Origin of the sequence: Homoserinimonas sp. OAct 916, assembly GCF_003260275.1 — a bacterium.
GTDB lineage: Bacteria > Actinomycetota > Actinomycetes > Actinomycetales > Microbacteriaceae > OACT-916.
Window position 1 is genome coordinate 57,672 of sequence record NZ_QJHB01000005.1, and the last position, 211,680, is coordinate 269,351.

A 211,680-nucleotide genomic window follows, 5' to 3' on the forward strand; every position below is an offset into this window, starting at 1 on the left:
ATGCTGTCGTCCTCGTAGACCACCGTGAGATCGGGCACGGCGACCGGAATCACCCGAACCGGCTCCTTCGGTTGCCAACTGACTTCCAACCAGCCTCCTGCCGTGAGGCGGTCCGATTTGCCCAACACGCGACCGTCGATGCTGATCCCGCCGGCTTCTGCGACCTCCGCCGCGAAGGTGCGGGAGAAACCGAGAAGCTTGGCGATGCCCGCATCGACCCTCGTGCCGTCGAGGCCCTCCGGAACCGGGAGCGAACGCGTTTCGGTCACTGCACTACCCTTTCAACTCCGGGTTCGGTTGCTGGTGATCCGGGCCGAGAGCATCCTGATCCGCGTGCGGCTCTCGATCCGCCACAGTCTCGTCGGGGGAACCACCGGCGCGTTTGACGTGCCTGGTCCCATCGAGCGCCACGCCTCGGATGGTCAGAATGATGAACAGTCCCATGCTTGAGACGATGCCGACATCGGCAATGTTGAAGATCGCCGGCAGAAAGGGGATCTTTAAAAAATCAACGACATGCCCGACGGCGAACCCCGGGTCGCGGAACAGTCGATCGGTGAGGTTGCCGAGAACGCCGCCCAGCAGCAGACCGAACATGATCGCCCAGCCCATCGAACGGATTCGCGGGGCGAACCAAATAATGAACACCGTCACCATTGCAGCCACGATCGAGAAGATCCAGGTGGCACCGGATGCCAGCGAGAACGCCGCACCCGGGTTCTTCACGAATTGCACTGTCAAGAGAGGACCGAGAACCTGGTGCGGGACACCCAGCTCCAGATTCTCGGTCACCCAGATCTTGGCTGTTTGATCGAGTGTGTAGACAACGAGGGCGACAGCGGCCAGAACGACCAGCGCCCACGCTCTCACCTTCGCAGCTGCGTCAGCCCCCAAAGCCCTGGTACGTCTGTGCGCGTGCCTCGTCGGCCGAGTCGCCGGCGTTAGCCGGTGCCAGACCGGAGGAGGACGCGGACGCATCCAATTCGTGCAGCTGCCCCTCGATGTAGCCGCGCAACTTCTGGCGGTACTCGCGTTCGAAGGTGCGCAGTTCGTCGATCTTGTGCTCGAGCTTCGACTTCTCCGCTTCGAGCACATTCATCTGCTCGCGCTGTTTGCTCTCTGCCTCGGCAACCACCCGGGCCGCCGTGGCGTGCCCTTCAGCGATCAAGGAGTCGCGCTTCTCGGCGCCTTCCTTGACGTGCTCGTCGTGCAGACGGCGGGCGAGCTGCAACAGGTTGTTGGTGCTCTGGCTCTCGTCGAAGCCATCAGTCGGGGCAGCATACGCTGCGGGCTGTGCAACCGGAGCGGCTTGAACGGGCTCGGGAACGACGGTCTCGGCCTCCACGGGCTCGGCCACGGGCTCCTGCACCGCGGCCACAGGGTCCGCGTGATGCGGCTCGGCGTCGATTTCCGACTGCGCGGCCGGTTGTGCACCACTTCGCTGCAGTTCGGCGAACCGGGACTCATCGGCGATCAGACGCTGACGCAGTTCCTCGTTCTCCTGGTTCAGTCGGCGCAGTTCGACGACGACTTCGTCAAGGAAGTCATCGACTTCGTCCTGATCGTAGCCCTCCCGAAACTTTGTCGGCTGGAACCGCTTGTTGACAACATCTTCCGGAGTTAGCGCCATGGCTTCCCACCCTTAAAACTCGAGACTGAATGAACACGTGTACACACTTCCTCCACGCTAGCAAACTCTGCCGCGTGCACGCTGACTGACTCACGTGCAGTCAATCGAAGTGTGTTTCAAAGAATACACTGCCGCCAGCCGGCGCCACTGTTCAGGTCAGCGCACCGAAGTCACCGCAGACCCCCGGTGATGACCATGCCGATCAGGCAGATCAGCATCGTGAGTGTGAACCCGAGGTCCAATGCGATCGGTCCCAACCTGATCGGAGGGATGATGCGCCGAAAGAATTTGATTGGTGGATCGGTGATCGAGTAGACCGCCTCGGTCGCAACCAGTCCGAACCCGTGTGGGCGCCAGGACCTGTTGAATGCCCGGATCAGATCGAGGATGAATCGGGCCCAGAGCGCGAAGAAGTAGAGCAGGAACGCAAAGTAGAGGATCGTCGCGATGAACGACATGGTCACCCGGCCTTATGACGCTTCGAGGCTCCGACGCTCACGAAGTCTGTGAGAAGAACGAGGAGTCACCCTCGGCCTGATTGTTCCCCCGGTCGCCGGAGATCGACACGTGAGATGGCGACAACAGAAAGACTTGCTTCGTGACGCGCTCGATCTTTCCGTACAACCCCTGGGACAGGCCGCTGGCGAAGTCGATCAGCCTACGGGCGTCTGACTCACTCATCTGTGAAAGGTTGATGATGACCGGGATCCCATCGCGAAAGCTCTCCGCAATCGACTGTGCGTCACGGTACTCCCGCGGGTGAACGGTGAGGATCTCATTCATTTCAGCTGGCGCCGCATTTCTTGTGTTCGTCGACTTGCGCAGAGGGGTCACCGGGGCACGCGTCGCCACGGGAGTGGGAGCCGGCACGGCCGTCACCGCCTGCTCGGGCTCGTCGTACTCGAGCTCTTCGTCTGCCAGGCCAAGGTAGACCATCGTCTTCTTCAGCGGGTTGGCCATGTCGTTCCTCCGTATCGAAAATTACTGCTCATCTTGAGATTAACCGTGTTCGGGGCGATTTCCGGTGATTGCGCTGCCGATGCGCAGGTGTGTCGCCCCGTGCGCGATCGCGGATTCGAAATCGTGTGACATGCCGGCGGAGATGAATCGGGCCTCCGGAGCCATCGCCAGCACTCGCTCTGAGTACGTGCGCACCTCGGCGAAGGCGCGGGCAGGTTCGCCGTCTGCCGGTGCCACCGCCATGACTCCCAGCAGCCGCAGACAGTCGGTAGTGAGAACCTTTTCGACCAAGGGCTCCAGACTCTCGGGAGCGACACCCCCGCGTCGCGGGTCGGTGGTGAGGTTCACCTGCACGAAACAGTCCGTCACCGGCCGGGCCACAGCATCGACGCCGTCGGCACCGGCACCGCCGGCCAGAGACTTCACCACCGAGTCTCGATCGATCGAGTGGATGACGTGGGCATAGCCTGCAACCTGGCGCGCCTTCTTGCTCTGCAATTGTCCGACGAAGTGCCAGGTGACCGGCTCGCCCGCAAGCTCGCGGGCCTTCTGCTGCGCCTCCTGGTGTCGATTCTCGCCAAAGTCATGAGCACCGAGGGCAATGAGTTCACGCACCAGCGACACCGGATGGAACTTGGTGACAATGATCGTGGTGATCTCGGCCGGGTCGCGCCCAGAGGCCGTGGCGGCGGCCGAGATCCGCTGACGGACCTCGGCCAGCCGATCAGCCGGTGACCGGAGGGCACTCAACGACATCTGATCACTTCAAGAAATCGGGTATGTCGAGATCGTCGTCGTCTTCGTCGAATGACGAGTCGCCGCCGACCACCGCGTGTACGGGAACCGGGGAACTCCATTCGGGAGCATCGGCTGTCGCACCCTCGGTCACAGCTGGGCCCTGTGCAACGGCGTGGGCCGTCAGCACATCTGGCTCAGACACATCAGGAACACGCGCTCCGGTTGGCTCGGAACTGACCTGGCGTGGCTCTCCCCCGTCGAAGCCTGCGGCGATGACAGTCACCCGCACCTCGTCGCCGAGGGTGTCGTCGATGACCGCACCGAAGATGATGTTCGCTTCGGGATGCACGACCTCCTGAACCAGCTTGGCCGCGTCGTGGATCTCGAAGATACCCAGGTTGGAGCCACCCTGGATCGAGAGCAGCACGCCATGGGCGCCTTCGATGCTCGCCTCAAGCAAGGGTGATGCCACCGCCAGTTCAGCGGCTTTGATCGCTCGATCTGCTCCCCGCGACGAGCCGATGCCCATCAACGCGGAACCGGCGCCCTGCATGACCGACTTGACGTCGGCGAAGTCGAGGTTGATCAGCCCGGGGGTCGTGATCAGGTCGGTGATCCCCTGCACACCGGCGAGCAGAACCTGGTCGGCCGTGGCGAATGCTTCCAGCATGCTGATGCCGCGATCACTGATCTCGAGCAGGCGGTCGTTGGGAACCACGATCAGCGTGTCTACTTCGTTCTTCAAAGTGGAGACCCCGGTTTCGGCCTGAGCGGCACGCCGCTTGCCTTCGAAGCTGAACGGGCGCGTGACGACGCCGATGGTCAGGGCGCCGATCGACTTCGCGATGCGGGCAACAACGGGCGCGCCACCGGTTCCGGTGCCGCCACCCTCTCCCGCGGTGACGAACACCATGTCAGCGCCGGCGAGGGCCTCTTCGATCTCTTCCGCGTGGTCTTCGGCGGCGCGGCGGCCCACCTCGGGGTCGGCGCCGGCGCCGAGGCCCCGGGTGATCTCCCGTCCCACGTCGAGCTTCACATCGGCGTCACTCATCAGCAGGGCTTGGGCGTCTGTGTTGATCGCGATGAACTCCACCCCGCGCAGACCGAGTTCGATCATGCGGTTGACCGCGTTGACACCCCCTCCGCCGATTCCGACAACCTTGATGATGGCAAGGTAATTCTGGTTTGATGTCACGTCGGCCTCCGGTGGAAACGTTAAACCTCTAGTCGAAGTTTAAAGTTATGCTGGGTATACAATTACTTGTCTTGTACGGTATGCGCTCCTGCCGTTCGAGCAGTGCCCCTCTCAGGCGTGTCGCGAAACTCGCGATGAATTCCCATGGAAACTTCTGGGATGCGGCGGATGCCGCAGTGGCGCCCTTCCTCGGTGCGCTGGCCCGCCTGCGCCCGGTCAGCGGACGACGGCGCTCTCGGGCGACGACACGTCGAACTCGCTCACTGACTTGGGGTCGTTGTTCTTCATCAGCTGTTCCAACACCACGGCTTTCAATTCAGAGTCGTCGGCGCTGCCCCAAACCACTCTGGCCCCTCCCGCGAGGATGAGGGTCACGTCGTCTCGTGTTCCCGCGGTCACGGTGTCGACTGTTTTACGCAATTGTCCGGGCAACGCGTCGATCACGGCGATGGCTGCCGTGAATCCCGTGTCGTCGCCATCTTTTTCTGCGGTTGTGATCAGCGGGTAGCCCTCGGGGCGTTTCGGCGTCTGCTCGATCACCACTTTTGCCTGGTCGACCAGCTGGAAATCGTCGGCGACCTTCAGCACGGCTACGGGAGTACGCTCGATGATTCTGAGGATCAGGGTGTTCGGTGGGCTCGCCTCGGTGGAGTAACTGCGGATCAGCGGGAATGTTCCCAAGACCCGCTCGACCTCGCCGTAGTCGATCAGTGTCAAGGGCCTGCCCAACTGGCCATCCAGAGCCTGAGCGATGTCGTCCTCGCTGATGCGGTCCGCCCCCTGCACGTCAATCGTGTGTAACGCCATCAGCGGCGAGAATGCGCCGATCAGGACGAATGCGACCAGCAGCGCAACGGCTCCGAGGCAGACGGTCCAGATGGTGCGTCGGCGCCGGCTGCGCAGGGTGAATCGGCGCACCTCATCACGTTCGTAGCGCCGCCGATCCCGGGTTGCAGCCCGCGCGTGTCTCCGGGCGGCTCGCGCCTCCTGTCCCGCGCGCCGCGTGGCCCCTCCCCGTCGATCGTCGTGCTGGGCGTCCGATGCCTCAGGGTCGCTCGACGGCTTCCACAGGGGCAACACAGGGGCCAATGGCTCCCCCGTTTGGGCTCCGGGAGTATTCGGCGCCGCCGGCGAATCGCCGTTCACCGTTTGCTTTGTGGCCCGCGGCGTCTTCTGTCGGGTGGCTCCCGGCGCCTTCTGCGCGGCGGCCTGCTGGGCCGCCGGCGGCGCAGACGTCTTCTTCTTCGCGCGCGAAACCGGTGGCGTCTCGGTGGGCACGTCGAAACCCTGGGGGCGTTTCATCCGCCGGTGGTCTTCGCCGCGTCGGCCAATGATTCAAGCAATTGCGGCACGATCCGGTACACATCGCCGCAACCCAGGGTGATCACGTAATCACCGGGGCGAGCCACCTGTGCGGTGTATTCGGCAGCCTGATGCCAGTCCCGGATGAAGGCGACCTTGCTCGCATCCCGAAACTTCGCGGAAACCAGCTCACCGGTCACCCCCGGCTCCGGATCCTCCCGTGCACCACAGATATCGAGCACGATCGTATGGTCGGCGCACTCTTCCAGAACCTCGGCGAACTCGCCGCAGAACAACCGGGTTCGGCTGTACAGGTGCGGTTGGTGCACCGCGATGATGCGTCCGTCGCCCACGACCGTGCGTGCGGCGGTGAGCGCGGCCCGCACCTCAGTCGGGTGATGCGCGTAATCGTCGAAGACGCTGACCCCGCCCACGGTGCCGTGCAGTTCGAACCGCCGCTGGGTGCCGCCGAACGACTCAATCGCGGCCACGCTCTTCACGGGGTCGAAGCCCAGCCCGACCAGCACGGCAAAGGCGCCGGCGGCATTAAGCGCATTGTGGTGGCCGGGAACCCGCATCGCGACGTCGAGGGTCTGGCCCTCGTAGTCGAGGCGGAAGGCGACCGGCCCCTTCGTCTGCACGGAATGCATTCGCACCGTCGCGTCCGGGCTCTCTCCGAAGCTGATCACGCGCTTTTGTCCGAGGCCCTGAACCGCCTGCCTGGCCCCGTGGTCGTCGCTGGATGCAACCACGAATTCGCTGGCCCCGGCCGCGAAGTCCACGAAAGCCTGCTCGAATGACTCCCTGGACCCGTAGTGGTCGAGGTGGTCGGGGTCGACGTTCGTGATCAGTGCCACTGCAGTGTCGTAGAGCAGGAAGGAGCCGTCCGACTCGTCTGCCTCGACGACGTAGAGTTCGCCGGAGCCGGCAGCGGCGCTGACCCCCATCGGTTCGATGACCCCTCCGTTGACGAAGCTTGGATTCTCACCGAGGGCGACCAGTGCGCTCACGATCATGCCGGTGGAGGTGGTCTTGCCGTGTGCACCGGCCACAGCGACCACGCGAGCATTGCGGGTCAACCAGACCAACGCCTGGGAACGATGCAGCACGGGAATGCCATGCTCGTTCGCCCAGACATATTCGGGGTTGTCCTCCCACAGGGCGCTGGTCACGACCAGGGCGTCGGCGTCGCCGATGTGTGCGGCATCGTGTCCGAGGTGGATGGTGGCCCCGAGCCTCACCAGTTCGCGAGTGTTGGCGTTCTCCTGCACATCTGAACCGGTGACTCGGTGGCCGGCCTGCAGGAAGAGTCGTGCAATGCCGCTCATTCCAGCACCGCCGACGCCGACAAAGTGCAGCGAGCCGAGCTCATCGGGTACGACCAGTGTCGGATCGAACGAGATCACCGTGAAACCTTCCTCTTCATGGGTGCCGGCGGCCGGCGGTCCAGGCTCTGACCGCCGTCGACACCACACCCGCGGGTGCTGAAACAATCTGTACTGTATGCAGCTGAACGCGCCCTCATCGCCCTGCCACTCAACACGGTGCAGATCAGTCCATTGCCGATCAGTCCATTGCCGATCAGTCCCGTGCCGATCATCGCAGTGCAGATCGGATCAGGGCGACCATGCGCCGGGCGCCATCACGCACCCCGGTGGTTGCCGCGAGGTCGCCCATCACACGTGCGTTGTCCGGGTCGGTGAGGAACGGCACCAGACTGTGCCGCACATAATCTGGGGTGAAGGCCTCGTCGTCGACCAGGCGGCCACCGCCGGCTGCGCAAACCTCACGGGCGTTGATGGCCTGCTCACCGTTGCCGACCGGGTAGGGAACGTAGAGCGCGCCGACCCCGAGGGCCGCGAATTCACTGACGGTGCTCGCACCGGCTCGGGCGATGGCGAAGTCGGCTGCGGCCAGCGCGAGATCCATCCGGTCACAGTATTCGATCACCCGGTAGTGCTCACCGCCGGCATCCGCGACCCTGTCGCGAGACCCCGTGACGTGAAGCACCTGCCAGCCGGCCTCAACGATCGCTTCGGCGGAGGCTGTGACCGTCTGGTTGATGCGGCGGGCTCCGAGGGACCCGCCGGTGACAAGAACGGTGGGGCGGTCGGGATCCAGCCCGAAGAACTCGATCGCCTCGGCGCGTCGGGCCGTGCGGTCGAGCGTTTCGATCTCGTGGCGCAACGGCATCCCGACCAGCTGGCCGTGCCGGAGCGGGGTGTGCTCGAAGGCCACCCCGACATGGCGCGTGATTCGGGCGCCGAGCTTGTTCGCCATGCCCGGCTTGGCATTCTGCTCGTGGATGATCAGCGGCCGGCCGGTACGCCGCACAGCGAGATAGGCCGGGGCAGACGCGTAACCGCCAAAACCGACGACGACGTCAACATCGCGCTCGGCCATCACCCGGCCCACCTCGCGCACGGCGCGCACGAAACGGGGCAGGAACCGCAGTGCGTCGACGTTCGGGCGGCGCGGAAACGGCAGCTTTTCGATGGTGATCAACTCGTAGCCGCGTTCTGGAACCAGCCGCGCCTCAAGGCCCTCACGGGTGCCGAGTACGAGGATGCTCGACTCCGGTTCATCGGCGCGCAGCTGATCGGCCACCGCGAGCAACGGATTCACGTGCCCGGCAGTGCCCCCACCGGTCAGAAGGTACGTGGTCACCGGTGTGACCCGTCCGCTGTGACGGGCGCCCGTCTCTCGGGTCGCTGCTCCACCCGGGCGAAGGACAGCACGATGCCGATGGCGACCAGCGTGCTCACCAACGCCGTTCCGCCGCTGGATATCAGTGGTAGGGGCACCCCGAGCACGGGAGCCAGTTCCAGCACCACGGCAATATTCACGAAGGCCTGGCCGATCAGCCACACCATCACCGCACCGGTGACCACGCGCACGAACGGGTCACGGGCGGCGCGGATGATGCGCATGAAGCTGAACGCCAGCAGGGCGAACAGCACCAACACCACCACCGCTCCGATCAGTCCGAGTTCTTCTCCGATAATTGCGTAGATGTAGTCATTGTCTGCTTCGGGCAGCCACGACCATTTCGCTTTGGAGTTGCCGAGGCCGGCTCCCAGGATTCCGCCGTTCGCCAGCGCCCAGGTTCCGTGCAGGGGCTGCCAGCACGCGTTCTCGTAGTCGACACAGCCGTCGCCGAAGAACATCGTGATACGTCGGATGCGGCTCGGACTGGCAAGGGTCAATACGTAGATCACCGGCACCGCTGTGAGCACGAGGGCACCGAGGACCCGCAGCCTGACACCCGCGTAATACAGAGCGGCAAAGAGGATCATCAGCATGATCAGCACGGTGCCGAGGTCGCCGCCGGCCATCACCAATGCAATAGCCCCACCGCCGATCGGGATCACCGGGATCAACGAGTGTTTCCAGCTCTGCAGCAACGGCTGTTTCCTCGCGAGCACGAGACCCAGCCAGAGGACCAGGGCGAGTTTGATGATCTCCGATGGCTGGAACTGGAACCCGCCGATGCGCAACCAGTTGGTGTTGCCACCGATTTCTTCACCCAGCGGGGTGAACACGACCAACATCTGCAATGCGCAACTGCCGATCAGCGCGAGCCACGCCCACTTCTTCAGAAACCCGACCGGCAGACGGCTGACGACAAGCATCAGCGGGATTCCCACGGCGGCGAACGTCAGTTGCTTCCAGAATCCGCTGAAGAAGCCGTTGCCGCCGGCGTACTGCTCGACCGACGACGACGACAACACCATGATCAGACCGAGAACGACGAGGAACAGTGTGGTTCCGAGCAACAGGAAGTAGTTGACCGATTCGGTGCCGAACAGGCGGGTCAACCGCACTCGGGCGCCCGAGACCGCAGGAGTGTGCGGCTCGTGGTTCCCGTGGGGGTTGGCCGGCGATTCAGCGGTCGTCCGAGGCGGATTCGCCATCCGCCTCACCTCCCAAGAATTCCCGTACCGCCGCCGCGAACATTGCGCCGCGCTCCGCATAGTTGCGAAATTGATCCATCGAGGCTGCTGCAGGCGCAAGCAGAACGACGTCGCCTGCCCGCGCGTGCTCAGCGGCCAAACGCACCGCCGAAGCCATCACATCACTAGTTTCGTTCTCCTCGACCTCTCGCACCGTGAGGGTGGGGGCGTGTCGCGCGAATATCGCCCGCAGGGCAGTGCGATCGGCGCCGATGATGACCGCGGCCCGCAGGCGGCCCACGTGCGCGCGAACCAGGTCGTCTAGGTCGACCCCCTTCAGCAACCCGCCGACGATCCACACGACCGAATCGAATGACTTCAGGGACGCGTCAGCGGCATGCGGGTTCGTGGCTTTGGAATCATCCACCCAGACGATGCCGGCCTCGTTCGCGACCGGCTGGATGCGGTGGGCATCGAGCTGGAATGTGACCAGAGAATCGCGGATGACCTCGGGCTCGACCCCGATCGACCTGGCCAGGGCACTGGCGGCCAGAATGTTGGCCACGATGTGCCCGGCGCCGAGACCCAGCGACACCAACTGGTCGAGCGTTGTGATCTCCAGCGCGTGGCTGGCGCGCTCGTCGAGGAAGGCCCGGTCGATCAGGATCCCGTTGACCAGGCCGAGGTCGCTCGGCCCAGGTACATCCAAGCCGAAGCCGATCGCCCGGGCACCCTCGGTGACGTCGGCGTCACGCACCATCTGCTCGGTGACCGGATCGGCTCTGTTGTACACACAGGCGACCTTGGTGTTCGCGTACACCTTGGCCTTTGCCCGGATGTACTCGCCCTCGGAGCCGTGCCAGTCGAGGTGGTCGTCGGCGATGTTCAGGCAGACGGATGAGTATGGCTCGATCTCACCCAGGTAGTGCAATTGGTAGCTGGAGAGTTCGACCACGAGCACGTCGAAGCCCTGCGGGTCGCGGATCGCGTCCAGCACCGGCGTGCCGATGTTTCCGCAGGGGGCCACCCGGATACCGGCTGCGGCAATCATGGTCGCGGCCAGTTGAACTGTGGTGGTCTTGCCGTTCGTACCGGTCACCAGAATCCACTCGGCGGGGGTGCCCACCTTGTCGCGCAGTCGCCAGGCCAGTTCCACATCGCCCCAGAGAGGGATACCCGTATCCTCGACCCACTGCACGAAGGGATGATGCGGGGCGAAACCGGGCGAGACGATGACCAGGTCGGCACCGAAGCTGATCAGCGCCTCTGGCGGCGACTGCTGGTCGACAGCGAGGGTGAACGTCGCCCCGATCACGGCCAACAATCTCTCGTGCATCTCGTCGTGCGACGCGGAGATCACGAGAACCTCGGCGCCGAGTTCGGCCAGGGTGTCTGCCGCCGCGAACCCGGTGACACCGAGGCCGAGCACTGCCACCTTCAACCCGCGCCAATCGGCATGCCAACTGGTGAGGGTGGACAGATCGCGGAACTCTCGGGGTGTCACGGCTGCGCGACAATCATTGTGACAGCCACTCGAGGTAGAAGCTTCCGACTCCGGCCGCCACCAGGAGCCCGCCGATGATCCAGAACCGTACGACGACGGTGACCTCGGCCCAGCCCTTCAATTCGAAATGATGATGCAGGGGGCTCATCAGGAAGATCCGTTTGCCCTTTGTCGCCTTGAAGTACAGGTTCTGCATTGCAACCGAGCCGACCTCGATCACGAACAGTCCGCCGATCAGGAGGAGCAGCAGTTCGGTGCGGCTCAAGATGGCCAGGGCGGCCAGCGCGCCACCGAGGGCGAGCGAGCCGGTGTCACCCATGAAGACCTGTGCGGGCGAAGTGTTCCACCAGAGGAACCCGATCAATGCCCCGACGATGATGGCGGCGATGACGGCCAGGTCGAACGGGTCACGAACGTCGTAACATTTGTACGCAACGGCCGGGTCGAGGTTCAACGCCACGCAGGACTGGTTCGACTGCCAGAAACCCATGATCACGAATGAGCCGATCGCAAGGATCGACGAGCCGGTGGCGAGGCCGTCGAGGCCGTCGGCCATATTCACCCCGTTGGAGGTTCCCGCCACGATCAGGGCGGTCCAGAGGATCACGGCGATGACCCCGCCGACCGCACCCAGAACCATGAAATCGATCGGGAGCTCCCGAATGAACGAGATCTTGGTCGACCCGGGTGTGAGGCCGTACTGGTTCGGAAACTGCAGCGTCAGTACCGCGAACACTCCCGCGACGACCGCCTGTCCGCCAAGCTTGGCCCACGGGCCGAGGCCGAGGCTGCGTTGCTTGCGCGTTTTCGAGAAGTCGTCCAGGAATCCGATCAGGCCGAGCCCCACCATCAGGAACAGGACGAGCATCGGTGAGGCTGTGGGTGCTTCACCGGTGAGGAGGGTGGCGCCGAAGTAGCCGATTACGGTGGCCAGAATGACGACGATGCCGCCCATACTCGCGGTTCCCCGCTTCGAGTGGTGGCTCTGTGGGCCGTCGTCGCGGATGAACTGGCCCCAGCCGAGCCTCTTGAACATGCGGATGAACAGCGGGGTCATAAAAAGGGAGAACGCCAATGCGATGGCCGCGCCCAACAACATGGTCTTCACGAATACATCTCTCCCAATGTGTCGCCGAGAAATCGCAGACCCGCCGAATTCGAGCTCTTGACCAGCACCCGGTCGCCCGGCCTCAGGATCTCTTCGAGGATTGTCAACGCTTCGGCCTGGTCAGCCGCGAACAGCGCTTCTCCGTCCCACGATCCCTCCAGATTCGCCGTGATGAACATTCTACGGGCGTCGTGCCCGACAACTACCAGCTGTTTGATGTTCAGGCGCACCACGAGCAGACCGATCCGGTCGTGCTCCTCGCCGGCGAGCTCTCCCAGTTCGCTCATCTGTCCGAGCACCGCCACCGACCGCTCCCCCTCATCGGTGATCTGGGCCAGTGTCTTGAGGGCCGCGGCCATCGAGTCGGGGCTGGCGTTGTAGGCGTCGTTGATCACGGTGACCCCGCGCGCCCCGCCCATGACCTCCATGCGCCAGCGTTCCGCACGGGTGACCTCTTCGAGCCCGGCGACGATGTCGGCCGGGCCGATTCCGAGGGCGTGGGCAGATGCGGCGGCCGCCAGCGCATTCATCACGTGATGTTCGCCGAGAACGCGAAACCGAACCGGCTGTGCAGCCTCACCCGGCAGGGTGAGGGTGAACGTGGTGCCGTCCGCCGATGCGTGCACGTCGGTCGCGCGCACGTCGGCCTCGTCGCCGAGTCCGAACCAGATCACGCGAGCCCTGGTGTGCGCCGCCATGCCCACGACACGACCGTCGTCCCGGTTCAGCACCGCGACGTCGTTCGTAGCCAACGACGCCACCATCTCGGTCTTCGCTGTGGTGGTGGCCTCGATGCCGCCGAACTCTCCGGCGTGGGCGAGGCCGACTTTCAACACCACTCCCACATCGGGTGGCGCCATCTGCACCAGGCTGGCGATCTCGCCGATAGCACTGGCGCCCATCTCGGCGACCAGGAAGTCTGTGTCGTAGTCGACGCGCAGCATGGTGTGCGGGCCACCGACCTCATTATTGAACGAGTCCTTGGCAGCGATGGTCTTCCCCGCACGAGCGCAGATGGCCCCGAGGAGGTTCTTGGTGGTCGTCTTGCCGTTGGATCCGGTGATGCCGATGATGCGGAGCCGACCGTGTTGCTTGGCCAGCGCGATGACGTGCGTGGCGAGAGCACCCAGAGCGCGAACGGAGTCATCCACGACGATCTGGGGAACGTCGAGGGCGAGCCGGCGTTCAACGATCAGCAGAGCCGCGCCGCGATCACAGGCATCCGGCGCATAGAGGTGCCCGTCGGTGACGTCGCCGCGTTTGGCCACAAAGATCGAACCGGGCTCGATCAGGCCGGAGTTGGTCTCGGTTGCACCCGAGATCACGGTTTCCGGGCCACGACCATCTGCGGGCAATACCAACTCGCCGCCGATCGCGTCGGTGATCTGCGCCAGTGTCAGTTCAATCATTTGGTGGCCACCCGGCTTCCATCAGCGCCAGTCTCACATCGTCTCTGGCCGAGTATGGCAGTCGCACACCGGCGACCTCACGATAATCCTCGTGACCGGGGCCGGCATACAGCACGGCATCGCCCGCACCGGCGAGGGAAAGCGCTTTGCGAAACGCTTGGCGAGGATCGGCGATCTCGTAGAGTTCACCCTCGGGTTTCTCCGCGCGTGCACCAGCGACCAACTGTGCCCGAATGGTGTCGGGGTCTTCGAAACGCGGGTGAAAGTCACAGATGACGACGGCATCCGCCTCTCGGGCAGCGATTGCCCCCATGTCGAGGCGTTTGCTGGTGTCGCGGTCGCCATCGGCCCCGAACACCATGATCAGTTTTCCGGGCACCACCTGGCGGATTGCCTGCAGGGTGCTCTGGAACGCGGCCGGAGTGTGTCCGTAGTCGACGTAGACGATGGGTCCGCTCTGGCCGGACACACGTTCGGCCCTGCCGGGAATGAACGCCTTGATCTCACCGTCACGCCCCAGGGCATGTTCGATGGCAGCGAGGTCGAACCCGGATTCCACGAGCATCACGATCGCAACCGCCGCATTGTGAGCCATGAACGCTCCGACCAGCGGCACGCTGGTCGCCAACCGTCTCTTCTCCGGACCCTCGAGGAGGAATGAGGTGCTGTACGGGGTCTGGTCGGTGATCGTGACCGTCCACTCGGCATCACCGTCAGGGCTGGTCTGGATGCGAGTGACCGGGATGCGTGACTCCTCCGCCATGGTGCGTCCCCATTCGGAGTCGACCATCACCACACCACGGCGGGCACGGTCGGGCTGAAACAGCTGCAACTTGGCCTCGAAATATTCCCGCATGGTGCTGTAGTCGTCGAGGTGGTCATGGCTCAGGTTCGTGAATCCGACGACGTCGAACAGCAATCCGTCGATGCGGTGGCGTGAAACTGCCTGCGCCGAGACCTCGATGGCCACGGCACGCACAGCGGACTCCCGCATGCGGGCGAGCAGGGCGTGCATTTCGCTCGCCTCAGGTGTGGTCAGCAAGCTGGTGACGGCGATCGGGCCGATCCTGCGCTCTGCCGTGGAGCTGAGCCCGGACTGCACGCCCAGCTGGGTGAGCAACGCGTTCAGAATGTAGACGGCGCTGGTCTTGCCGTTGGTGCCGGTGACGGCGAACAGCGTCGCCGGGTTCTCGGAAGTGCGATAGACCCAGGCCGCGACGTCGCCCAATGCGGCCCTCGGGTTTGCCACGTGAATCACCGGCAGGCCGCTTGCCGTGGCCATTTCCACGCCCGCTTCGTCCGTGAGTACGGCGACAGCGCCGGCCTCCCGCGCGTTCGTGGCAAAGGTGGCACCGTGCGAGTGCGCTCCGGCGAGCCCGACGTACAAGTCGCCTGGCTCGACGTCTCGGGAGTTGATGCTCACCCCGGTCACTTCTACCCCATCGAGGCCGGGCAGGTCGCCGAGTTCGAAGTCGTGGGCGAATTGGGACAGGGGTCGAGCGACAGGGTGCTCGGGGCGCAGTGCGGCCTTGGCCCGATCATTCACGGGGCACCCACTTTCGGCTGGTCAATTGGTCAATGGGTTTGTCATCGCTAGTGCACCGGAAGGTCTGGCGACGGCGTGGTCGATGGCTTCACGCGGTTCATCTTGAGGACCTGGGTCAACACCTTCTGGAAGACCGGAGCCGCTGCACCCGACGAAGTAATCGTAACCGGGTTGGCGATGTTCACCGATACAACATACTGGGGATCCTCGGCCGGTGCCATTCCGGCCAGCGAGACCAGATACAGGCTCCCATAGCCGCCGTTACCGTCGGCCTGCTGTGCCGTACCGGTCTTGGCCGCGACCCGATAGCCGGGAATCGGCAGCACGTTGTTCAGCCAGCCCTTGGTGACCATGTTCTCCAACATGTTCACCGTGGAATCGGCTGCCGCCTTTGACACCACCCGGGTGCCCTTGGAGGCCGGGGGAACGTCGGTGACAGTCCCGTCGGCTGCGGTGCACCCCTCGACCAGTTGCACCGGCAGGCGAACGCCGCCGTTGCCCAGCGCCTGATAGGAGCTGGCTACCTGCACGGCCGTCATCGAGAGTCCCTGGCCGAACATGGTGGCATATTTGGTCTGGTTGTCCCAATCCTCGACGGGGTGCAACATGCCCGATGCCTCACCGTCGAAGTCGACCGCTGTCTTCTGGCCGAGCCCGAACTTCTGCAAGTAGTCATACCGCACGTTGTCGTCCATCTTGTCGCCGAACAGCGCGGTTCCTGTGTTCGATGAGTTGACCAGCACCCCGGTCAGCGTGAGCTGCTCATCCGGGTGCCAGTCGCTGTCGTGGAAGTCGGCCCCGTTGGGCATCCGAATGGAATACGGAGCGACCACCCGGCTGGTGGGTTCGGCGATTCCGGCATCGACCAGCGCCGCGGCGGTGAGTGCTTTGAACGTGGAGCCCGGTTCAAACACGTCACGGAAGGCCCGCGAGCTGCGATCTTCGACGGCGGATGCCTCGACGTTGTTCGGGTCGACCGACGGATACTCTGCCACCGCGAGCAACTTGCCGGTCTTCACCTCTTGCACGATCACCATTCCGTGGGTGCCGCCAACCTCCTGCACACGCTCGGCCAGCGCCTGTTGTGCGTACCACTGCAGGTCGAGGTCAAGGGTCAGCTTGAGCTGCCCGCCCTTGACCACATCTTTGGTCGTGACCGTGCTTCCGGGCAGACGCACGCCGTCGAGACTGCGCTCGTACACCTCTTCACCGTCGGTGCCGGCCAGGCAGGAATTCATCGACCATTCCAAACCCTCGAGCGCCGCGCCGTCCGTCCCGACAAAACCGACCAGGTTGCCGGCGACTGCGCCGTTCGGGTACGTGCGACCGGGGTTCGTGGTGAAGAACAACCACGGGATGTCAAGTGCGTCAAGGGCTCGGTATTGGTCAAGATCGATGGACTTGATCAGCATGGCGTAATTCGACTTGGGGTCGACGGCCAACGCGTCGTTGATCACGGCGACGATTTCGGCCGGCGTCTGGCCGGTGATGTCACCGATCTTCGCCGCCGTATCGAGCACGTTCTCGGTTCCCTCGCCAGCGGCGAACTTGTGGTCGGCCTCCATTGCCATCATCGGCGAGACCTGGGCGTCGTAGCGCATGATGCTTCCCGCGAGCATCTGCCCGTTGGCATCCACGATGTCGCCGCGCGGGCCGTATGTGGTGACACCGACGGCACGCTTGCCGTACGACGCCTCGTTGAGTTCGCTGGCGCGCACCACCTGGATATCGACCAGCTTCACCACGAACACGGCCATCAACGCGACGACGAGGAGCATGGTGAGTGCAAGCCTGCGGCGCGTCGTGGAGGTCGGGGCCACCGGTGATGCCTTTCTTCGAGAAACGTCGGTCGCGGGCCGGTCAGTGGGTCTTTGGTGAGGGCAGCCCGCCCTGCAACGGTACGAGGGAACCGGCCGATGCGGTGTCAGGCGCGCTTGTTTTTGACAGATCGATTCCGACTGCCGGCGTCGGGGCGGTCGGAGGGTTCACCCCGATCACCGCTGTTCCGGCAGCTGCACCTGCCGCGGGAGAATCGGCGTTGGTCTTCTTTGCTGCGGCCTTGGCCTTCTGCGACTGCGTCTTCTTCTGCGTGAGGAGTGAGTTGGGCACCAGGTCGCCAGCCCCGATCACTGAGCCGGCGGTGGCGTTGGCGGCCGCCGGATGACCGAGGACGGCTCCGTCGGACAGGCGAAGGAATACGGATGGGTTCGTGTTGCGAACCATACCGAGGGACTCGGCGTGGGCGGCCAGGTTCTGCGGCGACGCGACACTGTCTAGTTCGACGGTCAATGACTGCCAGGTGCGTGACAACGCCGTGGCCTGGCCCTCGAGGGACGCGATCTCGTAGGCCGCCTGCGAGGTGGCAACGCTCAGCAGCAACTGGCTGGCAATGATGCCGAAGATGCCGGCGGCTGCGATCAGGGCATAGACCACGCGGGGGCGAGCTTTGCGCTGCAGGCGCGTGGGTGCGATTGTGATGTGGCTGGGTCGGGAATCCTGCCACGGGCCGGGTTGGCTCGGTGCCGGAAAGGCGTGAGACAGGTCGCGCGGGGTGCGTTCGGTCGCCCAATCGTAGGCCAGGTTACCGTTCATGCTGCTCGTCTCGTTCGTTGTGCTGCCCTCAGGCGCACGGGCGTGGCGCGAGGGTTACTGGCTTGTTCGTCGGCGCTGGCCTTTTCGGCCCCGCGCACCAGAAGGGAGAAGTGTGGTTGGTGTTCTGGCAGTTCGACCGGTAGGCCCTCGGGAGCGCTGGACGAGGTTGCCCGCGCGAATTCCTGCTTCACAAATCGGTCTTCCAACGAGTGGTAGGCCATGACGACGATGCGCCCGCCGACGGCCAGGGTGTGCATGGCGCGTGGGATGGCGTCTTCGAGCACCGCCAGTTCCTGGTTCACCTCGATCCGCAGAGCCTGGAAGACCCGCTTGGCGGGGTGCCCCGTGCGTTGCACAGCGACCGGGGTTGCGGCGGTGATGATCTCAACCAGTTGGGCCGAGCGTGTGATCGGTGCCCTGTCGCGCGCTTCGACGATGCGGTCGGCGTAGCGCTTGGCGAGACGTTCCTCGCCGTAGCGGTGAAAGATACTCCGCAGCTGGTCTGCGCTGTAGGTGGCGATCACTCGTTCTGCGGTGAGTTCGGCATCCTGATCCATCCGCATGTCCAGTGGGGCGTCTTTCGAGTAGGAGAATCCGCGGTCGACCTCGTCAAGTTGCAATGAGGAGACACCGAGGTCGAACAGGATGCCCTGCACAGCGGGGATGCCCAGGTCTGCGATGGCCTCGTCAAGGAGGTTGTAGGTGGTGTGCACGAAGTCGGTGCGGTCAGCAAATGGCGCGAGCCGGTCTGCGGCAATGGCCAGCGCATCCTGGTCACGGTCGAGCCCGACCAGGTGCAGGTGGGGAAACCGCTCGAGGAGCGCCTCCGAGTGCCCGCCCATGCCGAGGGTCGCGTCGACCAGCACGGCATCTGGCACCTCGAGGGCGGGGGCGAGTAGCTCGATGCAACGCTCCAGGAGAACCGGGGTGTGGATGTCATTGTTCGTCATGGTGAATCGGACCTGTCCTGATTCCTGATCCCCATCCATTTCGACCTGCCACCGGGGAAGGTGTGTCAGGGCGTGTGATGGCTGGGAGTCAGGCGCCAGGTACTAGAAGAGTCCGGGAATCACCTCCTCGCTGATGTTCGCGAAGGCAGTTTCTTGTTCGGCCAGGTAGGTCTCCCAGGCCTGGGTGTCCCAGATCTCGGCCCGATGGCCCGCACCGATGACCGTGAGGTCACGGTCGAGTCCGGCGTAGTCGCGCAGGGGCACCGGCAGGGTGATCCGGTTCTGCTTGTCGGGAGTCTCGGCGCTGGCTCCGGAGAGGAAGACACGCATGAAATCGCGGGCTTCCTTACTGGTCAGGGGTGCCTGGCGGATCTTGTCGTGCAACACCTCGAACTCCTTGCTGGAGAAGACGTAGAGGCAGCGGTCCTGGCCGCGAGTGACCACGATGCCGTCCGAGAGTTCGTCACGAAACTTGGCCGGCAGGATGATGCGGCCCTTTTCGTCGAGTTTGGGGGCATAGGTGCCTAGCAGCATCGCCTCTCCCCCTCATTCTCTCCGGCCCGAGTTGTGGTGATACTCCACTTTACTCCACTTCTCACCACAAATGAAGATTTTTTGAGCTATTTCCCGAAGAGGGGCCAATATCCTCGCGAATTCAAGGGGATGTCTCGGTGGAGGGGAAATCCACGATTTGGAACGATCAGCTCGCTGGCGCAGGTTGGGTACGGCTGATTTCGAAGCATTGCTTCAAGATGGCCGATGTCGAGCGGCCGGCGGGGAGGGTCGATGGAGAAAGTTACGGCAGCGATTCGCCGTGCGGTCTGGACTCAGGTCACTCAGTGGTTCAAAGTGGAGGATCCCCGTCCGACCGAGGCTCCGATCGCTCGTTGGGGGGGGTGTATTGGTTGCTCGACCTGCCCGCCACGTGTTTCACCCGGTGGTCGCGGAGGTGGATTTCCAAGCGCTCGAAAATCTGTTTGCCCAGGTGGTCGAGGAGGCGGTTCTCTCAGCGTTCACGGCTCGGAATTCCCAGGCGCTCGAGGTTCGGTTTGCTCGGGTGGTCGAGGAGCGGGTCGCGTGGGCGGATCGGTACTTGGTTTCTCTGGCGGCCGGGTTGCGCGTTGTTCGAGGGTGCGGGTGAGTTGGGTGGGGCTTGTGCCGGCGGGCCGCCATTTCGCGTTCGTTTCCAGCCACCGGGGCGCTTTCACCTGCGGTGCCCCGTCGATCATGCGGATCTGCCAGCCCGACGTGTCGATCGTGCGATGGTGATACCAACACAACGAAACACCGTTGTTCGTATGAGTGGGCCCACCCTGGCTGTCGGGGATGACATGGTGGATCTCACTCCAGTACGCCGGTATCGTGCACCCGGGAATGATGCAGGTGCCATCCCGGAGGTTGATCGCCCGGCGTTGCTGCCGGTTGAACAACCGCTGCTCAGTCCCCAACGCCACCACCGCACCGTTCGCGCCGATCAGCACCTGTTGGGTGCCGCCGGTGCAGGCGTATTGTTTCACCGTGCGCAGCGACACCGGGATATCCAGCCCGTCGATATGACCACCACCACCACCACCACGCTGCCCACCACGCTGCCCGGCACCACCACCACCCTGCCCGGCACCACCACCGGCACCCCTCCCGGCAGCCTGCCCGGCACCCTGCCCGGCACCCCGCCCGGCGGCCCGCCCAGTCCCATGGTTGGTGTCGAGGTCTTCGGCCCGCACACTGACCACCACGGTCGGTGGCGCCCCGCCGATGGTGGGCACGTCACGGCTGCGGCTGATGACATCGATGATGGTCGCGAACACGTCGTGGCGTTGCTGCTGCCAACTGCGGTCATCCCTCTCGCACTGGTGGGCGGCGAGTTCTTCGTCGGTGAAGAACCTGGGCGCGGTGCGGGTGAGGATATAGGCGTCGAAGACGCGTTGCAGTTTCGCATACACGTCCGGCGCGAGCGCGTACCGGCCGACCATCAGGCCGTCCCGGGCGGCCCCCCGACCGAAGCCCCGTTTGGCGAGGACGCGTTCCTCGGATGGCCGGGCGCCGTCCTGATCGAGGACGCTCTGCCACACCTGACCCTGACGCCGAATCTCATCAGCCCCCTCCGGGACCGGCGTGTCGGCGCCGGCACCGGTCGCGGCCGCCACCAACTGGTGTTCGGCGCCCTGCAACGCCGAAAAACCGGCCGTGGGCAGCGCCGGCAGCAGGCAGGTCACGATCGCGGACGCCGCATCCACCCCGAGTGCCCCACCGGTCAACGCGGCCGCGACCGCCGGGAACCGGGCCGGGAGCTCGTCCCCGGTCAGGGAGGAGTGCGGGCGGAGTTGTTCGCCCACCACGATGCGGCCTGCGGCGGTGCGCCCGGAAACCCGGGTGACTCGCTCGATGAGGTCCGCCGCGTTGCGGCAGCCCTTCTGCGCGGAAAGCCCGGCGGAGCCGAGTTCGTACCGAGACCGGTGACCGATCTCGGCCGCAGCGGTCACCCGGAGGGCATCCACCAGCCGGCCGGCCTGCTCGATGGCCCCGGTGACCCGCAACAGGTCGTCACCGGACAGACCGGTGATCGAGTTGCCAGCGGTGACGGCCGCGAGCTGTTCGCGGATCGTCTCGAGCTGGCTGGTCGGGGTGTTCATGCTCTCATTCAAGCACCAGCCACCGACATTCAACCCACCAGAACCCCTGTTCAGACCGTGTTTCTGTGGATAAGTGACATCCCAGCCAAGCTGTGGAGGACAAGCCCCCTCGGCATACTGGATCGTGGCATACGAGGTGCCAGGCGATTGACCGGGTGATGGCCTGGTTGACCGTGCTATGGCCGGTAGCTGATGGAGCGCCGGGGTAATGGCATGCGGGAGTGACGCGGGAACGTGGTCACAGGGTGCAGCACAGATGCCCGCGTTGAAGTTCGCTGTACGACGACGACTGCGAAAGGTCTCGTTGACCTTGGACACGCCATCCCACCATTGGACTGCCGGCCCACATCCGCAGGTGCTATCCGCTTCGATAGCAACGCTGATTCCAGATCAGCGACGAGGGCACTGTTTCACCCACTTGGCCGAAATCCCCTCAATCACAACTCGACATCGACAGTCAAAGGGGGCACGTCGGCCAACTTGATTAGTGGGTGCCGTCCTGGCGCTTGTCCCAGCGCTCGTTCAAGCGATCCATGAACCCCGCCTGGTGGTTGGCGGCGGCGCCCGCGGTCGGGCGCGACTGGGTGGGGCTGTCGGTTGAGGAAGAACCCCGTCGCGGACTGAGTGCGATCAGAACTCCGACAAACATGACGGCGAACCCGATCACGCCGACTACCGGCAATCGGGTGATGACGCCGGCGACCAGAGCGCCGATCCCCGCAATGGCGATAAGCGCGCCAAGCGCCGCCGCCCGATAATTCGGACGGCTCAGTCCACTTGATGATGTGTTTACGAAATCGGTGTCGTTGTGATAGAGACTGCGCTCCATCTCATCGAGAAGCCGTTGCTCGTGTTCCGAAAGCGGCATCTTCATCCCCTCCGGGTCCTGCTCGTTAAACCCAATTCTAGTCCGACAGCTATGACTAGGCTAGACAAGTGGCTGACAGCACCCAATTGATCTTGCTCGTGCAATCTCGACTCGACGACTTCATTTCCGGTCGTCACTCAATTCTCTCCTCAATCAGCAGTGAACTGGCCGCGTTCACCGATATCTCCCGGCACTTTCTCAGCGGTGGGAAACGTTTTCGGGCATCCTTCTGCTTCTGGGGCTGGCGCGCGGTGCAGCCGACGCTCGGTCAGGCATCTTCAGAGCCGACCGCCGCGGTTATTTCCGTCTCCAGCGCCCTGGAAATATTCCATGCCGCCGCGCTGGTTCACGACGACATCATGGACAATTCAGATACCCGACGTGGCCTTCCGTCAGTGCACCGGCGTTTCGAAGCCATCCACCAGGAGAACGACTGGCGCGGGGACAGGCGGGCGTTTGGGACATCGTCTGCACTGCTGCTGGGCGACATGCTTCTCGGGTGGAGTGACGAGCTTCTCGACGAGGGGCTGGACCAGGCCGACGATCGTGCCTTCGCAGCCGCGGCTCGCGACCAATTCAACCTGATGCGCACCGAGGTGACCGCGGGGCAGTTTCTAGACATTCGCGAAGAACAGGCGTGGGCGAGCCAGCCCGAGGACCAACAATTGGCCAGCGCACTTCGCGTCGTCACCTACAAATCGGCCAAATACAGCGTGCAGGCGCCACTGGTGATCGGGGCATCTCTTGGTGGTGCGACCGCTCCGCAGCTTGACTCACTGCGCCGGTTCGGCCTGCCCCTCGGGATAGCGTTCCAGCTTCGCGACGATCTTCTCGGGGTTTATGGTGACCCGGCCGTGACGGGTAAACCGAGCGGCGATGATCTCCGCGAGGGCAAGCGCACCGTTTTGATCGCCCTCGCCCGCCAGGCAATGGCGGATTCGCAGCGCGCGCGGCTGGATAAACTCTTGGGAGATCCGGAACTCGGCGCGGCGGAGATCGAACAGCTTCAGGCAGATCTGACCGCTTGCGGCGCTGTCAAGAAGGTGGAGTCGATGATCACTCAGAACGTCATTGAGGCCGAAGATGCACTCGCCACCGCCGATCTGGCCCCGGATGCCCTGCTACGCCTGCGTGCGCTCACTCATTCCGCGACCCGGCGCAGCACGTAACGGCACACCGCGCCGGGGGCTGAGACGCGCCGGGCCTGTCCGCAGACCGAGGCCCGGCATTCTGCCGGTCGGCCGAGGGATCGCGCAGCGATGATCGTGGAACCCCGATCACCGTCAGGTCGAGACGATCCTCGTGCCTCTGATCCCTCCACCACCGAAAGGGACAGGGGCGAACCCGGTTCGGACCGGGCCGCCCCTGCCAGCTTTTACTTAGTGCAGGCGCTCAGGTTGAACACGTTGTTGCTCAGCGCACCGGTGCCTCCGAACAAGGTGACATGGGTGACACTCTTCCCCTTCACCACGGCCGCTGTCTGCTTCGGAATACACGTCGGCATCGACGTGAACAACGGGCCACCCTTCGCCCCGGCCAACGCGGCCCCGGCCAACGCGTCTGGGAACTGCATCCCGGTCGCCAGGAACACCTGCTTCGCACTCGGGAACGCATCCACCCCGATCAGCCTCGACGTGTCGAACCGGTCATCACCGGCGAACCGCTTCGTGGTGCCATAGGCCTTCAACCCGTCATGGATGCCGTTGCTGACCACAGCAGAACCGCCCGCCGTGAACGTGCGCTTCAGCTTCAGCATCTTCAACGTCGCCTTCGTCGGCGCATCCAACGCCTTCGCCGCACCATTGACCAGGATCACCGGCCCACCCGCCGCAGCACCGGCAGCCGAAGCCGACAACGCATCCGGGTAGTTCATCCCGGTAGCGATGTACGCGGTGTCAGCGGCCTTGAACGCGAACGCGGTCACCTTCCGAGACGTGTCGAACCGGTCCGTTCCGCCGACCCGCACCGTCTTCTTCAGCTTCTTCAAGCTGTTGAACACCGTGTTCGAGACCGCACCCGTCCCACCGACGACGACGATCTGGGCCGGATTCAACCGTTTGATCTCAGTCTCGACCGCCTTCGGCAACGCCTTCGACGGGGTCAGCAGCAACGGCCCACCCAGTTTCACCGCCGCCGCGGCAGCCGACAACGCATCCGGATAATCGGCACCGGTCGCCACAAACACCACCGGCACGTTCGGCTTCGCAGCCGGGAAGCCAGCCTTGGAGATGTTGATCGCCGTCTCGTATCGATCTTCGCCACCAATCCGGTTCACCTTCACTGGGTCCTTCGGGTTTGCCGGGGCGGCCTTCACCGTGACTGCCGCTGACGTCTTCGTGGCCGTCGTGTAGTGCTGCTTCGTGCCGGTCACCCTCACCGATACCTTCTTACCCGAATCCGCAGTCACCAGCTTGTAGGTCTTGCCGGTCGCCCCGCTGATCACAGCACCGTCACGCAACCACTGGTAGGCCAACGTCACCGGTGCCGGCGTCCACGCCGCCGTATTCGCCGTCAACGTCTGGCCGACCTGCGCCGTGCCGCTGATCGTGACATCCTTCGAGGCCACATTCCTCGCCGCGGCCTCGACCGCTCCGATGTCGATCACCCCGACAACCCGCGGGAAGCCCGTGCCACGCTGGTCAAAATCAACCGTGTTCTCTGCCTTGATCGCCTTGTCTCCGGCTTCCAGCGCAGGACTCGAGACCGTCGGCAGGTGTGTCTTCAGAGAGATCGCACCACCGTTGTGCTGCAGCGGGCCAAGAGCCGCCGACCTGCCACCGATGTTCGTGGTGGACGCATCGACCAGCCCCTGGGCGGTGCCGCTGCTGAGCTGGACCAGACTGTGCCTGACCTGTAGGTCGCTGCCGTTCGCAAAGAGATCGCCATTCGCGGAGTTACCGTTGTCCGACAGGATGGTGTGATCAATTGATCCGGACGAATGTTGGAGCCACGCGCCCGGTTGGTTCGTGGTGCCATTGTGAGCGATCGTGCTGTGGCTGATGAAGACTCCCACCTTCTTGCTGGGCGTGCCCTCTGCATAGAGACCGCTCGCCAGCCCCTGAGCCTTGTTGCCCGAAACCGTCGAGTGTCGCAGGTCCAGGCTGCTGTTCAGCCCTGGCTTCATGAAGATTCCGCCGCCGTTGTCCGCCTTGTTGCCGTATACGGACGTCCGGTCCACCATGACATGCAGCCCTTCAGGTTTGCCTGCGACTCGGATCCCTCCCGATGCAGTCGTCGTGGCTCCGTTGTCCACCACCGCCGAGCGCCGGATCTCCACGAAACCTGAGTATGCCCCGGCTGTCTCGTCGCCCCAGATCTCAAGGCCGCCGCCCTTGTTGTCCTCGATAATCGAGTCGTTGACAATAATCACCCCTGCGTCCTTCACCGACGCCTCGATGCCCGAATAAGTATTCTGATAGACGTCACTGTTCGCAAGGGTGATCTCACTGTTCCCGGCCGCGGACAAGCGAAGACCCGACACGTTGCCCTGGACGGTCACGTTGTCCAACAGCGCCTTGGGCTTTCGTGGCCCGGCGTTGCCGAGATCTACCAAGATTCCGTAGCGTGAGTCCAAGAAGTGCGAATCACTCACATTCACGGTCTTGTAGCCGGTGCTTTCCACGACGAGACCGAACGTTGGCGCGTTCCTGACGATCAGGTCTGCCACAGTCAGGTTCGTGTCCAAAGCCGCCACCGCGTATGAATTCGGATTGGTCAGGCTGAGGCCGGAGATGGCGAAGTCAATGGTGCCCCCAGCGCCCCTGGCGAAGAAGCCATTCTTTCCGGCCAAATCAATCGTCAGCTTTCCGGAACCGGGACCGACGATCGAGACGTGATTTCTTATCTCGGGCAGATTGCCGGGAAGCGACCAGACACCGGAGTTGTCGCGGTCCCTGATCGTAATCGTGACCGGCTGGGTCATCCCGTTGGCCGCGATGATGGTGGGGGCGATAGCGCCAGGAAAATCGGCGAACATCTCCGTCGCGGCGGCGGCCGGTGTGGCCGGCGCCCCGACCGACAGCAGGCCGGCGATCAGAAGCGCCGATGTTGCTGCGGCCAGGGAACGCGCGAGCGTTCGGCCGGGCGGCCCCGTACGAATAGTTGTGGACGTCATTGTTCCTACTTTCCCCAGTGTGATCCAGAATCATCGCCAAAACTGGCAGATGAGCTCGGCTCACCGTAGTGAGGGCGGCTTAAACTATTCTTAAAGCGGCCAGCCGGCGCCAGCACAGCGGCGCCAGTCCGGGCACGACTCGTCGGAGCGATTTGGCATCAACCGCATCGAAGTCCTGATCAGGCGGACATTCCGAAACAATTCCTCGTACCGCGCAACCCCTTCAGCCCCGCGGGGCTGCACGCCGCTCAGGCGAGTGCTTGCGCGATCCGGCGAACCTCGGCCTTGCGCCCGGCACGGAGGGCGTCGATCGGGCGGGCGGCCAGCGAGTCGTCGGCTTCGAGCAGCCAATGCATCGCCTCGTTGTCGCTGAATCCGGCATCCATGAGCAGGGTGAGCGTGCCGCGAAGCTCCGCCAGCACTTTGCCATCACGGATGAAATCCTCTGGCACCACCACGATGCCGTCGCGGCGCACACCCAGCAGCTCTTTGTCGTCGATGAGGGTGCGGACCTTGCTCACCGAGAGGCCGAGCAGGTCGACAAGGTCGGGGACGGTCAACCAGGTCGCGGTCGGCAGCGCAGAAGTCATGGGAATAATCGTGCCATGACTGCGACCACTTGGTAAAGCTGAGAGGCGAAGAGAAGCGAGCTCTCGCACAGAGCTCCCGCACAGAGCTCTCGCACAGAGCTCTCGCACAGATGGCTCACGGTGCATACCAGTCACTCCAGTAACATTCGTCACGCCATTAATTCCAGTAACATTCGTCACTTTGGTTGACTCTGGCCTCTATGCATGTCAGCGTATGGGGAGGAATAACGCACCAAGCCAGAGGACTATCTGAATGCCACACGCAACGGCCGCGACACCAGCGGCTCTCCCGGCCCCAGCCGCGACGACGAATTGCCGCCCAGAGTCACGCCGGTTTCCGGTGATCCGCTTCGGACACGCCGCCCGCACCTCACTCCCGTTCGTGATCGCCGGCACTCTTGCCGTGAGCGCGTCCGGGCTCTCGGCCACGCCCGCCCACGCCGTTCCGGTCGAGCGTCCGGCCATGCCGCAGCGATTCCTGAAACCGACCGCGCAACGGACGGTGCAATCGGTCGTCGTCACCTCCCAGGTAGTGGCCTCGAAGGCGGCAAAGAAGGCTGCCCCCAAGGAATACACAGTGGTCGCGGGCGACACTGTCAGCGAGATCGCCGATCGCTTCGGCCTCAAGACCCAGGCGGTCCTGGCTGCCAACGGCCTGGACTCCACATCGATCATCTTCCCGGGCCAACACCTGAAGCTTGCCGGAGGGTCGGCACCCGCGGCGAAGGCGAGTACCGCAAAGAAGTACACTGTCAAATCTGGTGACACCATGAGCGGGATAGCCGAACGCACCGGCAGCGGCCTCGCTGCACTGTTGGCGGCGAATGGTCTGGTCGCCAGCAGCCTGATCTTTCCGGGACAGGCAATCGTCGTGCCCGGCAGCCAGTCGTCCCCCGCCCCGGCTCCAGCACCCAAAGCGGCCGTTGCCCGCACCCACACGGTGGTCGCCGGTGACACGATGAGTGGCATCGCCGAGACGGCCGGGACCAGCTTGGGCGACCTGCTGGCCGCCAACTCCCTCGTTCCCACCAGCATCATCTACCCGGGTCAGAGCATTGTCGTACCGGGCGCCGATTTCACCGTGGCATCGACCGGCAAGGCCGAAGCAGCCACTGAAACGACAACGGATGAGCTGCCCGAGATCACGATGACCGACGAGCGCCGCGCCAACGCCGAGACCGTCATTCGCGTCGGACGCAACGCGGGCGTGAACGACTACGGGATCGTCATTGCCCTGGCCGCAGCGATGCAGGAGTCTGGTTTGAAGAACTTCAACCACGGCGATCGGGATTCCCTCGGCATCTTTCAGCAGCGCCCTTCCACCGGCTGGGGCACTGCCGCCCAGACGCGCGACCCGGAACGGGCCGCACGGGCATTCTTCGGTGGCGAGGGCAACCCGAACCCGGGAAGAACCCGTGGGCTGCTCGATATCCCCGGCTGGGAGAAGATGACGGTGAGCCAGGCCGCACAGGCCGTTCAGATCTCCGGCTGGCCAAACCATTACGCGAAGTGGGAAGCAGCGGCCCGAGACTGGCTCGAACAGCTCGGCTGATCTCTGAACCTCCCGGTGTTTTAGCGGGAATCACCCACTGATCCTCCTTAGACTCAGACAGTGGCATCCAACCAGACCGACCCGATGATCGGCCGTCTCATAGACGGCCGTTATCAGGTGCGCTCACGGATCGCCCGCGGTGGCATGGCGACGGTCTATCTCGCCACCGACCTGCGTCTGGAGAGACGCGTCGCCCTCAAGATCATGCACGGCCACCTCGCCGACGACTCCACCTTCAAGTCGCGCTTCGTGCAGGAGGCCCGCTCGGCGGCCAGGCTCGCCCACCCGAACGTGGTGAACGTCTTCGATCAGGGTCAAGACGCCGACATCGCCTACCTGGTGATGGAGTACCTGCCCGGAATCACCCTGCGCGACCTGCTCAAGGAGCACGGCCAGCTGACGGCCGCGCAGACCCTCGACATCATGAGCGCCGTTTTGCACGGCCTCGCGGCAGCACACAAGGCGGGCATCGTGCACCGCGACCTGAAGCCGGAGAACATTTTGTTGGCCGATGACGGCCGCATCAAGATCAGCGACTTCGGCCTTGCCCGCGCGGTCAACAACAACACCGCCACCGGCCAGGCCCTGCTCGGCACCATCGCCTACCTCTCCCCCGAACTCGTGACCCGTGGCGTGGCGGATGCCCGCAGCGACATCTACGCCCTGGGCATCGTCATGTACGAGATGCTGACCGGCGAGCAGCCGTTCAAGGGCGAACAGCCCATGCAGATCGCCTACCAGCACGCCAACGACCAGGTTCCCGCGCCGAGCGCGAAGAACCCACGCGTGCCGGTCGAGCTCGACGAACTGGTTCTCTGGGCAACCGCCCGGGATCCCGAGAAGCGACCACGAGACGCGACCGCGATGCTGGACCAGTTGATCGAGGTGGAGAACGCGGTGCTCGGATTCGGGCAACCCGGAAGCCACCAGACCCAGCCGACCGCGGTTCTCCCCCGCGGCTACGCCGTCGACCACCAGACCACCGGCCAGACCCAGCTGCTTGTGCCCGCGAAGGCTGCACCTCCCCAGGTTCTCGACAAACCGGGCCAGCTTGCGGTGCGTGCGAACCGGCGGAGACGCAAGGGCTACTGGCTGTTCAGCCTGGTGATTCTGCTGGCGGCAGTCGCCGGCGGCACCGGCTGGTACTTCGGGCAGGGTCCCGGCGGATTGGTCGAAGTGCCTGTCACCGCGGGAACCACCCCTGAGGTTGCTGCGGCAATGCTCCAGGACATCGGCCTGATCGCGCTGCACGGCACCGACACCCATCCGACCATCGCGGCCGGGATCGTGATCACCAGCAACCCGGGCCCACACACCATGCTGAAGCGCGGCAGCGATATCACCGTGATCGTCTCAGAGGGGCCGAAAGACATCGAGGTGCCGACGCTCGCCGGGCTCAGCCAGCAGGAGGCCTCCGACCTGATCGCATCGGCCGGTTTTGTGCAGGGAGAGGTGACCAACCAGTTCTCCGGCAAGGTCAAGCGCGGTGTCGTCATCCGCGCGACAGACACCGACGGCGGAGAACTTCCAGAGCTGTTCCCCGAACGCAGCACGATTGCCCTCGTCGTCTCAGACGGCGCGGTTCCGGATGTGGAAGGCGACACCCTCGATCAGGCCCAACAGCGGTTGACCGAAGTGGGCCTTGAAGTGAATGTGGCCGACAACCAGTTCAGCAACGAGGTCGACAAGGGCCGCGTCATCTCGATGAGCGTTCCCGACGGCACGGTCACCCGGGGCGCCGTGATCGACCTGGTCATCTCCAAGGGCCAAGACCTCGTCGAGGTGCCAGATGTGGTTGGGATGACCCGCGATGAGGCCTCGAAGGCTCTGGAGGACACCGGCTTCCGCTTCGCGTACGCAGACTTCTTCAAAGTCATCCCGGATGCGCTCACCAAGGTGACTTCGAGCACACCCGCCGCGGGAGAGATGGCCGTGCGGGACAAGGTCGTCACCCTGGGCATCACCGTCTCGGGCTGACGCTCTCTCTGTGATTCAGCAACCGTGCTGAGCAGCGTTCACGTCCGCGCGCAGCCGTGCCTTCAGCGCTCGCGCAGCTCCGCGGCCACCAGGAAGGCCAACTCGAGCGACTGCATGTGGTTGAGACGCGGATCACACAGTGATTCGTACCGGGTCTCCAGCGTGGCCTCCTCGATGTGTTCGGTACCGCCCAGGCACTCGGTCACATCGTCGCCGGTGAGTTCGATGTGGATGCCGCCGGGGAACGTGCCCACCTGCCGGTGCGCCTCGAAGAAACCCTTCACCTCGTCGACCACGTCATCGAAGCGTCGTGTCTTGTAACCGTTCTTCGTGGTCATGCCGTTGCCGTGCATCGGGTCAGTGACCCACAGCGGCAACGCGTCCGACGTCTTCGCGGCCTCCAACAGCGGCGGCAGCGCCTCTCGAATGCGCGAGGCACCCATGCGCGTGATGAACGTCAACCGGCCGGGTTCGCGGTCGGGGTCGAGCCGGTCGATCAACCGCAGCATGTCATCGGCGGTGGTCGTGGGGCCCAGCTTCACGCCGATCGGGTTGCGCACATTCGCCATGAATTCCACGTGTGCGCCGTCGATGTCTCTGGTGCGTTCGCCGATCCACTGGAAGTGGCTGGACAAGTTGAACGCGGTGCCGCTGGACGGGTCGATTCGGGTCAGGGGGCGCTCGTAGTCCATCAGCAGCGCCTCATGGCTGGTGTAGAACTCGGTGCGCTTCATCTCTTCGAAGTCGGCGCCGCAGGCGATCATGAACTTGATCGCACGATCGATCTCGCGAGCCAGCTGCTCATAGCGCTGGTTCGCCGGGTTCGACCGAAAGCCGTGGTTCCAGGTGTGCACCTGACGCAGGTCTGCGAAGCCGCCCTGCGTGAACGCCTGAATCATCGTCAGGGTCGATGAGGCCGTCTGGTACGCCTCGAGCAGGCGCTTCGGATCTGGGGTGCGCGCCTCTTCGGTGAACTCGAAGCTGTTGACGATATCGCCGCGGTACGCGGGAAGAGTCACATCATTTCGAGTTTCGGTGTCGCTGGAGCGCGGTTTGGCAAACTGACCCGCCATACGGCCCATCTTGATCACCGGCATCGAAGCGCCATAGGTGAGGATGACCGCCATCTGCAGCACCGTCTTCACCCGGTTTCGGATCTTCTCCGCGGTCGCATCCACAAACGTCTCGGCGCAGTCCCCTCCCTGCAGGAGGAACGCCTCACCCCGGGCAGCGGCGGCCAAGCGCGTGCGCAGGCGGTTCACCTCCGACGGGCTGACCAGGGGCGGCAGGGCCGACAACTGTGCGGATGCCTTGGATGCGGCAGCCGCGTTCGGCCAGTTCGGCTGTTGCTTGATCGCCTTGTCTCGCCACGAGTCAAGGCCCGCCAGCACTCGCTCATCGGTTTCTACAAGCAGGCCTAACGGATCTAACACGTGAGTGATCTCCCTAATCGTTTAACTGCAGCCTCGCTATAACTGCAGCCTCGTTCAACTGCAGCTTTGTGGCCCAGCGGTACGCCTGCCTCCCCTCAGCGGCGGCCTGGAGCCTGCACGCGTACACCGTTCCAGTTTATCAAGCCACGTGGGCGCGCTTCTCCTTGACGCTGGTGGCGTAGACGTCACTGTATTCCTGCTCGCTGAGGCTGGCCAGTTCGTACATGATCTCGTCGGTGATCGAACGCAGAATGAACCGATCCCCCTCCATCCCGGCAAAGCGGGAGAAGTCGAGCGGCTCGCCGATGATGATTCCGATGCGGCGGATCTTCGGCACCTTCGTGCCGATCGGCATCACCTTCTCGGTATCGATCATCGCGACCGGAACCACCGGCACGCCGGCCTCCAGGATCATGCGCGCCACCCCTGTGCGCCCGCGGTACAGCTTGCCGTCAGGGCTGCGCGTCCCCTCCGGATAGATGCCGAGCACCTGCCCGTCGGCGAGCACCCTGAGACCGGTGTTCAACGATGCCTCCGACGCCTTGCCGCCGGAACGGTCGATCGGCAGCATGCCGGTGGCGCTCAGAAACGTCTTGGTGAGCCAGCCCTTCAACCCTTTGGTGGTGAAATACTCGCTCTTGGCCAGGAAGGACACCTTGCGGTCAAGCACCAGCGGCAGGATGATCGAGTCGATGACCGACAGGTGGTTGCTCGCGAGGATCACCCCACCCGTGCGTGGGATGTTCTTCTGCCCGATGACCCACGGCCGGAAAACCCCTTTGAGCAGGGGTCCGGCGACCAGGTTCTTCATGAACCAGTAGAACAATCGACATCCTCCTCGTGGGCTCGCACCAGCTTAGCGTCGCGGGCCCCCGGGGTGACGTGTCGTCGCGTGCCCCCGGGTAGAATGGACACTGTCTTGATTCTGCCACCTGTTGAGTGTCTGACGCGCCCCGCGTGCACACTAGGGTTGAGATATATTCACATCCGGTTTCAAAGGAGTTGCCGTGCAACAGTATGAAGTTCCCGCGATCGTCCCCGCCGACCCTAATGCGAATGCCACGGATCTGCTCGTCGAGCGGGTAAAACTGGCACCGGAGGCGGCGCTGTTCGCGATCCCGTCACGGGGTGGCTGGGAGGATGTCTCTGCCGCCGAGTTCCAGCGCCAGGTGATTGCGCTTGCCAAGGGTTTCGTCGCTGCGGGCATCGAGCCCGGCGAGAAGATCGGCTTCATGTGCAAGACCCGCTACGAGTGGACCCTGATCGACTTCGCCACCTGGTTCGCGGGCGCCGTTCTGGTGCCCATCTATGAGACCTCCGCACCCGCCCAGGTGGCCTGGAACATGGTCGACTCCGGTGCGGTCTCCATCATCGTGGAGACGCCAGACCACTTCGCACGCTTTGACGAGGTTCACGCCGACCTGCCGTTGATCAGGAACGTCTGGCAGGTCGATCTGGGTGACATCGACAAGCTGGTCGCCCAGGGCGTCGATGTGACCGATGAAGAGATCGAGCGACGTCGCAACCTCGCCGTCGGCAGCGATCTGGCCACCTTGATCTACACCTCCGGCTCGACCGGCAAACCCAAGGGCTGCGTTCTCAGCCACTCGAACTTCGTTGAGCTGTGCCGCAACTCGGCCGCGGCCCTCGAAGAGGTCGTGCACCCCGGTGCGTCAACGTTGCTGTTCATCACCACCGCCCACGTGTTCGCCCGATTCATCTCGGTGCTGGCCGTGCACTCCGGGGTGAAGGTCGGGCACCAACCAGACACCAAGCAGCTTCTGCCGGCATTGGCCACGTTCAAACCGACCTTCCTGCTCGCTGTTCCTCGTGTGTTCGAGAAGGTCTACAACTCGTCTGAGCAGAAGGCGGAGGCTGGTGGCAAGGGGAAGATCTTCCGCAAGGCTGCCCAGGTGGCTGTCGACTACTCGATCGCACAGGAGAATGGCACGGTGCCGTTCGGGCTGAAGATGCAGTACCTGCTCTATGACAAGCTCGTGTATGGAAAGCTGCGCGCCGCTCTCGGTGGAAACGTCAAGTACGCGGTGTCCGGCTCGGCACCGCTCGGTCCGCGCCTCGGCCACTTCTACCACAGCCTCGGGCTGAAGATTCTCGAGGGGTACGGTCTCACCGAGACCACGGCCCCGGTCACCGTGAACCTGGCTGACAAGTTCAAGATCGACACCGTCGGCCCGCCCCTCCCCGGCAATGCTGTTCGCATCGCCGACGACGGCGAGATCGAAGTGAAGGGTGTCTGCGTCTTTGACGGCTACTGGAACAACGACGAGGAGACCGCGAAGTCGTTCAACGGTGACTGGTTCAAGACCGGCGACATCGGCCGACTCGACTCCGATGGTTTCCTGAAGATCACCGGCCGCAAGAAGGAGATGCTCGTCACCGCTGGCGGGAAGAACGTTGCTCCCGCGGCGCTGGAAGACCCGATCCGCGCCAACCTGATCATCAGCCAGGTGATCGTGGTCGGCGACGGCAAACCGTTCATCTCGGCGCTGATCACCCTGGACATGGAGATGTTGCCACTCTGGCTGTCCAACAACGGCGAGAACAAGGACATGTCATTGGCCGAGGCCGCCGCCAACCCGAAGGTGCTTGCCGAGGTGCAGCGTGCCGTCGACGTGGGCAACTCTCGGGTCTCGCGTGCTGAATCGATCCGCAAGTTCACGATTCTCACGACGGACCTCACCGAGGAGAGCGGCCACCTCACGCCGAAGATCAGCATCAAACGGCACGTGATCGTGAAGGACTTCGACAACGAGATCCAGGCGATGTACGTCGGTGCACCCGCCACCGAGGGCATCGCGCACTGACCTGGCCCGAACGTGAGCCGCCGCTAGAACCAGTCCGACTCACGGATCTGGCGCATCGCCTGGCGGCGGCTGGGTTTGTCGAGCCGGTCGATGTACAGCAGGCCGGCCAGGTGGTCCACCTCGTGCTGGAGCGCCTGGGCGAGTAGGCCGGTGCCCTCCAACTCGATGACACCACCGTCCAGGTCGGTACCCGTCACCCTGGCGAACGGATGCCTGGGCGTGGCAAACCAGAGGCCCGGCACCGAGAGACAACCTTCATCGACCAGTTCGGGCTCTCCACCCAGTTCGGTGATCTGTGGGTTCAGGATGTAACCGATGTCGCCGTCGATGTTGAAACTGAACGCGCAGAGGTTGACGCCGATCTGGGAGGCGGCAACGCCCGCCCGCCCAGGCAGGGTCACCGTGTCGACCAGATCTTCGACCAGCCGCCTGACGCGGTCATCGATTGCGGTGATCGGATCGGAGACCGTCTTGAGCACCGGGTCGCCGAAGAGCCGTATCTGCCTGACCGCCACCTCTCAGGCGCCCCGGCGGCTGGGCAGGCCCTCGACGACGAGCGACGCCAATAGACGTGCGGCGTCTCGCGTGTACTGTTTCAGATCTTTGAACGAGATGACGGATCCGGCCGCAAGCAGCGGGTCGTAGGGAATGCGCACCACTTCGCGCACGCGCGACAGGAAGTGCGACTCGATCTCCTCCAATTTGACCAGGTTCGTGCCCTGGGTTGCGGTGTTCAGCGCCACGATTGCGTTGCGCACCAGATCGCCATAACCGTTCGCCTCCAGCCAGGTCAGTGTCTCGGACGCAAGCCGGGCCTCGTCAACGCTGCCCCCTGAGACGATCACGACGGAGTCGGCTCGCTGCAGGGTGGCACGCATCACCGAGTGCACGATTCCCGTACCGCAGTCGGTGAGCACGATCGAGTAGTACCGGGTGGCCAGGTCGGCAACCACGTTGTAATCATCCTCGTCGAAGGCCTCGGACAGAAGCGGGTCAGTGTCGGAGGCGAGAATGTCCAACCGGGTCTCGTCGCGCGACACGAGCGTCGAAAAATCGGTGAAACCCTGAATACTCGACGCCTTCGTGACCACGTCGCGCACGGTCGACCTGGTCTGCTTGGAGACCCGCTCAGCCAGGGTGCCCCGGTCGGGGTTCGCGTCGATGGCAATGATGCGGTCTTCCCGCGCATCCGCCAGCGCCATCCCGAGCAGCGCGGTCACGGTTGTCTTGCCCACACCGCCCTTACGGGTGAGGATCGGCACGAACCTGGTTCCGCCCTCGAACGGTTTGTCGATCTTGGTCGTGAGTTCCTTGTAGGCGCGCACCTTGGCGGAGTCGCCCCGATTGATCGCACCGAAGGACACGGTGTACAACAGTTTCGGCCAGCGCCCCTCGGGCACGACGCGCGAGCCGCGCTTGTTCTCAAGCAGCCGGTCGGCTGTGAGCATCGTCGCCGGCTCCGGCCTCGCTGAGGCCTCCCCGCGCATTCGCCCGCGGCGTGACTGGTCATAGGCGGTATCGGCGGGTGCACCGAACGAGGCGCCGGTGTGGGCCTGCCGTGCCGGTGGATCGTACGACGGAGAATCCCCCATGGCCGCGTCAATCGCGACCGAGGTGATGATCTCTCCGGTGCTCGGCACCGACAACGGGTCGACGCGCACGTTGTCAATGGACACCGCCGCCTCGTCTTCCGGCACCGTGTGGATCTGGGCGGGCGGCAGGTCGACGCTCACCCTGGGTCTCACCGGTTCGTCGCGCTCGTCGTCGACGCCGGCCTCCGGGTCAGTGGGAAGCGAGGGGTCGTCTGACAAGCTCTGGCCGGCCTTTCTAGTGGTCACGTCAAAATCATACCGGTGGACCGTCGAACGCACGGCCCACCCGCAGTTCCGGCGCCCGGCGCCTACTCGATCAGAGCACGGCTCAAGGTGGGGCGCACGACGACCAGCAGGTCGCCGGCATCCACCTGCTGCGTCTTCGGGATGGCGAGCCGTTCGACCACTCCATCGACGGGCGTGGTGATTGCCGCCTCCATCTTCATCGCCTCGATCGAGGCGACGGTGCTGCCGGCCGTCACCGTGTCACCTTCGTCGACCTGGAGCGTGACCACACCGGAGAAGGGGGCGCCGATCGAGCCGGCCGAGTTCTGATCAGCCTTCTCGGCCTGGGCCGATTCGATGGCGAGACCGCGGTCTTGAACGTAGACCGGGCGCAACTGGCCGTTGATCACCGTCATGACGGTGCGCACGCCGCGCTCGTCGGCCTCACCGATCGCCTCCAGGCTGAGGAAGAGCTTCACTCCCTTCGCCATCTCGACTTCGTGCTCCATGCCGTTCTGCAGACCGTACAGGTAGTCGACCGTCTCCAATACCGAGAGGTCGCCGAAGGTCTCCCGCACCTCCTCGAAGGTGCGCGCCGGAGCCGGGAACAACAACCGGTTGAGCGCGGTGCGCCGCGACTCGCTGTCACCGTGCAAGGCGGCCCGCTCCGCGGCAGAGATCTCGTTCACACCGTGCTTGATGGTACGGCCGGCCAAAACCTTCGTGCGGAAGGGCTCGGGCCAACCGCCCGGAAGATCTCCCAGTTCGCCGGCCATGAAACCGACGACCGAGTCGGGCACATCGTACTTGTCGGGGTTCTCGGCAAAGTCGTCGGGGTCGGCCCGCACCGCTGCCAGATACAGGGCCAGGTCGCCGACGGCCTTCGACGACGGCGTGACCTTGGGCACACGCCCGAGGATACGATCCGCGGCCTCGTACATCTCCTCGATCAGTTCGAAGTCTTCGGCCAGCCCGAGCGCCGCCGCCTGCTGCCTGAGGTTCGACAGCTGGCCACCCGGCATCTCGTGCTGGTAGACCCGACCGGTCGGGCCGCGCAGGCCCGATTCGAACGGTCCGTAGATGTGGCGAACGGCTTCCCAGTACGGCTCCAGCTCGGTGACTTTCGCCAGCTCGAGCCCGGTGTCACGCTCGGTGTGCTCGAGCGCGGCAACCAGCGCGGAGGCAGACGGTTGGCTGGTGGTTCCGGCCATCGGTGCACTGGCCACATCCACCGCGTCGGCACCTGCCTGGCTGGCCGCGATCAACGTCGCCAACTGGCCGCCCGCGGTGTCGTGCGTGTGCACGTGGACCGGCAGGTCGAACCGCTCTCGCAGCGCCGTGACCAGGCGGGTCGCCGCGGCCGGGCGCAAGAGACCGGCCATGTCTTTGATCGCGAGCACATGGGCACCGGCCTCGACTATTTCTTCTGCCAGGTGCAGGTAGTAGTCCAGCGTGTACAGCTTCTCGGCCGGATCGTTGAGGTCGCTGGTGTAACAGAGGGCAACCTCCGCCAGCGTCGTATTCGTCTCGAGCACCGAGTCGATGGCCGGCCGCATCTGGGAGACATCGTTCAACGCATCGAAGATGCGGAAGATACCCACCCCGCTGGCGGCGGCCTCCTGCACGAAGGCGTCGGTCACCTCGGTCGGGTACGGCGTATATCCGACCGTGTTGCGGCCACGAAGCAGCATCTGGATGTTGATGTTCGGCAATGCCTCCGACAGCGCCGACAGGCGCTCCCAGGGATCCTCGCCGAGAAAACGCAGTGCCACATCGTAGGTGGCGCCACCCCACGCCTCGACCGACAAGAGTTGGGGGGTCAACCGGGCGACGTGCGGGGCGACAGCCAGCAGGTCACGGGTGCGCACCCGGGTCGCCAGAAGCGACTGGTGCGCATCGCGGAACGTGGTGTCGGTGACGGCCAGAGCGGTCTGGGCGCGTAATGCGGCAGCGAACCCGGTCGGTCCGAGCCACTCGAGCTGCTGCCTGGCACCAGCCGGCGCCGGCGCCTGCAGGTCGATGTCGGGCAGCTTCAGCGCTGGCACGTGCAGGGCAGGGCGCGAACCGTGCGGCTGGTTGACTGTGACATCCGCCAGCCAGTTCAGAATCTTCGTGCCGCGGTCTTTCGAGCGCTTGCCGTGCACCAGCTCCGGCCGTTCGTCGATGAACGACGTGCTCAGGTCTCCGTCGATGAACGACGGATCATCCACCACGGCCTGTAGGAACGAGATGTTCGTCGACACGCCTCGAATGCGGAACTCGGCCAGCGCGCGCCTCGCCTTGTTCACGGCTGCCTCGAAGTTTCGGCCGCGGCAGGTCAGCTTCACCAGCATGGAATCGAAATGCGGGCTGATCTGGGCGCCCGGATTGATGCTTCCGCCATCCAGCCGGATGCCGGACCCGCCCGGCGAACGGTACGCGGTGATGCTCCCCGTGTCGGGGCGGAAGCCGGCCGTCGGGTCTTCGGTGGTGATGCGGCACTGCAGGGCCGAGCCGTGCATCCGAATGCTGTTCTGGGTCAGACCGAGTTCTTCAAACGTGTCGCCGAACGCGATCTGCATCTGGGCCTGAACAAGGTCGATATCGGTGATCTCCTCGGTGACCGTGTGCTCGACCTGGATACGTGGGTTCATCTCGATGAACACGTGCTGGCCGGCGCGCTCCCCCACCGTGTCGACCAGAAACTCGACCGTTCCCGCGTTCACATAGCCGATCGATCGGGCGAACGCGACCGCATCCCGGTACAGTGCCTCACGCAGCTGTTCGCTGATGCCGGGCGCCGGTGCTATCTCGATGACTTTCTGGTTGCGCCGCTGCACAGAGCAGTCCCGCTCGAACAGGTGCACGGTGTCGCCGTGTGCGTCTGCGAGAACCTGAACCTCGATGTGGCGCGGCCGCAGCACGGCCTCCTCCAGGAACATCGTGGAGTCTCCGAAGGCGCTGTTCGCCTCACGCATGGCTTCTTCCAGCGCGGGGCGCAGCTTCTGGATGCTGTCTACCCGGCGCATGCCGCGCCCGCCGCCGCCGGCGACAGCTTTTGCGAACACCGGAAAGCCGATCCCCTCGGCTGCGGCAAGCAACTCGTCGATGTCGTCGCTGGCGACTGTGGAGGCCAGCACGGGAACTCCGGCCTTGGCGGCATGCTCTTTCGCGGTGACCTTGTTGCCGGCCATTTCGAGGACCGACGCCGGTGGCCCGATGAAGGCGATGTGCGCATCCGCCGCCGCCTGGGCCAGCTCGGGGTTCTCGGCGAGAAAGCCGTAGCCGGGGTAGATCGCATCGGCACCGCTGGAGATTGCCACTCGCATGATCTCGCTGACGTCGAGATATGCCCTGACGGGGTGCCCCCGCTCACCGATCTGGTACGCCTCGTCAGCCTTCAACCGGTGCAGGGAGTTGCGATCCTCGAAGGGGAAGACAGCCACCGTCTTCGCCCCCAACTCGAACGCCGCGCGAAAGGCACGAATCGCGATTTCGCCACGGTTGGCCACAAGGATCTTCTTGAACATTGAAACCCTTCGTACAGAACGCCGCATTCAGCAAACAGTTAGGTGGTCTAAGACTAGTGAAGGTAACGTAGCTTGTTGTGCACGTACTAAGCATCAGTTCGCTCAAGGGTGGGGTCGGCAAGACCACCGTCACCTTGGGCCTCGCCTCCGCCGCGTTCTCCCGCGGACTGCGCACCCTCGTCGTCGACCTCGACCCGCAGTCGGATGTGTCCACCGGGATGGACATCGACATCACCGGCAAGCTGAACATCGCCGACGTGTTGGAGTCGCCCAAAGAGAAGATCGTGCGCCAGGCAATCGCCTCCAGCGGCTGGACCAAGAACCGTGCAGGCACGGTGGACGTGCTGATCGGCAGCCCGGCCGCGATCAACTTTGACGGGCCGCACCCGAGCATCCGCGACATCTGGAAGCTGGAAGAGGCCCTCGCGAACGTCGAGCAGGAGTACGACCTGGTGCTCATCGACTGCGCGCCCAGTTTGAACGCCCTCACCCGAACCGCCTGGGCAGCCAGTGACCGGGTCGCCGTGGTGACCGAGCCGGGCTTGTTCTCTGTCGCCGCGGCAGACCGGGCCCTGCGGGCGATCGAGGAGATCCGGCGCGGGCTGAGTCCACGCCTCCAGCCCCTGGGCATCATCGTGAATCGTGCCCGGATGGCGTCGGTCGAGCACCAGTTCCGCATCAAGGAGTTGCGCGACATGTTCGGCCCGCTGGTGCTCTCGCCGCAGCTTCCCGAACGCACGTCGTTGCAACAGGCGCAGGGAGCCGCCAAGCCGCTGCACGTCTGGCCGGGTGAAAGCGCCGAGGAGATGGCCGGCAACTTCGATCAGCTGCTCGATCGCATCATGCGTACCGCCCGCATCGGCGAGTATGCAGACATGGCGGCAACAAGCGAGTGACTCTGCTCGGCTGAAGTGGGCCTACTCAGACGAGCCGAGGCGGTTCCCGCAGCACGATCTCTCCCGCAGCACGAACTTTCGCGCAGCACGATCTCTCCCGCAGCGCGATCTCCCTGTGAAGTCGATTCAGGAGGGTGAAGTCGATTCAGGAGGGTGAAGTCGATTCAGGAGGGTGAAGGCGATTCAGGAGGCGCGTGTTGCCCGACGCACCGCGAGCTCGTCCATCGGGTCGCTGGAACCTGCGTCGATCTCGACCAGCGAGTTCTCCACCTCACGCAACACCTTGCCGACGGCGATGCCGAACACACCCTGACCGCGGCTGACGAGGTCGATCACCTCGTCGTCGGAGGTGCACAGATAGACACTGGCGCCGTCGCTCATCAGAGTGGTCTGGGCCAGGTCGTGCACGCCGGATTCGCGCAGCTGGTTCACCGCGGTGCGGATCTGCTGCAACGAGATGCCCGTGTCGAGCAACCGCTTGACCAGTTTCAGAACGAGGATGTCGCGGAAGCCGTACAGCCGCTGGGATCCGGAACCGGCGGCGCCACGAACCGTGGGTTCCACCAATTCGGTGCGTGCCCAGTAATCCAATTGCCGGTATGTGATCCCGGCGGCGCGAGCGGCGACCGCACCGCGGTATCCGGCGGCGTCGTCAAGCTCAGGCATACCGTCGGTGAAGAGAAGACCAAGGTCGTAGCGAGAACTCTCGCCACGGCTGATTGCACTCATTCGTTTTGCCTCTTCACTTCAAACACGGTTGCGACGGTTACAAGCTACGCTACCCATCCCGGCGGCTCCCGTCGACGACATTCACGCAATGTGGTTCGGCGTGTCGTCTTCGACACACTCGCACCCGATCCTGCACGTTGCATTCACGGAAATTTGCCCCCGCCGCCTACGGTACCAGTCGACCGAGTGCACTGCGAATAAGACTGCTGCGCACGAGCTCAAGTTGCACCGCGATCTCCATCGCGAGTTCGGCGGCACGGGCGCGGCTGGAGGCGTCTTTTCGACGCGATACCGGCACCAGGGCACTTTCGATCAAGCCGAGTTCGCGCTCGGCCGCGGCGCGAAATCCGCGCAGGTGCCGCGGCTCGATTCCACACTTCTGTAATTCCACCAGAGCGCTGAGTACGCCGAGCACATCGTCGCCGAACACGTCAGCGGGTGCGATCAGGTTGGCGGAGATCGCGTCGCCGAGCAGCATGGGGGTCGCCTGCGCCTCTCGCACCAGTTCGGTACGACTGAACCGGCGTCCGGTGTCGAGCATGCTGCCGTTCGCTGTGCCTGGCATTGAGGGGTTTCGCCCGGCGTCAAGGTCGGCCAAATAGGCGCGGATGACCTTCAGCGGCAGGTAATGATCGCGCTGCATGGTGAGGATCATGCGCAGCCGTTCCAGGTCGGACGGAGAGAACTTGCGATAACCCGACTCGGTCCGCGCAGGCAACACCAGCCCCTGCTCTTCGAGAAACCGAAGCTTTGACGGCGTCAGGTCGGTGAACTCAGGCGTCAGCCGGGCGAGAACCTGTCCGATGCTCAACAGGCCGGTGGGCGGTGCCGCCCTGCCCTGCGCTCGTATCGAAGCCGAAGATGCCGCCATTACCCGCTCGCCTGGGACAGATCGATCCGCGAGGCGTAGAAGGTGAGTCGGAACTTACCGACCTGCACCTCCGCGCCGTCGGTGAGCAACGCGCTCTCGATCCGAACCCCGTCGAAATAGGTACCGTTCAGCGAACCGAGGTCTTTGACCTGGAACACGGTGCCGTTCCTGGTGAACTCGGCATGGCGACGCGAGACCGTCACGTCGTCAAGGAAGATGTCGGCATCGGGATGCCGGCCGACCGTTGTCAGGTCGGAATCGAGCAGAAAGCGTGCGCCGGTGTTCGGCCCGCGCCGCACGACGAGGAGCGCAGAGCCGGAGGGCAACGCTGCCACTGCATCGTTCTCCTCAGTACTGACTTCTCCAGTCAGTGCTGCCAATTTCGAACTGAAGTCGCTGCCGAAGGTCACTGTGGTGTCGGCGGACTCGTATTCACCTGAAGCGGGGTTCACCGGACCCTGTGGGTTCTTGTTGTCGAAGTCAGACATTTTGTTCGAGTCATCCTCACCTTCAAGCGATTTCGTGTTCACTGAGTCAACCACAATGCACTGCCTCGTGGCTCCCCAGCGTACCGGATTACCGCAAGTGTGGGCGAGCCAAAAGTTGAACCCGGATAACCTGACTCCATGGATATCTTCGGTCAGGACATCATCGACGCGGTCATGAAGCACATGAATGATGACCATACTGACGACAGCCTGGTGATCGTGCGCGCGTTCGCCGAACCCCTGGCCGAGGAGGCCCGAATGAGCGGGCTCGACGGCGAGGCCGGTTTCTGGTCGGTGCGGGTGGGCGACAAGACCCGGACTGTACGCGTGGCGTGGCCCGAACCGGTGACCGAACGAGCCCAGATCCGTCGTGCCGTCGTGGTGCTGTTCGCCGACGCCTGTACAGTGCTCGGCATCGAGCGCCGGCAGGAGCAGTGACCCGCATAACATCTCTCAGTTTCTTCACCTGAGTACCACTAGACTTAGGGTGCCCTAACCACCGATTCCGGAGTGACGCATGTCCAGCAGTTCCTTTTCGACGATTCTGCGCTCACGCACCTGGAGTGACCATGCGGATTCAGAGGGTGCCGGCTTCATGGCCGATCTCATGGAGGGAAACGGCAGTCGGGACGACTACGTCGCATTGGTCGCCCAACATTATTTCATCTATGAAGCACTGGAATCCGTGCAGGCCTTCCAGCGCGACAGCGAGGTGGCCGCCGGGTTCATCACCGATGACCTGACGCGGTTGCCGGCGCTCGAGGCCGACCTGCAGTTTCTCATCGGTGACGACTGGCGCGAGCAGATCTCGCCGATGCCATCGACAGTGCGCTATGTGGAACGCATCAACGAGGTCGGTGCGACCTGGAGCGGCGGGTTCATCGCCCACCACTACACCCGCTACCTCGGCGATCTCTCGGGCGGCCAGATGATCTACAAGGTGATGCAGCGCACCTTCGGCTTCGAGACCGACGGCATCCGCTTCTACCTGTTCGACGGCATCAGCGACGCTCGTGCGTTCAAGGTCACCTATCGGGACCGCTTGGATGCGATCAATTGGTCTGAGGACGAACGGGACCGAATCATCGACGAGGTGACTCGCGCGTACCGCTTCAACACCGAACTGTTCAATGATCTCGCCGAGGCAAAGGCGCGGGCAGTCGCCTGATCCACATCGTGACTGACATCAGAACCACCACCGTACAACCCATCAACCACCCCACTGACTACCCCTCTGGAAGAGTGTGATGAAAAGGCTCAGTACCCGCCTGCTCTTGACGTGCGCTGCGATCGGCGTGGCCGGTGGCTTCGTCGTTCTGCCCACGATCTATGCGGGAACCGCCCTGCTGGCCGTCGCTCCCCAGTTCTACGGGCTCGTCGTGGGCGCCTACATCTTTCCCGGTGTGATCGCACAGTCCCTCGCCCGGCGCGGCGGTCTCGCCTTCGTCACCGCCACCCTTGCCGGGATTGTCGCCGCCCCGTTTTTCCCCGGCGGATTTGGCTACATTCCGCTGTTCGCCCTCGTTGGACTGCTGCAGGAGGTGCCGTTCGCCCTGTCCTTGTACCGCTACTGGAAGGGCTGGATCTTCTACCTGACCGCGGTCGTCGTCGGCCTTGGAATCGCGGTCGGCGAGTTCATCGCGGTCAACGCGGCCAGTGCCCCCATCTGGGTGCAGGTCACCAAGCCGCTTGTCTTCGTCGTCAGCCTGGTGCTGTTCACTTACCTGGGCCGGGCCGTCGCTGCCGGTCTCACCCGTGCTGGGGTCGCTCGAGGGCTGTCGCTTCCGGTGGACAGGCGCCGCCGAAAAGCCGTGAGCACACCGGCTGACGCGTGACGAACGGCGAGCCGATCCTCGCGCTCGACAATGTTCGCATCCGCCACGACGAGCGCGACAACTGGACCCCGAACGGGGTGACCCTCGATGTCGCCGACGGTGAGGTCGTACTCATCCTCGGCCCCAGCGGCTCCGGAAAGTCGACGCTTGCGCTCTCCCTGAACGGTTTGATCCCGCATTCCATCTCCGCCACCATCGAGGGCACGGTCACCTGCGGTGGGCGCTTGGTCGCCGACACCGGCGTCGCCGAACTCAGCGAGCAGGTGGCGATGGTGTTCCAGAATCCGGATGCGCAGATCGTGACCGGCACGGTGCTGGATGAGGTGTGCTTCGGGCCGGAGAACCTGCGCCTGGGCGTTGACGAGGTGATGCACCGCGCCGAATTGGCGCTGCGCCACGTCGGTCTGTGGGATCGGCGCACCGAGAACCCGGACCGCCTGTCACTGGGCGGGCGGCAGCGGCTCGCCATCGCCTGCGCGCTGGCCATGCGCTCACGGCTGCTGGTGCTCGACGAGCCGACCGCCAACCTCGACCCTGCCGGCATCGACGAGGTGTACCAGGTATTGCACGCCCTAGTTTCCGGCGAGGGCGAGCAGGTGCCGCATTCAATCGTGCTGATCGAACACAATCTCGACGCGGCCATCGATCTGGTTGACCGGGTGGTCGTGCTCGATGAGGCCGGAACGCTGGTGCTGGACGGGCCGGTGCGGCCAACGCTGCTGGACAACCTCGATCAGCTGGTTCGGATGGGCGTGTGGCTTCCGGTCTCGACGCTGGCGGCCCTGCGGTTGCACGGCTGCGGGATCGAGCTCGATCCCCTGCCGTTGACCCCGGCCGAATTGACGCGCAGCGTGGATGCGCTCCCCCGTGTTCCCGCCGTAGCCGCCCGGCGGAACGTTGACCCCGTGGAGCGGCCGATCCAGATTTCCGTGCGCGAGCTGAGCGTCACGCGCGGACGGACACCGGTGTTGCACGGCGTCAACCTGGACATCCGCGCGCAGGAATTCTTGGCGATCGTGGGCACCAACGGTGCGGGAAAGACCACGCTGGTGCAGGCCATCGCCGGCGTGGTGGCTCCGCCTCGCGGCGCCGTGCGGGTCGGCGACCTCGACCCGGGGCGCGCGTCGGTGCGCGAACTGTCGTCGACGATCGGCTTCGTGTTCCAGAACCCGGAACACCAGTTCATCACGCACACCGTCTTCGACGAGTTGGCGCACGGTTTACGCATCCGCGGAGTGGACGAGCAGCGGGTCGCCGCCAGGGTCGATGAGATGCTCGACCGATTCGGCCTCGGAGACCTGCGAGCGGTGCATCCGTTCCTGTTGTCCGGAGGACAGAAACGGCGACTTTCGGTCGGTACGGCCCTGATTGCCGGCGCCCCCATCCTGGCGCTCGACGAACCGACCTTCGGCCAGGACCGCGAGCGGGCGGCGGAATTGCTGGGACTGCTGCGCGAGCTCAATGACGACGGCACCACCGTTCTGGTGGTCACCCACGACATGCAATTGGTGGCCGACTACGCCAGCCAGGTGGCGGTGATGCAGGCTGGGCGCCTGACCGCGCACGGACCGACCGCCCAGATCATCGCGGATGCCGACCTGATGATCGCCGCAGGGTTGCGGTTGCCGCCACTCGCGACGGCGATGCGTAACCTGGTCAATCACCCCCAGTGGCACGGCATCACCCGACTGCAGGACCTGCCGGGCGCATGACCCAGCCGACACAGGCAGCCGCCGGGCTGGACCCCTACAACGACACGGCCGACTATGGGCCGTGGCGTTTTCTGCACCGGCTGAACCCGCTGAGCAAGGCGGCGGCGCTGCTGCCGGTGATGGTCCTGGTGATCTTCACCCGTGACATCTACACGCCACTGCTCATTCTGCTGCTCACGGTCGCGCTGATCCTGGTCGGGGCGCACCTGAGCCGCCGGGCACTGGTCACCCTGCTCGTCGGCCTGCCCGTTTTCGTCGTGGTGATCGCCACCAGCTTCGGCCTGTGGACGGCCCCGGGAGATGTCGACCACAGCGTGATCCTGTTCCAGATCGGCGAGTACCGCTTCTATCTCGGAGCCTTCCTGATCGGCCTGGCAACCTCGCTGCGGCTGTCGAGCCTGCTGGTGATGGCCCTGCTGGGCGGGCTGACCACGACCGGGCCGGACATGGTGCGCTCGATGGTGCAACAGCTGAAGGTGCCGTATCGCATCGGCTACACGGCGCTGGCCGCGTACCGATTCGTGCCACGCTTCGGCTTCGAGTTGGAGACGATTCGGCAGGCTCACCGGGTGCGCGGCGTGGCCGGCGGACGCGGGCCGATTGCGGCGTTCAAACGCTACTACGGCTACGTGATCCCGTTGCTGGCGGGCGCCATCCGGCATGCGGAGCGGGTGGCACTGGCCATGGACTCGCGAGCATTCGGTGCCCATCCCACCCGCACCGAACGCTTTCTCGTGCCGTTCCGGGTGCGTGACTGGGTATTCGTCCTTGCCTTCTGGGCAGCGGTGGCTGTGATCGTAGTCACCAGCCCACCCGGGTAGCCGCCCACGCCCGATCGTCGCGTGAGAGCGATCAGGTCGAGCGATGCTCGCGCGAGCATCGCTCGACCTCTCCCCCCATCGCTCGCAACTGCGCGGTGGTGGGCACGGCGGAGCGGGCCTGCGTGCGGGCGAGGCCACGCCGCACCCTTTGCCCGCGGTTGCCGGGCGAGTACGATTTGGGGATCGAAGGAGTTCTCATGCGATACGCACTGTTGATGCACCACGCCGAGGTGACCGATGCCGACGTGGACGCCGAGATGATGGCTCAGGGCCGGGCGGCCTTTGACGAGTATGGCAAGGCCCTGGTCGCCGCGGGCGTGCTCGTGTCAGCGGATGTGTTACAGCCATCGACGGCCACCGTGCGTGTGTCGGTGCGCGACAAAATGCCAACGGTGCTGAACGGGCCGCTCGAAACCAGTGCTGAGCCGCTCACCGGAACCATCGTGATCGACGTGGACGACCTGACAGCGGCACGCCATTGGGCAGAGAAATGCCCCGCCGCCGCATGGGGCACGGTCGAGATCCGGCCGGTGGCCACTTCACTCGTGAACGGCGAGTGGACGTCCTGACATTAGATCAGAGCTTCAGTTTTTACTTCATCAGCTATACACTAATACGTGACTCCCGGCGAGGGACGGTTTGAGCCACTGAATGCGGAGAGTTGATGACCCTGAACAGTGATACTGCGGCAGCGGTGATCGTCGACCTGGTGCGCTCACGCCAGCAACCGAATCGGGCCGCAGCCCAGGAGGCACTCGTGGCGGCATTGAGCCGGGTCAACGACGCGGTGCCTGCCCTGCAGCCCCTCGCCCCGACGGTCGGAGACGAATCCCAGGCACTCTACCCAGATGTGCGCTCCGCCGTGCACGCGACCCTCTTGCTTCGCCTTCACCTGCCTGACCCGCTCGACTGCCGTTTTGGCATTGGCCGAGGGTCATTCGAAACGGTGGGCAGCGGTGACCGCGGCGACATTCAGGACGGACCGGCCTGGTGGACGGCCCGCGACGCGATCATCGAGGCCAAGACCCGGGAGTCCGGCCGCCATCCGACCCTGCGCACCTGGTATCTGGCGTCCGACCCCGATGCCGACGTACCCGAGCAGGCAATGACCAACTCCTACCTGATGTGCCGCGACCAGATCGTCAGCACCATGTCGGCACGCAGCAAGCGGCTGCTGCTGGGTCTGTTGAACGGCCACTCACAGGCACGGATGGCCGCAGCCGAGCAGATCACGCAGTCGGCGGTCTCGCAGAACCTGCGACGCAGCGGCGCCTACTCCGTGGTCGGCGGCACCGAACTGCTGGCGCCGGGCATCATCGACACGGGGGGTCGCCCATGATTCTGCTCGCACTGCTGCTTGTGACCCTCGGGTCGGCCGACCTGGTGCGGTCCGGTGCCGGGCACGGCACCCGGCCGGTCATGATTCGGATGCTGCTGATCGGTGGCCTCGTTCTCACGCTCGGCATCTGGGGCACCGGATTGGCCTGGTGGTGGCTGCCTATCGGCCTCGCGGCCCTCGCCGCCTGGACTGCCTCGACCCGCGGGGTGATGGCGGAGCGCGGCCCGGCCTACCCGTGGCCCGTGATCGGTCTGATCGCGGTGGTGCTGGTGATCCTTGCGGCCGGATCCAACGTGCCTGCGGCCGATGGTTGGCTGACCGACTGGTACGCCGCACTCGGAGTGCCGGCCCTGGCCGGGGTCTCCTTCGACACTTTTGCCCTCACGGTGGCCTGCCTGGTGTTTCTGATCGACACGGCCAACGTCATCGTGCGAATGGTGTTGACCGGCACCGGTGCCCGGAATGAGGCGGGCGCATCCGAGCTGAAGGGCGGCCGGATGCTCGGGCCGATCGAACGCATCTTCATCTTCGCGATGGCGTTGGCCGGCCAGTACCTGGCGGTCACCGCCGTGATCGCGGCCAAGGGCATCCTGCGGTTTCCAGAGATCGCCAAGGACAGCAACATCGGCACGAAGGCCGAGTACGTGCTGGTGGGGAGTTTCGTCAGTTGGGGAATCGCCTTTGCATTCCTGCCGCTACTGTAGTCGTCGTCGCACGACGACTCCCGCTTCAGCACCGCTGTAGCTCTGGGCTGATATTCTCCGGATATCAGTGCTCATGAAACGTTGACGAGGAAAAGGAAGTGCCCATGCCCGAACCTACAGAAGGCCGTGTCGCGGTGTACATCGACTTCGACAACATCGTCATCTCCCGGTACAACCAACTGCACGGCAAGGGCGTGTTCCAGCGGGACAAGGCTCGCGATTTCGTTCCGACCCGCGCCAACCAGAACACAGAGGTGGGCACCCGGTTCAGCCAGGCGACGGTCGATGTCGGGGCCATTCTCGACTTCGCCTCCTCGTTCGGCACCATCGTCATCAGCCGCGCATATGCCGACTGGTCGGTGCCGGTCAACGCGAGCTACAAGCAACAGCTGATCGACCGTGCGGTCGACCTCACCCAGTTGTTTCCCACCGTCGTGTCGATGAAGAACGGTGCCGACATCCGGCTTGCGGTCGACGTGGTCGAAGACCTGTTTCGTCTGCCCGACCTCACCCATGTGGTGATCGTCGCCGGCGACTCGGACTTCATCGCGCTCGCCCAGCGCTGTCGGCGGCTGGGCCGCTACGTGGTGGGCATCGGTGTGGCCGGTGGAACCAGCAAGGCGCTCACGTCTGCCTGTGACGAGTTCGCCGACTACGACGCCCTGCCGAGCCTCGCAAGCGACGACCTCGACCTTGACCTGGAGGCCGATCCCGTCGCCGAAGAAACTGCACCAACGAGTAGACGAGGCTCGTCACGACGCGCGTCTGGCTCGGGCGCCTCGGGCGCTGCGGGCGGAACAGCTGCAGACGACACGACGGCAGACAGCACGACTGGAGACAGCACGACTGGAGACGGCACAGCTGGAAACGGCACAGCCACCGACGCGCCCGACGAAAAGTCGACGGTTACCGAGACCGAGCCACAGGCTGCACGCAAGGCTCAGCCGGCGCGACGGGCCTCTGCCGCCGCGACCAAGAAGGCCAAGCCGGTCACCCCGGATTCCGTCGCCACCGATCTGTTGGTGCGCGCGATGCGCCTGGTCGGCTCAAAACAGGACACCGATTGGATCAACAGCTCTGCCCTGAAGAACCAGATGCTCCGAATGGATCCGGCGTTCAGCGAGCGTGCACTGGGCTTCAGCAAGTTCACCGACTTCGTGAAGTCGCGAAGCCACGCGATCGAGCTCAAGGAAGACGGCCAGACCCGCTTGTTCCGACTGCATGCCGTGTCGAAGTCGACCGAGTAGGCGGCTCACGAAAGCGAGCACCAGAGAGGCCACTTTCAGGGAAAGGGGTCACGAAGAGCTGGGGTCACGAAGAGCTGGGCCACGAAGAGCCGGCATCACGAAAGGCGACGCCGGAGACCCGTCCAGCTCGCGGCGAACCCCGGATGCAGTGGCAGCCGGTCGATCTCATCCATCGGCACCCAGCTGAGCGCGGCCGACTCCGCATCGCCGATCACGGGGTCGAAGTCTTCGAGCGCTTCGGCGACGACGGTGGTGTACGACCAGAACCCACGGTCGAAGACCTGCTCGAACTCGACGCGCAACAGCGCCGGCGGCACCCCGGCCTCTTCGTTCGCTTCTCGGACCGCGGCGTCCACCGCGCTCTCCCCCAGCTTGCGGGCACCGCCCGGCAGCCCCCACGTGTCGCCGTAATGACTCCAGGTTGCCCGGAGCTGCAACAATACGCCGGCGTCCGGGTGGTGGGCCAGCAAGCCGGCCGCCCCGTGCGTTCCCCAGTATTTCTCACCATTCGGACCGTGTACCCAGGCGTCACCGCTGCCATGGGCGCGCCGTTGCAAATCGGCGTGCGCGTCGGCACGAATGATGCGGCGGCCCGAACCCGACTGCGGCGCCACGGCCCCGCCTGCATCGAGCGGCCCGATGCCAGCTGGAGAATCGCTCATACCCTCCAGTCTGCCACTGCGCCCAGTCGGCCACTGCGACCAGTTCGTTGCAGTGGCCTGCTCGTCGCAGTGGCCTGCTCGTCGCAGTGCGGCGCACTCAGACGAGGTCGACCGCGGCCCGCACGATCGACGCCGTGTCGATGCCGTGAATCAGATAGGCATCTTCCACGCTCGACGACTGGCCGAACTCGGTGACGCCGAGATTACGGATGCGGTCACCGCGGACGCCGGCCAAAAAGGCCAGGGTGTGCGGATGCCCATCCATCACTGTCACGATAGGCGCCCGGTTGTGTGCCGGGAACAGCGTGTCGATGATGGCGCTGCGTGGTGTGGCATCCACCCTGTCGCGGTTCTGGAATGCGCGGAAGACCAGATCGGGACTCGTCAGGCAGACCACGCCGGCGATGATTCCGATCCGGGCCAGCTGTTCGGCTGCTGCCAGCACCTCGGGCATCATGACGCCCACTCCGACCAGGGTCACCTGTTCGGCGGGGTGCGTTGTCAGCCGGTAGCCTCCAGCCACGACGTGCTCTCGACGGCGCTCGAGCAGCACTTCGTCACGCGGAAGTGCGGCCAGCACCTGGTCGATGGGCCGGGTGGACAACCGAAAGTAGGCGCTCTGGCCCTCGGGCTTTCCGATCTGGGCCATGGTCGAGAGCAGGCACCACTCGAGATCCTGCGCGAATGCCGGCTCCCACGAGATGCAGCCGGGCTGTTCGATGCCGATCGAGGGGGTCATGATCGACTGGTGTGCCCCGCCCTCCGGGGCCAGAGTCACGCCCGAGGGAGTACCGACCAGTATCGACTGCCCGCCGGCGTAGATGCCGTATGACCACGGCTCCAGCGCCCTCGTCACGAACGGGTCGTAGATCGTGGCTATCGGGATCAGCGGTTTGCCCCACCTGCTCCACGTGGCCCCGAGTTCACCGGCCAGGCAGACCAGGTTCATCTCGGCGATGCCCAGCGCGATATGTTGCCCGCTCGGGCCCTCAGCCCAGGTGAGCAGCCGGTCGGCGTCATCGGCGAACCAGTCGTGCCGGTCTCCCACGCTCCAGACCCCGGTCTTGTTGATCCAGCCGCCGAGGTTGGTCGAGGATGCCACATCGGGGCTGAGTGTGACCACCCGCTCGGCCGCCTCCGGTGCCGCCCGGCGAAAGTCGGAGAGAAATCGGCCCAGCACCGCCTGGGTGGAGATGGTCGCCCGGTAGCCCCACGGCAGCTGGGTGGGAATGTCGACGTCCGAGCCATGGGGGACTTCGGGGCGCGCCAGGCGCTCGGCCGCGGCTGCACACACTGCGGCCGCTTCGGTTCCGGCTGCGAACCGGTGCCACGGAGACTCAAGCTCCATACCCGAGAGCGTGGCCAGTTGCTCCATCTGCGTCTCGGTCAACTGTGCCGCATGGTTATTCGGATGGCCCTCGGTCGCCAGCCCGCGGCCCTTCACTGTGTAGGCGAAGATGACGCTGGGCCTGCCCGGGTCCACCTCGCGGTACGTCTCGAGCAGCACCCGGATGTCGTGCCCTCCCAGGTCGCGGATCGCGGCCGCCAACTCCCGCGCACCCAATCCGCCAACCAGCTTTTGCAGCGCGGCCGGCGGGTTCTCCCCCAACAGACGCTCGTGCAGCTCGTCAGGATGGCTGCGCAGCAGGCGTTGATATTCCTCATTCGGCATGTCTTTGAGCCGTTGCTGCAACTCAGGTCCGCCGCCCTGTTGGAACAGTGCCTGCAGGCGCCTGCCCCACTTGACCGTGAGCACCTGCCAGCCGGCCGCGTGGAACAGTCCCTGCAGGCGTTCGATCTGCACATCGGGGATCACACGATCGAGCGACTGCCGGTTGAGATCGACGATCCAGAGCAACTCGCCCAGCTGTGGCACCTCGGGGTCGCCGATCGCCTCCCACACAGCACCCTCGTCGAGCTCGGCGTCGCCGAGCAGACTGATGAATCGGCCACCCCTCGGAGTGTCTGGAAACTTGTCTCTCAGATAGCGATGCGACAACGCCGCCCAGAGTGGTGCGGTGGCGCCGATGCCTACGCTGCCGGTGGAGAAGTCGACGGTATCGGGATCCTTGGTGCGGCTCGGGTAACTCTGCAACCCGCCCTTCTCGCGCAATCGGGGCAGATAGGACTCGTCGAGGTCGCCCAACAGGTAGTTGATCGCGTGCAGTGCCGGGGACGCATGCGGTTTGACCGAGACGCGGTCGTGGCGGGTCAGCTCAGAGAACCAGAGCGAAACCATGATGCCCACCATCGATGCGCTCGAGGCCTGGTGACCTCCGGCCTTCACCCCTGACGAGTTGTCGCGTCCGCGGTTGGCTGCGTCAACGATCGCCGTCGACAGCCAGAGCACACGTTGCGCGATCTCATCCAATGCGTCGGCATCGAGCGAAGCCGCCGCCGAAAGTGGCCGGTCGTTGACACTCGGCTCCCGCTCGCCGGCGGTGGGAGCGTCCACGTCGAGGGCATCCACGTCGGTTCTCTCGGTGTCGGTGTCGCGGTGGTCAATGGCGTCGGGCATGGCGGGGTACTCCTGATGTGATCTGCCGCGCTGGGCGGTCGAGTGGTGCTGACTCTCGAGGCGGACCCAGGGGCGGCTGTGTGAGCACCCGCCCCTGGGGGTTGCTCCAGCCTAGGAGCGGAAGAGGCCGCTGTAGGCGTTCAGGGCCAACTGGCCGCCGAGGTGCGCGTAGAGCACGTTGCTGGTCGCCGGAATCTCGCGGCTGGTCACCAGGTCGATCAGGCCGTCGAGCGACTTGCCCTCGTAGACCGGATCGGTGATGAAACCCTCCAGTGAGGCTCCGAGGCGGATCGCCTCCAGCGTCGACTCGACCGGGATGCCGTACCGGTCGCCGGCCCAACCCTCCATCACGGTGATCTCGTCGTCGCGCAGTTCACGCTCCACACCGATCAGTTCGGCGGTGTTGCGGGCGATGCGAGCCACCTGCTCCCTGGTCTTCTCGATGGTGGCCGAGGCATCGATGCCGATCACTCGGCGCGGTGTGTCCTGGCCGGCGAACCCGGCGATCATGCCCGCGTGGGTCGACCCGGTGACCGTGCACACCACGATGGTGTCGAAGAAGATGCCGAGGTCTTTCTCCTGCTGCTCAACCTCATAGGCCCAGTTCGCGAAGCCCAGACCGCCCAGCTTGTGGTCAGACGCGCCCGCGGGAATCGCGTAGGGCTTGCCACCGGCCGCCTCCACCTCGTGGATGGCCTGCTCCCAGCTGGAGCGAATTCCGATGTCGAAGCCGGCGTCATCGAGGCGCACGTCGGCCCCCATGATGCGGGAGAGCTGGATGTTGCCGACGCGGTCGCTCAGCGGGTCTGGCCAGTCGACCCAGTTCTCCTGAACCAGACGCGCCTTGAGCCCGAGCTTCGCTGCGACCGCAGCAACCTGGCGGGTGTGGTTCGACTGGTAGCCCCCGATCGAGACCAGTGTGTCAGCGCCCTGGGCCAGGGCATCGGGCACCAGGTACTCGAGCTTTCGCGTCTTGTTGCCGCCGAACGCCAAACCACTGTTCACGTCTTCACGCTTCGCCCAGATCTGGGCGCCACCGAGGTGCTGGCTGAGGCGCGGCAGAGGATGCACCGGGCTCGGACCGAACGTCAGGGGGTACCGTTCGAAATCGGTGATGGCCATGAAAACTCCTTTGTCGCGGGAAATGAGGCCTGACATGCAATATATTGCACATCACAGCTCGTTGCAACCATTAGAATTGGAGGCATGCCGGTTCCATCCCATGACGGAGTGCACAAGCGGTCCCTGCTCAGGGATGACGTCTACCGCTCCATCCGCGACGCCATCGTCGATGGCACGCTCGCGCCCGGGGAACGGCTGAAAGACTCCGAACTGGAGTCGTGGCTGGGCGTCAGTCGCACCCCCATCCGCGAAGCGCTGCTGCGCCTGGAACGGGCCGGGCTCGTGATTGCGCAGCCGGGCAGATCCACGTCGGTGGCGCCGTTCGATCTGGCCTCGGCCCTGAACGCCCAACAGGTGGCCGCGTCGATGCACGAACTGGCGGCGCGGTTGGCCGTGCCACGCCTGCCGACCGATGCGCTGGCCACGATGACCACGGCCAACGACCGCTTCGAGGCCGCACTCGAGCTACTCGATGTCGAGGGCGCACTGGCGGCAGATGATGACTTTCACGAGGTTTTCGTGGCCGCCAGCGGCAACCCCATGATTCGTGAGGTACTGGAACAGATGACCCCGGTGCTGCGCCGCGTCGAACGGATGCGGTTCTCATCGTTTGCCGCCCGCGAATCCGTTGAACAGCACAGGCGCATCATCGAACTCTCCCGGGCGGGCGACGCCGACGGTGCCGCCGACGCCGCACGCGAGAACTGGTCAACGCTCGCCTACGCGCACACAGACTGACCCACCCGCCCCGCCCTGTTGGTTGGTTGGTTGGAACACCAGACGGCTGACGGCGCAACGACGGCCACCGCATGGTAGCCAGTCCGGTTGAGATTCTCATTCAGTCGTCACCCCGGAGCACACTCGTCGCAGCGGTTTGTGCTGAGATCCGACGAATCGGCGGAGGAGGGAACATTATGCTGAAACAGCGACCGCGCGGTCGCCAATCGGTGGCGTGCCGGGGTCGCACCAGCCGCCCGAGGCCAAAGGATGCACCATGACAACAGCCAGCTCGATCGATGGTCGCCTCTTCCAGTTCGTGGGATCAATCGACGCGCCCTTCGTCGCGGGTTCCTTCGTCACGACAGAGGGTTCGTCGGCCATGCGCCACGTCGGGTTCGTCGACGATGTCACGCTCACCGACGGCGGCGCCCTGTCTGGCGTCGGTCGCGTGCTGGGAGAGATCGACGCTGACGGCAACCTGAGCACGACCCATGTTGGCTCATTCTTCGATGTTGCGCTTCACGAGGCAACGGCTGATGTGATCGAGTCGGTGTACCGGGCCGCTGATGCGACGCTCACCGTGGGCTCTCTGGTGCAAACGCCCGAGATCGAGGCAAAGCTCATTCCCCACAGATTCAATCGGCACACGTTCTGGTGTGGGCAGAGTGGGTCGGGCAAGACCTACGCGCTCGGCGTCGTGCTCGAACAGCTCTTGATTCACACGGCACTGCCGATGGTCATCTTCGACCCCAATGCCGACTTCGTGCGTCTGAACGAACTGCGCTCCGACAGCGATGCCGACGGCCACCGCGCACTCCGGGCGCGCGACATCCGCGTGCTCAGCCCCGGTGGGCAGGGCTCAGGAGCCCTCCGAGCCCGCTTTCGTGATTTCTCCATCCAGTCGAAAGCAGCGGTGCTCCGCCTCGACCCCGTCGCCGACAGGGACGAGTACAACGCGCTCACACGCGTCACCGGGCTCGGACACGTTGACCGTGAGGGGATCGTGCCGGCGCTGCGCGCCGCCGATGATCCTGCGGGCGATCTGCTCGTCAAACGGGTCGAGAACCTTCGGCTGGCCGACTGGACAGTGTGGGCCTACGACAGTGCAGACGTGAACAAGGTTCTGGATGAGCGACCCGACGCGACCGTGCTCGACATCGGAGGTTTCACCTTTCCCGGCGAGAAGCTGGTAGTCGCCCTCGCCGTTCTCGACCACCTGTGGGCCAAGCGCGAAGAACGCAGACCGATCCTCATCGTCATCGACGAGGCGCATAACCTGTGCTCTCCTGACAACGACACGCCACTGCATCGGGCCGTGCGTGAACGGATCATCCAGATCGCCGCTGAGGGCCGCAAGTTCGGGTTGTGGATGCTGTTGTCGACCCAGCGGCCCTCCAAGATCCATCCGAGCATCCTCTCCCAGTGCGACAACCTGGCGCTGATGAAGATGAGCTCGCCCGTAGACCTTGCGGAACTCGCAACCATCTTTGGGTTCGCACCCGAATCGATGCTGGCCCGTTCACCCCAGTTCCAGCAGGGTGAGGCACTGTTCGCCGGCGGGTTCGTGCCGGCGCCGACGCTGCTCAAGGTTCACGACCGCCTCACTCACGAGGGTGGCTCGGACGTGCGCGTACCACTTCGTTGATATCTCACTCGGTCGTGCGGCACCTTCGTGCATCCGCGTGGCCGCATGGCATTAGAAAAGCAGGTGAGCGCGTTCCAGCGGGCCTAGGAGATGGGCGATCAGTCAGTGCTCGACCAAACGTGTGTTCGATCAACGCGTGCTCGACTGGCTCGGCAACACGCTTGCCGCCTCGTGACCCCGAACAGATCGCGCCGCCGGACGCGAACCACTACAAAAAAAATCCGTCCTGACGTTCACGTGGGCCGTCACCGAGCCACAGCAGGTCGGCTTTTGGGCACCACCGTGTACCAGATCGCCCAGGCGAGGTCGGCGGCGAACCAGATGCCGAGGAGCGGGTAGAGGTGTAGGAGCTCATCGGTCGAGTTCGCATCAGCGACCAGAGTGGTCAACAACCAGAGGATGCCCGCTGCGATGGCCACGGCACACACGGTGCGGACGACGTCGTGCCTGCGCTCCTTCCCATACGCCGCGCCGGCCAGCTTGACCGGTGCCGGACCGCCGGCGAATCGGTGCGCGAATCGGCTATCAGCCCATCCGATCATTTTTCGACCGTAGGCTATCGAGACACCGAAATACACCGCGGCCAAGCCGTGGAAGAAGGTTGCGGTGCCCCCCGCCTGAAGATTGACGATGACCGCAGTCAGAAGCACCAGGTCGACCACTAGAGTCATCGCCAGTAGCCAGGCGCCGAGTCGTGGCCGGCGCAAGACGTAACGGGCAACCAGGCCCGCAACCACGAGGACCCAGAAACCGACCTCGCAGGCGATGATGATCGCCACGATCACATCCATTGCCACCGCCGGCGTGTTTTCACGATCGTCACTGCATTCACGATCGTCGCTGCATTCACGATCGTCGCTGCATTCACGATCGTCGCTGCATTCACGATCGTTACTGTATCGACGATCGGTCCTGCGACCAAAAGCTCGACGCCTACTCGGCGTTCACAACGCACGGGCCCGACTCAGCGTCAGCGCTGACTCAGCGTCAGGACCGACTCAGCGTCAGGACCGACTCAGCTGCAGCACGGGGATCGTGCGGATTCCGGCCGTCTTCTTTTCGTAGGCGGCAAAACCAGGATATCGCTTGGCCTGCTCGGCATAGATGCTATTGCGCGCGTCACCCGTGAGCTCGCTCACGACAACCGGAAACGTCTCGGCGCCGACTTCAACTTTGCCTCGGCCCGCAGCGACGAGGTTTCGATACCAATCCGGGTCGCTCGGTGCGCCACCTTTCGAGGCGAAGACGTAGATCTTGTCGGGCTCTTCGGCCGCGAGATACATCATCGGGGTGACGAATTCTCGGCCGCTGCGGCGGCCGGTGTGGTGCACGAGCACCATCGGGGCTCCGACGAAGTTGCCGCCGACCCTTCCCTCGTTGGCGCGGAACTCTTCGATGACCTGTTGATTCCAATCTGACATATAGCCAATAACCGAGCGAACTGCTCCGATATTCCGCCGGCAACGCAACCCCGCTCAGCGGGCCGAGACCTCGGGCAGTCGCACTGCGACGAGCACGCCGATGAGCCCGAGACCGGCGAGGAAGGCAAGTGCCCACTCCACGCCCCAGAGCGACAGCACAGAGCTGACGCCGCCGGCGGCAAGCAGGATCACACCCATCGCGGAGTTGGACACCGCCACGTACTTGGTGCGCTGATCGCCCTCGGCCATATCCACGACGTAGGTCTTGCGCCCGACCCGAACGCCCGTGTGTACAAGCGTGAGGACGAAGTATGTCGCGACGAACACGGCAGCACCCCACACCGTGCCGCCGTCGAAACCGGGCAGCCTCGTCACGACGAGCAGCAGCACGAGCACCAACGAGGCCACCCCTGCGCCCACAGCCATGAGGGTGCGGCTCGCGCGGTCGGCGATGCGGCCGAACACGGGCCCGCCGATCAGGGCGGCCAGGCCCGAGGCGATGATGAATCCGCCCAGACCGCCGAGCGCACCAGACCCGGAACTCACGGCCAGCGTGACAACGAAGGGCGGGCTGAGCGCAGAGACGAGCAACAGGCTGCGCACGATGACGAACCGGCGAAAAGGTACGTCGTCGCGCAGCAGTGCCACGGTCATTGAGAACCAGCCAGGTGCCGCGGGAACACTGTGCTCATCCTCCCCATCGGGCGTGGTCTCCGCGCTGCGCTCACCCTCCCGATCGGGCGTGGTCTCCGCACTGTGCTCATCCTCCCGATCGGGCGTGGTCTCCGCACTGCGCTCACCATCCTCAGGCGCTGTCTGATCGGCGCTTTCTCCGGCGGGTTCGCGCACCCTGGAATACACGAGTGCGGCGAACAGCCACATGATCGCACCACCGGCAAGCAACCAGGCGAGTACCGCGGGCGAGAGATCTCTGCCCCCGACCAGCCGCAGCACGAGCCCAAGAGTGATCGCCACAATGCCCGAGGCCGTCGTCGACAGGCCATTGATCTGGCCGCGCGATCCCCTGGGCATGGTGCGGCCCAGCACATCTTTGGAGGCGATCGAGGTCAGGCTGCGGCCGAGCGCAAAAACCGCAAGCGCAATGAGGATGAGCACCCCCGCCACCAGTCCGTGGCCGATCGCTGCAATGAGCGCCATCGCTGCCACCGTCGCGGCCTGCACGAGGGCACCGGTGACGAACGCCCATTTGCGCCGGCGCACACGAAGCACCAGCGGGGTGAGCACCGCCTGTGGCAACATTGAACCCGATTCCCGGATGGGTACGAGAAGGCCGACCAGAGCGGAAGGCACTCCGAGGGTGGTGAACAGCCAGGGCAACACGGTCGACGCGTTCACGACTTGGTCACCGGTGCTCTGCAGGGCAGTCGCACCGACGAGGCGCAACGCGTTTCCGGGCAGGTTGCGGCGGGCGGCCTCGGGCAGATCCTCGACCGCCTGCGGGTCACGTTTGAACAGCGTCTCGAAGATCCGCCTCGCCGCGCTCATCGCCCCAGACTACGACAGCAACCAGTTGATGGCCGTGTTGACCCACGTGAAGCCAGCATGGATGAGAAAGCACACTCACCGAAAGCACCTGACGACCGCGTGGCCATCAGCGAACTCACAAGCGGGAAGATCTAGCGTGAGCTTGCAGTCACTGCATTATTCACCTCACTGCACACGCAGTGCTTCCCGCCCGCGCCGCCGAATCCGCTTCAAGAGAGATCCCCATGAACACTCCAGTGCTATCGGCACAGGACATCCGCAAGTCGTACGGTCGCGGCGCGAACCGGTTTGATGCGCTGAAAGGGGTGACCCTCGACGTGCACTCCGGAGAATCGGTCGCCATCGTCGGCAAGAGCGGTTCGGGCAAGTCCACCCTGATGCACCTACTCGCCCTGCTCGACAATCCCGACAGCGGCACCCTTTCGGTGAACGGCACGGATGCCACCAGCCTCAGCCATTCCCAACTCAACCGGCTGCGCAACGCCGACTTCGGCTTCGTCTTTCAGCAGTTCTTTCTCACCCCGAACGCGTCGGTGCTCGACAACGTGACCCTGCCACTGCGCATCGCAGGGATGGGTGCCCGTGAACGCAAGACGCGCGGAATGGCGGTACTCGAACAGCTCGAGCTCGCCGACAAGGCCAAGAACAGGGCCACGAACCTCTCCGGCGGCCAGAAGCAGCGCGCGGTGATCGCGCGAGCCCTGGTCAACAACCCCGCCGTGATCTTCGCCGACGAACCCACCGGAAACCTCGACAGCGTCACCGGTGGCATCGTCGAAGACATCCTGTTCTCGCTGAACAAGGAAAAAGGCATCACCCTGGTTCTCGTCACCCACGATCTCGATCTCGCTGCCCGCTGTGACCGGCAGCTCTTCTTGCACGACGGCCTCGAAGAGCCCGGCCTCGAGCAATCCGGCGCGGGCACCCGGCCCGTGTCCGTGTCTGCACCCGCGTCGGCACCCGTAGCCGCGCCCGCTTCACCACCTGTGCACGCCCCAACACCCGGCACACCGACAAGGCGCGGCCGACATGCCGGCACCGAGCAAGGAGGTGCCGAATGAGGTTCGTCGATATTCTCGGCGCTGCGGTTTCCAACAGCTTCCGCAGCAAGCTACGCACCTCGCTCACGGTCATCGCCGTGTTCATCGGGGCCTTCACCCTCACGATCACCAGTGCGATCGGCACCGGCGTGAACGAATACATCACCACGCAGGTCGCATCGATGGGTGCGGCCGACGTGCTCACCGTCACGAAACAGGGCGACCAGACGAAAAACATCGATGCGGGGCCAGCGAAATATGACCCGGCCAAAGCCAGTCTGTCCGGTGGGTTCGGCCCCGGCGGACAGGCACCGCCCGGTGTCTCTTTCAGCGCGCTCACGCTCAAAGACATCGACACGATCGGGGCGACACCTGGCATCCTCGACGCCAACCCACTCACGCAGGTCTCACCCAACTACATCGAATACAACGGGCGGGGCAAGTTTGAGCTCACCGTCGACCCGGCAGCAGCGCTGACCACTCCCGATCTGGTCGCCGGAGAACCGTTCAGCGAGAGCGGCGACGCGAACGAGATCCTGCTGCCGGGCTCGTATCTGGAGAACCTGGGATTGGGCAAGGCGGATGCCGCCGTCGGCAAGACGGTGACACTCGGCATCACCACCTACACAGGAGAGCAACGCGAGGTCACAGCCACCGTTGCCGGAGTGAAGAATGAATCACTGTTCTCCAACGGCGTGGGGCTCAGCCAGCCGTTGACTGATGCGCTGAGTGCCATCCAGAACCAAGGTAAGCCGTCGAACACGGTAGAGGGCTTCTTCGCGGCCACAGCGCACATTGACGCGAACTCCACCCAGGAACAGATCGATGTGATCAAGGCCGACCTCGACGCGCAGGGTTTCAAAGCCCAAACCGTAGCCGACCAGTTGGGCACCTTCGAGACCGTCATCAACGGCATCGTCGGTGTACTGAACGCCTTCGCGGTGATCGCGCTGATCGCTGCCGGCTTCGGCATCATCAACACGCTGCTGATGAGCGTGCAGGAGAGAACCCGCGAGATCGGCCTCATGAAGGCGATGGGCATGAGCGGGGGCAAGATATACGCCCTGTTCAGCATGGAGGCGATCTTCATCGGCTTTCTCGGCTCAGCGATCGGGGCAGTGGTGGCCATCGCCCTCGGTTCGGTGATCAGCAACGCGCTGTCCAATACCGTGCTGTCAGGACTGCCCGGGCTGCACATCATGCAGTTCGCGCCGGCATCGATCGCAGTGATCATCGGCATCGTGATGCTGATCGCGTTCCTCGCCGGCACCCTCCCCGCCAGACGGGCGGCCAGGCAGAACCCGATCGACGCGCTGCGCTATGAGTGAGTCCGAAGCCGTGAGTGAGCCCGAACAGGACCACTCCGCCCGCAACAAGACCGCGGATCCTCCAGCGGGCCTCCGCGAACGCAAACGGGCAGCCACCCGCCAGACGATCGAGCGAGCCGCTGTGCAACTGGCGCTGGAGCACGGTTACGACACGATCACGGTCGAGATGATCTGCCACGCCAGCATGGTGTCGCAGCGCACCTTCTTCAACTATTTCGGAACCAAGGAGGGTGTGATACTTGGCACCGCACCACCGATGCCCGACGAAGCCGCCACCCGTGCATTCATCGAGGGCACCGGCAGCATCGTCGGCGACCTGGTCGGCACCATAGCCGCGGCGATCGTCGACCAAGTGCCTGACACCGAATTGCTGCGCCTGAGGCGCCAGGTGTTGCAGAACACACCGGCACTCGCCGCGAAACAGATGGCGCGCATCGTCGAGATAGAGGGAAATCTGCTTCAGGTGGTACTCGACCGATTTCGAGCACACGGCCGCAGCGAGCAGGCCACCCCCGATCTGCTCGACGAGGCCCGCATGGTGGTGGCCCTGGGTGCCGGCGGCATGCATTTCGCGATGAGAGCCTGGTTCGAGACCGGCTTCAACGGCACACCACGTGAGCTGGTCGCCACGGCCGTCGATCTCATCAATCGCGTCACCGGAGAAACCCCCGACTGAGCTGGGCCGATCCGCTCAGACCGGCTGGGTCATCTCGAGCGCGTCGCCGGTGATCGGCGAGCGGATCTCATGGAACTCGAGGGTCTCGGCCACACCGGTGGCGGCATCCACCATCGCATCGACCAGCGACTGGTCACCCGTGGTGCGCGGGTCGATCCAGGTCTCTATCGCCTCGACCGGCAACGTCACCGGGGTGCGGTCGTGAATGGCGGCGACCTCGCCGACAGACTCCCGGGTGAGGATGGTGGTCGTCAGGTGCCAACGGGACGGGTCATCGGTCTCTTTCGTCGGATCGGCCCACCACGAGTACAGCCCGGCGAAATACAGCAACCCCTCGGGAGCGTGAATGAAATGCGGGGTCTTCGTCTTCCCCTCGGTCTTTGACTCGTAGTATCCGCTGACCGGCACGATCGCGCGCTTGTTCTTCACCGACGCCCGAAAAGAAACCAGTTCGGCGGCCGTCTCGCTGCGAGCATTGAACATCGGATGCCGACTCTTCAACTCTTTCGCGAACGACGGCGCCAGCCACCATTGGGCCAGTTCGGCCCGACGAAGGGTCGCACTGTCCGGATCGTGCCGGTCGGCCAGCGTCTCCAGCAGGATCGGCACCTGGTCTGTCGGACGTATGTTGTAAGAAGGTCTCCAATCGGGTTTCCACGCGTTCGAATCCCCGCCCACCGCCACGAACTCGACGATCATCTCGTTCACGCGGTCATCCATTGCAAATCTGCCACACATAGACAGCAGGATAACCTCCATTTCAGTGATTGACATATTCGTAGTTATGTTCGACTATTGAAGGATGCCAGAAGTCATCCCCCGGTCAGGAATCGCTGTTCGGCCAGCCCCCGAACCGGCCCCTGTGCCGCATCGGGGGCCCGCTTCGGCACGCACGACCACGGGCGCCTCACGCCTGGGCCAGGTGCAGGCGCTGCAGTCGCGCATCCGCAGCATGCAGAAGCGCGGGCTGGGCGAGCGACTGCTGCCCACGATGCCGGGCCTTGGCGCACTGCTGCCCGGCGGCGGACTGCGTTGCGGGGCGGTCTATTCGGTCGAGAGTTCGCACACCCTGCTGCTGGCAATGCTGGCCGGTGCCAGTGCCGCGGGTTCGTGGTGCGGGGTGGTCGGCGTGCCCGACCTGGGACTGGAGTGCGCGAGCGAGTTCGGTATTGCCACAGACCGCCTGGTGCTGGTGCCACGGCCGGGCGAGAAATGGCTCACCGTGACGGCTGCACTGACCGATGTGCTCCCCCTGGTCGTCACCCGGGTGCCCACGAAGGTTCTGCCCGCCGATGCCGCCCGGCTCGCCGCCCGGTTGCGCCAACGTGGCTCGACCCTGATCGCCCTGGGCGAGTGGCCCGGGTCCGAAGCGAGGCTCAGCCTGGGCGAGAACAATTGGAGCGGCCTGGGCTTGGGGCACGGGCATCTGACCGCGAGGGAAGTGGTGATCACCGTGTCGGGAGGCAGCCTGGGCCGCCCGGCACAGGGCCTGCTCCGCTTGGATGCACACGGCGCACGCGTCGACCCGCCAGACGTCGAATCGGCCCTTCGGCGGCTCGAACAACTGCCCGCACAGTCAACCGCTTGATGCGGCAAAAGTTCAGGATGAGAGGCTTGCGGGTGCTCAGGGGCGGTCGGTGGCTCTGTGCTCCTGAATCTTCCGCATGTCCGGCGCACAGTCCCGACGCACAGCCCCGCGGGTTGAGGGCTTGACGGAGGAAAATCACCTCGAGTCCCCACCCTGACCACTCACGAACCGCTCGAAAGCGGATCCATGCTCAATGCTGGCATCAAGTTGACTCATTCGTAGTTTTGTTCGAACATTGATACATGCACCGCTCACCCGCGCAACCCGCCGATCCGGGCCGCACCATCGTCGTCTGGGTTCCCGACTGGCCCGTGATCGCTGCGACGACACCCTCCGCGCGCCGGGCTGAGGGCGACGAGGCTCCTCTCGCCTCAGCCCCGGTGGCCGTGATCGAGAAGGGGCTCGTCTTCGCCTGCTCCGCGGCGGCGAGGAGTGCCGGGATTCGCCGGGGGCTGCGGCTGCGTGAAGCCCAGGCCCGCTGTGTCGACCTGGTCACGATAGCCAACGACCAGGTTCTCGGACTGCGGCGCTTCGAGCCGATCATCATGGCCGTCGAGCAGTTGATGCCCGGGGTGCAGGTGATCCGTGCCGGGATGTGCGCGGTTCGCGCACGGGGGCCGGTGAGGTTCTACGGCGGCGAGGAGAAAACGGCGGCACTGCTGATCGAACGGTTGCGCGGTGCCGCCGGCGACGCCGACAAGGACGCCGACAAGGACGCCAGCAATGGCGCCGGCAATGACAGCAGAAGCGAAAGCGAAAGTGGCAACGACAGGAACGACAGGAGTGACACCACAACCGTGCCCGATTGCCGAGTGGGGATCGCTGACGGACTCTTCGCCGCCGAGCAGGCTGCGCGAAGCACCACGGCGTCTGCTCCTGTCTGCATCATCCCAGCAGGTGACTCGGCTGGGTTTCTCGCGCCGTTGCCGATTGCGGCACTCGGCATCCCGTCACTTTCGGCTCTGCTGCCCAAACTGGGAATGCACACGCTGGGCTCCTTCGCCGCGCTCGATCAGATGCAGGTGCGCCATCGCTTCGGTGAGGCCGGCAGTCGCGCCCACACCCTGGCCCGCGCTGCCGAGAAGACCGCCGTCGTACCCCGCGCAGTGCAGAAAGAACTCGATGTTCAGGTCGATTTCGAACCATCACTCGACCGTGCCGACCAGATCGCCTTCGCGTTGCGCCCGGTGGCCGAGCGATTCACCGCGCAGCTTGCCGAGCAGCATCGGGTGTGCACTGCGATCCGGGTGCGGATCGACAGCGAAAAGTCGGTGTCGGAGCAGGTGTGGTTGCACCCGCGCTGGTTCACCGCTGCTGATGTGATTGATCGGGTGCGCTGGCAGGTGCAGCCCAACAGCCAAGGCAGCTCAGGCAGCTCAGGCAACTCAGACAACTCAGACACTGGGCTGGGCGCCGTCGTGCGTGTCACTGTGAGCCCGGAGACTGTCGACGGGGCCGGCAACCACGAAGACGGCCTCTGGTCGACCGCCCCCGACGAACGCATCCACCACGGCCTTGCCCGCGTGCAGGGCATACTCGGCCATGATGCTGTTCTCACAGCGGTGATCGGCGGCGGCCGGATGCTCGCAGACCGCCAACTTCTCGTGCCGTGGGGCGATCGCCCACCCGCGCCTGGTGGGTCCGGGCCGTGGCCCGGCCGCATCCCGGCACCGCTGCCGGGAAGTGTCTTCGCCCCACCGCTGGCCGCCCGGGTCGTCGATGCCGCTGGCGTTTCGGTCGGCGTCGATGAGCGCGGGATGCTTTCGGCGGTGCCCGTTCGGGTGCAGGTGGCAGAGACGCTCGGCTCAGCCAAAACGCTCAGCCCGACCGAACCGGTCGAGATCGCCGCCTGGGCAGGCCCCTGGCCGGTCGATGAACGCTGGTGGGACGCGAGCGCCGCCCGCTCCGTGAACCGCTTTCAAGTGCTGGACACCACCGGTTGCGCCTGGTTGCTTCTCGAGAGCCACCGGGTGTGGCAGGCGGAGGCCCGCTATGACTGAGCCACTGAAGGACGGAGGCGGGCATGGGCTGGAATAATCCGCCGATGCCGTGGTCGGAGCTGGAGCGCGCGCTCTCGGGCCGCCTCGCACCCGATTTCCCCGCACCCCGACAGACGCCAGCGGGGCCGCGCGTGTCTTCGGCGCCGGCGGCCGTGACACTGATTCCCGGGGCTCCGACCCCAGGCACGGGTCCGAGCGCCCCCTGCGTGCCCTACGCCGAGCTGCACGCACACTCTCACTTCAGTTTTCTCGATGGGGCCTCATCGCCCGAGAAACTGCTCACCGAGGCAGCCAGGCTGAACCTCCACGGGCTCGCCCTGACCGATCACGATGGGCTCTACGGCGTGGTGCGGCTGGCCGAGGCAGCCGAGGCCCACCCCGCGGTCAAGACGGTGTTCGGTGCCGAACTCTCCCTCGGGCTGGGTGCCCCCCAGAACGGCAATCCCGACCCGGAGGGCAGCCACCTGCTCGTGCTGGCCCGCGGCCAGGCCGGTTACCATCGGCTGGCCGGGGCGATCACCGATGCCCAACTCGCCGACGGCGCCGAGAAGGGGCGGCCGGTGTATGACCTCGACGCTCTGGCGGAGCAGGCCGCCGGCGACTGGATGATTCTGACCGGCTGCCGCAAGGGCGCGGTGCGCCAGGCACTCGAATCCGATACAACCGAAGCCGAGGCCTGCGCCGCCCGCGAGCTCGACCACCTCGTCGAACTGTTCGGCCGGGAGAACGTGCTCGTCGAACTGTACGATCACGGGCATCCGCTCGACAGTGCCAACAATGACCTGCTCGCCGACCTCGCCACTCGTCGCCGGCTGCCCACGGTGGCAACCAACAACGTGCACTATGCCACCCCGGGCGAACGCCGACTGGCGACCGCGATCGCCGCCGTGCGCGGCCGCCGCGGTCTGGATGACATCGACGGCTGGCTGCCGGCAGCGGGCAGCGCCCACCTTCGAAGCGGGGCCGAAATGGCCGCCCGTTTTGCCCGTTACCCCGGGGCCGTCGAACGCACCGTCGAAGTGGCCGACGATCTGTCGTTCGCGCTGCGCACCGCCCGCCCCCGCCTGCCGAAACTCGACGTGCCCGCCGGGCACACCCCGATGAGCTGGCTGCGTGAGCTGGTGCGGCACGGTGCGGCCGAACGGTATCCGCGGGCGACGGATGCCGTCTGGGCGCGTCTGGAGAAAGAGCTCCAGGTGATCGAGGCCAAAGACTTCCCGGGCTATTTTCTGATCGTGCGCGATATCGTCGAGTTCGCTAAGGGGCGTGGCATCCTCTGCCAGGGGCGCGGGTCGGCGGCGAACTCCGCCGTCTGTTACGCGCTCGGAATCACCGCGGTCGACTCGATCTACTACAACCTTCCGTTTGAGCGTTTCCTGTCGAGCATCCGCGATGAGGAGCCCGACATCGACGTCGACTTCGACTCCGACCGGCGTGAGGAGGTGATCCAGTACGTGTACCGCACCTACGGCCGCCGCAACGCCGCACAGGTGGCCAACGTGATCTCCTACAGACCCAAATTTGCGGTGCGCGACATGGCCAAGGCGCTCGGGCACAGCCCAGGCCAGCAAGACGCCTGGTCGAAGCAGGTGGAGCGTGGCGGGCCGATCGGTGGGGCGGACCAGGACATTCCCGCGCCGGTGGCGGCACTGGCCACCGAATTGTTGAAGACACCCCGGCACCTGGGCATCCATTCCGGTGGCATGGTGCTCACCGAGCGGCCTGTGGGTGAGGTGTGCCCGATCGAACACGCCCGCATGGAGAACCGCACGGTGTTGCAATGGGACAAGGAGGACTGCGAATGGATGGGGCTGGTCAAATTCGACCTGCTCGGCCTCGGCATGCTCGCCGCGCTGCAGTACACCTTCGACCTGGCCGACGAGCACCTGGGTGAGAGGTGGCGGCTCGATACGATTCCGCGTGAGGAGGCAGCGGTCTACGACATGCTCTGCCGGGCCGACTCGATCGGCGTGTTCCAGGTGGAGAGCCGGGCCCAGATGAGCACTCTCCCGAGGCTTCAGCCACGCGAGTTCTACGACCTCGTGATCGAGATCGCCCTGATCAGGCCGGGCCCGATCCAGGGTGGGGCGGTGCATCCGTACATCAGGCGGCGCACCGGAGAAGAGAAGGTCAGCTACCTGCACCCGGCATTGGAACCGGTGCTCGAGCGCACCCTCGGGGTGCCCCTGTTTCAGGAGCAGCTGATGCAGATGGCGATGGCCGTCGGCGGCTGCAGCGCCGAAGACGCCGACCTGCTGCGTCGGGCGATGGGCTCCAAACGCGGGGTGGAGCACATCGACACGCTCAGGGCCAAGCTCTACGCCGGAATGGCGCAGAACGGGATCTCGGCCGCAGACGCCGATGTGATCTACCAGAAGATCGAGGCGTTCGCGAGCTTCGGCTTCGCCGAGAGTCACTCCCTCGCCTTCGCCCTGCTGGTCTACGCGAGCAGCTGGCTGAAACTGCACTACCCGGCCGCATTCCTCGCCGCGCTCTTGCGCGCACAGCCGATGGGTTTCTACGCCCCACACACCCTGGTGGCCGATGCGCGCCGGCACGGCGTGCGGGTGCTGCAACCCGACATCCTGGCCTCTGGGGTGCACGCCGGGCTGGAACCCATCAGCGACGACGGCTCGACCTGTTCAACCGGACTGGCCGACTGCCTGCACCTCGAGCAGCCACCGGTCGGCGCCTTCGACCGGGCCGCCCGCGACGAGTCGGAGGACCACAGGCGCGACGGCCGCTTCGCGGTGCGGCTGGGGCTCGCCGAGGTCACGTCCATAGGCGCCCCGCTCGCCGAGCGGATCGTTGCCGAACGCGAGCGGGGCGATTATCTGGATCTCGCCGACCTCGCCAGGCGGGTGGGGCTGACCGCGCCACAATTGGAGGCGTTGGCGGCGGCCGGCGCCTTCGACTCGCTGGACGTGAGCAGGCGGGCCGCGCTGTGGAGTGCCGGCGATGCGGCCAGTGAGCGCGCCGACCAGTTGCTCGGCAGCGCTGTCAGCGTGCAGCCGCCCCTGCTGCCGATGCTCACCGCGGCGGAGCAGACCAGTTACGACATGTGGGCGACCGGCATCCCCAGCGGAGAACACCCGATGCGGCATGTGCGTGAGCCTCTGGCCGACCGCGGAGTGCTGCAGGTTGCGCAGTTGGCCCACGCGGAGTCCGACCGGAGAATCCACGTGGCCGGGGTGATCACCCACCGGCAACGACCGGCGACCGCCGGCGGGGTCACCTTTCTCAATCTGGAGGACGAGACCGGCACTCTCAACGTGATCGTCGGTGTGGGGGTGTGGAACAGGTTTCGCCGGGTCGCACGCGAGTCACCGGCCATGGTCGTGCGCGGCATCCTGGAACGTTCGCCAGAGGGGGTCATCAATCTCATCGCCGACCAGCTGGAGGCCCTGCCGCTGCGGGTCGTGATCACGTCGCGCGACTTCCGGTGAATCCACGGAGCCGGTGAATCCACGAACCGCTGAGCTCACGGACAACTGAGCTCACGGACAACGGGAGCTCACGGACAACAAAGCCCACGAATCACAGGGCTCACGAAGAAAAAGCCCTAGGGAACCGAACAGCACTTAGGGTAGGCTTACCTATATGTTGAGCGTGCGTGGCGTCTATCGAACCTTCGCCGCCCGGACAGGCCCTGTCGAGGCCCTCCGCGGCGTCGACTTCGACGTCGAGCGCGGCAGTTTCACCGCGGTGGTCGGAGCATCCGGTTGCGGAAAGACGACACTGTTGCGCATCATCGCTGGTTTCGACAGGCCGGATGCCGGCGAGGTGGTGCTCGACGGCGACGTCATCGCCGGCCCCAAACACGTCGTGCCCGAGCATCGTGGCGTCGGGATCGTCCCTCAGGAGGGTGCCCTTTTTCCGCACCTGAGCGTCGCACGCAACATCGACTTCGGCCTCACCTCGCGCTCACGCGGCGCAATGCGCACCCCCCGGCTCTCTGCAGCCGGGCGTCGCGAGCGCGTGCAGGAACTGCTCGAATTGATCGGTCTGCCCGGCTACGCCGACCGCTACCCGGCCGAACTCTCTGGTGGGCAACAGCAACGCGTCGCCCTCGCTCGTGCACTCGCCCCCGGCCCGAGGCTTGTACTGCTCGATGAACCATTTGCCGCGCTCGACGCCGCACTGCGCAGCGACCTGCGTGAAGAGGTGCGCGAGGTGCTCGCCGCGGTGCAGGCCACGGCCGTCCTGGTCACTCACGACCAGGAAGAAGCCCTGTCGCTGGCCGACCATGTCGCGGTCATGCGCCGCGGACAGGTCGTGCGCGTCGGAGGCCCGGTCGAGGTGTATCAGCAGCCCGGTGACCGGGAGACTGCAGCATTCCTTGGCGATGTGGTCTTTCTGCCCGGCCGGCTCGTCGCCGATCTGAGCGCCCCGCTCTCCCCCACCGCAACGACCACGACGACCACCGCGAGCCCGCCATCGCCCGCGGCCACCTACGCCCAATGCGCACTCGGGTGCCTCGCCGTGAGCCTGCGATCGGGGGCTGCAGACCACTCCGGCCTGCCCGCAACGGCCGGTACCGCAAAGACCCCGTGTCAGGATGACTGCCTGATCATGCTGCGCCCGGAGCAGATCCGGCTGAGCGATTCCGGCCACCCGGCTCGAGTGACCGCCGTCACCTTTTTCGGCCATGACGCCTTGGTCACCGTTCGACTCGGTGCCGACGGGCACGGGCCCTCAGTACTGCTGCGCACGCTCGGGCACGACCTGCCCCAGGTCGGTGACACCGTCGCCGTTGACGTCGTGGGTGCGAGCACCGCCTTCTCCTCCCCCACCGACTCGGCGGTCGCCGCAAATTCCGCCGCCAAACAGCTTGCAGGTTAGGTTAGCCTACCCTTACAGTGGTGAGTGCCGTATCTGAACGGCGCCCTGACGAAAGGCCCTCTGTGGTTCATCTCCCGCGCTCCCTTCACCTGATCGGCGGTCTGGCCGCCGCCGCGCTGCTTGCAACTGCCCTCACCGCGTGCAGCGCCGGCACGACCGCCGAACCCGGGGCAGAGACGGGCCAATCACCCAGTGGCGCGGCCACGCCGGCCACGCTCACCATTTACTCCGGCCAGCACGAGGCCTTCGCGCAATCCCTGGCGGACGCGTTCACTGCGGATACCGGAATCGCCACCCAACTCCGGGCCGGAAGCGACGTGGAACTGGTCAACCAGATCATCGAGGAGGGCGACAACTCCAAGGCCGACGTGATTCTCACGGAGGAACCCGGACCGATCGACACCCTCGCCGCCGCCGGCGTTCTGAGCCCGGTCTCCCCTCCGACCCTGGCAAAGACCGTTACCCAGTACAATCCCGGCAACGGCCTCTGGCTGGCGTGGGCCGCCCGTGCACGCTCCGTGGTCTACAACCCGACCATGATCTCCGCCGACAAGCTTCCGGCACACCTGCTCGACCTCGCCGACCCGAAGTGGAAGGGCACCTTCGCCTACGCCCCGAGCGGGGCCTTCGTCGGCACCGTCACCTACCTGATCGACACGATCGGCGCGGATAAGACGCGCACCTGGTTGGAGGGAATCCGCGACAACGGCGAGAACCTGGGAAAGAACGCGGCCGTCCGTGACGCCGTGGAGGCCGGCCAGATCTCGTTCGGACTGATCAACCACTACTACTGGTTCCTCAAGGCAGACGAGGTCGGTGCCGAGAACATGGTGTCGAAACAGCACTACATGGGCAACCAGGATGCGGGCGCTCTGGTCTTTCCCTCGGGCGCAGGGGTGCTGAAGACGAGCAGTCACCAGGCCGAGGCGCAGCAGTTTCTCGGCTGGCTGGCCGACGCAGACGGCGGCCAGAAGATCGTGGCGAGCGACAGTCCCCAGTATCCTCTCGGAATCGGCGTGACCAGCACCCAAGATCTGGAGCCTCTGGAGAACCTCGATCCGCCGGTGGTCGACTCGGGCGACTTCGCCAACCCGGAGAACGCGCAGCAACTGCTCGTAGAGGTCGGCATCATCTGAGCAATCCCGTGAGCAGGCCGAAACGACGGGCCAAGATGCGCGCGCCGCGCCTCCTGGCCCTCGTTGCCGTGCTCGTGGCCGGATTTGCCCTGATCCCTGTGGGCTACGTGTTGCTGCGCGGCGGGGTGAGCCTCGGCGCACTCGTTGACACCCTGACGCTGCCCACGACCATGGGCTATCTGGTCAATACGGTTCTGCTCACCATTCTGGTGCCGCTGGCCTCTGTCGTGCTCGGCGTCCTGCTGGCCGTGCTGGTGGTGCGCACCGACCTGCCGGGCCGCCGAATCTGGGCAATGCTGTTCGCCCTGCCTCTCGGCATTCCCGCGTTCGTCGGTTCCTACGCCTGGGTATCGCTCAGCTATGCGGTCAACCCGGCCTCAACAGCCCTATTCGGCCTGCCCGGGGCAGTGCTGATCCTCGGCTCGTCCCTGTACCCGTATGTGTTCCTGCCAGTGGTCGCTGCGCTGCGCAGCCTGGACACCACTCAGGAGGAGATGGCGAGGTCGCTCGGCCACGGGCTGGTGGCGACCTTCCTGAAGGTCACCCTGCCCCAGTTGCGGCCGGCGCTCTCGGGGGGCGCCCTGATCATCGCGCTGCACATGCTGGCCGAATACGGCGCACTGGTGCTGTTGCGATACCAGACGCTGACCACGGCGATCATGGCCCGCTACGAGTTCGGCCGGGCCGAAGAGGCGCTCCTGCTGTCCACCCTGCTGACGGTGCTCTGCCTCGCGGTGCTGGGATTCGACCGGTTGTTATTCCGAGGGGTCGGGCGGGCCGCACCCGACAGCCGGATCCGGCTCGGATCGGGAGTGACCCGCACCTCGACGCCGGCGCCGCTTCACGCCTGGCAGGTGCCGGCACTGCTCGGCTCATCGGCGGTAGTGTTCATCGGGTTGGTCGTTCCATTGACCGGCATCTTCGGGGGCCTGTTCCAACGCCTTTTCGGCAGCGGGTTCGCTGACTATGACTGGCTGCGACTTCTGACCGCGATCGGCAACACCGCGAGTGTGGGCGCCCTCGCCGCACTCGTCACCACACTCGTCGCCATCCCGGTGAGCATGTTCATCACCAGGCATCCCTCCACGTTGAGCATGCTCACCGAGCGTGCCACGTGGATCACCCGATCACTGCCCGGGATCGTGGTGGCCCTGGCACTGGTCTTCCTGGCTTCCCGCTATCTCCCCGGCCTGTACCAGACGATCGCCCTGATGGTTCTCGGCTATGTGTTGTTGTTCCTCCCGCTGGCGGTCGGCGCCCAGCGTTCCGGCCTGTTGGCGGCCGCGCCCCAATTCGACGAGCTGTCGCGATCGTTGGGGCAAGGGCCGTTGACGACCTTCCGTCGGGTGACGCTGCCGCTGGCTCTGCCCGGAATCGCCTCCGGTGCCCTGCTGGTCTTCCTCGATGTGGGCAAGGAGCTCACAGCCACCCTGCTGCTGCATCCGACCGGGTTCGACATGTTGTCAACCGGGCTCTGGTCCAGAACCGAACTGCTCGACTACAAAGACGCGGCGCCCTATGCGCTCGCCTTGGTCGTCCTGTCGTCCATCCCGGCGTATTTCCTCGCCCGACGGATGCTGCGCTGAGCCGGACGACCTGCGCTGAGCCTGAACCCCAGCGCTGAGTCTGAACCCCAGCACTGACGCGCCGGGCCTGCGCGTTCTGCAGGCGCAGGGCGGTGCAGGCTCAGGGCGTGCAGGCTCAGATGGGACGTACCGTGAGTGTCTGCTCTGCCCGACCGAACGGGCCCGACTCATCATGCAGCACCGACGAGGTGACGCCAACACCCAGCCGGCCGAAGCTGACGGCATTCTCCAACCCGAGCAGTTCACCTGTCGGCTGCCGATACAGGTGGATCTGCAGGTCGACGTTCGGAAAGATGTAAGTTCCCGCGCCCGGGGGCACCCGGGGCGCAATGCCGTTCGCTGTGTCGACCAGCCCGACCAGGCGGGCCAGGTCGGAGAACGGTTCATGATCGATCAAGGGGTGCCTGGTGCGCAGCCAGGAGCGACCACGGCCGGCCCGGTGCTCGGGCAGGGGGTACGCCTCGATCGAGCGAACGTAGCCTCCGGGCCAATCGAGTTTCACCTGCCCCGCCGATTGGTCGATTCCCGGCAACGGTGCATCTTCGATCGCCTCGACGGCGCTGGTATCGAAGGCCTGCAGACGCCACGCCGTGGCCCGCACGGCGGTGCGTCCGCCCGCGACCAGTTCTGCCTGCAGCAGTTCGATGCTGCGACCGGGCCGAAGCATCGAGGTGACCACCTCGAACTCCCCGCCGGGAATCACTCCGAGAATCTCAAAGCTGAGCCTGGCCATCTGCATCCGGTCACGAGGTGCGAAATTTTCCAGGCAATGGGCGAGTATGCCCGAGACCGGCGCCATGTGCTGCTCATGGTCGTTCCACGCCCCCTGGGCGTGCACGGTCGAGGTGTACCGGCCGTCTCCGTTCGAGCGGTAATACGGTTCGGCCGCCGCGTCTCCACCCGTCATGCCGCACCGTAGGAAGCGGCGAGCCGCGCGAGCCCCTCATCAAGGCTGACCGACGGGTGCCAGTCAAGGTCACGTCGGGTGCGCCGTTGGTCGAACCAGTGCGCGGTGGACAGTTGCTCGGCCAAGAACCTGGTCATCGGGGGTTCGTCCTTTCCGCCGGTGGATTGCCAGAGCTGTTCGATCAGGCTACCGGCTCCGCGAGCAAGGCCTGCTGGCACCCGCCAGGTGGGTGGTTGAACACCCGCCGCCCGGCAGATCCCGGCCAACAGTTCCGCGACCGGGCGCGGCTCGCCGTTGGTCACGACATAGGCCGCGCCGTGCACCCGGTCGATGTTCTCCAGTGCGGCGGTCAGGGCCCCCACCGCGTTGTCGATGTAGGTCGTGTCGATCAGTGCGGCTCCGTGGCCAAGCAGCGGCAACCGACGGCCACGGGCTCGTTCGACGATGCGCTCCACCAGCTGGGTGTCGCCCGGCCCCCACACCAGGTGCGGCCGGATGGCGACCACCTGAAATTCGGCCGAGTCGGCCGCCAGAGCGAGAAGTTCGGCTTCGGCCTTGGTGCGGGCATAGTTGCCCCTGGCGTGCACGGGGTCTGCCGGTCCGGCGTCGTCCCCCATGATCGAATCCCCGGAATGGGCGACCGACGGAGACGAGACGTAGACGAACCGCGAAACCTTCGCGGCCGTGGCTGCCGTGAGCAACGCGCGGGTGCCCTCCACGTTCACCGCATCGAACTCGGCCGCTGGGCCGGCCAGCGACACCTTCGCAGCCAGATGCACGACCCCGTCCATTCCGGCGACGGCACACGACACGGCTTCCGGGTCAAGGAGAGAGCCGAGCACGTCCTTCACCCCAGCCACCTTCGACGGGCCGCGCTGCAAGGTGCGCACCCGGTGCCCGGCGGCCACCAGCGCGGTTGCAACCGTCGAGCCGAGAAACCCGCTCGCCCCGGTGACCAGGACTTTCACGGCTTGCCCATCCGGCCGCCGGACAGGATGCCGGTGGCCCAGTCCGCGAGGCCGGCCCGGTCGATCTTCGAGTTGTGTCGAATGTCAGTCGGCAGGCGGGGCACGACAATCACGGCTGCCACGGGAGCGTCGACCGCCGCCCGCACCTCGGCAGCCAGGGTGTGTTCGGCCAATCGAACACGGCGGCTGGCCGGACTCGTCTCGACGACGATGACCAATTGCTGGGTACCCGCCGGCCCCACCCCAACCGCGGCCGCACGTGCGACCCGCGACACGCGTTCCGACTGCAGTTCGGGGCCGACCGGCGTGATCACTCCGGCGGGCGTGCGAATCAGATGCACCATCCTGCCCTCAACCCAGAGCCGTCCCACATCGTCCAGGTGCCCCACGTCACCGGTGCGGTGCCAACGTCTGGCACCGTCGGCACCGGTGACACCTGTCCCTCGCAGGGCCTGCCTGTCGGTCAGGTACAAACGGTCGTAGTGGTCCTTGATATGCGGCGCCGACACGACGATCTCGCCGGTGACGTCGGGGGTATCCGAGGGCGAACCGACGGCATCACCCACGTCGTCGAGCGCTGAAACAAGGACCCTGCTGCCTGCTGCCGGGCGGCCGACACACACACCTGACGGTGTTCCCACGACTGGCACAGTCTGCCTGATTTCGTCGAGGTCGATGTCGGTCAACAGCAGTCCCTCGGTCATTCCGTACGGGGTGTGGGCCTGCGCGTTCGGCATGAGTGCGGCGGCCCGTGCCAGCAGATGCTCGGAGACCGGCGCCCCCGCAGACAAAAAGATGCGAACGCCGGCAAGCGCTTCCCGATCGGAGTCGGTGAGCGCCGCCTTGGTCGCATCGACGTTGACGAGCGCGGCTGGGGACAGGAAGACGACCGACGCCCGGGCGACCCGCACCGCGTCGGCCACCGCCGTCGCGGTGAGGGTGGCCGGCGCGGTGACGTCCATGTCGGGGGTGACGGATGTCGTGCCGAGGGCCGGGCCGAGCAGAGCGAACGGGGCGAACCCGGCGACCAATCCGGTGCCGGGACCCACCCCGTATTGGCGGGAGAGGGCCCGGGCGACAGCCGCCAATTGGCCGTGCGTGTAGACGACGCCTTTGGCTGGGCCGGTGGAGCCCGAGGTGAACAGTAGCGCGGCAGCCTGGGTCGGGCGGGGTTCGGGCGGCAACGGGGTGTCCTGGCCCAGCCGCGCGAGCTCCCCGAGCGACCAGGAGACTCCGAGCGTGCGCGCCACGGCTGCGGGCAGACGGGCTGTGGAGATGGCACGCCCCGGCCAGCCGAGCGCCCGTGCGGCGGTGAGCCCCGGGAGCCGGCCGATGACATAGTCGGCCTGCGCGCCGCGTACGGCGCGGCTGAGGCCTTTCAACCCCAACCCCGCGTCGGCGACCACGACAATGGCGCCCACCCGAACGCAGGCGTAGAGCACGGCGGTCAGGTCGGCGCCGGGCGGCACCAGGAGCGAAACCCGGTCGCCGGGCCGAACCCCGATCCGCACCAGTCCGGCTGCGATCTCGCGCACCCGGCGCGACAGCAGTTGCCAGCTCACCTGCAACGGTCGGGCACCGGTTGCTGGCCGCATCTCGATCAGCGCGGTCTCAACGCTGTCTTCGAGCTCGTCGAGAAAATGCCAGAGCGGACGATATTCTGCACTGGTTACGCTGGTCGTCTGCCCGGGGGCCGCCACTTCGGCCGGGTCAGAGCGCGGCTGCACCCGCGACGCGAGCCAGCCGAGGGCTGCCTGCGCATAGTCGACGTCCTCGGCGATGAGGTGACCGGCGCCCTCGAATCGGTGAACGTCGGCGTGCGGCATCCGATCGATCAAGTCGTCAAGATACCGGTCGCCGAAAATCGGGTCGCTCGGACCCCAGAGGAAAAGCGAAGGCACTGTGAGTTCGCGCAGGCCGCCGGCGATCTTCTCGAGTGCTGCATGACTCTCGTGCTCGGGACCCACCGGGATATCGGCCACGAATCCGCCGATCCCGCCGCGACGGGCGGCGCTTCGGTACGGTGCCCGGTAGCCGTCCTTGACCGCTCGCGTCAGCGGCGGATGGGCCAGGGCGAGGGTGGTCTCCAGAAATGCAGGACTGGTCACGGTCGAGGCCTTCAGCAGCGCCGGGTTCAACGCCAGCCGCAACGGTGCCGGAATCGCCGTGTCCGCGGGCTGGTGAACCGCCGTGTTGAGCAGCATCACCCCGGCCAACAACTCGGGATGCGCGAGGGCCCAACCGAGTGAGACCACGCCTCCCCAATCGTGCCCGAAGGTGACGACCGGCCCGGCGAGTTGTAGCTCGTCGGTCAATCCGCTCAGGTCGAGAACCCGGTCAGCCAACGTGCGCGTGCGGCCGGTGCGCTCAGAGAATCCCATCTCGAGTTGGTCGACGGCGATCACCCGCCAGGCTTCGGTGCCCGCGGCGCTCCCCGCACCGGTCGCCGCCATTTCAGTGGCAGCAGAGACCAGCCGGCGCCACAGATACGACCACGTGGGGTTGCCGTGTACGCAGAGGATCGTGCCCGCCGGTTTTACACCGAGTTCAGCCAGCCGATCACCGTTGTCGAGAATGTGCCAGGTGCTCACCCGATCCGGGGCGGCACCCGATTCTGCTTCTCGCGGCACATCGACCAGTCGGGAGAAGCGCTCGTCGAGCCCGTCCAGAGGCACTGGCGGCAACCGCGCCGACTGCATGGGCGCCGCCTGTGAAGAACGAGCGGCGTGCTTCTTCGTCGGGGACAGCCTGGGGAGTGTCACCAGGCGAGTTCCATCATGGCCGTGTTGAGGCCTGATCCGACCCCCATCAGCAACACGCGATCGCCGCGCGACAATGACGCGGCCTCCTCAGCCAGGGTGATCGGAATGGATGCCGGGCCGACATTCCCGAACCGGGGATAGGTCAGCGGTACTCGCGCCCGGTCGATTCCGGCCGCCTTGATGATGGCGTTGGTATGCACGTCAGACACCTGGTGAACGATGTAGCGGTCCATCTTCGACCAGTTCCAGTCGCGTTTGGCCTCGTTCCACGCCGACACCACCAGATCCATGCCCCCGGTGAGCAGGGCGTGGGCATCGGTGAACATGCCGTCGACGCTGCCGACGCACAGGTCATTGAACTGGGTGGCCGCGCGGGTCACGCCGCCCAAGATGCGGTGCCCCTCCGGGTGCTCATCGGCCGGGCCGAGCACCACAGCAGCGGCACCGGAGCCGAGGGTGAGGCTGGCGAATTCGCTCATGAATTCTTTGCGGCCGATGTCGGCGCCGCGAAGGCGCTCGATCGTGTTGGTCTGAATGTCGTCGGCGTCTTCGCCGTCGATCACCATGGCATACTTCACCTGGCCGGAGTCGATGAGTTGCGACGCGAGCGTCATGCCGTTCACGAACCCGAGGCAGGCGTTGGCGATGTCAAAGTTTGTCGCCGACGACGGCAGTCCCAGGCCGTGGTGGATGCGCACGGCCACCGAGGGTTCCAGGTGCGGCCGGGTGACCGACGTGTTGATCATCAGACCGATCTGATCGGCTCGAATACCCGATTTCTTCAAAGCGAGCTGGCCTGCCGTCACCGCGGCTTCGTCAAAGCCCTGTTCAGCGTCCCAGTTGCGACGCTCCAACACACCGGCGACCCGTTGCAGCAATCCTTTGGGGAGGCGCAGCCTCTTCAGCGCATCTGTGAGCCTGGAATCGATCTCGGTCGACGTGGTGACGCGAGGCGCGAGCACCGAGGCGACCGCCAACAGCGCCGCGTTGGCATGTCTCGACGTCGCATTGCCGTTCACGGCGTTTTCCTCATCCCGTTCGCTGATCGAAGCGAACATTCCATTGTCCTCCACCGCACGGGCGCCAGATGACAATTCGCTGGGAGTTTGTCGCGTTTGATGCCATTCTGCAACCCCCTCAGTCGATTGCCCCTGCTATCCGTCGATTGCCACTGGTACCCAGCCGAAATCGGCGAATACTGGATATATGGATCCCGTAGCCCCGTTACTCTATGCCCTGCTGGCGATAAACTTCATCCTCGGTGCGGCGGCGCTCGTCTCCATGATGAGCCGTCCGCGTCACCGATCGACCCACTGAGTCGACCGCTTGGAACAGCCTGACCCGGAAGATCACTTCTCTTCTGCGGTCAGCACAAGCGTGTGTTCAGCAGTGAAGGCGACGCGGTCGAGCGTGTACAGCCATTGCCGCGTCTCGTGGTTCTGCCACAGGGGGGTCTGGTCGGCATAGTTCGGGTGGAAGGCGTGTCCTGATGAGCCGGTGAGGTTGATCCAGGTCGACTCGTCCCAATCGTTCAGGTCGAGCACCTGCCGCATCGACGGCACCCAGTTCACCTCGTACCCTTGGGTGGCATCCCAACCGACCGCGTTCACCACGGCGGAGGCTCCGCCAACCCCATACGGGCCGCGGTTGAACAACCACTCGATCGGTGCGATTCCTGATTCGCCGAAGCTCGCATTCGTGAGAGTGAGTGTATGGATGCGATCCCAGCGCCAGCTATCGGTGTTGGCACCCATGAGATCTTTCGCCTCGATGCATGCCTCCTCCAGGGCGTAGGCGAGCATGGCGTCACGCCCGGTGATACCCAGCGTCTGGTTCGTCCACCACCGGGAGTTCGGCTCGTCGAGCAGCGACTCGACCACCGCGAAGGAGCGGTCGCCGCCGGTCATGTGGGTTCCGTCGGGCAGCGTGTCGTCGAACATGGCCACCAAGAGGTTGCGCCAGACGATGTTGAAGTAGGCGGCCGCCGCACTGTCGGGGTCGACGGCGAAGTTCCAACCGTTGAACAGGGCAACCGCCTTTGAGGTCTGGTCATCGACGGAAACCGCTTTCAGCGCCGGCACCAGCGTCTGGGCGATCGCCAGGTGATTGTCTGCCTGCACCGCCCCGATCTGTTCAGCCGAGATCGGGTCGCCGGTGGCGATCAGGTCTTTCAGCCGGGTCTCGATCTGCTGGGCGCGGTACCCGAGATCCCAGTCCCTGGTGATCAGGTGTGGGTATTCGGGCCCGACCGCGGCGTTGTTGGCGGTGACGATGTACCCGGACTTTGGGTTGAACACCGACGGGAGTTCCTCGAACGGAATGTAGGAGGTCCAGTCGAATTCGCTGGTCCAGCCCGGGTTTGGCAGGGTTCCGTCGCCTTTGGCACGAATCGGGATCACCCCCGGCGCCTGGTAGCCGATATTTCCATCCTTGTCTGCGTACAACAGGTTCTGGCTCGGCACGTCGAACAGGGCGGCAGCTGCTCGAAACTGGTCCCAGTCCTGCGCGGTGTTCATCGCGAAGATGGCAGAAGGCGTGAAGCCTGCTGACAGCGCGGTCCACTTGAGGCTCAGCGCGTAGCGGGCATCACCGGGTTCAGGAAGATCGACCGCAACCGGATACTCGTCGGCCAGAGATGAGAATTGGCCAGCCAGGTCGCTCATCAGCGGGCCGTGTTCGGTCGCCCTGATTGTGAGGCTCACGTCGTCACCATTGGCGACCGTGATCGTCTCTGTGCTCACGTCAAGTGGCTTGGACTCCCCATCGAACTCGTAGTTGTCTCCGGTCACCTTTTCCAGGTACAGGTCAGCGACGTCCGGCCCCAGGTTGGTGAACCCCCAACCTATCTGGGAGTTGTGTCCGATCACGACTCCCGGCAGCCCGGAGAAGCTGTAGCCGGACACGTCGAACGGACACTCGTCGCCGATCGTTTCGCAGCGCAGGCCGATCTGGTGCCACACCGACGGCATGGCCGGCCCCAGGTGCGGGTCGTTGGCCAGGATCGGCTTTCCGGTGTCACTCAGGCTTCCGTCGATCACCCAGGAGTTCGAACCGATTTCACCGCCGGCCGGCCCCAGCAGCTCCGGAATCGTATCCAGCGATGCACGCAACGCTGTCGCCGCGGCCCTCAGCCCGGCGGTTGCCGCCTCATTTTCGGCGACAGCGGACGTTGTCGGCTCCGCGAGCGGAACCAGGTCACCGGCGGAGGCTGCATCAGTGGCATCCTTGCCGGTCTCATTCTCGTCAGCAGACACAATCGTCGGATGCTCCCCGTACGGGTAGTCCGGGTGCAGCTGCTGAACCTCGGCCGGGTCGAGCACCGTCGACAGGAGGGCGCGGTCGATCTCGTCCTCGAGGTTCGACCTGAGATCCCAGGCCATCGCCTTCAGCCAGGCAACCGAATCGGCGGGCGTCCACGGTTCGGGCGCATAGTCGGAGTTCTGGAGACCGAGCACCACATACTCCAGGGAGAGTTCGGCGCCTGAGTGTGACGCCAGATACTCATTGACGCCGTCGGCATACGCCTGATAGTAGCCGAGCGTCCGAGCATCGAGCATGCGCACCTCTTCTTCGGCGACCTTGCGCCACCCGAGAGTTCGAATGAACGCGTCAGTGTCCACCTGGCTCTCACCAAAGAGTTCGGCCAGCCGCCCCGAGGTCACGTGTCGGCGAAAGTCCATCTCCCAGAAGCGGTCCTGGGCCTGCACGTAGCCCTGGGCGCGAAAGAGATCTGCGGAGTTCTTGGCCACGATTTGCGGGATGCCGGCGTCGTCGCGGTAGACCGACACGTCTTCTGAAAGTCCGGCCAGATGCACTTCACCGCCGTACATGGGAAAGGAACGGGTCACCGTCCAGACGCCGACCCCGGCCAGGACCACGGCGACGGTGAGGATGAGCACCCCAGAGATGATGAGAGTGCGGCGGATGATGCGTCGTCGTCTGGTGCGTGGTTTCTCGTTCTCCACGTCACTCCTTCGCGAGTCGGTTCGGTGCGGCCTGAAGCCGAGCAATATTCACTCAGAAGAGTATGGCAGGAGGCCGGGAATCGGCGAAACTCTGGTCAGCTCAGCTCGGGTCTTTTTCGCTGGGCAGGACGCGCTGGTGTGTGTTCGCCGTTCCAGACGCTTACGATCCCCCAGGCCACGGCCGCGATCGGCACCGACAGCACCGCGCCGACGATACCGCCGAGAACCGTGCCGACCGTCAGCGCGAACAGGATCACCAGTGGGTGCAGTTTCAGCGAACGCCCCATCAGCACCGGTTGCAGCAGGTTGCCCTCCAACTGGTTCACCAGGATCACGATCGCGACAACGATCAGTGCGGTGATCGGGCCGTTGGCGACCAAGGCGACGAGGGCGGCGAGGATCCCGGCCACCGTGGCTCCGACGAGCGGGATGAACGCCGTCAGGAAGACGACCACCGCGAGCGGCAGCGCCAGCGGCACCTGCAGGATGAACAGCCCCAACCCGATGCCGATCGCATCGGCTGCGGCCACGATCGCGGTGCCGCGCACGTAGTCACCGAGGGTGGTGACGGTCTTGTGCCCGACCCGTTTGGCGCGCGCGTAGGAATCGCCGGTGAACGGGCGAAGGATGAACTCCCAGATGCGCGGCCCGTCCTTGAGGAAGAAGAACAGCGTGAAGACTATCAGGAAGAGTCCGGTGATGAAGCTGGCAGCTGCAGATACCCCGGCAAGCGCGCCGAGGCCGAATTGGCTGCTCGTGAAGAAGTCGGTGAGGGTGTTTTTGAACTGGTCGAACTGGGCATCCGTGATGTCGAACGGAAGGTGAACCAGGTAGTCGCGAAGCTTGACGACGCCCTCGGCTGCACTGGTCGCCAACTCACCCCACTCATCGCGCACCGCCGCGACGATCAGCCAGACGACGCCGGCGACGACGATCAGGATCGACAGCATGGCCGTCCACGCCGAAAGCATCGGGGACACACCCTTGCGTCGCATCCAGGCCACGAACGGCCGAATAGCCGAGGCCAGGATCAGGGCGATCGTGATCGGGATGAAGACCAGGCTCAACTGGGTGAGAATCAGCACCAGGATTGCCACCAGCAGGAGCACCACGACAATCTGCACACTGCGGGTCGCGATGCTGCCGAAACGGTCGCTCCACAGCTTCGACCCACTCGGTGCGGGTTGTGCGGGTTGTGCGGGTTGTGCGGGTTGTGCGGGTTCGGCGTGTTCTGCGGGCTCTGCGGGCTCGACAGGGGTTGCCAGGCGGCTGCGGAAGAGTCTCATGACGAACAAGAGTACGGGAGGTGCGCCTGATCCTCGCACTTCGGCGGTGGCGTTTGGCAGATCGCCAGGGCTGAGTAAGGGCCCGGTTGCGGCTGGCCCTTGACACCGCCGCTTCAGGTCATTAGGTTCTATAGTGCACTATAGAACCTAGGCGGTGGGATGTTTACAGATGACAGTCCGATCTTTCAGCAACTCGCAGACCGAGTGGCCGAAGACATCCTGAACGGAACGTATCCGGAAGACACCGGCGTGCCGTCCACCAACGAGTATGCCAGCTTCTATGGAATCAGCCCGATCACCGCGGCGAAGGGGATGAACGTGCTGGTCGAACAAGGCCTCCTGTACAAGAAGCGCGGCATCGGAATGTTCGTGGCACCCGGCGCACCCGCGCAGCTGCGCTCGGAGCGTCGGGCAGCGTTCCGCGATCAACACGTTGCTCCGCTCCTTCGCGAAGCCGCGCTGCTCGGGATCGACCCCCAAGAACTCGCCCAAATGATCAACCAGAAAGAGAGCTCATGACACACGCACTGGATATCCAACAAGTGACGCGCAGCTTCGGGCGCACGGCGGCCGTCGACAACGTCAGCTTCCAGGTGCCGGAGAACTCCATCGTCGGGCTGCTCGGCCGAAACGGCGCCGGCAAGACCACACTGATGTCAATGCTGGCCGGCCAGGACCGGCCAGACACCGGCACCGTGACGGTGCTCGGCGACAAGGTATTCGAACGCGCGAACACGCTCTCCGGGATCAGCTATGTTCGCGACAACCAGCGTTACCCCGACAACTACATGCTCCACCACGTGCTGCGCATCGCGCCGGCCTTCAAGCCGAACTGGAGCCGGGAGCTCGCCGACGAACTCGTCGACGGTTTCCGTATCCCGGCAAAGACGAAGATCACGAAGATGTCCCGCGGGCAGCTCTCCTCCGTCGCGATCGTGCTCTCGCTGGCATCCCGCGCCCCGATCACCCTGCTCGACGAGCCCTACCTCGGCCTCGACGTGACCGGTCGTGCCCTGTTCCACCGGGTATTGCTCGACGACTACCAGACGCATCCACGCACGATCGTGCTCTCAACACATCTGATCGAGGAATCGGCGGCCCTGCTCGACCGGGTCGTGATCATGGACAAGGGCCGGATCGTGGTCGACGACGAGACCGAGAACGCCCGAGACGGGGCTTTCGTCGCCAGTGGCCAGACCGACGCCGTCGGGCGCCTGCTCGTGAACCACCGGATACTCGAGACTCACACCGTGGGCGCACTGGCATCGGTCACCGCGGCCGGCACCCTCGACGACACCCTGCGCCAGAGCGCCCGTGTAGCCGGCGTGCAGCTCGCTCGGGCATCACTGCAGGAGCTGGTCTCCGCCTACGGCGTGAACGAATCCACCTCAGAGACGAAAGAGAAGGTACGAGCATGAGCACCGTTGTTTCCACCACCAAGCTGCACCTGAACAAGCGTGAGGCGACGTTTGCGGTGCCGCTGTACATCACAGCCATGGTGGCCGTGATCTCCGTGCTGATCTCTTTGTTGTTCCTCCGGGCCGGCAGCGTGCCGGGCTCCGCCGAATGGATCGAAAGTTCGCGAATGAACCCGGGCATGATCTATGCCCTGTCGGGCTTCTTGGTCTACCTCGGGGTGCAGTCTGTCGCAACGACGTTTCCATTCGCACTGACACTGGGTTCCACCAGGCGCTCCTTCGCGGCCGGCACGCTGGTCTGGAATGTGATCATGTCGGCCTACCTTGCCGTCGTCTTCGCAGTGATGCTGATGTTGGAGCTCGCCACGAACCACTGGTTCGCCGGTTTCTACATTTTTGACATCATCGTCTTGGGTGCGGGCGACCTGAGACTGCTCATTCCGATCGTGTTCCTGTCGACGCTCCTGCTGCTCACTGTCGGTGGCGTCTTCGGGGCGTCGTGGGTACGCTACGGGGCCAACGGGCCGGTCGTCCTGGGTGTCGGCATCGGCATCGTGATCATCCTTGCGCTGATCGTGCTCATCCCCCAGCTCCCCAGCATGTTGGCCTCGTTCGAACTGTGGTGGCTTGCCATCGCAGCCGTCGTCGCCATCCTGGCTTCGTCGCTTGGAACCTGGACGTTGTTGCGCTCGGCAACGGTGCGCTGAACCAAACAGTGACAGCGAGCCGCTCAGCGAGCAGAGCGAAGGAGCGGTAAGGGGCATGACGGCTCAGTGCATGACCGCGCAGTGCTGGACGACTCAGGGAAGGATCGGCCCGATCGACAGCATCAGGCACAGGGCGAGAATCATGACCAGGGAGAACCCGAACATCTTTCTCGCCCACGCCGCGCTGTCGGCCGCACGCAGTCCCTTCACGCCGAGCCAGATCCAGTACACGCCGAGGGCACCCATCACCACGGCATAGACGATGCCGACGTGGCCGAAGACCGGCAGCAACATGGTGCTCACGACGAATGCGACGGTGTAGAGCAGAATCTGCACCTTCGTGTACTCGATTCCGCGTGTGACCGAGATCACCGGGATACCCGCCTCGGCGTACTCGTCATGGCGGTAGATCGCGATGGAATAGAACTCTGGCATCTGCCAGAAGAACAGCATGAGGAACACGAGCACGGCGCTGATATCGACGGCCCCGGTCACCGCGACGTACCCGGCGAGGATGGGTGCGGCACCCGAAACACTGCCGACGAGGGTTCCGTGGATCGACATGCGCTTCGACCACATGCCGTACAGCACCACGTAGACCAGGAATCCGCCCACGCCAACCGCGACGACCAACCAGTTCGTCCAGACGATCAGGATTGCAATGCCGATGACGCCCAGCAGGATCGAGAAGATCGTCGCGTTGCGGGCTCCGATGCTGCCGGTCACCGTCGCACGCTTCTTGGTGCGCTCCATGACGGTGTCGATGTCACGGTCGAGCACGTTGTTCAACACTGTGGCGGAGGCGATCACCATGGAGGTGCCGACTATCAGGGCCACAAACAACCACAGATTCACTGCACCGCGACTGGCGAGCAGAAAGCCGGCGGCTGCGGTGAGCACGTTTCCGTACAGCACTCCGGGCTTCGTCAGCGAATAGTACCGCGTGACTGTGTCACGAATACCGTGGCCACTCGCCCGAGCGGCGATGGCTGAATCCGTACCGTCCGCCCCCGTTTGAAAGGCATACGATTCACGCGAGGTCATACGAGAGAAACTCCAGTCGAAGTGCGGCCAGGGTTCAGCATAGCTGTCCCGCGCCGGGAAAAGTCCGGACCGAGAGCACACTGAGGTGACGCACCGAAACCACAGTAACGCCACAATAATTTTAGCTCATGGGGGTTGGGGGTTCCTGTGCGCAGGCCGCGCGTCCGTGCCGCGTCAGTGCGGATCGAACGACTGCGCCGTTTTCTGCAGCCGTTGCCGGTAGTCCGCCCACCAGGCGGTGTCCCCATCGGCCATGTTGTCATTGTCTTTTCGCAACCCGACGGTGCCGTCAATCAGCTCCCGCACCAGGTCGGCATGGCCCGCGTGACGGTGTGTCTCGGCAATCATGTGCACGAGAATGTGTTGCAGTGTGGTCTCCTGACGATTGGCCGGCCACCACAGAACCAGACCGACGGCATCCAGCGGCAACGTGTCGATCGTGGCGTCGGCATGGTCGATCACTCGGCGATAGAGTTCGACGATCTGTTCCCGGGGTTGGTCCCGGGTGGCCCACATGTCAACGTTCGGCTCGTCGTCGTCGTCGAACCACGCCGGCGGGTCACGAAGCGGTCGGCCGAATGTGTCCCCGAAATAGCCGGCCTCTGTGGCGGCGAGGTGCTTGACCAAGCCGAGTAGATTCGTTCCGCTCGGCACCAGAGGGCGCCGAAGGTCGTATTCGCCCAAGCCGTCGAGCTTCCAGATCACCGCCTCCCGCCCGGCTCGAAGGTAGCGATGCAGCACTTCTTTCGAATCGTCGTCAGCCATGACCTCCAGCGTTCCACCGCTGACACGTCGGTGCAAGTGGCGGGATTCAGCCCGGTACGCATCCGTTCACTGTCGCGGTCAACTCGTGAAGCGTCAGCCGCAATTGCGCAAACCCGTCGTCGGTCAAACCCGCCCCCGACTCCACCTCGCGACGCACCGAAGCAGCGTGCTCCTCGAGCCCGGCACCTTTCGGGGTCAGGTAGACCCGCACCACCCGCTCGTCGCGGTCGGTGCGCTCGCGTCGAACCAGACCAGATGCGTCCAGTCGTTTGAGCAAGGGCGACAGGGTTCCGGAATCGAGACCAAGCATCGCCCCCAGTTCGGCAACAGTCAGGCCGTCGCTCTGCCACAGCACGAGCATCACGAGGTATTGCGGGTAGGTGAGACCGAGCGCTTTGAGGCGGGGACGGTAAGCGCCCGCCACGGCTTTGGACGCCGCATAGAGCGCGAAACAGAGTTGGTCGGCCAGGCGTGCGTGGGTGCTTTCTGGCGTCATCCGCTTCCCACCCATTTCGATTCGTGCAGTTGATTGTGTACAACCAAGTTGTGTACGATCCAATTATATCCACATCACCCCGTTCAAGGAGAAGATCATGGCCGACACCTGGTTACCCACCCTGCAGACCGAAACCCCCGAAGACGGCTTCAACCTCGCCGTCAAGATGTCGCGCATCGGCGTGAAGGTGACCCAACCGTCTGCCGAAGTGCGTGATCGGCTTCGCCCGGAATACGCGGAGAACGCCGACAGTCTGACCGCCGCATCCCAGGTGATCGCGATCAACTTCCAGACTGTCGCGGCCGCCAACAACTACTGGCGCAGCTAGGCCGCATTGGCGCGGGCTTCGCTTCGGAGAAACTTGGGTTCCATCCCACCCGGAACCGCTACCTTTGGTAGATGACCTCAACCGAAGCCCCCGTCACATCCTTCAGCGAGCTCGGGCTCTCCGAACCCGTGCTCAAAGCGTTGAAGGAGGTCGGCTACGAGACGCCGTCGGCCATCCAGTCCGCGACCATCCCCGCACTGATGGCGGGCCGCGACGTGGTCGGCCTCGCCCAGACCGGAACCGGCAAGACTGCCGCGTTCGCCACCCCGATCCTGTCACGGCTGGATGTCACCCAGAAGACGCCCCAGGCGCTGGTGCTGGCGCCCACTCGCGAACTCGCACTGCAGGTCTGTGAGGCATTCGAGAGTTACGCCTCCCACTTGAAGGGCGTCAGCGTGCTTCCTGTCTACGGCGGGCAGGGCTACGGCGTACAGTTGTCGGCGCTGCGACGCGGCGTGCACGTGGTCGTCGGCACCCCCGGGCGCATCATGGACCACCTCGACAAAGGCACCCTCGACCTCTCCCAGCTGAAGTACCTGGTTCTCGACGAGGCCGACGAGATGCTCAAGATGGGTTTCGCCGAAGACGTTGAGACAATTCTCGCCGACACCCCAGAAGACAAGCAGGTGGCCCTGTTCTCGGCCACCATGCCTGCGCAGATCCGACGCATCTCCGGGCGGTACCTGCGCAACCCCGAGGAGATCTCGGTCAAGAGCAAGACCACCACCTCGGCGAACACCACCCAGCGCTACCTGATGGTCTCCTATCCGCAGAAGGTCGACGCGCTGACCCGAATCCTCGAGGTGGAGAACTTCGAGGCGATGATCGTGTTCACTCGCACCAAGAACGAGACCGAGACGCTCGCAGAGAAGTTGCGCGCGCGCGGCTATTCAGCGGCCGCGATCAACGGTGATGTGGTTCAGGCGCAGCGGGAGCGCACCGTGAACCAACTGAAATCGGGCAAACTCGACATCTTGGTGGCGACCGATGTCGCAGCCCGCGGACTCGATGTGGAGCGCATCAGCCACGTGGTGAACTTCGATATTCCGATCGACACCGAATCGTACGTGCACCGCATCGGTCGCACCGGGCGGGCGGGCCGCTCGGGTGACGCGATCAGCTTCGTCACGCCGCGCGAACGCCGCCTGCTGACCGCGATCGAGAAGGCTACCAGGCAGCCGCTCACGCAGATGCAGCTGCCAAGCGTCGATGAAGTGAACATCACGCGCCTGGCACGCTTCGACGACGCGATCACCGAGGCGCTCGGCCAGGTCGAGCTGATCAGCCAGTTCCGCGACATCGTCGGCCATTACATCAAGCACCACGATGTGCCCGAGGAAGATGTGGCCGCAGCCCTCGCCGTGGTGGCTCAGGGCGACACTCCCCTGCTGCTGTCTCCCGAGGCCGAACGGAAACAAAGATTCGATCGCGAGGAGCGGCCCGGCCGACCAGACCGCGAAGAGCGTTCCGGCCGCTGGGAGCGCGAGGAGCGACCCGGCCGGCGCGATCGGGGCGACCGGCAGGGCAGCCGCAGCAATGCGGGCCTCGCCACGTACCGTATCGCGGTGGGCAAGCGCCAGAAGGTCGAGCCGAGGCAGATCGTCGGAGCGCTGGCCAATGAGGGCGGATTGAGCCGTGAAGACTTCGGTGCCATCCAGATCCGCCCGGACTTCTCCCTGGTCGACCTGCCGGCAAACCTGTCTTCCGAGGTCTTCAAGAAGCTTGAGAACACCCGCATCAGCGGCAAGCTGATCGAGCTGCGTCCCGACCGCGGTGGATCGTCATCGAGCCCCGCCTACGGCAAAGAGCGTCCGCCGCGCAAACCTCGTCACGACTAGCCCCAGGCGGCACCGCTGACGTCTGCGCAGTCTGCACTACCTGCGCAGGGGCAGCCAGCAACAGTCACCTTCAGCAGTGCAGCATGGCTTCCAAGACGGTGTCACCGGAAGCACCGATTGTTCGGTCGTGCTACCAGCACAGGCACACCCCTTTTGGCAGGTGGGTCGGCCCGTCGTCGTGGTGAGACGAGGCGCGTATAGGCGAGGGATATTCCCTGTTCGCCTTTCCTCGCGGGTGGTCACGGGGGTGGTTCTCCAGGCGTTCGCGGTTCGGGTTGCTGAGCTGGGGGTGGGCTTGGTGATGTCGCCGGATGGGAAGCGGGTTTCGCCTTTGACTGGGCTGTGCGTTTCACGAGGGTGCGGTTGAGGTGGGTGGGCGCTTTGCTTGCGGGCCGCCAGATTGCGTTCGTCTCCAGCCAGGGTGGGGCCTTCACCTGGGGTGCCCCGGCAATCATGCGGACCATCCAGCCGGACGTCTCGATCGTGCGGTGGTGATACCAACAGAGAGAAACTCCGTTGTTCGTGTGCGTCGGGCCGCCGACGGCGTCGGGGATGACGTGGTGGATCTCGGTCCAATACGCCGGGATCGTGCAGCCCGGGATGATGCAGCCGCCATCGCGCAGGTTGATCGCCCGGCGTTGTTGCCGGTTGAACAGTCTTTGCTCGGTGCCGAGCGCGTTGATCGCCCCGTTCTCACCGATCACGACCAATTGGGTGCCGCCGGTACAGGCGTACTGTCTGACCGTGCCCAGCGAGACCGGGATGTCGATGCCGTCAATATGGCCCGCACCCCTACCGGCTTCGAGGTCTTCCGCCCGCACGCTGACCAGCACGGTCGGCGGGGCACCGCCGATGGTGGGCACGTCGCTGCTGCGGCTGATCAGGTCGACGATCGCGGCGAACACGTCGTGGCGTTGCTGGGTCCAACTACGGGGATCTTTCTCCCTGTGGTGCGCGTCGAGTTCTTCATCGGAGTAGAACGACGGTGCGCTGCGGGTGAAGATATAGGCGTCGAAGACCCGCTCCAGCTTCGCGTACACGTCGGGCATGAACGCATACCGGCCCACGATCAACCCGTCCTGGGCGGTGCCACCGCTGAACCCGCGCCGGCGGAGGGCCCGCTCCTCGAGCGGCCGGGCACCGTCCTGGTCGAGGATCGTTTGCCACACCTTCGCCTGCCGGCGAATCTCATCGGCACCCTCAGGGACCGGGCCGGCCGGACCGGTCCCGGTCGCCGCACCCACCAGTTCCAGCTCGGCACCCAGGATCCCGGTAACGCCGGCGACCGGCAACGCCGGCAACAAACCGGTCACAATCGCCTGCGCCGCATCGATGCCGAGCGCGCCGGCAGTGAAAGTCTCGGTGACGGCCGGGAACCGGGCGGGCAAGAGCTCCCCGGTCAGCGACCGGCGGGGCCGAAGCTGTTCACCCAAGGAGATACGGTCGCGGGCGGTGCGCCCAGACACCAGGGTGACTCGCTCGACCAGGTCGGCGCCGTTGCGGCAGCCCTTCTGCGCTGAGAGCCCGTCTTGGCCGAGTTCACTGCGGGACAGGTGGCCGATCTCGGCCGCGGCCATCACGCGCAGGGCGTCCAGGCGCCGACCGGCTCGCTCGATCGCCCCGGTGAACCCAAGCAATTCGTCACCGGACAGGCCGGTGAACGGGTCATCGGCGGTGAGCGCGGCCAGCTGTTCGCTGATCGTGTCGAGCTGCGGCGCCGGGTTGTTCATGCTTCAATTCAAGCACCAGCGACCGACACTCAACTCATCAAAACCCCTGTTCAGAGTAAGTTTCGTGGATAAATATTGACCGACCTGCCTGTGGAGGAGAAGTCTTGAGAAGTTCGGCGGATTCCACCCTGCATACGCAGGCCAGACGCAAGCCAGACGCAGCCCGATCCCGGATGATTATCACCCTCGACCCCAGAATAGGAGGGTTGCGTTTACGAGCCTTGCCGCGCCGCCCATTAATTTCTTCACCCAACACCGCGCAGGCGACGCTCGAGGCCCAACGTCACTTCAGGCAAATCCCACGATCAATCCAGAAGAGCGAGCTGGTCCTTCCAGTACGCCTTGCACTCGGCCGCGGCCTCGGGTGAGAGCAGCCTTGCGTGCTGCACCGCAACCCGACATTTGCCCGGGGCCGACTCGTTGACTGTGACGTTGATCCGGGAATCATCCTCCAGCCCACAGCGCCAATAGCGCCACTTCGCAGTGGCCGAGGTGGTGGGCTGCTCCGTGATCTCCAACCCGTTGAACTCCGTGCGGCGGTCGACCAGTTCTTCCCAGGCGGCGAGCGCCTCATCCATGGTGCCCGGCACGGTCTTGCTGGCGCTCGATGCGAAGGTGCCGTCTCCCTGCTGCCCCGGGATGCGTCGGCCGATGTGTTGTTCGTATGCGATTGTGATCCCCTGCGCCCACCAACCGTGGTTCTTCAGATCCAGGTGCGCGATCTCCTTCTGCACCAGGGGCACGATATCGGGGTGCGGAAGGTCTCTCCCGCCCATCCCGTCGATGAGCGCGACCCATTCCGGCCACCCGCGCTGCGTCACCTTCTCGTACGGGCCGACACCCTGTGCTTTCGTCATGCACCGAATCTAGTCGACCGGACGAGCTTCGGGCGCCGCGTTGTCCGCTTCGGCCGCGTTGTTCGCTTCGGCGGCGGTGTTCCCCTCGGCGGACGCGATCGCTGCGGCCCTGCCCGACCGTGCTCGGGCCGTGTAGCCGTAGCTGCCCTGTTCCAAGAACTCCTTCGCCGCCGCCTGCACCGCGTCGACGGCGGCGAACGCAAACGCACCGCCCACTGAGATTCGGGCCACGCCCGCATCTGCCAACGCGGCCACAGGAGGAGTGTCGGCCATGGCGAGCACATTGACCGGGCGGTCTACCGACGTCACGATGGAGCGGATGTCCTTCAACTGTGTCACCCCCGGCGCATACAACACGTCGGCTCCCGCTTCCTGGTATGCCTGCAGGCGTTCAATGGTATCGGCGAGGTCACGGCGACCGTGCAGGAAGTTCTCTGCACGGCCGGTCAACACCAGCTTCGCTGGACCCCGGTGGCAAGCCTGGGCTGCCGCACGCACTCGCTCGGCCGCAGCCTCTTTCTCACGGATCGGCGTCTCCGGGTCGCCGGTGGAATCTTCGATCGAGGCACCGGCAAGCCCCGCCCGGCACGCAAGCTCGTAAGTCTCGGAAACTGATTCCGGACTGTCTCCGAATCCGTGTTCCAGGTCGGCGCTCACCGGCAGTGGGGTGGCTCGTACGATCTGGCCGCAGTGTTCCAAGGCCTCCTCCCTGGTCACCTCACCATCCCAGCGGCCGAGCGTCCACGCAAACCCGCTGCTGGTCGTCGCCAGCGCCCGAAATCCCAGCGAAGCGAACAGGCGGGCACTCCCCACATTCCACGGGTTCGGGATCAGTAGCGGCCCGGCGCCGTGATGAAGGGCGAGAAACGAGGTCGCGAGGTCGGGCGACGTCATGCGCCAGCCACTTCCGCGCCAACCCTCCGTGCGCACCCGATCACGTGGGCCACCGGAGGGGCAAAGGCATTCACCCGAAACCCGAACCGTTCGACCGAGTCCATTGTGAACCCGGCCTGGGTGATCGCCCGCACGGTGTCACGGTTGGGACGGCATCCTCCCGCCGCACGCCGCCACAGCGGCGTGGCCAGGTCTTGAAGACCAGCGACCATCCGGCTGCGTGACCTCACGTGCTCGTAGAACACCAGCACACCGCCCGGTTTCAGAACGCGACCGATTTCGGCGAGGACCGTCTCCTGTCTCTCGACGCTGCACAGCACAAGGCTCGACACGACGGCATCCATGCTCGCGTCATCACAGGGAATGCTCTCGGCCATGTCGGGAACCACCCGCACGTTGAGGCCGGAGTGCTCTGCGGCGTGACGGGCGTGCCGGCGCAGGAACGCGTCGGGCTCCAGCGCAAGCACCTCGGTGACGAGCGGGGGGTACAGCCAGAATGTGGCGCCATAACCCGCCCCGATCTCGACCACATTTCCGGTGAGCTCCGACAGCATCCTGACCCGGTGCTGGATAGCTCCGCGCCTGTCCATTTCGGGACCAACCCGATAAAAGGCCCGCCCGAATCTGGACGGACGATACTCCTCGGCAGTTTCACTCGTGCCGCTGACGTTCATACTTCGGAGCCTAACGCCGGAGAGCCTACTCGGGCAGGCTCGCGCACCTCGAACCTTTTCAGCGGTCGGTCGTCACAGCTCGATACAGTCCGAACCGCAGGTGTCGTCCGCCCCCGGATCTGGCCGGGGTGCGGGACGGTGCAGGATCGCACGGGTCGGGGTGACCGTCAGGGAGTCGGCAACGACCCGGGCCTCACCGTCGACGATGAGGGAGTAGCCGTCGCTTGTGGTCGGCGGCCACACCAATGAGACCTGGGGGCGGCTGCTCGTATTGGCTCGAACGCGTGCGCTTGGCGTGTTCACCGCGAGGTGAGGAGCCGTGACCGTGGGATTCACCGGAGAGGTGTGAATCCGATCATCGTCACCCACCGTGATCAGATAGGCGAACCCGTACTCGGAGATGCGGCCCGCGAGCGCATCGAAATCGATTTTCTTGCCCATACCCAAAGGCTAATCGGCATCGTCGAGCCCCGCCAGACCCCGCGCGCCCACAACCGGCCCGTCGATGCCCATCGTGCTCAGACCCCACGTGCGTGGGGTCCGCGCCATCACCTCTCAGGATGCACGATTCGGTCGCTGTCCCAGGGCACCGCCCAGTCCAATTCGTCGAACACTCGGGAGAGCACGATCGCGGTGAACCCCCAGATGAGCCTGCCCTCGGTGGTGAAGGCGGGTGCGGTCACCGTGCGGTCACCGATCACGTGGCTGGTACTCGCCCGGTTGCCGGGATCGAGCAGATCGGCCACCGGTGCGCGAAAAACGTCCACGGTTTCGGCATGGTCGACGGCTGCGACTCGCGACGGATGCCTCCACCAGCACAACACGGGTGTGACCACGTGGTTGCTCACCGGGATCGCAAACGTCGGCAACACTCCCAATGGCTCGAGACCGCTCGGTTCGAGGCCGGTCTCTTCGACCGCTTCGCGCACCGCCGCCTCGATGGGTCCCGAGTCCGTGGCATCGAGTCGGCCGCCGGGGAAGGCGATCTGCCCCGGGTGGTTTCCGAGGGTGGATGCCCGACGGAGAAGGAGCACATCCAGGTCGCGCGCCACCATCCCGGGAACGCTGGCGGGCAGCTTGGCCGGCACCGAGTCAAGCACCCCGAACAACACGAGCACCGCGGCCCGCCGCGCCGTATCGACATCCAGTTGCACGCGCGAAAGGTCGGGATGCCAGTCGAGCCCGCGAGCGCACAGCGCCGCCAGTTCGGCGCGGGGGTCGGAGGCAGGCATGGACCCAGCCTACGGAATCCGATCAACTGCCAACGGCGTGGCCGGAGGCCCGTGACAACGCCGGCCTGCCCCAGGTACCGTGAGCCTTCGAATAGACCATACGATCAGAGGTGCCGAAGACTGATTGAGCCGACCCGATCCCGGAGGAACCAATGGCCTGGTTGATGCCCACAGAGACCGCCCCCCACGAACGAACATGGATGGCCTTTCCGCGCGCCGGGCTCACCCTCGGCGAGGATGCCGCCGAGGCCGAGGAGGGCTACGCGGCCTGGACAGCCGTCGCACACGCCACAGCCGAGTTCGAGCCGGTCACGATGGTGGTAGACCCCAGCGAGATGATCCGGGCCCGTCGCATGCTCGGCAGTGAGATCGAGATTCTCGAGGCGCCCCTTGACGAATTCTGGATGCGTGACTTCGGCCCCACCTTCGTTCTCGACGACGACCGCCCCGGGGTGCTGGGCGCGGTCGATTGGATCTTCAATGGCTGGGGTGCGCCTGCCTGGGCCGAGTGGGAGTTGTCCGCCCAGATCGCGCGCTTCATCGCAGACCACGTCGGTGCCGAACTGGTCAGCTCCATGCTGGTCAACGAGGGCGGCGGCATCCACGTCGACGGCGAGGGAACCGTGCTGCTGACCGAGACCGTGCAACTCGATCCGGGCCGAAACCCGCTCGCCGACAAGGCCGGCGTCGAGGCAGAACTGGCCCGCACGATCGGCTCGAAACACGCGATCTGGCTGCCGCGCGGCCTCACCCGTGACTATGACGAGTTCGGCACCCGCGGCCACGTCGACATCATCGCCACAATTCCCTCGCCCGGCCGCGTGTTGCTGCACCTGCAGTCCGATGAGGCACACCCCGACTTCGAGGTCAGCCGCGAGTTGCGATCACATCTTGAACAGGCGACGGATGCCGCCGGCCGCACCTGGGAGATCATCGACCTGCCTGCACCGGTCACGCTGAGAGATTCCGAGGGCTTCGTCGACTGGAGCTACGTGAACCACCTCGTGGTGAACGACGGAGTGATCGCGTGCGGCTTCGGTGAGGAGCAGGCAGACGCAACGGCCAGGGAGATTCTCGCCGAGGCCTACCCGGGTCGGCGGGTGGTCACCGTGGACTCACGGCCGATCTTCGACCGCGGCGGCGGCGTGCACTGCATCACCCAGCAACAGCCGGCCGTGCCCGCGGCCCCAGTCAGTTGAGGCAGAGGGCATGACGGGCACATTCGATGTGGTCGAGGCACCGATCGCCGACCTGCGCGCGGCGTTCGCTGACGGCCGGGCCAGTAGCGAAGGGGTGACTCGCGCCTACCTCGAGCGGATCGAACGCTTCGACAGCGCCGGCATCCGCTTGAACTCGGTGATCGTGTTGAACCCCGATGCACTGGCCGACGCCCGCGCCTCCGATGCCCGGCGGTCCAACGGCCACGTGCTCGGCCCGCTCGACGGAATCCCCTACACCGCCAAGGACAGCTACCTGGCGACCGGGCTGACCGCAGCGGCCGGGTCACCGGCCTTCGCCGCCCTCGTCGCCCAGCGGGACGCGTTCACGATCGAGCGGCTGCGGGCGGCCGGCGCGGTGCTGATCGGGCTCACCAATATGCCGCCGATGGCGAACGGGGGCATGCAGCGCGGGGTCTACGGCCGGGCAGAGAGCCCGTACAACGCCGACTTTCTGACCTCGGCGTTCGCATCCGGCTCGTCGAACGGCTCCGGCACGGCGACCGCGGCGAGCTTCGCCGCGTTCGGTCTGGGCGAGGAGACCTGGTCGAGTGGACGGGCCCCCGCATCCAACAACGCCCTCTGCGCCTACACCCCGTCGCGGGGTGTGATCTCAGTGCGCGGAAACTGGCCGCTCGTACCCACGATGGACGTGGTGGTGCCGCACGCGCGCACCATGGCCGACCTGCTGGAGGTGCTCGATGTGGTGGTCGCCGACGACCCCAACAGCCGCGGGGACTTCTGGCGCGCCCAACCGTGGGTCACCCTGCCTGCGGCCTCCTCCGTGCGGCCCCCCAGCTACCCGGCACTGCGACCAGCCGATGCCGCCGCGGCCGGGAAGACTCTCGCAGGGCTGCGCCTCGGAGTGCCGCGCATGTACATTAACGCCGACCCCGAGGCGGGCACCGCTGAACGGCCGGGAATCGGCGGGCCGACCGGGCAGGCGATCCAGACCAGGCCTTCGATCATGGCGCTCTGGGAGAAGGCGCGCCGCGACCTGGAGGCTGCCGGCGCGGAGGTGGTGCCGGTCGACTTCCCGGTGGTCTCGAACTATGAGGGCGACCGCCCCGGCGCCCCGACAATCGGCACCCGGGGACTGGTGAGCCCCGAGTACCTGCACCGCGAGATCGTCGACCTGTCGGCTTGGGCCTGGGACGATTTTCTCCGCGCGAACGGTGACCCGGAGCTGAACCGCCTGGTCGACATCGACGGGGCACAGATCTTTCCGCAGCCGGAGGGAGCGCTGCCCGACCGCTACGTGGGGTTCGACGACGACATCGCCGAATACCCGCGGCACGTGCGCGAGCACCCGGTCGAGCATTTCACCGAGATTCCGCACCTCGCCGAGGGGCTGGCAGCGCTGGAGACCACGCGCCGCCTCGACCTGGAGGAGTGGATGGATGAGCTCGCACTCGACGCCGTGCTGTTCCCGGCGGTCGCCGATGTCGGCCCGGCCGACATGGATGTGAACGAGGCATCCGCCGATCTCGGTTGGCGCAACGGAGTCTGGGTGGCCAACGGAAACCTCGCGGTGCGACACCTGGGAATACCGACGGTGACGGTGCCGATGGGCACGATGGCCGACATCCACATGCCCGTCGGACTCACCTTCGCCGGGCGCGCCTACGACGACACGGCCCTTTTGACAATCGCCGCGGCCTTCGAGGCGACCGGCAGCCGCCGCACTCCCCCGCCGCGCACCCCGTAGCCGTGCGCTCAGTGCCAGGCACCACAACGATGTGAGCCTGGGAAGTGCACGCCCGAACAATCACCCGATCCACCATCTCAGTCGGCGGCCAGCGTAGGTGATGAGCGGACAGCGTAGATGATGAGCCGACAGCACCCTGGCCCGATCCGGAATCGGTGTCGGTGTCAGCTGCAGGTGACCTCGAGGGTGCCCTCGCCGAGTTCGGCTTCGCCGCCTTCGCGAACAATGCCGTCGACCCTCAGTTCAGCGACGTCGTCGAATGCGACCTGGCCCACCGAGTGGTCGTCGTCGCCACCAACCCTGATCGAGTAGAACCGCTCGGTGGTTGACATCGGCTGGTCCGTGCCCAGGTCGATACGCACCTCACCATCCCAACCCAGATCCACCCGGACGAAATCGATGTCGAGAAAAGCCGGCTCCTGTGACCCGTCGTCGACACCCGGCCCGGAGACCAGCACATCCTCGTCGCCTGACATACAGGTGGTCGGGCTGAAGGTGAACGACTGGCCATCCAACACCAACGTGGCGGTGTGTGCGCCGTCGGCCGCGTCCACCGGGCTCTCGGCGGCGGGAGCCTCGCCAGCGGGAGCCTGGCCAGCGGGAGTCTCAGCCGCCGGAGCGTCAACGACGGGCGTGTCCGCAACCGGCGCGGCATCGCCGACCAAGCCGCTGAAGGGTCCGGCTGCACAACCGACCAGAAGGGCGGCGGCCGCGAGCACCGCCGCCGCCGTGAGTGAGCGGTGAAGGGAACGATGATTCATGTGGCTACGCATACTCGCACCCTATCGAGAACCGCGGGAGCATTCATGAAGCACGCCCACCGCTATGCGCCGAACGCTTACTCCGCCTCGGCGGGTTGTTCCGTTCGCGCGGGATACTCCGGCTCGCTGGGCCGTGCCGGCTCCGGCACCTGCACGGGCACGGCCAATTGCTCTCGATCAGCCCATTGCTCTGCGCGCCGTGCGCGCCGGCGGTGCAGAGCCAGCAGCAGGGCAATCACCGCCCCGACCCCCGCCACGAGCAGCACGACCACGAGGTTCGGGACGCGCGAGCCCACGCCCGCCACCCACGACTCGACCGCGAACGAGGTGCTGGTCGACAGAACGCCACCCAGGCCATCCACGCCCACGACCACCAGAAAGACGCCGAGGGCGAGCGAGAACATTCCAGAGATGATGGCGTGCCAACTGTTGCTCCAGCGCCCGATGTGCACCATGCGGGGGCGGATCCACCCGCGGCGCCTCTGGGAGAAGGTCTTCCAACCGAGCGCCAGTGCGAGCAGCGGCACCGTCATGCCGGCGGCGTAGATCGCCAGCAGGGTGCCGCCGTAGACCGGGTTGCCTCCGACGGCAGCCATTGTCAGTACGGAGCCGAGGATGGGCCCGGTGCACACGCCGGCAACACCGTAGGCTGCGCCGAGCGCGAAGACGGTCAGGTTCGTTCCGGTGTCCTTCGGGTCACTGCGCCCGATTGTTGGCAGGGGAATCCCGAGTAGCTGCACCAGGCCGAGGACGATCAGCAGTGACGCAGCAATGGTGATCAGCAGGCCCTGGTTGGTCATCAGGAACGCCCCGACCGCCCCGGCCAGCACCCCCAACGGCACCAGAGTGGCGACGAGACCGAGGTAGAAGATGCCGGTGCGGGCGACCAGGGTCGCCGGGTTGCTGAACGCATAGGCGAAGAAGGCCGGGAGCAGCATCACCGAGCACGGGCTGAGCAGGCTCAGCACCCCTCCGAACAGCGCCCCGAGGTAGCCGATGTCGATCACTGCTGGGCTGCCACCAATTCCTGCTCGATGACTTCGCGGAAGACCTCAAGCGGCTGGGCCCCCTGCACCGGGGTGTTGCCAACGATGAACGTGGGTGTGCCACTCACGCCGATCGCCTGGGTCTCCTGCAGGTCGGCCGCCACTCGTCGGGCATGGGCGGGGTCATCCAGGGCGAGGGTGAATGCCGCGAGATCCAGGCCCGGGATCGATTCTGCGACGGCGGTGACGGCTGCCTGGTCCCAGACCGTTCCGCCGGTCGGCGCTGTCGCATACAGGGCGCCCGCATATTCCCAGAACAGCCCCTGGGCGCCTGCCGCATGTGCCGCGATCGCCGCGTCCGGGGAGGTCTTGCCGAGCACAGGGGCGTCTCGCCACTCGAACCGCACCAGGCCGGTATCGACGTACTCTGTCATCACCGTTGGCAGCACCTCGTTCGCGAAGACCGCGCAGTATGCGCAGCGGAAGTCGGCGTATTCGATGATGACGACGGGTGCGTCCAACTCTCCCTTGGCTGCCGCGTCAGCCGGGTCGCGGCGGGCCAGTTGCGAAAGTTCCGGGCCCTGTTCCTGTTCGGCATCGGATGCCGGCGGGCTCCCCTCGGCCGCGCCTGTCGGCCCGGGGGCAAACTCGTTCGACGCGTTGGGTTGCTGTTGCGCCGCGATTCCGACCGCACCGAGGGCGACCGCGAGCAGGATGCCGAGAGTCCAGGTGAGTCTGAGCCTGGTGGTGCGAGACCCATCCGCTCGGTTCTTCTGGGCTGACCCGCCCCGAGGTTCTCCTGCAGATGGTGATGCCACGACTGTCACGCCTCCGGTCGTACTCGTTGTCAGGCGCGGTCATAGGTTTCCGGCCCCGACTAGGGTATCGATCGGTACATGCCAGAGCGCTGGGAGCCGATTCGGTTTCGTCGGGCGGGCTCGGCGGGGATCAACCCCTTGGCGGTCAGTACCAGCCGGCCGACTCGGAGTGGTTCCACGCCGCGCACGGGGTTCCGTACGAGCCGGCGATGTAGCCCAGTCCCCAGCTGATCTGGGTCGCGGGGTTGGTCTGCCAGTCAGCGCCTGCGGAGGCCATCTTGCTGCCGGGAAGCGCCTGTGGAATTCCGGCAGCCCCGCTGGATGCGTTGTACGCGTTGGCGTTCCAGCCGCTCTCCCTGTCCCAGAGTGCCACCAGGCACCCGAACTGGGAGTCGCCCCAACCGTATGACGATGCCGCCATGTCACGCGCGATCGCCTGGGCGCCCGAAGGGTTGCTGGGTGCGCTCGGAGCGGAGCCAGTGACGGGCGCGCTGTTCGCGGCGGCCTCCTCCGCTGCGGCCTGCGCGGCCGCTTCTTCGGCAGACTTCGCTGCGGCCGCTTCTTCGGCAGCCTTCTTCTCTTCGGCAGCCTTCTTCTCTGCGGCTTTCTTGGCCGCCAATTCCTCGGCCTTCTTCGTGGCCTTCTTCACCTTGGTGGTCTCGGCATGTGTCTGGTCCACGAGCTCGAAGATGCGCCCCGGTGTGAGCAATTCGTAATTTCCGAGGGAGGCGACTGATGCCGAGAGCGTGGCCGTGTCTGCCTTGCCCTTCGCCGAGCCGATGGCGTCTTTCGCTACGGTGATGGTGTCTTTTGCCTTGCTCTTCGCGCGAGCAGAACTCACGATGCCGTAGGCGGCCAACTGGTCTGATTGACGCCCGGTGCTTGCGGTGAGCACCTCCGTTGCGGCAATGCTCGCATTCGTGGCCTCGACGTTGGACTGCACCACGAACCCGGCGCCGACGAGGGCACCGACAGCCACCAGGGAGCCGGCAACGAGCAAGCCGCCCCGCATCCTCGTTTGTCGTTTCTGAGCGCGAATCGCACTTCGGGTCTCTGAGATGGAGCCGGTGCTGTCATCAGCGGGCGTGCGTGAACGAGAAAAAAAGTTATGCATAGAATTCACCTGTCGAATCACACCGGGCAACGCATAGGCGCGCGTGCCACGGAGCGATTCTTATAATCGACGATCCTCGAGCGACGGGTGTCGCGCGGGCGAAGTGGCCAGTCTGCAAGGCGTTTCTCGGCAAATCATCTGCAGAACCTGTGAATTCGCCCAATGAACAGCCGGTACCGCCGTGACGGATTGCGTATGCGGAAGCTGCGTACCAGATCTTCACCGGGGAGAATGGAAACACTATGAAGACTATGGAAGAAGTAGGCGACTGGCTTTCTGAACTGCAGTCGCAGCGTCGCCGTGACCTGGTCACCAAGCAGATGGCCTTCGGCAACACGGGCGCGATGAATGCTCTGAAATGGGTGGTGAACACTTCCGCCGGAGAGGAGGAGGTGCAGCTCAAGATCAACGAGTTGCAGATCGCCAGTGGTGAGGCCATGGGCGACGAGATGGCATCGGTCGCCTACAGCGCCATGATCGCTGCGCTGAACTGGGTGCTTGGCCGCGACTGACGGCGGACTCAACCACGCATCCCTTTATCTCATGCGAGCGTTACATGTCAACCCCTTGTGGTGGGGTAATTCAGGGTGGGATGCTTATTCCTATTAGTGCTCTACAACAGAGTTCTGCAAAAGAAATGAGGTAGGACATTGAACGACAAGATCAAGAACACCGCCGAAGAGATGGCCGGTAAGGTCAAAGAAGGCGTTGGCAAGGTCACAGACAACGAGTCCCTTGAGGCTGAGGGTCGCGCCGATCAGACCAAGGCGAACGTCAAGCAGGCCGGCGAGAACGTGAAAGACGCGTTCAAGAGTGCAACGGAGTAATTCATGAACCTTCTACTGATCATTGTCATTGTCATTGCGGTTATTCTCGCAATCACGGGTGGCCTCGTGCAGTCGCTCAACTTCCTCCTCTGGGTGGGAATCGTGCTTGCCGTCATCGCCATCATCGCTTGGTTGATCCGATCGATGTCTGGACGAAAAACAGTCTGACGCCGCGCGCGCTGAACCAGAGTAAATGACGAGGTGTTCTCCGCCATTCGGTGGGAACACCTCGTCATTTTTTACCTGCGAGTGGTGCCACCTTGGAGAGGAATGAGATGAAACAGATCAACTTCCCTGGTTGCTCTGTAGTCACGGGCACCGCCATTGCCGACGCACTGACCAAATATCTTCCCGAACTCGGTCGAACAGGATCATCCCGGGCGGTGCACATACCCGTCCAAGGGCCGGACGGCAGCGTTTCTCTGCAGAGTTTCGTATTGACCCCAGCCACATCACTGGGCGTTTCAGACTCCAGCGACTTGGCGGAGGGAGTGGAAGACGCCCTGTTCCCTGTTCCGGATTTTCCCCCTGCCGCCCGCGTCGCCAGGTCCGTGCCGTCAGAAGCCGCCGAGAGACGGGCCCGAGTTCTGGAGCGGGCCCTCACCTGGATCGAGTAGCTTCACTCACGTCGATTTGTTTCGTTCGGTCGGGGCATCGTTCCGGCGCGCGTGGTCTTTTATCTCTTGGGCCGCCAGCACATCCCGTATCCGGAGGCTGGCGGCCTTCGTCACGTTCCGCGACTGGCGCATCGGCACGCTGATGCTCTTCTCGGCGTCCAGCCCCGAGCGCAATTGTCGCATCCGCTCCAACTCGGCATCGAACTCACCGCCCGCGAGCAAAGACCAGTTGGTCAACCACAGCCACAACAGGAATACGAGCGCGCCACCGATCGCGCCATAACTGCGCTCGAACGAGGAGAAATTGGCGAAGTAGATTGTGAACCCGACGGATGCCAGTATCCAGACGACGACGGCGACCAGTGCTCCGACGCTCACCCATCGCACTTTCGGGTGTCGTACGTTGGGCGTGAAGTAGTACAGCAGGGCGAACACAGCGAGCATCAGGATGAGCGCGACCGGGAATCGCAGGATGTTCCACGCGATCACGAGAGCAGGTTCGATCCCAAGTATTTCCACGGCGGTGTCGGCGACAGCATCGCCGATGGTGACCGCGAATGCGGCGATCGCCATCATGACGACGATAAGAGCGGCGAGGGGCACGAAGGCGATTCTCGTCTTCCAGAGCGAACGCCCCTCCTTCTGTCCATACACTCTGTTCATAGCCCTCCCGAATGCGGAGAGGTAGCCGGATGCCGACCACAGCAGAAGAACGAGACCTACCGTGAATGCATAGCCGTCGGGAGCCTGTGAAAGAGTGTCGAACAGATCTTTTGCGGCAGCAGCCGTTTCGGCGTAGCCCAATTCCTGGATCGTCTGCACGATGAATTCGATCACTTTGTTCCGGCTGCCGAGAAGGCCCAGTGCCGCCACGGCAACCAGCAGCACCGGGAATGCGGCGAGCGCCGACCGAAACGCTAGGCCGGCGCTCAGGTCGAGGCACCCGTCTCGACGAAATTCGTTGATCGTGCGTCGAATGATGTACTTCCACGAACTCGCACCGAGTTCGGTCGGGTTCTTTGGCCCGTCCACCTGCGCGGGCGCCTGTGCACGGACTGCGCCCGCGGTCGGTCTGCTCATTCCACTCAGTAGACAGGTTCGGCGCCTCGACGGCAAGTTCCAAACGGTTGTTCGTCATTCATCGCTGCCCAGGATCAGACGTCTGATTGCGGTTTCCGGAGCGATGGTGCCGGTTTCCAGGCAATGGCCATCGCGAAACCGGTCGAAGACGCGCGGGTCGATGTAGCTGTTCCTCGCGATCGCCGGGGTGTTCCCGAGAACCGCGGCAGTCTGATTGACAGCCTCGGTGATCGCCCCCTTCATTTCAGACGCGTCCTTCGCCGGGCCGTGCGTGGCCAGTTCGGTTGCAGCGATGATGCTTCCGTGCAACGTGCGAAAGTCTTTCGCGGTGAACTCACCCCTGGTGCGCAGGCGCACATACTCGTTGACGTCTCCTGCCCGCACCGCGCGCCAGTCACCCTCGTCCTTCCACGCCAGAAGTGTGGCGTGCGGGCCCCGGCGCTTCAGTGACCGAATGACCGCCGCAAGATCCTCATCGGTTGTCTGGGACGACCAGTCGACAGCGCTCTTGCCGACGAAGTTGAGAAAGACGGTGTTCTCAGAAACCCGCGCATCGGCGCCCTCCAGAGTCGTGAGACCGCGGCTGCCGTGCTGCTGGGCGTAGCGTTCACTTCCTACTCTGAGATAGGCGCTGTCCAACAGGCGAAATGCTGCGGCAAGCGCACGCTCCCGCGTCCCGGCTCGCGTGCGGAGATCTCGAGTGACGAGGCGCCTGGCCGCCGGCAGCCGCTCAGCCAGATCGAGCGCGCGCCCGTACTTCTGGCGCGCCCGTCGACGATTCCACTGTTCGTGGTAGATGTACTGCCGCCGACCGCCTGCGTCTGTTCCGATCGCCTGGATGTGCGCATTCGGATACGGAGCGATCCAGAGATTCTTCCATGCCGGCGGGATGACGAGTTGATCCACCCGTTCACGTGCCGTAACGCAATCCAGAGGGGCCCCGGTCTCGTCCAGCAGGCTGAAACCACTGCCACGACGACGCAGGGTCCACCCTGGGGCAGACGGATCCGCCATGCGCAGCCGCACGCTAATGCTTCGTCACTTCTTGGCGCGTGCCGCGGTCGACTTCGAAGGCTTCGTCTGCTTCACCGAACCCGGGGTGCGGTTCTCCGCACTCACCATCCACGAGTACTGCTCCAACTTCTCGATGACCGCGTGGAGGATGTCCGCAGTGGTGGGATCCTCCTCGTCGATCGCATCGTGCACGTCGCGCATCGTGGCGGTCGTCGCGTCGAGGCGATCGGTGATCAGGTCGATCGCATCCGTCGTCAAGACTTCTCCATGGGAAAACGGGCTGAGGGAAGTCTTCGCGCTCACCGTCTGGGACGTGCCGTCTGGTTCGGCCTGAAGAGCACGCATCCGCTCGGCGACGACGTCGGAGAACTCGCGCACGTCAGCCACGATCTCGTCCAGCTGGAGGTGCAGGTCTCGGAAGTTCGGGCCGACGATGTTCCAATGAGCCTGTTTGCACTGGAGGTGGAGTTCGATCAGGTCCACGAGTACGGCCTGGAGGTTGTTCGCAAGAGTCGTTGAGGCTTTCATGCTGTACCTTTCGTCGGTTGTTTTGTGTGCGGTCGTCTGCTCAGGGAGCGATGTCGGGGTCTATGTCGTCAGACTCCGAGAGCATTTCGTCGAAGGCCTCGTCAGACGTCGCCTGCCCTTCATCGCCGACCCGGGGAAGTTCGTCGAAAGATTCTTCCTCGAACACCTCCTCCGGGCTCTCGCCGAGCCGGGGAAGTTCGTCCAGATACTCGTCGTCGGTGCCCAAGTCGTCGGTGCCCAGGCCGTCGGTGCCCAGGTCGTCGGTGCCCAGGTCCTCGCCGCTCAGGTCCTCGGTGCCCAGGTCGTCCGTGCTCAGGTCCTCGGTGCCCAGATCCTCGGCGCTCAGGTCCTCGGTGCTCGGATCGCTCATGGTGGAACTCCTTTGCCGCAGGTGCGATTCTGTACGAATACGCCATCTGAAACTTCACCCTACGTCGGGCTCCCACCGTCCGGCTAGGGCTTGCTTCTCACCTCGGCCACTGGTAAGTTCTCCCACCCCGCGGCGTCGAGCACACGCGACGTCACTAATTTGCCACCCGCGCTGACGCGGCACCATGGGCAGGCCTACTCGCCGTCGTCACCACGGTACCGCTTGTATGGAAGCGCATTCCATCGCCGCGCATCCAGCGCATCCTTGTCGGCCGCAGCCGGTATCTCGGCCAGCAGCGTGCGAGCCGCTGAAAGCTCCCGCTCGGTCTCAGCCCGATCCTGGTAGAGAAACTCGTCGGAGGCCTCGGCGTGGGCCTGCTCCAGCTTCTCTTCGAGATCACGCACGATGCGTTCCTGCTGGGACCGCAACGTCTGCCTGGCCTCATCCACCCACGCGGGTTGCATATTCCGGTTGTGATCGCTCAGAGCAGCATGTTCGGCATATACCTCGGCATAGATCGCGGTTGCATTCACCCGGGCGTCCCGGTTCGCGACCTCCAGGTCACGCCGGGTGAGCTCGTGCTCCTCGAGTGCGACCGGCCGGCGGGCACCGCCCAAGCGTTCGTATTCGCGGTAGTGCGGGAAGATGCTCGAGATGGTCTTCGCGACCGGGGCAATACTCTGCCCGGCCTCGTCGACGCCCTTCGGCTGCACCCCCTGGATCGCGGTGAACGCCGATTCGGGCCGCACCACTTCTTTCGGCGGAAGCATGCCCTGGCGCAGCATCTCGCGAATGCCGGTTCCCGAGATCTGAATGCGGTACTTCTCACCGTGGGGACAGGTCCGGGTCGTCGCGTGTGTGGAGCAGCGACTGCAGTAGAACACCTCATGAAAGAGGCGCACCTCGATACCGAGCTCTTCGGGCGAGAACTCATCGAAAATGCTGTGGCTGGCGTACTTGTCGTAGAAGTCGCCTATTCCGGCGTGATCCCGCCCGATGAGCGCATGCGTGCAGCCGTAGTTCTTCATCACCAGCGCGTGCAGAACGGTTTCGCGCGGACCGGCGAAGATGTAGGTGACGCGCAGCGGCGACAGCACCGTGCGGTCTTTCGGGTAATACTGGTCGAGAACGTTACGGTACGCGAGCATTCGGTATTCGTGCCGCACGTATTCTCGCTTTGCCATCTCCACCAGCGGCTGGAGCAGAAGCCCGTCGATCTCTTCCAGAGCGTTCCGGTGAATGTATTCGTGTCCTCGGTGCAGTGGGTTCGCGCCGGTGATGAAACCGGCTACCGTGCCGAACTTCTTCTCGTCATAGAACATGCGCCAGGTGTCTTTGGGCTCGAGGCGCAACTTTTCGAACGGGCCCCAGTCCACCCGCTGCAACAACCGCACCGGTCCACCGAGGGAGACGTCACCCATCCGCCGGTTGATCGAATCGACACCCGGATGGCTGGGGTCGACAGTTCCGAAGAGGTGCTGCGCGCGGTGTTGCTTGTCGTAGTCGAAGATGTCTTGGATCGTCAGCACGGCGACCGGGTCACCGTTATGGTCTGTGAGTGCCACCTCGTCGCCGTTTTCGAGGCCGCGCACGATCTCGGCGTTCTTGGCACCGCTGGGCGCGAAGCTGAGCGGCACCGGCCAGATAATCCCGTTGGCCAGACGGCTGCTCTCCAACACCGAGGTGTAGTCGTCTCGGTTCATGAACCCCGTGATCGGGGAGAGCACGCCGGTGGCGATCATCTCGATCGTGATCGCCGCTTCGAGGTCGATTCGAATCGACGGAAGCTCACGCGCGTGCGCTATCTGCTCGTCACGCTGACCGTCGGCGACCACCTGGTCGACGAGCACTCCGCCGTGGGGCTGCTGCGGATATTTCCTGAAGTTCACGGTTCCAACGCACCTTTCAATACGATTACACATTCCACGCTGACTCCATAGTGGCCTGAACCATAACAGCGCCCACCCGGTGCGAACGAATCCGCGGCCGGGCAGTGTGGCCGCTGGTATTGTGGACTGGCTCGGGATCGCAGGGAAGCAGGCGCACACGCATGATGGCAGCCAGACCGAAGAAGTCACCTCGGTCGAACCCACGTGCCCGCCGGATCCTCACCTGGGTACTGCTTTCTCTCGTCACGATCCTCGTTGCCGCGGTGGTCGGACTCCTGGTGTGGGCCAACGTCGGAGTGATGCAGGCAGAGCCAGGACCATTGGCTGTGGTTCAGGCGAATCCGGCGATCTCGATCACCGACTATTCCGATTCGGTGGTCCTGGCACCGACAGGAGAGGCATCCGGCTCAGGGCTGATATTCATTCCCGGCGCCAAAGTGGACCCGAACGCGTACCTCTACAAGCTGTCGGGCGCCGTGGAAGAAACCGGTGTGACGGTCGTGGTCACCAAGCCCATCCTCAATCTCGCGTTCTTCGACCTACGCGCATTGACAACCTTCACCGATCATGTCCCGGGTATCAGCACCTGGTCTGTCGGCGGTCACTCCCTCGGCGGGGTGCGGGCCTGCCAATACGGCGAGCAGCCGGATGTGAGCGGTCTCGTGTTGTTCGGAAGCTACTGCGCGAACGACCTGTCCAACACAAAGATGCGGGTGCTCAGCCTGAGCGGGAGCGACGATGGTTTGAGCACACCGCAGAAGATCAGGGAATCGTCGCACCTGTTGCCACCCGGCACGATCTTCTTCCAGATCGACGGCGCCAACCATGCGAGCTTTGGCGACTACGGCGCCCAACCCGGGGATGGAACCGCATCGTTGAGCAGCCCGACGGTGCGCTCGATCATCACCGAGCATCTGACCGATTTCTTCGCGGCGGGGTAGATCACCCGACTACCAGCGCGGTCTGCCCGTCCACGGTGGGTGATGATCACTGCGTTCGGGTTCGTAGTGATCATCACCCACCCGGACGGGCGGCCCCAGTTATTCTCGCTCTCTCCGACTCGGGGATGCTGCGGCCCGCTCAGCCTCGACACCGCGAAGCCATTCCTGAACGGCTTGGGTCACCGCATCAGTGATGTGACCCGCAACCGCGCTGTGATGGCCGGCAGGCACCGCTGACCACTGCGAGACGGCTGTCGGCAACGGAACCACCTCGGCAGAACGTTCGCCTGTGTGGGCTGGCGTCAGGACACGCATACTGTGCTCCTCTGAACTGAACTCGGCGATCACCGCCACCGAGGTCCAGGGCAATGCGGTATGGCAATTCAAAACCATGATCACGTGGTTGTCAATACTCGGGCTCAGCGTCGGTGCGGTGTTCGCGTTCCCGCTTGTCATGGGATCGGCCGCAATCGGGGTGGTGGATCTCTATCGTCTGGTTCCGGGAGCGTTGGACGGCTACACCGCACCAACTGGCAGTGGCTTGCCTTTCGACGTCGTAGCGGGGAGAATTTAAGGCCTCAATCGTCAATAAAAACGAGGCCGCCGTGGCAGAATCTGGACGGGAAGAGAAACTGATCGAGGCGTTCGTAGCCCTCATCGACACTCTCGTCGACACGTACGATGTGATCGACCTGCTGCACACCCTCTTGGAGGAATGCACCGAACTCCTGCCAGTCGACGCCGGCGGCATTCTGCTGCTCGATGCAACCGGCGGGCTGCAATCCGTGTCATCCACCAGCGAGAAGATCGAACTGGTCGAGGTCCTGCAATTGGACGCCGGATCGGGCCCGTGTGTGGACGCGTTCAACACCGGCGAACCCGTCGTCGTGCAAAACATCGCCGAAACGGGTGCACGTTGGCCAGAGTTCCGACTGGCTGCCCTGAGCTCGGGATTCCATTCCGTTCATGCCGTTCCGATGAGGCTGCGCGGAGAAACCATCGGCGCGATGAACCTTTTCAACAGGCGACCCGGAAGGCTGACCGAGCGGGATGCCGCCCTTGCCCAGGCCTTGGCCGCCGCCGCGACGATCGGCATTCTGCAAGAACGAAACACTCGCGAATCGAGCGTCGTGACCGCGCAGCTGCAGCGGGCTCTCGACAGCAGAATCATCATCGAACAGGCCAAGGGAGTGCTGGCCGCCTCAGGAACAATCGGGGTCGACGAGGCCTTCTCCGCAATGCGCGCCCATGCCCGCAACACCAATGCCAGCATTCGCACCGTGGCCGCGCAGATCGTTGATCGAACCCTGGAGATTAACGCCTTCGCCCCCTCCCGTCTGCGGCCGACTACCGCGGGTGGACTGGGTGATGCCGACGACAGTCAAACCGGGGGCGGGTCATCCGAAAATCTGCAGGCCTGAGAAGGAATAGAGTGCAGGCACGGGGCAAAGCGTCTGATGGCGCGACTAATCTTCCCGGATCAGGCTCTTACGAAAGGTGACCCGTGGTCGACAACATCCTCTTCGACGTCAATGATCGTCTTGCCACGATCACCCTGAATCGGCCAGATCGCTATAACGCGTTCGATGTGCCGACCGCTCACCGCTGGCGTGACATCGCCCACGAGGTGACCGACAGAAGCGACATCCAAGCGGTACTTCTGGCAGGCAACGGGCCGGCATTCTCTGCCGGCGGCGATGTGCTGGCAATGGCGTCGGGGGCCATCGGCGCCGGTACTGCGGTCACTGAAGCCGCCGAGGTGTTGCACGACGGCATCCGCACCCTGGTGCTGTCGACGGTTCCGATTGTCGCGGCCGTGCATGGCGTCACAGCGGGTGGTGGCCTGGGAATCGTGCTCACCGCAGATTATGTCGTCGCAGCTGAGAACGCCACCTTCAGCAGCCGCTATGCAAACATGGGGCTCACCCCCGACATGTCGGTGACCAGCCTGCTTCCCCGCGCGGTCGGTGAACGCCGCGCGCTGCAACTTCTGTTGCAGGACCGTGCGCTCAGTGCAGCCGAGGCACTTGATTGGGGCTTGGTCGCTGAGGTCACACCCGAGGCGGATCTCAGAGATCGGGCTCGGGCAGTTGCCCGCTACTGGCTCGACAACGCCGCCGGGGCATTCGGGCAGGCGAAGCATCTGCTGCGCTCGGGAATGGATCGAGACTTGGCGACGAACCTCGACGAGGAGGCCCGCTCGATCGGTGCGGCCTTCGAGACAGACGAGGCGAAGGCTCGAATTGCGGCGTTCGCGGCGGCCTCAACCCGGCGAGCCGGTCACCTGTAGGCCGCATCCTCCTGTTTTGTGGGGTCGGTGGCAGGCGGCTACGCGAGGATCGGGATCGCGCCCGTAGCGGTGAAGGCGTCCCGAGGGCGTACGTCGGCCGTGGTTCCCCGCTCGGCGGAGAAGATCGGATGCGGCGCCGTAACCGGTGCCACGGGAATCATCTCGGCGGTTCCGATGATGGCCACGGTGCCGATCGCCGAGGGCAGACGACGACCGCGACGCACAATGACCACGGTTGCGAGCGCCAGCGGAAACGCGACCACACTGGGCGCCGCCACCCAGAAGGACTGGCTGGCGATACCGAACACGCCCCAGAGCAGATAACAGGCCATCAGAAGCCACTGCGTGGTCTCTGAGATGGCCGCCAACCGCACGGGGTCATTGCGGTGCTGCCAGGTGGAGCGGGCCTGCGGAATCCACATCAGAATGGAGAGAGCGGTTGCGCCCAAACCGAGCGCATTGATGAGAGCGTTGTCGATGACCATGCGGGTTGTTCTATCTTTCTCACGGTCCTTGGGAAGAATTCCCACTGGACGGTTCTTTACGAGGGCATCAACGATGTCACAGTCATCATAGTCACAAAATGGGCACGCCGTCGAGCACATTCCTTGACCAAGAACTCCCCGTCGGCAACGTCGAAGAACACTCGTGAAGACGAGACGTTTCATGCTGCGAATGAGGGTTACAACCAGGCAGGCGGTCTCGGTGCCGGGGTACCGGATTCTGTCGCGACTCCCGCCGCTCCCCTGCCAGTGGCCCACTGGGCCAGGGCCGCCGCCGAGCCTGTGAGGATGACCGCATCGCCTGCGTCTTCTGAGCCGACCGCCCACGGACCGGGACGGTCATCCGGCATGAGAACAAAATTCGGGATCTGCTCAGCGGCCTGACGCGCGCGCCACGCCGCGATAACATTTGCCGCCACATGGTCGATGCAATCGGCCGGGATGTCGGTGAAACTGGACCCGGTATTCAGATCCACTGCATGCAGCCACACCTCTCGGGTGCGCATCCACACCGTCGCCGATGCTGCGACGGGCTGCCCCATCCTCGTACGCACCTCCGCCCGCCAGGCCTTGTCAGTCAGGGCGTTCCACGCGGTGTCGAGTTTCGTTGCGGCCTGGTTGTTCAACTCGCGCAACGCGGCAGGGGTAAGGGCGACGCCCTGTTCGATCTCGGCGTCCCTGGCAGCGGGAGACTCGTACATCGGCTTCTCGACACCGGTTTCGGCCCACTCGACGAGGTTCAGCAACGCGAGGGCATTGTAGGCAACGTGAGCCGCAACATGGCGACGTGTCCAGCCCGGCAGCAGCGACGGCCCATCGAACCGATCGTCAGTGAGCTCGCGCAGTTTCCGCAGAAAGTACTCAGTGCCCTCCCGCACGACCTGCAGATCGGGCCGGGCTCCGGTCATGTCGTCACCGTGCCCGATTACGCTTGCGTTCATTCTGGTTGCCACCCTTCATCGCCACCGTCTGTTGCCAACCTGTGCAGCCAACCTACCCGCGCCCGGCGGGGTGCGACGGGGCGATCACGAAATGTTGCAGACTGCGCAGGCGAGTTCGTGGTCAAAGTAGGGGTGCGCCCGGATGACCACGCTGGCGGCCCCGCACCTCGCCGGTTCAGTCCTTCTGAGCGTGCAGCAATGTGTCAAGTGCAACATGGGCCGGGGCATCCGGCACTTCAGCATCGGCGCTTCCGTCTCGCTCCACCGTCTCACATTCGAGGATGACCAGTACCTCGCCCACCGCCTCGCGCAAAATCTCAGGCGTGTACAGCACCCCGGGGTCACGCGGGCCGGGCGCCCCGACGTCGACGTTGCGCACGTCATGGCCGAGCACGAGCAATCGACCACCGTCGGCCAGCCAGCCAGCGGCACGCTTCAGCACGGCTGCCATGGCCTCCCTCGGAAGGTGGAGGTAACCGATAGTGACCAGGTCGAACGTTCGGCCCGGCTCCCAGTCGGTGACATCCCCCTGAATCCAATGGACGTTCGCCCCACGTTCCGCGGCCCGCGTTCGGGCTGTGACCAACGCCTCGCCTGAGAAGTCCACCGCGGTGGTGTCCCAGCCGACACCCGCAAGCCACAGCGCGGTGCGTCCGTCTCCAGTGGCGAGATCCAGTGCCGACCCGGGTGGGACATCCGCGAGTACCTGCTGAAAACGCAGCGGCGCTTCGGCCACCCAGAGGCTGTCGCCTGATGCCGTGCGCGCATCCCGATAGCGGGCGTCCCACTGGTCGCTGTTCACGTTTATCCCTTTCGGTTCAGTTCTTCGATGGCCACGTTTTCGGCGGCTGGCTGAGCGCCCGGTGCCGCTCCCGCAGTAGCGTGCGCCGGAGTGCTCCACATCGCTACTCGGGAGGCTGCAGCGCCGCCCAGTAGACGCGCACTCCCCCGAGATACGTCGCTTCTGGCCGCACAGAGCGCATCTCAAGTGGATCGGCGGTGGTGATGTCGGATCCCAGAATCACAAGATCAGCCGCCTGGCCGATCTGGAGGGTGCCACGCCAGTGGTCCGTGAAGCCCTGATAGGCACTGCCGAGCGTCGAGGCGAGTAGCCCCTTCTCCACCTCGAACCGTTCTCCGGGAATCCACCCGCCTTCCGGCTCTCCCGCGTCCGTCTGTCGGGTGGCCGCAACCGAGATCGTGGCCACAAAGTTGTTCCGTGACACAGGCCAGTCGCTGGCGAACGAGATCCGGGTGCCGAGGGCGTCGAGGGAGGCAATCTGATACTGCCGATCGAAGCGCTCCTGGCCGATGCGTGGCAGGGTGAGGTTGCGCATCACTGCGTCTTCCTGCGCCCACAGCGCCTGGAAGTTCGCAATCACACCGAGTTGGGCGAAGCGCTCCAAATCCTCCGGATGCACCAGTTGCACATGGGTGATCACCGGGCGGCGGTCCCACGCCGGATTGGCTGCAGCAGCGGCGTCCACGGCGTCGAGGGCGTCCCTGACCGCCGCGTCACCGATGGCGTGCAGGTGCACCTGGAACCCACGGGCATCGCCGGCCACCACAGCCTCGATCAGTGATTCCCTTTCCCAATTGGCGAGTCCGTGGTCATGTGAGCCGCAATAGGGATCGAGCATCTCGGCAGTTCCGCCCTCGATGACCCCATCCACAAAGTACTTGACTGTCTTGGCCGTCAGGAGCTGCGGGTGCCCGAAAGCGTCGACCTGCGCGCGTGCCGCTTGGAACCCGGCCAGGTCATCCTGCCAGCTGTCGGGGTCCATCCGGAAAGCGAGATTGGTGCGCACGGTGAGCACACCCCGGCGCGCCGACTCCAAATAGATCTCATGCTCGCCGGGCTCAACCCACGCATCCTGCATCCAGGCCACGCCCTCGGAGTTCGCGATCCGGCAGGCGGCTTGGACGGCCGAAACCTGCTCGTCGATGGTTCGCTCAGGCGCGGCATCGGTGATGAGAGCGACGGCGTGCCACTCCCGCATGGTGCCGAGCGGAGTACCGTACGGCGCGACATCATCACGGCGTTCGATCCGCCCAAGCCTCGGATCCGGCGTTTCAGCGGTGACCTTCGCCCGACGCAACGCCTCCGAATTGCACCAGACGGTGTGGTGGTCGTTCGCGTGCAGCAACACGGGTCGATCGGGCACAACCTCATCGAGCCACGAAGCGTGGAAACGACCCTCTGGGGCGAGCGCCGCATCGTATGCGCCGCCCACAATCCACTCCTCTTCCGGGTGGTCGGCAGCATAGCGACCGACCTCAGCGATTACGGCAGCCAGGTCGTCAAGTTCAGCAATCTGCGGCCCGAACGACTCGAAGCCGGCCATCACCGGATGGCAATGCCCGTCGTTGAACGCGGGAATCACGAGTCGCCCGTCAAGATCGACGACATCAGTGGCTCTGTCCATGAGAGCTCGTGCATCGTCACCGTGGGCAACGATGATGCCGTCGGTGACGGCGAGTGCGCTGGTGCGGCTGCCGGGTGCCAACCAGACGGGACCACCGTGGAAAACGGTGGTCCCGCCGTGGCGCCCAGTCGTATCTGGTGCGGTCATCGGTTCATCAGCCCTTGAAGGTTTCCCAGATCTTGGAGTAGTTGCTGAGCTCGTCGTTATTGCACGGCTGAACCGGAAGGGCGAGGCCATAGCTTTCTGGGACGACGATCGCCGGGCTGTTTGCGAGTTCCGGCTTCATGAGTTCGGTCGTGCCGAGGATGCCTGAGGCATACGCCTGGAAGTTCACGGCCACGGCCATGTTCACCGGGTCCATCATCCAGTTGAGGAAGGTGAGTGCCTGATCGACGTTCTTCGCACCGGACGGAACCGTGAAGTTGTCCTGCCAGAGGGCGACGCCTTCCTCCGGGTACACCCATGTCACCGCTGGGTTCTCCTGCGCGGCCCGCCAGGCGGCACCGTTCCAGATCATCGCCATGGCCTGTTCGCCACCGGCGAGGCGCTCGAGGATTCCATCGCTGTTGATCGTGCCCACCGATGGTTTGAACCCGACGAGCAGATCTTGGGCGGCCTGCAACTTCGGGCCGTCGGTGGTGCAGAAGTCGCCGCCGACGACACGCAGGGCGGAGTTCACACCTTCGACCATGTCATCCATGATTCCGACACCGCCTGCCGAGGCCGGCGGGTTGAAGAAGTCGGCCCAGGACTTCGGGGCGTCCTCTTCAGAGATCATCTCGTTGTTGTAGGCGAACGAGGTGGTGCCGTAGAGGTAAGGCACCGAATACTGGCGGCCCTCGTCGAAATAGACATCGAGAAAGTCGGGCTGGATGTTCTTTCCGTTGGGCAGGTCGGCTGCGTTGATCTGTCGGAGCAGTCCGTCGTCTTTGAGAATCTGAACCATGTAGTCACTGGGCACGACGACGTCGTAGCCCGCACCGTCACTCGCTCGCAGCTTGGCTTCGAGGCTCTCGTTCGAGTCGTAGTAGTCGACTTTCAGAGTGATACCGGTGTCTTCCTTGAACTTGCCGATCAACTCTTCCGGAAAGTAGTCGCTCCACGTGTAGAGGCTCACTTCGCCGCTGGTGGCCGGCGTGAAGCCCGTCGTTTCGACGCCTCCGTCACCGGCTGCCGGGGCATCGGCGCCGTTGTCGCTGATTCCACCGCCACACCCGCTGAGGGCGAGGGCGCCGATGGCCGCTATCGCGGCTGCCGTGACGAACCGCTTGTGGGATTTATGCATTCTTCTTGCTCCTTCGATGGGTTTGCAGATACGCGATGGTTGTGACGAGGATGGCGATCACCAGGAGCAGCACCGCGATGGCGTTGACGGCCGGGCTGGCGCCGCGACGAATCATGCTGAACAGGTAGACCGGCAGCGGGGTGGCCCCCGATGATGACAGGAAGTTCGAGATGATGAAGTCGTCCAGCGAGATCACGAAGGCCAGCAGCGCGCCCGAGATGATTCCGGGCACCAGCAGCGGCAGGGTGATTCGGCGAGCCACCTGCCAGGCGGATGCGCCCAGGTCGGTCGCCGCCTCGAAGTAGGTGCCACCGATTCCTCGCAGCCGTGCCCGGATCGGCATCAGGGCGAACGGGATGCAGAACGAGATGTGTGCCAGCATCAGTGCCAGCATTCCGGGTTGCAACCCGATGATGCGAATGAACCCGAGCGTTGCCACCGCGAGCACGATCTCGGGGATCACCAACGGTGCCGACAGGATGCCGAGTGCGATCGAACTGCCCTTCGCCCGTAACCGTTCGACCGCAAGGGCGAACAGGATCGCGAACGTCGTGGCGAAGAAGGTCGCGACGACCGCGATCTGCAGCGAGATCATCACTGAGTTGATCAGGTTCGCGTTGGTCAGCACGCTCTCGAACCAGCGCAGACTGAATCCCTTCCAGATCAGCGCCGAATCCCCGTCGTTGAACGAATAGATGGTGGTGATGACGATGGGAACGTAGAGGAAGACCAGCGCGAATACCGCGATCGCCCCAAAACCCGGAAACTCGCGCAGGCGCAGGCTCTTCGGTACCCTGCGCGTGGGCGCACTCGTGCTGCTCATAGCGATATCTCCACTTTGCGTCCGGACCTTCGTGAGTAGAACGCGATCAGCATGAGGGTGAGCATGAGCATCACCAGGACGATCACCGACAGGGCGGCGCCGAACGGCCAGTTGCGCGAGGCGCCAAACTGTGCCGCGATGAGGTTACCGATCAGGAGCAGTTTGCCGCCGCCCAGCAGTACCGGTTGCACGTAGGAGCCGAACGCCGGCATGAACACGAGCAGCAGCCCGGAGACGATTCCCGGGGTCGCGATCGGCAGGATTATCCGGCGCACGACCGCCATCTTCTTCGCTCCGAGGTCATAGGCTGCCTCAGCCAAACGGAAGTCGAATCCGGCGAGGGAGGAGTAGATGGGCAACACCATGAAGGGCAGAAAGGTGTAGATCAGGCCGAGCTGGGACGCGAACGGCGTGTAGAGCAGGTCGACACTGCCGATGCCGACGGCCTTCGTGAAGGTGTTGACGATGCCGTTCTCGTTGAGGATGAGCATCCACGCGTACGTGCGCACCAACAGGTTGGTCCAGAACGGGATGGTGACCAACAGCACCAGCACGTTCTGCATGCGCGGCTTGCGGGTGGCCATCCAAAGGGCGAGCGGAAACGCGAGGACGAGGCAGACCACACTAGTGACACTCGCCTGCACGAGGGAGTCGCCGAAGACGGCGAGGTAGCGCGGATCGAACGTGGTGTTGCCGAGGAAGTCAACCTGCACGAGGAACGAACGGTAGGCCTCGAGGGAGAAGTCGTAGATGACCCCACCGCCGGTCTTCGGGCGGCTCAGAAACGAGAAGATCACGATGATGATGAGCGGTCCGACGGTGAACAACAAGCCGATGATGAGCGCTGGGACACTCCCGAGCCAGCCGATCTGGCCGGGTCTCTTGGGGTTGCGTCGTTTGATCCTCGCAGGTGACGGATCGGGTATTCGTTTCTCCGCCTCGACCGTACCGGTGCGGGTCATCGCGCGGTCTCAGGCATCAGAGGCCGTATGTTCGCGGGCTCCGCGTACAGTTTGATCACCGAGCCGACCTTGGTCGCCTTGTCGTCGAACGGGGGCGGGATGCGCACACCGAGTTCAGTGCCATCATCAAGCAGGACGGTGCACCGCAGATCGGTTCCCATGTAAACCAGCCCGGAGATGGTGCCGGTGGCAAAGTGGTGCGCGCCATCGCCCACCGTGATGCGCTCGGGCCGGATGGCGAGAGTGACGGTGCCGTCGGGCGTGGGCACTGTCTTCGGCAGTGTCACCGACTGTCCGCCAGGCAGCGTGATGATCAGCGGGGAGTCCGCCACGGCGGCCGCCCCGTCCGGAGCCCGGACCGCGTCCGTGTTGATGAAATTGGTCTCCCCAATGAAGTCGGCGACGAACCGGTTGACCGGCTTTTCGTAGATCTCTTCCGGCGTGCCGATCTGCACCGGCCGACCCTTGTCAAAGACAGCGATCCGGTCACCCATGCTCAACGCTTCCTCCTGGTCGTGGGTGACGAAGACGAAAGTGATCCCGGTGGTGCGTTGCAGGCGCTTGAGCTCGGCCTGCATGCCGCGGCGCAGCTTCAGATCCAACGCGGCGAGCGGCTCGTCCAGAAGCAATACTTCGGGCTGCTTTGCGAGGGCCCGCGCCAGTGCGACCCGTTGCTGCTGACCACCGGACAGTTGTTCTGGCTTTCGGCTCGCCATCTCCTGCATCTGCACCAATTCAAGCATTTCAGTGACCCGGGCTTGCACTTCGGGGCGCGGACGGCCCTCCATCTCCAGGCCGAAGGCGATGTTCTGCGCCACCGTGAGGTGGGGAAACAACGCGTAGGACTGAAACACCGTGTTCACCGGCCGCTCGTGCGGCGGAAGCTGATCGATGCGCCTGGAACCGAGTCGGATCTCACCGGCGTCGAGCGTCTCGAGCCCGGCGATGGAGCGCAGCAGGGTGGTCTTGCCGCAGCCCGACGGGCCGAGCATGACAAAGAATTCCCCCTGTTTGATACTGAACGACACGTCGTCGATCGCGTTGATCGCAACTTTTTCAGGAGTGATGTACGTCTTTCGCGCACCTTCGATCACGATCTCGCGTGACGGTGAGGAACTGGGATCGATCCGGTCGTATCCGGAAATCGTGGTGACTGGAATAGTCAAGACGTGCACACCGCCGCTCTGTGGAACGACCCTTGCCATTTTGCCGGGGTTCGTGTTGGATTCAAACTAATGGCGTTAGATTGACTTCGCAACCGTGTTCACGTGAACAGTGACCGAATTGGAATATTTGGTGGCGTGGTCTCCGCACTCCCAGAAGGGGGATTGATCCAGCGTGGCTGAAGAGTTGGGCCCAATTCGTGCTGGGCGTCGAAGGCGCCCGGGTCGGCCGACGATCGCGAAGATCACCACGGAAGGCATCGCGCTTGCTGCGCTGGAACTCATCGATGAACGCGGCTGGGCGGCGCTGACCATGTCATCGCTCGCATCACGACTTGGTGCACGGGCACCTTCCCTGTACCACCACATCTCCGGCCAACACGATTTGATCGACCTCGTTCGAGACCTGGTGGTCGCCGAGATCGACGTGTCAATGTTTAAAAGCCTGCCTCTCGCTGATGCGTTGCGCGCGTTCGGGCTCTCCTACCACGAGGTCTTTGCCCGTCATCCGAACACCATCCCCGTTCTGAGCGTCAGTCCGATCCGGGATGGGCGAACGATCGGCATGTATGAAACCGTGATGGTGGCGATGGCGCGCCACGGCTGGAGCGGCGAGCGTTCACTCGAGTTTCTGCTTGCCCTCGAGTACGTTGCACTCGGTACGGCCTTCGAGTGGAGCGCCAAGGATCTGATGATCTCGACGGAGGCAGCGGAGAAATTCGACGCTCCGCTCCTCGCGAGTTACGTGACCAGTCGCACCGATCAGCAGGTTCTGGCCATCACAACGTTCACGCACCTGCTCGATATGCTCATCGCCGTTTTCGAGGTCGGCGACGTGGCGTCGATCACCCGTGCGGGAGTATCTGCTTTGACCAAATAGGCGTGAGACAGAATCTCGCGACGAGGCAACTCATCCCATCCGGCACTGAATAATGCCGTCCGATCCTTCGCTCAGCCTGCCCCGGCTGCCGGAACGGGCCTAGTGTGGCGCATGCGGTCCAGAAGATCTTGCGCGCCCCAAAGTCAAGCATCTCGGTGAGGATCGCGCCGTCTCCAATGATCTGAAGGAGTAGATAATGACCAGATTGCCCGATTCCGAGCTTGTGCTCATCCCGGGCGGAACGCTGATCACAGCAACCGCCGAAGAGGGCCGTGAACTCGCCATCACGATGGCCAGGCACAGCATCCACAAGATTCAGCCCGATGCCGAGGTGCTTGCCGCCGACAGACACGTGTACGCGACAAACCCCGACAGCCTCATCGCCACTTCGCAGGTGATCGCGCTGGAGTTCCAGACCATCGCAGCCGCAAACAACTACTGGCGCGACTGATTTCTCGACGCCCCGCCCCAGGGGTCAACATCGGCATCAGAATCATCAATTCTGCTGCCGATGTTGACCCCTCACCGGGTTATCGTCGGCGACGGGCGTGGTCGAGACCGCAGTCGCCAGCGGGTCGGCTTGCGGATCCCACTGCGGGAGGTGCCCCAACGGGCTCGGCTGTGGCAGCACCTGCCTGCAGGCGTGCGCCAACGGCGCCACAAGACTCGCCACAGCAACCAGGTCGATGTCCGACAGGTGACTCCACGGCTCGGCGGCGAGCCGATTCGTGAGGTGTTCGGCACCCTCGAGCGCTTCCACACCAGCCGAGCTGATTGTATGGTCGGCGTTCAGTAGACCGCGTGCAACCAGGCGATCACCCTCCGCGGCCCACTCGTGGTCCGTCCACCCGCGGCTGAGCCTCAGGGTTCTAGCATTGCGGTCGAGCGCGCTTCGCAGCACAACACTGCTCAACCCTGCGATACCTGTGCTGACCAGTGCTATCACGTGCCCGTCACCACGGTGTTCGCGCAACGTGGTCGCTGCTTGCCAGAGCCTTCGGTACGGTTCTCTCTCGTCGGGCAGCGCCCGGTTAGCAGCAGACAGCGCACGGCCGATCGTATCGGCCCGCTGAGCTGCGACGGTGAGTGCATCCGCGGCCCGGGCGACGGAGGATTCGTCGGGGATGATGGTGCGCAGGGCCTCGGCTGCCCCGGTGGACCGTGCGTGAAGCACCTCCTCCACTGATGCGGACGACCAGACACTCGGTAGGGCCCTCTCGACCAGATACGGAGCGAACCCGCTGAACAGGGCGATCACGGGGGCCGCGTCCACCGGGCCCAATGGTGCGGCTCTGCCGGCGAAGTAGCCATCCCAGTACCGGGTCAGCCCGACGGACGCGAACCCTTCGCGCGCCTGAGGCGTGAAGTAGGAAACCGCATGGATTGGCTCGAACAGGGTCCACATCGCCCTCACCACGTGTTCGCGGGCCGGAACGGTCATCGTGTCTCCATCTCGTCTTCGAATCCACAGTCGGCCATGATCGGCGGCTGTAAATTCATTTGCCGGACAGGCTACGCCTTCACCGGGTCGACGGCGCTGCGTTTCGCCCAAGCCGAGCCACACCAAGCTCTGGTACCTATACTTCGACCATGGACGAAGGCGCACGTATCCTCGTGGCAGAAGATGACGCGCGCCTGGCAGCGATGCTGCGCGAACTGCTTCAGGGCGAGGGCTACGAAGTTGTCATCGCCCGCGACGGCCAGCGCGCACTGCACGAAGGGCTGACGCAGCAGTTCGATGTGATCCTCCTCGATCGGGGGCTCCCTGTGATCGAAGGCCTCGACGTCTTGATGCGACTGCGCGCCCATGGAGTCCGTAGCCCGGCTCTGGTCCTCTCCGCCTTGGGCAACCCCTCCGACCGGGTCGAAGGCCTCGATCGCGGGGCCGAGGATTACCTTTCGAAGCCATTCGACATCGACGAATTGTTGGCACGGCTGAGGGCGTTGCGCCGCCGTCTCACCTCCACTCTGCACGTGCTGCAGATCCCGGGCGGAATGTTGGACACCGCCTCACGCTCGGTGACCCGCTCTGGCATAGACGGTGTCGTACCCCTGACCGAACGTGAAGGAGACCTGCTTGAGAAACTGGCTCGGCGGCCAGGACAGGTTTTCTCGCGCGGGGACCTTCTGTCGTCCGTGTTCGCTGACGCCGACGATGCGGGTGTCGTCGATACCTATGTGCACTACTTGCGCAAGAAATTGGGGCGGGAATGTGTGCTCACCGTGCGGGGAATCGGTTATCGCCTGGGTCGGCTGCCGTGAACCCCCACGATGGCACCGAGCTCAGGCGGGCGTCACTTCGACTGGCGGCGCAGTTCGCTGCGTTGATCGTGGTGTTGTTCGCCATTCTCGGTGGAGTCGTCTTCGCTATTGTCCAAGCGAGCCAGGGTGAGTCGATCGAGCGGACCCTCCGCGATGCATCGGTGATCGACTCGCCCATGGACGCTCCTTCCGGTGTATTCGTCGCCATTGTTGGAGAGGACGGAGTACAACTTCCGCCAGACCTTCCGGCGGGCCTGCCTGACGAGAGTGCACTGCACGATGTTGTCACGACCGGCCGCACCGTACAGCAGAACACGACGATCGACGGTCAGACCTACGTCATCCGAACCGCCCGTGACAATGGCCGCGTGACCCAGGTCGCTGTCAACCTGCACGAGAGTCAGGAGGAGTTGCGGCGATTGGGCACGGCCCTGGTCGTCTCAGGAGTCATCGCCGCTGTCGCAGCAAGCCTGATCGCGCTGTGGATGGCTCGGCGCGCGATGCGGCCGCTGGTCGATGCGCTCACACTTCAGCGACGTTTTGTCATGGATGCCAGCCATGAGCTGCGCACCCCCCTCACACTGCTCAGTACACGAGCCCAACTGGTTCGACGGCGACTGGCTTCGATGGACTCCGGTTCGGTGACCGGCGTCGTCGCCGGGCTGGACGAGATAGTGCAGGATTCCAAAGCGTTGTCGGAGATTCTGGAGGACCTGCTGATCGCCGCCGACCCGCGAGAGATGGCGCAAAAGATCCACCTGGATCTCGCGGCACTCGCTGATGAGTCCGTCAACAGCCTGCAGTCGAACGCCGACGGCCGCGCGATCACGCTTCGCCGAATCGGGTCGACCCACCCGGTGCTGATCACCGGCGCACCCGTCTCCTTGCAGCGGCTGTTCACAGCCTTGATCACTAATGCGCTCGACCATGCAACATCGGCTGTGGATGTCGAGGTCACGGTGCAGGAACACGAAGCGCTGATCCGGGTCATGGATGATGGCCCGGGGTTTGCTTCGGGGATGGACACGCACGCGTTCGAGCGCTTCGCCACCTCTCGACCGACGAACAATGATGAGCAACGCACGAGGAACTACGGTCTCGGCCTCGCCCTGGTCGCAGAGGTGGCCACCCGCCATCGCGGAACTGTGAGCGTCGAAGACAGCCGCCTCGGCCACGGGGCGGTGGTGACCGTGCGGTTACCAGCCGACTCCTGAGGAACTCACAGCTCGCTCCCTGCCCAGCTAAGAAAGTTGGAAGAAAGTCGCATCAGTGTGGAAGTATCCGCTGATGATCGAAGGGCTGGCAGGACGATGCGTGAGAAGTCATGACCGCAGGAACGGCGAGTGCGCCTACGCTACACCTCGGCACGAACGCAGACCCGCATCCGCGTCGGTCACAGCCCGGGCGGACCGCCCGCCTGCGGTCCCGACTCGTGCGGGCGGTACTCGCCATCGGTTTCACAGGGGTGCTGCTGATGTGGTGGATGGACACTCCCGCCGGGCCCGCCGCAACACCCGGGCAGCTCGCAAACACGATCGGCGAACTGGCCGGCATGCTCGGTGGTTATCTGGTGTGCGCCCAGGTGCTGCTCATCGCGCGGATTCCGTGGTTCGAGTCGGCAGTGGGCCTGGACAAGCTGGTTCGCTGGCATCGCAACCTCGGCACAACCGTGATCTTTCTGATCCTCACACATGTCGGCCTCATGATCGTCGGTGGCATGCTGCTCGATCATTCGACGCCTTGGAATGAGGTCTTCATCCTTCTGGGCAGCTACCCAGACATACTCACAGCGCTGATCGGAACCGCACTCTTTCTCGCCGTGGGTCTCAGCAGCGCCCGGTTGGTCAGAATGCGTTTGTCTTATGAAACGTGGTACTGGTTGCACGTGACCACGTATGCGGCCATCTTCCTCACGTTCCTGCACCAGCTCAGTGCCGGCGTGAACTTCGTCAGCAACCCGGTGAATCGCCTTCTGTGGTTGCTGTTGTATCTCGGCACCGCTTCGGCCGTGTTGACGTGGCGGTTCGTCGTGCCGGCGGCAACGGCGTGGCGAAACCGCTTGAGTGTGGACCGCGTGGTCATGGAGTCATCGTTTGCGGCCAGCGTGTGGCTCAGGGGCCGCAACCTCGAGGAGTTGGGGGTGCGTGCCGGAAATTTTATGCTTTTCCGGTTCATCGGGTGGGGACATCTTCTGACGGCGCACCCCTACTCGATCTCCCGTGTGCCCCAGGCAGACATGTTGCGCATCACCGTAGGCGCTCTCGGCGACCACTCCAGCCTCATCCGGTGGCTGAGACCGGGAACGTTCGTCTTCGCGGAGGGGCCCTTCGGCCACTTCACAGCAGACCGGGCCAGCCGCAGGCGCATTCTGCTCATTGCGGGCGGCGCTGGAATCGGGCCGATCTGCGCTCTTGCAGAGGAGATGACGGCCGCGGGCCGGGACGTTGTGCTGTTGTATCGCGCACGATCCCAAAGCCATTTGGCGCTGCTCGCAGAACTCCAGTCGATGCCGGGTCTGACCGTGATCGCTTTGCCGGGGCGCCGATGGGATCTGGGCTACGATCCGCTCTCCGAGGATGCCCTGGCCTACTACGTTCCCGATGTCGGCAGACGTGAGGTCTTCATCTGCGGGCCGGAAGCCATGGCGCTCCAGGCCGAATCATCCCTTCGGAGTCTTCACGTTCCCGGAGAGTTCATCCACCGAGAAGAATTGAGCATGTCATGAAGCTGAAGAAATGGCGCGGAACCCTCATGTTCTTCGTTGTTCTCGCGGTGTTGGGCCTCACGGTCGGGCTCAGGCTGTACTCAACGGTTGGCGGTGCGACAGCCCTGGCGCTCGGTGCCACGTCCCAGGCCAGCGGCACATCGTCACGGACCACCACCGCGCCGATAGCCCCGAACACGCCGAAAACACCCGCCCCGAAATCCCCCTCCCCGGCCACCATTCCCGCACCTGCGCCAGTTCCGACGGCGAGCAGGACAATCTCAGGTCAGACGCAAGACACTCCGTACGGGCCAATCCAGGTGTCAGTGACGTTCGTCGGTAAGACCATCTCGTCGGTCACCGAACTGCAGGCGCCCAATGACCGCGAGCTCAGCATCGAGATCAACGCTCAGGCAGCGCCGATCCTCGCCCAAGAAGTGCTGACTTCACAGTCAGCGCGGATCGACACTGTTTCAGGCGCCACCTACACGTCTGATGGCTATGCACTGTCGGTTCAATCTGCGATCGACCAGCGATGAGGTTCGTCGAGACGGTCATGGGCATTCCCATGTCCGTCGAGATCCTTGAGTTGGCGGATGACGCGGCGGTCGCCTTGGCCCGGGAGGCGTTCGAGTTGATCAAGGCGGCCGACCGCAGGTTCAGCACCTACAGGGACGACAGCGAGGTGGCCGCGGTGAATCGGGGCAGCTTGTGCTACGACGATTACAGCGAAGACCTGCGTGAGGTACTGGCCATTGCGGAACGTGCCGAACGAAACTCAGGCCATGCATTCAGTGCCCGGCTACCCGGCCGCAACCTGGATCTGAATGGCGTGGTCAAGGGCTGGGCTGTGCAACGGGCCGCGGACCTGCTGGTGGCTCGCCACGTCGAGGCGTTCTGCTTCAACGCGGGCGGTGACGTCATCGTTCATGGCAGACCAACCGGCTTGCCCAGCTGGAATATCGCTGTCCGCTCCCCCTGGGATGCCGCCGGCCACCTGGCCGTGTTGGCCGTGACAGACGGGGGCGCTGTGGCCACATCGGGCAGTTACGAACGTGGCGCTCATATCCTTGACGGCAGAACCGGATGCCGGTCCGCTCAGTTCGCGAGCGTCACAGTTCTCGCGCCACGCCTGACCACGGCCGACGTATTGGCGACATCCGTCTTCGTTCTGGGAGACGAGGGGTTGCCCTGGGCGTTGGAACAGGGCGCCACAGCCGTTCTCGCCGTCAGGCCCGATGCCTCGATGGTCGGTGCGGGTGCCATCCCGCTCGCCACTGCCGAAGCCACGACGATCCCGGGGAGGGCATCAATGGCTCGGCAGGGTCAGCGCTGAGGCTACCTCGCTCAGCTTGCTGCAGGCTCGCTTTCTCGGCGCGGGAGCTTCCAGCCCGGACGCACGTAATGGCAATTGTAGCCGTTCGGGTTCACTTCCAGATAGTCCTGATGTTCGTCCTCAGCCTCCCAGAAGGGACCGGCCGGGGTGACCTCGGTCACCACTTTGCCCGGCCACAGGCCGGATGCATCGACATCGGCGATCGTTTCCTCGGCCACCCGCTTCTGCTCGTCGCTGGTGTAAAAGATCGCCGAGCGATAACTTGTTCCGATGTCGTTGCCCTGACGGTTCTTCGTCGATGGGTCGTGGATCTGGAAGAAGAACTCCAGGATGTCGCGGAACGAGATCTGCTCCGGGTCGAAGACCACCTCCACGGACTCAGCATGGCTGCCGTGGTGCCGATAGGTCGCATTCTCAATGTCGCCCCCTGAATACCCGACGCGCGTCGAGACGATCCCCGGACGCGTACGGAGAAGGTGCTGGGCTCCCCAGAAACATCCTCCGGCCAAAATAGCGGTTTCGGTCGATGCTGTCATCGTCTGGACTCCTTCATGTTGGGCACGGGCTCGACATCACCATGCTGTGTTCGACGGTAGATACCACGGACTCTATCTGGAACACCGGGCACGCCCAAAGTGTTCCCGCATCACACGATCGCTGCGGTCGAACATCGGTGGGTGTTTCATCATGATCTCCCCGTCCTCCTCCTTCTGACTCCATCAAGGAAAGACGGAATCCGTTGGATCCACGAATGCACCGGGCTGCAATCACTGACGATGGTCCTGCGAACCCTTTACGGTTAGAGGTATGACGAGCCACACCAGACTCCCGCTCAACTACTTCGCCATTCCCTTCGGGCTGGCGGGTATCACCGGAACCTGGATCGTCGCAAGCACCGCCCTCGGGGCACCCGCGGCCGTCGCCATCATCCTCTGGATCATCACCGCCGTCGCGTGGCTCAGCATGATCGGCGTGTATGCCTGGCGAGGCATGCGTGCAGAGGGCTCGCTGCTGGCCGACCTCCGGCACCCGATCCTTGGCCCGTTCGGCTCTCTCGTCCCCGTCGTGGCCATCCTGCTCGGTGGGTCATTGGCCGGCGTCTTGCCCGTCGCAGGCCGCGTGCTCGTGGCGGCCGGGTTCATCGTGATCGTCATTCTCAGCGCCTGGAAACTTGCCGCCTGGATGACGGGAGCAATAGACGCCCACCTCTTCCACCCCGGCTACTTCCTCACCATCCTGGCCGGCGGACTGATCGGGGCGATCGGCCTTGCCCAGGTCGGCGCCCACGACCTCGCCCTGGTCGCGTTCGGCATCGGTATCTTCTTTTGGGCAGTGTTGGCCGCGGTTGTTCTCACCCGCCTCATCGCAATCGAGACCCTCCCGGCGCCGCTGGTGCCGACGCTGGCGATCTTCTCGGTTCCGCCGAGCGTCGCCGGCATTGCGTGGTTCGGGATCAACGGCGACCAGATCGATGTCGTGCAGCAGATCCTGATGGGGCTGATGGTCTTCCTCCTGCTCAGCCAGGTGTTCCTCGTGCCGCGGTATGCGCGGGTTCCGTTCGGTGTTGGTTACTGGTCGTTCACGTTCTCGGCGGCGGCACCGGCCACCTATGCCATTCGTTGGCTATGGGTGACCCAACCGGCCGGCTGGGAAGCGTGGAGTTGGTTGATGCTTGGGGTGGTCACCGTGTGGATCGGCTGGATCGCCGGTCGGTCAGTGACTCTGGCCCTGACCAATCATCGAACTCAGGTTGCAGAACCTCAATCTTCTTGAGCAGTACCTGGCGCTCACGCTCGTTGCTCAGAGGAGCTTTGCCAGTGACCTGTTGTCGGCCAGGGAGCGAGCGGTTCTGCCCCGGCTCCCATGGCGTGTTTCCCGGACAGGGGGTTAGGGTGAAATTACGGGCCTGAGCGGCTGAGGACGCTGAATCACAGAATGTCGCAGTCACCGCGAACCCGAGAGCCGATCCGAATGAACCGGGAGACGCACCATGCAACTAGGAATGATCGGGCTCGGCCGGATGGGCGCCAACCTCGTGCGACGCGTGACGCGCGACGGACACGAGTGTGTCGTTTACGACCGGGATGCCAAAGCTGTTGCGGCGTTGGTCGATGAGGGCTCGATAGGAGCCGCGTCGGTCGATGAGTTGATCGAAAAGATGAAGGCCCCGCGGGCGGTCTGGGTGATGGTGCCGGCCGGAGACATCACCACATCGGTGATCACCGAGCTCAGCGAGAAGCTCGAGGCCGGTGACACGGTCATCGATGGCGGCAACTCCTACTACCGCGACGACCTCGCGCATGCAGAGCTTTTGTCGAAGCGCGGCATCCATCTGCTGGACTGCGGCACGAGCGGCGGCGTATGGGGTTTGGAGCGCGGTTACAGCCTGATGATCGGCGGCGACGCAGAGGCGGTGGCGCAGGTCGAACCGGTGTTCGCGTCGATCGCTCCCGGTTTCGAGGCAGCAGCACGTACCCCGGGCCGCAACGGTGAGCTCGCGACATCCGAGAAGGGCTATCTGCACTGCGGGCCGAACGGGGCGGGGCATTTCGTCAAAATGGTGCACAACGGCATCGAGTACGGGATGATGGCCGCGATTGCGGAAGGTCTGAACGTTCTGCACAATGCGGATGTCGGCGAGCGCCCGCGCGCAGCCGGCGACGCGGAGACGACGCCGCTGCGTGACCCGCAGTATTACCGGTACGACATCGATCTGGCCGAGGTCGCCGAGGTGTGGCGCCGCGGCAGTGTGATCGGCTCCTGGCTGGTCGACCTCAGCGCAGCCGCATTGCAACAGTCACCGGATCTCGCCGACTTCTCCGGACACGTGTCCGATTCGGGTGAGGGCCGCTGGACGGCGATCGCCGCCATCGACGAGGGGGTGCCCGCACCCATCCTGAATGCCGCGCTGAACTCCCGGTTCGCCTCCCGCGACCTCGGCGAGTTCGCCGACAAGGCACTGTCAGCCATGCGCAAACAGTTCGGTGGCCACGACGAGAAGCCGCTGGCGTGAACATCATCGAATGGCAACGCCCGCTGTAGTGACGCGCGAACCGTGAGAGGAGATGGCATGACCAGACCGGTGGCGGTCCTGTTCGATATCGATGAGACTCTGGTGCATACCGGAGGCGCAGGGGCCCGCAGTTGGACCTGGGCTTTCAACCAGCTGTATGGGATCGAAGCCGACATCGGCGAGCACTCCTCCGCCGGTGAGACCGACCCGCAGGTCGGCCGGGCCACGTTCGAGGCAGTGCTCGGGCGCGAGCCGAGCAACGATGAGCTGGCAAAGTTGTATTCGAAGTACTTGTGGCACCTCTCTGACGAGATCTGGGCTTCGAAGGGCTACAAGGTACTCGAGGGGGTGGCGGGTCTACTCCCCCGGCTTGCGGATTCCGGAGTCATCCTCGGCGTGATCTCCGGCGCCATGGAGGGAGCCGCCCGCATGAAGATGGACCCGGGCAAGCTGAACCGCTTCTTCGTGTTCGGCGCCTACGGCTCGGACTCCCCCGACCGCACCGAGATCACCCACCTCGCCGCAGGCAAGGCCGCCCGCCTGCACGGACACAGCCTCACGAAAGAAGACGTTTTTGTCGTCGGGGACACTCCGCGAGACATCGAGGCCGCCCGTGCCGCAGGGGTGACCGCGATCGGGGTCGCCAGTGGACACTACAGCGTGGACGAGCTGCGGGAGGCAGAACCCGACCACGTGCTGACCTCGCTCTCAGACGCCTTCCCCGGTCTTTAAAGACACTCCGGCGACCACCGACTGATTGGATGACACCATGACCGACAGTAACGCGAAGGCTCGTGAGCGCTGGCAGCCCCTGCCGTACGACGAGTTGGCCCCCACTGTCGACTACGTGCGCCGATTGGCTCAGCTCGGTGGAAAGTACACCCTGGATCAGCCCTTCGAGCAGAGTTGGGGGAACATCGTTCTCGATGTCTCCCCGCGCGGCCTGTCGACCCCGACCCTGCGGGTCGCCGACGTCACGTTCCGGGTGCACTGCAACCTGCTTGACGCCGAGATCGTGCTCGAGAGCGATCGTGGAGTCGTCTCGGTTCCCGTCCGCACACAGTCGATGGCCGACGCGTACGCAGAATTTGTGGCCGCCGCCGCACATCTCGGAATCCCGGCCCCAGGGAGCGCGATCGCCACCGAGATACCTGGTGCACTGCACCTGGACAGAGACCACGAGGTGCGCGACTGGAACCCGGACGCGGCCCGGCTGCTCTGGTCAGCCTTCGCCGACGCGTCCGGTGCCCTCGAGCAGTGGCAGGCACCCTATCGCGGCCACCGACCACGGACCGGCGTCATGTGGGGCGGATTCGACCTGAGTGCGACCCGCTACCGGGGGGCAGCCCTACCACCCGCATCTGATCGGCCGGTGTTTCTGCAGTGGGACGCTGCCGAGGAGGTGGTCGCGGTGGGTTTTGCATTCGGAACTGCTGACTCGCCCGACGCCGCATTCTTCGCCTACATCGTGCCGCAGCCCGATGGCGTGGAGAACCGTTCATGGGGACCACGCGGCGCAGCCTGGCTGGCGGATGCCGGTCTCGCCTCGCTGCCGTGGAGCGACGTCATCTCTGCCGACGATCCGGCTCAGGCTGTCATAGAGTTCGGCGATGCGACGTATGATGCCGCGGTGGAGCTCGCCGGGTGGCCCGTCGACTTCATCGGGCCGCGCTTCGACGGCTGGTATGCGTCTCGCACTCCGCCGGGGCAGGTACCGCGCGCGTGACTTCACCGCCGGCCCGATGTGAGATTCTCTATTGAGAGGAACCATCGGTTCAGAACAGGATGTGCACCCCATGAACAGCAGACCGACAGTACTCTTCGTCTGCGTGCACAACGCCGGCCGGTCCCAGATGGCGGCCGGGTTCTTACGTGCCCTCGCCGGTGACCGAATCCAGGTGCTCTCGGCAGGCTCGGAGCCGAAGGATCAGATCAATCCGGTCGCCGTGCAGGCCATGAACGAAGTCGGGATCGACATCGCAGGGAATGTACCTGCTGTGCTCACTGATGGGGCTGTTCGCCTCGCTGACGCCGTCATCACAATGGGCTGCGGCGACGCCTGCCCGGTCTTTCCGGGCATTCGTTATGAAGACTGGGATCTGGCAGATCCGGCCGGTCAGGGAATCGAAGCGGTGCGGCACATCCGCGACGAGATCAAGGAGCGTGTCAAAACGCTCGTTTCACGGCTACTCCCAGCACCGGGCAGACGGTCGTCCGACGAAGACGATCGACCGGCCTGACCCTGCGCCGCAATCGGAACGGAGACCGGGACCGACGCCGGTACCGACCGTCAGCGCAGCTGCGGAAGCACGTCGCGTTCGAGCATCTCGATCCCCGACGTGTCATACGCGGCCTCCGGCAAGTAGAAGATCGCATAGTCGAGCCCCTTCTCCTTCATCGCCGAGAGCCGGTCGACGATCTGGTCGGGGGTACCGACCGCGAGTAACGTGGGGCGGCGATAGTCGGCCAGCACCGCCTCGGTCTGCTCGTGCCCGAGTACCGGCAGCAATCGTTCCTCGATCCGGCGCAGACGCTGATCGACGTCGGCCTGGCTGGAGCCGATCAGGCCGAAGTAGTTGGAGCTGCGGGTGATGGCGTCGAAGTCGGTACCCACCTCCCGGCAATGTTGCTTCAGCACGGCGCTCTTGTGCGTGAAGCCCTCGGGACTGGCTTCGAAGTTTGTGTAGTTCGCATATTTTGCGGCGATGCGCAGGGTGACCTTCTCGCCCCCACCGGCAACCCACATCGGGATCCCGCCCTGCTGCAGTGGCAGCGGGCGAACGATCGCTCCATCCACCTGGTAGTGCTCGCCGTCCAAGGTTGCGGTGCCTGTGGTCCAGGCCTGCTGCATGATCTGCACGCCCTCGTCAAGTCGGGCGAGTCGCTCCCCCGCCCGCGGGAACCCGTAGCCGTAGGCACGCCATTCCTGTTCGTACCAGCCTGCACCGATACCCATCTCGACCCGGCCGCCCGAGATCACGTCGACGGTTGCCGCCACTTTCGCCAGGTAGGCCGGGTTGCGGTAGCTCATGCAGGTGCACATCTGACCGAGCCGGATGCGTGAGGTTGTTGCCGCGAAAGCGCTCATCAGCGTCCACGCCTCGTGGGTGGCCTCCTCGGTCGCAACCGGCACGGTGTGAAAGTGGTCGTAGACCCACGCGGAGTCCCAATCACCGGCATCCGCCCGCTTCACCACGTCGTTCATGGCCTGCCACTGCTCTGCCGGGTCGATTCCGATCAGGTCGTGTCGCCAGCCTTGCGGGATAAACATTCCGAATCGCATGGTTTCGAGCCTACCGGCAGGTCACAGCTGGCACCGGACCGCGGCGAACGACATGCCCCCACCAAAGCGACGGACAATCTCCCGACCCACGCGCCAACATGAGCCTCAGAGCCGTGCGTCAGGCTCCCTGCGATCCGATGCCGGGAGGATGCCGGCCGCCCTGGCTGGCGCTGCATACGCGTCGGCAAGTGATGCGATCGTGTCGTGGGCGTTCAGTCCGCTCGGATTCGGCACCGCCCACAGTTCGGCGCCCGCAAGCGCCTCGCTCTGACGGCCCGCCGTCGCCTTTGGCCGGTCGAACCCCTGCCGATATGCGGTCAACCCGACGATCGCAACGACCCGCGGCTGCCACCGAGCGACATTCACCGCAAGTCGTTCCGCTCCGTCGCGCAATTCCGCGCGGGTCAGTTCGTCGGCTCGCGCGGTCGCCCGGCGCACGAGGTTCGAGACGCCGAGTCCACGCTCCAGAAACTTGCGCCTTTCCTCGTCGCTCAGCCCGTCGGCGAAACCCGGCAGACGCGGGATGATGCCGGCAGCGGCGAGCGCCGGGAAGAATCGGTTGCCCGGATGAGCAAAGGGAGTCTGCGTGGCTGCGGTCCAGAGGCTGGGGTTGATGCCGACGAACAACAGGCGCACACCGGGAGTGACGAGGTCGGGCATCGTCTGGTCGCGATACGACTCCAACTCTGCCCGGGTGAACCTCACCATCCCATTGTTCCGGGGCCACCCTTGAACGGGCCCACGATCTGCGCGGTGATCCAGCCACCATAGAAATCGCCTGCCTGACTCATCACCTTTTCGCCGTCGACCTCGCAGGATTCCATGAGGCCCGGATAGAGTGCCACTCGGGTACCGAGCGCCTCGAATCCGCGTGCCGGCTCCGGGTAGGTCCACCCGGCGCGGGGAGCCACCACTCCGCCGGCGACCACGTCGAAATAGTGCGCCTGACCCTTGAACTCGCAAAAGCTGGTGCCGTCCACCGGCACGAGCACTCCGCTGCGGAACGCATTCAGCGGCAGGTAGTAGACGGGCGGATGACTGGTCTCCAGCACGCGCACGGCGTCCGTCGTGTCGGCGATCACCTCACCGCCGAGGCGAACGACGACGCGTTCGGGCCGAGGTTCGACCCTGGGCGGCCGCGGGTAGTCCCAGACCGACTCCTGGCCCGCGTGAGGCTTGATGGGTTTGGGGCGTCGGAAGTACTGCGGAAATCCGTGAGCTGGAGTCATGCCCCTATCTTGCTGCCTGCCGCTGGGATGCCGCCGCGAGCTTCTTCACGTGATGCTCATCACTTGGAAGCTCGACACCGACTACCGTGAAATCAAGGACAGTTCACTTTTCGGCCAGATTTTGTGAGGACACCGTCATGCCGCACCCTTCTCACCCGCGCCCTCATCCAGATCGCCCAACCGCAGGGTGTTCACGAAGACCGGCAGTGATCATCTTCGTCGGTAGCCCGAAACATTGAGTACCGACGTGCCCACCCTCATTCACTCCGCTCGCCTCGTCTCTGGCGGTGTCGTCACCGACAACGCCTGGGTGATCTTCGACGGCGACCGTATTGTCGCGACCGGCGTCGGAGAGCCTCCGATTCGTGACACCGAAGCACAGCATTCTGTGCCGGATATGCCAGGAGAGGTCATCGATGCCGCCGGCCGTTTCCTCTCCCCCGGGTTCATCGACATTCACTGCCACGGAGGCGGCGGCAGTGCTTTCGACGACGGGGCCGAGGCGATCCAGACCGCGCTCGCGCTGCACCGCAGCCGTGGAACAACCCGGTCGGTGCTCTCGCTGGTGACCGCGCCGCTGGATGCGCTCGCCCAGCGACTCGCCACCATCGCCGAGCTCACAGCGACCGACCCCCTCGTACTCGGCGCCCACCTCGAAGGCCCGTTTCTCGATCCCGGCCACAAGGGGGCGCACAACCCATCCTTGCTGCGGACTCCCGATGCGCAGAGTATCGAGCTATTGCTCGAAGCGGGCGAGGGCGCGCTCGTGCAGATGACGATCGCCCCCGAACTACCCGGCGGTCTCGACGCGGTGCGGCAACTCGTTGATGCAGGTGTCGTGGTGGCCATAGGTCACACCGATGTCGACCTCGAACAGGCACGGGTCGCATTCGACGCGGGCGCGTCGATCCTCACACATGCCTTCAACGGTATGAATGGAATCCACCACCGGGCCCCCGGCCCCATCGTCGCCGCCATGCACGATGCGCATGTGACCTTGGAGATCATCGCCGACGGTGTGCACCTGCACCCCGATATGACCAGGCTCGCGTTCGCGGGAGCACCTGGCCGAATCGCACTCGTCACCGATGCCATGGCCGCGGCCGGAATGGGCGACGGGGAATACCTGCTCGGCGAACTCCGCGTCACCGTTCGCGGCGGGCGCGCCCGCCTTGTTGACGGTGATTCCATCGCCGGGTCCACACTCACGATGGACGCGGCGCTCCGGCATGCCGTGACGGCCGCGGGAATCGACGTGGGCGGAGCAGTGCAGGCTCTCACCGAGACCCCTGCCCGAGCGATCGGTCGCGCAGGCGACCTCGGCACCCTGGCCGCGGGCTACGCCGCCGACGCCGTGCTGCTCGACGAGACCCTGAACGTCGACGCTGTCTGGGCTGCTGGCAGAAGGCTGCGGTGAGAACCAGCTCGTCGAAGACGCGGCGGCAGGAGCAAACCCGAGGCACCCAGCCTGCGCGTTGCCGTCATCGGCGTAGGGGCGAGCGCACCTTACACGTATTCGGGAGATGAATAATCGCGCATCAGCCGGTTGACTGACCTCCATGGGCAGTACACCACGGTCGACCCATCGGTCATTGCCCGCCGGGAGCCGAGTGCAGGATTGTCGGCGGGGCTCTGGTCTAACGACCGTCGCGGGCCGCGTCGGCGCTGAGCGGCGGGCTGGAGACGATCGAAGAAGTGGGTCCCATCAATTGCTCTCGAACGCGAACTGGACTGTGTCCCGTCACCCTTTCGCCGGACGGCGCCGTGTCACGCCTGTCGGCGTCATCTGGACCGCAGGCCGGGCCTCCGGGCCCAAAGAATACCTTTTCCATCACTCCTCCTCACTATCGGGACTTCACACGAGAACGCGGACGGCTGCGCGCCAACCTGGGGCTTGCGATACGAATGCGGCAGCGAGTCGCCCATCGCCTCCTCGCCGAGTGCAACGCGGACTGCACCTCTGGGAAGCCACCGGATTCGATAATCAGCCGCGCCGCAGCTCTATCCCAGAACGGGGACTGCTCGCACTCCACGGCTCGGTCGGATCGCGCCCCGAGTAAGGCCACGAAGATTCGACCTGCCCGGTGGATGAAGCCGATGACGCGCCCGTCAAGACGAATCTCCTGTGTGAGTTCATCATGCCGGATGGCCGTCAGCCGAACCGTTCTGATTTGGGTCCGCCACTCCACACGCACCCAGGTGATGCGCGTCGTGAATGCCTCATATTGCGCAGACACGATTCCTCCTCCCGAACGCGGAAGACTCACTCAGCCGAACAACGAGGGTCACCCGAGAACCGACACCTTCGGCATCTGCGGGAACCCAACAACAACTTTGTCGTCCCCATGCTCCTACCGATGGTGCTTCGTATGGGCCCCATGGTATGTCGAAGCCCCATCCCGAACAAGGGGCAACGATGTCTCGGTCAACCGACCTCGTTGAACCGCCCAGCGAAACCCGTTCACCGGTCAGATTCGCCCATCTCCCTGGAGTGGAAAATGAGACTGGGGTGCCGTTCTGGAAGACTGGACGGATGACATTTTCCCCACCGACCGAACAACACCCCGTCTCCGAGCCTCTGACTGCACCCGTCGCCCACGCGTCCTCCACGCTCGCCGTGATCTCGCTGGTTCTAGGAATCATCGCCTTTCTGACCGGGTGGGTTCCTTGCCTCGGGCTCATTCTCGGTATCGGCGCCGTCGTGCTGGGTGCCATCTCACTCGTCAGACGACAGGGCAAGGGGTTCTCGATCACTGGGATCATCCTCGGTTCCATCGCGGCACTCGTCTCGATCGGCGCGACAATTTTCTTGATCGTCGGTCTGGCCAACTGGAACACCGGGCTCTTCGCCCCGCTGGAGGAATCCGGGGAGCCCACACCAGCGGCCGAGGCCCTCACCGCGGAGGAACTGAGTCAATTCCTTGAGGTGGACGACACCACTCTCATGCAGATCATGGATGACCCGGCCTCCCATCTGGCAAAGACACTGATCATCTATGGCAGCATGGGCGAACCACTCATCCTGACCGGGGCGGATGGGGAAGGGTTGTGCGTGATGGAGTTCAGCCCGTCGGCGACCGCAGATACGAATCCAGGTGTCGACCCGCTTGCGACTAGGGCCGTGGGCATTGGTGATGGAACGCTCTACGAATGTCCGATGCTGGACTCGTTTGCCGTTCCAGACGCAGACTCCCTGTCTGGGAAGAAGAAGATGTGGGTGATCGTGTCCGGAGAGACGATGCCTCGCGAGGGCTACGACGGCGACACCACCGATGCTGCTGTGTTCGCCGTGGTTCAGACTGAGTAGTCACAGCCGTGCCCGCTGCATTCTCCACACTGGTCATCGCACTTTACCGGGGTCAGAACGAGCAACGCGTCGGTTGCAATCCAATTCTCGGCCGCCGCACCGGGCGCCATCGGCCGCCCACTGCCGGTCACCCCTGTAAAACTCCCCTTGGAACATCCGATTTGGCGAAATAAATACCCCATGGGGTATAGTTGACCCTGTACCGCCCGGTATCACGATTGTGGAACCGACAAACTTTTGGGAGCGCTATGTGCCGAGCAGTGAGATGCAGTGTGTGCGACAAGACGACGTGGGCAGGCTGCGGCCAGCACATCCAAGACGTGAGGCGCATAGTGCCGGCGTCGAACTGGTGCAAGGGCAGTCACTCGCAGGCGCAAATCGATGCTGCGAAGGCCAGCCGTGGGGGTTTCTTCTCCCGACTCTTCGGCGGGTGAACAAAGGACTTCTGAATATTTGGACACGAGAGACGTTGCAGAGCGTCTTTCGTCACGAAACCGGTCTTCGATAATCGGTGGTTCTCCGCTACTTGGCGACCACTGCCCCGGCGGGGTCCTGTCTCGCGAACCAGGCAGACAAATGCTCCGCCGTCGCGCCCATAGCGCACGCGACATCTTTCGGAGTACCGGTTGCGACAACCTGCCCACCCGCGTCGCCGCCGCCCGGGCCCAGGTCGATGACCCAGTCGCAGGCGGCGATCGCCGCCAGGTCGTGCTCCACGAGCACGACGGTGTTGCCGGCATCTACCAGTCGTTGCAACTGGTCGAGCAGCAACCGAATATCAGCCGGGTGCAGTCCTGCGGTCGGTTCATCGAGAAGGTAGAGTGTATGCCCGCGCCGGGCCCGCTGCAGTTCTGTCGCGAGCTTGATGCGCTGCGCTTCGCCTCCGCTGAGCTCAGTCGCAGGCTGGCCGAGCCTGCGGTAGCCGAGCCCCACGTCACGAAGGGTCTCAAGACTCCGCGAGGCGGCCGGCACATCGGCGAAGAACGCCGCGGCCGAATCGACCGTCATCGCCAGAACATCCGCAATGGACTCTCCGCGATAGTTCACCTCACGTGTCTCGGAGTTGTATCGCGTCCCGTGACACGTGTGACAGGGTGCGTAGGTGCCGGGCAGAAACATCAATTCCACCGAGACGAAACCCTCGCCCCTGCACGTCTCGCACCGTCCACCCGCAACGTTGAACGAGAATCGTCCGGCGTTGTATCCGCGAATTCGCGCCTCGTGTGTCGCGGCGAAGAGCTTGCGCACCACATCGAACATTCCGGTGTAAGTGGCCAGGTTCGACCGGGGTGTGCGGCCAATCGGCCGTTGGTCGACCACAACCAGCCGATCGAGGGACTCCAGGCCCGATATACCGGCGATGTCCACCTCGAGCATCACCTCGTCCGGGGTCTCGGCCGGCGCATCCAGATGCCCACGCACCACATGCGCGAGCACCTGGGTCACGAGGGTTGACTTGCCTGAGCCGGAGACGCCTGTCACCGCTGTCATCACACCCAACGGCACCTCGACCGAAGCATCTCGAAGATTGTGCCGAGTGACCCCGTTCAGGCGGAGCCAGATACGGGAGGTGCGGGGCTCACGATCTGCTTCACGGGCGTCGGGAAACAGATAACGAGCGGTGATCGAGTTCTCAACAGCTCGAAGCCCGTCGACCGGCCCGGAATAGACGACGTGCCCGCCCCCCTCGCCGGCACCCGGGCCGATGTCGACGACCCAGTCCGCGCGGCGCACGACGTCGAGATCGTGTTCGACCACGAACAGCGAGTTGCCTGACACTTTGAGGCGCTCCAGAACGTCAAGAAGTGGTGCGGCATCGGCCGGATGCAATCCGGCCGAGGGTTCGTCGAGCACATAGACGACACCGAACAGCCCGGAGCGCAACTGGGTGGCGATACGCAGCCGCTGCGATTCTCCGGTCGAGAGGGTGGTCGAGTTTCGACCGAGACTCAGATAGCCCAGCCCCAGCCCGAGCAATTCTTCGACCCGGCCGATCACGTCGGCGGCTATTCGTTTCGCGGCTTCGCTGCTGCCCTCGGGGAGGTCGCTCCAGTCGCGTCGACGCCCATGCGCAACGTGTCAGCGAGGTCTGTGAGAGGAACCGCATTCATTTCAACGATGGAGCGACCGGCGAACGTCACCGCTCGCGCCTCCGGGCGTAGGCCGCTGCCGTCGCAGTCGGGGCACGGCATACTTTTCACGAAACGCAGAGCACGCTCGCGCATCCGTTCACTCTGCGACTGTGAGAGCACATGCATGACATGTTCACGTGCGCTCCAGAACTTTCCGTAATAGCCGTGGTCGATGCGACCGGCTTCGGGTTCGACCAATACCGACGGTTGCTCGTCGGTGTACAGCAACCAGTCTCGATCTGCTCGCGGCAGCGAACGCCACGGCTTCTCGATGTCGATCCCGAGGCCACGCACAACACTGCGCAGGTTCGCTCCCTGCCAGGCACCCGGCCAGGCGGCGATCGCGCCCTCGCGAATGCTCAGCGTGCTATCCGGCACGAGGAGATCTTCGGTGACATCGTGCACCTTTCCGAGACCTTGGCATCGGGGGCATGCGCCGGCCGCTGTATTCGGGGAGAACGCCTCTGCCGCGAGGTGAGTGGCACCGGTTGGGTACGTGCCTGCCCGGGAGTAGAGCATGCGGAGAAGGTTGGACAGTGTGGTGATCGTGCCGACCGTCGAGCGCGAACTGGGCGCTCCGCGGCGTTGCTGGAGCGCGACTGCAGGAGGCAGTCCGGTGATCTCCCTCACCTCGGGTGCGCCCACCTGGTTCAGCAGCCGCCGGGCATAGGGCGCAACAGACTCGAAATAGCGCCGCTGGGCCTCCGCATACAACGTGCCGAACGCCAGAGACGACTTGCCCGAGCCTGACACACCGGTGAAGACCACCAGGCTGTCTCGGGGAATGTCGATGTCGACGTTCTTGAGGTTGTGCTCGCGCGCGCCCCGAACTCGAACCCAGCCATCTACATCATTGCGTGTCATGCGCCCACCTCCTGATCTCGAATCGAAGCACTTCCCGCCGCGGCAAAGCGCCTCAGCATTCGCCGGATGAACAAACGCGGCGCGCCGACATCACACTACGCGTGCGCGCCCCGCACCCCATTCTCCAGGCAACATCGCCGAGGGGTGTGCGTGCCGAATACGTTGCTACGGGGCATGCTGGAAGCTGATGATCTTTCACCCCGGCGAACTCTACGACTGGAGACACCATGAACACTCTCATCGTTTACGAGACAATGTGGGGAAACACAGAACTGATAGCCCGGGCAATCGGTGCCGAGCTCAGCTCCACCGTGACAGTGGACATCGTCGATTCCGATTCGGCTCCCCCCTCCATTGAAGGGTTCGACCTGCTGGTTGTGGGTGCACCGACGCACGCGTTCTCCCTGTCTCGCCCAGCAACCCGCCAGGAGGCGGCCAGCGAGCGGAACGCGCCTCATGTCCCGGTGTCGGGCGTTCGCGAGTGGCTTCAAACTCTATCCAGAACGGAGAATGCGGTTACTGCTGTGGCCTTCGACACCCGTGTAGACACACCCCGACTGCCGGGATCGGCCGCGAAAGTCATCCGACGCGAGTTACGGAGCCTGGGCTTCGAAACATCCCAGAAAGCAAAAACTTTTCGCGTTCACGGGTACGAGGGACCTCTCGTCGACGGCGAGCCCGCCCGCGCGGCCGCCTGGATCCGATCGATCGCATCGGCCCGGGAGTCGAATCGCTAGCATCCCGTCATCGCCTGGACTCCATCGGGACCAAAATTGTTGCCTCACATCTGAGGCGAGTCGGGATCACACAGACCCGGTACCGTCGCCACTTCTGCGAGCGCGACCCCACGAGCTGAACCGAAAGATGTAGATCGCATCGAGGATCCCGGCGGTGTTGGCCAGGAGCAATGCCGTGTACCACGGCTTGCTCCCATCTCGGGCCGCATGCCACATGGACACAGCCTTCCACGCGACACCCCACACGACGACACCCGAGAAGAACGCTCGTTGGCCGGGGCTGAATCTGTGCTCCATGTGCTTCCTCATTTCGGCGAGATGTCTCTCTCGATCCCTCATCCTGCTTGTCATCACGGCACCACGACCGCTCGTCCCAGTATGGTGCCGGCCCTGAGGCGTTCGTAGGCCTCAGGGGCATGCTCAAGATCGAAGCGTTCGGTGTGAACCCTGATCTGTCCGGTGCGGGCAAGGTCGAGAACCTCCATCAGCTCCGATCGCGAGCCCCAATAGGGTGCGCGAACAGATGCGCCGAACGGCGTGGAGAAGAAACCCGTAGGAAGCACGCCTCCCCCGATCCCGACGATCTGAATGACACCATTGGCCACGACGGATTCTCGCGCGATGTCGAGAGTCGCCTGCACCCCGACAAAGTCGAATACGGCGTCAGCACCGCGTCCTTTTGTCAACTCGCGGATGAATGCCGGGGCATCGCTGTTCGAGGGAACAACATGGTGGGCTCCGACCTCGGTCGCGAGCCGCAACTTCTCCCTGTCGACGTCGAGCACCACGATCATCGCCGCGCTGACTGCGCGGAGGATCTGCACACCCACATGCCCCAACCCACCGGCACCGATCACAACGGCCGTCGAACCAGGCACCAGGGCGGAAAGACTCGACATGATGGCGTGGTACGGCGTGAGCCCGGCATCGGTGAGGGAGACGCTCTCGACCGGGTCCAGATCTCCGAGAGGTACAAGGTGCCTGACGTCGTCAACGATCAGGTACTCGGCGAGTGCGCCGGGAGCGCCGAGGCCCGGCGGCGCAATCCCGAGCTCCGCGGCACGGAGGCAATAGTTCTCTTTGCCTTGGGCGCATGCATGGCAGAGACCACAGCCCCAGGGGCCGTAGACGGCGACCGAATCTCCGACCTCGACACCGACCACCCCGGCGCCGAGTTTCTCAACAACACCGGCACCCTCATGGCCCAGAGTAAGCGGGAGTCCGTAGATGTATTGCTCCTCCGGCAGGGTCATGACGAATTCATCGGAATGACAGAGACCCGCTGCTGTGACCTTCAGCCGGATCTGCCCCGGTCCGGGCTCTGGGGTGTCGATCTCGACGACTTCGGGGGGTGCCCCGATGGTTCGATATTGGAGTGCGCGCATGCCCCCATCATCCTCCTTCCTCATGGAGAGTTGAAAGCCTTCGACTTCCGTTTTTTGGAATGAGGCTCGCAGAACCGTATCCACCGTCACCGCTTCGACCTGCCAGCGGGTGACAGGCGTTCTGCGGTACTGAATCGGCGCATCCGGCGGCGCAGGTGGCTGTCGGCACGTGGGGCTCGTGGGGTCTCATCGCCCGTGCGGGTGACCGCCATGCGGTAGAAGAGCGTCTTCCCAAACTCAACGAGCACCAGATACCCGACCACCATGAGTGCCAGGACGGCGAAGAACCCGACCGGAAGCGGAGAGAATCCGAGCACGCCAGCCAGAGGGCTGGCCGGAAGGATGATGCCGATTGTCACCGCTGCGAGCGCGGCGAGAGTCAAGGGAAGACTCGGGTGACTGCGGAAGAACGGGATCCTTCGGGTTCGGATTGCAAAGATGACCAAGGTTTGAGTGGCGAGCGATTCCACAAACCAGCCCGTGTGAAACAGCTCGGGCCCGGCGTTGAACCCCCAGAGCATCACTCCGAAGAGAATGAAGTCGAACACGGAGCTCAATGGTCCGAAGATCAGCATGAACCTGCGGATGAACCGGATGTCCCATTGGGAGGGCTTGCGCAGTTGTTCCTCATCCACGTTGTCGGTCGGAATCGCAAGCTGACTGGCGTCGTAAATCAGGTTATTCAGCAAGATCTGCGAGGGCAGCATGGGAAGGAAGGGCAGGAAGATCGAAGCACCGGCGGCACTGAACATGTTCCCGAAATTGCTGGAGGTACCCATCAGAACGTATTTGATGGTGTTTGCGAAGATGCGTCGCCCCTCCATCACACCGTCGGCAAGCACATTCAAGTCCTTCTCAAGCAGGATGACGTCTGCCGCATCTTTTGCCACGTCGGTCGCCGAATCCACCGAGATGCCCACATCGGCGGCGTGCAGCGCGAGTGCGTCATTGACCCCATCGCCGAGGAATGCCACGTCGCCGCCTGTGCGTCGCTGGAGCGAGACGATCCGGGCCTTCTGTTCAGGACTGACTCGAGCGAACACTCGGGTCGCGGCTATCACAGCGGCCAGTCGAGTGTCGTCGATGGCGTCAAGATCCACACCGGTGAGCGTGCCCCCGTCGACCAACCCGAGATCGTCGCACACCTTCGTCGCCACGACCGCGCTGTCGCCGGTGATCACCTTGACCGAGACCCCCAGCGCCGACAATCGTTTCAGTGCCGCCTCGGCATCCGGTTTCGCCGGGTCGAGGAACACAAGGAATCCCACCAGCGTCAGGTCGCGCTCATCCGCTGGAGTGACCACATGCCTGTCCTCGGCGGCTCGTGTTGCCACGGCGATCACCCGATTGCCCGCCGCGAATTCAGCGTCCAACCGCGACTCGGCAGAGGCCGGAACGTGTGTGCAACGCTCCAGCACCGTCTCCGGAGCGCCCTTGGTGACGATGATGCCCGTGCCGGCAGCATCTCTCACCAGCACCGACACGAGACGTCGATCATGATCGAACGGCAGGATCGACACCCGCTCGTATCCCGCAATGGCACTGGCCTGGGCGCTGGCCGCCGGAGAGTTCCATAGCGCCATGTCGAGCGAATTGCCTCCCACCGCCTGCCCGTGGGCGCCCACCACTTCTGTGCACACCAGCCCCCACTTCAGCGGATCCGCCGACGGGGCACCCGTTGCAGAGACCGTGCGCATGAAGCTGATGCTGCCGACCGTCAGTGTTCCGGTCTTATCGGTGAAGAGGGTGTCCACGTCGCCCAAGTCTTCGATGCACACCAATCGTTTCACGAGCACCTTACGGGCCGACATCCGCTTCGAACCCGCTGCGAGACTCGCCGATACAACTGCGGGTAACAGCTGCGGTGTGATTCCGACTGCAATGGCCAACGAGAACAAGAGCGCGTCAAAGAGGGGCTTGTGAAGCGCGATGTTGATCACGAAGATCGACCCGGTGAGGATGACCGCCACATAGACGAGCAGCACTGAGAACTTACGCAGCCCCACCTGGAATTGGGTCTCGACCTGATGCTCGCCGAGTCCGGCCGCGATCCGTCCGAATTCCGTGTTGACACCGGTGGCGATCACAATTCCTGTGCCTGCGCCACCGTGCACCACCGACCCCATCATTGCCACACTGGAGAGCTCAGCGAGTGCCGTGTGCTCTGGCACGGGTGCAACCGATTTCTCTACGGGAGATGACTCACCGGTCAGGGTCGATTCGTCACATTCGAGATTCTGCACCTCTGAGAGTCGAATGTCTGCTGGAACAATGTCACCGAGCTGCAATGAGGTGACATCCCCCGGGACCAACCCCGTGACGTCAACCGGCACACGACGCCCGTCTCTGATCACTGTCGCCCGGTGGTGGATCTGCGAGTGCAGGGACTCGGCCGCCTTTTCGGCACGGTACTCATTGACGAACCCGAGGCCAATGGACAGGGCAACGATCACACCGATGATGATGGCGTCGCTGATCTCTCCGACGAACGATGACGCGACCGCGGCGATGAGAAGCAACCCGAGTAATGGGGAGCGCACTTGATGCCACAGCACCAACAGGGCCCGTGCCCGGTGAGACGACACCGCGTTGGGGCCAAACCGCGCGAGCCGAGCAGCCGCCTCGCTCGAGGAAAGGCCCGAGTCGTCCACTCCCATCCGGCCGCACACGTCATAGACCTCGAGGCAGGCGGCTTGCCGTGAGTCAAGGGCTGAGATGACCGACGCTTCTCGATCGTCGGTCTCAGACGACGGGCGGGTTGTCATCCTCGGCTCCACGCCCGCTGGCAACGACGGAGAGCGGCAACCGCATTCGCACGACCGCACGGATCACGTTGTTGCCATGCTCACGAGTGATATGAGTCAGATTCGCTTCGGATGCTCGGGAAGTCCCACCCAGTCGGGAATAGTTTCCGATGGAATGGGACATGAATCTCCAATCCGGCAATCAAATTCTAACTCTGCAGCCGCTGAAAGAGCAGTGGCCCGCTGGAGAGATCTCAATCTCGCGAGGGCCGCTGCGCCGGCACCTCGGTGTTCTGATGACCGGGACCGTTCGCGATCAACAGTCTTCGCCGGCTGGTGCGGTTCAACCGGAACATGACTTCGATGCCCGCGCACGCTATGAACGAAATGATGAGGCTGGCGATCAGTTGATCGGTTGGGGGCCATGCGACGCTGAAGAAGTCTCGCACGAACGGCACGACCAGCAGGAGCACGAGGCCCACATACATCGATCCGATGATGAGCACTCGCCAGAGGTTCAACGGCCGGGAGAGCACGATCAGCACCCAGAGCCCAATCAGTGCCAAGGTGATCACTGCGCTGGTTTGAGCGCCTTCACCGTGCCCCGTCCCTGATCTGGAGTAGATGCCGACAGCGATAAGCGCCCCAGCGATAGTGGCACCGGCCGGTACCGCAAAAGACAGCGAACGTCTCAGGAACCCGGGAACGTATCGACTGGTGTTGGGCATCAACGCCAGGAAGAGAGCAGGGATACCGATCGTGAGCCCGTCGGTTGCCGAAAGCTGGCGAGGAAGGAAGGGAAACTCCCACAAGAGCGCTCCGAACACCACCGACAATACGATTATGTAGGCGGTCTTGGTGAGGAACAACATCGCGAGCCGTTCGATGTTCGCAATCACGCGTCGACCTTCGGCGACCACGACCGGGAGCCGATCGAAACGGCCATCGAGAAGAACCAACCGTGACACGGCTTTGGTCGCTGCGGCGGCAGAGTCCATGGCAATACCGATATCTGCTTCCTTCATCGCCAAGGCATCGTTGACGCCGTCACCGGTCATCGCCACAACATGTCCGCGAGCATGCAATGCCCGCACAATATCCCTCTTCTGGTAGGGAGTGACCCGGCCGAAGACGACATTGTTCGCCATCACCTCGCTCAGTTCGTCCAGGTCTTCCGGCAGGGTACGGGCATCATATCCGCGTTCCACCGGCAGGCCGACCTCCCGGGCAACTGCCGCCACCGTGAGCGGATCGTCCCCGGAAAGCACTCTGATCTCGACACCCTCCTTCTGGAAATAGGCCAGCGTTTGTGCTGCATCGGAGCGAACACGTTCGCGAAACGTCAACAAGGTGACCGGGACACGATTGTCCGGCAAGCTGGGTGACGACGGATCCCCACCAGTCGAAGGCTGTTCAGGCGAATGAGCCAGGATCAGGGTGCGAAGGCCCGCCGCGGCCAACTCTGCCGCCTTCTGAAGGGTCTGGTCTGCGTGAGGTGCGGCCGGCGACAGCACAAATTCGGGAGCGCCCAATATCCAGGTGCCCGCCGATCCGCAATCATCGGTGAAGGTGACAGCACTCCACTTCCGTTCCGAAGAAAACGGAACGCTCGACAGCGCCTCCAGCCCATCACTGGCAGAGAATTCCGTGGCGAGACACCGAGCCGTCGTATTGGCGATCGGATCATCGCCGAACCAGCCCAGTACCTGCCGCCAACCTGCCGGCGGCACTTTCGCGGTGTCGTGTACGGCGTCGAAGATCATGGCGCCATCGGTCAGCGTTCCGGTCTTGTCGATGCAGAGCACGTCCACCCTGGCCAGCCCCTCGAGTGCGGGCAACTCCTGCACCAGAACATTCATTCCGGCCAGCTTCATACCGCCCACTGCGAAAGCAACACTGGAGATCAGGACAAGCCCCAACGGGACCATCGCGATGATACTGGCCACGACACCGACCACCGCATCCCTCCAGGCCCCGGAGCTGAGCGCATATTCCCATCCGCCGTAAGCCTGCATCTGTCCGTTGACTACGATCGCGGTGATCGGCAGAAGCGCCCAGGTTATCCAGCCGAGAAGCCGATTGAGCGAGTTGCGAATCTCCGAGTTGAACATGGCGAAGCGCTTGGCCTCAACGGTGAGGCGGCTCGAGTAGGACGCTTCACCGACCCGTGTGACACGCGCTCTGCCCTGTCCTCCGACAACGAGTGAGCCCGACAGTATTTCATCACCATGCGACTTGTCGACGGGCTCCGATTCGCCGGTGAGTAGAGACTCGTCGATCTCCAGGCCGTCGTCATCGATGATGACCCCATCTGCGGCCACCTGGTCACCAGCACGCACGATGAGCACATCATCCTGCACAACGTCTTCGACCGCGACGTGCTGAACAGTCCCATCGCGAAGCACTCGGGCATTTGAGGAATCAAGGATGGCGAGTCGATCCAGTAATCTCTTCGCCCGATATTCTTGACTCACGCCAATGATGCTGTTGGCGATCGCGGCAAAGCCGAAAAGCGCATCTCTCCAATGCCCGAGCAGCACCAGAAGCAGGAAACCGCCGAGGACGATGCCGTTGAACAGAGTCAGAACGTTCACGCGGAAAATGCGCCAAATACTTCGGCTGGAATCATCGGGAAGTTGGTTGTCCAGGCCGTCCCGCACGCGGCTCCTGGCTTCCCCGGAAGTCAGCCCGGAGAGCTCGAGGCTGTCGTCGTCGCGATTGGGCGGCGGAGGAGGAGGCAAAGTCACATCACTTTCATCTACACGTAGCGTAGACGAAACACCGCGGAGTTCTCTGCTTCCACTCGCCTCGAGACCCAGGAGAGATCTGTAGCCAGTGGGTGAGGCCGGGTTCTGTTGAGGAGAACTGCCCGGACGGCCCGGCAGCACCGGCTACTCTCGACCATGATCGTCGCGGAGCGATACGCTGGGCAACCCGGCAGCTTTTTCAGGCAGCCCGCCGTGAATCATCTGAACGTCATCACTCGAGAGGTGCGCTATGGACAGTTGGACCCGCGTCGGTGTGGATGGATCGCCCGCCTCCTATCGTGCTCTGGATTGGGCTGCGGATCGCGTAGCTGTTCGTGGCGGAGGGTTGGAGGCGCTGTGCGCGGTAGACCTGAAGGTCATATCGGCCATCTACGGCTCCGAGTTCGATCCGGTCTCCATAGCAAGCGATGTTCTGGCGGAGGCACGTCGCCGCGTGGAGGCGCGCCAACCCCGGGTCGTCGTCAAAACCCGATGGGTCGACGGTCGTCCGGCACGAGAACTGGTTCGAGGAACGAAGGCCTATGACCTCATCGTTGTCGGCACCGATAAACTCCCGGAAGTGAATGCGCCGCGGGTCGGGACTCTTCCGTTGAAAGTCGCAGCACGGGCCGAGTGCGTCGTTGCTGTCATCCCCGCCTTCGATCCCGAGGGTCGGTCCGGAGTGATCGCGGGCGTCGATCTGACCTCTCGTGCCCACAGTGCACTCTCTCTCGCACTCGTGGAGGCAACCTGGCTCAAGACGCAAGTACACGCTGTTCATGCGTGGGGTGTGCCGGAAATGCTCGAACGCGATGTGCTGGTCGGAGCGGAGCCAGAACCCACGTTTCCGAAGTCATCGTTCGATTTCCTGCACGAGGCCATCCGAGAAGTCGCTGATGGGGGCGATGAGTCGATAGTTCTCGAGGTGGTGCGTCAGAACCCGTCCCTCGCGCTGATCGAACGCGCGAGAACCGCACAACTCCTCGTGGTCAGCACCCGCGGACGAGGCAAGGTCGCGTCGACTGTTCTCGGCTCCGTCTGCCATGACGTGCTGCAGAACATCGCTTCCCCGGTCATGGTGGTGGGCACCCGCTACGATCCCACTGCGTCGCACGTGACGTGATGTCGAACCTGTCTGCTGGTTGCCCTCCAGCACGGGATCGGTGGGGACAATTCTGCCCCGATCCGGGCCGCTCACCGGCACGGCGACGCGGCGTGTGACCACAGCCCCTGTCTGCACACTGCGCGCACGCCTATTCTGCAGTTATGGTTCGCGGCGAGGATTGACTGCAAATCGAGCGATTTCACGTCGAGCCAGGCCGTCTCCGGGCAGTTCCGATCGGTCATTCAGCCCGTTGAAACGGAACCTCATCCCATGGACCAGAGAAACAGCAGGCCAGCATCGTGGCAACTTCGACCGATACACGAACTCACCGACCAGACGGGTGCGGAGCTCGACGCCTGGTGGAGGGCAGCCAACTACCTCTCGTTGGGGCAGATCTACCTCATGGACAACCCGCTGCTCCGCCGTCGGCTGTCACGTGAAGACATCAAACCACGACTGCTCGGGCACTGGGGCACCACACCCGGTCTGAACTTCATCTACGCGCATTTGAACCGGGCGATCCGGGAACGCAGCCTCAACACGATCTATGTGACCGGTCCCGGCCACGGTGGTCCCGGGATGGTCGCGAACGCGTATCTGGACGGTACCTATAGCGAGGTCTACAACGACATCGACCGCTCCGAAGCCGGGCTCCGCCGTCTTTTTCGGCAGTTCTCCTTTCCCGGCGGCATTCCTTCGCACGTCGCCCCGCAGACTCCGGGCTCGATCCACGAGGGCGGCGAGCTCGGATACTCGCTCTCCCACGCCTACGGCGCCGCGTTCGACAACCCAGACCTGCTCGTCGCCTGCGTCGTCGGCGACGGTGAAGCCGAGACCGGCCCGTCCGCGACCGCCTGGCATTCCAACAAGTTTCTGAACCCGCTTCAGGACGGGGTGGTATTGCCGATTCTGCATCTCAACGGGTACAAGATCGCAAACCCGACCGTGCTGGCGCGCATCCCCGAAGAAGAACTACTGCAACTGATGCGGGGCTACGGTCATACCCCCTTCCTGGTTTCGGGCGGTTTCGACGACGAGGATCCCATCGAGGTGCACAAACGCTTCGCTGAAACCCTCGACCGGGCACTGAACCAGATCGCGCAGATCAAAGCGGATGCCGCGTGCGGCATTTCGACTGAGCGACCAGCGTGGCCGATGATCATCTTTCGCTCCCCGAAAGGGTGGACCTGCCCGAAAGAGATCGACGGGCATCCGGCGGAGAACAACTGGCGCGCCCACCAGGTGCCGCTCACCAACGCTCGCGACACCGTCGCGCACACCGAACTGCTCGAGACGTGGTTGCGCACATATCGGCCCGAGGAGCTCTTCGACGATGCCGGCGCGCCCGTCCCCCTCGCGACTGCACTTGCACCAGAGGGTGAGAGGCGCATGAGCGCGAACCCCGTGGCCAACGGCGGGCTTCTGCGCCAGGAACTCCATCTGCCGAATTTTCGCGAGTACGCGGTCGATGTTCCGAGACCTGGCGGCTCGATCGACCAGGCGACAGAGGTCTTGGGACGCTGGTTGCGCGATGTGATCCGGCACAACCCTCACAACTTTCGCATCTTCGGCCCGGACGAAACCGCTTCCAATCGGCTCCAAGACGTCTTCGAAGCCACAAACAAGCAGTGGAATGCGGAAACCTGGCCGATCGACGAACTCGACAACCACCTCGCGCCGACCGGGCGAGTGATGGAGATGCTCAGCGAACATCAGTGCGAGGGCTGGTTGGAGGGTTACCTCCTGACTGGGCGCCATGGGCTGTTCAACTCATACGAGGCATTCGTGCACATCGTCGACTCGATGTTCAACCAGCACGCGAAGTGGTTGGAGACGGCGCAATCGATCCCGTGGCGCCGACCGGTGTCGTCGTTGAATTACCTGCTCAGCTCACACGTCTGGCGGCAGGATCACAACGGCAATTCGCACCAGGATCCTGGCTTCATCGATCACGTCGTCAACAAGAAGGCGGACGTCGTGCGTGTCTACCTGCCATTCGACGCGAACACCCTGCTCTCCACCTATGACCACTGCCTGCGTTCCGTCAACTACGTGAACGTGGTGGTCGCCGGAAAGCAGCCGGAATACAACTGGCTGAACATGGACGAAGCAGTCGCGCACTGCACTCGGGGCTTGGGCATACTGCAGTGGGCCGGCACCGAGTCGCCCGGCGTGGAACCAGATGTGGTGTTGGCTGCGGCCGGGGACGTGCCAACGCTGGAGGTGCTCGCTGCAGCCTCCATTCTGCGCCAGCAGGTGCCCACACTGAAAGTGCGGGTCGTCAATGTGGTCGACCTGATGCGGTTGCAGAGCGAGAGTGAGCATCCGCACGGGTTGTCAGACGGTGAGTACGACGGGATCTTCACCGCCGACAAACCGGTGATCTTCGCCTACCACGGCTATCCGTGGCTGATCCACCGGCTCACCTACCGTCGGCACGGTCACGACAACCTGCACGTACGTGGCTACAAAGAGGAGGGGACCACCACGACCCCCTTCGACATGGTCATGCTCAACGATATCGACCGGTACCACCTGGTCATCGACGTTCTCGACCGGGTTCCCGGGCTCGCCGCCCGCTATGCCGGATTGCGGCAGGAGATGCAGGACGCCCGGTTGACGGCACGCGCCTACACGCGCGCTCACGGCGAAGACATCCCCGAAGTCACCGAATGGCGATGGGGCCGGTCAACCCCAACCACCGAAAAGGCAGCAGCCACCGGATTCGACGACACCGGGAACGACAACTGACCATGGCCGAAACCGCGCGTATCTCCTGGGGTCCGGCGAGGATTCCGCGGGACGAATTCATAGTCCGCACACTGCTTGGCCGATCGGTGGAGGGTTAGCCTGAGAATGCGGGCAACCTTGGCATCCCACGGGTCTTCTCACCCTGTTCATACTCCTCCGTACCCGTGCCACTATCAAATTAACGTCGGGGCTCGGTCGCCGACGAGGAGGAAGACAGATCATGAAGGCACTCGTCTATTCAGGGCCCAACCAGAAGAGTTGGACGGATGTACCGAATCCGGTCATCCAGTATCCGACAGATGTGATCGTCAAGATGGTGGCCACGACGATCTGTGGTACCGACTTGCATATTTTGAAAGGAGACGTGCCCGAGGTAGAGCGGGGCCGGATCCTTGGCCACGAAGGTGTCGGGGTGATCACCGAGATCGGTTCGGGCGTCGATCAGCTTGCTGTCGGCGATCGGGTCATTCTGGCCTGCGTGAGCTCGTGCGGGCGGTGCGCGAACTGCCGGACCGGCCTGTACAGCCACTGCTTGGATCCGGAAGGAACTCCGGGAATCGGCTGGATCTTCGGTTATATGATCGACGGCACCCAGGCCGAGTACGTACGCGTGCCATTCGCCGAGAACTCTGCCTACAAGGTTCCCGAAGGCGTGAGCGATGCGGAGGCAGTGCTCCTTTCGGATATTCTGCCCACCGGGTTCGAGATCGGCGTGCAGTACGGCCAGGTGAAGCCGGGCGATGTGGTGGCCGTGATCGGCGCCGGTCCGGTCGGGCTGGCTGCCGTGATGACCGCCCGCCTGTATGGGCCGTCAAAAATCATCGCGGTCGACCTCGACGGGGCACGGCTGGAACGTGCGGCCGGGTTCGGCGCCACAGACACTGTGAACTCGGGTGACTCCGATTGGAAGGAACAACTGCTTGCCCTCACTGACGGGGATGGCGTAGATGTCGCGATCGAAGCGGTCGGCATCCCGCAGACGTTCACCATGGCCACCCAGATCGCTCGGCCCGGCGGGCACGTCGCGAACGTCGGGGTGCACGGCAAACCGGTCGAACTCCCCCTCAACGAGCTGTGGATCCGCAACCTCACCATCACGACCGGATTGGTGAACACGAACACGCTGGGCATGCTGCTCAAACTGGTCACCGAACACGCGCTGCCCGCCGACAGGTTCGTCACTCACGAATTCACCTTCGACCAGGTTCAGGAGGCGTACGATGTGTTCGGAAACGCGGCCGAACATGATGCCCTGAAGGTGCTCATTCACGATGGCCCGCGCATCCTGCCGCGGGCGCACAGCACCAAAGCGGGGTGACTCGGCCATGCAGGCACGCCCGAGAGTCGCGGCACCACCGCTCGGACGGCGCACGTTCGGTTCGGATTGTGGCGTCGAACTCACCATCCTCTCCCCCAGCGGAAGATGACTATGTCAATCACTGATGGTGGCGTGAACGTGGTCTCGGTCGGGCTCAGGGAGGGCGTCATTGCGTGCCTCTTCGATCTGGACGGGGTAGTGACGCAGACTGCCGCCGTGCATGCTGCCGCGTGGAAGGACACGTTCGACGCGTTCCTGTTGGAGCGTTCGCGTCGCACCAACACACGGTTCGTTCCGTTCGACATGCACGCCGACTACGACCGGTACGTCGACGGAGAGTTGCGGGAGGACGGCATCCGCTCGTTCCTGGCCTCGCGCGCGATTACCCTTCCTGAGGGTGATATGGGTGACGCGGCGAGCGCCGAGACGGTGAGCGGGTTGGGAAAGCGAAAGAACGAACTCTTTTTGTGGCGCCTGCGTGAGCATGGAGTACAGGTCTACCCGGGGTCGGTGGAGTATCTGCACGCTATCGGGCGGATGGGGCTTCAGAGTGCGGTGGTCTCGTCGAGCACGAATTGCCGCATGGTCCTGGAGGCTGCCGGCATCGAGGACCTGTTCCAGGTTCGGGTGGATGGAGCGACCGCGAGACACGAACATCTGGCGGGAAAACCCGCTCCAGACGCCTACCTGTTCGCAGCTCGTGCACTCGGAGTGGCGCCAGCACGGTGCGCCGTCTTCGAAGACGCGATCGCGGGGGTGGAGGCTGGCCGTTCCGGTGGTTTCGGCCAAGTGGTCGGGGTGGACCGGGCGGGACGATCAGATGAATTAGGGGCACACGGTGCGACGATCGTGGTCTCTGATCTGGCCGCCTTGTTGGTGCACCAGTGATAACGCACCCAGATTTCGTGGCTGAACCGTGGCGTCTGCGCGCCAGTGGGTTGGATCTGAGCGTGTTGGCTCAAGTGGAGTCCATATTTGCGCTCTCGAACGGATATCTCGGCTGGCGCGGCAATCTCGACGAGGGAGAGCCACATGGGCTCCCGGGCTCCTACCTGAATGGTGTGTTCGAACTGCGCTCGCTTCCCTACGCCGAGGCCGGATTCGGGTATCCCGAGTCTGGTCAGACCATGATCAATGTGACCAACGGCAAGGTGATCCGCTTACTGGTCGATGATGAACCATTTGACATCCGCACCGGCGTGCTGCGCTCCCACGAGCTCTGCCTGGATTTTCGCACCGGACTTCTGCGTCGGCGGGTGGAGTGGATCTCACCTGCTGGCCGCGCGATCCGAATGACCTCGTCGCGGATCGTCTCCTTCTCCCAGCGCTCGATTGCAGCGGTGGATTATGGGGTCGAGGTTCTTGACGGGCCGGCGCGGGTGGTGCTGCAGTCGGAGTTGATCGCGAACGAACCGCTTCCGCCCCAGGCGGCGGACCCTCGTGCAGCGCGTGAGCTGGCGGATGTCCTCGAGGGTGCTGAACACCGTTCTGACGGGCGCCGGGTTGCCCTGGCGCACGTCACACGGCAAAGCAGGTTGACGATCGCGAGCTCGATGGACCATGTTGTGGATGGGCCCGCGGGCACCAAGGTCAGTTCAGACAGTTCGCCAGACCTGGGCCGCGTGAGCGTGTCGGCCGACCTGGTCCCCGGACAACGACTCCGTCTCGTGAAGATGGTCGCGTTTGCGTGGTCTGGTTCCCGCTCGCTGCCGGCCCTTCGTGACCAGGCCGACGCCGCCCTCACCGGGGCGACGAGCGCTGGCTGGGATGACCTTGTCGCCGAACAGCGCAGCTATCTCGATGATTACTGGGAACATTGCGACATTCGGATCGAGGGTGACGTGCGCCTTCAACAGGCGGCGCGGTTCGCGCTCTTCCACACTCTGCAGGCGGGAGCGCGGGCCGAGGGCGTGGCCATTCCCGCAAAGGGGTTGACCGGGCCCGGCTATGACGGCCACGCATTCTGGGACATGGAGAGCTATGTGCTTGCGGCGTTGACCTATCTCGTTCCTGAGGCAGCGGCAAATGGGTTGCGGTGGCGGCAGGACACCCTGCCTGCGGCGATCACCCGCGCGTCACAGTTGGGCCTTGCTGGCGCGGCCTTCCCCTGGCGCACCATTCACGGCGAGGAGTGCTCCGGGTACTGGCCTGCGGGAGTCGCCGCTTTCCACATCAACGCGGATATCGCCGACGCTGTTCTTCGCTACGTGAATGCAACCGGCAACCGTGAGTTCGAGCAGTCAGTGGGTGTCGACCTGCTGGTCCACACCGCACGCTTGTGGACGTCGCTCGGGTATTTCGACGCGGATGGGCGATTTCGCATCGACGGGGTCACCGGTCCGGACGAGTACAGCGCCGTCGCCGACAACAATGTCTACACCAATCTGATGGCGCAACGGAACCTGGTTGCAGCCGCTGACACCATCGCACGGCATCCGGAGCGTGTCGCCGACCTTCAGGTCGGTGACGACGAGGCGGCCATCTGGCGTCGCGCAGCAGCTGGGATGTTCATCCCATTCGACCACACGCTCGGGGTGCATCCGCAGTCTGAGGGGTTCACTCATCATGAGAAATGGGACTTCGAGAAGACCGGCGCCGATCAGTACCCGTTGCTGCTGCATTTTCCCTACTTCGACCTGTACCGCAAACAAGTGGTCAAACAAGCCGACCTCGTGTTGGCGATGCACTTTCGTTCAGACGCGTTCACTGCAGAGCAGAAGGCCCGCAACTTCGCCTATTACGACGCGTTGACCGTGCGCGACTCGTCGCTGTCGTCCAGTGTGCAAGCAATAATTGCTGCCGAGATCGGCCAGTTGGACCTCGCGCATGACTACCTCGCCGAGTCGGCGTTTCTCGACCTGGACGATACAGGACACAACACTCGCGACGGATTGCACATCGCTTCCCTCGCCGGAATATGGAGCGCACTGGTGGCCGGCTACGGCGGCATGCGCCACGACGAGACTGGACTTGCCTTCACCCCGCGACTACCACGCGGCTTCTCACGAATGAGCTTCGGGCTGCGCATGGCCGGCGGAACACTCCGCGTCAAGCTGACGCGCACGCACGCAACTTATGACCGAACGAGCGGGCCACCCCTGCACCTTCGCCACTATGACACCTCGATGCAGGTGGCTTCGCTCGAACCGCAGACACTGCCGATTCCTCCCGCTGCCGTTGCCGGCAAAACCCCGACTCAGCCGGCCCATCGATCACCCGCGCCTTACTCCGGCGGCACCCCTGATCGTCAGGACCAAAGGTCAAGAAGATGACCCACAACCACAGCACGACCCCCGGCCGCCGGATTAACGGAGCGGTGACGCCAAAAACCACAATCGTTGTCCCTGCAACCACCCCTGCTGATGACTACAAAACACTTCCCTTGGCCGAGCTCGAAACGAAGCTGGGCTCATCCCCTGAGGGGATCAGCCAAGCTGACGCCGAGATTTCTCTGGTTCGGTACGGTCCGAACGAGATCGAGGAGAAGAAGTCGAATGCGTTCTGGAAGTTTCTGGGCTACTTCTGGGGGCCGATTCCGTGGATGATCGAGGTGGCAGTCATCCTTTCGGCTGTGGTGGGACATTGGCCGGACTTCTTCATCATCCTGGTTCTGCTTCTGGCCAACGCAGTGGTCGGGTTCACCGAGGAACGTCAGGCCGGAAACGCTGTAGCTGCACTGAAAGCGCAGCTCGCGATCACTGCCACGGTCAAACGAGACGGGGCATGGGCCGAGCATCCCGCACGCGAACTGGTGCCTGGCGACGTGATCCGGGTGCGGCTCGGCGACATCATTCCGGCAGACGTGCGCCTGCGCGCCGGTGATCCCGTGGAAGTCGACCAGTCGGCGTTGACCGGTGAATCGTTGCCGGTGAGCCTGAAAACGGGTGATGCCGCGTATTCCGGGTCGATCATACGTCAGGGCGAGAGCGACGGCCTGGTCTATGCAACCGGGTCGGGCACGTATTTCGGAGCGACGGCGCGTCTGGTTCAGGAGGCCCACAGTGTCAGCCATTTTCAGCGCGCGGTACTGAAGATCGGCAATTTCCTCATCGTTCTCGCTCTGGTGATGGTGGCGGCGATCATTGCGGTCGCGACCTTCCGTGGGGATCCGATCCTCACAACGATCCAATTCGCATTGGTGCTCCTGGTGGCAGCGATCCCGGTGGCGATGCCGACGGTTCTGTCGGTGACGATGGCGGTTGGGGCCCGTTTGTTGGCAAAGAAGAAAGCGATCGTGACGAGACTGTCGGCTATCGAGGAACTCGCCGGTGTCGACATCCTCTGCTCAGACAAGACCGGCACTCTCACCCAGAATCAACTCACTCTCGGGGAGCCGTATTCAGTCAGCGGTGTGGACGCCGGCTCCGTAATTCTCTTCGCGGCTCTGGCCTCCCGTGCAGAAGACTCGGACACGATCGACCTCGCCGTGATCAGCGGTGTCACTGCCGACCAGAACCTCGGCGACTACGTGGTCACGCAATTTCGCCCCTTCGACCCCGTTCACAAACGGACCGAAGCGACCGTCACGCCGAAGGACGGTGCGCCGTTCACCGTCACCAAGGGTGCACCGCAAGTGATCCTGGCCATGTGCGCAGACGCCACTTCGGTCACCCCCGCGGTGCAGAAGGCTGTCGCAGAGTTCGCTGCCCGCGGCTTCCGCTCTCTCGGTGTCGCACGGGCCGACAAAGAGGGCGAGTGGAGGTTCCAGGGGGTGCTTCCCCTGTTCGACCCGCCTCGGGATGACGCGAAAGCGACGATCGCCGAAGCAGTCGCGATGGGTGTCGCCGTGAAGATGGTCACCGGCGACCAACTGGCGATCGCGCAGGAGACAGCGAAGAAACTCGGCCTGGGAACCAACGTCCTCGACGCGGCCGGTCTCGGCGACTCCACGCAGCAGAAGACCCCTGCAACGACGGCTTCGATCGAGACAGCAGACGGATTCGCTCAAGTGTTCCCGGAACACAAGTTCCATATCGTCGACGTGTTGCAGAAGAGCGGTCACATCGTCGGGATGACCGGAGACGGAGTGAACGACGCGCCAGCGCTGAAGGAGGCCGACTGCGGTATCGCGGTTTCTGGCGCCACCGACGCCGCACGCGCTGCGGCCGCCATCGTGCTCATGACGCCAGGACTATCGGTGATCATCGACGCGATCAAAGAAAGCCGCAGAATCTTCCAACGCATGAACAGCTACGCCATCTACCGCATCGCTGAAACATTGCGGGTGCTGCTGTTCATGACTGCGGCGATCCTGTTCTTCAACTTCTACCCGTTGACCGCGATCATGATCGTGATCCTTGCGCTGATGAACGATGGCGCGATCCTGTCAATCGCGTACGACAACGTGCGCTACAAGAAGAAGCCCGAAAAATGGAACATGCGCCTGGTGTTGAGCATCTCCACCGTGCTCGGGATCATGGGCCCGATCGCAGCGTTCGGCTTGTTCTATCTCGGCGAGGAGGTCTTTCACCTGTCGCGCCCGGAGTTGCAGACGATGATGTACCTGATGCTCTCCGTGGCCGGGCATCTCACTATTTTTCTGACCCGCACCCGTGGGCCGTTCTGGTCTCAACGGCCCGCCCGCATCCTGGTGATTGCCGTCTTCGGAACCCAATTGATCGCCACCTGCTTCGCGCTGTTCGGGATCCTCATGACTCCCCTGCCTCTGGGATGGGTCGCGTTCGTTTGGGGATACGCAGCGGTCTGGGCGCTGATCAACGACCGCATCAAGCTGCTCGCCTATCGCATCTTCGACCCACCCCAAAAACACCAGGCGGCCTCCACGCCCCCGCCGAACCGTGCTGCACGCGTCACCCACCAGCCTCCCGGACATCAGTGACTACCGCACAACAGTGACTACCGCACAACAATGACGGGCGCGCGTTTCAGCTGCATCGTTGCGGCGACGCGAATCCCGCACGTGTTCGGTGTGGGGTTCCCTGGGCCCAGGCAGGGCGTCCGCGAGTCGCATGCGTCGTTGCGGCCGATCCTGCACCCCCAATGTCGGACGCCACAGCTATCGTCAAAAGTACGTTCCAGAGTTGCGGCCGACAGTACCTGGCTGGCCGCACGGCAACCCGATCCATCAACCGGGTGCCCCAGGGAAAGAACGGGTTGCCCGAGTTCCCGGGCGACAAGCACGATGGAAAGGACAATTCATGTCTGGGCTTCACGACAACGCCCGCATCTTTCACCTCCCGCCGACCCGCGGCTGGGCTGACTTTGCCGTGGGCCTCCTGGCCCGCGTGGAGGCGCTCCAACCCGCATGCGTTCTCGACGTGCGGATCACTGACCGGCATCAGGAAGTGGCCTGGGTGACGATCTACCGGTCACCGGATGACGTCATCACAGCGAGCGGCCCGAACGGGCCCTACCTGACCCGCGGTCAGACAACATGGACGTGGCAGCTGGCAGCTCCTGAGCCACCCGAGTTCCGGAACGAGCGTGAAATCGAGCGAGCCGAGCTCATCGCGAGTTCGGTGCTCACCTTTCTCGCGAAACTCGACGCAGTTCCGGATGCCGAAAACTTCGGGATGGAGGGGGCGGTGCAGTTTCACACGTGGTCACCGCGTTCCGGCCCCGCCCCGAGCGACTACAGCTGGGACAATTACGCCGAGCACCGCACAGGGCTTCAGATCAGCAATTTTCTCCACTATCTGCACGTCATTCCCGTGGGTAAGGGCTTCACGAAGGAGCACGTCGACAAAAACTTCCCCGGCTGGAGATGGGAGGATCTGGTCGAGGTGATCAAGGCCGCAGACGTGTTCATCGGACGAGGTGGCTCACCGGCCACGTGCCGGCCCACGGTCAAGGCGATCCACTTCACCGACCGCAGCCACTGGGCCGTGGAATGGCTCGACGGCACTGTCACGACATCCGCGTAAGAGACGACGTCAACAATCTCCTGGGGCACTCGCCGAATCAGAGCGGATCCGCCAACTCACGAAACTGGAGCTTGCGGCCGAGTATATTCTCGGCCGCACGGTGGCCGGAGCGCAGCGCTGCCGTCACGGTCGCCGGGTCTTCCGTCCACGTCGCCTCGCCTGCGAAATGCAGCACTCCGTCGACCGGCGTTGCCAGCAGATCATGGTCACCAGGAGTTGATCCGGGCTTCATGTAGGCGTAGGAACCACGAGAGTATGGGTCGCTCTGCCAGTCGGTGACCAGCACCTGATCTGGCTGCACCACTCGCTCCCCGTAGAGACCACGCAGCGACTGCAGCACCGACTCGACGATCCTGTCGTCGCACCACTCGCGGGTTTCAATGGCGCTCGGCCCCGCGGCGAAGGTGAGAAGGGTCGGCACCCCATCCAGGGCGGTCAGGTCGTACCAGGAATGCCACCATGTACCGGCGTCGCCCTGCTGACGAATGGCGTAGACGTCTTTGTCCCAGAACCTGGTGGGGAAGCGCAGAAATACCTTCTCGAAGCTGTTCATCTCGAAACCGGAGATGGCGCTGGTGAGCCATTCGGGCAACGGGGGATCAAAGGCGAGGGTGCCAGATTTCAAGACCCCGATCGGAACGGTGACGACGACATTCGAAGCGGCGAATTCGCCCTGATTGGAGCTGACTGTGGCTCTGCCGGCCGACCTCGCGACGCGCGTCACCACGTGCTCGAGTCTGACATCGATTCCCTCTGCGAGGTTCGCAGAGAGTTGGTCGAAGCCGTCGGGAAAGACCACCTCGTCGCCGTCCACGATGTCGTCGTCGAGGCCGTGCGCATCGAGGTCTCCCGCCCACACCCCGTATTGCTCTTCGGAACGGTGCAACAAGAACTCCCGCACTCGCTCAGCGCGGTCAGGTTCCCACACCAATCTGGCCAGGGTTGCCTCAATCGCCTCCAAATAAGTGCTGCCAACCTCAGATGCATCGATCGAGACCGCCAGATGCAGATCGAAGTTGCGCACGTCGTCGGCGAACTCGCGGATCGCACCATCATTCAGTCGCTTGCCGGCGGGATCGTAATAGGCGATGGGTCTTCCGTCTGGCTGGTAACTGCCGACAGTGAACTCGACCGTTCGCATTCCGAAGTCGTGCACCACCGCGGTCAATCGGTTGTCGTCGATGCCATGAATCCACGAGGCGCCACGGTCGCAGGTGAAGCTGCCGGAGCGCTCAGTCCAGGTGCGGCCTCCGACGCGATCGCGTGCCTCGAGTACGACGACCCGCTGCCCCGCCTGCGCGAGCAACCGCGCGACGGTCAGCCCAGAGACGCCCGCACCGATGATGACGGTGTCGAAGTTCTTCATATCTGAAAGCTCCTCACTGGGCCAGAGTAGCAACCTCCAAGCACTGGTTGAAGGGAAGAAGCACGTATTCGAATGAGAAATGAAGGAGGCTCGGCGCACCCACGCAATGTCGCACGACGAGGCCACACCTGAGGACTTCCAGCTTCGGCAGATCCGTCGGTAGACCGCGAAGTGGAGCGGCCACTAATATCATGTTGTCGGGGCTGACGATCAACTCACAGCGGCCCGTTGCCCCACGCAACGGTGCCATCGGTGGCAGAACGAGGAGGATTTCTTGTCAGATGGCGCGAAAGTGAGCCGTGCCGTCGAAGCCGGCGATCTCATCGACGGGCGGTATCGGATCCAGAGCCTCCTGGGCCGAGGTGGCATGTCGGAGGTATACTCCGCGACCGATGAGACGCTTCACCGTACAGTCGCAGTCAAACTGTTTCACCGTGATGCGGCCGACCCGGTAGATATGGAGCGGGCCGCGACCGAAGTCAAACTTCTCGCATCGTTGAGCCACCACGCGCTCGTCACGGTTTTCGACGCCCGCGTCGCAACCACCTCTGAGAGCGGCTATGCCTACCTGACCATGGAGCTGGTAGACGGCGAAGACCTGCGCACCCGCATCGAGCGGGGGCCCGTCGCTCACGATGATGCCGCCGCCATGTTGTGTGATCTCGCCGAAGCCCTCCACGTGGTCCATTCCCATGGAGTCGTGCATCGTGACATCAAGCCGGCCAACGTGCTGCTCAGGGCATCTCCGCTACCTGACCGCGAGTTCAGCGTGAAACTGGCCGATTTCGGCATCGCGCACCTGACAGATTCCATCGGCCTGACCGCCACGGGCGCCGTTATCGGAACCGCCGCCTACCTCAGTCCTGAACAGGCCACGGGCGACGGGTCTGGCCCCGCGTCCGACATTTATTCGCTTGGTCTCGTGATTCTCGAGGCGCTGACCGGAGTTCGCGCGTTCCCGGGCTCGATGGTTGAATCGGTCAGTGCGCGGTTGGTGAGCGACCCACCGATACCGGATTCCCTCGATCAGGATTGGCAGACGTTGCTCCGGTCAATGACCGTCCGCGACCCTGGGCAGCGCCCGGTTGCCCTCGACGTGACGCTCGCCGCCCACTCATTGAACAAGCGGTCACCGTCACACTCATCGGTGCAGGGGGAATCGGCAAACCAGGACACGATGCCGCTCGACCAAATTGGAGTTCCCACCGTTCCAATGCAGCGAAGCGACTTCGACACGGCGGGCGCGAGGGTGCCAGGATCACCGGACGGGTCGGACAGTCCGACCGTCAGGCTCGACCTGCAGGAGCCACGAGGGGCCGTGCCACCGTCGACATCGACCCTGACACGGGAGACTGTCACGGCCAATGCTGTGACGGCCGACAACAACACGCTGGACCAGAGCGGTTTCGCCTCCGATCGAAGACAAGGCCAGTTCCGTCGATGGCTCGCAATTGTGGCCATAATTCTTGGAGTTCTGGTTCTAGCTACAGTGACGGTAGTGCTGTGGTCAATGTTGTCGTCCGGAACGTCCAGCCCGCCAGCGCTGCCCGCTATTGACGATCCGCTCGGCACGCATCTGCACGAGCTGATGAAAAGCGTGACACCGTGACGCCCGCGAGAAGATTTCGGTGCCATCTGGCCGCTGTGGTGCTGGCCAGCAGCATCATTCTGACCGGATGCGTCAGCGGGCCGCCTGATCTAGACGAAGCCACGGCGGCCAAACTCCAGGAATCGGTCGCGCACATCGCCGAAGTAGCGGCGGCCGGAAAATTCGCAGACGCGCTGACTAACCTTGAATCCCTGCAGGCGCAGTTGACCGAGGCCACCGCGCGAGGCGATGTCGGCGGTGACCGGGAGGCCCGCATTCGCGGGGCGATTGAGAATGTGCGCTTTGACCTGAACGCATTGATCGATGCACAGAAATCAAAGCCCGAGCTTCCACCGGAACCGGAGCCCGAACCCGAGACGACACCGGATCCCACGCCCATACCTGAGCCTGACCCGTCCCCCGTCCCGACGCTTACCCCCGACCCCTCACCCGCTCCTGAACCACCGGCTCCCGATCCGGAACCCGAACCAGAACCGGCTCCATCAATCACGCCAGACCCGAACCCATCTCCTTCTCCATGAGCCGGAAAGGAATTATTGCGACAGAGCGGATACGCTGGCGCAAACCGCTACTATTTACCCATGTCAAAGACAGCGTGGTCAGAAAAAGCAAGTGAATTACTCCGGGTTGGGCCCGATTTCCGGCTCGAAGACGTCGACCCGGCATCGACGCCCGGGATTGACTCCGGCAAACGTTCTGGCGTTGCGCTTCGGCTCAAGAACAAGAAGTCCCTCCGCACGCTGCAGGGCAAGCTTTTTGCCGACAGCACCGTCGGCGGCGAACGATCAGTACTGCTCGTCCTGCAAGGAATGGACAGCTCTGGAAAGGGCGGAGTCATCACTCACGCACTCGCTGGGATGAGCGCATCGGGCGTGATGGTGCATGGATTCAAAGCACCCTCCGCCGAGGAGAAGAAGCACGGTTTTCTGTGGCGAGTTCGCAAAAGACTCCCCGAGCCGGGCATGGTGAGTGTCTTCGATCGCTCCCACTACGAGGATGTGCTGGCCGCCCGAGTGCGCAACCTTGCCCCTCCAGAGACAATCGAGCGACGTTACAACCAGATCAACACCTTTGAGCGGTACGCCACTGAGAGCCAGACCACGATCGTCAAGGTGATGCTTCATGTAAGCGAAAAAGAACAGAAGAGGCGACTCATCTCCCGCCTCCACCGTCGCTCAAAACTGTGGAAGTACAACCCCAGCGATGTGGACGATCGGGAGCTGTGGCGCCAACTTCACGACGCGTACCAAATCGCGATCGCGCGAACCTCCACCGATCACGCGCCGTGGTACGTCGTGCCGGCTGATCACAAGTGGTACGCGCGTCTCGCGGTGCAGCAGATCATTATTGAGAAACTCGAAGCGATGCAACTGAAATGGCCATCACCCGACTATGACCTGACTACCGAGCGAAAGCGCGTGGCCAGCGCGTGAGCACCTCCGATGCAGGCTTTAGAGAAAAGTTCTTGGTCGAAGAGCGGTTCATGCCGCGTGAGGCTAAGAGAAAACTGTACGTCACTGCTGCAGGGCTCATTACCATAGGGCTCGCTGGCTTCTTGTTGACGCTGCGGGGGGTGCTTCTGAACGTGGCCCCGGCATCGATCGATGCGCCGTTGAAATCCTGGCTGTATGACGGCAGAACAGATTTCCTCACCGGGATCATGATCGGCCTCGCGGTTGGTTTCGGCCCGATCGCGCTGCCCATCATCATCCTTGTCGTCGTCGTCGCCTGGGCCATCATCGCAAAACACATCTGGCGACCGATGCTTCTGGCCGCTGGAACGACCACTGGCGTGGTTCTCGCGCTCACCATCACTCATGCAGTCGGGAGACACCGGCCGCCAACGGAACTGATGCTGTTCGGCGCCGACTCAACTTTCTCGTTTCCGTCGGGGCATGTGCTCGGGGCGTGCAATTTTCTTTTGTTGCTCACCTATTTGATTTTTTCCCGCCGTCACAATCCGCGTGCAGAAGTGTCCGCGTTCATTCTGGTAGGTCTGCTCATCGTGGCTGTTGCGCTCAGCAGAATTTACCTCGGCTATCACTGGGCCACCGACGCCGTCGCTTCTATCTCGTTGTCTCTGGTCATCCTCGGGGCAGTGATTGCGGTGGATACTCAGCGCACGGTGCGCGTCAGCGCGGCACCATCATCTGGAGGGCGCGCGGCTTCACCCGCGCCTTGATGGCCGTTGCTTCACCGATATTGTCACCGTCGAGCTCAATCTCCTCCGCACTGCCCAGCCGCATAGTGATCCGAGCCGCCTTCGCATACTTGAGAGCTCGCACTTCGGGAGTCGTCAGTTTCTCGCCCAGCTTGGTTCGCCTGAGCACGCCGTTCTCCCAGAAGACTTTTACCAGTACTTGCAGCCAACCGAACACCCCTTCAGGGCGCATAACAGCGATGTCGAACAGTCCGTCGTCGACGACTGCATCCGGAAGCAGTAGTACGTTCGCTTGAAGGGAGCCGCAATTGCCGATGATGATTGTGTGCGCGCGCACCGATTTTGTCCGTCCGCCATCGAGGCGGTACCGGGTTCGCAGCTCACTCTTATCTCGAAGTGCTTTGGCGATGGCACTGACGTAGGCCAGCCAGCCGACCTTGGCCTTGAGCTTGTCATCGGTATTGGCGAGCATTTTCGCGTCGAGTCCGAGGCCCGCCATGACCACGAAGGCATGTTTGGTGAGCGAACCGTCGCCGTGACGGATGTCGATGAGCCCGACATCCACAGCCCGTTCCACCCCGGTGAACGCGGTCTTCACTGAATGCTCCACGTCGTCGAGTGTGAACTCGAGGTTGCGCGCCAACAGGTTGCCCGTGCCAGAGGGAATCAGCGCGAGGCGTGCCGAGCTCTCGTGCAGAATTTCAGCTACGGCTCGAACGGTGCCGTCACCCCCTGCCACGATGACGAGATCCGCACCCGCCTCCAACGCTTGCCGTGCCACGCCCTGACCGACGTCTTCGACGGAGGTGGCGAAATAAAGGGTTTCATTCCAGCCAGCAGCATTTTGCTCGGCGCTCACGGCCGCCTTGATGACGTCGAGGTCGACCTTGATCGGGTTGTAGATGACGGCCGCGGTATGAGTTTTGGTCTGGGCGTCAGAGCGTGTGGAGGTCATTCTTCCCATTTCTGCTTTCGTTGGTGAACCCGGGCAACGACCTGCTCTCTTGCGACCAGCGTGCGATTACGGCACCTAATATTGTTTCATGGTATCCCCTCGCGATCGGCAGGCCGTCGCCACCCCGCGTGCTCACCGTGTCGCGAGGCGCTGGCCGTGGGTTAGCGGAATAGCGCTCATAGTCCTGGCTCTCGCGTTAGGAGCTCTGATCACGGCGCGCGATCACGGCATGGCGTTGTCGATCGACACCAGATGGATGGACGAGTTGATGGAGAACCGCGCCCCCGTCTGGCAGTTTCTGTCTCTGGTGATGAACAATCTCGGCGGAGGAGTGATTGCCACTTTCATAGTGCCGATCGCGCTGATAGGTATCCTGCTTCTGCTGAAGCGCCCGTGGGCCACTGTGTTCTTTTTCTTGGCGACCGTGCTGACGGGCGGTGCCGTGCAGCTCCTCAAACATCTTTTCGGTCGAGTGCGACCCGAGTCTTTGATGGTGAGCGTAGACTTCGGGTCTTTTCCATCGGGCCACGTCGCGAATGCCGCGGCCATGGCATTGATTCTCTCGATCCTGTTCCCCAAATGGTGGGTCTGGCTCGCGGCAGCGGTCTATACGGTGACCATGATGTTCAGTCGCACGTATTTGGGTGCCCATTGGCTGAGTGACACTATTGGCGGGCTCTTGCTTGGCATTGGCCTCACGCTGTTGATCTGGGCACCCCTGGCGTCACGAATCGACGGAGAGCGTCAGCTCCGAAGGCGGCGACACGACTCGCCGCCGGCGTCGAGCAAAGACGTTGCGGTTTAGCCCAGATATCGTCCCCCTTTCGTGCTGGGTTGCGAGTGCGGTTCAGGCGAGAGTCGCCAGAAATTACTCCATGCCCGACAATCAGAAACGTGCCCGCTGGGCCCGCACAAAGCAATAAACGCCATAGGCGATCAAGCCAGCCCCGACGACGCAGAGGATCACGACTCCGAAAGGAAGTTCGGCGAGAGTCTTCAACCCACCGTCGAGACCGGTGGACTTGCTGGGATCATGAGTGATGGCAGCCACGCCGACCAGGACCCCGACGACGCCCAACGCGATGCCCTTCGATACGTAACCCGCAATACCGAGCACCATGACCATTTTTCGAGCCGGCTCGGGCGGAACGACGATATCCTCGGTGAATTTGGTGGCTACACCTTTACGAATGAAATAGATTCCGATGGCTAGAATTGCGACCCCGCCGATAAAAAGAAGGATGACACCGCCCGGGGAGGAGATCAGGGTTCCCGCAGCATCGCTGGCGCTGCCCGAGGAGCTTGATGAGCCGCCGTTCGCGAAGGTGAAGGCGGTGAACGCGAGAACGAGGTAGACCACTCCCTTGCTCACTTCAGCCACACGACGAGCCCACTTCTTCTTGGGGTCACCTCCCAGGATAAGAAATGCGGCGATGATCAGCCAGATACCGAGTGCGAACATGCCGATCACCACGGCCCAGAGCACAAACACCCCGCCGGGAGTGGACGCCAACTGTTTGAGCGCCCCCGATTGGTCTGCCGACCCCCCTCCGGCTCCGATAGCAACACTGATGGCGATCCCTCCAATGAGTATGTGCAAAAGCCCATTGGTGGCGAACCCGAGTCGTGCAAGAACACGTAAGGTGGTGCTGTTTTTGGCGGCACGGGCGACGCTCTTCGCTGAGTTGTCCTTCATGGGCCCAGTGTAGAGGGGCAACGGCCCCGCACGAAAGGGGCGTCATGTCAACCCCTTGGCAACAGGGTGCATGTTCCCGTAAACAAGAACTGTGAACGATTCCAAGTAACTCTGCTTGAGCGCCCGCGAATGAGCCTGTCGGCGCCGCGATGCCAGAAGCGCGGACCGAACGCTGACACGATCGCCGCACAACAGGAGGTTGGCCCATGACGCGCTCCGTGGAACGAGCAGCTGACGATAGCTCTGCTTTGCGGGTTTTCACAATCGGTCATTCGACGCGAGAGTTTGACGAAGTTGTTGCGATGCTTCGCGACAACGGCGTGGATGAGCTCGTTGATGTTCGCTCGCTCCCGGGCTCCCGAAAATTTCCGCAGTGGAACCGGGAGACGCTTGAAGTGTCGATGCCGGCTGACATCGGGTATCGATGGATCAAGGATCTTGGGGGCCGAAGGTACACCCCGGTTGATGTGGTGAGTCCCAACAGCGGGTGGCGGGTGAAAGCGTTCCGAGACTACGCCGACTATATGACGACGGACACGTTTCGGTCGGGGCTGCATGAATTGTTGGAAGACGCAGGTGACCGGGTGCCGGCCATCATGTGCAGTGAAGCCGTCCCCTGGCGGTGCCATCGCCGGTTGATCACGGACGCATTGCTCGTCGCCGGCGTCGATGTGTTCAACATCATGTCTGCAACATCGACACGCCTGGCGGAGCTGACCGAATTCGCCGAGGTAGACGACGGGCAGATCACGTACCCGAAACCAAAGGACCCGTAGCGTGACAACTCGACGCGCAGTACGACCGCTCGAAACTTCCAACCCAAACAAATAGAAAGGGAATCACATGCGTAAATTTCTCACCTGGCTCACGATCGGAGTGGTGGCGTTCGTCGCCTACACCTACGGCGCGAAAGCTGGGCGCGCACGCTACCGCGAGATCAAAGCAACCCTCGACGCGGTCTGGAACGACCCTCGCGTCAAGAAGGCGCGCAAAAGGGCCTCCAAACAGGCCGATAAAGTCGCCAAGTCAGCCACGAAACAAGCGAAGAAGATCGGACGAAAACTATGACTCCACCAACCGATGACACAGCACAGGACAAAGTCGATGCCGCCGCGGACGTTGCGCATGACGCGGTTTCCAAGTCTGCAGACGCGGTGACCGATGCGGCCGGACACGTCTCTGACTCAGCAGCGAAGGCATTCGCATCCGCAACCAGCGCCGTGGATGACGCGGTCGACACCGTTCACAAGACCGTCTCGAAAGGCCTGCACCAAGCGACCAGGACCGCCTCGGACATCAGCGACAAAGCGACTGCCACGGTGAAGGAATACCCGACCCGAATGGTGCTGATCGTGGCCGCGGTCGCGGCGATCATAGGTTTCATTGCCGGAGTCCTGACATCCGAACGCAACTGAGCTGAAATCCGCTTCCCGAGGGCTCGGAGTCTCTTGCCGCCAGGCCTGTGTGGCGCCGGGCAATCGGGGGCCGCGGTCGCTGGCCAGTATGGGAATCGGGGGCCTAAATGTTTGGCCTAGCGCTCCACTGCGGGCAGGCGACTGAACCCTACGTGAGAACACAGTTTCCGGTAACCCGTCGCGCGCGGGTGATCGGCAACTCCCACAGGCCCTACTCGGCGGTCGGCCGCTGCCGCTGCCTCTTCGTTGTTGACCGCTGGCTCTTTGCCGCGAGGCGTCGCCGATCGGAGCCTCGCGTGGGTTTCGTCGCACGGCGACGAGGCGAACCTGGGGCGAGGGCCGCGCTCACCAGCCTGGCGAGCTTGTCTAGGGCGATCTCACGATTCCGCAGCTGGGAGCGCCGCTCGGAGACGGTGACGGTGACTGACCCGGCGATAAGTCGACGCCCGAGTCGAGTGATCAGCATCCTCTGTTGTTCCTCAGAGAGTGCCTCCGAGTCGGCAACGTTCCATGTGAGCTCCACCCGGCTGTCGGAGGTATTGACATGTTGGCCGCCTGGTCCCGACGACCGTGAGAATCGCCAGCTCAGCTCCGATGCCGGGATCGTGAGTGCAGACGACACGTTCAGATCCATTCACCAAGCGTTGCACAATCGGAACCCCGTCGGGATCCGTGTCGCGGTGTGTGCGCCCCGCAAATTGCCACGCCGCACCCGTGAACGGCCCCGCACCCAGTCCGGGAGCGAGCGTGCGCAGGATCTGGTGCGGGTGCGGAACCGTCGCCGGGTTCACGATCAGAATCCGCCAACCCGTAGGTCATCGCTTTCGCGTACGCGAGCATTCGCTGCACCCGCGTCGTCACCCACGCGGTCCCTGGACCGCAGGATGCCGTAGGCAGCAATCATCCCACCAGCCGCCATGACCCAGACACTCAGAGATTCGAGAATTTCTGCTGCAAACAACAGATGGATCAGCGCACCGATCACAAACACCACCGGTGAAATCCAATGGACACGGCGAACACGTACCAGGCCGAAAAGCAGAAGCGCGAAGGACCAGGGCCCGACCAGAGCTACAAAGAAGATCGGGATGACCCAGGGTCCGGTGCCATCTCCGAGTCGTTCGACCAGGAACTGGTTCATTGCCGGGCCGTCCAGGCCGGCCGCCGCCGTCTCCAGGGCCAGCAGGTGAACCATCGCGAACGCACTGAGCCCGGCGGCCAGGGCCGTCGTCAGCGACCACCCGATGCGCCCTATCCTGCTCGCCCAGATGAGGGGCGCCACACCCACCAGCCCCACGGTGAGCGAGAGCGCCGCCGCCCAATGCAACATTCCAGCAATCGTGATGACCAGGTAGTTCTCGCCGATCATGCCGACGTCGTTCAGAGCGTCTTGCCCGCCAATGAGCAACGTCTCCGCGACGGCCACGGCGATCCATGCCCCGCCGAGCCCAACGGCGGCCATCCCGTTCGCTGGAAAACTCCGCTGTACCGTCATTGCCTTGGGTGATCTGTTCATCTTCTCGTCTCCTGACGTCGTGTTTTGCAAATCTTGTTCAGCAAATCTAGGTCGCCGGTATGGGCCGCCGCGTCGGCAGTTCGAAGCGTCAGCGTCATCCTTTCGGAGTGGGGATTCCCTACCTGCGAACGACCGTGGAGCGTTCGATGTACGGCTATCGTTGGCCGTATGAAGTCGTTGAGTCGCGGCCAGTGGTGCTTCGATGTGGCCGTGGCTGCGGCCTTTGTCGTGATCGGCCAGTATGAACTGCGCTTCCTCCCGGAATCCGGTTATCAGGAGGGGTCGTTCGCGCTCAACACCGTGCTCTCCCTTCTCTGCGCCGTTCCGTTGATTGTGCGTCGCCGCTGGCCGCTCACAGCTTTTGCGATCGCTGCGGTTCCCCTGGTTATCGCCTCACTGTTCACCGTGCATGCCTTGACGTTCTGGGGGATGGGCGTGCCGCTGGTCATACTCTGTTACTCGGTGGCGCGATGGTCGGAGCACCGGCATGCCTCCGTGCTTGCACTCGGAATGGCTGTTTTGGTGCTGGCCACATACGGCATCCGCACCACCGCCTTCGCCGACGTGGAAGCCTATGCCTTCGGTGGCGCGTTGTTCGGGCTGTCCTATTTGTCAGGGGCGGTGATTTCGCGTCTCACTAGACAAGGGCTGGCGCTGGACGCTGCCATGGTGCAGCTGCGCGAACAGGAACGGGGTCGACAATCACAGGTGCTGGCCGAGGAGCGCGCCCGGATTGCTCGCGAGATGCACGATGTGATGGCTCACGGAATCAGCGTGATGGTCGTGCAGGCCGGCTCTGCTCGCCTTGAATTGGCATCCGATGCCACCAAAGCACGCGAGTCACTGCTGATCGTCGAACAGACCGGGCGCGAGGTGCTCACTGAATTGCGCCACACGGTAGGTCTTTTGCGTGACCCCGAATCGGCAGCCGGCGCCGATCCCACTCCCAACCTTGCCGCGCTGCCGGCACTCGCACAGTCGATGAAAGTGGCCGGTCTCGACGTGCGCCTCGAGGTGGAGGAGAACCTTGACCTCGATCCCGGGCGTGCCTTGGCTGTCTATCGAGTCATTCAGGAGGCGCTGACCAATGTGCTGAAACATTCGGGCCCGGGGAAGGTGCGGGTCACTGTCACCCGACCCGACGACCTTCGAATCGAAGTCGTGGATTCGTGCGCCGGTTCTGCGCCCAAGTTCGCGAACGGAGGAGGCAACGGGCTAACGGGCATGAGAGAGCGCGTCGGCATGTTTGGCGGTGAACTGGTCACGGGGCCCGAACCAGACGGCTTTGCTGTGCGCGCCCGCATCCCCATGGAGCAGGGACGATGATCCGCATCCTGCTCGTCGACGATCAGGCCCTGGTGCGTGCTGGGTTCAGATCGATCCTGGAGAAGCAACCCGATTTCGAAGTGATAGGTGAGGCGGCTGACGGCCGGGAAGCACTGCGACTTGCCGCCGTTTCTACCGTTGATGTGGTGCTGATGGACATTCGGATGCCCGTACTGGATGGACTGGGCGCCACCCGGGAGCTGATGCGAACAACAGCTCCCCCACGCATCATCGTGCTCACGACCTTTGATGCCGACGAGCACGTCTACCACGCGTTGCGAGCAGGTGCTGCCGGCTTCCTGCTCAAGGACACGTCACCGGAGAGGCTCATTCAGGCGGTGCGCGACGTGATGACAGACGAGTCGATGCTCTCCCCGGTGATCACCAAGCGGCTGATTGCAGCTTTCGTGGACTCTCCGCCACCCAACGAGGGCGGCGTGCCCGACGCGTTCAGTGGTCTCACCGACCGTGAACTCGACGTGCTCCGACATCTGGCCCTCGGAGCCAGCAACGCAGAGATCGGGCAGGCACTTTTTCTCGCTGAGACGACCGTGAAGACCCATATCGCGCACATACTGGCGAAACTCGATGTTCGCGACCGTGTTCAGGCGGTCGTCGCGGCCTACGAAGGGGGTCTGGTCCGACCCAGGTTTCCCTGATTGCGGATGACCGCCGCGTTGCGGTCATTCAACGACCGTATAACGGCAACCACAACGGCAAACAGCAACGGCAAACGCACAATAGGCAGGATGTTGGTACAATTTCGACTAAATGACGAACATTCCACCGCCTCACAGCCCTGGGGCTGCCGTGCCGCCAAACGACCTCACCGCCACGGCGCGCATTCGTAACGCGGCCCGAGTCGGAGATGGGTAGGGCTGTGAAGGGCATCCTGGCGTTGAAAGCACCTACTGCCGCTGTGAGGCGTCGCCGATGCCCTATTTGGTGAAGCCCGAACACCGTGCCGAAGCGGTGACGGCCCCCGTCCCCGTGAACGAGTCACTGCCTCGCACGTGCATCATCGGTGCCGGCGCCTCGGGAATCACCGCTGCAAAGGCGCTCTACCTTGCCGGTGTGCCGTTCGACTGGTTCGAGAGCGGCAGCGCGATCGGCGGCAATTGGCTTTTCGACAACCCAAACGGTCTCTCTGCCTGCTACGAAACTCTGGAGATCAACACCTCATGCCCCCGGATGGCGTTCTCCGATTTTCCGATGCCGGCTGACTACCCGCCGTATGCCCGGCATGACCAGGTGCACGACTACTTCGAGAACTACATCGATCACTTCGGATTTCGGCACACGATCACCTTCAATACGACGGTCGAAGAAGTCACGCGCGATGGCGACCACAGCTGGCTTGTGCGCTCGAGCGGCCCGGATGGCGAGCGGGTGGGCGAATACCAGGCGGTGCTGGTCGCCAACGGGCACCACTGGGACCGACGGTGGCCTGAACCGATCTACCCCGGCTCGTTCGATGGCAAACAGATTCACGCCCACGACTACCGATCCGGCGACCAGCTCGCGGGCCGTGATCTTGTCGTCGTCGGTGCGGGCAACTCCGCCATGGATATCGCCGTCGAGGGCGCCCACCGTGCGAAGAGCGTCACCCTGTCGATTCGCCGCGGCCAATGGGTGCTGAAGAAATTTCTGCTCGGACGCCCCAGCGACCAAGTAGTGCTGCCGGGCTGGATGCCGTGGTGGGTGACCGCGCTGCGGTTGCGCATCGGGGCGATGGCCTCGGGCAGCCTGCGCAAATATGGGCTGCCGCGACCGCCGCACCGACCCGGCCAATCACATCCGGTGCAATCGGACCAGATTCGCGCACGCATCGCCGAAGGCCGAATCGCCGTGCGCCCGGGCATCGAGCGGTTAGACGGCGATGGGGTCGTATTCGTCGACGGCACCCGTGCGAAGGCCGATCTGATCGTGTGGGCGACCGGATACACGGTGACGTTCCCGTTCCTTGCCCCCTCCCTGATCGCCGCGACCGATAACGAATTGCCGCTCTGGAAGCGCACGGTGCATCCCGACCTGCCCGGCCTGTTCTTCATCGGGCTGGTGCAACCGGTCGGGGCGGTGATGCCGCTGGCCGAGGCGCAGGGGGCGTGGGTGGCCGAGACCCTGAGCGGACGCTACGCTCCCCCGCCCTCGAGCGAGATCCGCGAGCAGATGGCCACCGAACATGAACGCAACAAGCGACAGTTCTACGCGTCGCCGCGACACACCATGGAGGTGGACTTCGACCGTTACCTCTGGCATCTCGCACGCGAACGACGTCGCGGCCAAAAGCGCGCTGGCAGCCAAGTTGGTGCAGCATCGAACCACACGCTCAGTGGGAACAAGCCTTGACTCGGCAACCAGATCTGACCGGAAAGATCATCGCGGTCACCGGCGGTGCCAACGGAATCGGTCGCGAGATCGCGCGGCTTCTGGCCTCAGCAGGTGCCCAGGTCGCCATCGGGGACCAAGATGGCGAGGCGGCGAGGCAGGCCGCGAATGAAATCGCCGGCATCCTCCTCGGCGCCGATCTCGACGTGACCGACGCGGTTTCATTCGCGAGCTTCCTGGCGACCATCCAAGCCGAGTGGGGCACCATCGATGTTCTGGTCAACAATGCGGGGGTGATGTGGGCCGGCCCGTTCGACACCGAACCCGACGCCGCGACCGAGCGTCAGATCGCCGTGAACCTTCTCGGCGTCATCTTGGGGGTGAAGCTCGCGGCACCCGCGATGGTGGCCCGCGGCTCGGGGCACATCATCACTGTCGCGTCGGCAGCCTCGATACTGACCACCCCCGGGGAGGCGAGCTATTCCGCGACCAAGCACGGTGTCTTCGGCTATATGAAGGCGGTGCGCGCGGAACTGTACCGCTCCCCCGTGCGCTTATCCGTCATCATGCCCACCGTGGTCGAGACCGCCATGTCAGTGGGAACTGCGACGGGTGCCGCCACGCTGTTGCAGCCGACGGATGTTGCCGCCGCAGTTCTGCGCACCATCCAACGACCGCGCTTTGAGGTCACCCTCCCCGGCTACGTCGGCCCGCTGGCGGCAGCCGTGAACGTGCTGCCGGGCTGGTTGCGCGACCGGATCTCCCGCAGACTCGTCCCCGACCAGGTGCGCCACGTCGATCGTGTCGCCCGCACGGGTTACGACGCTCAGTTCTGCCCGCGCAATTAGCGAGACCCGGAATGCCCGGAGGTTTCCAACTCGCCCATGTCGACCCGGAGGGGACTACTGGGGAAGTCGGGCGCCCAATGCGCTCGCGCGAAAGAAGTTCGACCCTTCTTTCGCGGCGTCTTGGGTGAGAGAATCAGTTTCAACGGCGGTGCTGACTCGTACTGGGCGTCGTACTTTGAGAGCAATGAAGCAACGGAGAACCGATGAGCCCGAGCACAGCAAGTGAAGCCGCCTCTCGCGGATGGAAATCGCGCCTCGGCGGCGTATGGCATGAAGTCTGGAAGGCTGCGCTCACGGTCGCGTTCGCCGGACTCACGGCATGGCTTGTAGCGCCGTGGATCCAGACTATTCTGACCAGTCCGAGCTGCGACGATCCCGGCGATCTGCATCTGGTGACTCGTTCCGATCTGACGGCTGAAGCCACCAGCGTGAACGACCCGGAAGATCAGGCCACGTACGAGGCCGCACTCGCGATTGACGGCGATTCAAGCTCAGCCTGGGTCGAAGGCTCTCCCCCTGTCAAAAGAACTTGCGCCGAGCCCCCCGCACGTCGTTATTGTTTGCCCCGGCCATTTCTCGTTTCGTGAGTCCGGTCTTCGACTGCACGAACTGATCGTGCAGCTGCATGTTGTGCAGGCTCGCCTCGGTTTCAGACTCATGTTTGTGGCGCTTGTCGACGTTTCGATACTTGAGGTAGATCACCACATAGAAAATTGGCCCAGACAACAAGAACAGGAGCCCAAGGTTCCCGCCCTCGCCGTCGGAGGACGATGCGGCCATTACCTGGCCGTTCTCGATCACCCACGCGCTCAATGTAAGCATCATATTCCCAACACCGTCAGCACAATTCCAATGACCGTTCCAACCACCTGGACAGCCCCAGCCACCAACAACAGTCGGCTCTGGTGAAGCGGAACGCTTCCCATGGTCTCCCCGGTGCGTGCGTTCACCGCCACATAGTGCAGAAAGGTCTTCCCGTTCGATTTCACTTCTTGGTAGCTGTACAACCAGACCGGCAGGTAGGCGGACACCCATCGTTCACCGCGCACGACAATGTCCTCCTGCGTCCAGCGCACTCCACGGTCGTAGAACGTGAGGGTTTCGTTGACGCGATGGCGGGTGACGTCCTCTGCCTGGACCCGAGCGATCGGCGAGAGCTGCTCGAGGTTGCTGTCCCTGCGCTCTGAGGTGAAACCCTTGAGGTAGTTGGCGTCGTACCGTACTGAATTCTCAACGTCGAACGGCATGATCGTATTGATGATGTTGTTGGAGTTCTGCGACGTGTTCTGGTCGAGGCGCTCGCTCGAGGATTCCACGGTGAGATCGTTCACGTGGATATCGAACTCGCGCGCCACATCGTAGACGTCGGCGTCGTATCGCTGTTGGTCGTCGTCGCCGACCTTGACTGTGTACGAGCGTGTCTCGTGCTCCCCCTGCCCGCTGAGCCGGGCGTGAGCGTTGATATCCACAACCATGTAGGGCAGGTACACCCCCATCACGTTGTCGGCGTTGAACTCCGCCCGAAACTTCGGATGCGCGAAGAACTGCCGCTTCTTCACAAACTGGGTGATGCGCTCGACCGCCGCCTCCTTCGTCATCTTGAACGGGAGAATCATGTCGGGAACCGCACCGTTGGGAACCTGTTGGTTCATCGACAACGTGTTGCGACACCAGTGGCAGCGAGCCTGGGTGCTGCTCGTGGTGTCGATCACCACCTCCGCCCCACAGGCGCTGCACTTGAAGGTGAGCACCTCGGAGGTGGAAGGCACGATGTCGCTCGAGCCCGACCCCAGAACCAGTCCCACGAGTTTGCCAATATCCGCGTCGAGATTGAATGCCTCTATCGCGTTCTGCGCCGAAAACTCGGCACGACAGAATCCGCACCGAAGATTCCCCGTCGCAAGATTGAGAGAGATCTCGGTCGCCCCGCAACGGGCGCACTTGGCCAGCCCGTCTTTTGCGCCCTCATCGGTTTTGATCACCCGAGGCGTGTCGCCGGTGTTCTCCGGCTGCTCGATCGGTGCTGCGGTCGGGTCGTTGTGCACTGGTGGCGCCTGTTGCGCCGCCTGAGCAGGGGGCATTCCCTGCGCAGGCTGGGCAGGCGGCACCCCCTGGACTGAGTTGGGTGGCGGCGTTGCCTGCGCAGGTGGGGGCGGGGGTTGCCCCTGTGCAGGCTGAACCGGTGGCATCCCCTGCGCGTTCTGCGCGGGGGGAGGAACCAGGTTCGTCGGTGAGGGTTGAGGGGGTTGGTTCTCCATCGGTGCCCCCGGCCTACAGACCGAGAACCTTAGCCTTGGCCGCCTCATAGTCAGCCTCGGTGATCAGCCCCTGATCCAACATGCCTTTGTACTGCTGCAGTTTCGCCATTGGATCCTCGGCAGCAGGTGCGGCGGCAGCGGGTGCGGCCTCCTGATGCTGTGGTGGAGCTGTATTGGGCTGCTGGAATCCGGATGCCGCTCCCCCGGCGGCATTCATGCCCATACCGAGGAACGCCATGCCGGCACCCCCGCCCATTCCGCCCTCGTTCGAGCCGGCCGCCTCGAACCCGCGGGCAGCAGCTTGCTGCATGAACGCGTTGCCGCGGGCACCACCCAGCGCATCCGCCTTCTTGACGTCGCTGAGCAGTGCGCGCGTGTCTTCATCGTATTCAATCGACTGCAGCGCGACTTTGACGATCGTCAGACCCCGATCGGTCGTCCACTGGTAGCCGTCTTCCACGGCCGCGCTCAGGGACTGCGCAAACCCGATCGCGTCGCCCTGGATGCGGGCGATCCGATTGCCCTTGCTCGGGTCGTTCGTGTAATAGGAGAACGCTGCGGCGAGCGAACCGACGACTTCGTTGAACAGTTGGCTCGCAGCGTCATTGTCGAGATCAGAGAAGTCGAAGACCTTGGCGTCATAGCTGAGGTAGCTCAGCGGAATGAAATTTTTGACCAGAAGAATGGGATCGACAATACGAAGTGAGTAGCTTCCGCGGGTGATGGCACCAACCTGGGCGTTCAGATACGCGTCGTCCCAATAGATCTCAGACTGTGTGCCGAATCGGTTATTCGGGATCTCTTTCAGGTTCACGTAGAACGCGAGTTGCTGCGACGCGGGCTGGCCGCCGAACTTGAACCGCTCCCAGGATGTCGTGATCGTGGGGCTGATGATTCCGTCTCCGGCAAAGATCGACTGCGCGTTCTGATCCTCGCTGGTGAAGATGAAACCGCCCGGCTCTCCGATGAATCCGGTGAGTTGACCATCCTGGAATGTCATCAGGCCGTAGCCCTCCGGCACGATGATCCGGCTGCCGTTGGTGATGATGTGCTCAGAACCCTTGGTGTTGGAGCCTCGGCCGGCATCCTGCCCCTGGGCCACCGCGGGAAAAAGCGCTGCAGTCGGCGCCAGCCCGGCAGGCGGAACGAGAAAATCTTTCCACTGGTCTGCAAAAGTTCCGCCGATTGCACCCGCGAACGCCTTAATGAAACCCATCTGTACACCCCATCAGCTCATAATTCGGGCCGCCCCATCAGGAATTGGAAGACGCGCAGAAATTGTGTTTGTACCCCATCACGGCCTACGCGACTCTGCGGGCGGTAACCACCCACCATAGCAGTGGGGAAGGTGCGAGCAGGCCCACCGCTTGACCCCTTTTCTCGGAGCAGTCAATACTTCGGTCGAATGAGTGGCTGGATGGATGACCGGGTCGCAGGCACCAGATGTTTGTTGAGAATCGCGTGTGGGCAGTCAGCCCACCGACCGGCGACACGAGATTCTCATTCTCTCGGGCTCCACGTGCGCGGAGCAGGCTCGGCTACTGCTCCCCCGGGTGGCGCGGAGCCTCGGGCACGTTCACCACCTTGTCCCCTGCAAGCCGACTCGGTCTGAAGTCCGCGAAAAGGGGCTCTGAGTCGCCGAAGATCTCCCCCGCGACGCCCGAACCAAGCAGTGGGGCCAGTGTGATGCCGCTGTGCGTGGCCACAAGGTACAACCACGGCGCCGATTCCGCGGGGCCGATCACGCTGAGGCCATCCCGCGGCATGGCCCGCTGCCCCACCTGCAGTTCGACGATCTCCGCTTCAGCGGTGTTCTGGAGAACCCCACGCAACCGGTCGATGAACTCCGTGGCAATGACCGAACTGGTGTCCGGCACGCACGTCGGATCTGCGCTCACGTCAAGGTCGAGCGCCTGCAGCATCAACCGGCCGCCACCGGCTGGTCGCACGTTGAGCCGCGGGCTCGTGACGAGTCCTGTCAGCGATGTGGGAAGCGGATTCGTGATGGTGAGGTAACCGACGGTGACGTCTCCAGGCTCGGTGAACTCGAACATCACCGGCGGCACCCCGGCGAGCGCCGTGATCTGATTGGTCCAGCGTCCGGCCGCGCTCACCACATGATTCGCCGCCAATACAGTGCCGTCCTCGAGGATGACGTTCGCGCCGTGACCCCGTGCCTCCAGACGCTCCACGTTCAGACCGGTGAGGATTGTCACCCCCTCCAGCGCCGCTTCCCGAAGAAGATGGCCGACAAAGGGCAACGGGTAACAGCACGACTCGCTCGCGAAGGAGACGATGGAATCGCAATCGTCGGGAATGAGGAGGTCGGGCACCAGTTCGCGCGCACGCGAGGCCGAGATGTGCTCGGCAGGGTACCCCATTTGCTGAAGCCTGGCCGTGCGCTCTTCAAGTTCAAAGCGGTGCGCGTCATCCGTGGCCAATTCGACGTGGCCTGTCTGCTGCAACCACGCGCCCGAGCCGGCGATCTCGGCGTGCGCTCTCATGCCGGCGAGGTTCAAATCGAAGTAGCTCTGCGGCTCCTTGTTGTTCGCGTTCACCCAGGCATATGACGTCGACGAGGTTCCAGACCCGGCCGAATTGCGCTCGATGACCGTTACCTCCGCTCCGCGTCGCGCGAGGTTTACCGCGATTGACAGGCCGACCACGCCAGCACCAATGATGACTACTTTCACAGCACATTCCTTACTCGCGCGGGACGAGCAAATGCCACAGAAGGAACCGGATGTCTCCCCACCACCTCCTGCGCGATCGCCTCACCAACTGCCGGGCTCATCTTGAAACCGCCACCTGAGAACCCCGTCGCCACGTATACGCCAGGCATCTCGTCGATCCAACCGATGAGCGGCACTCTGTCCAGCGTGAACTGGTCAGGGTAGGCATCGGCGCGCACCGGGGAGGGGAAGAGACCCGGAAGCAACTCGGCGACGATTCTCGTTGCCCTCTCGAGCTCGATGGGGCTGAGGTCACGCGACAGTTGGTCGGGATGCACTGCACCGTACGCCGTCATGCCGGCCACCTTGACGGCGGTGTTGTCGATCGAGGGCGCCCCATAGAGCACACGGTCGTGAGACTCCCGAATGAAGACCGGAAACCGTTCTGGGGAGTACCGTTCGGGCTCCTTGGCGACGAACCAGGTCAGTGGCAAGCGTTTCGCGATGAGGTGGGCGCTGAGCCGTTCAGGCAGCAGTGCGGCAGACCATGCGCCTCCCGTCACCACTACCCGGCGAAACCTCCAGCGGCGATCGTCGGACGCGATGTCGACGTGACCCGGTCCCGACGCGACCGAAATGAGGCGGGTGTTGCGGATCAGCACTGCCCCAGCCTGTTCGGCCAGCTGTACCGCCGTGAGCACCGCCTGATCCGAGCGGATCACCCCGGCCAGCGGATCGAAAATGCCGTAGTCGTCGTCGAACAAAGCGTGCTGTGGGTAGTGGTTGATCAATTCGTCGCGGTCGAGAATAGTGTGATCTGCCCCGGATGCAGCGATGCTGGCTTCCAGAGACCTCATATACTCCCCGCCGCGGGTGCCGATTGACAGTCCGCCGCACTGGGTGAAGACCCCTGCGGTGTCGGCGTTCAGTTCATGGAACAGCTGCTGCGCGTCAGCGAGCAAGTCGGTGAAACCTGCGCCTTCCTGGTACGCACGGCGAAACAGCCGGGTGTCGCCGCCCACGGCCGTCCTGTCCGAGGCCGGGAAGGTCGTATCGAAGCCGACCACGTCCTGAGACCGCAAGGCGCAACGCCACATCGCCATGCTGCCCATGGCGCCGACACCGATGATTGCGATGTCTCCATCGAACTCCACCACCGGCTGCCAGTCCCTACCGTCGTCCGATTTGCTCTGTCGCCCGCGGCCGCGTTATTACTTGCCTTTCGAGGCCGCGTTGATCGTAATTTCCTGCACCGCGCCGGCCGACTGCCCCCACTTGTCGAGGATTTTCATATAGCTGCCGTCATCGACCATCGATTGGAGGGCGGCCTGGGTGGCTTTTGACAGTTCCGTCTCCTTCTTGCTGACCACGATCCCGTAGGGAGACGCGTCAAAAGCCTGCCCGTCAACCTGAAGCTTGCCTCCAGTCTGGGTAACCGCGTAGCCGACGACCGGCCCGGCTGCGGTCATGGCGTCCGCGCGGCCGAGCACCAACGCGCTCGTCGCCTCCTCCTGTGACGCGAATTTAAGAATGTCGATCGGTTTCTTACCCGCCTTCGTGCACGCCTCTGATTTTGCCGGGAGCTCGTCGGTCTCTTGGCGTGTGGTTGCCTGTACGGCGACGATCAGGCCGCATGCGTCATCCGGGTCGACGGCTTTTCCCGCTGGTGATGCCCACAGGGTGCCGGCGAAGTAATAGTTCACGAAGTCGACCTGCTCCTCGCGTTTGATGTTGTCGGTGAACGACGACAACCCCAGATCCATGGTGCCTGCGTTGACGCTGGGGATGATGTTTTCGAAGCTCGAAATCTTCCACTCAAGGTCAAGGCCGAGCTTCGCCGTGAGCGCCTCGCCGAGTTCGACCTCCCAGCCGATGGGGTTGCCCGCGTCATCCTTCGATTCGTTCGGCGGGTAGGTGGGGTCGATGCCAATGACCAGTTTCCCAGCATCTTTGATCCGCGCCGGGAGCAGGGCGGCGGCCGCCGCATCGACGCCGTCAGCGGCAGGGGCCTGCGATGACGGTGGCGTGCTCGCTGCGGGCGTTTCGGGGCCGGAGTTGTTGACACACCCCGACAACAGCAACGCGGTGCCGGCCGCGAACACGACGGTCGAGAGGAAGAACTTCTTGCTCATCAGGTGCCTTTCATCGCAAATGCACCGAGGGGCAACATTGCAGCATTATTGGGGTGAGAAACTTTGGTAGGGGAACAATATCAGTCGCAGAGCGCAACAGTTGAATCGTGATAAATGCTCGCTAAACACGCTCGCATTTTGTGATTGATCAGCCCATTGGGTCACCTGAACCATCCATCAAGTCTGCGCAGTTCCAGATGCGAAGGAACCGACAAGACGCAATATCAGGTCGCTAGCTGAATGATGGTATCAAGCAAGACGTTTGCGCCGTTCTCCACGTCCGCCCACGAGGTGCTCTCTTCCGGACAATGACTGCGCCCGCCGATGCTTGGGACAAAGATCATGCCCGTGGGAGCCACTAGGGCCATATTCTGCGAGTCATGCCCGGCGGCTGATGACAGCCGACTTGCGACGAGGCCGCGCGCTTTTGCGTTCCCCTCGATCATCCCTTGAATTTTCGCATCCAGGGGAGCCGGCTGGATAGTCCGTTCGAAGTCAAAATCAACATCGAGATGGTGCTCTTCGGCGATCGAGCGAGCAGTATCGATGATCTTCGTCTCGAGCGTGACCATTCGATCAGCATCCGGGTCTCGAAAGTCAATCGTCACCCGAGCTACGCCCGGCACTACGTTGGCGCTCGCAGGTTCCACTGAGATCAGCCCGCAGGTGACCACTGCTCGACTACTGGTACTTGTCGCGAGGCTCGGACAAGAGGCCAGGAACGCCCCCGCAGCGACGAGAGCGTCCCTGCGTACCGCCATTGGTGTGGTTCCTGCGTGGTCGCTGCGGCCGCGAAAGGTGACAACTCCTCCCCCCATTCCCACAATTCCTGTGACAATGCCGATTTGATGTCCGAGTTGCTCCAGAAATGGGCCCTGCTCAATGTGGAGCTCAACCGTGGCATGTAACGAGCCCGACGCAATTCTCGTTCGCGTTGCGGCATCGATGTCACCACCTGCAGCCTCAAAAGTGTCGACAAAATGGTCACCGTCCCTGCCGATCATGGCGTCGAGTTCATCGCGTGAGTACCCTCGAACAAGTGCACTAGAACCCAGCAGACTGGAGAAATTACCCTCTTCGTCAGAATACACAGCGACGCACACCGGACGATTCAGGGCGATGCCCTCTTCGTGGATTCGGCGCAGGCATTCGAGGGCTGCCACGGCGCCCAGCGCACCATCGAACTGACCACCACTCGGAACCGTGTCGATGTGCGAGCCAGACCAGACTGCCGGGCGCGATGCAACTTCGGCGGAGACGTTCGGCGAACAAACGATCATGTTTCCGATGCCATCGATCTTCACTGCCAAACCCGCCTCGGCGCAACGGCTCATGTACCATTGCCGAGCTTCAGTATCTGCCGTTGAGAACGAACTGCGGTCCAACCCGCCGCCTTTTGATCTGCCTATCTGTCCGAGTTCTTGGAGATCCGCGACAAGTCGGTCGGCATCAATGGAAAGCATGATTCCCCTTTCCACTAAGAACCGGTCGGAAGATTTTACTTACGCTAGCACCGCGACCCGAGCCGCTGCGGGAATTTCGCCGGTTATCTCATGGTGAGGAGGTGTGTCACCTCGCAGCTGGCGCTGCGGTCAAGTAAGCGGATGACGGCACGATGGGACCCTGGCCATTACGCACTCGGGTTCGGAACTCCGCGCAGGATCGGCACTGCCGTTCGTAGTCGATCGAATGATACTAGTGCGGAAAACTAGATCTCGAATTCGTCCGTTGGAGTGTGATCCGTGTTGGGCGCGGCGGCTTCCGCTGGCGCGGCAGCCGGTGGCGGGCTCTCGATGCGCCGGCTGGGCTGCGGTTTCTGGTCCGAAAGTTCACCGCCCTGTCGGCCGCCGTAAGGCCGCCCGTGGTCGGCATACTCCTCGCGGAAGAAACCCATCCGCCATTGCCCCATTTCCATCCGCGCGCCCGTTCGCAAGATCCGCCCACTCTCTTCCTGGCCCGCAAGCGGCTGTGTACCTCCTCCCACCTCGCCTCGCGCGTAGAGCACATATTCGTCATTGCCATCATGACGAATCTCGGCGTGCAAAGGCTCCAGACCCGGGAGTTGCAGATCGGCTGACGGCGACGATCCGATTGTGGTCACGTGTGGCAGCAGGTCAAACTCGCGCGGCTTCTGACCGTTCCAGTTCTCGGAACCGACGACGAAGATCAGCCGGGGGCGACCTGCCCCAGACGCATAGTGCGTCGTGGTGATCCTCCGGCGAATGCGGCGATCAAAGGTGGGCAGCAGCGGCAACAGCGTTGACGGTGGGAGCAGCGGCCCCGAGCGCTTGGTCGCCGCGGAGCGGCGAGGGCGCAGAAACGGAGCCAACGCGGTCCGGCTGCCGAGCCCGATATGCGAGGAGCCGGTGAGAAGCCGTTGGGTGGCGGGTGCCTGCACAGCGCCAAGCCGCGCGATCAAGCCGTCCGGACCAGACAGAGACACGGTGAGACCCCGCTCGGCCAGTGCCGCGGCGACACCGCGGAGATCTTTGAGTTTGACCGTTGCGGCCTGCGCAAAGAGTTCGGGCTTGGTCGAATAGATCTCGATGTCCATGCCACTGGCCGTGATGGTGCCGGTCATCTGTTCCGCCACCGAAGCAGCAGCGTCGGACGGGTCGGAAGGCGTGCCGTTCGGCTCCGTGAGTGAGAAAGCCAGGTCGATGTCTAGTCGAGTGGACGTGCTCATGGCTACGGGGCAAGCGGTTCGGTGCCGGAGCCCTCGCTCGTGGTGACCTTCAGGGTTCCGTTCAGCTTCCACGTGGCGCGCGGGGCGTCGGGTCCAACATCACGCGGCACCTCAACGGTCATGTCGACGAAGCTGTAGTTGATGACAGCACTCCTACCGGTGAGGTAAGACCACATTTCCTTGCCGAGGTCTGTCCAGTCCTTGATGTTGTGCACGTCGGGACCATCTGCGTTCGTAGCGGCTGTAGGGTTCTCGAGGTCAGTCACGGTTGCTTCCTTTTCGCTCGCATTCAGGAATCGGCCAGCCGATGACGTTTGCGCCCGCCGAGGGTAAAGCAACACTAGCTGAGGTGAGCGCCCCGGGGAAGCTTTTTTTGAGACATCTGTGACTTCCGCACTCGGCGATCGCTCAGACAATGAGCGACTGGCCGCGACCGGCATCCCCAGCGACAACACCCCCGGCGCGCTGGTCGGGTAGTCGTCATCGCGCACGATGCACCCGGAGTCGAACGGTACCCCCAGTAATGCGCACGCCACAACGTAGCGCCCGCATTGCGGTAGTTCGAATTCGACAGAACACCTCTGGTAACGACACACTGTCCACGTGAGATTTCGCGAATCACCCGCCGTCAAAGTCGCCTTGTCGATCGCGGTGGCAACGGGCCTGTACGCCATCTCGTTCGGGGCGTTGGGGGTGGCCAGCGGTCTGACCTTCTGGCAGACCGTGGCGCTGAGCGCCCTGATGTTCACCGGCGGCTCGCAGTTCGCCTTCATCGGCGTGATCGCCGGCGGCGGTGGCGGCGCGGCGGCCTTCGGCTCTGCGGCGCTGCTCGGACTGCGCAACACCGTCTACGGAATGCAGATGAATGCTCTGCTGGGCCCGTCGGGCTGGCGGAAGATCGCCGCCGCACACGTGACGATCGACGAATCCATGGCCACCGCATCCGGGCAGAACGATCCGATCGAGCAGAAGCGCGGCTTCTGGGTGGCCGGGCTGGGCATTTTCGTGCTGTGGAACCTGTTCACGGTGCTCGGCGCGCTGCTCGGCCAGGCGCTCGGCGATCCGAAGGCCTGGGGGCTCGACGGTGCCGCCGTCGCCGCGTTCCTCGCCCTGCTCTGGCCCCGGCTGCGGGCGCGTGAGCCGGTCGCGATCGCGGTGGTGTGTGCGCTGGCCACAGTGCTGGCGGTTCCCTTCGTGCCGCCGGGGGTGCCGATCCTGGTCGCGGCCGTCGTCGCCGGAGTCTGGGGCTGGTTCAGCCATGCGCCCGAGGATGAGGGTCTGGAACCGGATATCGAGCCGTACCCCCATGGATCTGACAGCAAGGAGGGGCGCTGATGTCATTGTGGTTCTGGGTGATCGCCGCCTGCGTGGTCGCGTTCGCCACCAAGCTGGTCGGTTATCTGATTCCGGCGAGAGCGCTCAAGAGCAAACGGATGTCCCGGGTCGCCGGAGCGCTGACGATTGGCCTGCTGGCGTCCCTCACCGTCGTGAATGCGGTGGCGAGCGGCACCCAGTTGACGTTCGATGCCCGCGTGGGCGCCCTGGTGGCCGCTGCGATCGCATCGCTGCTGCGCGCGCCTTTTCTCGTGGTCGTGATCGTCGGCGCCCTCGCCGCGGCCCTGCTGCGGCTGGCGGGCATGCCGTAGAGCTGCCGGACGTGCTCATCCGCCGGCCGCGCGCGGCTCTCCACGCTGGGCCGACGCTGTGTCGGCGCGAACCCGACCGGGTCGCCATCCGACCGTGGTCGAGCAGCCAGGGCGAGCACTGTCCGCAGCTATCACTATGTCTCACCGGCCAATCCGCGCACACACGGCCACTGGCCGAAGACCGGTTTCTCCCCACGCAAGGCCAGCCTGTCGATCTACGGGCTGAAGGATCTCCCGGAGGGCGCGAACCTGCTCCCCCAGCTCGGCACCTACACCGAGGGTGCGGGCTGCGTGTACGTCAAGAAGCTCGATGACATTGATGAGGACGTGCTGCGCCGCCTCATCAAGATCGCGTGGTCGCGCGGCGATGATCCGGACCCCGGAACGTAGCCCTACCACTGAAAAGCCCGCCAAAACTACGGCGATGCCGGCCGGCGCAACGCGACGGCGCTGAGACCGGAACCGTGAGGCAGGTCGGACGCGGAAGGTCACCCGCCGCAGGGCGATACACTCGGATAATGTTCCGGTTACCGCTGCGCACGGGTTACCGGATGGCGCGCCGGTTCAGCTTTCGGCTGTTCGGGGTGGTGATGGCCCTGCAGGTGGCAGTGGCGGCGGCTCTGGCCATCGCAGACGCCATCAAGAAGAAGGACCGTGTCAAGCGGTTTGGTTTTCCACATCCGGGATCCTTCGAGGCCACTGTCGATGACACCGTCACGACGCTGTACACCCGTGGCGAGAATCTGTACCGCGACATGCTCAAGGCCATCCGTGGCGCCCGCCATCAGATCCTTTTCGAAACTTACCTGTGGAAGTCGGATGAGGTCGGGCACGAGTTCCGGGACGCTCTCAACGACGCTGCGGCCAGGGGCGTGGATGTCTACGTCATTGTCGACTGGTTCGGAAACCTGGTGGTGCCGCGGTCGTTCTACCGCTTCCATCCCGATGTGCACGTGTTCCATTTCCCGCCGGTGCGCCTGTCGCTGTTGCTGTCGCCGCTGCGCGCGGCCGGGCTGACCCACCGCAAACTGATGGTGGTCGACAACGAGTTCGCGTTCATCGGTGGGTACAACATTGGTTCGCTGTACGCGACGGAGTGGCGTGACACGCACGTGCGGCTCTCTGGGCCAGCCGTCTACGAGCTGAGACATTCGTTCGTGCAGGTTTGGAATCAGCTCGCGGGCCGACGCGCCCCTCAGCTGTCACCGCACAATCCCACGCCGTGGGGCCCATCGCTTCGGGCCATCAACAACATCCCAGCGAATCTGGTGTACCCGATCCGGGCCGTGTACCTTGACACGATCAGTCGCGCGCAGGTTCACATTCACCTCACCACGGCCTATTTCATCCCCGATGAACAGATTCTCGCCGCCCTGATCGAAGCGGCGCGGCGAGGTGTGGATGTGCAGATAATGATTCCCGAAGAGTCGAACCACATCGTCGCGGACTGGCTGTCCCGCGGCTTCTACAGTGCACTTCTGAACGAGAACATCACTCTTTTGCTCTATCGGAACGCCATGATCCACGCGAAGACCATGACTATCGACGGTCACTGGTCGGTGGTGGGCACCACGAACATCGACCGGTTGAGTCTGCGGTTCAATTACGAGACCGTGTTGGAGGTGCAGGATCCCGCATTCGCCGCGAACATGGACCTCATCTTTCAAGCCGACCGCAATAACTGCCGGCGAGTGAACCGCGAGGAGTGGGAGGCCCGGCGCCCCGTGGCCAGGGCGGTGGAGAGCGCCCTCGAACCCTTGCGCAAGATGCTCTGATCCTCTTTGGCTTGCTCCGTTCGTCGGCCCGTGCATTGTGTCGTGAATCACGGAGTGGACCCGGGCGAGCCTCCCGGGCTTACGGGCATAGATCTCTGGAAACGGGACATGCACGCCGGCCTCGCGGGTGCCCGATCTCTACAGCTCTCACGGATCTGGGCGGCACGATCGAACTATCGCGGCGCTGAAGCCGGCGCCGGCGCCGGCGCCGGACAAGCACTTCACCTAGGAGTTTTCTTTGCCTCTACTAGTGGTGCCGTAACTGATCGATGAGTTCTGACTTCCTCTTCCCCGAGTATCCGCTCAGACCCAACTCCTTCGCCCGGCGGCGAAGATCCTCAACGGTCCAGTCCTCGTACGAACCAGATTCGCCACCCTTGCGCCCCACCTCGGACGCTCCACGATTTGCAATCGCATTGGAGACCCGCGCAGCTTTCTCCTTGGACGCACCGTCGTCGCGCAATTTCTCGTAGAGTTCCGGATCCTTCAGCGGTGAATTCTTCTGCCCAGGCATCGTTGCTCCTTTATCGTGTCTCAACCATTAGGCCTCTTCTGATCGGCGACGGCAAGGCTTTGAATCCGCAGGTCGTTGTTCAGCAGGAATTGGTTACAGCCTGGAGCAGAGCCCTTGCGGTGCACCCTATCGGTGCCAGCGCGGGAACAGGACTTCGTGTGCACGGATGCAAACCACGCCAGGCAGAACCGATGAACCAGGTCCTCATGATTCCAACTACAGTGAGTAACGTACGGCGCACCAGCGGAAGGAACAGACCATGAACACAACCTTCAGCAAAGAGGAAAAAGCTGCCATGCGGGCGGCAGCGGCCGAAGCGAAGGCCGCGAAGCAGGGCGCAGACTTGGAGGCGGCGTGCCTCACTGCAATCGCCGAGATGACGGGCACAGACAAGGAGTTGGCCGAGACCCTGCACCAGCTGGTCAAGAAGCACACCGCCCTGACCGCAAAAACTTGGTACGGAATGCCTGCGTACACGAACGCTGAAGGCAAGGTCGTGGTTTTTTTCCAGGCCGCTGCCAAATTCAAGGTGCGGTATGCCACCATCGGCTTCCAGCCGGACGCGAATCTCGACGACGGCAATTTCTGGCCGAACTCATATGCTGTGACCAAGTTGACCGCCGCCGATCAGAAGCGCCTGGTGGCACTGTTGAAGCAGGCCGTCAGCTAACGACGTGTTCGTCGGGCGAACTCCGACCGATGCCGCCGCTCAAAAGCACTGGCTGAATTGTCGACGGGCCACGTCGGCAAGCCAGCGCTTGTATCGGTCCATGTCCCACCCGTTCTGGAGAACGAGCTGCTGGTGGCTCTCAGGTAGCGGACTCGCGCTACGTCACCACGTTCTAGTCGGCGGCGACTTGATCTCCAGCCATACAGCGCCCTCGTCCCCTGCCTTCATGTGGTGGAGCACTCCGACAGGATGTCTGAAACCATCTCCTGGCGCGAGGTCAAAGGTTTCGCCGTCCACAACGGTCTGTGCGCGCCCACTCACCAGATAGCCGACACTCTCATGGTCGTGAGTATGCGGGTTAGAAGCCGCATTCGGCGGCATCGTCACCTCCAGAAGTATCATGTCCTCGCCCTCAGACAGAACTCTCACGTCGACCGGACCAGAGAGGGAGACTCCTTCTACCTGGGTGATGCGGTGGTGTTCGGCCCTTGCGTTCGGGATCACGATATGCTCGGCGGGGTTCAGAGCATCAGCGTTGTTCATGTGCACTCCTTGTTATTTTTGAGACGTCGTCGTGCGAAGTTTCCAGCGACAGATCGTCTCCGATGTCGCACGTTGCCATTTCGCGGATCATTTCCCGAACCTTCGATCCCACCTCGAGATGCGCCGGATGCGTCTGATACGCGCGGACGGCATCCGCATCGACGAAAGTCATCACGAAGCCCAGATCCCACGTTGTTTGCAACTGCACGGCGCTTGGTCCGCCGCGCACCTTAGTCAACCCCGGCACCTGACTCTCCAGAGATAGCACTTGAGCCGTCACGAACGGACTGTCCCCAGCCTGGCTCAGATTCATGAGAATCAAATGAGTGATCATCAATCAGTCCCAAACCTTTCGGAGACATCGTCGTCGAATTGGAGCTTCGGTCGAACTAGAGCTTCGGGGGCATAAAACGCATGGGCGAATACGCGTCAATGTTGAGATCAAGGTCGGTCTTGCCCGTGAGTGCGAGGTCAGCCGTGAGCTTTCCAGTAACGGCCGACAGGTGGATCCCCTTTCGGCCGTGTCCGGCAGCGATGAAGACATTGTCCAAGGCGGGAGTTGCTCCGATCATCGGCAGGAGGTCGACAGACATCGGTCGACCACCAGCGAGGTCTTTGACAATCTCCGCACCTTTGAGAAAAGGGAACATGGAAAGACCCGTTTCGAAAAGCAGGTCCGTGTCCTCCGGTAAGGCGTTGGTTTCATAGAGAGGGCGGATGTACGCATCCGTCGGGCGAAGCCCCCCGCCTGGTGCGGGGTCGGGCGTCGCGGCAAGCAGGTACTCTCCGTTCGGGTACTGCATGACAGCAATTCGCTCAATCACATGGTGCTTCAAGTCGTGGCCCCCCGGCACTCGAAGGATGTGCAGTTGGCCCTTCAAATTACAGATCGGTAGAGGAAACCCCAGCCAGACCGAAGCTACTGGAGTCCAGGACCCCATCGCCACGACAACGGAACCGCTGGAGATCTGGGTACCGTCTGCCAGTCGAACCCCGCTGGCGCGGTTCTTGTCCCAGTCGAGACCCAGAACCTCGCCAGTGACAAGCCGTGCCCCCATTTCTTTTGCCGCTGACATATACAGTCTCGAGAGTTTCCAGCCATCAATCTGAATAACAGAAGGAAAAATGTAGCCGCCGAGAACGTTCGACCCGAGGAGCGGTTCTTCTTTGATCAGGTCTTCTGCCTCGAACCACGTTCCACCACAGCCCGCGGCCTCTAGTTGTGAACCGTTCGTGTCATACATTTCCCTGACGTGTTGTCGGGAATCCTCGCTGAACGCGGGCGCAATGCTCGGCCGGTCGTTGAACCAGTGAGGTTCTTCCTGAAACTGCTCCAGATGCTCACGGTTTTCGCGGATGAGTCTGATGCTCTCAAGTCCGAGCGCGAGGTGATCGCCCCGGGAGAAGTCGCCACCGAACGCATTGAAGAAGCCGGGACCGTGTCCGCTCGCGCCTGCCGCAACATGCTCTTTCTCTACGACGATAACGTCAGCGCCGGCTTTGCTAAGGAAATAAGCGGCCGACGTGCCAATTACTCCCCCTCCAATGACTACGACATCAGCGGTGAGTTTCATCGAAGACCTCTCTATATGTGGCGGTCCCCCAGCGGGAAGCTCCGCGTCGAGACAAGACGCTCAATCAAACAACACGATAGTGTATACAATTTGCGTTCTTTTGAAGGCTACGTCACTCCTCACGAGCGCGTCAAGTACCCGACCTTGGCACGCCTGAATTCTTTGATGGCGTCCGCGTTGAGTGCGCCGACTTCCGCGTCATCGAAAGCGATCGATGAGTCAGCACTTCGACACATCCCACGAGTCTGAGTGTGCCCGCCGGCGGATCGAGCAGCGTGATCACGTTGAGACACGCCCGAATTTGCTTGTATCGGCAATCCTATTGCAAGAGCCACTCCCGGAGACTATCGCCTCCAGCCAGTCGACCTCAATGGAGCCGCGTCGAATCCGATTCGCGATCTGTCGTCTTATTGCTTCGGTCAGCGGCGTGCCGAAGTCCGCAGCGAATAACCGCCTGCGCACCAGTTGGAGCAGCAAAGCTCATTCCACATTCCCGTATCAGCAGCACTCGAATTGTTCACAATATGTGATTGCGCCGCATGACTAGTCATTGTCAGGGTGGAGTCGTCATGTCTTCCATCTGCCGGCAGACACGAATTGCCATCTGACACCGATGCTTCGTCAGACTGCGGAATAGCCGCCATCCAATATGATCGACTGCCCCGTCATGTAAGCGGAGGAATCCGAGCCAAGATAAAGAATTGCACCGACCATGTCCTCAGGCGTGCCTTGTCTCCGCATGGGGATGCGGGCTTCTAGCGCTGTGCGAGCAGCGATCTGATCGTCCTGCTGAGACCAGAACGAGTCATTGAATGGCGTGTCGACCCATCCTGGGCAGAGACAGTTCGCGCGAACCCCAGTTGGAGACAGTTCGTCGGCGAGAGCCCGAACAAGGTTTACAAGGCCCGCCTTGGACGCACTGTAGGCAAAGGCACCGGCGGTCCCGCGATATGCACCGGTGGAGGACGTGAATATCATGCTCGCAATAGAAGACTTCTTGAGATGTGGTGCCGATGCTTGGGCCAGAAGAAAAGGCGCACGGAGGTTGACCGCAATGGTCCTATCCCAATCGTCCAGGCTCCAATCCTCCAGTGGCGCCACCCTGAGCAGACCCGCGCTGCTAAAAACCACGTCTAGTTCGCCCGCCCCAAAATCTACAGCGGCGGCGACGGCCTCGAGCACATTCGCCGGCACGGCCAGGTCGCAGTGCATTGCGGCAGCTCTTCCCACGCCTTCTTCGCGAACGGCTGCGTTTGCAGCTTCGAAATCAATATCTGCGAGCAGCACCGAATCTCCGCGTTGACGAAAAGCCCTCAGCGCCGCGAGTCCTATTCCTGTCGCTCCTCCAGCGATCAATACATTTGCCATCAGACGAACCCTTTCATTCCTTTGTGTTCTCGTGAGTACGACGAGCGTCCTTCAGGACCGTGCCATGAGGCTCGGGACGGAATTCCAAAACGGGTTCCTCGTCGCGCACGGCGACGTCGTACAGCGCATCGACGGCTGCGCGCAGTTTCGGGTAGGAGGCCGCTAGGGTTTCGGTCTCTTCCGAAGTCAGATCTAGACCAGAAGCAGCAAGCAGTGACACTACCGTGTCGTACGCCGAGCTCATGACACTCGACCCCGTGACTTGGAGGTAAGGCCGGTCTGCATACCGATAGCATCTTGGATCCGGGAGGAACCGACGGGTGGGATAGCACTATGCCATTCTGTTGCCCCTTGGAAAGCATCCGCAATTGCCAAGACGAGTGGATCCGCCATCAGGTCTCCGGCCACCTGCATCGCTAACGGAAGTCCGTTCATGTCAAACCCTATGGGTATTGATATGGCCGGGTTACCCGTGGCGTTCCAAACAGGGGTATTGACTTGCGCTACAAGATCGTCGAATGACGCAATCGGCAGCGACGGGGCGGTGCCTGACACCGTTGCTGAAATCACCGCATCGACCGTATCGAACAAGTGACCCACGGCCTGCTGCCCGATCCGGCGCACGCGCTGGGCCTGAACGAAGTCAGGGCCGGAAACCAATGAACCAGAAGCGAGCGTCATTCTCGTGTCGCGGCCGTACAGATTCCAGTGCTCCTGCAGATTGCGACGATGATATGCGAAAGCTTCAGCCAATTCTCCGACCATCGTGCTCGTCGTGAGTTCGTCATAATACGGGATGTCAACATTGACGACTTCTGCACCGAGATTCCGAAGAACATCGACTGCGGCATCCATATGTTCTCGGAGTTCGACGTCAGCAAACGAGTCGCGTGCCGACCGCTCTCGCCGGTGTACACCCAGCCGGAGGCCGTCCAGTGTTCCGCCAAGCCGAGCAGTGAAGTCTGGCAGCGCAGAACCCGGCTCGGACCCGTCACGTTCATGGTTGCCTGCGATCTGCGTCAGGATGATCGCGCAGTCACGGGCGCTACGAGCGATTGGCCCAACGGTGTCGTAGCTGAATCCGAGCGGTATCGTGCCATCGCGAGGAACCAAACCAAACGTCGGCTTCAGCCCGGTGACTCCACAGAACGCAGCAGGAATCCGAATGCTGCCAGCAGTGTCCGTTCCCAGAGCTCCGAAAAAGAGGCCTGCCGAGACTCCGCTTGCACTTCCTGAGCTGGACCCTCCGCTCCACCTGGAGATATCCCAAGGGTTGCGGGGAACCGGAAATCCGTGAGAGCTGGTGGGTAGGCCGATTCCAAATTCCATCAACGTTGTTTTACCGACAATGATGGCACCGCCAGTGCGCAACCGAGATGCCACCACGGAATCAGGCTCATTCCCGACACCACCGCGTCGCACCGCACTCTGAGCGAGGGCAGTGGTTTCACGCGTCACAATGTTGTCTTTGATGGCGAGTGGGATACCGTGCAAGGGACCACGGTCTATTCCGCTGGCCAGTTCTTCATCCGCTTTCTCTGCCGCGGCGAGCGCCTCGTGATCGAAACGCGCTAGGAAAACTCCCAGTGTCTCGTCCAAGTCGTCGGCGGCGGCTAGCACTGCCTGCGTCAATCTCAAACTGGTCGTCTCGCCGCGCCTCAGCGCCTCCGCGCCGGAGGATATCGACAGCATCATCTCTGTGGCCGCTCTGCCGTGTTCCGGCGCCGCGCGACGTCAGAGGGCTCACTGCGGCGCATTGGACTCAGAGCCCGATGAAAGAATCGCTCGCATACAAAGACTCTGGTCATCAACCGCGGTGTCAAGGTCTGCGACGACCCTTCCGTGGGAGAGCACAAGCACCCGGTCTGAAGCATCCCACACCTCATCAACATCCTGTGAGCACACAATGGTGGCGCAACCATTTCGGGCAGACTCCCGGATAAGGTGAAAAATTTCGGCTCGCGCCCCAACATCGACACCGGCCGTCGGCTCGTGCGCAATCAACATTTGAGGGTTCTGCTCGAGAATTCTCGCGACCAGAATCTTCTGTTGGTTTCCTCCACTGAGGTTTGCAACTTTGCGGCTGGGGTCTGTCGGCGTGATGCGATATTTGCGGATTTGCTCTTTGGTGACCGCATCGAGCTTACGCAGATTGACTCGCGACAACAGCTGGCGACCTCTGATGTTGGTGAGCTCAGTAATCGCGAGGTTCTCCTGTACCGTGAGTACACCAGCGACCCCATTGATGAGCCGGTCCCCTGGAATCAAGCCAATTCCGTGACGCAAAGCTTTGCTTGGCGTCATGTCGTCCAGGCGAAACTGCTCGTCACCAACTCTCAATTCTCCCGCACGCAGCGGTATGTGTCCGACCAACGCATATGGCAGAGTATCGACGCCGGATCCCGCGAGCCCCGTGATTCCGAGGACCTCGCCGTCGTAGCCACTGAACCGAGTGTCCCGGAGCGGCCCAGCGTCCACTCGCACCGCGAAGGTCGCGCGCTTTTCCTTGTCGCCCGCTGCGGGCGGAGGTGTACTGCCGAGGTCAGGCAACTCCCCCATCGCCAAGCTCACAAGTGAATCCGTGGTGACCTGTGGAGCTAGCAGCTTCCCCGCTACCTGTCCGTCCCGGATCACCGTAACGACGTCGCACAGTTTCACCACCTCATCGAGTCTGTGGCCGACGAAGAGAATGCCCCAGCCGTCATCGCGGAGTCGTTGGATCGTGGAGACGACAGTTTCTGAATCGCTTGGTCCTAAGCGCGCGGTCACTTCGTCCAGAATCAGCACGCCGGGCCCGGTCCCGCCCGAGCGCTCAATATCATAGAGCGCCCGAGCGAAAGCGAGTATCGACTTCTCCGCTTCGGTCAGGGTGGAAGCGAGCTTCGTGACGTCCACGTTCAGTCCGAGTCGGCCGAGAATCCGGTGGGCCATGTCTCGCCCAGTGCGTTTCTCGATGTGCCACAACGCTGACGTCGGGTAGTGCCGCGCGAGAACATTGTCAACGATGCTGAGCGAGGGAGCGATGCCAATGTCCTGATGGACAACCCCGATGCGTCCCGCCGCCAGGTGAGCAGACGAAACCGGCAAGTGAAGTTCTTCTCCTCCAGCGAGTAACTTCGTAGTCTGCTCCGGCCGGTAAATCCCAGTGAGAATCTTGACGATGCTCGATTTACCAGAGCCATTCTGGCCCACTAGGCCATGCACACTCCCTGCGTTGAGATGAAGGGAAACTCCCTGCAGTGCATGAGTCTCCCCGAATGTTATTCGGGCATCACGCAATTCAAGTAGCGGCTGGTCCGGTGATCCCACTGGAGACGGCACCCCTGCGGGGCTCAACCAGCCAACCCCCACATCTTCAAAAAGCCCTCGGTCATCAACGTCTCGAGCTCTGGGCCGCCGTACCATTCCTGGGTACCAGCAGTCTTCTCATCGATCGTCAGTCCCTTCACGTTGTCCTGTGTGAACAAACGCAACGGAATCCAATGGGTCACGGGCTGTTCGCCTGCCATCAAACGGAGCGCCTGATCGGCGAACGCCCAGCCCTGCCATCCCATGTCAGACCCAATCTCGACAACCACCTCTTTGCCGTCTGCGAGGTCCTTCATCTGCGCAACGTTAGCGTTCTGAGTGATGATCTTGATATCTGTGCCGGCGAGGGCCGGGCGGATGAACGGTGTCATGCTGTCGAAGTTGACAACAACGTAGCTGATGTTCGGATTCGCCACCAACTTTGCCTGCACGGTAGCTTGCAAATCCGTCGCCCACTTGGCAATGGGAACATTGACCACTTCGGCGGTGCAGGTATCACAAACAGACTTCACAGCGTCAACCGGGCCTTTGGCGAGCAACTCGCCCTGCGCCACGTCAAGCGTCGAGACGACAAGAATGCTTGTCTTCCCCTTGCCCAGCGTCAGCACGGCGTCGCCGAACAACTCGCCCTCTTTGGAGGCCGAATTAGCGACAACGGCGGACGCACCTGGGGGGATGGGGCTGTCGGGGTCGAGGTTGTCACCGATGATCACCGGAATGCCGGCGGCTTTCGCCTCAGCCATTTGAGAGCCGATAATCGCTGGGCTCGGGCCGTCCGCAATGATCGCCCCTGCGCCAGCACCGATGGCCTGAAGCATGCACTGGCTGATGCTGCTGGGGTTACCCTTCCCATCGCAGACCGACATGCCGACCCCGGCTTCGGCAAGCGCGCCCTTCATGACATCGCCAACAACGTGGAAGAACGGGATCGAATAGTCGAGAACCACGTACCACACGGTTTTGCCGGCCAAGCCTTTAACACTGAAGTCTGGGCCAGGAGCGTCGAACTTTGTGATCGCCTTCTGCGCTTCGACAAAGCGTGCCTCCGCCGCTTTCACTGCGGCGGCGACAGTTGCCGAATCACTGGACTGTCCTGGACTGTTATCAGTGGGCGTGCCACTACAGCCCGCAAGAATTAGCGAGGCCGCTGCCGCGAGGGCGATCACAGCCAAACGCTTGGTGCGAGGCTTGGTTGTCGAAACCTCACCGACTTCTTTGCTCTGCAGAAGTCGATTGTGGATTTTTAGCATGTTCATTGCCTCTTTCAATTATCGCGTGACTAGTCGCGCTCTCCGGTGATTCGACGTCGTGCAACAGTGAATCCAGCGACCGCTAGCACCAGCGCTCCGCCGTAGAACACGTCCGTCACCCAGCCACTCAGGCCAAGAATTTGAAGTCCGACGATCCCTGTCGTGAGGAAGTAGATAGCGACGACTGTTCCCCAAACATTGAACTTGCCGATGGTGAAGACAACTGTGCTGAAAAAGGCTGCGGCGAAGGCGGGCAGAAGTTGGGAGCCCGACAGACCTGGGGTTATCCCACCCTGACTGGCCACCGCTGCTATGCCCGACAGGGATGCAAGGAGCGCACCGCCAACATATGCGCCGTAGCGGAGGCGATCGGTGTTGATTCCCACGAGCTTGGCGGCTTTCGGCGCTTGTCCGGTGAAGGTCATCTGTCGGCCGAGCGGAGTCGACTGAAGCACGTAGGCGAGGATCGCGGCGACCACAAGAATGTAGAAGACGGAGAGTTGAACTCCGAACACTCGAAACGTGAATGCAGCGGTGAACTCCGAGCTAAGCCCCGACAAAGTCTGGGATCCGCTGATGAGCGTTGCGATGCCGTCGATCAGTGTCGCCATTCCCAGTGTCATGATGATCGAGTTGAGTCTGAGCCCCACTACGAGGAACGCGCTGGTCAGCCCGATGATGAGTGCAGACAACACACCCAATGCGATCGCGGACCACAGCGACCACCCATAAATGGTAGTCATCGTTGCAATAATCGTTGACGTGAACGCAGCATTTGCCGCTACCGAAAGGTCAAAGTCGCCCACCACGAGTGTGGGAACGATGGCGATCGCGAGGAATACGAGGGGGCTCTGCGAATTGAGGATAGCAAAGAGGCTTCCTGCGGAGAGGAATGCATCCGGGCGCAATGCGCCGAAAATGATGATGAATCCGATCCAGGGCACAAAGATCGCCACCCGATGCAAGCCGAGGCGGGAAAGCTGGCGGCGTACAGTATTGGGAGATGACCCATCCGACAGGAGAATTGTTTCGCGCGACCCGTTCGCTTGGTGTGCTGCTGGAACGCCACGAGTTTTTCCACCGAATCCCGCGCCCGAGCTGGACAGACCTCGCACCGCAACACTGAGAAACGATGAGTTGGGAGTGTCCGAAGAAACAGCCATGGGGCCTACCTTTCCGTCAGCACTGCGATGTACCCTGCCTCGGATTGTATACTGTTCGATTTTCCAATGTCAACGATGACCGGCCAATGGATTCTCCTTTCTCGTCGTCTACACCAGCGGCTTCTCTAAGTGATGTGAGGCATTTTGTTGCGGACGATTCCTCGGAGTCCAGTATCGAATCGCCTGCAGCGCTCTAAGTACCCGCATCAAGACGCGACAATTGTATGCGATCGCCTACCGGGCAGATTCTCGCGCCCCTCGGACGGCTTCTACCGCCGCCACCGACTATCCGGTCGCGCGCACCGACGTGTGCGGACCCTCCGGCGACGTGAGCGTCACCGTCGCCGACATCGTCGCCGCGAGCGGGATGTAAATGTCGTAGAAGGTGGGTCCGACCTCTTCACGGAAGGCGAAGCGGATGCCGCTCAACGGCGGTCGTGGTGGGAAGGGGATCGGAAGCGGCAGCCCGCCGTCGCGCCGGATCGCGGGCAGCTCGCCGGGCCCGCGCACCGCGCCGACCGGCACTCACTCGGCGCCGATCCCGGCCGGTGGGGGCATCGGGTTGAACACCGCGGAGATCTCGACGGAGGTCGTCGACCGCTCGGTGAACTCGACGATCACGTCCGCGTCGAGCGTCGCCGCGCACTTCACCGAGCCCGTGTAGGTGGTCCGCAGCTTGAGGTTCCTGTCCGGAGGTTCTCGGGCGGCTGGCCGAATAAGAGCGCCCGCGGCAGGTGAGCGGGGACAACCCGCTCTGCACCACAGGATCTCGTTACAGATCGCTTCCAGGTCAACTTCCTTTTGCCGTTCGAAGGCTTCGACGCGTCATCGCTGCCCACTGATCTCGAGACATATACCGGGTACCGAGATCGGACCATCGCATCCATCGCAGCGCGGAATCGTCGCATCGCAAACCTCGGCAGCGCGTCCTAACGCGATAAGTTCGCCCGGGTGTAAGCACCGCACTTTGGGCATCACTTCGGAAACCACCATTGGCGTCCTTTTGGCTCATCGACACCGTGTTGCGGCATGAGCGGCAGCGAGCCTGGGTGTAACCCATGGTGCCGATCACCACCTCCTCACCGAAGGCACTGCACTCGGATGACAGAAATGTGACTATTGCATTCCTACTCGCCATGGGCGTAACTTCAGTGCTAGAGATCCCCTCTCCCGCAACCGAAGCAGCGCAATGACGAGAATTCGATTGGTTCTACCGACACGCAAGCTGGCTGGCATCGCCATCGTTGCTCTCTTCGTCTCGTGCATTCTCGCAGGTTGCACCTCAGGCGACTCGAGCGGGCCACCTCCGGATGATCCTGCTCGGCCCCCGCCCGACGACGGGTGCACGGCGGACTGGCCGAGTCGAGTGCTGACAACATCCGATGACCCCGAGGAGCAGTCTTACCTGAACGCAACTCCGGCGTGCACTGACGGGAGCGAAACCGTCATTGTCAATAATTCTGAAGCCGTCTGGTACTTCATCAATGTTTCCGGTGGAGGACTCCCGATCCTATCGAGCGGCGAAGATGCGGCATCCTTCCGGGAATTCGTTGGGTCCAGCCTATCCCTCTCTTCCTCCATCATCGTCCCGACTGAGATGCTGCGGATGCCAAGTCAAGCGGAAAACGTGGCGTGGCATATTGACCGTGAACTAACCAAGACGTGGCTGGCTCACGAGGTGTACCTCGCGACATTCGAGAAGTACTCGATGGCGCTGAAACGGCAGGCGCTCACCAACGGTTCCAAGAGCAGAAAAGCCGTATTCGACTGCACAATGGCATATTGGGAGTTGGTACGGAATGGAGTGCCTTTAACCCAATCTGTCGAGTCCGAGAACCAGGTACTCGACCTATTCAGCATCGCGGCTGGGGGTGGCTCGTGCGCTTCCTCATGGAGGGCCGCGGAATCAGAAGCGGGGAACGTGCGATTTCCCACATGGCTTGATGATGTGGCCAAGGCGGGCAAGATCGCCGAGAATGTCACAAAAGTGCACACCAGTTGGCAGTGGGTGCAAAGACTTTGCGTAGCTATTCCAAAGTTTTGCTGATCGTAAAGTTGTCGAGACTCCCTACCTGAACCGAGTGGAGAGTGCGCCCGACGATCCCCACGCGCTCATCCAGGCGCCACCGTATGATCCTTGAGTTTCCGGGGCGCAGCGGTGCGCAAAGCGATCCAAATCACTTCATGCATTGCATAGTTTGCCCGATACTGGTCTCCTTCTCGTCTGCGACTATTCTCTCTTGCAAGATTCCTGACTCGCGATCTTTTCCATCAAAGAAAGAGCCAGCTACGACCGCGCCAGTACCCACGGGAGAGCTCCATCGACCCGACTTGATTCGGAACTGGACTAGATCGTGAGTGTGCCGCTGCTCCTCAACGGTGCGCCGGGCTGCCGCACGCTACATCGGGGGCGGAGCGATCTCGCCGGTGTACATGCCGTAGGTGGTGTTCGCCGCGGCCTTCGCGACCGCGGGGTCGGCTCCCGAACGCTCGTGCACGTCGGCCCAGGCATCCGCCGAGGCGCGCATGAAGGCCTTGCCCTCTGGACTTGCGACCCACGCCTCGGCCATCTCCGGCGTGATCCCGTCCTGACCGCCGGCGTAGTACTGCGCGAGGCCGAGCAGTCCGGAATCCCAGCCCATTCCCGTTGCGGATGGTCCGAACTGCTCCCAGAAGCCCTCCGGAATGCTGTCGACCGCCGCAACATTTTCGAGCTCGAAGCGGGTGGATGTCGCATCCACCGCCGTCAGCCGAATGTGCACGATCGCGGGCTCACCCTGGCCCATGCCCCAGGTAACCGAGTATTCGGCGGAGCCTCCACTCGGCGGAACGCAGTGGCGGATCTCGCCGCCGGCGTTCCCCTCAAATTGATACGTGCCGCCCACGCGCAAATCTCCGGTGATCGGCAAGAACCAACGAGGGATGCGATCGGCCGAGGTCACTGCATCCCACACATCCTCGATCGGGGAGGGGTAGGTCTGACTGAGTGTCTGCACGTATGAGCGCACGCCGTCCACATCTCTGGTCTCGAGCCCGCGTTCGACGGCGTCGATCTGGGCATTTACGTTCACCATGTCGGTCTCCTTCTTTCTGGGGTTTGTTCGAGCGAGGGTTCGTTCGTCAGGGTTTATTACAAATGGTCTCGTCGTCGTCGTCGTGGGCAGCGACACTGGATCTCGGTGGACCCGCTCTCCTCTGCGCGAGGCGCTCGCGCGCAAGTTCGGTACCCAGCGCATCGAGCTTCGGCTGCCAGAAACCGCGGAATGCGTCGAACCACGCGTTCGCCTCCGCAAGCGGAGTCGGGTCGACCGCGTAGAGCCGCCGGGTGCCTTGGGAGCGCACCGTGGCGAATCCGGACTCGCGGAGCACCCTCAGATGCTGCGAGACCGCGGGCTGGGAGATCCCGAATTCGCTCTGAATGACGCTGCCGAGGTCTCCCGCGGACTCCTCGCCGTCAGCAAGCAGCTCGAGGATGCGCCGGCGGACCGGATCACCGAGAACATCGAGTGCGTGCATGCACCAATAATTGCATCGTGACTTATATTAGTCAAGGGTTAAATGGCGAGACGTCGCTCGGTGAAGTGGGGAATGGCGTATCACGGAGTCGGCGACGGATGGTGCTTCAGTAGTGGAGCGCTCGTAGTGGAGCCTTCGTTGGCCACATGAAGGTCATGTTCGTGAACGGCGTGACGCTCGATCCGGTACCGCCGGTGACGCCGGTGGGGATGGGCAAGGCGACGCGGGGTGTGGAACTCGAGTCCGTGGGCGAGCTCGACGAAGCTCAAGTCGCGGTCTGGATGAGACAGACTACGTCCGTACCGGGAGTGGGCGGCAAGAAGCGCTGACTATACCGACCCGCATCGACCATGCGAAATGGGCCACTCAGTCGTAGATGATAGCAAGCCCGCGACGTTGCAACTCTGCGAGACCATCTCGCATTGCCTTCACTGTTTCCGGTGGATGGCCAACCCAATCTACAAGTTCACCGACGACCTTCACTGGCTCTCGCGTTCGAAATGACATGGTTGGATTCCCAGGGAACTTCTTATCGGTCACATTGGGATCATCCTCAAGGGCGCCCATTGGTTCCACAAAGTAGATGCGCCCCCGACCCTCTCCCCCCGCCAACTCGGCTCCCCAGGTTGCGGCGTCGAGAGTCTTCGTCACGTAAACGTGATTCGAGATCCGTCCCGACTCAAAGTTTGAGGCACGACCGGGGACTATCAGTTCGCCCACCGCAAGGTCTGCTTTCGTACCGTGCAAGAGCGATCCGGACTCATGAACTGCAAAGGGTTTCGGCTCGCTCATTGTGTATCCCTCCGATTCGAACTCGCACTTTAGCCGCTTGGTCTCGCATCGCGTGCCGCAGGGAGATCACACCATTACCGAACCTGCGATGATCCAGCAGCTCGTGCTCATTCCAGAACGCGTGCACTTCTTCATTCGGCTCGGACCGGTCGAAGGAGCCGTCCTCATCCTCGAGATAGCCGTCGAGTGAAATGTTACCTGCGGAGATCAGCGTGCCCATGGGCGCCTTCTTTCGAAACAGTGACTACTTTCTACAGCGTTAGTGGGCCACAGACAAGAACATTCACGGTGAGAATCGGGCACGCGAGCCCAGAAACTGCCTTGTGGATCGCAATCGAAATCCACGGATCACTGACTGCTGAGAAAGTTCACACTCACCTGAATCGGCGGCGGTAGACAACAGTCGCTACGGTGTACGCGACAACAAGAATCCCGACGAGCCAGGCGAGCGAGATCCAGATGTCACCTCCCAGCGGCTGCTCGGCGAACAGTGCACGGATGCTGTTGACGATCGATGTCACGGGTTGGTTCTCCGCGAACCAGGCGACCGGCCCGGGCATCGACGTGGTTGGCACGAACGCCGAGCTGATGAACGGCAGGAAGATGAGCGGATAGCTGAACGCGCTCGCGCCGTCGACGGATTTCGCTGAGAGGCCTGCGATCACGGCAAGCCAGGTCAGTGCGAGAGTGAACAGGATCAGTATCCCCGCCACCGCGAGCCATGCGGTCACGGATGCTCCGGTCCGAAACCCCATCAGGAGTGCGACACCGACCACGACCGTGATCGACAGGATGTTGGCAGCAAGCGACGTCAGGACATGCGCCCACAGCACACTCGACCTCGCGATCGGCATGGACTGGAAGCGCTCGAAGATTCCGCTCTGAAGGTCGAGAAACAGGCGATACGCCGTATAGGCGATTCCGGAGGCGATCGTGATGAGCAGGATCCCGGGGAGCATGTAGTTGATGTACGACTCGTCGGAACCGGTGGTGATCGCGCCGCCGAGCACGTACACGAACAGAAGCATGAGTGCGACGGGAGTGATCACCGTCGTGATGATCGTGTCTGGGCTGCGAAGTATGTGGCGCAGCGAACGACCGGTGAGAACTCCGGTGTCGCCGAGCGCGGAGGTGGTCATCAGCTGGCCTTTCGCTGGATTGTCTCGCCGCGGCTGTCACCGACGAGGGCAAGGAAAACGTCTTCGAGCGATGGCTGCTTCTCGACGTATTCGACTTCTACCGCGGGGAGGAGCTTCTTGAGCTCGGCGAGGGTGCCGTTCTGGACGATCACGCCCTCGTGCAGGATGGCGATGCGGTCGGCGAGATGCTCGGCCTCGTCGAGGTGTTGGGTTGTCAGGAGCACTGTCGTGCCCTGATCGGCGAGCTTTCGCACGACCGGCCACACCTCGATCCGCGCCTGCGGGTCAAGGCCCGTCGTCGGCTCGTCGAGGAAGATGATCGGGGGATCGCCGATCAGGCTCATCGCGATGTCGAGTCGGCGGCGCATTCCGCCCGAGTACGTCGACGCCGCGCGGTTTCCGGCCTCAGTGAGTGCGAAGCGTGCCAAGAGGTCCTCCGCGATGGTGCTCGGGGCACTCAGGTGGCGAAGCTTGGCGACCAAAACCAGGTTCTCTCGACCGGTGAGCACGTCGTCGACGGCCGCGAACTGGCCGGTCAGGCTGATCGACTCGCGCACCTTGTCGGCGTCCATAGCAACATCGAATCCGTTCACGGTGACGGTGCCGGCATCCAAGGCCAGCAACGTGGACAGGATTCGGATGAGCGTCGTCTTGCCCGCTCCGTTGGATCCGAGCAGCGCGAAGATGCTGCCGCGCGTCACCTCGAAGTCCACGCCGCGGAGCACGTGCACGTCCTTGAATGCCTTTTTGATGCCGTGCACCCGGATGGCTGGAGTATCGGGTGCAGCGCTCGTCATTGGCCCTGCTCCTCTATCGCGTGGTCGATGGAGTCCGCCAGTCGGGCTCGCTCCTTGCGGATCCAGCTGCCGCCGGCGTAGTTGTCGAGAAATGCCTCCGCGAACTCGGACGGGTCATCCCCCACGAGTGCGCGAATCGGCGTCGCGTCGGCGACGCTCTGTTCGAGCAGGTCCGCCAGATCGTTGAGCATCAAGATGAGAGCCTTACCGTCGTCACTCGGGCCCATGTACATGAGGTAGCGCTCGAGTGCCTTGGCCGCCTCGCGGTAGCCGGGGGGAAGTCGCTTCACACGCGACTTGTATTCCAGATAGCTTTTTTTGTCGCCGAGATCACCGACGATTTTTTCGATCCACATCATCACTTTCCTTCCTGTCGGAGCTGTTCCAGTCGTTCTGCAAGGAAGCTCCACGTGTTCCAGAATTCTTCGAGGTACTCGCGGCCCTGGGCGTTCAGCGTGTACACCTTGCGCGGCGGGCCTTTTTCGGAGGGCTCCTTGGTCACGTCCACGTAGCCGCGCTGTTCAATCCGGATGAGCAGCGCATACACGGTTCCCTCGACGAGGTCGGTGAACCCCTGGTCGCGCAGCTGCGCGGTGATCTCGTAGCCGTGTGCGGGTTGCACGGCGAGGATGGCGAGCACCATGCCTTCGAGCGTGCCCTTGAGCATCTCGGTCATCTGCTTGCCCATGGATTCCCTCCCCGCACTAGTCAGCGCTACTGAGTACTAGTAGATAGTACCACTGACTAGTAGGAGCGCAGGAGAAGACTTGAGATATCTATCCTTGCGCGCTGGATCTAGTCAGTATAAAGTACAACCAAATGGTTGTAGATGAGTTGACAGACGATGAGGTGAACCGCATCTTCCGCGCACTCGCAGACGCGACGCGGCGCGATATCGTGCGGCGATCACTCGTGTTCACCCTCTCCGTGTCAGAACTCGCCGACGCCTATGACATGTCATTCGCGGCAGTTCAGAAGCATGTCGCTCTGCTGGAGGAGGCGGGGCTGGTGTCCAAAGAGCAGCGGGGACGCGAGCGGATAGTTCGGGCAGATCTCGAACGTATCCGGCGCGCACAGCGCTATCTCGACCACTTTGAGCAGATCTGGCGCTCACGAACCGATCGTCTTGATGCATTGCTTGCTGAAGATGAAACCACCTCCCACTAGAAAGGCCCGCTATGCCTGTCACCTCCGTCGACAAGGACCTCGACCACCTCACCCTGACCGTTGTCGCCGATTTCAACGCGCCGCTGGGTCGACTTTGGAATGCGTATGTTGACCCACGGCAGATAGAGCGTTTCTGGGGGCCGCCCACCTATCCGGCGACTTTTCTGCGGCATGACGCCGCCACCGGCGGCCGCAGTATCTACCTCATGACGGGGCCAGAAGGCGACGTCCACTATGGATGCTGGGAGTGGACTTCCGTCAACGCCCCCGAGGCGTTTGAGGTGGCTGACTCCTTCGCGAATGAGAAGGGCGAACCCAATAGTGAGCTTCCCACCATCAGGATGACTTTCGCCTTCGAGGAGACCGAGAACGGTTCTCGGCTCGTCATGACCTCATACTTCGACTCACTGGACCAGCTCCAACAACTTGTCGAGATGGGAATGGACGAAGGCACGCGCGAGGCCATGGCCCAAATCGACACCGTGCTCGCCGACCTCGCCTCTTTTGCATCAGATCGAGCGGTGGAGGCACAGCTGCTCAGTGACACCCAAGTGCGGGTGGCTCGCGTCATCCGCGGCACCATCGACCAGGTGTGGAACGCTCATAATGACGCCGACCTGCTAAGGAAGTGGTTGCTGGGGCCGGATGGCTGGACGATGCCCGTGTGCCAGACCGCCGCACACGTCGGCGACAGTTATCGATACGAGTGGGAGAAGGAGGGTGGTGGCGGTCGTTTCGGCTTCACGGGCGAACTCCTCGAATCGGAAAAACCTCACCGGTCTGTCACCACAGAAGCGATGATCGGAATGGACTTCCCTGCGACGCTCAACGAACTCACGCTCACCCCCGTCGAGGACGGCACGCTACTTTCCCTCATCATCACTTACGCAGACATCGAACAGCGAGATGCCGTCCTGGCCACAGGAATGACCGAGGGGATGGAGACGAGCTACGCCCGGCTCGAAGAAACTCTGGTCGCAAAAGGTTCTCGTGGCGGCCGCAGCGAAGTTAGGTCTTGAACCGTTCGCGAACGTCATCACTGGTGTGCCGCCGCAACGCGTGCCCACCGCGCCAAGCGCAGCTTTGTCGAGGGCTCGGATGCAAGTACAACCGAACTGTTCCTAGTCACGCAATTTTGCCGCGCCGTATGGCTATATGCGGGGGGACGATGTCTAGTCTGCTATCGAGAAACATTCGTTCGCCATGACGCGTGGGTCTGCTGCACGGATAGGTGACAGTTTGTAGTCACGCAGCCAGTGCGGCTGGCATGTTCATAATGGCCTCGAACTCGACCGGGGTCAAACGGCCAAGGCGCGGCTGGCGTCGGCGGTGGTGGTAGGTCCGCTCGATCCAGGTCGCGATCGCGATGCGCAGTTGTTGCCGGGTGGTCCAGGAACGGCGATCCAGGACGTTCTTCTGCAGCAGGCTGAAGACCGATTCCATCGCGGCATTGTCCCCGCACGAGGCGACTCTACCCATTGATCCGACCATGCGATGACCGGCAAGAGCGCGCAGGAACTTCCGGCTTCGAAATTGAGATCCTCGATCGCTGTGAACAACGCAGCCGGCGACGCCACCGCGCATCGTTACGGCGTTCTCCAGCGCGTTCACGGCCAGTCTCGACTTCATGCGGGAGTCGATCGAGTAGCCGACGATCCGGTTCGAGAACACGTCCTTGATCGCGCAGAGGTAGAGCTTGCCCTCGGCGGTCTTGTGCTCGGTGGGGGCACCTCCCGCCGGAGGCTCCCGGCGGGGGAATGTCGGTCAGCCACAGCAGGTTTGCGCCGGGCGCGGTGAACTCGTGCCGGATCCTCCCATTTTCGTCGGTAATGGTGCAGAGATCATCATGGACCGCGGGGCCGGGCTTCGTGCCGTTTCGGTCCCGCTTCTTCCCGAACGCGCTCCACCAGCCATTCTCTGACGCGATCCGCCACGCGGTCCGATCCGCCATCGCCTCGCCGGCGTCGCGGGCCTCGTCGGCCAGGAGCCGGTGCCCAAACTCCGGGTCGTCCGGGTGCGCGTCGAGCAGCGCGTTGGCACGATACGCCCAGGCCACCTCGCTGGGCCTGATGGGGGCAGCCAGCCACCGGTAGTAGGGCTGGCGAGCAAGACCCCGGACCCGGCACGTCACCGTGACAGGGATCCTGTCCGCGGCGAGCTCAGTCACGAGCGGGTAGAACCTTTTCCCGGGAGGTTCGCCTGCGACAAATACGCTGCCGCCCGCCGCAGCACCTCGTTCTCCTGCTCGAGCAACCGGATCCGCTTGCGTGCTTCGCGGAGCTCGGCCGACTCGGTGCGGGATTGGCCAGGTTTGCTTCCTTCGTCCACCGCGGCGCGTTGCAACCACTTCTGCAACGTCATCGGATGAACACCGAAGTCTTTCGCGATCTGCTCGATCGTCACACCGGGTTCACGGTTCCGGGCGACGCGCACGACATCGTCACGGAACTCTCGGGGATAGGGCTTTGCCATAATGACATCCTTCCAGCCCGCCTTCTCGAGCAAGCCAACTCAGATGTCACCTATCCGTGCAGCAGACCCATACCAGAAGCCGAATGACCAGCTGAACGATGGTGTGGGTGCCTACTGTCTCGTGTGTTCTAACTTGAGGCATTAGGACGTTTTGAGTCAACCTAGTTGAGGTATTTGGCCTTTTCGGTTCAGGTCAGTTGAGGCACTTACGAGTGCACCACCACCAAGAGCGGAAGGCGAAGTACGTCGAACCGAAGCACACATGGCCACTCCGCTCTGCCCGCAGAGGATCCCGTATCGAGACTACGCACAGGGAAAAGGCCCGGCATTATCTGCCGGGCCTCATCTTCCAAGGCTTAATGGTCTTGGTCAGCCTGCGTATCGTGCACGGTGCCGTGTGCGTGTTGCGGTGGCGCGTAAATGCTGTACACCTTCATCGACTCGTCACCGATGTTGGTGATGTTGTGCCACGAACCCTTCGGCACGAGAATCACCCAGTCGTCTGAAACCTCTTCGTCGAACGTCAGGTTGTCTTTGGACGGGCCCATCTGCACGCGTCCGCGGCCCTGCTCAAGACGAAGGAACTGATCAGTATCGGAGTGAACTTCAAGCCCAATGTCACCTCCAACAGGAATCGACATGACAGTGAGCTGGAGTTTCTTACCAGTCCACAACGTGCTACGAAACTTATCGTTCGCAACCGTTGCATCCTCAATGTTCACAATGTAAGGGTTTGGTCCATGGTCGGTGAAATCAGTCATCTCTCGTCCTTGGCAGTCGTCCGATGAAGTTACAGTCTGGCTATTTCATACTGACACTGAACTGCAATCAAGTCTAGCTAGGTTAGACAGCGGGGGCAGGAGCTGGGCACCTGCCGAGGGATCCTTGAATGTATGGGAAACCAGCGGGGCCCACTCAAAGGCTCAGCGTCGCGCGGCGTGACGCTTGCGCTGACTAGGCAAGAGCCCCAGCAGTGAAGTGCCCCGGTTTTGTTGGAGGCTCCTAATCTTGGAAACGAGGATGGAGCGATGGTGTCGAAGCAGGAATTTGGGAAGCCGACGGGACGTCGGTATTCGCCGGAGGAGAAGGCTGCCGCGGTTCGGATGGTGCGGACGCTGCGGGCGGAGCTCGGGACCGACCATGGGACGGTGCATCGAGTCGCCACGCAGCTCGGGTACGGCGTCGAGTCGGTGCGGATGTGGGTGAAGCAGGCTGATGTCGACGACGGTCACGTCGTCGGGGTCAGCACAGCTGAGGCCCGCCGGGTGCGGGAACTCGAGCAAGAAGTCCACGAGCTGCGACGAGCCAACGAGATACTCAAGCGAGCGGCGTCTTTCTTCGGGGCGGAGCTCGACCGCCAACACTGGAAGTAACCGCGTTCATCGACGCGAACAAGCACGATGTCGTCGAGGGGCGTCCGCTCGGAGTCGAGCCCATCTGCAGGTTGGTGCAGGTGGCTCCGAGTACCTACTATGCAGCCCGTGATCGCGCCCCGTCGGAGCGCGCAGAACTTGAATTCATCAGTCACCTCATAGTCGTTCAGCGGTGGGGGTCCTGCCGAATCGCGCTTCGGGCAACCTTGACACTAAGCCTACTTGTTCTCCACAATTGAGGGCTTAGTTGCA

General features: G+C 63.5%; 197 protein-coding genes, 3 pseudogenes, 1 riboswitch and 1 other annotated feature (1 of these 202 cut by a window edge). Of the genes and pseudogenes, 84 read left to right on the forward strand and 116 right to left on the reverse strand.

What is annotated here, in order from left to right; genetic code table 11:
- The 21 genes from DL891_RS06920 to DL891_RS07025 all read right to left on the reverse strand — a co-directional run.
- Positions 1 to 269 carry the 5' portion of an RluA family pseudouridine synthase gene (locus DL891_RS06920; RefSeq protein ID WP_111719701.1) on the reverse strand. The gene continues 661 nt to the left of window position 1, outside the view, so only the first 269 of its 930 coding nucleotides appear in the window; the start codon lies at positions 267 to 269; the stop codon falls past the left edge of the window.
- Between the two features lie 4 nt (positions 270 to 273).
- On the reverse strand, positions 274 to 870 hold the full coding sequence (lspA, locus tag DL891_RS06925; protein WP_232819047.1) for a signal peptidase II: 597 nt from the start codon (positions 868 to 870) through the stop codon (positions 274 to 276).
- A gap of 13 nt (positions 871 to 883) precedes the next feature.
- The gene (locus DL891_RS06930) at positions 884 to 1,630 is read right to left on the reverse strand and encodes a DivIVA domain-containing protein (protein ID WP_111719702.1); all 747 of its coding nucleotides are present in this window, start codon (positions 1,628 to 1,630) and stop codon (positions 884 to 886) included.
- A gap of 170 nt (positions 1,631 to 1,800) precedes the next feature.
- Positions 1,801 to 2,088 (reverse strand): YggT family protein, encoded by a 288-nt coding sequence (locus tag DL891_RS06935; RefSeq protein ID WP_111719703.1) that lies wholly within the window; start codon positions 2,086 to 2,088, stop codon positions 1,801 to 1,803.
- 37 nt (positions 2,089 to 2,125) lie between these two features.
- On the reverse strand, positions 2,126 to 2,590 hold the full coding sequence (locus DL891_RS06940; RefSeq protein WP_111719704.1) for a cell division protein SepF: 465 nt from the start codon (positions 2,588 to 2,590) through the stop codon (positions 2,126 to 2,128).
- Between the two features lie 39 nt (positions 2,591 to 2,629).
- Positions 2,630 to 3,346 (reverse strand): YggS family pyridoxal phosphate-dependent enzyme, encoded by a 717-nt coding sequence (locus DL891_RS06945; protein WP_111719705.1) that lies wholly within the window; start codon positions 3,344 to 3,346, stop codon positions 2,630 to 2,632.
- Between the two features lie 4 nt (positions 3,347 to 3,350).
- Positions 3,351 to 4,523, reverse strand: a complete 1,173-nt coding sequence (gene ftsZ / locus DL891_RS06950; protein ID WP_111719706.1) for a cell division protein FtsZ — start codon at positions 4,521 to 4,523, stop codon at positions 3,351 to 3,353.
- A 216-nt stretch (positions 4,524 to 4,739) separates the two neighbouring features.
- Complete coding sequence (locus DL891_RS06955) at positions 4,740 to 5,825, reverse strand: FtsQ-type POTRA domain-containing protein (protein WP_111719707.1); 1,086 nt, start codon at positions 5,823 to 5,825, stop codon at positions 4,740 to 4,742.
- Positions 5,822 to 7,231: a UDP-N-acetylmuramate--L-alanine ligase gene (murC, locus tag DL891_RS06960; RefSeq protein ID WP_111719708.1), complete on the reverse strand. Its 1,410-nt coding sequence runs from the start codon at positions 7,229 to 7,231 to the stop codon at positions 5,822 to 5,824. Before murC ends, DL891_RS06955 begins: the two co-directional genes overlap by 4 nt.
- Before the next feature lie 190 nt (positions 7,232 to 7,421).
- A complete protein-coding gene (locus DL891_RS06970) occupies positions 7,422 to 8,492 on the reverse strand; it encodes a glycosyltransferase (RefSeq protein WP_111719710.1) in 1,071 nt (356 codons plus the stop codon).
- A complete protein-coding gene (gene ftsW, locus DL891_RS06975; protein WP_111719711.1) occupies positions 8,489 to 9,739 on the reverse strand; it encodes a putative lipid II flippase FtsW in 1,251 nt (416 codons plus the stop codon). Before ftsW ends, DL891_RS06970 begins: the two co-directional genes overlap by 4 nt.
- Positions 9,711 to 11,222 carry a UDP-N-acetylmuramoyl-L-alanine--D-glutamate ligase gene (gene murD / locus DL891_RS06980; RefSeq protein WP_111719712.1) on the reverse strand — a complete coding sequence of 504 codons (1,512 nt, stop codon included), beginning with the start codon at positions 11,220 to 11,222 and terminating at the stop codon, positions 9,711 to 9,713. The genes ftsW and murD overlap by 29 nt, the downstream gene beginning before the upstream one ends.
- 13 nt (positions 11,223 to 11,235) lie before the next feature.
- Entirely contained in the window at positions 11,236 to 12,321 is a 1,086-nt protein-coding gene (gene mraY, locus DL891_RS06985) for a phospho-N-acetylmuramoyl-pentapeptide-transferase (RefSeq protein ID WP_198668816.1), read from the reverse strand.
- A gap of 5 nt (positions 12,322 to 12,326) precedes the next feature.
- A complete protein-coding gene (gene murF / locus DL891_RS06990; protein WP_111719714.1) occupies positions 12,327 to 13,739 on the reverse strand; it encodes a UDP-N-acetylmuramoyl-tripeptide--D-alanyl-D-alanine ligase in 1,413 nt (470 codons plus the stop codon).
- Positions 13,732 to 15,285: a Mur ligase family protein gene (locus DL891_RS06995; RefSeq protein WP_111719715.1), complete on the reverse strand. Its 1,554-nt coding sequence runs from the start codon at positions 15,283 to 15,285 to the stop codon at positions 13,732 to 13,734. The genes murF and DL891_RS06995 overlap by 8 nt, the downstream gene beginning before the upstream one ends.
- Before the next feature lie 47 nt (positions 15,286 to 15,332).
- A complete protein-coding gene (locus DL891_RS07000; protein WP_368665621.1) occupies positions 15,333 to 17,105 on the reverse strand; it encodes a peptidoglycan D,D-transpeptidase FtsI family protein in 1,773 nt (590 codons plus the stop codon).
- 40 nt (positions 17,106 to 17,145) lie between these two features.
- Positions 17,146 to 17,877 carry a hypothetical protein gene (locus DL891_RS07005; protein WP_111719716.1) on the reverse strand — a complete coding sequence of 244 codons (732 nt, stop codon included), beginning with the start codon at positions 17,875 to 17,877 and terminating at the stop codon, positions 17,146 to 17,148.
- Positions 17,874 to 18,827, reverse strand: a complete 954-nt coding sequence (gene rsmH, locus DL891_RS07010; protein ID WP_111719717.1) for a 16S rRNA (cytosine(1402)-N(4))-methyltransferase RsmH — start codon at positions 18,825 to 18,827, stop codon at positions 17,874 to 17,876. The genes DL891_RS07005 and rsmH overlap by 4 nt, the downstream gene beginning before the upstream one ends.
- A 102-nt stretch (positions 18,828 to 18,929) precedes the next feature.
- Positions 18,930 to 19,361, reverse strand: coding sequence for a division/cell wall cluster transcriptional repressor MraZ (mraZ, locus tag DL891_RS07015; protein ID WP_111719718.1), 432 nt, complete (start codon positions 19,359 to 19,361; stop codon positions 18,930 to 18,932).
- Positions 19,362 to 19,840: 479 nt separating this feature from the next.
- Positions 19,841 to 21,460: an HNH endonuclease signature motif containing protein gene (locus DL891_RS07020; protein ID WP_111719719.1), complete on the reverse strand. Its 1,620-nt coding sequence runs from the start codon at positions 21,458 to 21,460 to the stop codon at positions 19,841 to 19,843.
- A 484-nt stretch (positions 21,461 to 21,944) separates the two neighbouring features.
- A complete protein-coding gene (locus DL891_RS07025) occupies positions 21,945 to 22,334 on the reverse strand; it encodes a DUF3040 domain-containing protein (RefSeq protein ID WP_368665622.1) in 390 nt (129 codons plus the stop codon).
- Between the two features lie 62 nt (positions 22,335 to 22,396).
- On the opposite strand from DL891_RS07025, the gene DL891_RS07030 reads away from it, so the two are divergent.
- Positions 22,397 to 23,497, forward strand: coding sequence for a polyprenyl synthetase family protein (locus tag DL891_RS07030; protein ID WP_111719720.1), 1,101 nt, complete (start codon positions 22,397 to 22,399; stop codon positions 23,495 to 23,497).
- A 206-nt stretch (positions 23,498 to 23,703) separates the two neighbouring features.
- Here the strand turns inward: DL891_RS07030 and DL891_RS07035 are convergent, their stop codons facing one another.
- Together DL891_RS07035 and DL891_RS07040 are read right to left on the reverse strand one after the other, a co-directional pair.
- Positions 23,704 to 26,442, reverse strand: a complete 2,739-nt coding sequence (locus DL891_RS07035) for a cell wall-binding repeat-containing protein (protein ID WP_111719721.1) — start codon at positions 26,440 to 26,442, stop codon at positions 23,704 to 23,706.
- 248 nt (positions 26,443 to 26,690) lie between these two features.
- On the reverse strand, positions 26,691 to 27,032 hold the full coding sequence (locus tag DL891_RS07040; protein WP_111719722.1) for an Rv2175c family DNA-binding protein: 342 nt from the start codon (positions 27,030 to 27,032) through the stop codon (positions 26,691 to 26,693).
- 253 nt (positions 27,033 to 27,285) lie between these two features.
- Here DL891_RS07040 and DL891_RS07045 point away from each other — a divergent pair, with 253 nt between their 5' ends.
- The gene (locus tag DL891_RS07045; protein WP_111719723.1) at positions 27,286 to 28,584 is read left to right on the forward strand and encodes a LysM peptidoglycan-binding domain-containing protein; all 1,299 of its coding nucleotides are present in this window, start codon (positions 27,286 to 27,288) and stop codon (positions 28,582 to 28,584) included.
- Positions 28,585 to 28,644: 60 nt separating this feature from the next.
- Positions 28,645 to 30,561 carry a Stk1 family PASTA domain-containing Ser/Thr kinase gene (gene pknB, locus DL891_RS07050; protein ID WP_111719724.1) on the forward strand — a complete coding sequence of 639 codons (1,917 nt, stop codon included), beginning with the start codon at positions 28,645 to 28,647 and terminating at the stop codon, positions 30,559 to 30,561.
- A gap of 62 nt (positions 30,562 to 30,623) precedes the next feature.
- Here pknB and DL891_RS07055 read toward each other — a convergent pair whose 3' ends face one another.
- Both DL891_RS07055 and DL891_RS07060 read right to left on the reverse strand, forming a co-directional pair.
- Complete coding sequence (locus tag DL891_RS07055; RefSeq protein WP_111719725.1) at positions 30,624 to 31,952, reverse strand: class II 3-deoxy-7-phosphoheptulonate synthase; 1,329 nt, start codon at positions 31,950 to 31,952, stop codon at positions 30,624 to 30,626.
- A 181-nt stretch (positions 31,953 to 32,133) separates the two neighbouring features.
- Positions 32,134 to 32,820 (reverse strand): 1-acyl-sn-glycerol-3-phosphate acyltransferase, encoded by a 687-nt coding sequence (locus DL891_RS07060; protein WP_111719726.1) that lies wholly within the window; start codon positions 32,818 to 32,820, stop codon positions 32,134 to 32,136.
- A 181-nt stretch (positions 32,821 to 33,001) separates the two neighbouring features.
- Between DL891_RS07060 and DL891_RS07065 the strand changes: the two genes are divergently transcribed.
- Positions 33,002 to 34,819 carry a long-chain fatty acid--CoA ligase gene (locus DL891_RS07065; protein ID WP_111719727.1) on the forward strand — a complete coding sequence of 606 codons (1,818 nt, stop codon included), beginning with the start codon at positions 33,002 to 33,004 and terminating at the stop codon, positions 34,817 to 34,819.
- A 23-nt stretch (positions 34,820 to 34,842) separates the two neighbouring features.
- Here the strand turns inward: DL891_RS07065 and def are convergent, their stop codons facing one another.
- The 3 genes from def to DL891_RS07080 all read right to left on the reverse strand — a co-directional run bounded on the left by def (position 34,843) and on the right by DL891_RS07080 (position 40,145).
- Positions 34,843 to 35,334: a peptide deformylase gene (gene def / locus DL891_RS07070; protein WP_111719728.1), complete on the reverse strand. Its 492-nt coding sequence runs from the start codon at positions 35,332 to 35,334 to the stop codon at positions 34,843 to 34,845.
- 3 nt (positions 35,335 to 35,337) lie between these two features.
- A complete protein-coding gene (locus tag DL891_RS07075; protein WP_198668800.1) occupies positions 35,338 to 36,657 on the reverse strand; it encodes a MinD/ParA family protein in 1,320 nt (439 codons plus the stop codon).
- Between the two features lie 62 nt (positions 36,658 to 36,719).
- The gene (locus DL891_RS07080; protein ID WP_111719730.1) at positions 36,720 to 40,145 is read right to left on the reverse strand and encodes a pyruvate carboxylase; all 3,426 of its coding nucleotides are present in this window, start codon (positions 40,143 to 40,145) and stop codon (positions 36,720 to 36,722) included.
- Between the two features lie 77 nt (positions 40,146 to 40,222).
- Here DL891_RS07080 and DL891_RS07085 point away from each other — a divergent pair, with 77 nt between their 5' ends.
- Positions 40,223 to 41,041, forward strand: a complete 819-nt coding sequence (locus DL891_RS07085) for a ParA family protein (RefSeq protein ID WP_111719731.1) — start codon at positions 40,223 to 40,225, stop codon at positions 41,039 to 41,041.
- A 183-nt stretch (positions 41,042 to 41,224) separates the two neighbouring features.
- Here the strand turns inward: DL891_RS07085 and DL891_RS07090 are convergent, their stop codons facing one another.
- The 3 genes from DL891_RS07090 to DL891_RS07100 all read right to left on the reverse strand — a co-directional run bounded on the left by DL891_RS07090 (position 41,225) and on the right by DL891_RS07100 (position 43,129).
- Positions 41,225 to 41,770 carry a MerR family transcriptional regulator gene (locus DL891_RS07090; RefSeq protein WP_111719732.1) on the reverse strand — a complete coding sequence of 182 codons (546 nt, stop codon included), beginning with the start codon at positions 41,768 to 41,770 and terminating at the stop codon, positions 41,225 to 41,227.
- 166 nt (positions 41,771 to 41,936) lie between these two features.
- Entirely contained in the window at positions 41,937 to 42,641 is a 705-nt protein-coding gene (locus DL891_RS07095) for a MerR family transcriptional regulator (RefSeq protein WP_111719733.1), read from the reverse strand.
- Positions 42,641 to 43,129 (reverse strand): FHA domain-containing protein, encoded by a 489-nt coding sequence (locus DL891_RS07100; protein ID WP_111719888.1) that lies wholly within the window; start codon positions 43,127 to 43,129, stop codon positions 42,641 to 42,643. Before DL891_RS07100 ends, DL891_RS07095 begins: the two co-directional genes overlap by 1 nt.
- Before the next feature lie 138 nt (positions 43,130 to 43,267).
- Between DL891_RS07100 and DL891_RS07105 the strand changes: the two genes are divergently transcribed.
- The 9 genes from DL891_RS07105 to DL891_RS17310 all read left to right on the forward strand — a co-directional run bounded on the left by DL891_RS07105 (position 43,268) and on the right by DL891_RS17310 (position 50,787).
- Positions 43,268 to 43,567 (forward strand): DUF2470 domain-containing protein, encoded by a 300-nt coding sequence (locus tag DL891_RS07105; RefSeq protein WP_111719734.1) that lies wholly within the window; start codon positions 43,268 to 43,270, stop codon positions 43,565 to 43,567.
- A gap of 79 nt (positions 43,568 to 43,646) precedes the next feature.
- On the forward strand, positions 43,647 to 44,297 hold the full coding sequence (locus tag DL891_RS07110; protein ID WP_111719735.1) for a heme oxygenase (biliverdin-producing): 651 nt from the start codon (positions 43,647 to 43,649) through the stop codon (positions 44,295 to 44,297).
- Positions 44,298 to 44,376: 79 nt separating this feature from the next.
- The gene (locus tag DL891_RS07115) at positions 44,377 to 44,964 is read left to right on the forward strand and encodes an ECF transporter S component (RefSeq protein WP_111719736.1); all 588 of its coding nucleotides are present in this window, start codon (positions 44,377 to 44,379) and stop codon (positions 44,962 to 44,964) included.
- Positions 44,961 to 46,676, forward strand: a complete 1,716-nt coding sequence (locus DL891_RS07120; RefSeq protein ID WP_111719737.1) for an ABC transporter ATP-binding protein — start codon at positions 44,961 to 44,963, stop codon at positions 46,674 to 46,676. Before DL891_RS07115 ends, DL891_RS07120 begins: the two co-directional genes overlap by 4 nt.
- On the forward strand, positions 46,673 to 47,497 hold the full coding sequence (locus tag DL891_RS07125; RefSeq protein ID WP_111719738.1) for an energy-coupling factor transporter transmembrane protein EcfT: 825 nt from the start codon (positions 46,673 to 46,675) through the stop codon (positions 47,495 to 47,497). Before DL891_RS07120 ends, DL891_RS07125 begins: the two co-directional genes overlap by 4 nt.
- Positions 47,498 to 47,694: 197 nt before the next feature.
- On the forward strand, positions 47,695 to 48,066 hold the full coding sequence (locus DL891_RS07130; protein ID WP_111719739.1) for a YciI family protein: 372 nt from the start codon (positions 47,695 to 47,697) through the stop codon (positions 48,064 to 48,066).
- 95 nt (positions 48,067 to 48,161) lie between these two features.
- Positions 48,162 to 48,836 (forward strand): SatD family protein, encoded by a 675-nt coding sequence (locus DL891_RS07135; RefSeq protein ID WP_111719740.1) that lies wholly within the window; start codon positions 48,162 to 48,164, stop codon positions 48,834 to 48,836.
- Positions 48,833 to 49,540 (forward strand): hypothetical protein, encoded by a 708-nt coding sequence (locus DL891_RS07140; protein WP_111719741.1) that lies wholly within the window; start codon positions 48,833 to 48,835, stop codon positions 49,538 to 49,540. The genes DL891_RS07135 and DL891_RS07140 overlap by 4 nt, the downstream gene beginning before the upstream one ends.
- Before the next feature lie 104 nt (positions 49,541 to 49,644).
- Positions 49,645 to 50,787: an NYN domain-containing protein gene (locus DL891_RS17310; RefSeq protein ID WP_198668802.1), complete on the forward strand. Its 1,143-nt coding sequence runs from the start codon at positions 49,645 to 49,647 to the stop codon at positions 50,785 to 50,787.
- A gap of 95 nt (positions 50,788 to 50,882) precedes the next feature.
- Here DL891_RS17310 and DL891_RS07155 read toward each other — a convergent pair whose 3' ends face one another.
- From DL891_RS07155 to DL891_RS07165, 3 genes are all read right to left on the reverse strand, one after another.
- Positions 50,883 to 51,449, reverse strand: coding sequence for an NUDIX domain-containing protein (locus DL891_RS07155; RefSeq protein ID WP_111719742.1), 567 nt, complete (start codon positions 51,447 to 51,449; stop codon positions 50,883 to 50,885).
- A gap of 97 nt (positions 51,450 to 51,546) precedes the next feature.
- A complete protein-coding gene (locus DL891_RS07160) occupies positions 51,547 to 53,967 on the reverse strand; it encodes a transketolase C-terminal domain-containing protein (RefSeq protein WP_111719743.1) in 2,421 nt (806 codons plus the stop codon).
- 111 nt (positions 53,968 to 54,078) lie between these two features.
- A complete protein-coding gene (locus tag DL891_RS07165; protein ID WP_111719744.1) occupies positions 54,079 to 55,089 on the reverse strand; it encodes a 1-aminocyclopropane-1-carboxylate deaminase in 1,011 nt (336 codons plus the stop codon).
- Positions 55,090 to 55,173: 84 nt separating this feature from the next.
- Here DL891_RS07165 and DL891_RS07170 point away from each other — a divergent pair, with 84 nt between their 5' ends.
- Entirely contained in the window at positions 55,174 to 55,827 is a 654-nt protein-coding gene (locus DL891_RS07170) for a GntR family transcriptional regulator (RefSeq protein ID WP_111719745.1), read from the forward strand.
- Positions 55,828 to 56,083: 256 nt separating this feature from the next.
- Positions 56,084 to 57,454, forward strand: a complete 1,371-nt coding sequence (locus DL891_RS07175; RefSeq protein WP_111719746.1) for an ATP-binding protein — start codon at positions 56,084 to 56,086, stop codon at positions 57,452 to 57,454.
- A 245-nt stretch (positions 57,455 to 57,699) separates the two neighbouring features.
- Here DL891_RS07175 and DL891_RS07180 read toward each other — a convergent pair whose 3' ends face one another.
- The 3 genes from DL891_RS07180 to DL891_RS07190 all read right to left on the reverse strand — a co-directional run bounded on the left by DL891_RS07180 (position 57,700) and on the right by DL891_RS07190 (position 60,381).
- Positions 57,700 to 58,245 (reverse strand): hypothetical protein, encoded by a 546-nt coding sequence (locus tag DL891_RS07180; protein ID WP_368665623.1) that lies wholly within the window; start codon positions 58,243 to 58,245, stop codon positions 57,700 to 57,702.
- A 213-nt stretch (positions 58,246 to 58,458) separates the two neighbouring features.
- A complete protein-coding gene (locus tag DL891_RS07185) occupies positions 58,459 to 58,875 on the reverse strand; it encodes a nitroreductase/quinone reductase family protein (protein WP_111719747.1) in 417 nt (138 codons plus the stop codon).
- 54 nt (positions 58,876 to 58,929) lie between these two features.
- On the reverse strand, positions 58,930 to 60,381 hold the full coding sequence (locus tag DL891_RS07190; protein WP_111719748.1) for an MFS transporter: 1,452 nt from the start codon (positions 60,379 to 60,381) through the stop codon (positions 58,930 to 58,932).
- Positions 60,382 to 60,605: 224 nt separating this feature from the next.
- Between DL891_RS07190 and DL891_RS07195 the strand changes: the two genes are divergently transcribed.
- From DL891_RS07195 to DL891_RS07205, 3 genes are read left to right on the forward strand one after another with little or no spacing between them, the layout of a single operon-like run.
- On the forward strand, positions 60,606 to 61,442 hold the full coding sequence (locus DL891_RS07195) for an ABC transporter ATP-binding protein (RefSeq protein ID WP_111719749.1): 837 nt from the start codon (positions 60,606 to 60,608) through the stop codon (positions 61,440 to 61,442).
- Complete coding sequence (locus DL891_RS07200) at positions 61,439 to 62,749, forward strand: ABC transporter permease (RefSeq protein ID WP_111719750.1); 1,311 nt, start codon at positions 61,439 to 61,441, stop codon at positions 62,747 to 62,749. Before DL891_RS07195 ends, DL891_RS07200 begins: the two co-directional genes overlap by 4 nt.
- Positions 62,742 to 63,425 carry a TetR/AcrR family transcriptional regulator gene (locus tag DL891_RS07205; protein WP_111719751.1) on the forward strand — a complete coding sequence of 228 codons (684 nt, stop codon included), beginning with the start codon at positions 62,742 to 62,744 and terminating at the stop codon, positions 63,423 to 63,425. The genes DL891_RS07200 and DL891_RS07205 overlap by 8 nt, the downstream gene beginning before the upstream one ends.
- A 15-nt stretch (positions 63,426 to 63,440) precedes the next feature.
- Here DL891_RS07205 and DL891_RS07210 read toward each other — a convergent pair whose 3' ends face one another.
- Positions 63,441 to 64,199: an SOS response-associated peptidase gene (locus DL891_RS07210; RefSeq protein WP_368665624.1), complete on the reverse strand. Its 759-nt coding sequence runs from the start codon at positions 64,197 to 64,199 to the stop codon at positions 63,441 to 63,443.
- Between the two features lie 28 nt (positions 64,200 to 64,227).
- On the opposite strand from DL891_RS07210, the gene DL891_RS07215 reads away from it, so the two are divergent.
- The 6 genes from DL891_RS07215 to DL891_RS07240 all read left to right on the forward strand — a co-directional run bounded on the left by DL891_RS07215 (position 64,228) and on the right by DL891_RS07240 (position 74,577).
- Entirely contained in the window at positions 64,228 to 65,013 is a 786-nt protein-coding gene (locus tag DL891_RS07215) for a hypothetical protein (RefSeq protein ID WP_157962428.1), read from the forward strand.
- A 242-nt stretch (positions 65,014 to 65,255) separates the two neighbouring features.
- On the forward strand, positions 65,256 to 67,013 hold the full coding sequence (locus DL891_RS07220) for a DNA polymerase Y family protein (RefSeq protein ID WP_111719754.1): 1,758 nt from the start codon (positions 65,256 to 65,258) through the stop codon (positions 67,011 to 67,013).
- 23 nt (positions 67,014 to 67,036) lie between these two features.
- Entirely contained in the window at positions 67,037 to 70,459 is a 3,423-nt protein-coding gene (locus tag DL891_RS07225) for an error-prone DNA polymerase (RefSeq protein WP_111719755.1), read from the forward strand.
- Positions 70,460 to 70,613: 154 nt separating this feature from the next.
- Positions 70,614 to 71,855, forward strand: coding sequence for an ABC transporter ATP-binding protein (locus DL891_RS07230; RefSeq protein ID WP_111719756.1), 1,242 nt, complete (start codon positions 70,614 to 70,616; stop codon positions 71,853 to 71,855).
- Positions 71,856 to 71,917: 62 nt separating this feature from the next.
- On the forward strand, positions 71,918 to 72,991 hold the full coding sequence (locus DL891_RS07235) for an extracellular solute-binding protein (RefSeq protein ID WP_157962429.1): 1,074 nt from the start codon (positions 71,918 to 71,920) through the stop codon (positions 72,989 to 72,991).
- A gap of 8 nt (positions 72,992 to 72,999) precedes the next feature.
- Entirely contained in the window at positions 73,000 to 74,577 is a 1,578-nt protein-coding gene (locus DL891_RS07240; RefSeq protein WP_157962430.1) for an iron ABC transporter permease, read from the forward strand.
- Positions 74,578 to 74,692: 115 nt separating this feature from the next.
- Here DL891_RS07240 and DL891_RS07245 read toward each other — a convergent pair whose 3' ends face one another.
- From DL891_RS07245 to DL891_RS07270, 6 genes are all read right to left on the reverse strand, one after another.
- Positions 74,693 to 75,484, reverse strand: a complete 792-nt coding sequence (locus tag DL891_RS07245) for a thioesterase family protein (RefSeq protein ID WP_111719759.1) — start codon at positions 75,482 to 75,484, stop codon at positions 74,693 to 74,695.
- Positions 75,481 to 76,452 carry an NAD(P)-dependent oxidoreductase gene (locus DL891_RS07250; RefSeq protein ID WP_111719760.1) on the reverse strand — a complete coding sequence of 324 codons (972 nt, stop codon included), beginning with the start codon at positions 76,450 to 76,452 and terminating at the stop codon, positions 75,481 to 75,483. The genes DL891_RS07245 and DL891_RS07250 overlap by 4 nt, the downstream gene beginning before the upstream one ends.
- Complete coding sequence (locus DL891_RS07255) at positions 76,449 to 79,151, reverse strand: alpha/beta fold hydrolase (RefSeq protein WP_111719761.1); 2,703 nt, start codon at positions 79,149 to 79,151, stop codon at positions 76,449 to 76,451. The genes DL891_RS07250 and DL891_RS07255 overlap by 4 nt, the downstream gene beginning before the upstream one ends.
- Positions 79,152 to 79,210: 59 nt before the next feature.
- Positions 79,211 to 80,272, reverse strand: coding sequence for a 3-oxoacyl-ACP synthase III (locus DL891_RS07260; protein WP_111719762.1), 1,062 nt, complete (start codon positions 80,270 to 80,272; stop codon positions 79,211 to 79,213).
- Between the two features lie 291 nt (positions 80,273 to 80,563).
- Positions 80,564 to 83,179: a penicillin acylase family protein gene (locus tag DL891_RS07265; protein WP_232819048.1), complete on the reverse strand. Its 2,616-nt coding sequence runs from the start codon at positions 83,177 to 83,179 to the stop codon at positions 80,564 to 80,566.
- A gap of 95 nt (positions 83,180 to 83,274) precedes the next feature.
- On the reverse strand, positions 83,275 to 84,465 hold the full coding sequence (locus tag DL891_RS07270; protein ID WP_111719763.1) for an AI-2E family transporter: 1,191 nt from the start codon (positions 84,463 to 84,465) through the stop codon (positions 83,275 to 83,277).
- Positions 84,466 to 84,624: 159 nt separating this feature from the next.
- Here DL891_RS07270 and DL891_RS07275 point away from each other — a divergent pair, with 159 nt between their 5' ends.
- From DL891_RS07275 to DL891_RS07285, 3 genes are read left to right on the forward strand one after another with little or no spacing between them, the layout of a single operon-like run.
- A complete protein-coding gene (locus DL891_RS07275; protein WP_111719764.1) occupies positions 84,625 to 84,984 on the forward strand; it encodes a GntR family transcriptional regulator in 360 nt (119 codons plus the stop codon).
- Complete coding sequence (locus DL891_RS07280; protein WP_111719765.1) at positions 84,981 to 85,883, forward strand: ABC transporter ATP-binding protein; 903 nt, start codon at positions 84,981 to 84,983, stop codon at positions 85,881 to 85,883. The genes DL891_RS07275 and DL891_RS07280 overlap by 4 nt, the downstream gene beginning before the upstream one ends.
- On the forward strand, positions 85,880 to 86,590 hold the full coding sequence (locus tag DL891_RS07285; RefSeq protein WP_111719766.1) for a hypothetical protein: 711 nt from the start codon (positions 85,880 to 85,882) through the stop codon (positions 86,588 to 86,590). The genes DL891_RS07280 and DL891_RS07285 overlap by 4 nt, the downstream gene beginning before the upstream one ends.
- Before the next feature lie 93 nt (positions 86,591 to 86,683).
- Here DL891_RS07285 and cyoE read toward each other — a convergent pair whose 3' ends face one another.
- The 3 genes from cyoE to DL891_RS07300 all read right to left on the reverse strand — a co-directional run bounded on the left by cyoE (position 86,684) and on the right by DL891_RS07300 (position 88,895).
- The gene (gene cyoE / locus DL891_RS07290) at positions 86,684 to 87,634 is read right to left on the reverse strand and encodes a heme o synthase (RefSeq protein ID WP_111719767.1); all 951 of its coding nucleotides are present in this window, start codon (positions 87,632 to 87,634) and stop codon (positions 86,684 to 86,686) included.
- Positions 87,635 to 87,808: 174 nt separating this feature from the next.
- On the reverse strand, positions 87,809 to 88,399 hold the full coding sequence (locus tag DL891_RS07295; RefSeq protein WP_111719768.1) for a DinB family protein: 591 nt from the start codon (positions 88,397 to 88,399) through the stop codon (positions 87,809 to 87,811).
- A 46-nt stretch (positions 88,400 to 88,445) separates the two neighbouring features.
- On the reverse strand, positions 88,446 to 88,895 hold the full coding sequence (locus DL891_RS07300) for a MarR family winged helix-turn-helix transcriptional regulator (protein ID WP_111719769.1): 450 nt from the start codon (positions 88,893 to 88,895) through the stop codon (positions 88,446 to 88,448).
- A gap of 97 nt (positions 88,896 to 88,992) precedes the next feature.
- Between DL891_RS07300 and DL891_RS07305 the strand changes: the two genes are divergently transcribed.
- Complete coding sequence (locus DL891_RS07305; protein WP_111719770.1) at positions 88,993 to 89,223, forward strand: hexameric tyrosine-coordinated heme protein; 231 nt, start codon at positions 88,993 to 88,995, stop codon at positions 89,221 to 89,223.
- A gap of 71 nt (positions 89,224 to 89,294) precedes the next feature.
- Complete coding sequence (locus DL891_RS07310; RefSeq protein ID WP_111719771.1) at positions 89,295 to 91,061, forward strand: DEAD/DEAH box helicase; 1,767 nt, start codon at positions 89,295 to 89,297, stop codon at positions 91,059 to 91,061.
- A 239-nt stretch (positions 91,062 to 91,300) separates the two neighbouring features.
- Here DL891_RS07310 and DL891_RS07315 read toward each other — a convergent pair whose 3' ends face one another.
- The 6 genes from DL891_RS07315 to DL891_RS07340 all read right to left on the reverse strand — a co-directional run bounded on the left by DL891_RS07315 (position 91,301) and on the right by DL891_RS07340 (position 96,448).
- A complete protein-coding gene (locus tag DL891_RS07315) occupies positions 91,301 to 92,791 on the reverse strand; it encodes an HNH endonuclease signature motif containing protein (RefSeq protein ID WP_111719772.1) in 1,491 nt (496 codons plus the stop codon).
- A 305-nt stretch (positions 92,792 to 93,096) separates the two neighbouring features.
- Positions 93,097 to 93,648, reverse strand: coding sequence for a hypothetical protein (locus DL891_RS07320; RefSeq protein ID WP_111719773.1), 552 nt, complete (start codon positions 93,646 to 93,648; stop codon positions 93,097 to 93,099).
- Between the two features lie 9 nt (positions 93,649 to 93,657).
- A complete protein-coding gene (locus DL891_RS07325; RefSeq protein ID WP_111719774.1) occupies positions 93,658 to 94,542 on the reverse strand; it encodes an isocitrate lyase/phosphoenolpyruvate mutase family protein in 885 nt (294 codons plus the stop codon).
- The gene (locus DL891_RS07330) at positions 94,539 to 95,216 is read right to left on the reverse strand and encodes a class I SAM-dependent methyltransferase (protein ID WP_111719775.1); all 678 of its coding nucleotides are present in this window, start codon (positions 95,214 to 95,216) and stop codon (positions 94,539 to 94,541) included. Before DL891_RS07330 ends, DL891_RS07325 begins: the two co-directional genes overlap by 4 nt.
- Before the next feature lie 72 nt (positions 95,217 to 95,288).
- Positions 95,289 to 95,657, reverse strand: coding sequence for a hypothetical protein (locus DL891_RS07335; RefSeq protein ID WP_111719776.1), 369 nt, complete (start codon positions 95,655 to 95,657; stop codon positions 95,289 to 95,291).
- A 107-nt stretch (positions 95,658 to 95,764) separates the two neighbouring features.
- On the reverse strand, positions 95,765 to 96,448 hold the full coding sequence (locus tag DL891_RS07340) for a CoA pyrophosphatase (protein ID WP_111719777.1): 684 nt from the start codon (positions 96,446 to 96,448) through the stop codon (positions 95,765 to 95,767).
- Positions 96,449 to 96,600: 152 nt separating this feature from the next.
- Between DL891_RS07340 and DL891_RS07345 the strand changes: the two genes are divergently transcribed.
- Both DL891_RS07345 and DL891_RS07350 read left to right on the forward strand, forming a co-directional pair.
- The gene (locus tag DL891_RS07345) at positions 96,601 to 97,647 is read left to right on the forward strand and encodes an agmatine/peptidylarginine deiminase (RefSeq protein ID WP_111719778.1); all 1,047 of its coding nucleotides are present in this window, start codon (positions 96,601 to 96,603) and stop codon (positions 97,645 to 97,647) included.
- Between the two features lie 10 nt (positions 97,648 to 97,657).
- Positions 97,658 to 99,373 (forward strand): amidase, encoded by a 1,716-nt coding sequence (locus tag DL891_RS07350; protein WP_111719779.1) that lies wholly within the window; start codon positions 97,658 to 97,660, stop codon positions 99,371 to 99,373.
- A gap of 164 nt (positions 99,374 to 99,537) precedes the next feature.
- Here DL891_RS07350 and DL891_RS07355 read toward each other — a convergent pair whose 3' ends face one another.
- The 4 genes from DL891_RS07355 to DL891_RS07370 all read right to left on the reverse strand — a co-directional run bounded on the left by DL891_RS07355 (position 99,538) and on the right by DL891_RS07370 (position 102,950).
- Positions 99,538 to 100,146, reverse strand: a complete 609-nt coding sequence (locus tag DL891_RS07355; RefSeq protein WP_232819049.1) for a hypothetical protein — start codon at positions 100,144 to 100,146, stop codon at positions 99,538 to 99,540.
- A gap of 65 nt (positions 100,147 to 100,211) precedes the next feature.
- Positions 100,212 to 101,141: a cytochrome c biogenesis CcdA family protein gene (locus DL891_RS07360; protein WP_111719781.1), complete on the reverse strand. Its 930-nt coding sequence runs from the start codon at positions 101,139 to 101,141 to the stop codon at positions 100,212 to 100,214.
- Positions 101,138 to 101,938: a thioredoxin domain-containing protein gene (locus tag DL891_RS07365; protein WP_157962431.1), complete on the reverse strand. Its 801-nt coding sequence runs from the start codon at positions 101,936 to 101,938 to the stop codon at positions 101,138 to 101,140. The genes DL891_RS07360 and DL891_RS07365 overlap by 4 nt, the downstream gene beginning before the upstream one ends.
- A 145-nt stretch (positions 101,939 to 102,083) precedes the next feature.
- Entirely contained in the window at positions 102,084 to 102,950 is an 867-nt protein-coding gene (locus tag DL891_RS07370) for a hypothetical protein (RefSeq protein WP_232819050.1), read from the reverse strand.
- A 344-nt stretch (positions 102,951 to 103,294) separates the two neighbouring features.
- On the opposite strand from DL891_RS07370, the gene DL891_RS07375 reads away from it, so the two are divergent.
- The 4 genes from DL891_RS07375 (at position 103,295) to DL891_RS07385 (ending at position 104,496) form a co-directional block, all read left to right on the forward strand.
- A complete protein-coding gene (locus tag DL891_RS07375) occupies positions 103,295 to 103,564 on the forward strand; it encodes a hypothetical protein (RefSeq protein WP_157962432.1) in 270 nt (89 codons plus the stop codon).
- Between the two features lie 138 nt (positions 103,565 to 103,702).
- The gene (locus DL891_RS07380) at positions 103,703 to 103,879 is read left to right on the forward strand and encodes a CsbD family protein (protein ID WP_255563084.1); all 177 of its coding nucleotides are present in this window, start codon (positions 103,703 to 103,705) and stop codon (positions 103,877 to 103,879) included.
- A gap of 3 nt (positions 103,880 to 103,882) precedes the next feature.
- A complete protein-coding gene (locus DL891_RS17315) occupies positions 103,883 to 104,047 on the forward strand; it encodes a hypothetical protein (RefSeq protein WP_198668805.1) in 165 nt (54 codons plus the stop codon).
- Positions 104,048 to 104,154: 107 nt separating this feature from the next.
- Positions 104,155 to 104,496, forward strand: coding sequence for a hypothetical protein (locus DL891_RS07385; protein WP_111719784.1), 342 nt, complete (start codon positions 104,155 to 104,157; stop codon positions 104,494 to 104,496).
- Between the two features lie 6 nt (positions 104,497 to 104,502).
- On the opposite strand, the gene DL891_RS07390 is transcribed toward DL891_RS07385, so the two are convergent.
- From DL891_RS07390 to DL891_RS07410, 5 genes are all read right to left on the reverse strand, one after another.
- Positions 104,503 to 105,576: a YihY/virulence factor BrkB family protein gene (locus DL891_RS07390; protein ID WP_111719785.1), complete on the reverse strand. Its 1,074-nt coding sequence runs from the start codon at positions 105,574 to 105,576 to the stop codon at positions 104,503 to 104,505.
- 54 nt (positions 105,577 to 105,630) lie between these two features.
- A complete protein-coding gene (locus DL891_RS07395) occupies positions 105,631 to 106,590 on the reverse strand; it encodes a DNA topoisomerase IB (RefSeq protein ID WP_232819051.1) in 960 nt (319 codons plus the stop codon).
- Between the two features lie 24 nt (positions 106,591 to 106,614).
- On the reverse strand, positions 106,615 to 107,118 hold the full coding sequence (locus DL891_RS07400) for a Dps family protein (protein WP_111719787.1): 504 nt from the start codon (positions 107,116 to 107,118) through the stop codon (positions 106,615 to 106,617).
- 40 nt (positions 107,119 to 107,158) lie between these two features.
- The gene (locus DL891_RS07405; RefSeq protein ID WP_111719788.1) at positions 107,159 to 107,488 is read right to left on the reverse strand and encodes a hypothetical protein; all 330 of its coding nucleotides are present in this window, start codon (positions 107,486 to 107,488) and stop codon (positions 107,159 to 107,161) included.
- Positions 107,489 to 107,682: 194 nt separating this feature from the next.
- A complete protein-coding gene (locus DL891_RS07410) occupies positions 107,683 to 109,377 on the reverse strand; it encodes a sulfate adenylyltransferase (protein WP_198668806.1) in 1,695 nt (564 codons plus the stop codon).
- Between the two features lie 164 nt (positions 109,378 to 109,541).
- Here DL891_RS07410 and DL891_RS07415 point away from each other — a divergent pair, with 164 nt between their 5' ends.
- The 4 genes from DL891_RS07415 to DL891_RS07435 all read left to right on the forward strand — a co-directional run bounded on the left by DL891_RS07415 (position 109,542) and on the right by DL891_RS07435 (position 112,608).
- The gene (locus DL891_RS07415; protein WP_111719894.1) at positions 109,542 to 110,318 is read left to right on the forward strand and encodes an alpha/beta hydrolase; all 777 of its coding nucleotides are present in this window, start codon (positions 109,542 to 109,544) and stop codon (positions 110,316 to 110,318) included.
- Positions 110,319 to 110,709: 391 nt separating this feature from the next.
- Positions 110,710 to 110,892 carry a hypothetical protein gene (locus DL891_RS17075; protein ID WP_157962433.1) on the forward strand — a complete coding sequence of 61 codons (183 nt, stop codon included), beginning with the start codon at positions 110,710 to 110,712 and terminating at the stop codon, positions 110,890 to 110,892.
- Between the two features lie 31 nt (positions 110,893 to 110,923).
- The gene (locus DL891_RS07430; protein ID WP_111719792.1) at positions 110,924 to 111,739 is read left to right on the forward strand and encodes a GAF and ANTAR domain-containing protein; all 816 of its coding nucleotides are present in this window, start codon (positions 110,924 to 110,926) and stop codon (positions 111,737 to 111,739) included.
- 83 nt (positions 111,740 to 111,822) lie between these two features.
- Positions 111,823 to 112,608 carry an enoyl-CoA hydratase/isomerase family protein gene (locus DL891_RS07435; protein WP_111719793.1) on the forward strand — a complete coding sequence of 262 codons (786 nt, stop codon included), beginning with the start codon at positions 111,823 to 111,825 and terminating at the stop codon, positions 112,606 to 112,608.
- Between the two features lie 38 nt (positions 112,609 to 112,646).
- Here DL891_RS07435 and DL891_RS07440 read toward each other — a convergent pair whose 3' ends face one another.
- The 8 genes from DL891_RS07440 to DL891_RS07475 form a co-directional block, all read right to left on the reverse strand.
- Complete coding sequence (locus DL891_RS07440; protein WP_111719794.1) at positions 112,647 to 113,093, reverse strand: hypothetical protein; 447 nt, start codon at positions 113,091 to 113,093, stop codon at positions 112,647 to 112,649.
- A 197-nt stretch (positions 113,094 to 113,290) separates the two neighbouring features.
- Complete coding sequence (locus DL891_RS07445) at positions 113,291 to 114,052, reverse strand: maleylpyruvate isomerase family mycothiol-dependent enzyme (protein WP_232819052.1); 762 nt, start codon at positions 114,050 to 114,052, stop codon at positions 113,291 to 113,293.
- 175 nt (positions 114,053 to 114,227) lie between these two features.
- On the reverse strand, positions 114,228 to 114,854 hold the full coding sequence (locus tag DL891_RS07450) for a class I SAM-dependent methyltransferase (RefSeq protein ID WP_157962434.1): 627 nt from the start codon (positions 114,852 to 114,854) through the stop codon (positions 114,228 to 114,230).
- A 103-nt stretch (positions 114,855 to 114,957) separates the two neighbouring features.
- A complete protein-coding gene (locus tag DL891_RS07455) occupies positions 114,958 to 116,625 on the reverse strand; it encodes an amidohydrolase (RefSeq protein ID WP_111719796.1) in 1,668 nt (555 codons plus the stop codon).
- 7 nt (positions 116,626 to 116,632) lie between these two features.
- Positions 116,633 to 117,763 carry an extracellular solute-binding protein gene (locus DL891_RS07460; RefSeq protein WP_111719797.1) on the reverse strand — a complete coding sequence of 377 codons (1,131 nt, stop codon included), beginning with the start codon at positions 117,761 to 117,763 and terminating at the stop codon, positions 116,633 to 116,635.
- Complete coding sequence (locus DL891_RS07465) at positions 117,756 to 118,586, reverse strand: ABC transporter permease (RefSeq protein ID WP_111719798.1); 831 nt, start codon at positions 118,584 to 118,586, stop codon at positions 117,756 to 117,758. The genes DL891_RS07460 and DL891_RS07465 overlap by 8 nt, the downstream gene beginning before the upstream one ends.
- Positions 118,583 to 119,548: an ABC transporter permease gene (locus tag DL891_RS07470; RefSeq protein WP_111719799.1), complete on the reverse strand. Its 966-nt coding sequence runs from the start codon at positions 119,546 to 119,548 to the stop codon at positions 118,583 to 118,585. Before DL891_RS07470 ends, DL891_RS07465 begins: the two co-directional genes overlap by 4 nt.
- Positions 119,545 to 120,714, reverse strand: coding sequence for an ABC transporter ATP-binding protein (locus tag DL891_RS07475; protein WP_198668807.1), 1,170 nt, complete (start codon positions 120,712 to 120,714; stop codon positions 119,545 to 119,547). Before DL891_RS07475 ends, DL891_RS07470 begins: the two co-directional genes overlap by 4 nt.
- A gap of 172 nt (positions 120,715 to 120,886) precedes the next feature.
- Here DL891_RS07475 and DL891_RS07480 point away from each other — a divergent pair, with 172 nt between their 5' ends.
- The gene (locus DL891_RS07480; protein ID WP_111719801.1) at positions 120,887 to 121,591 is read left to right on the forward strand and encodes a TetR family transcriptional regulator; all 705 of its coding nucleotides are present in this window, start codon (positions 120,887 to 120,889) and stop codon (positions 121,589 to 121,591) included.
- 196 nt (positions 121,592 to 121,787) lie between these two features.
- Positions 121,788 to 122,042, forward strand: a complete 255-nt coding sequence (locus DL891_RS07485) for a hexameric tyrosine-coordinated heme protein (protein WP_111719802.1) — start codon at positions 121,788 to 121,790, stop codon at positions 122,040 to 122,042.
- A gap of 45 nt (positions 122,043 to 122,087) precedes the next feature.
- Here DL891_RS07485 and DL891_RS07490 read toward each other — a convergent pair whose 3' ends face one another.
- The gene (locus tag DL891_RS07490) at positions 122,088 to 123,032 is read right to left on the reverse strand and encodes a hypothetical protein (protein ID WP_198668808.1); all 945 of its coding nucleotides are present in this window, start codon (positions 123,030 to 123,032) and stop codon (positions 122,088 to 122,090) included.
- A 149-nt stretch (positions 123,033 to 123,181) separates the two neighbouring features.
- On the opposite strand from DL891_RS07490, the gene DL891_RS07495 reads away from it, so the two are divergent.
- The 5 genes from DL891_RS07495 (at position 123,182) to DL891_RS07515 (ending at position 127,893) form a co-directional block, all read left to right on the forward strand.
- Complete coding sequence (locus tag DL891_RS07495; RefSeq protein WP_198668809.1) at positions 123,182 to 123,853, forward strand: response regulator transcription factor; 672 nt, start codon at positions 123,182 to 123,184, stop codon at positions 123,851 to 123,853.
- Positions 123,850 to 125,067, forward strand: coding sequence for a cell wall metabolism sensor histidine kinase WalK (locus tag DL891_RS07500; RefSeq protein WP_232819053.1), 1,218 nt, complete (start codon positions 123,850 to 123,852; stop codon positions 125,065 to 125,067). Before DL891_RS07495 ends, DL891_RS07500 begins: the two co-directional genes overlap by 4 nt.
- Before the next feature lie 110 nt (positions 125,068 to 125,177).
- Positions 125,178 to 126,578: a ferredoxin reductase family protein gene (locus DL891_RS07505; protein WP_111719804.1), complete on the forward strand. Its 1,401-nt coding sequence runs from the start codon at positions 125,178 to 125,180 to the stop codon at positions 126,576 to 126,578.
- Positions 126,575 to 127,096 carry an FMN-binding protein gene (locus DL891_RS07510; RefSeq protein ID WP_111719805.1) on the forward strand — a complete coding sequence of 174 codons (522 nt, stop codon included), beginning with the start codon at positions 126,575 to 126,577 and terminating at the stop codon, positions 127,094 to 127,096. The genes DL891_RS07505 and DL891_RS07510 overlap by 4 nt, the downstream gene beginning before the upstream one ends.
- 17 nt (positions 127,097 to 127,113) lie before the next feature.
- Positions 127,114 to 127,893, forward strand: a complete 780-nt coding sequence (locus tag DL891_RS07515) for an FAD:protein FMN transferase (protein WP_232819054.1) — start codon at positions 127,114 to 127,116, stop codon at positions 127,891 to 127,893.
- Positions 127,894 to 127,904: 11 nt separating this feature from the next.
- Here the strand turns inward: DL891_RS07515 and msrA are convergent, their stop codons facing one another.
- The gene (gene msrA, locus DL891_RS07520; RefSeq protein WP_111719807.1) at positions 127,905 to 128,429 is read right to left on the reverse strand and encodes a peptide-methionine (S)-S-oxide reductase MsrA; all 525 of its coding nucleotides are present in this window, start codon (positions 128,427 to 128,429) and stop codon (positions 127,905 to 127,907) included.
- Positions 128,430 to 128,700: 271 nt separating this feature from the next.
- Here msrA and DL891_RS07525 point away from each other — a divergent pair, with 271 nt between their 5' ends.
- From DL891_RS07525 to DL891_RS07545, 5 genes are all read left to right on the forward strand, one after another.
- Positions 128,701 to 129,666 carry a potassium-tellurite ethidium and proflavin transporter gene (locus DL891_RS07525; RefSeq protein WP_111719808.1) on the forward strand — a complete coding sequence of 322 codons (966 nt, stop codon included), beginning with the start codon at positions 128,701 to 128,703 and terminating at the stop codon, positions 129,664 to 129,666.
- Between the two features lie 217 nt (positions 129,667 to 129,883).
- On the forward strand, positions 129,884 to 130,906 hold the full coding sequence (gnd, locus tag DL891_RS07530; protein ID WP_111719809.1) for a phosphogluconate dehydrogenase (NAD(+)-dependent, decarboxylating): 1,023 nt from the start codon (positions 129,884 to 129,886) through the stop codon (positions 130,904 to 130,906).
- Positions 130,907 to 130,963: 57 nt separating this feature from the next.
- Positions 130,964 to 131,638: an HAD family hydrolase gene (locus tag DL891_RS07535; RefSeq protein WP_111719810.1), complete on the forward strand. Its 675-nt coding sequence runs from the start codon at positions 130,964 to 130,966 to the stop codon at positions 131,636 to 131,638.
- Between the two features lie 37 nt (positions 131,639 to 131,675).
- A complete protein-coding gene (locus DL891_RS07540) occupies positions 131,676 to 132,632 on the forward strand; it encodes a DUF5996 family protein (protein ID WP_111719811.1) in 957 nt (318 codons plus the stop codon).
- A gap of 70 nt (positions 132,633 to 132,702) precedes the next feature.
- Entirely contained in the window at positions 132,703 to 133,146 is a 444-nt protein-coding gene (locus DL891_RS07545; protein WP_111719812.1) for an arsenate reductase ArsC, read from the forward strand.
- Positions 133,147 to 133,196: 50 nt separating this feature from the next.
- Here DL891_RS07545 and DL891_RS07550 read toward each other — a convergent pair whose 3' ends face one another.
- The 3 genes from DL891_RS07550 to DL891_RS07560 all read right to left on the reverse strand — a co-directional run bounded on the left by DL891_RS07550 (position 133,197) and on the right by DL891_RS07560 (position 135,418).
- Entirely contained in the window at positions 133,197 to 134,189 is a 993-nt protein-coding gene (locus DL891_RS07550) for an LLM class F420-dependent oxidoreductase (protein WP_111719813.1), read from the reverse strand.
- A gap of 105 nt (positions 134,190 to 134,294) precedes the next feature.
- Positions 134,295 to 134,894 carry a mismatch-specific DNA-glycosylase gene (locus DL891_RS07555; RefSeq protein WP_111719897.1) on the reverse strand — a complete coding sequence of 200 codons (600 nt, stop codon included), beginning with the start codon at positions 134,892 to 134,894 and terminating at the stop codon, positions 134,295 to 134,297.
- Complete coding sequence (locus tag DL891_RS07560; RefSeq protein WP_111719814.1) at positions 134,891 to 135,418, reverse strand: DUF427 domain-containing protein; 528 nt, start codon at positions 135,416 to 135,418, stop codon at positions 134,891 to 134,893. The genes DL891_RS07555 and DL891_RS07560 overlap by 4 nt, the downstream gene beginning before the upstream one ends.
- 247 nt (positions 135,419 to 135,665) lie before the next feature.
- On the opposite strand from DL891_RS07560, the gene nagA reads away from it, so the two are divergent.
- Complete coding sequence (nagA, locus tag DL891_RS07565) at positions 135,666 to 136,835, forward strand: N-acetylglucosamine-6-phosphate deacetylase (RefSeq protein ID WP_111719815.1); 1,170 nt, start codon at positions 135,666 to 135,668, stop codon at positions 136,833 to 136,835.
- 1,116 nt (positions 136,836 to 137,951) lie between these two features.
- A complete protein-coding gene (locus DL891_RS07575) occupies positions 137,952 to 138,725 on the forward strand; it encodes a DUF4190 domain-containing protein (protein ID WP_111719817.1) in 774 nt (257 codons plus the stop codon).
- A 522-nt stretch (positions 138,726 to 139,247) separates the two neighbouring features.
- On the opposite strand, the pseudogene uvrA reads toward DL891_RS07575, so the two are convergent.
- Positions 139,248 to 141,721: pseudogene (uvrA, locus tag DL891_RS07585) on the reverse strand (excinuclease ABC subunit UvrA).
- A gap of 227 nt (positions 141,722 to 141,948) precedes the next feature.
- Here uvrA and DL891_RS07590 point away from each other — a divergent pair.
- Positions 141,949 to 142,458 (forward strand): flavodoxin domain-containing protein, encoded by a 510-nt coding sequence (locus tag DL891_RS07590; RefSeq protein WP_111719819.1) that lies wholly within the window; start codon positions 141,949 to 141,951, stop codon positions 142,456 to 142,458.
- A 66-nt stretch (positions 142,459 to 142,524) separates the two neighbouring features.
- Here DL891_RS07590 and DL891_RS07595 read toward each other — a convergent pair whose 3' ends face one another.
- The 5 genes from DL891_RS07595 to DL891_RS07615 all read right to left on the reverse strand — a co-directional run bounded on the left by DL891_RS07595 (position 142,525) and on the right by DL891_RS07615 (position 149,181).
- The gene (locus DL891_RS07595; RefSeq protein ID WP_198668810.1) at positions 142,525 to 142,755 is read right to left on the reverse strand and encodes a DUF5652 family protein; all 231 of its coding nucleotides are present in this window, start codon (positions 142,753 to 142,755) and stop codon (positions 142,525 to 142,527) included.
- A gap of 53 nt (positions 142,756 to 142,808) precedes the next feature.
- The gene (locus DL891_RS07600) at positions 142,809 to 143,843 is read right to left on the reverse strand and encodes an NAD(P)-dependent alcohol dehydrogenase (protein WP_111719820.1); all 1,035 of its coding nucleotides are present in this window, start codon (positions 143,841 to 143,843) and stop codon (positions 142,809 to 142,811) included.
- 86 nt (positions 143,844 to 143,929) lie between these two features.
- Positions 143,930 to 146,608: a magnesium-translocating P-type ATPase gene (gene mgtA / locus DL891_RS07605; RefSeq protein ID WP_111719821.1), complete on the reverse strand. Its 2,679-nt coding sequence runs from the start codon at positions 146,606 to 146,608 to the stop codon at positions 143,930 to 143,932.
- A complete protein-coding gene (locus DL891_RS07610; protein WP_111719822.1) occupies positions 146,586 to 146,771 on the reverse strand; it encodes a hypothetical protein in 186 nt (61 codons plus the stop codon). Before DL891_RS07610 ends, mgtA begins: the two co-directional genes overlap by 23 nt.
- A 70-nt stretch (positions 146,772 to 146,841) precedes the next feature.
- Positions 146,842 to 149,181: an HAD-IC family P-type ATPase gene (locus DL891_RS07615; protein WP_232819055.1), complete on the reverse strand. Its 2,340-nt coding sequence runs from the start codon at positions 149,179 to 149,181 to the stop codon at positions 146,842 to 146,844.
- 403 nt (positions 149,182 to 149,584) lie between these two features.
- Between DL891_RS07615 and DL891_RS07620 the strand changes: the two genes are divergently transcribed.
- The 7 genes from DL891_RS07620 (at position 149,585) to DL891_RS07650 (ending at position 161,392) form a co-directional block, all read left to right on the forward strand.
- Entirely contained in the window at positions 149,585 to 150,457 is an 873-nt protein-coding gene (locus tag DL891_RS07620; protein ID WP_111719823.1) for a universal stress protein, read from the forward strand.
- A 252-nt stretch (positions 150,458 to 150,709) separates the two neighbouring features.
- The gene (locus DL891_RS07625; RefSeq protein ID WP_111719824.1) at positions 150,710 to 153,190 is read left to right on the forward strand and encodes a phosphoketolase; all 2,481 of its coding nucleotides are present in this window, start codon (positions 150,710 to 150,712) and stop codon (positions 153,188 to 153,190) included.
- Between the two features lie 220 nt (positions 153,191 to 153,410).
- Positions 153,411 to 154,508 (forward strand): zinc-dependent alcohol dehydrogenase family protein, encoded by a 1,098-nt coding sequence (locus tag DL891_RS07630; protein WP_111719825.1) that lies wholly within the window; start codon positions 153,411 to 153,413, stop codon positions 154,506 to 154,508.
- 111 nt (positions 154,509 to 154,619) lie between these two features.
- Positions 154,620 to 155,396 carry an HAD family phosphatase gene (locus DL891_RS07635; RefSeq protein ID WP_111719826.1) on the forward strand — a complete coding sequence of 259 codons (777 nt, stop codon included), beginning with the start codon at positions 154,620 to 154,622 and terminating at the stop codon, positions 155,394 to 155,396.
- Positions 155,397 to 155,413: 17 nt separating this feature from the next.
- On the forward strand, positions 155,414 to 157,780 hold the full coding sequence (locus DL891_RS07640; protein ID WP_232819056.1) for a glycoside hydrolase family 65 protein: 2,367 nt from the start codon (positions 155,414 to 155,416) through the stop codon (positions 157,778 to 157,780).
- Positions 157,777 to 160,347, forward strand: a complete 2,571-nt coding sequence (locus DL891_RS07645; RefSeq protein WP_111719828.1) for a plasma-membrane proton-efflux P-type ATPase — start codon at positions 157,777 to 157,779, stop codon at positions 160,345 to 160,347. Before DL891_RS07640 ends, DL891_RS07645 begins: the two co-directional genes overlap by 4 nt.
- 193 nt (positions 160,348 to 160,540) lie before the next feature.
- A riboswitch (SAM riboswitch) is annotated at positions 160,541 to 160,654 on the forward strand.
- 12 nt (positions 160,655 to 160,666) lie between these two features.
- Positions 160,667 to 161,392, forward strand: coding sequence for a hypothetical protein (locus DL891_RS07650; protein ID WP_111719829.1), 726 nt, complete (start codon positions 160,667 to 160,669; stop codon positions 161,390 to 161,392).
- A gap of 37 nt (positions 161,393 to 161,429) precedes the next feature.
- Here the strand turns inward: DL891_RS07650 and DL891_RS07655 are convergent, their stop codons facing one another.
- Positions 161,430 to 162,884 (reverse strand): flavin monoamine oxidase family protein, encoded by a 1,455-nt coding sequence (locus DL891_RS07655; protein ID WP_368665625.1) that lies wholly within the window; start codon positions 162,882 to 162,884, stop codon positions 161,430 to 161,432.
- 166 nt (positions 162,885 to 163,050) lie between these two features.
- Between DL891_RS07655 and DL891_RS07660 the strand changes: the two genes are divergently transcribed.
- Genes DL891_RS07660 through DL891_RS07675 form a run of 4 tightly spaced genes read left to right on the forward strand, consistent with a single transcriptional unit; the run spans position 163,051 to position 166,549 of the window.
- Positions 163,051 to 164,367 carry a serine/threonine-protein kinase gene (locus DL891_RS07660; protein WP_111719831.1) on the forward strand — a complete coding sequence of 439 codons (1,317 nt, stop codon included), beginning with the start codon at positions 163,051 to 163,053 and terminating at the stop codon, positions 164,365 to 164,367.
- Positions 164,364 to 164,888: a hypothetical protein gene (locus DL891_RS17720; protein WP_157962435.1), complete on the forward strand. Its 525-nt coding sequence runs from the start codon at positions 164,364 to 164,366 to the stop codon at positions 164,886 to 164,888. Before DL891_RS07660 ends, DL891_RS17720 begins: the two co-directional genes overlap by 4 nt.
- A gap of 60 nt (positions 164,889 to 164,948) precedes the next feature.
- Positions 164,949 to 165,800, forward strand: coding sequence for a PPK2 family polyphosphate kinase (locus DL891_RS07670; protein ID WP_111719833.1), 852 nt, complete (start codon positions 164,949 to 164,951; stop codon positions 165,798 to 165,800).
- Positions 165,797 to 166,549, forward strand: a complete 753-nt coding sequence (locus DL891_RS07675; protein WP_232819057.1) for a phosphatase PAP2 family protein — start codon at positions 165,797 to 165,799, stop codon at positions 166,547 to 166,549. Before DL891_RS07670 ends, DL891_RS07675 begins: the two co-directional genes overlap by 4 nt.
- Here DL891_RS07675 and DL891_RS07680 read toward each other — a convergent pair.
- Positions 166,500 to 167,483, reverse strand: a complete 984-nt coding sequence (locus tag DL891_RS07680; protein WP_111719834.1) for a diacylglycerol kinase family protein — start codon at positions 167,481 to 167,483, stop codon at positions 166,500 to 166,502. The two genes, DL891_RS07675 and DL891_RS07680, sit on opposite strands and share 50 nt — an antisense overlap.
- Positions 167,484 to 167,571: 88 nt before the next feature.
- Here DL891_RS07680 and DL891_RS07685 point away from each other — a divergent pair, with 88 nt between their 5' ends.
- Positions 167,572 to 168,288 carry a phosphatase PAP2 family protein gene (locus DL891_RS07685; protein WP_111719835.1) on the forward strand — a complete coding sequence of 239 codons (717 nt, stop codon included), beginning with the start codon at positions 167,572 to 167,574 and terminating at the stop codon, positions 168,286 to 168,288.
- A gap of 81 nt (positions 168,289 to 168,369) precedes the next feature.
- Here DL891_RS07685 and DL891_RS07690 read toward each other — a convergent pair whose 3' ends face one another.
- Complete coding sequence (locus tag DL891_RS07690) at positions 168,370 to 169,179, reverse strand: DUF1206 domain-containing protein (RefSeq protein ID WP_111719836.1); 810 nt, start codon at positions 169,177 to 169,179, stop codon at positions 168,370 to 168,372.
- Positions 169,180 to 169,385: 206 nt separating this feature from the next.
- On the opposite strand from DL891_RS07690, the gene DL891_RS07695 reads away from it, so the two are divergent.
- The 3 genes from DL891_RS07695 (at position 169,386) to DL891_RS07705 (ending at position 170,594) form a co-directional block, all read left to right on the forward strand.
- Entirely contained in the window at positions 169,386 to 169,955 is a 570-nt protein-coding gene (locus DL891_RS07695) for a DUF488 family protein (protein ID WP_111719837.1), read from the forward strand.
- A 67-nt stretch (positions 169,956 to 170,022) separates the two neighbouring features.
- Entirely contained in the window at positions 170,023 to 170,247 is a 225-nt protein-coding gene (locus DL891_RS07700) for a hypothetical protein (protein ID WP_111719838.1), read from the forward strand.
- Positions 170,244 to 170,594 (forward strand): hypothetical protein, encoded by a 351-nt coding sequence (locus tag DL891_RS07705; protein ID WP_111719839.1) that lies wholly within the window; start codon positions 170,244 to 170,246, stop codon positions 170,592 to 170,594. Before DL891_RS07700 ends, DL891_RS07705 begins: the two co-directional genes overlap by 4 nt.
- A gap of 211 nt (positions 170,595 to 170,805) precedes the next feature.
- Here the strand turns inward: DL891_RS07705 and arfB are convergent, their stop codons facing one another.
- Both arfB and DL891_RS07715 read right to left on the reverse strand, forming a co-directional pair.
- On the reverse strand, positions 170,806 to 171,228 hold the full coding sequence (arfB, locus tag DL891_RS07710) for an alternative ribosome rescue aminoacyl-tRNA hydrolase ArfB (protein WP_111719840.1): 423 nt from the start codon (positions 171,226 to 171,228) through the stop codon (positions 170,806 to 170,808).
- 159 nt (positions 171,229 to 171,387) lie between these two features.
- Entirely contained in the window at positions 171,388 to 172,110 is a 723-nt protein-coding gene (locus DL891_RS07715) for a hypothetical protein (RefSeq protein WP_157962436.1), read from the reverse strand.
- Between the two features lie 168 nt (positions 172,111 to 172,278).
- On the opposite strand from DL891_RS07715, the gene DL891_RS07720 reads away from it, so the two are divergent.
- From DL891_RS07720 to DL891_RS07735, 4 genes are all read left to right on the forward strand, one after another.
- Positions 172,279 to 173,436, forward strand: coding sequence for a sensor histidine kinase (locus tag DL891_RS07720; protein ID WP_111719842.1), 1,158 nt, complete (start codon positions 172,279 to 172,281; stop codon positions 173,434 to 173,436).
- Positions 173,433 to 174,095 carry a response regulator transcription factor gene (locus DL891_RS07725; RefSeq protein WP_111719843.1) on the forward strand — a complete coding sequence of 221 codons (663 nt, stop codon included), beginning with the start codon at positions 173,433 to 173,435 and terminating at the stop codon, positions 174,093 to 174,095. The genes DL891_RS07720 and DL891_RS07725 overlap by 4 nt, the downstream gene beginning before the upstream one ends.
- A gap of 274 nt (positions 174,096 to 174,369) precedes the next feature.
- Positions 174,370 to 175,785, forward strand: a complete 1,416-nt coding sequence (locus DL891_RS07730) for an NAD(P)/FAD-dependent oxidoreductase (protein ID WP_111719844.1) — start codon at positions 174,370 to 174,372, stop codon at positions 175,783 to 175,785.
- The gene (locus DL891_RS07735; protein WP_111719845.1) at positions 175,782 to 176,612 is read left to right on the forward strand and encodes an SDR family oxidoreductase; all 831 of its coding nucleotides are present in this window, start codon (positions 175,782 to 175,784) and stop codon (positions 176,610 to 176,612) included. The genes DL891_RS07730 and DL891_RS07735 overlap by 4 nt, the downstream gene beginning before the upstream one ends.
- A 519-nt stretch (positions 176,613 to 177,131) precedes the next feature.
- Here the strand turns inward: DL891_RS07735 and DL891_RS07740 are convergent.
- The 9 genes from DL891_RS07740 to DL891_RS07780 all read right to left on the reverse strand — a co-directional run bounded on the left by DL891_RS07740 (position 177,132) and on the right by DL891_RS07780 (position 186,626).
- Entirely contained in the window at positions 177,132 to 177,437 is a 306-nt protein-coding gene (locus DL891_RS07740; RefSeq protein WP_157962437.1) for a growth/differentiation factor, read from the reverse strand.
- The gene (locus DL891_RS07745; RefSeq protein ID WP_232819058.1) at positions 177,434 to 178,693 is read right to left on the reverse strand and encodes a TFIIB-type zinc ribbon-containing protein; all 1,260 of its coding nucleotides are present in this window, start codon (positions 178,691 to 178,693) and stop codon (positions 177,434 to 177,436) included. Before DL891_RS07745 ends, DL891_RS07740 begins: the two co-directional genes overlap by 4 nt.
- Before the next feature lie 190 nt (positions 178,694 to 178,883).
- Positions 178,884 to 180,086, reverse strand: a complete 1,203-nt coding sequence (locus DL891_RS07750) for an SHOCT domain-containing protein (RefSeq protein WP_111719847.1) — start codon at positions 180,084 to 180,086, stop codon at positions 178,884 to 178,886.
- 322 nt (positions 180,087 to 180,408) lie between these two features.
- Positions 180,409 to 181,563, reverse strand: a complete 1,155-nt coding sequence (locus tag DL891_RS07755; RefSeq protein ID WP_111719848.1) for an FAD-binding oxidoreductase — start codon at positions 181,561 to 181,563, stop codon at positions 180,409 to 180,411.
- Positions 181,560 to 182,699 (reverse strand): FAD-dependent oxidoreductase, encoded by a 1,140-nt coding sequence (locus tag DL891_RS07760; protein WP_111719849.1) that lies wholly within the window; start codon positions 182,697 to 182,699, stop codon positions 181,560 to 181,562. The genes DL891_RS07755 and DL891_RS07760 overlap by 4 nt, the downstream gene beginning before the upstream one ends.
- 54 nt (positions 182,700 to 182,753) lie before the next feature.
- Positions 182,754 to 183,674 carry an ABC transporter substrate-binding protein gene (locus DL891_RS07765; RefSeq protein ID WP_111719850.1) on the reverse strand — a complete coding sequence of 307 codons (921 nt, stop codon included), beginning with the start codon at positions 183,672 to 183,674 and terminating at the stop codon, positions 182,754 to 182,756.
- A gap of 224 nt (positions 183,675 to 183,898) precedes the next feature.
- Positions 183,899 to 185,137: a Zn-dependent hydrolase gene (locus DL891_RS07770; RefSeq protein WP_111719851.1), complete on the reverse strand. Its 1,239-nt coding sequence runs from the start codon at positions 185,135 to 185,137 to the stop codon at positions 183,899 to 183,901.
- Positions 185,138 to 185,382: 245 nt separating this feature from the next.
- Complete coding sequence (locus DL891_RS07775; protein ID WP_232819059.1) at positions 185,383 to 186,360, reverse strand: FHA domain-containing protein; 978 nt, start codon at positions 186,358 to 186,360, stop codon at positions 185,383 to 185,385.
- A gap of 2 nt (positions 186,361 to 186,362) precedes the next feature.
- The gene (locus DL891_RS07780) at positions 186,363 to 186,626 is read right to left on the reverse strand and encodes a hypothetical protein (protein ID WP_198668811.1); all 264 of its coding nucleotides are present in this window, start codon (positions 186,624 to 186,626) and stop codon (positions 186,363 to 186,365) included.
- 337 nt (positions 186,627 to 186,963) lie between these two features.
- On the opposite strand from DL891_RS07780, the gene DL891_RS07785 reads away from it, so the two are divergent.
- The 3 genes from DL891_RS07785 to DL891_RS07800 all read left to right on the forward strand — a co-directional run bounded on the left by DL891_RS07785 (position 186,964) and on the right by DL891_RS07800 (position 189,781).
- Positions 186,964 to 187,695, forward strand: a complete 732-nt coding sequence (locus tag DL891_RS07785) for an AzlC family ABC transporter permease (protein WP_111719852.1) — start codon at positions 186,964 to 186,966, stop codon at positions 187,693 to 187,695.
- The gene (locus DL891_RS07790; RefSeq protein WP_111719853.1) at positions 187,695 to 188,006 is read left to right on the forward strand and encodes an AzlD domain-containing protein; all 312 of its coding nucleotides are present in this window, start codon (positions 187,695 to 187,697) and stop codon (positions 188,004 to 188,006) included. The genes DL891_RS07785 and DL891_RS07790 overlap by 1 nt, the downstream gene beginning before the upstream one ends.
- Before the next feature lie 518 nt (positions 188,007 to 188,524).
- Positions 188,525 to 189,781 (forward strand): phosphatidylserine/phosphatidylglycerophosphate/cardiolipin synthase family protein, encoded by a 1,257-nt coding sequence (locus tag DL891_RS07800; protein ID WP_232819060.1) that lies wholly within the window; start codon positions 188,525 to 188,527, stop codon positions 189,779 to 189,781.
- A gap of 247 nt (positions 189,782 to 190,028) precedes the next feature.
- Here DL891_RS07800 and DL891_RS07805 read toward each other — a convergent pair whose 3' ends face one another.
- Entirely contained in the window at positions 190,029 to 190,295 is a 267-nt protein-coding gene (locus tag DL891_RS07805) for a Rho termination factor N-terminal domain-containing protein (RefSeq protein ID WP_111719855.1), read from the reverse strand.
- Between the two features lie 259 nt (positions 190,296 to 190,554).
- On the opposite strand from DL891_RS07805, the gene DL891_RS07810 reads away from it, so the two are divergent.
- Positions 190,555 to 190,965, forward strand: a complete 411-nt coding sequence (locus DL891_RS07810; protein ID WP_111719856.1) for a DUF1801 domain-containing protein — start codon at positions 190,555 to 190,557, stop codon at positions 190,963 to 190,965.
- A gap of 162 nt (positions 190,966 to 191,127) precedes the next feature.
- Here DL891_RS07810 and DL891_RS07815 read toward each other — a convergent pair whose 3' ends face one another.
- From DL891_RS07815 to DL891_RS17080, 10 genes are all read right to left on the reverse strand, one after another.
- Positions 191,128 to 191,508: a cupin domain-containing protein gene (locus DL891_RS07815; protein WP_111719857.1), complete on the reverse strand. Its 381-nt coding sequence runs from the start codon at positions 191,506 to 191,508 to the stop codon at positions 191,128 to 191,130.
- A complete protein-coding gene (locus tag DL891_RS07820) occupies positions 191,495 to 191,842 on the reverse strand; it encodes a Dabb family protein (protein ID WP_111719858.1) in 348 nt (115 codons plus the stop codon). Before DL891_RS07820 ends, DL891_RS07815 begins: the two co-directional genes overlap by 14 nt.
- A 55-nt stretch (positions 191,843 to 191,897) precedes the next feature.
- Positions 191,898 to 193,082: an FAD-binding oxidoreductase gene (locus DL891_RS07825; protein WP_111719859.1), complete on the reverse strand. Its 1,185-nt coding sequence runs from the start codon at positions 193,080 to 193,082 to the stop codon at positions 191,898 to 191,900.
- Between the two features lie 621 nt (positions 193,083 to 193,703).
- Positions 193,704 to 194,450 (reverse strand): SDR family NAD(P)-dependent oxidoreductase, encoded by a 747-nt coding sequence (locus tag DL891_RS07830; RefSeq protein WP_111719860.1) that lies wholly within the window; start codon positions 194,448 to 194,450, stop codon positions 193,704 to 193,706.
- Positions 194,451 to 194,463: 13 nt separating this feature from the next.
- Positions 194,464 to 194,670, reverse strand: a complete 207-nt coding sequence (locus tag DL891_RS07835) for a hypothetical protein (protein ID WP_157962439.1) — start codon at positions 194,668 to 194,670, stop codon at positions 194,464 to 194,466.
- A gap of 20 nt (positions 194,671 to 194,690) precedes the next feature.
- Positions 194,691 to 196,145, reverse strand: coding sequence for an amidase (locus DL891_RS07840; RefSeq protein ID WP_111719862.1), 1,455 nt, complete (start codon positions 196,143 to 196,145; stop codon positions 194,691 to 194,693).
- A 48-nt stretch (positions 196,146 to 196,193) separates the two neighbouring features.
- Positions 196,194 to 197,855 carry an ATP-binding cassette domain-containing protein gene (locus DL891_RS07845; protein ID WP_111719863.1) on the reverse strand — a complete coding sequence of 554 codons (1,662 nt, stop codon included), beginning with the start codon at positions 197,853 to 197,855 and terminating at the stop codon, positions 196,194 to 196,196.
- A complete protein-coding gene (locus DL891_RS07850) occupies positions 197,783 to 199,015 on the reverse strand; it encodes a substrate-binding domain-containing protein (protein WP_111719864.1) in 1,233 nt (410 codons plus the stop codon). The genes DL891_RS07845 and DL891_RS07850 overlap by 73 nt, the downstream gene beginning before the upstream one ends.
- 23 nt (positions 199,016 to 199,038) lie before the next feature.
- Positions 199,039 to 199,965 (reverse strand): ABC transporter permease, encoded by a 927-nt coding sequence (locus tag DL891_RS07855; protein WP_157962440.1) that lies wholly within the window; start codon positions 199,963 to 199,965, stop codon positions 199,039 to 199,041.
- Between the two features lie 492 nt (positions 199,966 to 200,457).
- Positions 200,458 to 200,601 carry a hypothetical protein gene (locus DL891_RS17080; protein ID WP_157962441.1) on the reverse strand — a complete coding sequence of 48 codons (144 nt, stop codon included), beginning with the start codon at positions 200,599 to 200,601 and terminating at the stop codon, positions 200,458 to 200,460.
- Between DL891_RS17080 and DL891_RS17085 the strand changes: the two genes are divergently transcribed.
- Entirely contained in the window at positions 200,591 to 200,836 is a 246-nt protein-coding gene (locus tag DL891_RS17085; protein ID WP_157962442.1) for a hypothetical protein, read from the forward strand. The two genes, DL891_RS17080 and DL891_RS17085, sit on opposite strands and share 11 nt — an antisense overlap.
- A 702-nt stretch (positions 200,837 to 201,538) precedes the next feature.
- Complete coding sequence (locus DL891_RS07865) at positions 201,539 to 202,219, forward strand: hypothetical protein (RefSeq protein WP_111719867.1); 681 nt, start codon at positions 201,539 to 201,541, stop codon at positions 202,217 to 202,219.
- 352 nt (positions 202,220 to 202,571) lie between these two features.
- Here DL891_RS07865 and DL891_RS07870 read toward each other — a convergent pair whose 3' ends face one another.
- Together DL891_RS07870 and DL891_RS07875 are read right to left on the reverse strand one after the other, a co-directional pair.
- Positions 202,572 to 203,246, reverse strand: coding sequence for an SRPBCC domain-containing protein (locus DL891_RS07870; RefSeq protein WP_111719868.1), 675 nt, complete (start codon positions 203,244 to 203,246; stop codon positions 202,572 to 202,574).
- Between the two features lie 46 nt (positions 203,247 to 203,292).
- Positions 203,293 to 203,688 (reverse strand): helix-turn-helix transcriptional regulator, encoded by a 396-nt coding sequence (locus DL891_RS07875; protein ID WP_111719869.1) that lies wholly within the window; start codon positions 203,686 to 203,688, stop codon positions 203,293 to 203,295.
- Positions 203,689 to 203,834: 146 nt separating this feature from the next.
- Here DL891_RS07875 and DL891_RS07880 point away from each other — a divergent pair, with 146 nt between their 5' ends.
- Positions 203,835 to 204,017 (forward strand): DUF1801 domain-containing protein, encoded by a 183-nt coding sequence (locus tag DL891_RS07880; RefSeq protein WP_232819062.1) that lies wholly within the window; start codon positions 203,835 to 203,837, stop codon positions 204,015 to 204,017.
- Between the two features lie 37 nt (positions 204,018 to 204,054).
- Here the strand turns inward: DL891_RS07880 and arr are convergent, their stop codons facing one another.
- From arr to DL891_RS07910, 6 genes are all read right to left on the reverse strand, one after another.
- Positions 204,055 to 204,480: an NAD(+)--rifampin ADP-ribosyltransferase gene (gene arr / locus DL891_RS07885; RefSeq protein ID WP_111719870.1), complete on the reverse strand. Its 426-nt coding sequence runs from the start codon at positions 204,478 to 204,480 to the stop codon at positions 204,055 to 204,057.
- Positions 204,449 to 204,700 (reverse strand): hypothetical protein, encoded by a 252-nt coding sequence (locus DL891_RS17320; protein WP_198668813.1) that lies wholly within the window; start codon positions 204,698 to 204,700, stop codon positions 204,449 to 204,451. Before DL891_RS17320 ends, arr begins: the two co-directional genes overlap by 32 nt.
- A gap of 154 nt (positions 204,701 to 204,854) precedes the next feature.
- On the reverse strand, positions 204,855 to 205,619 hold the full coding sequence (locus tag DL891_RS07895) for an ABC transporter permease (RefSeq protein WP_111719871.1): 765 nt from the start codon (positions 205,617 to 205,619) through the stop codon (positions 204,855 to 204,857).
- Positions 205,619 to 206,416 carry an ABC transporter ATP-binding protein gene (locus DL891_RS07900; RefSeq protein WP_111719872.1) on the reverse strand — a complete coding sequence of 266 codons (798 nt, stop codon included), beginning with the start codon at positions 206,414 to 206,416 and terminating at the stop codon, positions 205,619 to 205,621. The genes DL891_RS07895 and DL891_RS07900 overlap by 1 nt, the downstream gene beginning before the upstream one ends.
- Positions 206,413 to 206,772 carry a DUF1048 domain-containing protein gene (locus DL891_RS07905; protein ID WP_111719873.1) on the reverse strand — a complete coding sequence of 120 codons (360 nt, stop codon included), beginning with the start codon at positions 206,770 to 206,772 and terminating at the stop codon, positions 206,413 to 206,415. The genes DL891_RS07900 and DL891_RS07905 overlap by 4 nt, the downstream gene beginning before the upstream one ends.
- 2 nt (positions 206,773 to 206,774) lie before the next feature.
- Entirely contained in the window at positions 206,775 to 207,104 is a 330-nt protein-coding gene (locus tag DL891_RS07910) for a PadR family transcriptional regulator (RefSeq protein WP_111719874.1), read from the reverse strand.
- Between the two features lie 131 nt (positions 207,105 to 207,235).
- On the opposite strand from DL891_RS07910, the gene DL891_RS07915 reads away from it, so the two are divergent.
- Both DL891_RS07915 and DL891_RS07920 read left to right on the forward strand, forming a co-directional pair.
- Complete coding sequence (locus DL891_RS07915) at positions 207,236 to 207,583, forward strand: helix-turn-helix transcriptional regulator (protein ID WP_111719875.1); 348 nt, start codon at positions 207,236 to 207,238, stop codon at positions 207,581 to 207,583.
- Positions 207,584 to 207,594: 11 nt separating this feature from the next.
- Positions 207,595 to 208,602: an SRPBCC family protein gene (locus tag DL891_RS07920; RefSeq protein WP_111719876.1), complete on the forward strand. Its 1,008-nt coding sequence runs from the start codon at positions 207,595 to 207,597 to the stop codon at positions 208,600 to 208,602.
- A gap of 226 nt (positions 208,603 to 208,828) precedes the next feature.
- On the opposite strand, the pseudogene DL891_RS07925 reads toward DL891_RS07920, so the two are convergent.
- Positions 208,829 to 210,055 (reverse strand): annotated as a pseudogene (locus DL891_RS07925) (IS3 family transposase).
- A 356-nt stretch (positions 210,056 to 210,411) separates the two neighbouring features.
- Positions 210,412 to 210,816, reverse strand: a complete 405-nt coding sequence (locus DL891_RS07930; protein WP_111719877.1) for a cupin domain-containing protein — start codon at positions 210,814 to 210,816, stop codon at positions 210,412 to 210,414.
- A gap of 267 nt (positions 210,817 to 211,083) precedes the next feature.
- On the opposite strand from DL891_RS07930, the pseudogene DL891_RS07935 reads away from it, so the two are divergent.
- Positions 211,084 to 211,562 (forward strand): annotated as a pseudogene (locus DL891_RS07935) (transposase); the annotation flags it as partial.
- Positions 211,383 to 211,517: a sequence feature (AL1L pseudoknot), on the forward strand. (Overlaps the previous pseudogene by 135 nt.)
- Positions 211,563 to 211,680: the final 118 nt, after the last annotated feature.

Bases quoted from the DNA above. Each gene is read 5' to 3' on its own strand.
- DL891_RS06930 (WP_111719702.1), bottom strand. From the start codon at position 1,630: ATGGCGCTAACTCCGGAAGATGTTGTCAACAAGCGGTTCCAGCCGACA.
- DL891_RS06935 (WP_111719703.1), bottom strand. From the start codon at position 2,088: ATGTCGTTCATCGCGACGATCCTCTACTTTGCGTTCCTGCTCTACTTC.
- DL891_RS06940 (WP_111719704.1), bottom strand. From the start codon at position 2,590: ATGGCCAACCCGCTGAAGAAGACGATGGTCTACCTTGGCCTGGCAGAC.
- DL891_RS06945 (WP_111719705.1), bottom strand. From the start codon at position 3,346: ATGTCGTTGAGTGCCCTCCGGTCACCGGCTGATCGGCTGGCCGAGGTC.
- DL891_RS06955 (WP_111719707.1), bottom strand. From the start codon at position 5,825: ATGAAACGCCCCCAGGGTTTCGACGTGCCCACCGAGACGCCACCGGTT.
- ftsW (WP_111719711.1), bottom strand. From the start codon at position 9,739: ATGGCGAATCCGCCTCGGACGACCGCTGAATCGCCGGCCAACCCCCAC.
- mraY (WP_198668816.1), bottom strand. From the start codon at position 12,321: ATGTTGTTGGGCGCGGCCATCGCATTGGCGTTCTCCCTTTTTATGACC.
- murF (WP_111719714.1), bottom strand. From the start codon at position 13,739: ATGATTGAACTGACACTGGCGCAGATCACCGACGCGATCGGCGGCGAG.
- DL891_RS07005 (WP_111719716.1), bottom strand. From the start codon at position 17,877: ATGAACGGTAACCTGGCCTACGATTGGGCGACCGAACGCACCCCGCGC.
- rsmH (WP_111719717.1), bottom strand. From the start codon at position 18,827: ATGACGAACAATGACATCCACACCCCGGTTCTCCTGGAGCGTTGCATC.
- mraZ (WP_111719718.1), bottom strand. From the start codon at position 19,361: ATGCTGCTAGGCACCTATGCCCCCAAACTCGACGAAAAGGGCCGCATC.
- DL891_RS07020 (WP_111719719.1), bottom strand. From the start codon at position 21,460: ATGAACACCCCGACCAGCCAGCTCGAGACGATCCGCGAACAGCTCGCG.
- DL891_RS07025 (WP_368665622.1), bottom strand. From the start codon at position 22,334: ATGAAGATGCCGCTTTCGGAACACGAGCAACGGCTTCTCGATGAGATG.
- DL891_RS07035 (WP_111719721.1), bottom strand. From the start codon at position 26,442: ATGACGTCCACAACTATTCGTACGGGGCCGCCCGGCCGAACGCTCGCG.
- DL891_RS07040 (WP_111719722.1), bottom strand. From the start codon at position 27,032: ATGACTTCTGCGCTGCCGACCGCGACCTGGTTGACCGTCCCCGACCTT.
- DL891_RS07045 (WP_111719723.1), top strand. From the start codon at position 27,286: ATGCCACACGCAACGGCCGCGACACCAGCGGCTCTCCCGGCCCCAGCC.
- DL891_RS07080 (WP_111719730.1), bottom strand. From the start codon at position 40,145: ATGTTCAAGAAGATCCTTGTGGCCAACCGTGGCGAAATCGCGATTCGT.
- DL891_RS07090 (WP_111719732.1), bottom strand. From the start codon at position 41,770: ATGAGTGCAATCAGCCGTGGCGAGAGTTCTCGCTACGACCTTGGTCTT.
- DL891_RS07095 (WP_111719733.1), bottom strand. From the start codon at position 42,641: ATGGCGGCATCTTCGGCTTCGATACGAGCGCAGGGCAGGGCGGCACCG.
- DL891_RS07100 (WP_111719888.1), bottom strand. From the start codon at position 43,129: ATGTCTGACTTCGACAACAAGAACCCACAGGGTCCGGTGAACCCCGCT.
- DL891_RS07105 (WP_111719734.1), top strand. From the start codon at position 43,268: ATGGATATCTTCGGTCAGGACATCATCGACGCGGTCATGAAGCACATG.
- DL891_RS07110 (WP_111719735.1), top strand. From the start codon at position 43,647: ATGTCCAGCAGTTCCTTTTCGACGATTCTGCGCTCACGCACCTGGAGT.
- DL891_RS07115 (WP_111719736.1), top strand. From the start codon at position 44,377: ATGAAAAGGCTCAGTACCCGCCTGCTCTTGACGTGCGCTGCGATCGGC.
- DL891_RS07125 (WP_111719738.1), top strand. From the start codon at position 46,673: ATGACCCAGCCGACACAGGCAGCCGCCGGGCTGGACCCCTACAACGAC.
- DL891_RS07130 (WP_111719739.1), top strand. From the start codon at position 47,695: ATGCGATACGCACTGTTGATGCACCACGCCGAGGTGACCGATGCCGAC.
- DL891_RS07135 (WP_111719740.1), top strand. From the start codon at position 48,162: ATGACCCTGAACAGTGATACTGCGGCAGCGGTGATCGTCGACCTGGTG.
- DL891_RS07140 (WP_111719741.1), top strand. From the start codon at position 48,833: ATGATTCTGCTCGCACTGCTGCTTGTGACCCTCGGGTCGGCCGACCTG.
- DL891_RS17310 (WP_198668802.1), top strand. From the start codon at position 49,645: ATGCCCGAACCTACAGAAGGCCGTGTCGCGGTGTACATCGACTTCGAC.
- DL891_RS07155 (WP_111719742.1), bottom strand. From the start codon at position 51,449: ATGAGCGATTCTCCAGCTGGCATCGGGCCGCTCGATGCAGGCGGGGCC.
- DL891_RS07160 (WP_111719743.1), bottom strand. From the start codon at position 53,967: ATGCCCGACGCCATTGACCACCGCGACACCGACACCGAGAGAACCGAC.
- DL891_RS07165 (WP_111719744.1), bottom strand. From the start codon at position 55,089: ATGGCCATCACCGATTTCGAACGGTACCCCCTGACGTTCGGTCCGAGC.
- DL891_RS07170 (WP_111719745.1), top strand. From the start codon at position 55,174: ATGCCGGTTCCATCCCATGACGGAGTGCACAAGCGGTCCCTGCTCAGG.
- DL891_RS07175 (WP_111719746.1), top strand. From the start codon at position 56,084: ATGACAACAGCCAGCTCGATCGATGGTCGCCTCTTCCAGTTCGTGGGA.
- DL891_RS07180 (WP_368665623.1), bottom strand. From the start codon at position 58,245: ATGGATGTGATCGTGGCGATCATCATCGCCTGCGAGGTCGGTTTCTGG.
- DL891_RS07185 (WP_111719747.1), bottom strand. From the start codon at position 58,875: ATGTCAGATTGGAATCAACAGGTCATCGAAGAGTTCCGCGCCAACGAG.
- DL891_RS07190 (WP_111719748.1), bottom strand. From the start codon at position 60,381: ATGAGCGCGGCGAGGCGGATCTTCGAGACGCTGTTCAAACGTGACCCG.
- DL891_RS07195 (WP_111719749.1), top strand. From the start codon at position 60,606: ATGAACACTCCAGTGCTATCGGCACAGGACATCCGCAAGTCGTACGGT.
- DL891_RS07200 (WP_111719750.1), top strand. From the start codon at position 61,439: ATGAGGTTCGTCGATATTCTCGGCGCTGCGGTTTCCAACAGCTTCCGC.
- DL891_RS07205 (WP_111719751.1), top strand. From the start codon at position 62,742: ATGAGTGAGTCCGAAGCCGTGAGTGAGCCCGAACAGGACCACTCCGCC.
- DL891_RS07210 (WP_368665624.1), bottom strand. From the start codon at position 64,199: ATGTCAATCACTGAAATGGAGGTTATCCTGCTGTCTATGTGTGGCAGA.
- DL891_RS07215 (WP_157962428.1), top strand. From the start codon at position 64,228: ATGCCAGAAGTCATCCCCCGGTCAGGAATCGCTGTTCGGCCAGCCCCC.
- DL891_RS07220 (WP_111719754.1), top strand. From the start codon at position 65,256: ATGCACCGCTCACCCGCGCAACCCGCCGATCCGGGCCGCACCATCGTC.
- DL891_RS07225 (WP_111719755.1), top strand. From the start codon at position 67,037: ATGGGCTGGAATAATCCGCCGATGCCGTGGTCGGAGCTGGAGCGCGCG.
- DL891_RS07230 (WP_111719756.1), top strand. From the start codon at position 70,614: ATGTTGAGCGTGCGTGGCGTCTATCGAACCTTCGCCGCCCGGACAGGC.
- DL891_RS07245 (WP_111719759.1), bottom strand. From the start codon at position 75,484: ATGACGGGTGGAGACGCGGCGGCCGAACCGTATTACCGCTCGAACGGA.
- DL891_RS07255 (WP_111719761.1), bottom strand. From the start codon at position 79,151: ATGCAGTCGGCGCGGTTGCCGCCAGTGCCTCTGGACGGGCTCGACGAG.
- DL891_RS07260 (WP_111719762.1), bottom strand. From the start codon at position 80,272: ATGTTCGCTTCGATCAGCGAACGGGATGAGGAAAACGCCGTGAACGGC.
- DL891_RS07270 (WP_111719763.1), bottom strand. From the start codon at position 84,465: ATGAGACTCTTCCGCAGCCGCCTGGCAACCCCTGTCGAGCCCGCAGAG.
- DL891_RS07275 (WP_111719764.1), top strand. From the start codon at position 84,625: ATGTTTACAGATGACAGTCCGATCTTTCAGCAACTCGCAGACCGAGTG.
- DL891_RS07280 (WP_111719765.1), top strand. From the start codon at position 84,981: ATGACACACGCACTGGATATCCAACAAGTGACGCGCAGCTTCGGGCGC.
- DL891_RS07285 (WP_111719766.1), top strand. From the start codon at position 85,880: ATGAGCACCGTTGTTTCCACCACCAAGCTGCACCTGAACAAGCGTGAG.
- cyoE (WP_111719767.1), bottom strand. From the start codon at position 87,634: ATGACCTCGCGTGAATCGTATGCCTTTCAAACGGGGGCGGACGGTACG.
- DL891_RS07295 (WP_111719768.1), bottom strand. From the start codon at position 88,399: ATGGCTGACGACGATTCGAAAGAAGTGCTGCATCGCTACCTTCGAGCC.
- DL891_RS07300 (WP_111719769.1), bottom strand. From the start codon at position 88,895: ATGACGCCAGAAAGCACCCACGCACGCCTGGCCGACCAACTCTGTTTC.
- DL891_RS07305 (WP_111719770.1), top strand. From the start codon at position 88,993: ATGGCCGACACCTGGTTACCCACCCTGCAGACCGAAACCCCCGAAGAC.
- DL891_RS07310 (WP_111719771.1), top strand. From the start codon at position 89,295: ATGACCTCAACCGAAGCCCCCGTCACATCCTTCAGCGAGCTCGGGCTC.
- DL891_RS07315 (WP_111719772.1), bottom strand. From the start codon at position 92,791: ATGAACAACCCGGCGCCGCAGCTCGACACGATCAGCGAACAGCTGGCC.
- DL891_RS07320 (WP_111719773.1), bottom strand. From the start codon at position 93,648: ATGACGAAAGCACAGGGTGTCGGCCCGTACGAGAAGGTGACGCAGCGC.
- DL891_RS07325 (WP_111719774.1), bottom strand. From the start codon at position 94,542: ATGACGTCGCCCGACCTCGCGACCTCGTTTCTCGCCCTTCATCACGGC.
- DL891_RS07330 (WP_111719775.1), bottom strand. From the start codon at position 95,216: ATGAACGTCAGCGGCACGAGTGAAACTGCCGAGGAGTATCGTCCGTCC.
- DL891_RS07335 (WP_111719776.1), bottom strand. From the start codon at position 95,657: ATGGGCAAGAAAATCGATTTCGATGCGCTCGCGGGCCGCATCTCCGAG.
- DL891_RS07340 (WP_111719777.1), bottom strand. From the start codon at position 96,448: ATGCCTGCCTCCGACCCCCGCGCCGAACTGGCGGCGCTGTGCGCTCGC.
- DL891_RS07345 (WP_111719778.1), top strand. From the start codon at position 96,601: ATGGCCTGGTTGATGCCCACAGAGACCGCCCCCCACGAACGAACATGG.
- DL891_RS07350 (WP_111719779.1), top strand. From the start codon at position 97,658: ATGACGGGCACATTCGATGTGGTCGAGGCACCGATCGCCGACCTGCGC.
- DL891_RS07355 (WP_232819049.1), bottom strand. From the start codon at position 100,146: ATGCGTAGCCACATGAATCATCGTTCCCTTCACCGCTCACTCACGGCG.
- DL891_RS07370 (WP_232819050.1), bottom strand. From the start codon at position 102,950: ATGCGGGGCGGCTTGCTCGTTGCCGGCTCCCTGGTGGCTGTCGGTGCC.
- DL891_RS07375 (WP_157962432.1), top strand. From the start codon at position 103,295: ATGAAGACTATGGAAGAAGTAGGCGACTGGCTTTCTGAACTGCAGTCG.
- DL891_RS17315 (WP_198668805.1), top strand. From the start codon at position 103,883: ATGAACCTTCTACTGATCATTGTCATTGTCATTGCGGTTATTCTCGCA.
- DL891_RS07385 (WP_111719784.1), top strand. From the start codon at position 104,155: ATGAAACAGATCAACTTCCCTGGTTGCTCTGTAGTCACGGGCACCGCC.
- DL891_RS07390 (WP_111719785.1), bottom strand. From the start codon at position 105,576: ATGAGCAGACCGACCGCGGGCGCAGTCCGTGCACAGGCGCCCGCGCAG.
- DL891_RS07395 (WP_232819051.1), bottom strand. From the start codon at position 106,590: ATGGCGGATCCGTCTGCCCCAGGGTGGACCCTGCGTCGTCGTGGCAGT.
- DL891_RS07400 (WP_111719787.1), bottom strand. From the start codon at position 107,118: ATGAAAGCCTCAACGACTCTTGCGAACAACCTCCAGGCCGTACTCGTG.
- DL891_RS07405 (WP_111719788.1), bottom strand. From the start codon at position 107,488: ATGAGCGATCCGAGCACCGAGGACCTGAGCGCCGAGGATCTGGGCACC.
- DL891_RS07415 (WP_111719894.1), top strand. From the start codon at position 109,542: ATGGCAGCCAGACCGAAGAAGTCACCTCGGTCGAACCCACGTGCCCGC.
- DL891_RS17075 (WP_157962433.1), top strand. From the start codon at position 110,710: ATGATCACGTGGTTGTCAATACTCGGGCTCAGCGTCGGTGCGGTGTTC.
- DL891_RS07440 (WP_111719794.1), bottom strand. From the start codon at position 113,093: ATGGTCATCGACAACGCTCTCATCAATGCGCTCGGTTTGGGCGCAACC.
- DL891_RS07445 (WP_232819052.1), bottom strand. From the start codon at position 114,052: ATGAACGCAAGCGTAATCGGGCACGGTGACGACATGACCGGAGCCCGG.
- DL891_RS07455 (WP_111719796.1), bottom strand. From the start codon at position 116,625: ATGACCGCACCAGATACGACTGGGCGCCACGGCGGGACCACCGTTTTC.
- DL891_RS07460 (WP_111719797.1), bottom strand. From the start codon at position 117,763: ATGCATAAATCCCACAAGCGGTTCGTCACGGCAGCCGCGATAGCGGCC.
- DL891_RS07465 (WP_111719798.1), bottom strand. From the start codon at position 118,586: ATGAGCAGCACGAGTGCGCCCACGCGCAGGGTACCGAAGAGCCTGCGC.
- DL891_RS07470 (WP_111719799.1), bottom strand. From the start codon at position 119,548: ATGACCCGCACCGGTACGGTCGAGGCGGAGAAACGAATACCCGATCCG.
- DL891_RS07485 (WP_111719802.1), top strand. From the start codon at position 121,788: ATGACCAGATTGCCCGATTCCGAGCTTGTGCTCATCCCGGGCGGAACG.
- DL891_RS07490 (WP_198668808.1), bottom strand. From the start codon at position 123,032: ATGACCGTTCCGGCCCGCGAACACGTGGTGAGGGCGATGTGGACCCTG.
- DL891_RS07495 (WP_198668809.1), top strand. From the start codon at position 123,182: ATGGACGAAGGCGCACGTATCCTCGTGGCAGAAGATGACGCGCGCCTG.
- DL891_RS07505 (WP_111719804.1), top strand. From the start codon at position 125,178: ATGACCGCAGGAACGGCGAGTGCGCCTACGCTACACCTCGGCACGAAC.
- DL891_RS07510 (WP_111719805.1), top strand. From the start codon at position 126,575: ATGAAGCTGAAGAAATGGCGCGGAACCCTCATGTTCTTCGTTGTTCTC.
- DL891_RS07515 (WP_232819054.1), top strand. From the start codon at position 127,114: ATGGGCATTCCCATGTCCGTCGAGATCCTTGAGTTGGCGGATGACGCG.
- msrA (WP_111719807.1), bottom strand. From the start codon at position 128,429: ATGACAGCATCGACCGAAACCGCTATTTTGGCCGGAGGATGTTTCTGG.
- DL891_RS07525 (WP_111719808.1), top strand. From the start codon at position 128,701: ATGACGAGCCACACCAGACTCCCGCTCAACTACTTCGCCATTCCCTTC.
- gnd (WP_111719809.1), top strand. From the start codon at position 129,884: ATGCAACTAGGAATGATCGGGCTCGGCCGGATGGGCGCCAACCTCGTG.
- DL891_RS07535 (WP_111719810.1), top strand. From the start codon at position 130,964: ATGACCAGACCGGTGGCGGTCCTGTTCGATATCGATGAGACTCTGGTG.
- DL891_RS07540 (WP_111719811.1), top strand. From the start codon at position 131,676: ATGACCGACAGTAACGCGAAGGCTCGTGAGCGCTGGCAGCCCCTGCCG.
- DL891_RS07545 (WP_111719812.1), top strand. From the start codon at position 132,703: ATGAACAGCAGACCGACAGTACTCTTCGTCTGCGTGCACAACGCCGGC.
- DL891_RS07550 (WP_111719813.1), bottom strand. From the start codon at position 134,189: ATGCGATTCGGAATGTTTATCCCGCAAGGCTGGCGACACGACCTGATC.
- DL891_RS07560 (WP_111719814.1), bottom strand. From the start codon at position 135,418: ATGACTCCAGCTCACGGATTTCCGCAGTACTTCCGACGCCCCAAACCC.
- DL891_RS07575 (WP_111719817.1), top strand. From the start codon at position 137,952: ATGACATTTTCCCCACCGACCGAACAACACCCCGTCTCCGAGCCTCTG.
- DL891_RS07590 (WP_111719819.1), top strand. From the start codon at position 141,949: ATGAACACTCTCATCGTTTACGAGACAATGTGGGGAAACACAGAACTG.
- DL891_RS07595 (WP_198668810.1), bottom strand. From the start codon at position 142,755: ATGGAGCACAGATTCAGCCCCGGCCAACGAGCGTTCTTCTCGGGTGTC.
- DL891_RS07600 (WP_111719820.1), bottom strand. From the start codon at position 143,843: ATGCGCGCACTCCAATATCGAACCATCGGGGCACCCCCCGAAGTCGTC.
- mgtA (WP_111719821.1), bottom strand. From the start codon at position 146,608: ATGACAACCCGCCCGTCGTCTGAGACCGACGATCGAGAAGCGTCGGTC.
- DL891_RS07610 (WP_111719822.1), bottom strand. From the start codon at position 146,771: ATGTCCCATTCCATCGGAAACTATTCCCGACTGGGTGGGACTTCCCGA.
- DL891_RS07620 (WP_111719823.1), top strand. From the start codon at position 149,585: ATGGACAGTTGGACCCGCGTCGGTGTGGATGGATCGCCCGCCTCCTAT.
- DL891_RS07625 (WP_111719824.1), top strand. From the start codon at position 150,710: ATGGACCAGAGAAACAGCAGGCCAGCATCGTGGCAACTTCGACCGATA.
- DL891_RS07630 (WP_111719825.1), top strand. From the start codon at position 153,411: ATGAAGGCACTCGTCTATTCAGGGCCCAACCAGAAGAGTTGGACGGAT.
- DL891_RS07635 (WP_111719826.1), top strand. From the start codon at position 154,620: ATGTCAATCACTGATGGTGGCGTGAACGTGGTCTCGGTCGGGCTCAGG.
- DL891_RS07645 (WP_111719828.1), top strand. From the start codon at position 157,777: ATGACCCACAACCACAGCACGACCCCCGGCCGCCGGATTAACGGAGCG.
- DL891_RS07650 (WP_111719829.1), top strand. From the start codon at position 160,667: ATGTCTGGGCTTCACGACAACGCCCGCATCTTTCACCTCCCGCCGACC.
- DL891_RS07670 (WP_111719833.1), top strand. From the start codon at position 164,949: ATGTCAAAGACAGCGTGGTCAGAAAAAGCAAGTGAATTACTCCGGGTT.
- DL891_RS07680 (WP_111719834.1), bottom strand. From the start codon at position 167,483: ATGACCTCCACACGCTCTGACGCCCAGACCAAAACTCATACCGCGGCC.
- DL891_RS07685 (WP_111719835.1), top strand. From the start codon at position 167,572: ATGGTATCCCCTCGCGATCGGCAGGCCGTCGCCACCCCGCGTGCTCAC.
- DL891_RS07690 (WP_111719836.1), bottom strand. From the start codon at position 169,179: ATGAAGGACAACTCAGCGAAGAGCGTCGCCCGTGCCGCCAAAAACAGC.
- DL891_RS07695 (WP_111719837.1), top strand. From the start codon at position 169,386: ATGACGCGCTCCGTGGAACGAGCAGCTGACGATAGCTCTGCTTTGCGG.
- DL891_RS07700 (WP_111719838.1), top strand. From the start codon at position 170,023: ATGCGTAAATTTCTCACCTGGCTCACGATCGGAGTGGTGGCGTTCGTC.
- DL891_RS07705 (WP_111719839.1), top strand. From the start codon at position 170,244: ATGACTCCACCAACCGATGACACAGCACAGGACAAAGTCGATGCCGCC.
- arfB (WP_111719840.1), bottom strand. From the start codon at position 171,228: ATGGATCTGAACGTGTCGTCTGCACTCACGATCCCGGCATCGGAGCTG.
- DL891_RS07715 (WP_157962436.1), bottom strand. From the start codon at position 172,110: ATGAACAGATCACCCAAGGCAATGACGGTACAGCGGAGTTTTCCAGCG.
- DL891_RS07720 (WP_111719842.1), top strand. From the start codon at position 172,279: ATGAAGTCGTTGAGTCGCGGCCAGTGGTGCTTCGATGTGGCCGTGGCT.
- DL891_RS07725 (WP_111719843.1), top strand. From the start codon at position 173,433: ATGATCCGCATCCTGCTCGTCGACGATCAGGCCCTGGTGCGTGCTGGG.
- DL891_RS07730 (WP_111719844.1), top strand. From the start codon at position 174,370: ATGCCCTATTTGGTGAAGCCCGAACACCGTGCCGAAGCGGTGACGGCC.
- DL891_RS07740 (WP_157962437.1), bottom strand. From the start codon at position 177,437: ATGATGCTTACATTGAGCGCGTGGGTGATCGAGAACGGCCAGGTAATG.
- DL891_RS07745 (WP_232819058.1), bottom strand. From the start codon at position 178,693: ATGCCCCCTGCTCAGGCGGCGCAACAGGCGCCACCAGTGCACAACGAC.
- DL891_RS07750 (WP_111719847.1), bottom strand. From the start codon at position 180,086: ATGGGTTTCATTAAGGCGTTCGCGGGTGCAATCGGCGGAACTTTTGCA.
- DL891_RS07765 (WP_111719850.1), bottom strand. From the start codon at position 183,674: ATGAGCAAGAAGTTCTTCCTCTCGACCGTCGTGTTCGCGGCCGGCACC.
- DL891_RS07770 (WP_111719851.1), bottom strand. From the start codon at position 185,137: ATGCTTTCCATTGATGCCGACCGACTTGTCGCGGATCTCCAAGAACTC.
- DL891_RS07775 (WP_232819059.1), bottom strand. From the start codon at position 186,360: ATGAGCACGTCCACTCGACTAGACATCGACCTGGCTTTCTCACTCACG.
- DL891_RS07790 (WP_111719853.1), top strand. From the start codon at position 187,695: ATGTCATTGTGGTTCTGGGTGATCGCCGCCTGCGTGGTCGCGTTCGCC.
- DL891_RS07800 (WP_232819060.1), top strand. From the start codon at position 188,525: ATGTTCCGGTTACCGCTGCGCACGGGTTACCGGATGGCGCGCCGGTTC.
- DL891_RS07805 (WP_111719855.1), bottom strand. From the start codon at position 190,295: ATGCCTGGGCAGAAGAATTCACCGCTGAAGGATCCGGAACTCTACGAG.
- DL891_RS07810 (WP_111719856.1), top strand. From the start codon at position 190,555: ATGAACACAACCTTCAGCAAAGAGGAAAAAGCTGCCATGCGGGCGGCA.
- DL891_RS07815 (WP_111719857.1), bottom strand. From the start codon at position 191,508: ATGAACAACGCTGATGCTCTGAACCCCGCCGAGCATATCGTGATCCCG.
- DL891_RS07820 (WP_111719858.1), bottom strand. From the start codon at position 191,842: ATGATCACTCATTTGATTCTCATGAATCTGAGCCAGGCTGGGGACAGT.
- DL891_RS07825 (WP_111719859.1), bottom strand. From the start codon at position 193,082: ATGAAACTCACCGCTGATGTCGTAGTCATTGGAGGGGGAGTAATTGGC.
- DL891_RS07830 (WP_111719860.1), bottom strand. From the start codon at position 194,450: ATGGCAAATGTATTGATCGCTGGAGGAGCGACAGGAATAGGACTCGCG.
- DL891_RS07840 (WP_111719862.1), bottom strand. From the start codon at position 196,145: ATGATGCTGTCGATATCCTCCGGCGCGGAGGCGCTGAGGCGCGGCGAG.
- DL891_RS07845 (WP_111719863.1), bottom strand. From the start codon at position 197,855: ATGGTACGGCGGCCCAGAGCTCGAGACGTTGATGACCGAGGGCTTTTT.
- DL891_RS07850 (WP_111719864.1), bottom strand. From the start codon at position 199,015: ATGAACATGCTAAAAATCCACAATCGACTTCTGCAGAGCAAAGAAGTC.
- DL891_RS17085 (WP_157962442.1), top strand. From the start codon at position 200,591: ATGCCGCTCAACGGCGGTCGTGGTGGGAAGGGGATCGGAAGCGGCAGC.
- DL891_RS07870 (WP_111719868.1), bottom strand. From the start codon at position 203,246: ATGGTGAACGTAAATGCCCAGATCGACGCCGTCGAACGCGGGCTCGAG.
- DL891_RS07875 (WP_111719869.1), bottom strand. From the start codon at position 203,688: ATGCACGCACTCGATGTTCTCGGTGATCCGGTCCGCCGGCGCATCCTC.
- DL891_RS07880 (WP_232819062.1), top strand. From the start codon at position 203,835: ATGAAGGTCATGTTCGTGAACGGCGTGACGCTCGATCCGGTACCGCCG.
- arr (WP_111719870.1), bottom strand. From the start codon at position 204,480: ATGAGCGAGCCGAAACCCTTTGCAGTTCATGAGTCCGGATCGCTCTTG.
- DL891_RS17320 (WP_198668813.1), bottom strand. From the start codon at position 204,700: ATGGGCACGCTGATCTCCGCAGGTAACATTTCACTCGACGGCTATCTC.
- DL891_RS07895 (WP_111719871.1), bottom strand. From the start codon at position 205,619: ATGACCACCTCCGCGCTCGGCGACACCGGAGTTCTCACCGGTCGTTCG.
- DL891_RS07900 (WP_111719872.1), bottom strand. From the start codon at position 206,416: ATGACGAGCGCTGCACCCGATACTCCAGCCATCCGGGTGCACGGCATC.
- DL891_RS07905 (WP_111719873.1), bottom strand. From the start codon at position 206,772: ATGTGGATCGAAAAAATCGTCGGTGATCTCGGCGACAAAAAAAGCTAT.
- DL891_RS07910 (WP_111719874.1), bottom strand. From the start codon at position 207,104: ATGGGCAAGCAGATGACCGAGATGCTCAAGGGCACGCTCGAAGGCATG.
- DL891_RS07915 (WP_111719875.1), top strand. From the start codon at position 207,236: ATGGTTGTAGATGAGTTGACAGACGATGAGGTGAACCGCATCTTCCGC.
- DL891_RS07920 (WP_111719876.1), top strand. From the start codon at position 207,595: ATGCCTGTCACCTCCGTCGACAAGGACCTCGACCACCTCACCCTGACC.
- DL891_RS07930 (WP_111719877.1), bottom strand. From the start codon at position 210,816: ATGACTGATTTCACCGACCATGGACCAAACCCTTACATTGTGAACATT.